This is a genomic window from Streptomyces sp. NPDC046465, from assembly GCF_040646035.1.
GTDB lineage: Bacteria > Actinomycetota > Actinomycetes > Streptomycetales > Streptomycetaceae > Streptomyces.
Genome location: NZ_JBEYZK010000017.1, coordinates 57,672 through 231,924, shown reverse-complemented (window position 1 = coordinate 231,924; position 174,253 = coordinate 57,672). Strand labels below are relative to the sequence as shown.

Annotated in this window: 156 protein-coding genes, 1 tRNA gene, 3 pseudogenes and 1 riboswitch (1 of these 161 running past the window's edge); of the genes and pseudogenes, 101 read left to right on the top strand and 59 right to left on the bottom strand. The window is 71.5% G+C overall.

The annotated features are described in order from the left end of the window. Nucleotides 1–1,767, bottom strand: a 1,767-nt coding sequence (locus ABZ953_RS26660) for a beta-ketoacyl synthase N-terminal-like domain-containing protein (RefSeq protein WP_361728294.1), incomplete at its 3' end; no start/stop codon positions are given. Between the two features lie 297 nt (nucleotides 1,768–2,064). Between ABZ953_RS26660 and ABZ953_RS26655 the strand changes: the two genes are divergently transcribed. Beyond that, complete coding sequence (locus ABZ953_RS26655) at nucleotides 2,065–3,315, top strand: cytochrome P450 (RefSeq protein WP_361728291.1); 1,251 nt, start codon at nucleotides 2,065–2,067, stop codon at nucleotides 3,313–3,315. Between the two features lie 54 nt (nucleotides 3,316–3,369). On the opposite strand, the gene ABZ953_RS26650 is transcribed toward ABZ953_RS26655, so the two are convergent. Continuing rightward, nucleotides 3,370–4,155, bottom strand: a complete 786-nt coding sequence (locus ABZ953_RS26650) for an AfsR/SARP family transcriptional regulator (RefSeq protein WP_361728288.1) — start codon at nucleotides 4,153–4,155, stop codon at nucleotides 3,370–3,372. Between the two features lie 8 nt (nucleotides 4,156–4,163). Continuing rightward, complete coding sequence (locus tag ABZ953_RS26645) at nucleotides 4,164–4,967, bottom strand: alpha/beta fold hydrolase (protein WP_361728285.1); 804 nt, start codon at nucleotides 4,965–4,967, stop codon at nucleotides 4,164–4,166. Between the two features lie 849 nt (nucleotides 4,968–5,816). Here ABZ953_RS26645 and ABZ953_RS26640 point away from each other — a divergent pair. After that, nucleotides 5,817–7,238 (top strand): phenylacetate--CoA ligase family protein, encoded by a 1,422-nt coding sequence (locus tag ABZ953_RS26640; RefSeq protein ID WP_361728282.1) that lies wholly within the window; start codon nucleotides 5,817–5,819, stop codon nucleotides 7,236–7,238. Nucleotides 7,239–7,322: 84 nt separating this feature from the next. Here ABZ953_RS26640 and ABZ953_RS26635 read toward each other — a convergent pair whose 3' ends face one another. Beyond that, nucleotides 7,323–7,874 (bottom strand): GNAT family N-acetyltransferase, encoded by a 552-nt coding sequence (locus ABZ953_RS26635; protein WP_361728280.1) that lies wholly within the window; start codon nucleotides 7,872–7,874, stop codon nucleotides 7,323–7,325. 122 nt (nucleotides 7,875–7,996) lie between these two features. Here ABZ953_RS26635 and ABZ953_RS26630 point away from each other — a divergent pair, with 122 nt between their 5' ends. Further along, nucleotides 7,997–8,503: a DinB family protein gene (locus ABZ953_RS26630; RefSeq protein WP_361728277.1), complete on the top strand. Its 507-nt coding sequence runs from the start codon at nucleotides 7,997–7,999 to the stop codon at nucleotides 8,501–8,503. 24 nt (nucleotides 8,504–8,527) lie between these two features. On the opposite strand, the gene ABZ953_RS26625 is transcribed toward ABZ953_RS26630, so the two are convergent. The 5 genes from ABZ953_RS26625 to ABZ953_RS26605 all read right to left on the bottom strand — a co-directional run bounded on the left by ABZ953_RS26625 (nucleotide 8,528) and on the right by ABZ953_RS26605 (nucleotide 12,376). Next, nucleotides 8,528–8,956, bottom strand: a complete 429-nt coding sequence (locus ABZ953_RS26625; protein WP_361728274.1) for a VOC family protein — start codon at nucleotides 8,954–8,956, stop codon at nucleotides 8,528–8,530. A 20-nt stretch (nucleotides 8,957–8,976) separates the two neighbouring features. Further along, nucleotides 8,977–9,468, bottom strand: a complete 492-nt coding sequence (locus ABZ953_RS26620) for a DinB family protein (protein ID WP_361728271.1) — start codon at nucleotides 9,466–9,468, stop codon at nucleotides 8,977–8,979. A 51-nt stretch (nucleotides 9,469–9,519) separates the two neighbouring features. Further along, on the bottom strand, nucleotides 9,520–10,146 hold the full coding sequence (locus ABZ953_RS26615; protein WP_361728268.1) for a class I SAM-dependent methyltransferase: 627 nt from the start codon (nucleotides 10,144–10,146) through the stop codon (nucleotides 9,520–9,522). A 116-nt stretch (nucleotides 10,147–10,262) separates the two neighbouring features. Beyond that, complete coding sequence (locus ABZ953_RS26610) at nucleotides 10,263–11,189, bottom strand: cation diffusion facilitator family transporter (protein WP_361728265.1); 927 nt, start codon at nucleotides 11,187–11,189, stop codon at nucleotides 10,263–10,265. A gap of 95 nt (nucleotides 11,190–11,284) precedes the next feature. Beyond that, complete coding sequence (locus tag ABZ953_RS26605) at nucleotides 11,285–12,376, bottom strand: mechanosensitive ion channel family protein (RefSeq protein ID WP_361728262.1); 1,092 nt, start codon at nucleotides 12,374–12,376, stop codon at nucleotides 11,285–11,287. A gap of 443 nt (nucleotides 12,377–12,819) precedes the next feature. Here ABZ953_RS26605 and ABZ953_RS26600 point away from each other — a divergent pair, with 443 nt between their 5' ends. From ABZ953_RS26600 to ABZ953_RS26570, 7 genes are all read left to right on the top strand, one after another. After that, nucleotides 12,820–13,953: an ROK family transcriptional regulator gene (locus ABZ953_RS26600; RefSeq protein ID WP_361728259.1), complete on the top strand. Its 1,134-nt coding sequence runs from the start codon at nucleotides 12,820–12,822 to the stop codon at nucleotides 13,951–13,953. 67 nt (nucleotides 13,954–14,020) lie between these two features. After that, complete coding sequence (locus tag ABZ953_RS26595) at nucleotides 14,021–15,277, top strand: sugar ABC transporter substrate-binding protein (protein ID WP_361728256.1); 1,257 nt, start codon at nucleotides 14,021–14,023, stop codon at nucleotides 15,275–15,277. Further along, nucleotides 15,274–16,218, top strand: a complete 945-nt coding sequence (locus ABZ953_RS26590) for a sugar ABC transporter permease (protein WP_361728253.1) — start codon at nucleotides 15,274–15,276, stop codon at nucleotides 16,216–16,218. The genes ABZ953_RS26595 and ABZ953_RS26590 overlap by 4 nt, the downstream gene beginning before the upstream one ends. Continuing rightward, a complete protein-coding gene (locus ABZ953_RS26585; protein ID WP_361728250.1) occupies nucleotides 16,211–17,149 on the top strand; it encodes a carbohydrate ABC transporter permease in 939 nt (312 codons plus the stop codon). The genes ABZ953_RS26590 and ABZ953_RS26585 overlap by 8 nt, the downstream gene beginning before the upstream one ends. Before the next feature lie 66 nt (nucleotides 17,150–17,215). Next, the gene (locus ABZ953_RS26580; protein ID WP_361728247.1) at nucleotides 17,216–18,232 is read left to right on the top strand and encodes a Gfo/Idh/MocA family oxidoreductase; all 1,017 of its coding nucleotides are present in this window, start codon (nucleotides 17,216–17,218) and stop codon (nucleotides 18,230–18,232) included. Continuing rightward, nucleotides 18,229–19,242: a Gfo/Idh/MocA family oxidoreductase gene (locus tag ABZ953_RS26575; RefSeq protein WP_361728244.1), complete on the top strand. Its 1,014-nt coding sequence runs from the start codon at nucleotides 18,229–18,231 to the stop codon at nucleotides 19,240–19,242. Before ABZ953_RS26580 ends, ABZ953_RS26575 begins: the two co-directional genes overlap by 4 nt. Before the next feature lie 60 nt (nucleotides 19,243–19,302). Next, nucleotides 19,303–19,764 carry a VOC family protein gene (locus ABZ953_RS26570; protein ID WP_361728241.1) on the top strand — a complete coding sequence of 154 codons (462 nt, stop codon included), beginning with the start codon at nucleotides 19,303–19,305 and terminating at the stop codon, nucleotides 19,762–19,764. A 27-nt stretch (nucleotides 19,765–19,791) separates the two neighbouring features. Here ABZ953_RS26570 and ABZ953_RS26565 read toward each other — a convergent pair whose 3' ends face one another. The 3 genes from ABZ953_RS26565 to ABZ953_RS26555 are packed head-to-tail and all read right to left on the bottom strand — an operon-like array spanning nucleotide 19,792 to nucleotide 24,135. Continuing rightward, the gene (locus ABZ953_RS26565) at nucleotides 19,792–20,484 is read right to left on the bottom strand and encodes a response regulator transcription factor (RefSeq protein WP_361728239.1); all 693 of its coding nucleotides are present in this window, start codon (nucleotides 20,482–20,484) and stop codon (nucleotides 19,792–19,794) included. After that, nucleotides 20,481–21,827 (bottom strand): histidine kinase, encoded by a 1,347-nt coding sequence (locus ABZ953_RS26560; RefSeq protein ID WP_361728236.1) that lies wholly within the window; start codon nucleotides 21,825–21,827, stop codon nucleotides 20,481–20,483. The genes ABZ953_RS26565 and ABZ953_RS26560 overlap by 4 nt, the downstream gene beginning before the upstream one ends. Nucleotides 21,828–21,834: 7 nt before the next feature. Then, a complete protein-coding gene (locus tag ABZ953_RS26555) occupies nucleotides 21,835–24,135 on the bottom strand; it encodes an MMPL family transporter (protein WP_361728233.1) in 2,301 nt (766 codons plus the stop codon). A 218-nt stretch (nucleotides 24,136–24,353) separates the two neighbouring features. Between ABZ953_RS26555 and ABZ953_RS26550 the strand changes: the two genes are divergently transcribed. From ABZ953_RS26550 to ABZ953_RS26540, 3 genes are all read left to right on the top strand, one after another. Next, nucleotides 24,354–26,459, top strand: coding sequence for a tetratricopeptide repeat protein (locus tag ABZ953_RS26550; RefSeq protein ID WP_361728230.1), 2,106 nt, complete (start codon nucleotides 24,354–24,356; stop codon nucleotides 26,457–26,459). Nucleotides 26,460–26,571: 112 nt separating this feature from the next. Continuing rightward, the gene (locus tag ABZ953_RS26545; RefSeq protein ID WP_361728228.1) at nucleotides 26,572–28,035 is read left to right on the top strand and encodes an MFS transporter; all 1,464 of its coding nucleotides are present in this window, start codon (nucleotides 26,572–26,574) and stop codon (nucleotides 28,033–28,035) included. After that, nucleotides 28,035–28,568 (top strand): MarR family transcriptional regulator, encoded by a 534-nt coding sequence (locus ABZ953_RS26540; RefSeq protein ID WP_361728225.1) that lies wholly within the window; start codon nucleotides 28,035–28,037, stop codon nucleotides 28,566–28,568. The genes ABZ953_RS26545 and ABZ953_RS26540 overlap by 1 nt, the downstream gene beginning before the upstream one ends. 37 nt (nucleotides 28,569–28,605) lie before the next feature. On the opposite strand, the gene ABZ953_RS26535 is transcribed toward ABZ953_RS26540, so the two are convergent. Then, nucleotides 28,606–29,934: a translation initiation factor 2 gene (locus ABZ953_RS26535; protein WP_361728222.1), complete on the bottom strand. Its 1,329-nt coding sequence runs from the start codon at nucleotides 29,932–29,934 to the stop codon at nucleotides 28,606–28,608. A gap of 60 nt (nucleotides 29,935–29,994) precedes the next feature. Here ABZ953_RS26535 and ABZ953_RS26530 point away from each other — a divergent pair, with 60 nt between their 5' ends. From ABZ953_RS26530 to ABZ953_RS26510, 5 genes are all read left to right on the top strand, one after another. Then, on the top strand, nucleotides 29,995–30,372 hold the full coding sequence (locus ABZ953_RS26530; protein ID WP_361728219.1) for a hypothetical protein: 378 nt from the start codon (nucleotides 29,995–29,997) through the stop codon (nucleotides 30,370–30,372). A gap of 206 nt (nucleotides 30,373–30,578) precedes the next feature. After that, the gene (locus tag ABZ953_RS26525) at nucleotides 30,579–31,937 is read left to right on the top strand and encodes a radical SAM protein (RefSeq protein WP_361728216.1); all 1,359 of its coding nucleotides are present in this window, start codon (nucleotides 30,579–30,581) and stop codon (nucleotides 31,935–31,937) included. 77 nt (nucleotides 31,938–32,014) lie between these two features. Continuing rightward, nucleotides 32,015–32,124: riboswitch (SAM riboswitch) on the top strand. A gap of 45 nt (nucleotides 32,125–32,169) precedes the next feature. Continuing rightward, nucleotides 32,170–32,496 carry a hypothetical protein gene (locus tag ABZ953_RS26520; protein ID WP_361728214.1) on the top strand — a complete coding sequence of 109 codons (327 nt, stop codon included), beginning with the start codon at nucleotides 32,170–32,172 and terminating at the stop codon, nucleotides 32,494–32,496. A 133-nt stretch (nucleotides 32,497–32,629) separates the two neighbouring features. Continuing rightward, nucleotides 32,630–33,364 carry an SDR family oxidoreductase gene (locus ABZ953_RS26515; protein WP_361728211.1) on the top strand — a complete coding sequence of 245 codons (735 nt, stop codon included), beginning with the start codon at nucleotides 32,630–32,632 and terminating at the stop codon, nucleotides 33,362–33,364. Nucleotides 33,365–33,413: 49 nt separating this feature from the next. Beyond that, nucleotides 33,414–33,968 (top strand): GNAT family protein, encoded by a 555-nt coding sequence (locus ABZ953_RS26510; RefSeq protein ID WP_361728208.1) that lies wholly within the window; start codon nucleotides 33,414–33,416, stop codon nucleotides 33,966–33,968. Between the two features lie 54 nt (nucleotides 33,969–34,022). On the opposite strand, the gene ABZ953_RS26505 is transcribed toward ABZ953_RS26510, so the two are convergent. Both ABZ953_RS26505 and ABZ953_RS26500 read right to left on the bottom strand, forming a co-directional pair. After that, nucleotides 34,023–35,561, bottom strand: a complete 1,539-nt coding sequence (locus ABZ953_RS26505) for an amino acid permease (RefSeq protein ID WP_361728205.1) — start codon at nucleotides 35,559–35,561, stop codon at nucleotides 34,023–34,025. Nucleotides 35,562–35,628: 67 nt separating this feature from the next. Further along, nucleotides 35,629–36,615, bottom strand: coding sequence for a hypothetical protein (locus tag ABZ953_RS26500; protein WP_361728202.1), 987 nt, complete (start codon nucleotides 36,613–36,615; stop codon nucleotides 35,629–35,631). Between the two features lie 342 nt (nucleotides 36,616–36,957). Between ABZ953_RS26500 and ABZ953_RS26495 the strand changes: the two genes are divergently transcribed. The 6 genes and pseudogenes from ABZ953_RS26495 to ABZ953_RS26470 all read left to right on the top strand — a co-directional run. Next, nucleotides 36,958–38,433, top strand: a complete 1,476-nt coding sequence (locus ABZ953_RS26495) for an FGGY family carbohydrate kinase (RefSeq protein ID WP_361728199.1) — start codon at nucleotides 36,958–36,960, stop codon at nucleotides 38,431–38,433. After that, entirely contained in the window at nucleotides 38,433–39,878 is a 1,446-nt protein-coding gene (locus tag ABZ953_RS26490; protein ID WP_361728196.1) for an FAD-dependent oxidoreductase, read from the top strand. Before ABZ953_RS26495 ends, ABZ953_RS26490 begins: the two co-directional genes overlap by 1 nt. Beyond that, nucleotides 39,875–41,095, top strand: coding sequence for an FAD-dependent oxidoreductase (locus tag ABZ953_RS26485; protein WP_361728193.1), 1,221 nt, complete (start codon nucleotides 39,875–39,877; stop codon nucleotides 41,093–41,095). Before ABZ953_RS26490 ends, ABZ953_RS26485 begins: the two co-directional genes overlap by 4 nt. 265 nt (nucleotides 41,096–41,360) lie before the next feature. Continuing rightward, nucleotides 41,361–42,548, top strand: coding sequence for a thiolase family protein (locus tag ABZ953_RS26480; RefSeq protein ID WP_361728190.1), 1,188 nt, complete (start codon nucleotides 41,361–41,363; stop codon nucleotides 42,546–42,548). A 202-nt stretch (nucleotides 42,549–42,750) separates the two neighbouring features. Next, nucleotides 42,751–44,268, top strand: coding sequence for a long-chain fatty acid--CoA ligase (locus ABZ953_RS26475; protein WP_361728187.1), 1,518 nt, complete (start codon nucleotides 42,751–42,753; stop codon nucleotides 44,266–44,268). A 19-nt stretch (nucleotides 44,269–44,287) separates the two neighbouring features. After that, a pseudogene (locus tag ABZ953_RS26470) lies at nucleotides 44,288–44,401 on the top strand (sulfite exporter TauE/SafE family protein); the annotation flags it as partial. A gap of 90 nt (nucleotides 44,402–44,491) precedes the next feature. Here ABZ953_RS26470 and ABZ953_RS26465 read toward each other — a convergent pair. Together ABZ953_RS26465 and ABZ953_RS26460 are read right to left on the bottom strand one after the other, a co-directional pair. Beyond that, nucleotides 44,492–46,588, bottom strand: coding sequence for an MDR family MFS transporter (locus ABZ953_RS26465; RefSeq protein WP_361728184.1), 2,097 nt, complete (start codon nucleotides 46,586–46,588; stop codon nucleotides 44,492–44,494). A gap of 300 nt (nucleotides 46,589–46,888) precedes the next feature. Next, nucleotides 46,889–47,419 (bottom strand): DUF309 domain-containing protein, encoded by a 531-nt coding sequence (locus ABZ953_RS26460; RefSeq protein WP_361728181.1) that lies wholly within the window; start codon nucleotides 47,417–47,419, stop codon nucleotides 46,889–46,891. 107 nt (nucleotides 47,420–47,526) lie between these two features. On the opposite strand from ABZ953_RS26460, the gene ABZ953_RS26455 reads away from it, so the two are divergent. Next, nucleotides 47,527–47,600: transfer RNA gene (locus ABZ953_RS26455), tRNA-Pro, on the top strand. 129 nt (nucleotides 47,601–47,729) lie between these two features. Here ABZ953_RS26455 and ABZ953_RS26450 read toward each other — a convergent pair. Continuing rightward, a complete protein-coding gene (locus ABZ953_RS26450; RefSeq protein ID WP_361728178.1) occupies nucleotides 47,730–48,695 on the bottom strand; it encodes a YafY family protein in 966 nt (321 codons plus the stop codon). A 171-nt stretch (nucleotides 48,696–48,866) separates the two neighbouring features. On the opposite strand from ABZ953_RS26450, the gene ABZ953_RS26445 reads away from it, so the two are divergent. Next, nucleotides 48,867–49,289, top strand: a complete 423-nt coding sequence (locus ABZ953_RS26445) for a hypothetical protein (RefSeq protein ID WP_361728175.1) — start codon at nucleotides 48,867–48,869, stop codon at nucleotides 49,287–49,289. Between the two features lie 90 nt (nucleotides 49,290–49,379). Beyond that, nucleotides 49,380–49,757 (top strand): antibiotic biosynthesis monooxygenase family protein, encoded by a 378-nt coding sequence (locus ABZ953_RS26440; RefSeq protein ID WP_361728172.1) that lies wholly within the window; start codon nucleotides 49,380–49,382, stop codon nucleotides 49,755–49,757. A gap of 165 nt (nucleotides 49,758–49,922) precedes the next feature. Here ABZ953_RS26440 and ABZ953_RS26435 read toward each other — a convergent pair whose 3' ends face one another. From ABZ953_RS26435 to ABZ953_RS26415, 5 genes are all read right to left on the bottom strand, one after another. Then, nucleotides 49,923–50,600 (bottom strand): DUF4232 domain-containing protein, encoded by a 678-nt coding sequence (locus ABZ953_RS26435; RefSeq protein WP_361728169.1) that lies wholly within the window; start codon nucleotides 50,598–50,600, stop codon nucleotides 49,923–49,925. A 239-nt stretch (nucleotides 50,601–50,839) separates the two neighbouring features. Continuing rightward, nucleotides 50,840–51,208 (bottom strand): low affinity iron permease family protein, encoded by a 369-nt coding sequence (locus tag ABZ953_RS26430; RefSeq protein ID WP_361728166.1) that lies wholly within the window; start codon nucleotides 51,206–51,208, stop codon nucleotides 50,840–50,842. Between the two features lie 53 nt (nucleotides 51,209–51,261). Continuing rightward, nucleotides 51,262–52,635: an NAD-dependent succinate-semialdehyde dehydrogenase gene (locus tag ABZ953_RS26425; RefSeq protein WP_361728163.1), complete on the bottom strand. Its 1,374-nt coding sequence runs from the start codon at nucleotides 52,633–52,635 to the stop codon at nucleotides 51,262–51,264. Nucleotides 52,636–52,870: 235 nt separating this feature from the next. After that, on the bottom strand, nucleotides 52,871–54,469 hold the full coding sequence (locus tag ABZ953_RS26420) for an APC family permease (protein ID WP_361728160.1): 1,599 nt from the start codon (nucleotides 54,467–54,469) through the stop codon (nucleotides 52,871–52,873). 100 nt (nucleotides 54,470–54,569) lie between these two features. Then, nucleotides 54,570–55,679, bottom strand: a complete 1,110-nt coding sequence (locus ABZ953_RS26415) for a hypothetical protein (protein ID WP_361728157.1) — start codon at nucleotides 55,677–55,679, stop codon at nucleotides 54,570–54,572. Nucleotides 55,680–55,876: 197 nt separating this feature from the next. Here ABZ953_RS26415 and ABZ953_RS26410 point away from each other — a divergent pair, with 197 nt between their 5' ends. Together ABZ953_RS26410 and ABZ953_RS26405 are read left to right on the top strand one after the other, a co-directional pair. Further along, nucleotides 55,877–56,413 (top strand): MarR family winged helix-turn-helix transcriptional regulator, encoded by a 537-nt coding sequence (locus ABZ953_RS26410; protein ID WP_361728154.1) that lies wholly within the window; start codon nucleotides 55,877–55,879, stop codon nucleotides 56,411–56,413. Further along, nucleotides 56,410–57,687: an MFS transporter gene (locus ABZ953_RS26405; RefSeq protein ID WP_361728151.1), complete on the top strand. Its 1,278-nt coding sequence runs from the start codon at nucleotides 56,410–56,412 to the stop codon at nucleotides 57,685–57,687. The genes ABZ953_RS26410 and ABZ953_RS26405 overlap by 4 nt, the downstream gene beginning before the upstream one ends. Nucleotides 57,688–57,692: 5 nt before the next feature. Here the strand turns inward: ABZ953_RS26405 and ABZ953_RS26400 are convergent, their stop codons facing one another. Genes ABZ953_RS26400 through ABZ953_RS26390 form a run of 3 tightly spaced genes read right to left on the bottom strand, consistent with a single transcriptional unit; the run spans nucleotide 57,693 to nucleotide 63,014 of the window. Continuing rightward, on the bottom strand, nucleotides 57,693–59,303 hold the full coding sequence (locus ABZ953_RS26400) for a class I adenylate-forming enzyme family protein (protein WP_361728148.1): 1,611 nt from the start codon (nucleotides 59,301–59,303) through the stop codon (nucleotides 57,693–57,695). Then, complete coding sequence (locus tag ABZ953_RS26395) at nucleotides 59,287–61,155, bottom strand: ABC transporter ATP-binding protein (RefSeq protein ID WP_361728145.1); 1,869 nt, start codon at nucleotides 61,153–61,155, stop codon at nucleotides 59,287–59,289. Before ABZ953_RS26395 ends, ABZ953_RS26400 begins: the two co-directional genes overlap by 17 nt. After that, nucleotides 61,155–63,014, bottom strand: a complete 1,860-nt coding sequence (locus ABZ953_RS26390; RefSeq protein ID WP_361728142.1) for an ABC transporter ATP-binding protein — start codon at nucleotides 63,012–63,014, stop codon at nucleotides 61,155–61,157. The genes ABZ953_RS26395 and ABZ953_RS26390 overlap by 1 nt, the downstream gene beginning before the upstream one ends. 736 nt (nucleotides 63,015–63,750) lie before the next feature. On the opposite strand from ABZ953_RS26390, the gene ABZ953_RS26385 reads away from it, so the two are divergent. The 17 genes from ABZ953_RS26385 to ABZ953_RS26305 all read left to right on the top strand — a co-directional run bounded on the left by ABZ953_RS26385 (nucleotide 63,751) and on the right by ABZ953_RS26305 (nucleotide 82,049). Continuing rightward, the gene (locus tag ABZ953_RS26385; RefSeq protein ID WP_361728139.1) at nucleotides 63,751–64,425 is read left to right on the top strand and encodes a response regulator transcription factor; all 675 of its coding nucleotides are present in this window, start codon (nucleotides 63,751–63,753) and stop codon (nucleotides 64,423–64,425) included. A 283-nt stretch (nucleotides 64,426–64,708) separates the two neighbouring features. After that, nucleotides 64,709–66,118 carry a condensation domain-containing protein gene (locus tag ABZ953_RS26380; protein ID WP_361728136.1) on the top strand — a complete coding sequence of 470 codons (1,410 nt, stop codon included), beginning with the start codon at nucleotides 64,709–64,711 and terminating at the stop codon, nucleotides 66,116–66,118. A 487-nt stretch (nucleotides 66,119–66,605) separates the two neighbouring features. Then, nucleotides 66,606–68,051, top strand: a complete 1,446-nt coding sequence (locus ABZ953_RS26375; protein WP_361728133.1) for an aldehyde dehydrogenase family protein — start codon at nucleotides 66,606–66,608, stop codon at nucleotides 68,049–68,051. Next, nucleotides 68,048–68,593 (top strand): nucleoside 2-deoxyribosyltransferase, encoded by a 546-nt coding sequence (locus ABZ953_RS26370; protein WP_361728130.1) that lies wholly within the window; start codon nucleotides 68,048–68,050, stop codon nucleotides 68,591–68,593. The genes ABZ953_RS26375 and ABZ953_RS26370 overlap by 4 nt, the downstream gene beginning before the upstream one ends. Next, nucleotides 68,590–69,546: a dihydroorotate dehydrogenase gene (locus tag ABZ953_RS26365; protein ID WP_361728127.1), complete on the top strand. Its 957-nt coding sequence runs from the start codon at nucleotides 68,590–68,592 to the stop codon at nucleotides 69,544–69,546. The genes ABZ953_RS26370 and ABZ953_RS26365 overlap by 4 nt, the downstream gene beginning before the upstream one ends. A gap of 10 nt (nucleotides 69,547–69,556) precedes the next feature. Then, on the top strand, nucleotides 69,557–70,348 hold the full coding sequence (locus tag ABZ953_RS26360; protein ID WP_361728124.1) for a creatininase family protein: 792 nt from the start codon (nucleotides 69,557–69,559) through the stop codon (nucleotides 70,346–70,348). Nucleotides 70,349–70,399: 51 nt separating this feature from the next. After that, complete coding sequence (locus ABZ953_RS26355; RefSeq protein WP_361728121.1) at nucleotides 70,400–71,704, top strand: nucleotide sugar dehydrogenase; 1,305 nt, start codon at nucleotides 70,400–70,402, stop codon at nucleotides 71,702–71,704. Continuing rightward, nucleotides 71,697–72,719 (top strand): NAD-dependent epimerase/dehydratase family protein, encoded by a 1,023-nt coding sequence (locus ABZ953_RS26350; protein WP_361728118.1) that lies wholly within the window; start codon nucleotides 71,697–71,699, stop codon nucleotides 72,717–72,719. Before ABZ953_RS26355 ends, ABZ953_RS26350 begins: the two co-directional genes overlap by 8 nt. Nucleotides 72,720–72,724: 5 nt before the next feature. Then, on the top strand, nucleotides 72,725–73,798 hold the full coding sequence (locus ABZ953_RS26345) for a glycosyltransferase family 4 protein (protein ID WP_361728115.1): 1,074 nt from the start codon (nucleotides 72,725–72,727) through the stop codon (nucleotides 73,796–73,798). Then, nucleotides 73,795–74,559 (top strand): sugar phosphate nucleotidyltransferase, encoded by a 765-nt coding sequence (locus ABZ953_RS26340; protein WP_361728112.1) that lies wholly within the window; start codon nucleotides 73,795–73,797, stop codon nucleotides 74,557–74,559. The genes ABZ953_RS26345 and ABZ953_RS26340 overlap by 4 nt, the downstream gene beginning before the upstream one ends. Continuing rightward, entirely contained in the window at nucleotides 74,556–75,707 is a 1,152-nt protein-coding gene (locus ABZ953_RS26335) for a DegT/DnrJ/EryC1/StrS aminotransferase family protein (RefSeq protein WP_361728109.1), read from the top strand. The genes ABZ953_RS26340 and ABZ953_RS26335 overlap by 4 nt, the downstream gene beginning before the upstream one ends. Continuing rightward, entirely contained in the window at nucleotides 75,704–77,611 is a 1,908-nt protein-coding gene (locus tag ABZ953_RS26330; RefSeq protein WP_361728106.1) for a beta-galactosidase trimerization domain-containing protein, read from the top strand. Before ABZ953_RS26335 ends, ABZ953_RS26330 begins: the two co-directional genes overlap by 4 nt. Further along, the gene (locus ABZ953_RS26325) at nucleotides 77,608–78,510 is read left to right on the top strand and encodes an amidohydrolase family protein (RefSeq protein WP_361728103.1); all 903 of its coding nucleotides are present in this window, start codon (nucleotides 77,608–77,610) and stop codon (nucleotides 78,508–78,510) included. Before ABZ953_RS26330 ends, ABZ953_RS26325 begins: the two co-directional genes overlap by 4 nt. An 11-nt stretch (nucleotides 78,511–78,521) precedes the next feature. Continuing rightward, on the top strand, nucleotides 78,522–79,328 hold the full coding sequence (locus ABZ953_RS26320; RefSeq protein WP_361728100.1) for a class I SAM-dependent methyltransferase: 807 nt from the start codon (nucleotides 78,522–78,524) through the stop codon (nucleotides 79,326–79,328). After that, nucleotides 79,325–80,635, top strand: coding sequence for a condensation domain-containing protein (locus tag ABZ953_RS26315; RefSeq protein WP_361728097.1), 1,311 nt, complete (start codon nucleotides 79,325–79,327; stop codon nucleotides 80,633–80,635). Before ABZ953_RS26320 ends, ABZ953_RS26315 begins: the two co-directional genes overlap by 4 nt. Continuing rightward, nucleotides 80,632–81,678 (top strand): alcohol dehydrogenase family protein, encoded by a 1,047-nt coding sequence (locus ABZ953_RS26310; RefSeq protein ID WP_361728095.1) that lies wholly within the window; start codon nucleotides 80,632–80,634, stop codon nucleotides 81,676–81,678. Before ABZ953_RS26315 ends, ABZ953_RS26310 begins: the two co-directional genes overlap by 4 nt. After that, a complete protein-coding gene (locus ABZ953_RS26305) occupies nucleotides 81,675–82,049 on the top strand; it encodes an acyl carrier protein (protein ID WP_361728092.1) in 375 nt (124 codons plus the stop codon). The genes ABZ953_RS26310 and ABZ953_RS26305 overlap by 4 nt, the downstream gene beginning before the upstream one ends. Before the next feature lie 78 nt (nucleotides 82,050–82,127). On the opposite strand, the gene ABZ953_RS26300 is transcribed toward ABZ953_RS26305, so the two are convergent. From ABZ953_RS26300 to ABZ953_RS26270, 7 genes are all read right to left on the bottom strand, one after another. Next, nucleotides 82,128–83,459, bottom strand: a complete 1,332-nt coding sequence (locus ABZ953_RS26300; protein WP_361728089.1) for a hypothetical protein — start codon at nucleotides 83,457–83,459, stop codon at nucleotides 82,128–82,130. A 19-nt stretch (nucleotides 83,460–83,478) separates the two neighbouring features. Further along, nucleotides 83,479–83,901: an ectoine synthase gene (locus ABZ953_RS26295; protein ID WP_361728086.1), complete on the bottom strand. Its 423-nt coding sequence runs from the start codon at nucleotides 83,899–83,901 to the stop codon at nucleotides 83,479–83,481. A 78-nt stretch (nucleotides 83,902–83,979) separates the two neighbouring features. After that, nucleotides 83,980–84,735 carry a metallophosphoesterase gene (locus ABZ953_RS26290; protein WP_361728084.1) on the bottom strand — a complete coding sequence of 252 codons (756 nt, stop codon included), beginning with the start codon at nucleotides 84,733–84,735 and terminating at the stop codon, nucleotides 83,980–83,982. Continuing rightward, entirely contained in the window at nucleotides 84,732–84,986 is a 255-nt protein-coding gene (locus ABZ953_RS26285; protein ID WP_361728081.1) for a hypothetical protein, read from the bottom strand. Before ABZ953_RS26285 ends, ABZ953_RS26290 begins: the two co-directional genes overlap by 4 nt. Continuing rightward, a complete protein-coding gene (locus tag ABZ953_RS26280) occupies nucleotides 84,983–85,651 on the bottom strand; it encodes a hypothetical protein (protein WP_361728078.1) in 669 nt (222 codons plus the stop codon). The genes ABZ953_RS26285 and ABZ953_RS26280 overlap by 4 nt, the downstream gene beginning before the upstream one ends. 100 nt (nucleotides 85,652–85,751) lie before the next feature. Beyond that, a complete protein-coding gene (locus ABZ953_RS26275) occupies nucleotides 85,752–86,240 on the bottom strand; it encodes a DUF5709 domain-containing protein (protein ID WP_361728075.1) in 489 nt (162 codons plus the stop codon). 140 nt (nucleotides 86,241–86,380) lie between these two features. Continuing rightward, nucleotides 86,381–87,517, bottom strand: a complete 1,137-nt coding sequence (locus ABZ953_RS26270; protein ID WP_361728072.1) for a glutamate--cysteine ligase — start codon at nucleotides 87,515–87,517, stop codon at nucleotides 86,381–86,383. Nucleotides 87,518–87,646: 129 nt separating this feature from the next. Between ABZ953_RS26270 and ABZ953_RS26265 the strand changes: the two genes are divergently transcribed. Further along, nucleotides 87,647–88,612, top strand: a complete 966-nt coding sequence (locus ABZ953_RS26265) for an LLM class F420-dependent oxidoreductase (RefSeq protein WP_361728069.1) — start codon at nucleotides 87,647–87,649, stop codon at nucleotides 88,610–88,612. 38 nt (nucleotides 88,613–88,650) lie between these two features. Further along, entirely contained in the window at nucleotides 88,651–89,085 is a 435-nt protein-coding gene (locus ABZ953_RS26260; RefSeq protein WP_361728066.1) for a hypothetical protein, read from the top strand. A 29-nt stretch (nucleotides 89,086–89,114) separates the two neighbouring features. Here the strand turns inward: ABZ953_RS26260 and ABZ953_RS26255 are convergent, their stop codons facing one another. The 4 genes from ABZ953_RS26255 to ABZ953_RS26240 form a co-directional block, all read right to left on the bottom strand. Further along, complete coding sequence (locus tag ABZ953_RS26255) at nucleotides 89,115–90,149, bottom strand: iron-containing redox enzyme family protein (RefSeq protein WP_361728064.1); 1,035 nt, start codon at nucleotides 90,147–90,149, stop codon at nucleotides 89,115–89,117. Then, nucleotides 90,146–90,415, bottom strand: coding sequence for a CDGSH iron-sulfur domain-containing protein (locus ABZ953_RS26250; RefSeq protein ID WP_361728061.1), 270 nt, complete (start codon nucleotides 90,413–90,415; stop codon nucleotides 90,146–90,148). Before ABZ953_RS26250 ends, ABZ953_RS26255 begins: the two co-directional genes overlap by 4 nt. After that, nucleotides 90,399–91,094: a HemK2/MTQ2 family protein methyltransferase gene (locus ABZ953_RS26245; protein ID WP_361728058.1), complete on the bottom strand. Its 696-nt coding sequence runs from the start codon at nucleotides 91,092–91,094 to the stop codon at nucleotides 90,399–90,401. Before ABZ953_RS26245 ends, ABZ953_RS26250 begins: the two co-directional genes overlap by 17 nt. A gap of 231 nt (nucleotides 91,095–91,325) precedes the next feature. Beyond that, nucleotides 91,326–91,823, bottom strand: coding sequence for a DUF6328 family protein (locus ABZ953_RS26240; RefSeq protein ID WP_361728056.1), 498 nt, complete (start codon nucleotides 91,821–91,823; stop codon nucleotides 91,326–91,328). 131 nt (nucleotides 91,824–91,954) lie between these two features. On the opposite strand from ABZ953_RS26240, the gene ABZ953_RS26235 reads away from it, so the two are divergent. Then, nucleotides 91,955–92,182, top strand: a complete 228-nt coding sequence (locus ABZ953_RS26235; RefSeq protein ID WP_361728053.1) for a DUF5133 domain-containing protein — start codon at nucleotides 91,955–91,957, stop codon at nucleotides 92,180–92,182. 7 nt (nucleotides 92,183–92,189) lie between these two features. Here the strand turns inward: ABZ953_RS26235 and ABZ953_RS26230 are convergent, their stop codons facing one another. Then, nucleotides 92,190–93,587: an NADP-dependent succinic semialdehyde dehydrogenase gene (locus ABZ953_RS26230; protein WP_361728051.1), complete on the bottom strand. Its 1,398-nt coding sequence runs from the start codon at nucleotides 93,585–93,587 to the stop codon at nucleotides 92,190–92,192. 94 nt (nucleotides 93,588–93,681) lie between these two features. Between ABZ953_RS26230 and ABZ953_RS26225 the strand changes: the two genes are divergently transcribed. Beyond that, the gene (locus tag ABZ953_RS26225; protein WP_361728049.1) at nucleotides 93,682–93,840 is read left to right on the top strand and encodes a hypothetical protein; all 159 of its coding nucleotides are present in this window, start codon (nucleotides 93,682–93,684) and stop codon (nucleotides 93,838–93,840) included. Here the strand turns inward: ABZ953_RS26225 and ABZ953_RS26220 are convergent. Further along, nucleotides 93,830–94,720: a glycoside hydrolase family 19 protein gene (locus ABZ953_RS26220; RefSeq protein WP_361728046.1), complete on the bottom strand. Its 891-nt coding sequence runs from the start codon at nucleotides 94,718–94,720 to the stop codon at nucleotides 93,830–93,832. The genes ABZ953_RS26225 and ABZ953_RS26220 overlap by 11 nt on opposite strands. Before the next feature lie 287 nt (nucleotides 94,721–95,007). Between ABZ953_RS26220 and ABZ953_RS26215 the strand changes: the two genes are divergently transcribed. The 3 genes from ABZ953_RS26215 (at nucleotide 95,008) to ABZ953_RS26205 (ending at nucleotide 98,049) form a co-directional block, all read left to right on the top strand. Beyond that, a complete protein-coding gene (locus ABZ953_RS26215) occupies nucleotides 95,008–95,751 on the top strand; it encodes a FadR/GntR family transcriptional regulator (RefSeq protein ID WP_361728044.1) in 744 nt (247 codons plus the stop codon). 99 nt (nucleotides 95,752–95,850) lie between these two features. After that, the gene (locus ABZ953_RS26210) at nucleotides 95,851–97,122 is read left to right on the top strand and encodes an MFS transporter (RefSeq protein WP_361728041.1); all 1,272 of its coding nucleotides are present in this window, start codon (nucleotides 95,851–95,853) and stop codon (nucleotides 97,120–97,122) included. A 72-nt stretch (nucleotides 97,123–97,194) separates the two neighbouring features. After that, a complete protein-coding gene (locus tag ABZ953_RS26205) occupies nucleotides 97,195–98,049 on the top strand; it encodes a GNAT family N-acetyltransferase (protein ID WP_361728038.1) in 855 nt (284 codons plus the stop codon). Between the two features lie 189 nt (nucleotides 98,050–98,238). Here ABZ953_RS26205 and ABZ953_RS26200 read toward each other — a convergent pair whose 3' ends face one another. After that, on the bottom strand, nucleotides 98,239–99,168 hold the full coding sequence (locus ABZ953_RS26200) for an NAD(P)-binding domain-containing protein (RefSeq protein ID WP_361728035.1): 930 nt from the start codon (nucleotides 99,166–99,168) through the stop codon (nucleotides 98,239–98,241). A 149-nt stretch (nucleotides 99,169–99,317) separates the two neighbouring features. Between ABZ953_RS26200 and ABZ953_RS26195 the strand changes: the two genes are divergently transcribed. After that, nucleotides 99,318–99,692, top strand: coding sequence for a helix-turn-helix domain-containing protein (locus tag ABZ953_RS26195; protein ID WP_361728312.1), 375 nt, complete (start codon nucleotides 99,318–99,320; stop codon nucleotides 99,690–99,692). Here ABZ953_RS26195 and ABZ953_RS26190 read toward each other — a convergent pair. Then, nucleotides 99,670–100,929, bottom strand: a complete 1,260-nt coding sequence (locus tag ABZ953_RS26190; RefSeq protein WP_361728032.1) for a serine hydrolase domain-containing protein — start codon at nucleotides 100,927–100,929, stop codon at nucleotides 99,670–99,672. The genes ABZ953_RS26195 and ABZ953_RS26190 overlap by 23 nt on opposite strands. A gap of 211 nt (nucleotides 100,930–101,140) precedes the next feature. On the opposite strand from ABZ953_RS26190, the gene ABZ953_RS26185 reads away from it, so the two are divergent. From ABZ953_RS26185 to ABZ953_RS26160, 6 genes are all read left to right on the top strand, one after another. Then, the gene (locus ABZ953_RS26185; RefSeq protein WP_361728029.1) at nucleotides 101,141–103,042 is read left to right on the top strand and encodes an ABC transporter ATP-binding protein; all 1,902 of its coding nucleotides are present in this window, start codon (nucleotides 101,141–101,143) and stop codon (nucleotides 103,040–103,042) included. Nucleotides 103,043–103,140: 98 nt separating this feature from the next. Next, the gene (locus tag ABZ953_RS26180) at nucleotides 103,141–104,361 is read left to right on the top strand and encodes a metallophosphoesterase (protein ID WP_361728026.1); all 1,221 of its coding nucleotides are present in this window, start codon (nucleotides 103,141–103,143) and stop codon (nucleotides 104,359–104,361) included. 73 nt (nucleotides 104,362–104,434) lie between these two features. Continuing rightward, a complete protein-coding gene (locus tag ABZ953_RS26175) occupies nucleotides 104,435–105,544 on the top strand; it encodes an acyl-CoA dehydrogenase (RefSeq protein WP_361728023.1) in 1,110 nt (369 codons plus the stop codon). Further along, nucleotides 105,541–106,356, top strand: a complete 816-nt coding sequence (locus ABZ953_RS26170; RefSeq protein WP_361728021.1) for a PIG-L family deacetylase — start codon at nucleotides 105,541–105,543, stop codon at nucleotides 106,354–106,356. The genes ABZ953_RS26175 and ABZ953_RS26170 overlap by 4 nt, the downstream gene beginning before the upstream one ends. Continuing rightward, entirely contained in the window at nucleotides 106,353–106,967 is a 615-nt protein-coding gene (locus tag ABZ953_RS26165) for an SAM-dependent methyltransferase (RefSeq protein ID WP_361728018.1), read from the top strand. The genes ABZ953_RS26170 and ABZ953_RS26165 overlap by 4 nt, the downstream gene beginning before the upstream one ends. After that, the gene (locus ABZ953_RS26160) at nucleotides 106,964–107,665 is read left to right on the top strand and encodes a glycosyltransferase (RefSeq protein ID WP_361728015.1); all 702 of its coding nucleotides are present in this window, start codon (nucleotides 106,964–106,966) and stop codon (nucleotides 107,663–107,665) included. Before ABZ953_RS26165 ends, ABZ953_RS26160 begins: the two co-directional genes overlap by 4 nt. Nucleotides 107,666–107,676: 11 nt before the next feature. On the opposite strand, the gene ABZ953_RS26155 is transcribed toward ABZ953_RS26160, so the two are convergent. Further along, a complete protein-coding gene (locus ABZ953_RS26155; protein ID WP_361728012.1) occupies nucleotides 107,677–108,405 on the bottom strand; it encodes a GAF and ANTAR domain-containing protein in 729 nt (242 codons plus the stop codon). 6 nt (nucleotides 108,406–108,411) lie between these two features. Next, nucleotides 108,412–109,143, bottom strand: coding sequence for a GAF domain-containing protein (locus tag ABZ953_RS26150; RefSeq protein WP_361728309.1), 732 nt, complete (start codon nucleotides 109,141–109,143; stop codon nucleotides 108,412–108,414). Between the two features lie 327 nt (nucleotides 109,144–109,470). Here ABZ953_RS26150 and ABZ953_RS26145 point away from each other — a divergent pair, with 327 nt between their 5' ends. From ABZ953_RS26145 to ABZ953_RS26135, 3 genes are all read left to right on the top strand, one after another. Beyond that, nucleotides 109,471–110,202 carry a GAF and ANTAR domain-containing protein gene (locus tag ABZ953_RS26145; RefSeq protein ID WP_361728009.1) on the top strand — a complete coding sequence of 244 codons (732 nt, stop codon included), beginning with the start codon at nucleotides 109,471–109,473 and terminating at the stop codon, nucleotides 110,200–110,202. A gap of 145 nt (nucleotides 110,203–110,347) precedes the next feature. Further along, nucleotides 110,348–110,824, top strand: a complete 477-nt coding sequence (locus ABZ953_RS26140) for an ATP-binding protein (RefSeq protein ID WP_361728007.1) — start codon at nucleotides 110,348–110,350, stop codon at nucleotides 110,822–110,824. A gap of 217 nt (nucleotides 110,825–111,041) precedes the next feature. Beyond that, complete coding sequence (locus tag ABZ953_RS26135; RefSeq protein ID WP_361728004.1) at nucleotides 111,042–111,368, top strand: plasmid stabilization protein; 327 nt, start codon at nucleotides 111,042–111,044, stop codon at nucleotides 111,366–111,368. Between the two features lie 304 nt (nucleotides 111,369–111,672). Here ABZ953_RS26135 and ABZ953_RS26130 read toward each other — a convergent pair whose 3' ends face one another. After that, the gene (locus ABZ953_RS26130; RefSeq protein WP_361728001.1) at nucleotides 111,673–112,263 is read right to left on the bottom strand and encodes a TetR/AcrR family transcriptional regulator; all 591 of its coding nucleotides are present in this window, start codon (nucleotides 112,261–112,263) and stop codon (nucleotides 111,673–111,675) included. Nucleotides 112,264–112,313: 50 nt separating this feature from the next. Here ABZ953_RS26130 and ABZ953_RS26125 point away from each other — a divergent pair, with 50 nt between their 5' ends. Together ABZ953_RS26125 and ABZ953_RS26120 are read left to right on the top strand one after the other, a co-directional pair. Beyond that, complete coding sequence (locus tag ABZ953_RS26125) at nucleotides 112,314–112,874, top strand: GNAT family protein (RefSeq protein WP_361727998.1); 561 nt, start codon at nucleotides 112,314–112,316, stop codon at nucleotides 112,872–112,874. Nucleotides 112,875–112,944: 70 nt separating this feature from the next. Beyond that, nucleotides 112,945–113,730 (top strand): glucose 1-dehydrogenase, encoded by a 786-nt coding sequence (locus ABZ953_RS26120; protein ID WP_361727995.1) that lies wholly within the window; start codon nucleotides 112,945–112,947, stop codon nucleotides 113,728–113,730. 33 nt (nucleotides 113,731–113,763) lie between these two features. Here the strand turns inward: ABZ953_RS26120 and rox are convergent, their stop codons facing one another. Then, nucleotides 113,764–115,236, bottom strand: coding sequence for a rifampin monooxygenase (rox, locus tag ABZ953_RS26115; RefSeq protein ID WP_361727992.1), 1,473 nt, complete (start codon nucleotides 115,234–115,236; stop codon nucleotides 113,764–113,766). Between the two features lie 299 nt (nucleotides 115,237–115,535). Between rox and ABZ953_RS26110 the strand changes: the two genes are divergently transcribed. After that, nucleotides 115,536–116,393 (top strand): methyltransferase domain-containing protein, encoded by an 858-nt coding sequence (locus tag ABZ953_RS26110; protein ID WP_361727989.1) that lies wholly within the window; start codon nucleotides 115,536–115,538, stop codon nucleotides 116,391–116,393. Between the two features lie 17 nt (nucleotides 116,394–116,410). Here ABZ953_RS26110 and ABZ953_RS26105 read toward each other — a convergent pair whose 3' ends face one another. Together ABZ953_RS26105 and ABZ953_RS26100 are read right to left on the bottom strand one after the other, a co-directional pair. Then, the gene (locus tag ABZ953_RS26105; protein ID WP_361727987.1) at nucleotides 116,411–117,178 is read right to left on the bottom strand and encodes an anti-sigma factor; all 768 of its coding nucleotides are present in this window, start codon (nucleotides 117,176–117,178) and stop codon (nucleotides 116,411–116,413) included. Next, entirely contained in the window at nucleotides 117,175–117,759 is a 585-nt protein-coding gene (locus tag ABZ953_RS26100) for a sigma-70 family RNA polymerase sigma factor (protein WP_361727985.1), read from the bottom strand. Before ABZ953_RS26100 ends, ABZ953_RS26105 begins: the two co-directional genes overlap by 4 nt. A 252-nt stretch (nucleotides 117,760–118,011) precedes the next feature. Between ABZ953_RS26100 and ABZ953_RS26095 the strand changes: the two genes are divergently transcribed. After that, entirely contained in the window at nucleotides 118,012–119,643 is a 1,632-nt protein-coding gene (locus ABZ953_RS26095; RefSeq protein ID WP_361727982.1) for a sulfite oxidase, read from the top strand. A gap of 121 nt (nucleotides 119,644–119,764) precedes the next feature. After that, nucleotides 119,765–120,415, top strand: a complete 651-nt coding sequence (locus ABZ953_RS26090) for a fasciclin domain-containing protein (protein WP_361727979.1) — start codon at nucleotides 119,765–119,767, stop codon at nucleotides 120,413–120,415. On the opposite strand, the gene ABZ953_RS26085 is transcribed toward ABZ953_RS26090, so the two are convergent. Continuing rightward, entirely contained in the window at nucleotides 120,379–121,410 is a 1,032-nt protein-coding gene (locus tag ABZ953_RS26085) for a LysR family transcriptional regulator (protein ID WP_361727976.1), read from the bottom strand. The two genes, ABZ953_RS26090 and ABZ953_RS26085, sit on opposite strands and share 37 nt — an antisense overlap. 89 nt (nucleotides 121,411–121,499) lie before the next feature. Here ABZ953_RS26085 and ABZ953_RS26080 point away from each other — a divergent pair, with 89 nt between their 5' ends. From ABZ953_RS26080 to ABZ953_RS26065, 4 genes are read left to right on the top strand one after another with little or no spacing between them, the layout of a single operon-like run. Beyond that, nucleotides 121,500–122,420 (top strand): zinc-binding dehydrogenase, encoded by a 921-nt coding sequence (locus tag ABZ953_RS26080; protein ID WP_361727973.1) that lies wholly within the window; start codon nucleotides 121,500–121,502, stop codon nucleotides 122,418–122,420. After that, nucleotides 122,417–123,409 carry an alpha/beta fold hydrolase gene (locus ABZ953_RS26075; RefSeq protein WP_361727970.1) on the top strand — a complete coding sequence of 331 codons (993 nt, stop codon included), beginning with the start codon at nucleotides 122,417–122,419 and terminating at the stop codon, nucleotides 123,407–123,409. Before ABZ953_RS26080 ends, ABZ953_RS26075 begins: the two co-directional genes overlap by 4 nt. Then, complete coding sequence (locus ABZ953_RS26070) at nucleotides 123,406–123,729, top strand: SDR family NAD(P)-dependent oxidoreductase (protein WP_361727967.1); 324 nt, start codon at nucleotides 123,406–123,408, stop codon at nucleotides 123,727–123,729. Before ABZ953_RS26075 ends, ABZ953_RS26070 begins: the two co-directional genes overlap by 4 nt. Then, nucleotides 123,708–123,923 carry an SDR family oxidoreductase gene (locus tag ABZ953_RS26065; RefSeq protein WP_361727964.1) on the top strand — a complete coding sequence of 72 codons (216 nt, stop codon included), beginning with the start codon at nucleotides 123,708–123,710 and terminating at the stop codon, nucleotides 123,921–123,923. The genes ABZ953_RS26070 and ABZ953_RS26065 overlap by 22 nt, the downstream gene beginning before the upstream one ends. A 10-nt stretch (nucleotides 123,924–123,933) precedes the next feature. Here ABZ953_RS26065 and ABZ953_RS26060 read toward each other — a convergent pair whose 3' ends face one another. Next, complete coding sequence (locus tag ABZ953_RS26060) at nucleotides 123,934–125,136, bottom strand: helix-turn-helix domain-containing protein (protein ID WP_361727962.1); 1,203 nt, start codon at nucleotides 125,134–125,136, stop codon at nucleotides 123,934–123,936. Nucleotides 125,137–125,659: 523 nt separating this feature from the next. Between ABZ953_RS26060 and ABZ953_RS26055 the strand changes: the two genes are divergently transcribed. The 15 genes from ABZ953_RS26055 to ABZ953_RS25985 all read left to right on the top strand — a co-directional run bounded on the left by ABZ953_RS26055 (nucleotide 125,660) and on the right by ABZ953_RS25985 (nucleotide 140,058). Beyond that, nucleotides 125,660–127,123 carry a DUF6801 domain-containing protein gene (locus tag ABZ953_RS26055; RefSeq protein ID WP_361727959.1) on the top strand — a complete coding sequence of 488 codons (1,464 nt, stop codon included), beginning with the start codon at nucleotides 125,660–125,662 and terminating at the stop codon, nucleotides 127,121–127,123. A 71-nt stretch (nucleotides 127,124–127,194) separates the two neighbouring features. Further along, nucleotides 127,195–128,337, top strand: a complete 1,143-nt coding sequence (locus ABZ953_RS26050; RefSeq protein ID WP_361727957.1) for an ATP-binding cassette domain-containing protein — start codon at nucleotides 127,195–127,197, stop codon at nucleotides 128,335–128,337. Next, on the top strand, nucleotides 128,334–129,131 hold the full coding sequence (locus ABZ953_RS26045; RefSeq protein ID WP_361727954.1) for an ABC transporter permease: 798 nt from the start codon (nucleotides 128,334–128,336) through the stop codon (nucleotides 129,129–129,131). The genes ABZ953_RS26050 and ABZ953_RS26045 overlap by 4 nt, the downstream gene beginning before the upstream one ends. A gap of 3 nt (nucleotides 129,132–129,134) precedes the next feature. Beyond that, entirely contained in the window at nucleotides 129,135–129,965 is an 831-nt protein-coding gene (locus tag ABZ953_RS26040; protein WP_361727951.1) for an ABC transporter permease, read from the top strand. Next, nucleotides 129,962–131,281, top strand: coding sequence for an MCE family protein (locus ABZ953_RS26035; protein WP_361727948.1), 1,320 nt, complete (start codon nucleotides 129,962–129,964; stop codon nucleotides 131,279–131,281). Before ABZ953_RS26040 ends, ABZ953_RS26035 begins: the two co-directional genes overlap by 4 nt. After that, entirely contained in the window at nucleotides 131,278–132,312 is a 1,035-nt protein-coding gene (locus tag ABZ953_RS26030) for an MCE family protein (RefSeq protein WP_361727945.1), read from the top strand. Before ABZ953_RS26035 ends, ABZ953_RS26030 begins: the two co-directional genes overlap by 4 nt. Next, nucleotides 132,309–133,394, top strand: a complete 1,086-nt coding sequence (locus tag ABZ953_RS26025) for an MCE family protein (RefSeq protein ID WP_361727943.1) — start codon at nucleotides 132,309–132,311, stop codon at nucleotides 133,392–133,394. Before ABZ953_RS26030 ends, ABZ953_RS26025 begins: the two co-directional genes overlap by 4 nt. A 122-nt stretch (nucleotides 133,395–133,516) precedes the next feature. Then, entirely contained in the window at nucleotides 133,517–134,665 is a 1,149-nt protein-coding gene (locus tag ABZ953_RS26020; RefSeq protein WP_361727940.1) for an MCE family protein, read from the top strand. Beyond that, nucleotides 134,662–135,816 (top strand): MlaD family protein, encoded by a 1,155-nt coding sequence (locus tag ABZ953_RS26015; RefSeq protein WP_361727938.1) that lies wholly within the window; start codon nucleotides 134,662–134,664, stop codon nucleotides 135,814–135,816. The genes ABZ953_RS26020 and ABZ953_RS26015 overlap by 4 nt, the downstream gene beginning before the upstream one ends. Beyond that, nucleotides 135,816–137,027 (top strand): MlaD family protein, encoded by a 1,212-nt coding sequence (locus ABZ953_RS26010; protein ID WP_361727935.1) that lies wholly within the window; start codon nucleotides 135,816–135,818, stop codon nucleotides 137,025–137,027. Before ABZ953_RS26015 ends, ABZ953_RS26010 begins: the two co-directional genes overlap by 1 nt. Further along, nucleotides 137,024–137,539 carry a hypothetical protein gene (locus ABZ953_RS26005; protein ID WP_361727932.1) on the top strand — a complete coding sequence of 172 codons (516 nt, stop codon included), beginning with the start codon at nucleotides 137,024–137,026 and terminating at the stop codon, nucleotides 137,537–137,539. The genes ABZ953_RS26010 and ABZ953_RS26005 overlap by 4 nt, the downstream gene beginning before the upstream one ends. Nucleotides 137,540–137,569: 30 nt before the next feature. Continuing rightward, nucleotides 137,570–138,184, top strand: coding sequence for a hypothetical protein (locus tag ABZ953_RS26000; RefSeq protein WP_361727929.1), 615 nt, complete (start codon nucleotides 137,570–137,572; stop codon nucleotides 138,182–138,184). A gap of 11 nt (nucleotides 138,185–138,195) precedes the next feature. Continuing rightward, nucleotides 138,196–138,741: a hypothetical protein gene (locus tag ABZ953_RS25995; protein WP_361727927.1), complete on the top strand. Its 546-nt coding sequence runs from the start codon at nucleotides 138,196–138,198 to the stop codon at nucleotides 138,739–138,741. A gap of 10 nt (nucleotides 138,742–138,751) precedes the next feature. After that, nucleotides 138,752–139,444, top strand: coding sequence for a hypothetical protein (locus ABZ953_RS25990; RefSeq protein WP_361727924.1), 693 nt, complete (start codon nucleotides 138,752–138,754; stop codon nucleotides 139,442–139,444). 35 nt (nucleotides 139,445–139,479) lie between these two features. After that, entirely contained in the window at nucleotides 139,480–140,058 is a 579-nt protein-coding gene (locus tag ABZ953_RS25985; RefSeq protein WP_361727921.1) for a hypothetical protein, read from the top strand. 1 nt (nucleotide 140,059) lies between these two features. Here ABZ953_RS25985 and ABZ953_RS25980 read toward each other — a convergent pair whose 3' ends face one another. Together ABZ953_RS25980 and ABZ953_RS25975 are read right to left on the bottom strand one after the other, a co-directional pair. Beyond that, nucleotides 140,060–141,199, bottom strand: coding sequence for a DUF6801 domain-containing protein (locus ABZ953_RS25980; protein WP_361727918.1), 1,140 nt, complete (start codon nucleotides 141,197–141,199; stop codon nucleotides 140,060–140,062). Between the two features lie 141 nt (nucleotides 141,200–141,340). Next, entirely contained in the window at nucleotides 141,341–142,552 is a 1,212-nt protein-coding gene (locus ABZ953_RS25975) for a DUF6801 domain-containing protein (protein WP_361727915.1), read from the bottom strand. A gap of 473 nt (nucleotides 142,553–143,025) precedes the next feature. On the opposite strand from ABZ953_RS25975, the gene ABZ953_RS25970 reads away from it, so the two are divergent. Next, nucleotides 143,026–144,030 (top strand): DUF6801 domain-containing protein, encoded by a 1,005-nt coding sequence (locus ABZ953_RS25970; protein WP_361727912.1) that lies wholly within the window; start codon nucleotides 143,026–143,028, stop codon nucleotides 144,028–144,030. Between the two features lie 153 nt (nucleotides 144,031–144,183). On the opposite strand, the gene ABZ953_RS25965 is transcribed toward ABZ953_RS25970, so the two are convergent. Together ABZ953_RS25965 and ABZ953_RS25960 are read right to left on the bottom strand one after the other, a co-directional pair. Beyond that, nucleotides 144,184–145,182: a DUF916 domain-containing protein gene (locus tag ABZ953_RS25965; protein ID WP_361727909.1), complete on the bottom strand. Its 999-nt coding sequence runs from the start codon at nucleotides 145,180–145,182 to the stop codon at nucleotides 144,184–144,186. Nucleotides 145,183–145,399: 217 nt separating this feature from the next. After that, on the bottom strand, nucleotides 145,400–146,473 hold the full coding sequence (locus ABZ953_RS25960; RefSeq protein ID WP_361727906.1) for a DUF6801 domain-containing protein: 1,074 nt from the start codon (nucleotides 146,471–146,473) through the stop codon (nucleotides 145,400–145,402). 501 nt (nucleotides 146,474–146,974) lie between these two features. Here ABZ953_RS25960 and ABZ953_RS25955 point away from each other — a divergent pair. From ABZ953_RS25955 to ABZ953_RS25915, 9 genes and pseudogenes are all read left to right on the top strand, one after another. After that, a complete protein-coding gene (locus ABZ953_RS25955; RefSeq protein ID WP_361727902.1) occupies nucleotides 146,975–154,123 on the top strand; it encodes an SDR family NAD(P)-dependent oxidoreductase in 7,149 nt (2,382 codons plus the stop codon). A 7-nt stretch (nucleotides 154,124–154,130) separates the two neighbouring features. Then, nucleotides 154,131–158,807 (top strand): beta-ketoacyl synthase N-terminal-like domain-containing protein, encoded by a 4,677-nt coding sequence (locus tag ABZ953_RS25950; RefSeq protein WP_361727899.1) that lies wholly within the window; start codon nucleotides 154,131–154,133, stop codon nucleotides 158,805–158,807. Then, on the top strand, nucleotides 158,804–159,112 hold the full coding sequence (locus ABZ953_RS25945) for an acyl carrier protein (protein WP_361727896.1): 309 nt from the start codon (nucleotides 158,804–158,806) through the stop codon (nucleotides 159,110–159,112). Before ABZ953_RS25950 ends, ABZ953_RS25945 begins: the two co-directional genes overlap by 4 nt. Nucleotides 159,113–159,114: 2 nt before the next feature. Then, nucleotides 159,115–159,978 carry an alpha/beta hydrolase gene (locus tag ABZ953_RS25940; protein WP_361727893.1) on the top strand — a complete coding sequence of 288 codons (864 nt, stop codon included), beginning with the start codon at nucleotides 159,115–159,117 and terminating at the stop codon, nucleotides 159,976–159,978. Further along, nucleotides 159,975–161,225, top strand: a complete 1,251-nt coding sequence (locus tag ABZ953_RS25935; RefSeq protein ID WP_361727890.1) for a glycosyltransferase — start codon at nucleotides 159,975–159,977, stop codon at nucleotides 161,223–161,225. The genes ABZ953_RS25940 and ABZ953_RS25935 overlap by 4 nt, the downstream gene beginning before the upstream one ends. Beyond that, on the top strand, nucleotides 161,204–162,316 hold the full coding sequence (locus ABZ953_RS25930; RefSeq protein ID WP_361727888.1) for a class I SAM-dependent methyltransferase: 1,113 nt from the start codon (nucleotides 161,204–161,206) through the stop codon (nucleotides 162,314–162,316). The genes ABZ953_RS25935 and ABZ953_RS25930 overlap by 22 nt, the downstream gene beginning before the upstream one ends. 1 nt (nucleotide 162,317) lies before the next feature. After that, nucleotides 162,318–163,592, top strand: coding sequence for a lipase family protein (locus ABZ953_RS25925; RefSeq protein WP_361727885.1), 1,275 nt, complete (start codon nucleotides 162,318–162,320; stop codon nucleotides 163,590–163,592). 26 nt (nucleotides 163,593–163,618) lie between these two features. After that, entirely contained in the window at nucleotides 163,619–164,821 is a 1,203-nt protein-coding gene (locus ABZ953_RS25920) for a lytic transglycosylase domain-containing protein (RefSeq protein WP_361727882.1), read from the top strand. Between the two features lie 19 nt (nucleotides 164,822–164,840). Beyond that, nucleotides 164,841–164,996, top strand: a pseudogene (locus ABZ953_RS25915) (dienelactone hydrolase family protein); the annotation flags it as partial. Nucleotides 164,997–165,067: 71 nt separating this feature from the next. On the opposite strand, the gene ABZ953_RS25910 reads toward ABZ953_RS25915, so the two are convergent. Next, nucleotides 165,068–165,616, bottom strand: coding sequence for a sugar O-acetyltransferase (locus ABZ953_RS25910; protein ID WP_361727879.1), 549 nt, complete (start codon nucleotides 165,614–165,616; stop codon nucleotides 165,068–165,070). A 161-nt stretch (nucleotides 165,617–165,777) separates the two neighbouring features. On the opposite strand from ABZ953_RS25910, the gene ABZ953_RS25905 reads away from it, so the two are divergent. Continuing rightward, nucleotides 165,778–166,710, top strand: coding sequence for a LysR family transcriptional regulator (locus tag ABZ953_RS25905; RefSeq protein WP_361727876.1), 933 nt, complete (start codon nucleotides 165,778–165,780; stop codon nucleotides 166,708–166,710). A 24-nt stretch (nucleotides 166,711–166,734) separates the two neighbouring features. Here ABZ953_RS25905 and ABZ953_RS25900 read toward each other — a convergent pair whose 3' ends face one another. Next, nucleotides 166,735–168,204 (bottom strand): FG-GAP-like repeat-containing protein, encoded by a 1,470-nt coding sequence (locus ABZ953_RS25900; protein ID WP_361727873.1) that lies wholly within the window; start codon nucleotides 168,202–168,204, stop codon nucleotides 166,735–166,737. 210 nt (nucleotides 168,205–168,414) lie between these two features. Between ABZ953_RS25900 and ABZ953_RS25895 the strand changes: the two genes are divergently transcribed. Together ABZ953_RS25895 and ABZ953_RS25890 are read left to right on the top strand one after the other, a co-directional pair. Beyond that, a complete protein-coding gene (locus tag ABZ953_RS25895) occupies nucleotides 168,415–169,593 on the top strand; it encodes a cytochrome P450 (RefSeq protein WP_361727870.1) in 1,179 nt (392 codons plus the stop codon). Nucleotides 169,594–169,813: 220 nt separating this feature from the next. Continuing rightward, nucleotides 169,814–170,626: an acyl carrier protein gene (locus ABZ953_RS25890; RefSeq protein WP_361727868.1), complete on the top strand. Its 813-nt coding sequence runs from the start codon at nucleotides 169,814–169,816 to the stop codon at nucleotides 170,624–170,626. A 142-nt stretch (nucleotides 170,627–170,768) separates the two neighbouring features. Here ABZ953_RS25890 and ABZ953_RS25885 read toward each other — a convergent pair. Next, a pseudogene (locus ABZ953_RS25885) lies at nucleotides 170,769–171,167 on the bottom strand (YhjD/YihY/BrkB family envelope integrity protein); the annotation flags it as partial. A gap of 352 nt (nucleotides 171,168–171,519) precedes the next feature. Here ABZ953_RS25885 and ABZ953_RS25880 point away from each other — a divergent pair. Next, on the top strand, nucleotides 171,520–171,909 hold the full coding sequence (locus ABZ953_RS25880) for a hypothetical protein (RefSeq protein ID WP_361727865.1): 390 nt from the start codon (nucleotides 171,520–171,522) through the stop codon (nucleotides 171,907–171,909). 284 nt (nucleotides 171,910–172,193) lie between these two features. Here ABZ953_RS25880 and ABZ953_RS25875 read toward each other — a convergent pair whose 3' ends face one another. The 3 genes from ABZ953_RS25875 to ABZ953_RS25865 all read right to left on the bottom strand — a co-directional run. Beyond that, entirely contained in the window at nucleotides 172,194–172,556 is a 363-nt protein-coding gene (locus tag ABZ953_RS25875; protein WP_361727862.1) for a DoxX family protein, read from the bottom strand. 752 nt (nucleotides 172,557–173,308) lie between these two features. Continuing rightward, a complete protein-coding gene (locus ABZ953_RS25870; RefSeq protein WP_361727859.1) occupies nucleotides 173,309–173,863 on the bottom strand; it encodes a DoxX family protein in 555 nt (184 codons plus the stop codon). Between the two features lie 110 nt (nucleotides 173,864–173,973). Then, a protein-coding gene (locus ABZ953_RS25865) for a hypothetical protein (RefSeq protein WP_361727857.1) crosses the window boundary here: on the bottom strand, nucleotides 173,974–174,253 show its 3' portion. It continues 146 nt past the right edge of the window; the window shows 280 of its 426 coding nt (coding positions 147–426); its start codon lies beyond the right edge, outside the window; it ends in the stop codon at nucleotides 173,974–173,976.

Here is a 174,253-nt window from a genome sequence, read left to right as displayed (position 1 = left end):
CACCAACACCGGCCCCGCACCCACATCACCCGCAACCCCGGACACCACATCCGCGGAAGCCTCACCCGCCGCCAACGCACCGAGACCAGCCCTCAACGCATCCCGGTCCCGGCCCACCACCACCGCCCGGTGCTCGAACACCGACCGCGTCGTAGCCAGCGACCACCCCACCTCAACAGCCCGCACCCCCGCATCACCCACCCCCGCAACGAACTCACCCAGACGCCGCGCCTGCCCCCGCAACGCCTCCCCACCACGCCCCGACACCACCCATGGCACCACTACCCCCACCGACGCACCCGCATCGACGGACGCCCCCGTATCCCGCGAGGCATCCCCCGGCGCCTCCCCCGGCGCCTCCCCCGGCGCCTCCTCCAAGATCAGATGCGCGTTCGTGCCGGAGAAGCCGAACGAGGAGATCCCGGCGCGACGCGCACGGGCACCACGGGCACCACGGGCATCGCGGGGCCATTTCACCGGCTCGGTGAGCAGACGTAGTCCGCTGCCGTCCCACTCCACGTGGGGGGAGGGGGCGTCGACGTGCACGATGGCGGGGAGCAGGTCGTTCTGCAGGGCCAGGACCATCTTGATGACACCGGCCACGCCCGCGGCGATCTGCGTGTGACCGATGTTGGACTTCACCGCGCCCACCCACAGGGGCCGGTCCTCCGGCCGCTCCTGTCCGTAGGCGGAGATGAGGGCCCCGGCCTCGATGGGGTCGCCGAGCGTGGTGCCGGTGCCGTGTGCCTCGACCGCGTCGATGTCCTCGGCCGTGAGGCGGGCATTGGCGAGGGCGGCGCGGATGACGCGTTCCTGGGCGGGGCCGTTGGGGGCGGTGAGGCCGTTGCTCGCGCCGTCCTGGTTGACCGCCGAGCCACGGATCACGGCGAGGACTTTGCGGCCGTTGCGGCGGGCGTCGGAGAGGCGCTCCAGGAGCACCACGCCGGTGCCTTCGGCCATGCCCATGCCGTCACTGCCCGCGGCGAACGGCTTGCAGCGGCCGTCGGGTGCCAGGCCGCGGAGCTCGCTGAAGCCGATCAGCGGGGCGGGCGACGACATCACGTACGTACCGCCCGCCAGGGCCAGCGAACACTCCTGGGCGCGCAGGGCCTGAGCCGCGAGATGGAACGAAACGAGCGAGGAGGAGCAGGCGGTGTCGACCGTCACCGCCTGGGCTTCGAGGCCCAGGGTGTAGGCGACGCGGCCCGAGGTGACGCTGCCGGAGTTGCCGATGGTGAAGTACCCGGCGGTGCCCTCGGGGACCTCGGAGGCGCCCAGGGCGTAGTCGAGGCCGTCGCAGCCGATGAAGGTGCCGGTGGCGCTGGAACGGAGACTGAGCGGGTCGATGCCGGCGCGTTCGATGGCCTCCCACGCCGTCTCCAGGGCGAGCCGCTGCTGTGGCGCCATGGCCAGCGCCTCGGTCGGTCCGATGCCGAAGAAGGCGGAGTCGAAGTCACCGGCGTCGTAGACGAATCCGCCCTCGCGGACGTAGCTGGTGCCGGTGCTCTCCGGGTCCAGGTCGTAGAGGGCGTCGAGGTCCCAGTTGCGATTGCCGGGCAGCGGAGCGACGGCGTCGCCGCCCGCGGAGATCAGCTCCCAGAATTGTTCGGGAGACCGGACCCCGCCCGGCAGGCGGCAGGCCATGCCGATGACCGCGATCGGCTCGTGGCCCGCCGACTCGACGTCCTGCAGTCGGCGTTCCGTCTGCCGCAGGTCCGCAGTGACCCGCTTCAGGTAGTCAAGAAGCTTCTCTTCGTTGTGCGCCATCCCGGGACAACCGCTCCTCTCCGCGAGCACGACCAGGGCCCCTGACCCGACGGCCGGACAGCCGCGGGATCGGCGTGAGCATCGGGCAGGCGGAGCCCCGCCGGTCCGCAGACTCGTCGACGGCCCTAAAGCCCTCCTAATACTCGGCTGTGCGAGGGGACCGGCAGCAGATCGAGTCAGGGGCGCTCACATCGAGTTAGGGGCGCTTAAGCGGTGCCTGTAAAGGTGATCCGGTGTCAGGTCGGCATGCCCTGACACCGGCTCCACCCCTGATCGGACAACGCGAAGCGAGGCATCGTGCCCATCACGGACAGCAAGCCGCCCGCCACACTGCCCGATCTGGTCGACCCCTCCTTCTGGGCGCGGCCGCACGACGAGCGTGTGGCGCTGTTCGAGGAGATGCGCGGGCTGCCGCATCCGGCGTTCATTCAACAGAGCATGCCGGGCGTTCCCTGGGCGTTCGGCTATCACGCCCTCGTCAAGTACGCGGACATAGTTGAGGTGAGCCGTCGGCCGCAGGACTTCTCCTCGAACGGTGCGACCACGATCATCGGCCTGCCGCCCGAGCTGGACGAGTACTACGGCTCGATGATCAACATGGACAACCCCGAACACTCCCGGCTGCGCCGCATCGTCTCGCGCTCCTTCGGCCGCAACATGGTCCCGGAGTTCGAGGCGGTGGCGACCCGTACCGCCCGGCGCATCATCGCTGAACTGGTCGCGCGCGGGCCGGGGGACTTCATCCGGCCCGTCGCGGCGGAGATGCCGATCGCCGTGCTCAGCGACATGATGGGGATTCCCCAGAAGGACTACGACTTCCTCTTCGAGCGGTCCAATACGATCGTGGGTCCGCTCGACCCGGACTACGTGCCCGACCGTGCCGACTCCGAGCGGGCGGTGATCGAGGCGTCGCGGGAACTCGGCGACTACATCGCCGGACTCCGTGAGGAGCGGCTCGCCTCCCCCGGGCACGACTTGATCACCAAGCTGGTCCAAGTCCAGGCGGACGGCGAGCAGTTGACCCGCCAGGAGCTGGTGTCGTTCTTCATCCTGCTCGTCATCGCGGGTATGGAGACCACTCGTAACGCCATCTCGCACGCCCTCGTGCTGCTGACCGAGCACCCCGAGCAGAAGCAGTTGCTGCAGTCGGACTTCGACACGTACGCGAAGGACGCGGTCGAGGAGGTCCTCCGGGTCTCCACGCCCATCAACTGGATGCGCCGGGTCGCCACCCGCGACTGCGACATGAACGGCCACAGGTTCCGCAGGGGCGACCGGATCTTCCTGTTCTACTGGTCGGGCAACCGCGACGAGAACGTCTTCCCGGACCCGTACCGTTTCGACATCACGCGCGGGACGAACGCGCACGTCACATTCGGTGCGGTGGGCCCCCACGTGTGTCTAGGGGCCCACCTCGCCCGAATGGAGATCACCGCCCTGTATCGGGAGCTCCTCGCCGCGCTGCCTCAGATTCACGCCGTGGGGCAGCCCCGGAGGCTGGACTCCAGCTTCATCGAAGGCATCAAGCACTTGCAGTGTGCTTTCTGAACCGGCGTACGCCTCCTCCGTGCGCATACGCCGAGCCGATGTGCCGGGCTCCGGTCAGTGGCCGGACATGGCCAGCGGTGGGGCCATCAAGTGCATGTCACCGGCGAGGATGGCCCGCTGCAGGTCCTGGAGCGGGCGCCCCGGTTCCAGACCCAGCTCGTCGTTGAGCGTCTTGCGCACGGACTGGTACACCTTCAGCGCGTCCGCCTGCCGCTCGGACCGGTAGAGCGCCAGCATGAGCTGGCGGTAGAAGGCCTCGCACATCGGGTTCTCGGCGGTGAGGGCGTACAGCATGCCCACCGCCTCCCGGTGCCGGCCGAGCTGGAGCTGGCACTCGACGAGCATCTCCTGACACTCCAGGCGGATCTCGCTCAGCCAGGTCGAGAAGCCGTCGATGATCGGGCCGTTGGCGACGGTGCCGTTCCCGCCCTGGCCGAGGATCGGGCCGCGCCACAGCGCGAGGGCCTGACCGAAGCGGGAAGCCGCCTCGTCGTACCGCTTCTCCCTGAGCAACACCCGACCGACGTCGACCAGTTCGGGAAAGACCTGCGCGTCGATCTGGTCGTCGCCCTTGTGCAGCACGTACCCCGGCGCCCGGGTCTCGACGGGGTTGCCGGCCGTGCCGGGCAGCTTCAGGAACTTGCGGAGCTGGGAGATGTACACATGCAGCCCCGCGGTGGCGCGCCGCGGCAGGTCCTCGCCCCAGATCTCCCGCATCAGCTGTTCCAGGGAGACCAGTTGGTCGGCGCGGACGAGGAGGACGGTGAGGACGACTTCTACCTTCTGCGCGTTGATGGTGGAGTAATTGTTCCCGTCCCTGATGCGGAGTGGTCCCAACATCTCGTACTTCACCGAGCTGTCCCCCTTGCTGTCGCGCGCTGTCGTGTGCCGACCGCGAGGGCGCGGGAGACGGTCTCCGCGACGCCCCGCAGGTGCGTGTTGAGGTAGAAGTGGCCTCCGGAGAAGACCTTGAGGTCGAAGGGGCCGTCCGTGTGTTGTCGCCAGGCCGCGACGTCCTCCTGTGCCGCCTGCGCGTCCCGGTCGCCCGTCAGTGCGGTGACGGGGCAGGCCAGGGGAGGCGATGGATTCCACTGGTACAGCTCGATCGCCCGGTAGTCGTTGCGGACGATCGGGAGGATCTCCGCGAGCAGTTCCTCGTCGTTCAGGAAGAGCGGGTCCGTGCCGCCCGCGCGGCGCAGCTCGGCGGTCAGGTCGGCGTCGCTCAAAAGATGTACGGTGCCCGGCCGGACGCGGGACGGCGCGCGGCGCCCCGACACGAACAGATGGCAGGGTTCCTTGCCGGTCCGTTCGCCCAGCCGTTGTGCGACTTCATAGGCGAGGACGGCGCCCATGCTGTGGCCGAAGAAGGCCAATGGCCGGTCGTCGAACGGCGTGAGCGCCTCGGTGATCAGGTCGGCGAGGTCGGGGATGCGGTCCAGGAGCGGCTCTCTGCGCCGGTCCTGCCGTCCTGGGTACTGCACCGCGAGGATGTCCGCGTCAGGCAGCAGAGTGGGGGACTGCGCCAGTGGCTGGTAGTAGGTGGCCGAGCCACCGGCGTGGGGGAAGCAGACGAGGCGGACATCGGCTTCCGGCCGGGGCCGGAAACGGCGTATCCACGGGTTCGACATATCGGGTGGGGGGGAGGCAGGCAAGATCATTCCCTTCACCAGGAACGCTGAGAGCGGCGCGCCGCATTGCGGATCCGCTCCTGATCATGCACAGCTCAAAGTTTAAAGGGCAACGTAGGTGACGTGGTAACGGGGCGGAATGAGACATTCCTTTTTACTTTCTGCCCGCATTCTTTCGTGATCGAATCGAGCGTGGCGAGTTTAAGGTAAGTTTCACTATGAATGCTTGACATCGCCCCCTGTGGGGCGTGGGGTGCGAGCAGCTTTCTGGGGCCGGAGGTGTCGCTTCGGCGGGTGTCGCCCCAGGTGGCAGCGCGGGACCCAGCTGATGCGGCCCGGCGGGCGGGCCTCAAGGGCAGGTACAAGCCAACTGGATTCTCGATCCACTCATCCTGGCGCCAATTTTTGCGGGGATATTACGCCGCACGTGTTTATCGCTTCTGCCGCCTGTTGGCCTGCATCGTTTCTCCACCTCCGCCCACCTCTGCGTGGGTGAGTGGAAACGATCTGTTTTCCGTGTGGGGTCACCGTGTGGATGGCGAGGGGTGCGATTCTGGCTGGTTGTTTTCTTGCGGTGGTGGCGGAGCGGGATTGGTCTTGATTATGCCGTGGGGGATTGCCCTCGCCGCCCGGGAATGCCCAGCGAGTCCCCCTCCGTACGTCGTGGAACGCCTGTCGCGGGGGCGGGTCGGTGGTGAACGAGTGGCCGGATCCAGCCCTGCCCGGTGTTGATGCTCGGCGGGTGGCCACTCGACCGGTCCGGGCCCGTCCCGTCACACCTGGTCTTGCTCGCAGGCGGAGTTGTCATCTTTTGGGGTGACTGTGTGCCGTTCAAGGGGCCCTGTCCGGCGGCGTATCAGCGATGGTCGTGTCATGTCCCGCCACCCGAAGGAGCGCAAGACGATGAGCGAGAGCGAGAGCCAGGTCGAAAGCATGGCGTGGCTGATGCGGGACCTCCGCCGGACCCGCAAGCAGGGTGCGGCGGCGGTCGCGCGGCGCCGCGGTGACCGGCTGGCGGACCTGGTCGCCTACGCCCGCTCCGCATCGCCGTACTACCGGGAGCTGTACCGGGGCCTGCCCGAGCGGATCGAGGATCCCGCGCTGCTGCCGGTCACCGACAAGAAGCAGCTGATGGGCCACTTCGACGACTGGCCGACGGACCGGGACATCACCTTGGAGAAGGTGCGCGCGTTCACCGACGACCCCGGCCTGATCGGGCGCCGCTTCCTCGGCCGCCATCTGGTCGCCACGACGTCGGGGACCAGCGGCCTGCGCGGCCTGTTCGTGCTCGACGACCGGTACATGTCCGTGTCCTCCGCCGTCTCGTCCCGGGTGCTCGCCTCCTGGCTCGGCCCCCTCGGCATCGCGCGGGCGGTGGCCCGCGGCGGCCGCTTCGCCCAACTCGTCGCCACCGAGGGGCATTACGTCGGCTTCGCCGGGTACTCCCGCATGGCTCTGGAGGGCGGGAGCCGCAGCAAGCTGCTGCGCGCGCTGTCCGTGCACGAGCCGATGGAGAAGCTGGTCGCCGAACTCAACGAGTACCGCCCGGCGTTCGTCATCGGATACGCCAGCACGATCATGCTGCTCACGGCCGAGCAGGAGGCGGGACGGCTGCACATCGATCCGGTGCTCATCGAGCCCGCGGGCGAGACGATGAGCGAGAACGACACCGACCGCATCGCGAAGGCCTTCGGTGCCAAGGTGCGCACGATGTACAGCGCGACGGAGTGCACGTACCTCAGTCACGGCTGCGTCGAGGGCTGGTACCACGTCAACGACGACTGGGCCGTGCTCGAACCCGTCGACTCCGACCATCAGCCCGTCCCGCCGGGGGAGTTCTCGCACACGGTCCTGATCAGCAACCTCGCCAACCGCGTACAGCCGTTCCTGCGCTACGACCTCGGCGACAGCGTCATGCTCCGGCCCGACCCCTGCCCCTGCGGCGCCGCGTCACCCGCGATCCGGGTCCAGGGCAGGGCCGGTGACATCCTCACCTTCCCCTCGGGCCGCGGCGACGACGTCCGGCTCGCCCCACTGGCCTTCAGCAGCCTCTTCGACCGCATGCCCGGGGTGGAGCTCTTCCAGATCGAGCAGACGGAGCCATCGACCCTGCGGGTACGCCTGGTGAGGGCGCCCGGCGCCGACGCGGACCGCGTATGGCGGAACGCCCACGACGGACTGACCCGCCTGCTCGCCGACAACAAACTCGACAACGTCACGGTGGAGCGGGCCGAGGAGCCGCCGCGGCAGGGGGACGGCGGCAAATACCGGACGATCATCCCGCACGCCGCCTAGCTGTCTCTCGCGCGGGTCAGTGCGCGCGGTCAGTGCGCGTAGCCGCGCAGCGTGCCCCGCTCACTCCTTACTGTGGGGCCGTCCTCACGTCCGACGGCCGGGCCGCTGGTCCGTGATGGCCCAGCGCTCGTGGTCCCGCCACGCGCCGTCAATGAGCTGGAAGGCAGCCGAGTACCCCTCGCGCCGGAATCCCAGACGCTCGACGAGCTTCAGGGAGGACGTGTTGTCCGGCTGGATGTTCGCCTCGAGGCGGTGCAGTTCCAGCCGGTCGAAGGCGAACTCGATCACGAGCCCCAGGCCTTCGGTCAGATAGCCGCGACCGGTGGTGGAGGCGTACGCGGTGTATCCCAGGGTTCCGCACTGGAAGGCGCCCCGAACGATGTTGTTGATGTTGACGCCGCCCACGATCGCACCGGTGCCGTGCAGGCAGACCACGAAGCCCTCGTGGGTGGGCTGGTCGAACCGCGCGAGAGAGCTCTCGAACCCTTCCCGCGTGCTCTCGCGGGCGCGGGCGCCGAGCCAGCGGTGCAGCATGTCGGCGCTCTCCGCGCGCAGGGCGGCGATCTCTTCGTAGTCCTGACGGCTGATGTGTCGTATGGCCACGCGCGGCCCTTGACGGAGGTAGTCGGTTGCCATCGGGTGATCGTAGGGGCGGACCTTCCGGCGACGGTTCATCGGGGCCGTTCAGCGAAGCCGCTCAGCGGGGCCGTGCATAAATGCCTCGACATCGAGCCCGTCGGTCGGGGACGCTTCGCGCGATGACCAGAATCGACGACACGCCGCCCGCGTGGGACGAGCGCACCCAGCTCACCACGTTCCTCGACTACGCCCGTGACACCGCCCGCGCCAAGTGCGAAGGCGTCTCCGCGGAGAACGCACGCAAGGCGCTCCTGCCGGGCTCACCGCTGATGACCATGAGCGGAGTGATCAACCACCTCCGCTGGGTCGAGTACCACTGGTTCCAGGTGGTCTTCCTGGGCGAGGAGGACCAGGGGCCCTGGACCGACGAGGACCCCGACCGCGAGATGCGCATCGCCGTCGACTTCCCGCTCACGCAGCTGCTCGACGAGTACGCGGAACACAGCGCCCGCTACCGCGAACTGGCCGCCGGAAACAGCCTGGACAAGCAGGCTCGGGGAACCGTCCGCAACGGCCTCCACGTAGACCTGCGCTGGATCCTCCTCCACCTCACCGAGGAGACGGCCCGCCACAACGGTCACCTGGACATCCTGCGCGAGATGCTCGACGGCACGACCGGCGACTAGCCCGCGGCGATCAGCCCGCGGCGATCAGCCCGCGGCGACGCAGAATTCATTGCCCTCCGGGTCGGCCATCACGACATGGTGCCCGTCGAACTTCTCCAGGACGGCCCCGCCCGCCCGCACCAGGCGTGCGGACTCCGATGTGATGCGGGCCCATCGCTCGTCCGCGGTGCCGTGCCCCGGCACGCGGACGTCGATGTGGAGCCGGTTCTTTGCCGTCTTGGGCTCGGGAACCTTGAGGATGCTGAGACGGGGGCCGACGCCGTCGGGGTCGCAGAGCCACGCGCCGTCGTCCACGGAGTCGACCTCCGGCAGGTCGAACTGCGCGAACCACTCCTCGCGCGTCGTGAAGGGAGCGGGCGGCGGCTCGTCGACATAGCCCAAGGCCGTCTTCCAGAAGACGGCGAGAGCCTGCGCGTCCGCAGCGTCGAGCGTGAGGTCGATTCTGGCTGCCATGAGGGGACCGTACTCCGCACTCAGCGACCCGTGCCGCCGTCGAGGAGTTCGCGGAGAATGTCCGCGTGACCCGCGTGTCGGCCGGTTTCCTCGATCATGTGGGTGAGCGCCCAGCGGACGCTCGGTGCCGGGCCCGGGCGGCCGGGCCGGCGGAGTGGCTCGCCGAGATCCGTGCACGTGTCGAGCACCTTGTTCGCGCGGTCCACCGTCTCCCGGTAGCGGGCGACGACATCGGCGACGCTGTCCCGCGCGGCTGGGCGGAACGTCGCCTGCCAGTCAGTGACCCGTTCGCCGAGGAACGTCGCGCTCTCGACGGCGATCAGATGGCTGAGCAGGCCGAGCAGGTTCGTGCCCGAGGGCACCGCCGCCGTACGGGCCCCGGGCTCCGCCGCGCCCTCGACCTTCGCGGCGATCGATACGCGCAGGTAGTCGAGGAATCCGCGCAGCACATCGGGTTCGTTGTTCGCGGTGCGGGGCGGTGGGGCGTCAGTGCGGCGGGAGGCGGTGGGCACGGCGTTCGTTCTCCTTGCGTCGGGAGGCGGGGAGGGGACTCGGTCGAGGAGTCAGCCGGTCCGCAGGACGAGCAGTACGTGGTCCACGACCTCGGCGGTGCGTCCGTCGGGGCCGGTCGCGATACGGCGCGGCGCGTCCGCCCGTTCGACCGACCACTGCGCGGGGGAGAGGCGCAGCAGGCCCGCGACCTCCTCCGGGGACGGGAACCGCACGTCCGGGTCCTGGTTCCACGACCACGGCGCGGTCGACCCGTGATCGACGACCAGCAGCCGCCCGCCCGGACGCAGCAGGTGGGCGGCAGAGCGGAGGATGGCCGTCCGGTCCTGCTCGTACGGAGTGTGGAAGTAGTGGGCGGTGACCAGGTCGAAGGGCAGCTCGGGCAGCGAGGCGCGCACGTCGTGCTGTCGGGCGGTGATGCGGTCGCCCAGGCCGCGCGAGCGGGCGAGGCGGGTGAGCCGCGTGGCCGCGACGTCCGAGACGTCGAGGGCGGTGACCTGCCAGCCCAGGCCCGCGAGCCACAGCGCGTCGCCGCCACCGCCGCAGCCGATGTCCAGCGCGTCGCCCGGGGGCAGCGCGCCGACCGTCTCGACGAGGCGGGTGTTCGGCTGCGGGTCGGTGGGCGCGGGCATCTCCGCGTACATCTCGTCCCAGTACGTTGCCGCGTCGGTCTGCTCCATCGGGTTCCTTCCCCTCGGTTCACGTGGGGGCGAGTCTGATCCGATGTGCCGCCGATTGGCATCTATCGTTGCCGTTTCGGCAAGTTGCCGGTCGGTACGACGGCGCCGCGGCGCCGCTACGTGTGCAGCGCCCCGCCGTCCTCCGCATGCCCCTCGGGTTCCAGCTGGATCGTCGAGTGGGCCACGTCGAAGTGGCCCCCGACGCACCCCTGCAGGCGGCCGAGGAGCGTCCCGTGGCCGTCCGCGAGCGCCTCGTCCGTGACCACCACGTGGGCGGTGAGCACCGGCATTCCCGAGGTGACCGTCCAGCCGTGCAGATCGTGCACGGCGACCACGCCCGGCTCCTCCATCAGGTGCCTGCGCACCTCGCCGAGGTCGACGTCCTGCGGAGTCGCCTCAAGCAGGACGTGCACGGAGTCCCGCAGCAGCCCGTACGCACGCGGCACGATCATGAGGCCGATGACGATCGAGGCGATCGGGTCCGCCGCCTGCCAGCCGGTGAGCAGGATGATCAGGCCGCCCACGATCACGGCGACCGAGCCGAGCGCGTCCCCCAGGACCTCCAGGTACGCGCCGCGCAGATTGAGGCTCTTGTCCTTGGCGTCCCGCAGCAGCCACAGGCCCACCAGATTGGCGAGGAGCCCGCCCACCGCGACCACGAACATCAGGCCGCCCTTGACCTCGACCGGCTCGCTGAACCGGCCGATCGCCGACCACAGGACCCAGACGAAGATGGCGACGAGGAGCAGCGCGTTCAGGGCCGCGGAGAAGATCTCCACCCGGTAGAAGCCGAAGGTGCGCCGCGGTGTCGGCGCGCGCTGGGCGAGGGTGATGGCGCCGAGGGCCAGCGCGACGCCCACCGCGTCGGTCAGGCTGTGCGCGGCGTCGGCGAGCAGCGCGAGGCTGCCGGACAGGAGCGCGCCGACCACCTGGATGACGGTGATCGTGGCGCTGATGCCGATGGTCCACAGCAGGCGGTTGCGGTACGTTCCGCTCAGCGTGCCGCCCGCCGCCGCCGCGGCCGGACCGTGGTCGTGCCCCATGACCGCGAGTGGATCACGGGGTGCGGGGCGCCGCCACCGAGCGGTCGGCCACTCGGCTCAGCCGCCCGGAACGCGCCCCGGCCGAGGCCCCGGCGTCAGTGGATCTGCTGGGACACCGAGGCGTCGCGCTGGTGCGGGATGCCGAGCGGCGGGGGCAGCTCGCCCTGCTGGACGGTCACCGTGCGGGCCGGGGCGGGGACCCGGATGCCCTCGGCGCGGTAGCGCTGGTGCAGGCGCTTGATGAACTCGCTCTTGATCCGGTACTGGTCGCTGAACTCACCGACGCCGAGGATCACCGTGAAGCTGATGCGGGAGTCGCCGAAGGTGTGGAAGCGGATGGCGGCCTCGTGGTCGGGGACCGCCCCGGTGATGTCGGCCATCACCTCGTCCACGACCTCGGTCGTGACCTGCTCGACGTGCTCCAGGTCGCTGTCGTAGCTGACCCCGACCTGCACCGTGATCGACAACTCCTGCTCGGGGCGGCTGAAGTTGGTCATGTTGGTGCTCGCGAGCTTGGCGTTGGGGATGATCACGAGGTTGTTGGAGAGCTGACGGACCACGGTGTTGCGCCAGTTGATGTCGACGACGTAGCCCTCCTCCCCGCTGCTGAGCTGGATGTAGTCCCCGGGCTGCACGGTCTTCGCCGCCAGGATGTGCACGCCCGCGAAGAGGTTGGCGAGCGTGTCCTGGAGGGCGAGGGCCACGGCGAGACCGCCGACGCCGAGCGCGGTGAGCAGCGGCGCGATGGAGACGCCGAGGGTCTGCAGGACGACGAGGAAGCCCATCGCGAGCACCACGACCCGCGTGATGTTCACGAAGATGGTGGCCGAGCCCGCGACGCCGGAGCGGGACTGGGCCACGGCCCTGACCAGGCCGGTGACGATCCGGGCGGCCGTGAGCGTGCCGGCGATGATGAGCAGCGCGGTCAGCGTCATGGTGACGTTGCGGCCGGTGCGCGGCGTGAGCGGCAGCGCGCCCGCCCCTGCGGCGAGTCCGGCGGTGATGGCCGCGCAGGGGACGAGGGTGCGCAGGGCGTCGACGATGACGTCGTCGCCGCTCCACCGGGTCCGGCTGGCCCGTTCGCCCAGCCACCGCAGCAGCGCGCGGAGCAGCAGCCCGGCCACGACGCCGGCGATCACCGCGATCCCGGCGGCCATCCAGTCGTGCAGTGTGAGAGCACGGTTCATCGGTTCGCTCCCGTCGTACGGGTGGCATGTTTCGTCGTACGGGACGAGTACGTACGGGACGAGTACTCCGTCGTACGGGGCGAGTGCCCCGCCACGCGGCGTATGTGAGGTGTCGTCACCTTGTGTTACCTGCTCGATTCCGGGAGTTCGATGACGCCGCTCCGGCAGACCCGGCCCGGCGCGGACGTCATCCTGCCCCATGCGGCGACGGCGGGCGCACCTACCCCCACCTGGATCTTCACGAACCGGCCACGTCTGTCGACCGGCGTCCCGAGAGCCGGTGCGGGAGCGGCCACGGCATACCGGGTGAGTCGAAACGCGTGCCGTCGCAGGGGTTCCCGAGCCGCCTCGGTTATGCAAGTCTCCTTCTCAATTCCGCGGGCCAGTGGACATCGCAGCCCGTCAACTGGGCTGCTTGTGCCCGGATACGGGGTGAAGCAGTGATGCACAACACGGCGCGTGGGCACGACTTGGTCGCGTTGCGGCGGCTCAATACCACCGTCGTGCTGCGTGCGCTGCACCGCCGCAGCCCGCGGACCCTCGCCGAACTCGCCGCGGGCACCGGCCTGTCCAGGCCCACCGTGGAAGCCGCCGTCGAGGAGCTCGCCGAGCGCGGGCTCGTCGGCGAGTCCGCCGAGGACCCGGCCGAGCGCACACCGGGAAGGCCCGCGCGCCGCTTCCGCTTCCGCACCGAGGCGGGCCACGTCCTCGGCGCCGACATAGGGCTGCACAAGTTGGTCCTGCTCCTCGCCGACCTCGGCGGCACCGTCCTGGCCGCCGACCGCCACGACATCGACCCCGGACTCGGCGGCGGCGCCCGCCTCGACCTGCTGCGCCACGCCACGGAGACCTTCCTGGCCGCCCACGCCCCGCGCCGCGCCGCCGTCCTCGCCCGCTGCGTGGGTGTGCCCGGCGTGGTGGACGCGGGCGGCGTCGTCACCTCGCTCGTGGTGCCCGAGTGGTCCGGCGTCGACCTCGGGCGGCTGATCGAGGAGGGCGGGCCAGGACACACCCTCGTCGAGAACGACGTGAACCTCGCCGTCCTCGCCGAGCGCTGGCAGGGCGCCGCCACCCTCGCCGCCGACGTCGTCTGCGTACTCACCGGGCACCGCGTCTCGTGCAGCCTCACCATCGGCGGACGGCTGCACCGGGGCAGCCGCGGCGGCGCGGGCGAGCTCGGCCTGCTGCCCCTGCTCGGCATGAGCACCGCCCAGGAAGCCCTGCGCTGGCCGGGCGCGCGCCGCACCGGCGAGTCCGAAGTGGCCGCGCTCGCCCGCGCCGCGGACGCCGCAGACCCCCGGGCCCTTGCCGCCGTCGGGGACTTCGCGGACCGCCTCGCACCCGGCATCGCGGCCCTTTCCCTCGCCGTCGACCCGGAACTGGTCGTGCTGACCGGCGGGGCGATCCCCGTCGGCCCGCACCTCGTGCCGCTGCTCCAGGAGCGGCTGCGCCCCATGACCCTGCACGTCCCGCGCATCGCGCTGAGCTCGCTCGGCGAGCGGGGCGTCGCCCTCGGCGCCGTACGCAAGGCGCTCGACCACGTGGAGGAGGAACTGCTCACGGACACGGCGTCCTGAGGCGCGCCCCGATGCGAGGGGCGGGCCGCGGCGGCGCCCGACGACTTCCTGGGAGGCGAAGGCGCACATGCGCAGAAGGACTCTGCTCGGCGGGGCGCTGGCGGCCCCCTTGCTCGCCGCCTGCTCCGACGGGGGCGACGGCTCGTGCGGCGGGGGCCGCACGACGCTCACGTACGGCATGTGGGACCCGGCGCAGGTGCCGGGCATGGAGAAGATCATCGCCGCGTTCGAGAAGGAGAACCCGCGGATCTCCGTGCGCATCGAGCTGACGCCGTGGGCGAGCTACTGGACGACGCTCAAGACCTCGATGCGCGGTGGCACCGCCCCCGACGTGTTCTGGATGAACGCCGTCAACTTCCAGCTGTACGCGACGGGCGGCGTCCTCGAACCGCTCTCCGGCCACATCAAGGCCGACGCCACGCCCGTCGACCGGCACCCGGAAGCACTGGTGAAGCTCTACGCCCACCGCGGCACGCAGTACGGCCTCCCCAAGGATTTCGACACCATCGGCCTCTGGTACAACAAGAAACTCTTCGACCGGGCGGGCATCACGTACCCGGACGCGAGCTGGACCTGGGACGACGTGCGTGACGCGGCCGCCGAGCTCACCAACCCCCGCGAGCGCGTGCACGGCTTCGCCGCCGAGATGGACCGGCAGTGCAAGATCTACCCGGCCGTCTGCGGTGCGGGCGGCTACGTCATCGAGGGCGGCCGCTCCGGCTTCGGTGACGAGCGGTCCGTCGAGGGCCTGCGCTTCCTCACCGACATGGTCGACCGCGGCTGGTCACCGCCCCAGAGCGCGATGACGGAGTCCGTCGGGCGGGTGCGCTACTGGTCGGAGAAGGTCGCCATGAACTACGACCTGTCCGCGATGGCCGGGCAGATGTACGCCGTGCCCGCCCTCAAGGACCACGGCGGCATAGCCGTGCTGCCCAAGGGGCGTCGCAGGGCCACCATCATCCACGGCCTGGCCAACGTGATCTCCGCCAAGAGCGACAAGAAGGCGGCTGCCTGGAAGTTCGTGCACTTCATGGCGGGCCGTGCGGCGGCCGAGATCCAGGCGAAGGCGGGCGTCACCATCTCCTCGTACGAGGGAACGCAGGACGCCTGGCTCAAGTCGATGCCGGAATTCGACCTGAAGCACTTCATCGAGATGCAGAAGTACGCCGTGCCGTATCCGAGCTCCGAGAACACCGCCGTCTGGGAGAACCTCCAATACCCGCTGCTCGGCGCCGCGTTCAGCGGAAAGGGCGGCATCGAGAGCGCCGCCCGCACGCTGGGCGAGCAGATGGACCGGGCCCTGAAGGAGGAACGCGCCTCATGAGTGTCTTTCCCGCCACGGCGGCCGCGAAATCGGCCGGACGCCGCGCCGCGGCCTCCGACGCCCGCCCGAAGTCCCGTAACCAGAAGGCCGCGTACTGGTTCATCGCGCCGCTCGGCCTCGGCTTCGCCGTCTTCTACTTCTGGCCGCTGCTGCAGACGTTCTACTTCAGCTTCACCGAATTCGGGGCGTTCGGCGGCCATACGTTCGTGGGCACCGACAACTACGTCCGCGTCGTCAAGGACGTCACCGTCTGGCAGGCCCTCGGCAACACCCTGATCTACAGCGTCATCGGACTCGCCGCGCTGCCGATCGCGATCGTCGTCGCCTCGCTCCTGAACAGGCGCGGGCTGCGCGGCGTATCGCTCTACCGGGCCCTCTACTTCGTGCCGTTCGTGACGCTGCCCGTCGCCGTCGGACTGGTCTGGAACTGGCTCTACAACGGCGACTTCGGGCTTCTCAACGAAATCCTCGGCTGGTTCGGCGTGGACCGGCACTACTGGGTTTCCGACCCCTCCACCGCCGTCTACGCGATCGGCACCGTGATCGTCTGGTCGACCACCGGCTACTACTTGATCATCTTCATGGCGGGCATCAAGGGAATTCCGCAGGACTACTACGAAGCCGCGGAACTCGACGGGGCCGGGGCCTTGCGCAGATTCTTCACGATCACCCTCCCGCTGCTCAGCCCCACCATCTTCTTCGCCTCCATCATCTGCATGATCAATTCACTGCAGACCTTCGACCTGATCTACATCATGATGGCCGAGAAGAACCCCGCGATCGGTGACACCCAGTCGATCGTCGGCCTCTTCTACAAATGGGCGTTCATGGAGAACGCGCAGGGCGCCGCCGCCGCGCTCGCCTTCCTGCTCATGCTCGTCATCGCCGCCCTGACGTTCCTCCAGTTCTGGCTCCAGAAGAGGTGGGTGCACTATGCCTGAGCACGCCGAGCCGATACCTGAGCACGCCGAGCCGATACCTGAGCATGTCGCGCCGATAGCCGAGCGCACTCACGAACTGCCCGAGCGCACCGGCACCGCACCGAAGCGGCGGCGCTTCGACACCGGGTCCTTCGCCACCCACGCCGTCCTCTCCTTCGGCGCGCTCATCATGGTCTTCCCCTTCCTGTGGCAGCTGCTCACCGCGCTCAAGACCCTCGCGGAGACCTCACGCGTACCGCCCACCTTCCTGCCCGACACCTGGAACTGGGACAGCTTCGAAGAGGTCTTCACCGCCCTGCCGTTCCGCGAGATGCTCACCAACAGCCTGATCAACACCGTCGGGCGCACCCTCGGCCAGCTCGTCTTCTGCTCGCTTGCCGCCTACGCCTTCGCCCGCATGCAGTTCCGCGGCCGCAACGTGCTGTTCGCGCTCTTCCTCTCCGTCCTGATGGTGCCGAGTTCGCTGCTCGTCCTTCCGCAGTACGACATCGTCCAGTGGCTCGGCCTGCTCAACACGGCCCCCGCGCTCTTCCTGCCCGGCATGTTCAGCGCGTTCGGCACCTTCATGCTGCGCCAGTTCTTCCTCACGCTCCCCAAGGAGCTGGAGGAGGCCGCCCGCATCGACGGCGCGGGTTCCTTCCGCATCTTCTGGTCGATCATGCTGCCGCTGATCCGGCCCGCGCTGTCCGCCCTCGCCGTCATCACCGCCATGTGGTCCTGGAACGACCTGCTGTGGCCGCTGATCGTCAACACGGACCCGCAGAAGATGCCGATCAGCGCAGGACTGACCTCACTTGAAGGGCAGTTCGAGACCAACTACCCGGTGATGATGGCCGGTTCACTCATCGCGAGCCTGCCGATGCTGCTCGTCTACGTCTTCCTCCAACGGCACTTCGTCCAGAGCGTCGCCCTGTCCGGCTCCAAGAGCTGACCCCGGCTTCCAGAGCTGACACCGCACGCCGCGCCCAATCCCCCCACGGAAAGGCAGTCGTTCTCTATGCCACCGCTGCACATCGGCCTGCTCGGCGCAGGCGGCATCGCCCGCGCCCATCTGCCCGGCTGGCTGGCGCTCGGCGCCCGGGTCAGCCTGTACACCGTCGACAGCTCCGCGGAGAAGCTCGCCGCCGAGTACGCGGAGCGCGGGCACGACGTCCGGGCCGTCGACTCCCTCGACCACCTCCTCGCGGACGCGGGCGCCGTCGACGTCTGCACCCCGACCGCCACCCACAGGCACCTCGCCCTCGCCGCCGTCGCCGCCGGCAGGCACGTCGTCTGCGAGAAGCCGCTCGCGCTCACGGCCCACGACGCCGAGGAGATCGCGGCCGCCGCCGACGCCGCGGGCGTACGGCTCCACCCCGCCCACGTGGTGCGCTACTTCCCGGCGTACGCGGCCCTGCGCCGGGCCGTCGTCCGCGGCGACCTCGGCGACCTCGCCGTGCTGCGCTTCACGCGCGGCGGGGCCCGGCCGCAGTGGGCCCCGTGGTTCGGCGACCCGGCCCAGTCCGGCGGCGTCATCCTGGACCTGATGGTGCACGACATCGACATGGCCCGCTGGCTCGCAGGGCCCGTGGTCCGCGTGCACGCGCGGACCCGTGGCGTCGAGCACGCCACCGGCGCCCCGCCCGAGGTCGTCACCGCCACCGCCGTGCTCACGCACGCGTCGGGCGCGGTCAGCCACATCGACGGGCTGTGGGGCCTGCCGGACCAGCGGTTCCGTACGACGTTCCGGGTGGCGGGCGCCGACGGCCTCCTGCACCACGACTCCACCGCCGCGCCGGGCTTCCGTATCACCGCACAGGGCGTGCGGGCCGACGACGAAGGCATTCCGTCCAGCCCCATGACCGAGAGCCCCTACCTCACCGAACTCCGCGAGTTCGCCGCGTCCTGGCAGGACGGCGGGCCCGAACCACGGGTGAGCGCCCGCGACGGCGTCGAAGCGGTGCGGATCGCCGAGGCCGCCGCGGAGTCCAGCCGCACCGGCCGTGTCATCGAGATCGAGGAGGCAGCGCGATGAAAGTCGCCGTCCTGTCGTTCGCCCACGTCCACGCCGCGTCATACCTGCGCCTCCTCGCCCGTATGCCCGGTATCGAGGTCCTGGGCAGCGACCCGGACACGGACCTCGCGGCCCCCGGTGAGGTACGCGGCTGTGCCGTCGCGGAGGCCTCGGGGGCCGCCTACGCCGACACCTACGAGGAAGCCTTCGCCTGGGGTCCGGACGCGGTGATCGTCTGCTCCGAGAACGCCCGGCACCGGCCCCTGGTCGAGCGCGCGGCGGCGCACGGCGTGCCCGTCCTCTGCGAGAAGCCGCTGGCCGCCTCGGTGGCGGACGGCGAGGCGATGGTCGCCGCCTGCCGGGCGGCAGGGGTACGGCTCGCGGTCGCCTTCCCTGTGCGCTTCAGCCCGGCGTACGCCGCTGTGAAGTCGGCCGTCGCCTCGGGCCGGGCCGGGCAGGTCCTCGCGGTGTCGGGCGCCAACAACGGCGCCATGCCGACCCGCGCCCGCCGCTGGTTCGCCGAGCCCGAACTCTCCGGCGGCGGCGCCCTGATGGACCACACCGTGCACATCGCCGACCTCCTCGACGACCTCTTCGGCGAGGCCAGGCCCGTCGAGGTGTACGCGCAGACCAACAACCTCCTGTACGCCGACGAGGTCGCCGCCGAGACCAGCGGCCTGGTCAGCGTGACCTACTCCAACGGCGCCGTCGCCACCATCGACTGCAGCTGGTCCCACCCCCGCTCGCACCACTCCTGGGGCGGCCTCGAGCTCACCGTCGTAGGGGAGCGGGCCACCCTGGAAATGGACGCCTTCGACCAGAAGGTGCACGGCTTCAGCGAACGCCGGGAACACGGCACAGAGGTGCCGTTCGGCGTCGACCTCGACGAACTCATGCTGCACGCCTTCCTGTTCGGCCCCGAGAAGGGCGGCATGACCGTCGCCGACGGCGAGGGCGGCCTGCGCACCCTGCGCGTCGTGGCGGCGGGGTACGCCTCGGCCGCGAGCGGGGTGCCGGTCCCCCTGGGGTGAGGCTGAGGTGGCCTCGTAAACTCGCTGGGCGCCCCGGGTGGAATGGACGATCATGGCTGGATGACTGCCTTCTATCACGTGTGCTTCGCGGTCCCGGACCTTGAGCGGGCGATGCGGGACCTCCGTCGCTCGGCAGGGGTCGAATGGAGCGAGCCGGTGGCCGACAGACTCGGTCAGTGGGACTACCGCATCGTGTTCACGAGCGGCGGCCCGCCCTTCATCGAACTCATCGAGGGGGCCGCGGGGAGCCCTTGGGACACGCAGGAGGGAGCCAGGTTCGATCACATCGGCTACTGGTCGAGCGACATACGGGAAGGCTCCCGGCGCCTGGAGGAGGAGGGGCTGCCGGTCGACTTCTCCGGCTGCCCGTACGGACGGCCGTTCGCCTACCACCGGATGGACAGCATCGGCGCACGCGTCGAACTCGTGGACGTCAGCCGGCAGGCCGCGTTCCTCGACGCGTGGCACCCGGTCGGCGAGCCCATGCCCGTCATCGACGAATCTGCCGCTCCTCCGGCATGAGTTCACCAGGGGCTACGAACCGGCGGGCTACGACGGGCGGTCGGTGCCGCTGTCGGGGGTGGCGTGGGCCAGTCCCGTGCGGTAGGCGATGACGACGAGTTGCGCCCGGTCGCGGGCCGCGAGCTTCGTCATGGCGCGCTGCACGTGGGCGCGGACGGTGAAGGGGCTGAGGAACATCCGCTCGGCGATCTCCTGGTTGGACAGGCCGGTCGCGACCAGAGCGACCATTTCGCGTTCGCGCGGGGTGAGCACGTCGAGCTGTTCGGGGCGGTGCGGCGGAACGCCGTCGGGTGTGGCCAGGAATCGGGCGACCAGGGAACGGGTCGCGGCGGGGGACAGGAGGTTCTCACCCTCGGCGATCGTCCGTACGGCGGCGATCAGGTCCTCGGCGCCGATGCCCTTGCCGATGAACCCGCCCGCGCCCGCGCGCAGCGCCTGCGCGATGTACTCGTCGGTCTCGTACGTGGTGAGGATCAGGATGCGGCTGGCCCGCAGTTCAGGGTCGGCGCAGATCTCCGACGTGGCGGTCAGGCCGTCCATCTCGGGCATGCGGATGTCCATGACCACCACGTCCGGGCGCAGTTCCCGGGTGAGTCCGACCGCCTCCCTGCCGTCCGCGGCCTCGCCGACCACGGTGATGTCGTCGGCGCTTTCGAGGAGCAACCGGAAGGCACCGCGCAGCAGAGCCTGATCGTCGGCGAGCAGTACCCGGAGCGTCACGGCGTACCCCCGGTCTCTCCGTCGCCTATTGATACGTCGCCTGTTGCTACGTTGCCTGTTGTGGCGTCAGTTGCCCGCTCCGCAGGCGCTGTTACCTCCCCTGCCCGGTGCGCCGCCCCCTTGACGGGCGGCAGGGGCAGCTGGGTGGAGACGAGGAAGCCGCCTTCCGGGCGTCGGCCCGCGGAGAGGTGTCCTCCGACCGCGGTGGCACGTTCCCGCATCCCGATCAGACCGTAACCGGGCGGACGGTCCGACACCGTGGCCGCACCCGACCCCGCACCCGACCCCGTACGGGCGTCCCCTCCGTCGTCGGCGACGCTGATGGTCACGCGGTCGCGGTGCCAGTCGAGCCGCACCCGGGCGCTGCCGGTACCGGCGTGCTTGGTCACGTTGGTCAGGGCTTCCTGGACGATGCGGTAGGCGGTGAGGTCCACTCCCGGCGGCAATGGCCTTGCCGGGCCTTCCTGCCGCAACGACACCTCAAGTCCCGCGCGGCGGAAGGACTCCAGGAGCGTGGGCAGCCGGGAGAGGCCGGGCGCCGGTTCGGCGGGTGCGGCGGCGTCCCCGGTCTGACGCAGCAGGCCGACCGTGGCCCGCAGGTCGTCGAGGGCGTCGCCGGTGGTCTCGACGAGCTCGTCCAGGCTCTTGCGGGTCTGGTCCGGGCGGGTGTCGAAGAGGTGCGCGGCGACCGTGGCCTGCGCGTTGGCCAGGGTGATCTGATGGGCCACGAGGTCGTGCAGTTCCCGGGCGATGCGCACCCGTTCCTCGGCCACTCTCCGGCGCGCCTCGCTGTCCCGGCTCTCCTCGGCCCGCTGGGCCCGCTCCTCCACGGCCGCCAGGTAGGCCCGCCGGTTCCGCACCGAGCGGCCGAGCACGCCCGCCACCAGCGGGAACGCCGCCACCGCTCCCACCCTGCTCGCGTCCTTCCACGAGAGGGTCCCGAACAGCGGGGTGGAGGAGAGGAGCAGCGCCCCGGAGATGAGCAACACCGCGCCCACCGCGCGCCGTTCATTGCGCACGGTGCGCGAGTAGGAGTAGGCGGTGATCACAGAGGGGGCCACGATGAGCGGGCTGAGCAGCAGGTCCAGGGGCATCGCCAGCATGCCGCTCGCCGTCGTGACGGCCATGACAGCCAGGGGTGCCCGATGCCGCATCGGCAGCACGGCGCAGGACACCACGGCGATGACGTAGGCGGCGGCGGACGGCGGGGCCAGTTCGCTGTTGTCGTCCTGCAGCACGCCGCCGAGCAGACAGACGGCGAACGCCGTCGCCGTGATCGCTCCCTCCCGCCACCCTGCGCTGCGGGGGTGTGGACCGCCGCCTTCGGCGCTCACCTTCGTCATGGCCGTGTCAGCTCCGGCCCACGGAGTGCCGCGGCACCGCCGCGTCCGACTCGGCGGCGGGCGCGGAGACATGGGGGTTCAGCGCCTCACCCTCGATGTCCACGTTCGGCAGCACACGGTTCAGGATACGAGGCAGCCACCAGGCACGGTGGCCGAGGAGGGCCAGGGCCGCGGGGGCGATCGCCATCCGGACCACGAAGGCGTCGAAGGCGACTGCGGTGGCCAGGCCGACGCCCATCGTCTGGATGGTCGGGTTGCTCATGCCGATGAACCCGGCGAACACACTGATCATGATGATCGCCGCCGCGGCCACCACGCGTCCGCTGTGCCGGAATCCGGTGACGATCGCCTCGCCGGGCGACGTGCCACGCACGTACGTCTCACGCATCCGGGTGAGGAGGAAGACCTCGTAGTCCATGGCGAGACCGAACACGATGCCGATGACGAGAATCGGCATCAGTGACATCACGGGACCCGTCTGCTCGACGCCGATCAGGTCTGCCGCCCAGCCCCACTGGAAGACGGCGACGAGGACGCCGAAGGCGGCACCCACCGACAGCAGGAAGCCGAGCGCCGCTTTGAGCGGGACGAGGATCGAGCGGAAGACGACCGTGAGGAGGAGCACCGCCAGGCCGATGACCACGGTCAGGTAGGGGAGGAGGGCGTCGGACATCGCTTCGGAGATGTCGATGTTCATCGCGGTGGTGCCGGTCACCAGGATTCCGGCGCCCGTGTCGGCCTCGAAGCCGGAGACCGCGCCCCGGATCGCGTGCACCAGGTCCTTGGTCTCGCCGCTGTTCGGCGCGGTCCGCGGGACGGCGGTGAGGACGGCCGTGTCCTTGGTGCGGCTCAGCACCGGATCGCCGACCGACGCGACCCCGTCCACTCCTCGTACGGTCTTGGCGACCAGGTCCGTGGTGGCGCGGACGTCTTCGGCGTCTTCGGCGTCCTTGGCGTCCTTGGCGTCCTTGGCGTCCTCGGACTGCGACGACGTGTCGACGACCACGGTCAACGGGCCGTTGAAGCCGGGGCCGAAGCCCTCCGACAGCAGGTCGTAGGCGCGGCGCTCGGTGGTCTCCACCGACTTGGACTCGGCGCCGGGCAGGCCGAGTTCGAGGCTCAGCGCCGGCAGGGCGATGACGCCGAGGCCGACCACGGCCGTCACGAGGACCGCCACGGGCCTGCGCAGCACGAACCGCGCCCAGCGGATGCCGAGACCGGACCTGTCGGCTGGGGTGGGTGCCGGATGCGGTGCGGCGCCTCCCGGCCGGGTGGCGTCGCGGGCGGCGCGGGCGGTGCGGGACAGTACCCGGCGGCCGAAGAAGCCGAACAGGGCCGGGACCAGGGTCAGGGCGACGAGTACGGCGAGGGCGACGGCGCCAGCGCCGCCCATGCCCATCTTGGTGAGTTCGGGGATGCCGACGACTCCCAGGCCGACCAGAGCGATGAAGACGGTCGCCCCGGCGAAGACGACGGCGGACCCGGCCGTGCCCACCGCGCGGCCCGCCGCCTCCTCCGGCTCGCAGCCCCGGGCGCGTTCGTCGCGGAAGCGGGAAGTGATGAAGAGCGCGTAGTCGATGCCGACCGCGAGGCCGAGCATCAGCGCGAGGATGGCGACGGTGGACGTCAGGCCCAGCGGCACGGCGAGGGCCGAGACCAGGCCGAACGCGATGGCGACACCCACGAAGGCGGTCAGCAGCGACAGTCCGGCCGCGACCAGCGACCCGAGGGCGACGATGAGGACGACCGCCGCCACCACCACGCCGACGATCTCTGTCGTGCCACCAGGACCCTCCTCCGACTCCAGGGCCGAGCCGCCGATCTCCACGGTCAGCCCCGAGTCCCCGGCCCGGCTCGCGGCGTCCTCGAGGGCGCTCTTCGTCGTCTCGGTCAGGTCGGCGGTGTCGGCGCTGTAGGTGATCGTGGAGTAGGCGATGGTGCCGTCCTCGCTGACGGCGCCGGTCTTGTACGGGTCGGTGGCCGACGCGACCTGGTCACCGCCGTCCAGGGAGCCGAGCGTGTCCTTGACGGTGGCCCTGTTCTCCCCGGCCGTCATCCGCTGCCCGTCGGGGGCCCGGAACACCAAACGGGCCTCGGCACCTCGGGAGTTGCTCTGCGGGAAGCGTTCGTCAAGGAGGTCGAACGCCTGCTGCGACTCGGTGCCGGGCATGGTGAGGTCCTCTTCCTTCCCGGCGGGCGCGACGGCGACGGCGACGACGGCGAGGAGCAGGGCCCCGAGCCACAGGCCCCCCACGAGCCGGCGCCGCCGGAAGGCCCACCGTCCGATCCGGTAAAGAATGGTCGCCATCTGTAGATCACTCCAGACACCGCGAGGCCAGCCACCGCTGGGAAAGTGAATGAGAAGGGCGCGAGATCCGCGCACCTCCAACGGTCCCTTCCGGCGTCCCGCCGGGCATCGTGCCCCGACCCCGTCTTCCCCTGGTGCGCCCGGACCAGGGGCTCACGTGTCCTGGTGCGTACGCACCAGAGGAGGCAGGCGCCCGTACCGGCACCTAGAGTTGGGCCGTGGACGAACGGACGCGGAACAGTGTGGGCGGGCAGGCGCGGATCGGGACGGTTGTCCAGGCGGGGCACGTCGAGATCCGGAACCTGTACAGCGGCTCGGACGACGGTGTGCTGCCGCATCAGATGCCGCCCGACGTACGGCACTTCGAGGACCGTGACGACCAGCGCTCGCGCGTCCTCGGCGCCGTCGCCCGCCCGCGGGCAGCCGGGCGCCCCCTCATCGTCTCGGTCACCGGCGTGCACGGCGTCGGCAAGACGGCCCTCGCCGTGCACCTGGCCCACCGCCTCGCCGATGACAGCGGCTACGTGGTGCGGTACGTGGACCTCGACGACCACCGCCCCGACGGCGGGGCCGACTTGGCGGACGTCATGGGTGAGCTGCTGCGCTCCTTCGGCGTGACCGACCTCCTGGAGGGCCCGACAGCGCGGCGTCGCAGGCAGTACTGGGAGCAGACCGGCAAGCGGCGCCTCGTCCTCGTCCTCGACAACGCCCGCTCCGGCACCGAGATCACCCAGCTCCTTCCCTCGTCCGCCGAGAGCGTCGTCGTGGCCGTCAGCAGGCAGACGCTGTACGACGTCGAGGGCGGAGTCGATCTGGAACTTCCGGTGGACCCGCTCGAAGAGCCCTACGCGGAACGGCTGTTGAGCCGCATCGTCGACGACCCCCGGCTCGCCGCCGACCCCGCGTCCGCCGCCGAGCTCGCCCGGATCTGCGGCGGCCTGCCCGCCGCCCTCCACGTGGCCGCCGAATGGCTCCGCAAGCACCGGACCCGCAGGCTCGCACGGCTGACCGCACAACTCGCCGCCGAACTCGACACGAAGGGAGTTCCCGCGGTGGAGGCCGTATGGGATGCCGCCTACCAGGACCTGACCCCCGGCGCCGCCACTCTCTACCGGCTCCTCGTCGAGCACCCCGGCCCCTGGGTCGACCCCCAAGCGGTCACCGCGCTGCTCGGCAGGGGAGAGGACGAGGCCGAGGACGCGCTCGACGAGCTGGCGCGGGCGAGTCTCCTGGCCCGTGGACGCGACGGACGGCTGCGCCTGCACGATCTGCTCCGGGCCCACGCGGTGCGCCGTGCGGACCGGGCGCGCCGGGACGACGGCGGTACCGACGCGGACGAGGGCAGGCGACGCGTCATCCGCTGGTACCTCCGCCAGGCCCAGCGCGCCGACGCCCTGCGGGCGGGCCCGCGGATGACCTTCGCCGAACCGGCCCCCGCTCTGCCGGACACCCCCGACGCCGACTTCGGCATCACCTCCGCCGACGGCGACAAGCAGCGGAAGGCGAAGGCCCTGCACTGGCTGGAGGCCGAACGGCTTGTGCTGCACGACTGCGTGCGCGTCGCCCACGCGCACGGACTCGACGACGAGGCCTGGGCGCTCTGCGAACCCCTGTGGACGCACTACCTCGACCACCCCCACCTCACCCAGGTCATCGAGACGTTCGCCGCGGGACGCGACGCCGCGCTGCGCGCCGGGCATCCGCTCGCCGCGCTGGTCCGCATGCGCTGCCAGCTCGCGCGCCCGCTGTGGGAACGGGGGCGGTACGAGGACGCCGAGGCTGAGCTGCGCCTCGCTGCGGCGGCCACGGAGGCCCTCGGTGACGGACCCCGGGAGAGGAAGCTGCGCGCTTCGGTCATCGAGTTCCGGGGGCTGCTCGGCGCGGCCCGTGGCGAGTGGGCGGCAGCGGCGGCGGAGTTCGAGGCGTCCGCGCGCATCCATACGGAGATCGGCAACGCCTACGGCGCCATGCTGCAGACGTATCTGCTCGGCAAGGCCCGTACGGAACTCGGCGAACTCACCGCCGCCGAAACGCTGCTGACGGATGCTCATGCGCGGGCCGAGGCCATGGGTCGGGCCCGGCTGACCGCCCGGACCGGCTTCGCGCTCGCCCGGGTGCTGCGGAGCCTCGGGCGGTCGGCAGAGGCCGGGCGGCTCTACGGCGAGGCACTGGCGCAGGCCCGCCTCGACGAGTCCGCGCGTGAGGAGCTGCGCGTCCTGGACGCGTCGGCCGACCTGGCCGAGGAGACCGGGGACGCGGCGGGAGCGGCGGAGTTCCGGACCGCGGCACGGGCGGTGCGGGAGCGCGGCGGGGGCCTCGACTGACGTAGCCCCCGGAACGGGCGGGGCAGGCTCGCACGTGACAACTCCCGCAATTTATTTGTAGCCTCATAATGGTTGTGACAACACAAATAAATGCACCCGCGAGGAGCCCGATATGTCAGACGACGTAGACCGGCGTGACCGGCGTGACCGGCGACGGCCATGGCTCGTCCTTGCCGTCTGCTGCATGAGCATGCTGATCGTCAGCCTCGACAACACCATCCTGAACGTGGCCCTGCCCGCCATCCAGCGCGACCTGCACACGTCCGTCTCCGGGCTGCAGTGGACCGTGGATGCCTACACGCTGGTGCTGGCCAGCCTGTTGATGCTCTCCGGCTCGACCGCCGACCGCGTGGGCCGCCGCCGCACGCTGCAGACCGGACTGCTCGTCTTCACCTCGGCGTCCCTGCTGTGCGGCCTCGCGCCCGGCCTCGGCTGGCTCATCGCCGCGCGGGTCCTGCAGGCGGTCGGCGGATCGATGCTGAACCCCGTGGCGATGTCGATCATCAGCAACACCTTCACGGACCCGCGGCAACGCGCCCGCGCCATCGGAGTGTGGAGCGGCGTCGTCGGCATCAGCATGGCCGCGGGGCCGATCATCGGCGGCGCCCTCGTGCAGTCGGCGGGCTGGCGGGCCATCTTCTGGATCAACGTACCGATCGGCCTCGCCGCGCTGTACCTCACCCACAGGTACGTGCCGGAATCACGGGCGGCGCGGCCCCGCCGCGTGGACCCGGTGGGCCAGGCGCTCATCGTCGTCCTGCTCCCGGCGCTCACGTACGCCATCATCGAGTCGCCCGGCCACGGCTGGACCTCACCGCCCGTGCTCGGCTGCGCGATCGCGGCGCTCGGCGCGCTCCTCGGACTGCTGTGGTACGAGCCGAGGCGCACCGATCCCCTCATCGACCTGCGTTTCTTCCGTTCAGCGCCGTTCGCGGGCGCCACCGTGATCGCGGTCGCCACGTTCGCCGCACTCGGCGGCTTCCTCTTCGTCAGCTCGCTGTATCTGCAGAACGTGCGCGGGCTGGATCCGCTGCACGCCGGTCTTTTCATGCTGCCGATGGCGGTCATGGCGCTGCTGACCGCGCCGGTCTCCGGCCGCATGGTGGCCTCGCGGGGGCCGCGGACGCCCCTGCTGCTCGCCGGGTCGGCGCTCAGCGCGAGCGCCCTTCTGCAGGCGCTCACCTTCTCCGACCACCTTCCGGCGGCCGTGCTGATCGTCGCGTACCTGCTCTTCGGCACCGGCTTCGGACTGGTCAACGCCCCCATCACCAACACCGCCGTGTCCGGGATGCCCCGCTCGCAGGCCGGCGTCGCCGCCGCGGTGGCCTCCACGAGTCGGCAGATCGGGCAGTCCCTCGGCGTGGCCGTCATCGGTGCGCTCATGGTCGGCGGGGCGCACGCGGACGCCGCGTCCTTCACCGACGTGGGGCGCACGGCGTGGTGGATCATCGCGGGCTGCGGCGCCGCCGTACTGGCCACGGGTACGCTCACTTCCGGCCGCTGGGCCCGGGGAACGGCCCAGCGCACGGCGAAGAGGCTCGCTGTGGAGGAGACGAGGGAGACAGTGAACGCCTGATGGAGCGCCCACACGACTGCCCGCGCGACCTCCCGCACGACCGCCCGCGTGACGACGGGCCGCGGGACGAGGGGCCGCGGGACGACGGGCCGCGGGACGACGGGCCGCGGGACGGTGGCGACGAGACCGCCAGGGCGGCGGCCCGTGTCTGGCAGGGTCTCAACACTCTCCTCTTGGAGCGTCACAACCGCCGCAAGGCGGTCGCCGACGCCCTCGGCATGAGCTTCAGCCGCATCAGGGCGCTGCGGCGCCTCACCGGCGAGCCGATCACGCTGCGGGAGCTGACCGAGCGCCTTGGCGCCGACCCGCCCTACACCACCGTCATCGTCGACGACCTCGTACGGCGCGGTCTCGCCGAACGCGTCGCCAACCCCGCCGACCGCAGGTCCAAACTGGTCCACCTCACGGAAGAGGGGGAGGCGGCGGCCGCCCGCGCCACCGCGATCCTCACCACTCCGCCGGACGACCTGCTCGCCCTGCCCGCCGAGGACATCGAGGTGCTCGACCGCGTGGTGGCGAAGCTGTTGCAGTAGGCGCGACGGTTCCGTTTCGTTCTGGTTCGTTATGGCTCTAGAGCTCCTGCAGGCCCTCTTCCGGTGTGGCGGGAGCGAGCGTCGCACGGTGGAGGCGGCCCGCGACGACGCAGCGGACGGTCACCGGGTGTGCGGGCGCGTCGGAGCCGTCCGCGAGCCGGGCGTGCACTCCGGAGAGCACCGCCGCGGGATCGGCGCGCAGCACCCGGCCGTCCGCGTCCCGGTGCGGCTCGATGCGTACGGACAGGAGCGCGCCGCCGGTCCGGCGCAGCACGCAGTACGAGGCGCTCAGCACGACGGCGGCAGTCCGCGCGCCACCGTGTTCGGCGAGTGCGTGGCGCGTCCACCCGTCGACGGTCCAGGTCTCACCCCGCGCGGGGAGCGCGGCGGCGTGCCGGGCTCGCCGGAACACGAGCCCGGCGCTCTGCAGTTGGGTGTCCGACGCCCGGTCCGCCTCGGCGGCCAGGTGATGCGCGGGCGCGGTGGAGCGGGCGGGCCGCCGCTCGATGTGTACGTGAGGTCCTCGCAGGTCCGCCCGTACGGCGAAGGCCGCGGGGGTACGGGAGGGCGGCGCGGGATCCGGCAGGAGGTTCGGTACGGGGGGATCGGCCGGTGGGGCCACGCCGAGGATCCGGTAGAGCTCCGCGCGCAACCGGCGTACGGCCTGGCCGCGCTCGGCGAACGCCCGCGCGGCGACGGCGGACGCGGAGCCGGGGCTGTACTCGCCGACGGCGCGCTCGAAGCCAGCCGTGGTCGGCTGTTCCAGGGGCCCCAACCCCGGTAGCCGGGCGAGGAGTTCGGCCATCGGGGTGCCGGGGATCAGCTCGCCGCCGCCGTCGCCCGCGGCGATCATCGGGGTGTCGCGGGCCGCGGCCGCGTACAGCGCCGCCGAGCCGTGGTCGGTGACGATCGCGTCGGCGGCGATGAGCAGCGCGGCCCACTCCTCGTACGGGCGGGCCAGGACCAGGCCCGCGTCGAGGGCGGGTGCGAGATCCTGCGCGAGGTCGAACCGCCCTGTCCTGCTGTGCTCGTTGGGGTGCAGGACGAGCCCCAGCTGGTACGTGTCGTGGGGGAGCTCGGCGGCCAGGCGGGCGGGGAGGCGGGGGTGGCGGCGGATCAGGGAGTGCGGGCCCCAGGTGGAGGCGAGGACGACCAGGCTCCGGCCGTGGGTGCGCAGGGCGCGGCGGTAGCGCTCGCGCAGGGGGAGCGAGGCGAGGACGCGGTCGAGCGTGGGGTCGCCGGTCACCGTCGCGTGCGCGGCTGCCGGAGGGCACGCGGCGGCGAGGCGGGTGACCTGCGAGGGGTGGGCCAGGGCGTGGAGGCGGGCCAGTGGGCGGCCGCCCGGCATCAGGAGCGCCGGGTCCATGCCGGAGGCGGAGTCGCCGGGGCCGTCCGGTGCGGTGAGGGCCTTGTTGTAACCGGCGCCGTGCGGCAGCAGGACGCGTGGTCCGCGGAGCTCGGCGAGGCCGCCCTTGGGGCTGGCGGCCAGGATCAGATCGTGGGGGTGGGCGAGGGCCTCGGCCCAGGGGATGGTGCGCCCGCCTGCCCGTTCGACGGCCGCGAGGGCGTCGGTGTCGAAGGCGGAGCCGGGGACGAGGGTGAAGCGGCGTCGGATGCGGTCGTCGCCCGCGAAGACGGGGAGGACGTCGAGGAGCCGGTGCAGGGCGGTGGCAGACCGGGCGGCGAAGAGGACGCGCTTCTCGGTGCCGGGGGAGGAGCCGCGCCGTGCGGCGCGGACCGCCGCGACGGGACCCGCTGCCCGCTGCCCGCTGCCCGCTGCCCGCTTCGGGAGTGTCCATCCTAGTTCGGGCGGCTGTGTCGCGTGACCCGTTTCCGCTTTTCGGGGCGGGTATGTGGGGGTCGGCGGGCGGCATGCCGGAGATCGTACCGGGCCCGCAGCATAGACCTGCGGCGGAGGCGCCCTGCGACCGGAGTCGGATCCGGAACGGTTCGGCCGCGTATTAGCGTGGTCGGAACAGATCGATCGACAGGATCCGAGGTGCCCGGCCCATGCCAAGCCGCAGCGAGAGCCGTACCCAGCTCATCGAGTCACTCATGGAGCGGTTCCCGCACGTGCCGCGGGAAGCCGTCATCAAGGAGGATCTGCTGCGCGGCGGCATCGCCTTCGACGAGTCGGCGCTCAGCGACAACGAGGGCGGTGACGTCAAGCCGAAGTCGTACTTCATCTTCTCCTTCGACCACAGCACCCTGCCCGAGCTGGGCGCCGCCGCCCTGCGCCGCCCGCCCGAGGAGATCGTCCTCACCGGCGGCCCCTACGACCTGCGCCGCACCGTCGTGTCGGTCCGCGTGAACCCGGCCTCGCCGTACCGCGTGGCCGCCGACGACCACGGTGTCCTCGGGCTCTACCTGGACGGCGCACGCATCTCCGACGTGGGCCTGCCGCCGATGCCGGACTACTACCGGCACACGCTGGAGAACGGCAAGTCCGTGATGGAGGTGGCGCCCACCATCCAGTGGGGCTACCTGATCTATCTGACGGTCTTCCGGGTCTGCCAGTACTTCGGCGCCAAGGAGGAGTGCGGGTACTGCGACATCAACCACAACTGGCGCCAGCAGAAGGCGGCGGGCCGCCCCTACACGGGCGTGAAGCCGATGGACGAGGTCCTTGAGGCCCTCGCCATCATCGACAAGTACGACACCGCGAAGTCCTCCACCGCGTACACGCTCACCGGTGGCGCCATCACCACGCGGCTCCAGGGCAAGGACGAGGCCGACTTCTACGGGCAGTACGCGAAGGCCATCGAGGAGCGCTTCCCCGGCCGCTGGATCGGCAAGGTCGTCGCCCAGGCGCTGCCCAAGGCGGACGTGCAGCGCTTCCACGACTACGGCGTGCGGATCTACCACCCCAACTACGAGGTGTGGGACCCGTACCTCTTCGAGCGCTACTGCCCCGGCAAGGAGCGCTACGTCGGCCGTGACGAGTGGCACCGTCGCATCCTGGACTCCGCCGACGTCTTCGGGCCGCGCAACGTCATCCCGAACTTCGTGGCGGGCGTCGAGATGGCGGAGCCCTTCGGCTTCAAGACCGTCGACGAGGCCATCGACTCCACCGTCGAGGGCCTGCAGTACTTCATGTCGCGCGGCATCACGCCCCGCTTCACCACCTGGTGCCCGGAGCCCACGACACCGCTGGGCAAGGCGAACCCGCTGGGCGCGCCGCTGGAGTACCACGTGCGCCTCCTCGAGGCGTACCGCGCGACGATGGAGGCCAACGGCCTGTCGTCGCCTCCCGGTTACGGTCCTGCGGGCCCCGGCAACGCGGTCTTCTCGGTCAGTTCGTTCATGGACAGCCTCTCCCCGGAGCAGGCCGCTCCGGAGGATGCCATCACCTCCACCACGGCCCAGTAACCCGGTGCGGAGGCCTGCACGGGGGCCAGGAGAAAACCCCGGGCAGGCCTCCGACAGGCCGTGTTACGGTCGGGACGGGTCACGAGTTCCAGCGCCAAGCCCCGGCTCGCTGGGCGGCACCCCGCTCCGTCGCGGGTGCCCCGGGTGACGACCCGCCCCGTGCGACGTGCACGGGGAACGGCGGATCACCGGGGTCGGCGACACCCGGGGTCCACAACTCCGGAGGCGCTCCATGACGCACTCGCCCGACACCCATGACCACGCCACCCATGATCACGCCACCCGTGCCCACGACACCTGGGACGCCTGCACGGCGACCGACGTGCTCATCACCTCGCACGACGTCACCGACGACGGCCGCATCGCGCTCCATGTGCTCGGTCCGACCAGGGGCGTCCCCGCGGCCCTGTGGACCGACGATCCGGAGCGGCTGCGCGGCCTCCTGCGACAGTACGAGGGCCTGGCCCAGTGGCAGCCCCGCTGGAACCTGCTGAGGCTGCGGTGCGAGACCCTGGGCACCACGGTGGTGTGCGTGGCCCCGCTGGCCTCGGGCGTCTGACGAGGCGTCGTCGGCCGGAGGGCCCGCGCCACCGTCGAAGATCACCGGTTCGTAGGATGACGCCGTGCCGGTCGCGGGCGATCCCCGCGGCCGGGCGGCGCGACAGTCAGCCACCCAGAGCCGGAGGTCCCCCGTGCAGCACCACCCCGTCACCGTCGTCACCGGCGGCAGCCGCGGTATCGGCGCCGCTGTCTGCGTCCGTCTCGCCGAGGACGGCCACGATGTCGTCATCGGCTACCGCTCGAACGCGACGGCCGCCGACGAGGTCGCCGCGACGGTCCGCGCCGCCGGTCGCCGCTGCGTCACCGTCCAGGTCGACACCGCCGACGAGGCCGACGTCGACCGCCTCTTCGACACCGCGGCGGCCGAGCTCGGCCCGGTCACCGCTCTCGTCAACAACGCCGGTGTGGGCGGCCCCGTCGGCCCCCTCGCCGAGGCCGACGCCGAGGGCATGCGCCGGGCGCTCGAGGTGAACGTCCTCGGATACCTGCTCTGCGCCCGGCGCGCGGTGCGGGACATGAAGGCCCGCGGAGGCGGCGCGATCGTGAACATCTCGTCTGTCGCGGCCACTCTCGGAGGTCCCGGCGAGTACGTGCACTACGCCGCCGCCAAGGGCGCCGTCGACACGCTGACGGTCGGCCTGTCCAAGGAGGTCGCGGAGGACGGCATCCGCGTCAACGCCGTTGCCCCCGGCGTCATCTGGACCGAGTTCCACGCCGACCCCCAGCGTCCCGCGAAGCTCGCGGCGGGCATTCCCATGGGGCGCTCCGGTCAGCCCTCGGAGGTCGCGGGGGCCGTCTCCTGGCTGCTCTCGGACGACGCCTCGTACGCGACGGGCACGGTCCTGAGGGTGTCGGGCGGCCGCTGATCTCTCCCCGCGGCTGCGGATTCGGATCGAACCTTCGTACGATGTAGGCATGATCACTGAATCCGTCGCCCTCGCCCCCGGCGTCGTCATCCGGCCGTCCGCCCTGAAGGACGCGGAGGCGCTGGCCCGGTCCCACCGGCGCAACCGCGTCCACCTCGCGCCCACGGAGCCGTACCGGGCGGCCTCCTTCTACACCACGGAAGGCCAGGCGGAGCGAGTCCGCGGGCAGTTGGAGGAGGACAGGGCGGGCCGGGCCGCGCACTGGCTGCTCGAGAGCGACGGGGAGATCGTCGGCCACGCCGGGCTGACGAACATCGTGCTGGGCCCGGCCCGCAGCGCCAGCCTCGGCTACTGGATCGACGGGGAGCACCTGGGCCTCGGCCTGGCCTCCGCCGCCACGCGGTTCGTCTGCGAGGCGGCGGACGCCCGGCTCGGCCTGCACCGCGTCGAGGCATGCACCCTGCTCGACAACACCGCCTCGCAGCGCGTGCTCGCGAAGTGCGGTTTCGAGGAGTACGGGGTCGCGCCGGGCTACTTGTACATCAACGGCGCCTGGCGCGACCACCGCCTCTTCCAGAAGATCCTCAACGACCGCCCGATGTAGCGGGGATGGGGCCGGGGGGGCGTCCGGAGTCCCCTCTCTGATCAGACTCTCGGGTCAGACGATGTTCTCCGCGACCTCGGCCTGCTCGCGGTCCGAGCCGTACGCCTGCGGGGTGCTGTACGAGCGGCGCGCCACGAACCACCACACGGTGGCAAGGAGCAGCACCGCGACGAGCGCGATCGAGGCGTAGTTCATCGAGTCGACCGTCACCGGCGAGGCCTGCGGCAGGCAGAACAGGACCGTCACGAACGCCACCCAGATGACCGCGATCCAGCCGACCGGCTTGCTCCAGCGGCCCAGGTTCCAGGGGCCCGGCTGGAAACGGTCGCCCGCGCGAAGGCGCAGGAAGATCGGGATGGCGTACGCGGGGGTGATGCCGATGACGTTGATGGCGGTGACCGCCGTGTACGCCGTCGTCGAGTAGAGGGAGGGCAGCGCGATGACCGCGGCCAGGCCCACCGACAGCCACACCGCGGGCACCGGGACCTGGGTGCGGGAGCTGACCTTGCGCCAGAGGGCCGAGCCGGGCAGCGCGTTGTCACGGCTGAAGGCGAACACCATGCGGCTGGCCGCGGCCGTCTCGGCGTTGCCGCAGAACAGCTGGGCCACGATCACGATGAGCAGCAGCGCCGTCGCCCCGGACTCGCCGATCGCGTCGATCATGATCTGCGCGGGCGGCACCCCGGTGGCGCTCTTCTGGGCGCCCACGTAGTCCTGGATGGCGAAGCTCAGCCCGGCGAGCAGGACGAAACCGGCGATCCACGAGGCCCAGATGGCGCGCACGATGCCGCGCGCCGCGGAGACCGAGGCGTTGGAGGTCTCCTCCGACAGGTGCGCGGAGGCGTCGTAGCCGCAGAAGGTGTACTGGGCGAGGAGCAGGCCGATCGCCGTCACGTAGAGCGGGTTGTCCCAGCCCGTGTCGTTCACGAACGTGCCGAAGACGGTCGACGGCGACTGGTGGTGGTCGGGCACGATCGCGAGGACGCCGACGATCACGGTGACGCCGGCGACGTGCCACCAGACGCTGATCGAGTTGAGCAGGCTGACCAGGCGCACGTTGAAGAGGTTCAGGACGGCGTGCAGGAGCAGGATGCCCAGGAAGATCAGGAAGGTCTTCTCGGTGGTCGGCGTGAAGCCGAACTTCAGGTTCAGGAACGCGCCGGTGAAGAGCGCGGCGCCGTAGTCGATGCCCGCTATCGCGCCGAGCAGCCCAAGCAGGTTCAGCCAGCCCGTGTACCAGCCCCAGCGGCGGCCGCCGAGCCGGTCGGCCATGTAGTAGAGGGCGCCCGACGTCGGGTACGCGCTGGTGACCTCGGCGAGCGCCATGCCCACGCAGAGCACGAAGAGGCCGACGCCCGCCCAGCCCCAGAGCATCACCGCGGGGCCGCCCGCGCCCATGCCGAAGCCGTACAGCGTCATGCAGCCGGACAGGATGGAGATGACGGAGAAGCTGATGGCGAAGTTGCCGAAGCCGCCCATGCGGCGGGCCAGCACGGGCTGGTAGCCGAGCTCTCTGAGTCGCTCTTCCTCGTCCTGATGTGGTGGCGCGGGCGCGGGGGCGGTGCTCGACGACGACCAGGTGGTGCGGGACACGGTGGGGCCTCCGGTGGGGAGCGGGGGTGAAGGGGGTCGGGGGTGCGGGGCCGGGCGGCCCGCGGGGCTAGCCCGGGCCGCGGGAGGCGCTGAAACAGCGGGTGCGGGCCTGGACGAAGACCTCGGCGGCGGCGTCCGCGTCGCCGGGGGAGTGGGTGCGGTAGGTCCACGGGACCGTGGTGAAGAACGGGTCGAGGGCCTGGAACACCCGCGACGCGTCGTGGAACTGGTGCGCGCCCCACAGCGCGTGCGCCAGGTGGTTGAGGTCGAGGAGCGAGGTCGCGGCGGGCGTCGTGTGGTCGAACCAGAGCTGCAGGGCGAGCAGCGCGGCGCGCGTGGCGTCCTCGGATATCCAGTGCAGGTCGAGGGCCTGTTCCTGGCCGGACTCCCTGCGGTAGCGCTCGACCCGTACGTACAGGGGCAGCAGGTGCAGCGCGGAGCCGGCGGGAGCCGATGCCGAGGCCCACTGCACGAAGTTGTACGCCTCGGTGAGCGGGCCCCGCGCACGGCGCCCGTACACGAACTGCAGCATCCGGTGGTACGCCTCGCGGTTGCCCGGATCCCGCTTGTCGGCCTCGGCGAGCAGCTGCCAGGGGCCGGGGAAGAGCATCGGCTCGGGAGGTGCCTGGCGGTGCTCGTCCCACCGCTGGCCGACGTCGAGCTGGGCCAGGGAGAGCAGGCAGATCCAGGGCACGGGGTCCTCGGGCGACAGGGCGGACGCGGCACCGCACGCGGAGACGGCATCGCGCCACAGGTCGTTGGTCCGCCGGTGCCCCGAGCGATGGGCGCGCAGGGCGCGCTCCACCAGGACCCGGGCGTGCAGGACGGCCGCCGAGGTGCTGCGCGGCTCCTCGGCGCGCCAGGCGTGCACTACGTCGGAGCCGGCGACGGCGGCTCCCAGGATCTGCGTGCGCTGCGTCCACAGTCCCCAGTCGGGTGTGTCGGTCAGCAGGTTGCGCGTGGAGACCCAGCGACCGGTCCTGAGGTCCTGGAGCACCCCGCGCAGCGCTTCGTCGTGGCCTGCCGGGTGGTACACCGGGCGGCCTAACGCCATGGGCATGAGTCCTCAGTTGGGAGAAGAGGGAGGTGAGGGGGAGGGAGTGGGAGAGGTCGACCAACCGGTTTGTTAAGGGAGTTGACGGTGTGACTCGGCGGACAGTGTAGATCCGGCCCTTCCGGTTCCAAGCCCATTCGTAAGACTTTTATGACCTTGTTGTGTCAACACGGCGCGGCGAATGGTCATTTGCTGTGCAGTTACGGGCATTTCTGCCCCTCGATGCCCTCGATGCCCTCGATGCCCTCGGGGTCGGCCCTTTGGTGCTCTCCGGGCTGCCCCCTCGATGCCCTCGGAGCCGTTCCCTTGACGCCCTCCGGGCCGCTGTAGCACTCTTCCGCGGTGATCACCTATGAGCGGCCTCCGGGCGCGCGGCCTCCCGCGCAGCGGCCCGTGCTCGCCGTGGACCAGGGCACGTCCGGCACCAAGGCCCTCGTCGTCTGCCCGGAACGCGGCGTGCTCGGCACGGGCGCGGCGCAGGTGCGCCCCCGCTTCCTTCCCGGCGGCCTGGTGGAGGTCGACCCCGCCGAACTGTTCGCCTCCGTGGTCGACGCGGGCCGCAGGGCGCTCGCCGACGCGGGCGAACCGGTCGCCGCCATCGGCCTGGCCAATCAGGGGGAGACGGTCCTCGCCTGGGACCCCGACACCGGCGAACCCCTCACCGACGCCCTGGTATGGCAGGACCGCCGCGCTGAATCGGTCTGCGCCGAACTCGCCGAGCACGCGGACGAGTTGCGGCGGCTCACCGGCCTGCCGCTCGATCCGTACTTCGCCGCGCCCAAAATGGCGTGGATACGTCGCCATCGCACCCGGCAGGGCGTGGTCACGACCAGCGACGCCTGGCTCGTCCACCGCCTCACCGGCGCGTACGTCACCGACGCCGCGACCGCGGGCCGCACCCAGCTCCTCGATCTCGACGACGTCCAGTGGTCGCCGCGCGCCCTGGAGCTCTACGGACTCGAGGCGGAGCGCCTGCCCCGCATTGTCGACGCGGCGGGCCCGGTCGGGACGACCACCGCCTTCGGTCCCGAGCTCCCCGTCACCGGCCTCCTCGTCGACCAGCAGGCCGCACTGCTCGGCCAGGACGTGACCGCGTCGGGCAGCGCCAAGTGCACGTACGGAACAGGGGCGTTCCTGCTCGCGCAGACCGGCGACCGCCCGCGGCGCGGACCGTCGGGGCTCGTCAGCTGTGTCGCCTGGCGGCTCGCCGGGCGCAGCAGCTACTGCCTCGACGGACAGGTCTACACGGTCGCGTCCGCCGTCCGCTGGCTCACAGATCTCGGCGTGATCGCGGGCGCCGAGGAGATCGACCCGGTGGGCTCGGCCGTACCGGACGCGGGCGGTGTCACCTTCGTGCCCGCGCTCGCCGGTCTCGCGGCGCCCTGGTGGCGCGGCGACGTGCGTGGCTCGCTGACAGGCCTTGGCCTCGACACCGCCGCCGGGCACCTGGTGCGTGCGCTGTGCGAGGGTGTCTGCGCGCAGGTCGTCGCGCTCGCGGACGCGGTGGCCGCCGACCTGGGGGAGCCCTTGACGAGCCTGCGCGTCGACGGCGGCCTCACCCGCTCGGCCCTTCTCATGCAGACCCAGGCCGACCTGCTCCAACTACCCGTAGAGGTATCGGCGTTGCCCGATGTCACCGCACTCGGTGCGGCCGCCGTCGCCCGTATCGGCCTCGACCCCTCCCTCACGGTCGCCGACGCCGTACCGAAGTGGCGGCCCGCCGCCGTCTACGAACCGCGGATCGACGCGGACGCGGCGGCCGAACGCCTCGCGGGCTTCCGCACGGCGGTCACCGCGCTGCTGGAACGCACACCCTGATGGCGGTCACCAGGCGTGGCGCGGTGCCGGACGTGACGTACGACGTGGCCGTCGTCGGCGCGGGCGTCGTCGGCTCGGCCGTCGCCCGCGGCCTTGCCCGCTACCCGGGCCTGCGCATCGCCCTGGTCGAGGCGTCGGACGACGTCGGCGACGGCACGTCGAAGGCGAACACGGCGATCCTGCACACCGGATTCGATGCCGTGCCCGGCTCGCTGGAGTCCCGCCTGGTCCGCGAGGGGCAGCGCCTGCTCGCCGCGTACGCCGCCGAGTCCGGAATCCCCGTGGAACCGGTCGGCGCGCTGCTCGTCGCCTGGGACGCCGAGCAACTGGCCGCACTGCCCGGCCTGTTGGCGAAGGCGGAGCGCAACGGCTACGACGCGGCGCGCGTCATCGGCCCCGCCGAGGTCCGTGCCCGCGAGCCGCACCTCGGCCCCGGCGCCCTCGGCGCGCTCGACGTCCCCGGCGAGAGCATCATCTGCCCGTGGACCACCACCCTCGCCTACGCCACCCAGGCCGTACGGGCAGGGGTGGACCTTCTCCTCAACTGCCGTGTCGAGAAGGCCGGCGCGGCGGCCGGGGCGCACCTCCTGGAGACGCCCCGCGGGACCGTCCGCACCCGCCACCTCGTCAACGCCGCGGGCCTGCACGCCGACACCGTGGACCGGCTCCTCGGTCACGACGACTTCACCGTCACCCCTCGCCGAGGCCAGCTCCTCGTCTTCGACAAGCTCGCCCGCGACCTGGTGCGCCACATCCTGCTGCCCGTCCCGACAGCGCTCGGCAAGGGCGTCCTGGTGGCACCGACCGTGTACGGAAACGTCCTCCTCGGCCCCACCGCCGAGGAGTTGGACGACAAGACCGCCACCGGCACGACGGCCGAAGGCATCGCCGCGCTGCGCGACAAGGGCGGTCGCATCCTCCCGGAACTGCTCGACGAAGAGGTCACCGCGGTCTACGCGGGACTGCGCGCCGCCACCGAGCACGACGACTACCGCATCAGCGCGCACAAAGAGCAGCGCTACGTCACCGTCGGCGGCATCCGCTCCACCGGCCTCACCGCGTCCCTGGCCATCGCGGAGCACGTCATCGAACTGCTCGCCACCACGGGACTGGACCTCCCCGGGCCCCGGGGCCTGCCGCCCGCCCGCATGCCCAACCTCGGCGAGGCCTTCCCGCGCCCCTACCAGCGGGCCGACCTCATCGCGGCCAACCCCGCGTACGGAGACGTGGTCTGCCACTGCGAGCGGGTGACGCGCGGCGAGATCCGCGACGCCCTCGCCGCGACGGTGCCACCCGGCTCACCGGACGGCCTGCGCCGCCGCACGCGGGCACGCGGCGGCCGCTGCCAGGGGTTCTACTGCGGCGCCCGGGTGCGCGAACTCTACGAGCAGGGTCTCTACGAGCAGGATCTCTACGAGCAGGGTACGGAGTTGGGGGCACGGTGAGGCGCGAACGCATCGTCGACGTACTCGTCGTCGGCGCAGGACCCGCCGGCCTCGCCACCGCGGCCGGGCTCGCAGTGGCGGGCGTCGGCGAGGTCGAGGTGGTGGACCGGGAGCGGCAGGGGGGCGGCGTCCCGCGACACTGCGCGCACGGCGGCTTCGGCCCTCCCGGTACGACGGGGCCGCGGTTCGCGGAGCGCTGCGTGGCGGCGGCCGTGGGCGCCGGAGCGGTCCTGCGGACCGGGGTCACGGTGACGGCTTGGGCGGCGCCGCTCACCCTGGACACCACGAGCCCGCGCGGCCTGGAGCGGATCACCGCCCGCGCCGTCGTCCTCGCCACCGGCGCCCGCGAGCGCCCGCGCGCCGCACGCCTCGTGCCGGGCACCCGCCCCGCGGGGGTGTTCACCGCGGGCGAGCTCCAGCAGGCCGTCCACCCGCACGGGTCGCGCATCGGCACGCGGGCCGTCGTGGTCGGCGCGGAGCCGGTGGGCTTCGCGGCCCTCGACACCCTGCGACGGGCCGGGGTCGCCGTCGCCGCGCTGGTCACCGAGCACCCGCGCCACCAGGCTCCGCGGGCCCGCGCCCTCGAAGCCCGGCTGCGGCGCGGCGTGCCCGTTCTCACGGACGCCACGGTCGCCGAACTCCTCGGTCGTGGCCGCCTGTCGGGCGTCCGGCTGCGCCACCGGGACGGCAGGACCGCGTACGTCGCCTGCGACACGGTCGTCTTCACCGGCGACTTCGTGCCCGACCACGAACTGGCCCGGAGCGGCGGCCTGTTGATGGACCGGGGTACGCGGGGTCCGGCCGTCGACGGCGCCTTCCGTACCGATGCGCGCGGTGTCTTCGCGGTGGGCAATGTACTGCACGCCGCCGAACCGGCACGCACGGTCGTGCGCGAGGGTGCGCTGGCGGCGACAGCCGTGCGGCGCTACCTCCGCGACGGTGACTGGCCCTCGGCCTCGGTGCCGCTGCGTGTCACGGCGCCGCTCGGCTGGATCGCCCCGAACAGGCTGACCCAGGACGAGCCGGGCGACGGTTTCACGCTGCGGACGACCGAGTTCGTGCCGCGCCCGACACTGGTGATCACGCAGGACGGCAGGGTGCTCCACCGCGCACGCCTGCGCCGCGGGGCCGTCGCGAACCGCCCGTTCCGGGTCGCCGGGGGCTGGGCGGCGCGGGTGGACGTCGCGGGCGGCGCGGTACGGGTCTCCCTCGGGTAGACGCGGTGCGGGTCTCTCTCAGGGGACGCGGTGCGGGTCTCCTTCGGGGGGACCGGGCCGGGGGCGGTCGGCGGCTTCCGTCCGGGGCTCCCACGGGCCCCTCTTCCCATGCTCCCGCCTCCCGCATAGACTCCAAAACTAGCAGCGCTAATTTACGGAGCGACATCCCGCCCCGTACCCAGCGTGACCCGCGTGACTTGTGTGACCCGTGTGACCTGCACCAACCGAAGCAGCGAGACCCCGCAGAACGATCCGGAGCCGTATCGTGCGCACCGTCCACTTCGCCGCCGCCCGCCGCACCCCCATCGGCAAACTCCGCGGCACCCTCTCCTCAGTCCGTCCCGACGACCTCGCAGCGGGCGTCGTGCGCGGACTCCTCGCCGACATCCCCCAGCTCGACCCCGCCCGGATCGACGACATCTACTGGGGCGCCGCCAACCAAGCGGGCGAGGACAACCGCAACGTGGCCCGCATGGCCGCCCTCCTCGCGGGGCTCCCGGAGACCGTTCCCGGCGCGACCGTGAACCGGCTGTGCGCCTCCGGCCTCGAAGCCGTCACGACCGCCGCGCGCACGATCGCCGCGGGTGAGGCCGACGTCCTCCTCGCGGGCGGCTCCGAGTCGATGAGCCGCGCCCCCTTCGTGCTGCCCCGCCCCGACGAGGCGCTGCCGCACCGGATGGAGACCGCCGACACCCGCCTCGGCTGGCGCCTGACCAACCCGCGGATGAAGGAGCTGCACGGCGTCCTCGCGATGGGCGAGACCGCCGAGGAGGTCGCCGGGCGGTACGGCGTCTCGCGCGAGCGCCAGGACGCCTTCGCGCTCCGCAGCCACCAGCGCGCGGCCGCCGCCCGCAAGGACGGCCACTTCGACGACGAGCTGCTCCCCGTCACCCGCCCCGACGGCATCGTCGTCGACACGGACGAGTGCGTGCGCGAGGACACCTCGTACGAGAAGCTCAGCGGCCTGCGCCCCGTCTTCCGCAAGGACGGCACCGTCACCGCGGGCAACGCCTCGCCGATGAACGACGGAGCGGCCGGGCTGCTGCTCGTCAGCGAAGAGGCGCTGAACGACCTCGGCCTGGAATCCCTCGGGCGGTACGCGGCCGGGGCCTCCGCCGGAGTCCACCCGGACGTCATGGGCATCGGACCCGTCCCCGCCACGCGCAAGGCGCTCGACCGCGTCGGCTGGGGCATCGGCGACCTCCAGGAGGCGGAGTTCAACGAGGCGTTCGCCGCCCAGGCGCTCGCCTGCGTCGACGCCCTCGGCATCGACCCCGAGCTGGTCAACCCCTCCGGCGGTGCCATCGCGCTCGGCCACCCCCTGGGCTGCTCCGGCGCCCGCATCCTCACCACGCTGCTGCACCGGATGCGCCGCACGGGCGCCACCCGCGGCCTCGCCACCATGTGCGTGGGCGTCGGGCAGGGCAGCGCGCTCCTGGTCGAACGCGACTGACGACGGACGCGACACACGGCGGGCGCGGTTCGCCGCGGGCGCGGTTCACGGCGGCCGACGGGGGCGGGTGCGTGCCGCCGCCGTCGGACCCGGCTGAACCCCCTGCGCATACCGTCCCTCCAGGAGTGGGGCGGATGCCGCGCCGCCGTCGAGCATCAGCCCGAACCACCGCAAGCCCCACGGAAACGGAGCACTCTCTCTCATGGCCACGCTGTCCCTCGCCGCGATCCTCGCCGAGCCCGCCCGCCGCCACCCGGACCGCATCGCGCTCGTCGAGGGCGCCGTGCGGCTCTCCTTCCGCGAGATGTGGCACCAGGCCCGCGCCCAGGGCGCCGCCCTCGCCGGGCTCGGCGTACGGCCGGGGGACCGCGTGGCCCTCCTTGCCCCCAACACCGCCGAGTTCCCGAAGGCCTACTACGCCGTCCTGGCCGCCGGTGGAGTCGTCGTCCCCGTCCACCTGCTGCTCTCCGCGACGGAGGTCGAGCACGTGCTGCGGGACAGCGGAGCCACCCTGCTCCTCTGCCACCCCGCGCAGGCGCCGACGGGCGCGCAGGCCGCCGAGGCGACCGACGTGCGCATGCTCACCCTGGGCGCCGAGGGCGAGTTGGAGGCCCTGGCCCGCGCCGCCGAGCCCCTCACCTCGTACGCCACGCGCGATGCCGACGACCCGGCCGTCATCTTCTACACCAGCGGCACCACAGGCATCCCCAAGGGCGCCGTGCTCAGCCACTTCAACCTGGTGATGAACGCGACGGTCAACGCCTTCGACGCCAACGACGTCCGCCCGGACGACATAGTCCTCGGCGCGCTGCCGCTGTTCCACGCCTTCGGCCAGACCGTCTCCATGAACTCGACCTGGCGGGCCGGCGCGACCCTCGTCCTGCTGCCGCGCTTCGACGCCGCGCGCGCCGTCGAGCTGATGAACGCGGAGGGCATCAACACCTTCCACGGCGTCCCCACCATGTACGTGGGCCTGGTGGCCGCCGCCGAGACCGCCGAGCGGCTGCCCCGGCTGCGGATCTGCATCTCGGGCGGCGCCTCCCTGCCGGTCGCCGTGCTCGAACGCTTCGAGAAGGCCTTCGGCACCCCCGTATACGAGGGTTACGGGCTCTCCGAGACGTCGCCGACCGCCTCCGTCAACCAGCCCGACTTCGGGACCAGGCCCGGCAGCATCGGCCACCCCGTGTGGGGCGTCGACGTGGAGATCGCCCGCGCCGACGTCGACGACCGCGTCGAACTGCTGCCGACCGGCGAGCTCGGCGAGGTCGTCGTCCGTGGCCACAACGTCTTCTCCGGCTACCTGGGACGTCCCGAGGCGACCGCCGAAGCCGTGGTCGACGGCTGGTTCCGCAGCGGCGACCTGGGCACCAAGGACGCCGACGGCTTCCTGACCATCGTCGACCGCAAGAAGGACGTCATCATCCGCGGCGGCTTCAACGTCTACCCGCGCGAGGTCGAAGAGGTCCTGATGCGCCACCCCGGCGTCACCCAGGCCGCCGTGATCGGCCTGCCCGACCCCGTGCACGGCGAGGAGATCTGCGCGGTCGTCGTCGCGGCGGCCGACGCGACGCCCGAAGCGGCCGGGGAGATCATCGAGTGGTCCAAGGAACATCTGGGCCGCCACAAGTACCCGCGCCTCGTCGAGTTCACCGACCAACTCCCGCTCGGGCCCAGCATGAAGGTCCTCAAGAGGGAACTGCGCGCCCACTACAGCGCGTAAGCGCTGTAGGAACACCCGCATGGGATGGGACCTCTCGGCCGGGCAGTTCGCCGCTCTCGCCGCCGCGGCGATGCTGGTCGGCTTCTCGAAGACCGCCGTCAGCGGCGCGAACACCATCAGCCTCGCGCTGTTCGAGGTGCCAGCAGTTGCAGGCCGCCCAGTACGGTCGCGCCGATCACCAGCTGCTCGAAGAGCCCAGCGCACGCCGGTCAGCGCACGTCGGTCAGCGCGCGTCGGTCAGCGTCGCGCCGACCGGGGCGCCCGCCGTCTCGGTCGAGAGCCCGTGCTCCAGGTCCTCCGCGAGCAGCCGCTTGGCGATCGCGTCCACGGCCCCGGTGAGCTCCTTGTCCGCCGGGCGGCCGATGTCCTTCTGGACCTCCTGGCCCAGCCAGGCGGCCCACGCCCGGGAGATGACCTCCGCCTCGCGCTCCCCGGCGGGCGTGTGCGAGAAGTACGTGCCCGTACGGGTCAGATAGCCCTCGTCGACCATGCGGTCGAAGACGGGCACCAGGACCTCGGGCGGAATCCTGCGCCGGGTGGCGATCAGGCCGAGGCTCGCGTGTCCGACCATCCGGGTGAGGAGCGATACCTGCATGACCGCCCAGGCGCCCGCGATGTCGAGACGGGTGTCGGAGTCCCGGATGATGCTCCGCGCGGTCGTCATGCCGACATTGCCGATGATGTGGGCGATGCTCCGTTCCAGGAGGTGCCCGGAGTCGCCGCTCGTCGGCTGCGCGAAGCCCTCGCCCATGTCCGGGGCGCCCATGCGCGCGCTGTCGCGCAGTTCGACCTGCTTGAGGAAGAGCGCCACCAGGAATCCGATGAGCGCGACCGGGACGGTCCAGAGGAAGACCGTGTGCAGGGTGTCCGCGTACGCCTTGATGACGGGTGCGGCGGCGGCACCGGGCAGTTCGTGCAGGCCTCCGGGGCTCTGCGCCGCCTTCCCGACGACGGCAGGGTCCCCGCCGGCCCGCGCGGCGGCGGCCACCCCGTCCTTGAGGTTCGGCGCGAGGGTGTTGGCGTAGATGGTGCCGAACACGGCCGTGCCGAACGAGCTGCCGAGAGTGCGGAAGAACGTGACGCCCGACGTCGCGGTGCCGAGGTCGGTGTACGGGACGGTGTTCTGCACGGCGATCGTCAGGACCTGCATGCACAGGCCGATGCCGGTGCCGAGCACGAACATGTACAGCGACTCCAGCCACGTACTGGTGTCGCTGCCCATCAGCGAGAGCAGATAGAGCCCCAGCGCCATCACCAGCGCGCCGACGATGGGGAAGATCCGATACGTGCCGGTCTTGCTGACCACATTGCCGCTGAAGATCGACGCGATGAGCAGCCCGATGACCATGGGCAGCGTCCGGACGCCCGAAATGGTGGCCGAGTCCCCGTCCACGTACTGCAGGTACGTCGGCAGGAACGTCATCGCCCCCAGCATCGCGAAGCCCACGATGAAGCTGAGGATCGAGCAGACCGTGAAGACCGGATTGCCGAACAGTCGCATCGGCAGCATCGGTTCGGCCGCCCGGGTCTCCACGACGCAGAACAGCGCGAGGGCGACCAGGCCGCCGACAAAGAGGACGATGATGGTCGGCGACCCCCACGCGTACTGGTTGCCTCCCCAACTCGTCGCCAGGATCAGCGCACTCGCACCGATGGCCACGAGCGCGATGCCGAGATAGTCGATGACGGGCCGCACGGCGGACTTCACCACGGGGATGGTGCGGGCGGCGGCGAGGACCACGACGATCGCGATGGGCACGTTGACGTAGAACGCCCAGCGCCAGCTCAGGTGGTCCGTGAAGAGCCCGCCGAGCAGCGGTCCGATCACTGTGGACACCCCGAAGACGGCACCGATCGCGCCCTGGTACTTGCCCCGCTCGCGCAGCGGGATGACGTCGGCGATCAGCGCCATGGACGTGACCATCAGGCCACCCGCGCCGATGCCCTGCATCGCCCGCCAGGCGATGAGCAGCGTCATGTTCGTCGACAGGCCGCACAGGAACGAGCCCGTGATGAAGATGACCGCGGAGAGCTGGAAGACGACCTTGCGCCCGAACAGGTCACCGAACTTCCCGACGAGGACCGTGGCCACGGTCTCCGCGAGCAGATAGGACGTGACGACCCACGACATGTGCTCCGCCCCGCCCAGATCCGACACGATCGTCGGCAGCGCGGTGCCGACGATGGTCTGGTCGAGGGCGGCGAGGAGCATGCCCAGCATGATCGTCACGAAGACGACGTTGCGCCGCCGCCGGTCGAGGACGGGCGGCGCCTGTGCCTCGGCGGAAACGGACGCGGTCGGCTGATCGGTCGTGGTCACACGGCCACCCTCACACCGGCGCCGGACGTGTGCATGCGGGGCGAGGCCGGTTCGGTGACGGGGTGGGGGCGGGGGGGGGGGCACGCACCAGGCGGTCCGGCCCCGGGAAGAGCGGCGGACGCCTCCGCGCCGACCCCGGTCCGGTCCCGGGAGAGCGGTGGACGCCTCCGCGCCGACCGGGGGAGAGCCGCAGACGTCCCCGCGCCGACCCGGGAGAGCCGCAGACGCCCTCGTCGCCGAGCGGGTGGGGGGTGTGGGGCGGGACGCCTCCGCGCTGACCGGGTGGGGGTCGCGGCGCCGCTACCCCGCCGACCCCCCACGCAGCCGCGGCGCGTGAGCCACCGCGTCCACCGCGGCCCCCTCGCGCTCCAGGAGCCCGGCCAACGCCTCCGCCCAGCCGACCAGTTCGACGACGTCCATCCCGTACGGCCGGACCTGCCCGCACTCCGCGCTCCACGCGGAGACCGCTCCGGCCCCGCGGAGCAGCAGCCGTGCCCCGCCCGTGGTGTTGCCGCGGGCCGAGTGCGTGAGTCCGACGGCGAGCTGCGCAAGCCCCTTCCACAGGCCGCGCTCCGTCTCGGGCCCGGACTTCCAGGCGTCCTCGAAGACCTCGTGCGCGTGGAAGGGGCGCCCCGCGTCCAGCAGCGCCTGTGCCTCGGTGACGGACTCCTCGGGCGCGCGGACGACGCCCTCCGGCTGCCGGGGCACTCCGTCGGCGCCATAGGGCAGCGGCCGGCCGAGCCCGTCCCGGGGCCGCTGGTTGCGGGCCCGTCCCTCCTCGTCCCGGTCGCGCTCACGGCCACTGTCGTACGGTCCAGGTGCAGTGCTCATACGCCGATTGTCGCGCGTGGCTGACGACGGTCACCGGAGAACGGAGCACCCTTCGCCGTGGGGTAGAGTTCTACTTGTGATCACGCGGGACACCGCGCCGGACACATCGGGACGTGGCGCAGCTTGGTAGCGCACTTGACTGGGGGTCAAGGGGTCGCAGGTTCAAATCCTGTCGTCCCGACTGGAGACAGTCGCAGGTCAGGGCCGGTTTTGGAGATATCCGAAACCGGCCCTTGATCATTTTTGGGGACCGGCCGGGGGCCGGACGACCGGACGGTGACCGGCGGGAGCGCGCCCCTGAAACCGTGGCTCAGGCAGTGCCGTAGACCCCGGCCAACTCGGTGACGGCGCGGGCCATCTCCGCCCGTGCCTCGGGAGGGTCGACGACCTGGACTGCGGTGCCGAACTGCAGCAGCTGGCGGACCGCCTCCACGACGGGGTAGACGACCTCCGCCCGCAGCCAGTCGTCGGTGCCGGTCTCGGGAACGGGCGGCCCGGTGAAGTACTCGCCCACGATGCGGGTCACCATGTCCAGCCACTCGCGGCGCACCCGGATGGCGATCGGGACGCTCCCGTCGCGGGCTTCCACCGCATGGCGCAGGCCGTGCCACACCTCGGTCAGCTCCATACGGGGCCGACGGCGCGCTTCGGCCTCGAGGAGCCGGACATGCGACAGCCGGTCGGTGCGGAAGAGCCGTGGCTCGCCCTTGTGGTCGGCGACCAGATACCAGGTGCCGGCCTTGGCCACCAGTCCGTACGGGTCGACGGTGTAGGTGCGCGGGGTGCTCTGCCCGCCGTGCCGGTAACGCACGCGCAGCCGACGGTCGCTGAGGACCGCTGCGTACAGGGCCTCCAGATCGGTCTCGGGGCGAAGTGCGGCACGCCAGCGGTACGGTTCGACGAGAACGCGGCGGCTGGTCAGCTCGGCCGCCGGGCGGTGCGGGGCGGGCAGCGCGGCCATCACCTTGCGCAGCGCGGAGCCCAGGGCGTGGTCGAGACCGAGCGCCGAGTGGGCGCTCTGCGACGCCAGCACGAACAACGCGCGCGCCTCATCGGTGGTCAGACCCGTGACGTCGGTGCGGAAACCGGCCAGCAGCCCGATGCCACCGTCCTTTCCCCGCTCGGCGTACACCGGAACGCCCGCCGTCGACAGCGCCTCGACGTCGCGGTAGATGGTGCGCTGCGACACCTCCAGACGCGCGGCGAGTTCCCTGGCCGGAACCAGGTCACGGTGCTGGAGCAGCAGCACGATCGAGAGCAAGCGGTCGAATTTCACCTGCGCAGAATATGACGGCGGATGTCATATAAGCCCCGCAAGATCGCTCCCGTTGACATCGACGAAGGAGCAGCATCGTGCAGCGCAAAGACATCGAGACCCTGGCCAGCCGGATCGAGGGGCCCGTGCTGCCCCGCACCGCCCGGTGACGGCGACCGCCCGGAGACCTCAATGACATCCTCATCGACAGACACCGCCCCGACGAATCCCCCCACGCCGACGCATGCTCCGCTGCGCCGCGTCCTCACCCTGGACGCGGCCGGGATGATCGTTTTCGGACTGGCCTACCTCTTCGCCTCCGGACCGCTGGCCCGGCTCCTCGGCGTCGACGCCAAGCTGATGCTCACCTGCGGCGGCCTGATGCTCACAATCGGCGTGGGCGTGGCCCTGCTGGCCGCACATGCCCGGCCGCCCACAGCATCGGTGCGGATCGTCATCGCGATCGGGGCCTCGTGGGTGGCGGCGAGCATCGCCTCCCTCGCCCTCGACTGGTGGGACCCCAACGCCGTCGGCACGGTGTGGACGGCCCTCCAAACCCTCCCCGTCGCGGTCTTCGCCATCTTGCAACTCGCGGCGTTGCGCAACAGGCCCTGACCCATAACGGCCCTCTCAGCCAACGGTCCCCCACCCCCGACCCCTCCGCGCCCGCCGACCGGGCGGCGCCACCCCTGACCGGAGATCCCCATGACCCCAGACAGCCAGCTCGTGAACGCGCCGGACGCGCCCGTCACGTTCATCAACATCTTCGAGATCGCCGCCGAACACCTCGACGCGTTCATCGCCCGGTGGGAGCAACGTGCCGCACTCATGAGCGCCAAGCCCGGTTTCCTCGACTCCCGGCTGCACCGGGCCCGTTCGTCGCAGACCCGGTTCCAGCTCGTCAACATCTCGCACTGGCAGAGCCTTGAGGCGTACGAGGCCGCAGGCTCGGACCCCGCGTTCCAGCAGCACACCCGAGCCGCGCGCGAGAACTCGCAGACACCGGTCACATCAAGCCCGGGCCTGTATGACATCGCCGCCGACTACTCCGCCGCGACAGCGGAGACCGGACAGCCGACGTAGACGGCCGCACCCGTCTTCCGCCACGCTCAGTGCTGCGGCCGGGGCCACCGAGTGGGCCCGGCTTCAGGTAATGCCTCGCCCGCAGGCGCACTGCTGCTGCTCAGCGTGGAACCCCGGCTGATCATCCCGGGCGTCAGGAGGCGGGATGCCGAGGCGATGAGGGGGTCAGCTGATGACGGGGACGGTCTCGGAGCGGTTGACCGACCAGTTGGTGACGATGGGCTTGTCGACGTCGGCGGGCTCGGGAAGCTTGAGTTCGGCCGGGTTGGGGTCATTCTCGGTCAGGCCCAGGATGACGCTCTCGAACTGGGTGCCGCCGTCGCTGTCGGTGGACTTGGGGCTGATGCCGGTGTAGGCGACCGCGGAACCGGAGAGCTTGATGGGGTCTTCGCCGCCCTGTCCGACGGGGGAAGCGACACCCTGGGCGTCGGAGCCGAAGGACACGCTGGGGGTGTTGACGTCCAGGGAGCAGGTGATGCCGGACTTGGCCTTGGCGGCGACAAGGTAGTAGCCGCCGGCCTGGGACTCCGAGGTGAGAGTGAAGGTCAGATCGTTGGTGCCGCAGGCCTGCCCGTAACCGTCCTCCGTGCCACCCTTGCTGTCCTTGCCGTCGCCTGCCGAGCCCGACTTGCCCGCGGAGGCGCCCGAGTTGGAGCCGGCCTCGCTGGAGGAGCCGTCCTTGGAGGGGCTCGTGTCCTTGCCGCTGTCGGCGGCCGGGGTCGTGGAGGTGCCGGCGCTCGTGGTGTCGTCCGGGCCGCAGGCGGTGGCGGTGGCGGCAAAGGCTGCGACCGCCACCGCGGCCAGGGCGAGGTGGGCGGAACGGGCGGCACGACGCGAGCGCATGAAGTTCTCCAGGGGGTATCGGTGGCGGTTTTCCGTGCTGACACCAACGACACTAGGTCCGCCCTGGTCTTCAGCTGATCCTGAGAATGTCCGCGTTCTGTCCCAGCAACCACGCTCCAGCGCAACGGCATTGGACGCCCGACTTCCGGGCTACGACTTCGACCACCTGCACAACTGGCTCCCTCGCCGTCAGGTCGCGCCGCGCATCGCCCGCCGCTGAGGTCCCGCCCAGGTCCGGCTCAGGTCTGCTCCTCGATGCCGATCGCCGTGCGCAGGGTGCGCTGGGCCGGGCCGGGTTCGCCGCGCTGGATCTCCAGCATCGCGGCGGCGAGGGCGTCGAGCTTGCGCTGCACGGCGTGCTCGGCCCGGCGTTCGCTGTTCTTCAGCAGCGCCAGCAGCAGGAGAGTGACCGCGGTCATGGACTCGCCCGCCAGCAGCATCCAGGTGAGCGGCGCCTTGGCGATGTGCACGCCGATGACGATGCCGACCAGAAGCAGGCAGACCCCGAAGAACGCCGGGCTGCTGGTGAAGTTGGACGCCCGCTCGGCGAGCCGCTCGAAAGGGCCGCGTCTGCTGCCGCCGCGTTCGGCCGGGTGCTCCAGGGCCATGTGCTGCCTCTTTCGGTCCCGCTGGGTGGTGGTGCGGTCCTTGTGCCCGGTGGTCAGCGAACCAGTCGGACCAACTTGTGGTTGGCGAACTCCTCCATGCCGAAGCGGCCCAGTTCGCGGCCGAAGCCGGAGCGCTTGACGCCGCCGAAGGGCAGTTCGGCGGCGGTTCCGGCCGGTCCGCCGACGAACACCATGCCGGTCTGGAGGCGCTGGGCCACCCGCTGTGCCTGCTCGGCGTCGTCGGTCTGCACCGAGGCACTGAGTCCGTAGGGCGAGTTGTTGGCGAAGGCGACGGCTTCGTCCTCGGAGCCCACCTTGAACAGCAGCGCCACCGGGCCGAACAGTTCCTCCTTGTAGGCGCGCATGTCGGGGGTGATGCCGGTCAGCACGGTCGGCTCGTACCAGGCGCCGGGCCGGTCGATGCGCCGGCCACCGGCCAGGACGGTGGCGCCCTTGGCCACGGCGTCCTGGACCTGCTCGTCCAGGGCGTCGACGGCCTTTGCGGAGGAGAGCGGCCCCATGTAGGTGTCCGGATCGGCGGGGTCGCCCGGCACTATGGCGCGGACCGCCTCGGTGTAGCGCTCGGCGAAGGCGTCGTAGTGCTGGTCCAGGGCGATGATCCGCTTGGAGGCGTTGCATGCCTGCCCGGCGTTGCCCATCCGGCCCGAGAGCGTGTTCTTCACGACCCGGTCCAGGTCGGAGACGCCCAGGATCAGGTAGGGGTCGGAGCCGCCGAGTTCCAGGACGACCTTCTTCAGATTGCGGCCGGCGATCTCGGCGACCGCTGCCCCGGCCCGCTCCGAACCGGTCAGCGAGACGCCCTGGACACGGTCGTCGCCGATCAGGGTCTCGATCTGATCGTTGGTGGCGAAGATATTGACGTACGCCCCCTTCGGCAGACCCGCGTCGCGGAAGACGCGCTCCATCTCGAGCGCCGACTCCGGGCACTGCGGGGCGTGCTTGAGCAGCACCGTGTTACCGAGCATCAGGTTGGGCGCGGCGAACCGGGCGACCTGGTAGTAGGGGAAGTTCCACGGCATGATCCCCAGCAGGGTGCCGACGGCCTCCTTGCGGACGACGGCCCGGCCGCCGGAGGCGACCTGGAGCTCCTCCTCCTTCAGGAACTCCTCGCCGTGGTCGGCGTAGTACCGGTAGATCGACACGACGGTGGCGATCTCGCCGAGGCCCTGCTTGACGGGCTTGCCCATCTCACGGGTGATAACGGCAGCGAGCTGCTCACTGCGCTCCTCGTACAGGTCGGCGACCCGGTGCAGCACGGCGGCACGTTCGGCGGGCTTGCGGGCGGCCCAGTCGCGCTGGGCGGCGTCGGCGCTCTCCAGGGCCTCGCGCAGTTCGGCGTCGGTGGCGGTCGGGTACTCCCGCTCGGTCTCGCCGGTGGCGGGGTTGACGACTCGGTAGTGCTCCATGGCTTGGCCGTGATCCTCTCGTTCGCCGGGCCGGAGGAGCCGCCGCTGTTCCGCGGCCTCCGGTGTCCGGAAAGTACACAACCGCGTACCCATCCGGGCGGAACGGACACCCAGGCGGCGGCGTTCCACCAAAGTGCCGGTCCATCCGAGAGCGCGTCGAGAGGTCAAGCGTGGAGCAGGTCGGTCGAGACCGTCCAGAGACGCTTGGCGAGGTGGGAGGGAGTCCCGTCCCCCCTCAGTGCGCAGGGTTCGTGCGGAGGTGGGCGGCGCCCGAACGTACCGCCCATGCGAAGACGGCGAAGGCGATGACGCCCACCACGAGCGAGTCGTACGGCGCCGGCAGATGCCCGGAGCCGCCGAAAGTGCCGAGCCAGGACAACAGGGCGAGCGACGCCAGGTGGAATACGAGCCAGGCGCCCCGCCGCAGTTCCTCCGCCGGGCGGCTGCCTGCCGTCCTGCGCCGTTGCAGCAGGAACAGCGGGACACCGGCAAGGACGAGAGGCAGGGCGAGCCGCAGGTCGTCCCAGCCCGACCAGTAGATGAACTCGGTCGCCACGGCGAAACTGAGCGGTGCGATCCAGCGCACCCCCGGCATGTGGCCGTCCGCCAGGGGTACCCCACGCTCCCTGTCGTGCGCCCGGAAGGACGCCACGGCCACCGCCGAGGCGGCGTACATGATCAGGTACATGTCTCCCATCACGCTCACGATGTCCTGCCAGCCGCCGAACGGCAGCATGAACACGATGATGACCGCGAGGTTGAGGACCAGGGCACGGCGCGCGATGCCGGAGCGGGGGTCGATGCGCATGAAGAAGCGGGGCAGCAGGCCGTTCTTCGAGAGGGCGTAGGTGTGGCGGGCGTCGATCGCGACGCCCACGTAGGCGGAGCCGCCCGGGGAGACCACCGCGTCGGCGTAGAGCAGTGTGGCGAGCCAGTGCAGGTTGAGGACGAGGGCCAGCTGACCGAACGGCGACTCGAAGTTGACCCCTTGCCAGCCGTGCGCGAGCAGTGAGTCGGGCACCGTGTAGAGGAAGGCGAGTTGGAGTCCGAGGTAGACGAGCACCGCGAGGCCGATGCCGGTGAGGACGGCGGCGGGTACGTTGCGGCGTGGATTGCGGGCTTCTCCGGAGAAGTCCAGCGGGGCCTGGAACCCGTTGACGGAGTACACGATGCCGCCGCCGGCGAGTGCGGTGAGGCAGGCCGCATAACCGTACGGTGCGAATCCGCCGTGGTCCGTGAGGCGGCCCGAGTGGGTGCCGGAAAGGAACAGGGCGGCGACTGTGAGCACCGGGACTACGACCTTGAACACCGACACGAGGTTGTTCATGCGGGCGAACATCCGCACCGCGAACCAGTTCAGCGCGGTGAGCAGCACGCTCAGTGCGGTGGCGACGCCCAGACCCGACGCGGTGAGGCTGCCGCCGTCGTAGAGCCCGGGTACGTAGTGGGCGGCGTACTGCATGATCGCGCTGATCTCGGCCGCGGTGCCGCCCACGGAGAGCATGACGGACCAGCCGACGACCGTGCCGACAAGGCGGCCGTTCGCGTACAGCGGCCAGCGGACCGTGCCGCCGCCCTCCGGCCTGGTGGCGCCGAGTTCGACCATGACCAGGGCCACGAGCGCGCAGAGCAGGCCGGCCGCGACCCAGGAGAGCAGCGCGGCGGGCCCTGCCGTCTGGGCGGCGTACATGGCGGCGAACAGCCAGCCCGAGCCGAGGATGTTGGAGAATCCGATCGCGGTCAGACCCCAGAATCCGAGGTCCTTGCGCAGCCGGCTCTCCTCGGCGCGGACATCCGGGGCACCGGCAATCTCCGCCGGCTGTTGCTGCGCCACGTGGCAAACCTCCTCGACGATCACGGACCCACGGGGGTCAGCGTGTCACGTGGCGCGGCGCGTGTGTCGAAGCGCGGTCCGTCCCGCGCCGTCGGGGCGGTCAGTCGAAGTGGCGTACGAAGATGTCCGACTTGCCGTTGGTGTCGCCGGGGACGATGTCGTCGGCCGTGGAGTGGAAGACGACGGACCGCCCATCGGTGCTGACCGCGTCCGTGCCGGCCGATGCGGGCTGGGCCGAGACCGTCGTGTCGGTGCCCGTCTGCAGGTCGCGCAGGGTGAGTGAGGGGCCGGTCGTGTCGAGCGGGGCGTAGAGCAGGTGGCGGCCGGTGGGGTCGATGGCCACGCCCCGTACGTTCGACAGCAGTTGGGCGGTGCCCGAGCTCACGTCGTAGACGTAGGTGTCGGAGCCCGAGAGGTAGACGGCCTTGCTGCCGTCGTCGCTGAGCTGGACGAGTGTCGCGGCCGTGGCCGGGCCCTCGATCGGCCCTGAGGTGGTGCCGCCGTTCCGGTCCCATACGAAGACGTCGCCGGCCTTGCTGTCCTGGTACGCGACACGGCTTCCGTCGCCGCTGATGGACGGCCGGGACGGCTGGGCGTTGTCGAGGGTGGCGACGGTCTGCGTGGCGCCGGTGTTCCAGTCCTGGAACTCGACGCGATGGCCGGACGTCGGCTGCCTCAGATTGCGGATGGCGTAGGCGGTGTAGCGGCCGTCCGCGTTCAGGGATGGCTGGTTGCAGCTGTAGGCCGAGCAGTTGAGGGAGGCCGTGTATCCCGTGCTCACCTGGTACTGGCGAATCCGCGAGTCGTTGAACCACTGCACCGGGTAGGCGACGTACTTCCCGTCGCCGCTGATCACCGGGGGCTGGAGCGGGGTCAGGTGCCCCATCCGCTTGGTCTGGCTCGCTTGCTGGTCGCGGACGAACACCTTGTCGCCCGCTGCCGGGGCGTCGGGCGTGAGGTTCTTCGCCGACGACGCGAAGGTGATGTGGAGGCCGTCGGGTGTGATGGAGGCGCCGGTGGAGTTGTCGTCGGCCTGTGCGCCATCGGGCGCGACGCTGATCCTCTCGACGCCGGACTGGCGGGCGCCCGCAACGTCCGCCGCGGCCGTGGGCTCGGCCGAGGCGGCGGTGGGCAGCACCGCCGTGACCGCGCAGACCACGACCGCCGCGCTCAGCGCGGGCCGCAGACGTCTGGTGGTGCTCCGGTTCACGTTCTTCCTCATTTTCCCCCCAGGCAGGACACGGTCTCTCCTCCGGTTCCCCACCGGAGGGCCACAAGCATGCAACCGTGATCGTGGTGTGGGGTCAATGCGTCACATGACGTATTGAGGGGCGCAATTTCGGACGGCTGTTCAGTGTGAACGACGTTATTGCAGCGCTGTTATATTAGCGCTGTTATATTAACGCTGTGACATCTCCAGGCCTTACCAATCCCACCCATCCCACCCATCCCACCAACCTCACCGACGATCCCACCGCGCACCCCGACCCCTGGCACTCCTTGCACGAGCTCCTGGCGGCCATGGACGCCGAGATCGAGCAGGTCTACGTGGAGCGCGGCATCGAGGGGGTGCGGCCCCGGTTCGCCTATCCGTTGATCCGGCTCGCGCACACCGGGCCACTGACCATCCGGGAGCTCGCGAAGTCCCTGGACCGTTCGCATTCCGCGATCAGTCAGACCGTCGCCGCCATGCGCGAGGAGGGGCTGGTGACCTCCGAGCCGGGGCCCGACGCCCGTACCCGGCGGATCGATCTGACGGAGCGCGGGCGGTCGCTGGTGCCGTTCCTGGAGGCGGAGTGGCGTGCCACCCACGCGACGGTCGCCGAGCTGGACAGTGAGGTTCCGTATGCCATGACCGCCGTCGTCGAGGAGGTGCGGCGGGCGCTGGAGCGCCGGTCGATGCGGCAGCGGATCCTCCGGAACATCGTCGAACCACCGCGATGAGGGGGCGGGGCCGTGGGCGGTTCCTCGATACCCGTCCGCTGCGCGGCAACCGGCCGTTCCGCGACCTGTGGATCGGCACCTCTGTCGCCCAACTCGGCGGACAGATGGCCAACGTGGCGGTTCTGGCCCAGGTCTGGGACCTGACCGGCAGCCCGGTGGGCACCGGCGCCATCGGGCTCGCCACCGGACTGCCGATGATCCTGTTCGGGCTGATCGGCGGGACGTTGGCCGATGCCGTGGACCGCCGTGCGGTGGTGCGGGCCACCACCGCGGGACAACTCCTTGCCGCCGCGGCGCTGTGTGCCCAGGCCCTGGCGGGCAACCGGAACGTGCCGCTGCTGCTCGCCCTCGTCGCCGCAGGGGTGAGCTGCGGCGCTCTGGGAGCTCCCGCCCGGCGCACCTTCCCGGTCCGGCTGTTGCCGGGGGAGCAGGTCGCGGCCGGTCTCGCGCTGACCAACGTCTCCTTCCAGGCGGCGATGCTGACCGGTCCCGCGGTGGCCGGGCTGGTCATCGCCCGATGGGGCTTCCCTGCCGCGTACGCCATCCAGGCCGTGACCGTGGCGGTCTCCATGCTCGCGGTGATCCGCCTGCCTGCCATGCGGCCCGAAGGGGCAGCGGCGGCAGGCGGCAGGCGTCGGCCGGAGCGTGGCGGTTGGCGGATCGTCCTGCGCCGCCCGACGCTGTGGGGCTCGATGGCCACCGACCTGTCTGCAACGCTGCTCGCCATGCCCGTCGCGCTCTTCCCGTTGGTCAACGAGGTGCGCTTCGGGGGTGATCCGCAGACTCTCGGTCTGTTCCTCTCGGCCGTCGCGGTCGGGGGGATCGCGGCCGGTCTGCTCTCCGGAACGGTGACGCGCCGGCGCCGCAGCGGTCTGGTGCAACTGTCCGCGGCCGGGGTCTGGGGGCTGGCGCTCGCCGGTTTCGGACTTGCGGGGCCGCTGTGGCCGGCGCTCGGCTGTCTGGCCGTGGCGGGCGCGGCCGACACCGTGTCCGTCGTCACCCGCAGTGCCCTCGTGCAGATGGAGACCCCGGACGCGTACCGGGGGCGGGTCTCCTCGGTGGAACACGTCATCGGTGTCGCGGGCCCCGAGCTCGGCAACTTCCGCGGTGGCCTGGTGGCGACGGCCACCTCCGCCTCCTTCTCCCTCGTCCTCGGCGGGCTCTCCGCCATCGTGGCGATCGCCGCCGTGTCTGCCGCCAACGCCCCCCTTCGCGCCTACCGCACGCCGCACGCCGCCGCGCAGCGGGTGGCCCTGACCGGACAGGCCTCCTGAAGCGCTCACGCCACGGTGTCCGGCAGCGCCGCGCGGCTGACCTTTCCCATGGAGCTCTTCGGCAACGCGGCGACGAAGTCGACCGCGGCGGGGACCTGGTGGGGCAGGAGCCGGGCGCGGCAGTGGGACGTCAGCTCCGTCGCGGGCAGCGGGGGCCGGGCGACGACGGTGGCCCGCACGCGCTCGCCGGTGCCGCCGGGCGCCTCGTCGGCCCACACCGCCGCCTCGACGACCGACGGGTGGGCCAGCAGGACCTGCTCCACCTCCAGGGGATTCACCTTCTTGCCGCCCACGTTGATGAAGGAGTCCTTGCGCCCGACGAGGTGCAGATGGCCCTCGGGGTCGAGGCGGGCCACGTCGCCGGTGTTGTACCAGCCGTCGCGGAGGGCGCGCCGGGTGGCGTCGGGGTGGTCGAGGTAGTGCGTGAACATCGCGGGGGTCCGTACATGGAGCGACCCCTCGTCGCCCTGTGGCACCTCGTACCCCCGCTCGTCGACGACACGGACCCGTACGCCGGGCATGGGGCGCCCCACACCGCGGTCCGCGCCGGTGTCGTCGGTGGTGTCGGTGTCGTCGGTGGTGTCGGCGGGGCGACGTGCGGCGATGACTCCGGCCTCCGTACAGCCGTACACCTGTTGGATGTCGAGGCCGAGCCGTTCCCTGGCGCGCTGTGCCACGGCCGGGGGCAGGGCGGCCCCGGAGGAGAGGCACAACCGCAGGGCGCGCGGTGGGCGCGGCGGTGCCGATCCGGCGCCTGCCGCCCGCGTCGTCAGGTCGTAGGCCATGGGGGCGGCGACCAGCACCGTGCAGTCGTGCCGGTCCAGGGTCCGCAGGAGTCGGGCGGGGGCGAAGCGGCCGAGGAGAACCAGTTGCGCCCCGGCCCGCAGGGCGGTGATCAGCCCGGCGACCAGGCCGAAGGAGTGCAGCAGCGGGACGGCGGCCAGGATGCGGTCGTCCTCGGTGATGCCGTAGGCGCGCGCGTAGATGTCGCCGCCGTTGGCGAGGTTGCGCTGCGTGTGGACGGCGGCCTTCGGCTCTCCCGTCGAGCCGGAGGTGAATTGGTAGAGGAAGGGGGTGTCGGGCGTGGCGGGGGTCGGCGGCTCGTCGTCGGTGGGGTCCGGGGGAGGGGTATGGCCCGGGGCCCGCACGGGGACGAGGGTGCAGTTGAGCGGGGCCTCGTCCTGGGAGCCGTCCTGGGAGCCGTCCTGGGAGCCGCCCTTGGATCCGTCCTTGGAGCCGTTCAGCGCGACGAGCCTCGCCTCGTTGCCCACGATGGCCAGAGGCCCCAACGTGCCCGCCAGCGCCGCCAGTTGGGGCCGGGTGGTGCTGGGCTCCAGGAGCGTCACGCGCATCCCGAGGCGCGCGGCGGCGAGGAGGGCGACGACGAAGTCCGGGGTGTTCTCCATGAGCAGCCCCGTCGTGCCGGGCCCGGTGAGGCCGAGAGAGCGGAAGCGGCGCGCGGTGGCGCGTACCTCCTCGCGCAGCTCACCGTAGGTGAGGACACGGTCCTCGCAGCGGACGGCGACGGCATGGGGCCGGGCTCCGGCGGCGCTGTCGAGCAGCTCCCCGAGAGTGGCGGGGGCCTGGTTCGCTCGGGTGTCAGACGCGGTGGCCATCGATCACGCTTTCCTCTCCGTCCGGCACGGGGGCGGTCGACCGGGCGCCCGGGTCGTCGGCGGGGTCGTCGTAGGGCTGCTGGTGGCGGAAGTAGCGGTCGTAGAGGTGGCGGTAGGCCCCGCCCCGGGCCAGCAGGGTCGTGTGGTCGCCCTGCTCGATGATCCGGCCGCCGTCGACGACGACGATCGTGTCCGCTTTACGGACGGTGGGCAGGCGGTGGGCGACGACGATGGTCGTACGGTTGGCGGCGAGCGCCTCAAGGCCCTCCTGGATCTGAGCCTCCGTCAGGGGGTCGATGCTGGCGGTCGCTTCGTCGAGGATGAGCACGGGGGCGTCCTGGAGGAAGACGCGGGCGAGGGAGACGATCTGCCGCTGGCCCGTGGACAGATTGCGCCCGCCGTCGTCGGTGGGTGTGTCCAGGCCCTGCGGGAGCTGGTGGAGCCAGTCGCCGCCCGCCACCGCGCGCGCGGCGGCCTCGATCTCGTCCCGCCCGGCCCCTGGCCGGCCGCGGGCGATGTTGTCCGCCACCGTCCCCGAGAAGAGGAACGGCGTCTGCGTCACCACGCCGAGGCAGCGCCGGTACTGATCGAGGTCCAGGGTGCGTACGTCGAGGCCGTCGACTTCGATGCTCCCCTTCTGGAACTCGTACGCACGCATGATCAGCCGCACCACGCTGGACTTGCCCGCCCCGGTGTGCCCCACGAGCGCCACGGTGCGGCCCGCCGGGACGGTGAGGCTCACGCCGCTGAGGACGGGGTGCCCGGCGTCGTAGCCGAAGTGGACGTCGCGCAGCGCGATGTCGCCGCGCAGGCGTGGCACCGGGATCCGGTCGCGCTGGCGCACCGCCGACTCGCGGTCGACGAGCGCGAAGACCCGCTCTCCCGCGGCCAGGCCCTGCTGGAGCTGGCTCCAGAAGGAGGCGATGCTGGTGAGGGGCGACCAGAACAGGGCCAGGGCCTCCAGGAACAGCACCCACTCGCCCGCCGACACGGAGCCCGCGTCGACGCCGTGACCGCCGACGAGGACCACGGCGACCGTGCCCAGGCCCGTCAGGGAGATCAGCAGCGGGAAGATGCCGCTGAACAGGCGGTTCAACCGCACACTGGCCCGGAACCACTGGTCGTTGACCGCGTGGAGACCGGCTTGCGCGGACTCCTGGTGGCTGTGGTTGCGGGCCACGGTGATGCCCCGCAGCGTCTCCTGGACGTAGCCGTTGACCTCGGCCAGCGCCTGCTGCTGGCGTAGCGAGGCGCTGCGCGCGGCGCGCCGGAAGGCCAGGCTGACGGCGACGATGACCGCGGCCACCAGGGCCGTCACCAGGGCCAGCGGCACATTGATCACGAAGAGGGCGGCCAAAAGCAGCCCGATCATCAGGACTTGACCGAGCAGGCTGAGCATCAGGCTGATCAGCGTCGCGAACGCCTGGGTGTCGTTGGTGACGCGGCTGACCACCACGCCGGTCGCGTGGGCGTCGTGGAAGGCCATGTCCTGGCGCATGACCGCGGCGAACGCCCGCTCCCGCAGCGCGAGCACCACATCACCTGCCAGCGTTCCGCTCACGCGCTCCTGGAGGAGGGTGAGCAGCCAGGCGGCGATGCCCGCGACGAGGATGGCCGTGACAAGGAGCGTCAGCCGACCGTCGCCGTCGTCCTCAAGGGCCGAGTCCACGGTCCTGGCCAGCAGCAGGGGTACGGCGCTGCCCGCCGTCGCGGCGATGATCACGGCGACGACCACGAAGGCGACCGCCTTGCCCCTGCCGCGGAAGAACGGGGCGATACGGCGGGCGAGTTCGCGGTCGCCGTACCGGCGGTCGTACTCGTCCGGCTCGATGCCCTCCAGCAGATGGGCCATCAGTGGCTCTCCTCCTCGGCGCCCGCGGCGTCCGGTCCTGCGGGTGCCGGCTTGCTCAGGTAGGGCGCGAAGATCCGTCGGTAGAGGGGACAGCCCCGCAGGAGCTGTTCGTGGCTGCCCTGGTCGGCGATCCGGCCGGCGTCCAGGACGATGATGTGGTCGGCCGCCCGGATGCGGGACAGCCTGGGGGTGACGAGGAACGTGGTGCGCCCGTCCGAGGCCTGCCGCATCGCGCGCTGGACCTCGTACTCGGTGGCGCTGTCGACGGCGCTGGTCGCGTCGTCCACCGCGAGGATGCGGGGGTCGGCGACCAACGCGCGGGCGATGGCGAGGCGTTGGCGCTGTCCGCCGGAGAGGGTGGCGCCGCGTTCGCCGATGACGGTGTCGTAACCGTGCTCGGTCGCCGTGATGAAGTCGTGTGCCTGGGCGATACGGGCCGCTGCCTCCAGGTGGGCGCGGTCGGTGCCGTGGTCCGAGCCGAGGCTGAGGTTCTCCGCGATGGTGCGGGAGAAGAGCACCACGTCCTGCTCGACGACCGAGATGCGGGAGCGCAGCGACCCGGTGTCCCAGTCGGTGGTGGCGACGTCGTCGATCAGGACGCGCCCGTCGTCCGGCGCGTAGGTGCGGTTCAGCAGATGCAGCAGCGTGGACTTGCCGCTGCCCGTGGCGCCGACGATGGCCACGGTGGTGCCCGCGGCGACTCGGAACGACACGTCGTGCAGCACCGGATGGTCGGGGTCGTAGCCGAACGTGACGCCCTCCATGGCGACGTCGCCGCTGAGGGGCGCGGTGTGGCGGCCGCCGCGCTCGTCCTCGCCCTCGGGGTCGTCGAGGACCTCCTTGATGCGCTGGGCCCCCGACATGCCGAGGTAGATGAGTCCGAGGCTGAAGGACGCCAGCTGGGTGGGGGCTCGCAGGGTTCCCATCAGTCCCAGGACGGCGACGAGTTCGCCGATGCTCAGGGAGCCCGCGCGCAGCAGGATCACGGCGTGCACCAGGGCCCCGACGGTGGCGAGGGTCAGCAGCAGCGGGGCGAGGGCCAGCGCCTGGGTGCGGATCTGGCGTACGGAGGCGTCCCGGTACTCCCCGGCCAGCGCGGCGAACCGGTCGCGTTCCTGGTCGGCTCCGCCGGTCGAGCCCACCACTTCGATTCCGGCGACGCTCTCCGACGCCTGCGCCGTCATGTCGCCGAAGCGCTCGCGTGCCACGTCCGACACGGGTTCCAGACGCCGTCCGTGTTCGGCGAGGACCACCACGAACAGCAGGACGAAGGCGACGGGGGAGAGCAGCAGCCGCCAGTCCACCAGGGCGATGAAGACGATCGGCATCAGGATGTTCAGCGCGAGGTCGACGGCCAGGTCGAAGCCGGGCGACACCATCAGGTTCAGCGACTCCGCGTCGCCGGTGGCCCGGGCGGAGAGGTCACCGACCCGCCGCCGGTTGAAGTAGCCCTGGCCCTTGCGGAGCAGACTGGAGAATACCTGGGAGCGCGCGTTGCGTTCGAGTCCGCTGGCGAAGGACTCCAGGCAGTACGTGGACATGATGCCGCCGAGTGCCCGGACGACCACGAGCGCGAGCAGTCCGGCCACGGTGGCGTGGAAGGCACCGAAGTCCGGCGTCCCGCTGTCCTGGTCGAGGACGGCGTCGAAGGCCAGTCCGGTCACCAGGGGGATCGCCGCGTTCAGCGACTGCCAGGCCAGGCTGCCCAGCAGGAACAGGGCGATGTACGGCCTGAAGGGGCGCATCTGCGCGAGCAGCCAGCGGGGCACGCTGTCCGGTTCGGCTACGCCGGGCTCGGGCCGGGGCGGGGCCGTCGGGCCGGCCGGATCCTCCCTCTCCGGGATGGTCTCGGCGGTCATCGGCTCTCCTTCTCCGTGTCGGGGGCCGTCGCGTCCGCCGACCCGGAGAGGTCCGGAAAAGACAATCGACGCATGGTTTTCGGCCACAATTCATCGAATTTCTGGGTGTGCGGCGCACAGGGCTTTTCGGCCCGGCGTGAATTCAGCCGGGCAGGCCGCGCAGTACCGCTGGAGGCGGTTGCCGACAGATGCGTTCGCGGGCAGGCCGCAGGCGCGCGGATCGGGCAAAGGAATCACGCGCGGGCCGGGGTACGGCCGCCGCGGATCACCGGGTGCGCGGTGGGGCGGGGTGACCGAGGAGGCCGCGGGCGAGCCGGGAAGGAAGAGGATCTTCCCTGCTCAGATTGGTCTTGAAAGGGTCGGAGGCGAGGGCTGCGGCATCGTGGATTCCTGGCACGCAAACAAGCCGATGGCGTGCCGTGGCATGGAAGCTACTTGTTTTCACCCGAAAACGAAAGTCCGCCTGTGGTCGCACAAATAGCTGTTTGTTGAAAATTAAATCCCAGGACTTTGAGCCGCCTGCCCGAACGGGCGTTGCCAAGTTGAATGGTTGATCTCGCTCGAATCGTCTGGGTACTGTGACGAGCGTCCAGTGCTTTAACGGGCGTTCAAGTGAGCCGCTATTGCATGTACGTCGTGGCCGTTGGCCACAGCCTGCCGGCAGACGGCGCGGAACGGCGTCATCTCTCCGCGCCGGACACGCCCAGGCGCGTGGCGACAGTGAAGAGGAGTACGAGTGAACCAGACGCTGTGCCACCCCCCGTTCCAAGGAGAGCAGCTCGTGGTGACCACCCTGGTACGCAACGGATTCCTGCAGCTAGGGCTGCGGGCCGTCCTGTCGACCACACCCTTGGTGAGAGAGGCCAGACACTGCGGTGACTGGAGCGAGGTGGAGGACGTCTTAGGCGCCGACAAGGTGGACGTCCTGTTCCTGCACGAGAAGGACTACAGCCCCGATCGGGGCGTACTCGCCGACGTTCACTACCGGCGTCCGAAGGTGCTGCTGCTCCTCAGTGGCACCGCCGTGTCCGAGGAAATTCTCGCGGGGCCCTCGGTTCCCGATGGATTTCTGGTGGAGAGCGAGTTGACGGCTCTCGCGGTCGAGGACGCGCTGCAGCGAATGGTGGCCGGGGAAGTGCCCATGCCCACCTCCGTCACCCGCGCGCTGCTGCACCGGGTCCGTGAACCGGAACAGCAGCGCTGGCACCGCGACGTATCCCTGACCGGTCGCGAGAACGACGTACTGCCGCTGCTCGCCCAGGGATTGAGCAACAAACAGATAGCCCGGCGCCTCGGCATCTCCAGCCATGGCGTCAAACGCATCGTCGCCAGCCTGCTGCTCAAGCTCGGCGCGCCCAACCGGACGGCCGCGGTGGTCACCGCCATGCAGAACGGCCTCATCCCCGACTGACCGGCGCCTCTCGTCCGACCTCCTCCGCGGGCCGCGCCATCCGTGCGCCGCCCGGCGCGGCGTGGCGCGTGTGAGGACCCGCATGTGCCGATGTTCGCCGTGCCCGAGCTGTGTGGGAAGCGTCCTCCGGGCGCCCGTTCGGTGTGACCGAACGGGCAGCCCCCAAAGCGCGGGTGACGGTTCCGCGGAGCCCGCACTACGGTGAATCCGGTCCGGCCGGACAGCGCACCGCACACCCCCACCTCCTCTGCCCATGCCTCCTAGTGCTGGAAAGGAGCGAGCCGTGGCGGAATTCGTCCGGCACCGCATCCCCTTCGAAGGCCGGCGGGCCGTCACGGCCCCGGCCACCTGTGCACAGCGCCACATCTGGAACCTGATGCAGGGCCAGTTACCGGACGCCGCCTTCTACGACGTGTGTTATTGGACGGCCCTGCCGGGCCACGGCGCCGTACAGGATCTGCTCGACGTGCTTGCCGAACTGCTCGGGCGCCATGAGTCGCTCCGTACCGGCTTCCATCGGGGCCCGGACGGTCCTCTGCTGCAACAGGTCGTGGACTCGGGTGAGTTCGAGGCCGAGGTGTGGAGCCTCACTCGCGACGAGGACCCCGACAGTGTGCTGCGGGCCTGGCGGGGCCGGATGCGGCACACCCCCTTCGAGCCCGCGCGGGCCCCGCTGATCCGGTTCCTGGTCACCGCCGTCGACGGCGCCCCCGTGCTCGCCGGGTTCTGCGTGTCCCACCTCGTGGCGGACCTGACGTCCCTGCGCCTGCTGGCCGACGAGGTGCCCCGGCTGCTCGACGCCCGCGTGACCGGCAGCCCGCTGCCACCCGCCGTACCGTCACGACAGCCCGTCGAACAGGCGTGGTTCGAGCACTCGCCGCGCGGCCGGGCCCTGCTGGCGAGGGCGCGCGGCTACTGGGAACGCGCGCGCGCGAGCGCGCCCGCCACCTTGTTTCCGCCGCGCGGGGGAGCCGGTGACACGGCGGTGCCGGTCCGCTACAGCGCCGTCATGGACTCCCGGGCGGTGGGCCTCGCGGTGCCGCTGCTGGCGCGGCGCTGGCGGGTGAGCACCTCCGCGGTTCTGATCACCGTCGTCGCGCGGCTCCTGGGCCGCCGCGCCGGGGTCCCGTCATGCGCCCTGCGCCTGCTCAGCGCCAACCGGTCGGACCCGGAACTGCGCGGCACCGTCGCCAATCTGCACACCGAGGTGATCGTGACGATCGGCCTTGAGGGCGACCGCGTCGAGGACGTCGCCCGCCGCGCCTTCGCCGCGTGTACCACCGCGTACGCGAACGCTCTCCACGACCCCGACGAGGTGGCGGAGCTGATCGCCTCCGCCCACGGTCCCGGCAGGCCCGTCGACCTCTCGTACTGCTTCAACGACGTCCGGGAAGGGCACGTTCTGCCGGGCGCGGCCGAGGACCGGGACACGGTGCCCGACGCGGCGTGTCTGCGAGCCGCGATGGCCGACACCGTGGTCGCACCCGGGGAGTTCGAGGAGGGCGAGACCTTCTTCCTCGTGGTCGACGACGAGGAGCCGGGCTGGATCCGTCTGGTGCTCGACGCCGAACACCGGGCGCTCACGCCGTCCGAGGTCCATGGGTTCCTGTACGACGTCGAGAAGGCGCTCGTCGAGTACGCCGGGGCGAGCGAGGAGGCCGGGGGCGTCGGGTCGCGGGCCACGGTGGCTTAGGGCTGCGGCCGCGGGGCCCCACGGAGGAGGAGCCGCGTAGGGGAGGCATCACCCTCTTCGTGAGGGGGTGCCTCCCTTTTCGTATGCGCAGGAGAACTCGACAGGAGTCCGACAGGAGACCCGTACGAGACCCGCAGGAGACCCGCAGAAGAGTCCGTACGCTCGATGTTCCCCCGGGGCCGCCGCACCCGCCATGCGCATCCGGCCGGGCGTGTGGTGTAGCCGATCGGCTCTAGCCCAAAGTGGGGGTGTTCGATCACCGGGGCCCCGGTGAGACTGGTTCCCGGGCCACCCAGCCCACGGTAGACGCAGCGGCCGGCAGCCGGATGCCGGACAGCAGAGAGCGCTCCCGGCGCCCCGCCCCTGCCTACCCCTCTCACCCGCTCCTTTCAGCAGTCGGCAACCACCCCTACGCGACCCCCTCGTGACGGGAAGACATGTCCGCATTTGTTGAACAACTCGCCCCCTGCAACGTTGAGTCGGCCCGGTGAGCGCCCCCGCCACCGGGGCGACGGTCACGGCCCCCGACGACCCCGGAGCCGCCCGGTACGGACCGAGGCCGGTCGAGAACCCCGCGCTCGGCGAGGTGTTCGCCCACGCCCCGGGATGCACGCCCGAACAGCTCGACGAGGTGCTCGACGACGCGGCCCGAGCCTTCCCCGGCTGGGCGGCGACACCCCTGGACGCCCGCCGCGAGCGGCTGCTCGCATGCCACCGGGCGCTGCTGGCCGCCGTGGAACCGCTGGCCGGACTGCTCACCCGCGAGCAGGGCAAGCCGCTGAAGCACGCCCGTGCCGAAGTCCGCCTGGCAGCCGACTGGTTCGCCCACACCGCACAGCTGGAGCTCGCGCCGGAGCGGCTGGTCGACGAGCCCGCCGCCCGCGTCGGCCTGGAGCGGGTGCCGCACGGCGTGGTCGCCGCGATCGCGCCCTCCAACTACCCGATCCTGCTGGCCGTCTGCAAGATCGCACCCGCCCTCCTGGCCGGCAACACCGTGGTCCACAAGCCCTCCCCGGACACGCCGTTGTCGAGTCTGATGATGGGCCGGATCCTGGGCGAGGTCCTGCCCGCCGGTACGTTCGCGGCCGTGGACGGCGGCGCCGAGCTGGGCGCCAGGCTCACCGTTCATCCCGCGGTCCGGCTGGTCTCGTTCACCGGCTCCGTCGACGCGGGGCGTGCCATCGCCCGGCAGGCCGCGGCCGACCTCAAGCGGGTCGTACTGGAACTTGGCGGGAACGACCCGGCCGTCGTACTGCCCGGCACGGACGTCGCGGCCGTCGCACGGGACCTGTTCGCCAAAGCCATGGCGAACAGCGGACAGTTCTGCGCCGCGGTCAAACGCGTCTACGTCCCCCGGGACCGGTGCCGCCAACTCGCGGACGCCATGGCGGAGATGGCGCGGTCGGCGGTCGTGGGGGACGGGCTCGACCCGGCCACCGAGTACGGGCCGCTCGTCAGCCGCGCCCAGCTTGCGCGGGTCGCGGGAATGGTGGACGAGGCCGTGGCGGGCGGGGCCCGCGTTCTGGCCGGAGGCCGGGTCCTCGACCGGGCAGGCCACTTCTATCCGCCCACCGTCGTCACCGGCCTGCCGCCCGGCAGCCGCCTCGAAGAGGAGGAGCAGTTCGGTCCTGTGATCCCCGTGATCCCGTACGACGACGACCCGGAACAGGTCATCGCACGGACCAACACCTCGCTGTACGGCCTTGGTTGCTCCCTGTGGGGTGACGAGGACAGGGCACGGGCCCTGGCCGGGCGGCCAGCGTGCGGAACCGTGTGGATCAACACCCACGGAGACCTGCGGCACGACGTGCCGTTCGGCGGTCACCGGCACTCGGGGGTCGGCGTCGAGTACGGCCCCTGGGGTCTGAAGGAGTACACGCAGCTCAAGGTGCACCACATCGCGTTTCGCCAAGCAGATCGGGAGATGTCATGACGGACAGCACGGTGGCCGGCGTCGACGGGACGGAGGGCATCGACCTGACGGGCGTCAGCGTTTTCGTCGGTGGCCCCATTCAGCACGCGATCCGTGACGACGGATTCCATCAACCGCTGCGGCACGCGATCCGGGACGTCATCGGTGCCGTCTCGGCCGTGCACGGCACGGTGTTCTCCGCCCACGTCGTCGAGAAGTTCGGCGTGGACACACCGCTGTACTCGCCCGACCAGGTCAGTGTGCGGGACTTCGACTGGATGCGCCGCTGCGACGTGTTCGTACCGGTGCTGCCCGTGGACGCGGCCGGTGAGCTGATGCGCACCGACGGCACCCATGTCGAGCTCGGCTGGGCGTCCGCGCTCGGCAAGCCCATCGTCGTCGTCACCCCGCTGCCCTTGGCGGCCAACGCCAGCCATCTGCTGCGCGGGCTGCCCTCCGTCGCCGACGTCACCGTCTTCGACCTGGCCGAGGCGGCCGCGCACCCCACCCAACTGCTCCGGCTGCTGGAGAAGCTGGGCCAGGAAGTCGTGATGTCGAAGTGACCGGGTCCGGATTCGGGCCCGATTCCGGGCCCACGTCCGGGGCCGCTGTCAGGTCCGCGCCCGCACCCGTCGAGGTGCTCGGGCTGCGCCTGAAGTCCCCCGTCGTCGTGGGCTCCGGGCTCCTCACCGACCAGGAGCGCAACATCCGCCGGCTCCTCGAGGACGGGGCGGGGGCCGTCGTCACCAAGACCATCCATCCCGACCCCGGCCCCTCGGGCGACGAACGGCTGCTCCGCCTGCCCACCGGCATGCTCAACAGCACCACGTACTCCCGCAGGTCCGTGGACGACTGGTGCGCGATGCTGCGCCGGTTCGCCGACGACGGCCTGCCGGTGATCGCCTCCGTGCACGCGGACTCCCCAGCCGCACTCGCCGACCTGGCGGAGCGCGTGACCGCCGCGGGCAGCGGCGCCCTCGAACTCGGCATCTCGTGCCTGAACGAGGACGAGGGCGGCCTTGAGGACACTCCGGAGCGTGTCGCCGCGTACACCCGGGCGGTCCGGCGCCGCACCCCGGTGCCGTTCAGCGTCAAGCTGGCGATCGGGGAGCGCGTGCGCGAGCGCATCGACGCCGCCATGGCCTCCGGCGCGGACGCGATCACCCTGAGCGACACGATCGCGGGCCTCGCCGTCGACGCCGACACCGGCGAAGTGCGCCTGGGAGGAGCGTTCGGCTACTCGGGGCCCGGCATCAAACCCCTCGTGCTCGCCGAGATCTTCGGCCTGCGCCGCGACGGACTCACCGTGCCGGTCATGGCGAGCGGCGGGGTCAAGGACGCCGCGGACGTGGCGGAGTACCTGAGCGTGGGCGCCGAGGCCGTTCAGGTCTACACGGCTCTGCACCGGAACATGCACGCCACCCTGCGCGGCATCCGCCAGGACTTCGACGACTGGCTGGCCTCGCACGGCGGCACGGTCGCGGACCTGGTGGGACGGAGCATCAAGAGGCCATGAGGTGAAGGCGATGCGGCAACGCACCACGAACGTACCCCGCTACGGCGACCTGACCAGTCCGCAAGTGCCCGGGGCCATGGCAGGCGCCACCCTGGTGTGGCCGGTGGGCGGCCTCGAACAGCACGGCCCCCACCTCCCGCTCTCGGTCGACATGGACATCCCGGAGGCGCTGGCCCGGCAGGTGGCCGCGGAGGTCGGCGGTCTGCTGCTGCCCGGCCAGCCGGTCTCGGCCAGGTCGCTGCCGCAGAGCGGTGGCGGACTGCACTTCCCGGGCACCGTGCACATCGGCGGCAGCACGTTCATCGACTACCTCACGGACTGTCTGAGGGGCTTCTCCCGCCTCGGACCCGGCCGGCTCGTCGTGATCAACGGGCACTACGAGAACGAGGGCCTGCTCTTCGAGGCGATCGACGGCTGCACCGAGGGAGCCCTGTTCGCGCACACCGAGGTGGTCGCGTTCAGCTGGTGGAGCCTGGTCACCCAGGACTGGCTCGGCGCGCACATCCCGCGGTTCCCGGGCTGGCACGCGGAGCACGCGGGCCTGACCGAGACGAGCCTGATGATGTACCTCCGCCCCGACGTCGTCCGGGCGGAGCGCCCGAGCCATGCCGAGCCGCCGCCCGCGGGGGTGTACCGGCACCCCGTCGACGTCGACGAGATCTCGGATCAGGGCGTGCTGTCCTCCGCCGTCGGCGCCTCCGCGGAACTGGGGGAGCGGCTGTTCTGGCACCTGGTCGACGGTGTCGCCGAACTCCTCGGCAAGCCGCCCATGCACACCTCGCCCATGGACACCTCTCCGTAACCGACCCACTGGCGTTTCCACCTTCCCCGCCACCTCCAGGGAGCTATGTCAATGCCATCGATCAGGCCGTACGAGGACTACGACGTGTGCGTCGTCGGGCTTGGCTACGTCGGCGTCACACTCACCGCCGCGCTGCTGACCACCGGCAGAAGCGTGCTCGGCTACGAGACCAACCCCAAGGCGGCGGACGAACTCTCCCGGGGCGTACTGGAGTTGGCCGAGCCGGGCGTCGAGGAGGAGATCAAGCAGGCGGCCGGGAGCGGAGCTCTCGCCGTCACCACGGACGTCAGCGGGCGGAAGCTGCCGCCCGTCGTGATCATCTGTGTCGGCACGCCGATCGAGACCGGCGGCACCACACCGGACCTGAGCCATCTGCGGGCCGCAACCGAGGCCATCGCATCCGGCATCGACGAGACCACCCTGGTCATCGTGCGCAGCACGGTGCCGGTCGGCACCTCGCGGAGCCTGGTGCTGCCCATCCTGCGCGGCACGACCGACGAACCGCTGCTCGCCTTCTGCCCGGAGCGCACCATCCAGGGCCAGGCCCTCGCGGAACTCCTGGCCCTGCCGCAGATCGTCGGCGGCCTGACCGACGAGGCGGGCAAACGGGCGGGCGCGTTCTTCGAGACACTCTCCGACCAGGCGGTGCCCGTCTCGTCGCTGGAGGCCGCCGAACTGGTCAAGCTGGTGTGCAACTGCCACACCGACCTGATCTACGGCTTCGGCAACGAGATCGCGCTCATCACCGAGAAGCTCGGCCTTGACGCACGCGAGGTCATCGACTCCGCCAACCTCGACTACCCCCGGCCCAAGCTGCACAAGCCCGGCTTCGTCGGCGGCAGTTGCCTGACCAAGGACCCGTACCTGCTCGCGCACTCGGTCGCGGCGTACGACCACACACCGCAGGTGATCACCGCGGCGCGCACGCTCAACGAGTCCATGCCGCAGCGGGTCGGCGAACGCGTCCTGGCCGAGCTGCGGGAGCGGGGCACGGACCCGGCCGAGGCCAGGATCCTGATCTCGGGCTTCGCCTACAAGGGCCGCCCCGAGACCGACGATCTGCGCGGCGCGCCGTACGAACGGCTGCTGCCGTTCCTCAAGGGCCGCGTCAAAGAAATCGTCGGCCACGACTTCGTGGTGCCCGCGGACCGGATCGAGTCACTGGGCGTCCGGGCGGTCGGCCTGACGGAAGGCTTCACCGGCGCGCACGCGGCCGTGCTCCTGAACGACCACGCGCGCTACGGCGACGTCGACGCCGCCGACCTGGTGGCGCGCATGGCCGACCCGGCACTGGTCTACGACACCTGGCGGGTCCTCCCGCCCTCGACGAAGGCGATGAGGCTCGGCCGTGCGTGAGAAGAACCCGCGTGAGAAGAACCCGCGTAAGAAGATCCTGATCACCGGAGGAGCGGGCTTCATCGGCCTGCACCTGGCCCGCCGTGCGGCGGATACCTGCGACGTCACCCTGCTCGACGACTTCAGCAGGGGCCGGTCCGACGCCGAACTCGGCGCGCTGCTCGGCCGGGTCGAGCTCGTCGAGCACGACCTGACCACCCCCGTGCCCGAAGGGCTGCTCGCGGACGACTTCGCCGAGGTCTACCACCTGGCCGCCGTCGTCGGTGTCGCCGAGTCCAACGACAACCCCCGGCGGGTGCTGCGCACCAACCTGCTCACCACCGTCCACCTCCTCGACTGGTTCTCCGGACTGACGGGCGCCACCCTCTGCTTCGCCTCGTCCAGCGAGGCCTACGCGGGCAGCGTGGCGGCCGGGATCGCGTCCGTGCCCACCGCCGAGGACGTACCGCTGATGGTTCCCGACCTCACGGTGCCCCGCTCCTCGTACGGCTTCAGCAAGATCACCGGGGAACTCCTGTGCCGCACCTACGCGCGCACCCACGGCTTCGCGCTGCGCATGGTGCGCTTCCACAACATCTACGGGCCCCGGATGGGGTACGACCACGTGATCCCGCAGTTCATCGAGCGGCTGCTCAGCGGCGCGGACCCGTTCGAGATCCACGGCGCCGACCAGACCCGCGCGTTCTGCCACGTCGACGACGCCGTCGACGCCCTCATCGCGCTGACCGCCCTGCCGACCAAGGAGCCGCTCCTCGTCAACGTCGGCAACGACCAGGAGGAGATCCTGATCAGGGACCTCGCCCTCGGCGTCTTCGACGCCATGGGCCGGTACCCGGCCGTCGACGCCCACCCCGCGCCCCCGCTCTCACCGGCCCGGCGCCTGCCCGACATCTCCCGGCTGCGCGAACTGACCGGGTACAGCCCCGCGGTGCCCCTGAGCGAGGGCCTGCGCCGTACCTGCGAGTGGTACACGCACAACCCCCGGGACACCGCGGCACGCGGAAGCGGAGCGTGAGCGGCGTGCGCGTACGGTACGTCCACCGCGGCTACTTCCCGGCGCGCGCCGGAGCCGAACTGATGACGCAGTACCTCGCCGCGTCGATGAGCCGGCTCGGCTGGGAAGCGGGCATCTACTCGAACCCGGTCGACGAGGACACCGCCGCGTTCATGCGCGGCGCGGGCGTGAGCATCCAGCCGCTCCCCGCCACGCCCGACGACACCGACCGGGCGGACGTGGTCCACGCCACCGACGCCTTCCACCCGCAGGACATCGCGGCCGGTCTCGACCTCGCCCGCGCCTGGGACGTGCCGTTCGCGGTCACTCCCGCGTCCGCCCCCGACGTCTGGCCGGACCGCGAGACCGTACTCCACGGGTGCCGCCACGCGGACGCCGTCTTCGCCCTGTCCATGGCGGAACGCGACATGCTCCGCGACGCCGGCGTCGACGCGTCCCGACTGCACATCGTCGGCCAGGGCCCGCACCTGCCCGGGACCCCCGACCCCGCCCGGTTCCGCCGCGACCACGGCATCGCAGGACCCGTGGTGCTCTTCCTCGGGCGCAAGATGCGGTCCAAGGGCTACGTCACGCTCCTGGAGGCGGCCGAGCACGTCTGGGCGGAACACCCGGACACGTCCTTCGTATTCATCGGGCCCCGCTGGGACGACGACTGCACGGAGCGGTTCGCCGAGCACGCCGACCCGCGCGTCATCGAGCTCGACATGGTCGACGAGGACGTCAAGCACAGCGCCCTCGCCGCCTGCGAGCTGCTGTGCGTGCCCTCCACCGTCGACCTGTTCCCGCTCGTCTACGTGGAGGCGTGGTCCTGCCGGAAACCCGTCGTCGCGTCCACCTTCCTCGGCAGCGGCGAGATCGTCGCGAACGGCCGGGACGGCCTCCTTGTGCGCCCCGCCGCCCGGCCCGTCGCCGACGCGGTCAACCGGCTCCTCGCCGATCCGTCCGAACGCCGCGCGATGGGAGAGCACGGCTACGACAAGGTGCGCCGTGAACTCGGCTGGGACGCGGTCGCCGACCGGGTCCACACCGTCTACCGCACGCTGATCGCCGCCCGGAAGCAAACGGAGAAGGCCCGATGAGAGCAGTGGTACTGGCCGGAGGTGAGGGCCGCAGGCTGTGGCCCACCACCCTGAGCATCCCCAAACCCCTCGTACCCATCGACGGCATACCGATCCTGCACATCATCCTGACGCAGCTGAAGAGCGCGGGCTTCACCCATGTGTCGCTCTCGCTCGGCTACCGGGCCCACATGATCAAGGCGAGCTTCGACGGGAACCGCTGGGCCGAACTGGAACTGGACTTCTTCCAGGAGGAGGAGCCGCTGGGCACCGCGGGGCCGCTGGCGCTGCTTCCGCCCTTCGAGGACTCCACCCTCGTGATGAACGCGGACCTGCTCACCGACATCGACTTCGCCGACCTGGTCAGGCGCCACAAGAAGGCGGAGGCCGCCGCGACCGTCGCGCTAAGCCGCCAGGACATCGACATCGCGCACGGAGTGGTGGAACTCGACGAGGAGCGGCGGGTGACCGACTTCCGGGAGAAGCCCCGCCTGAGCTATCTGGTCAGCGGGGGCATCTACGTGCTCGAACCGTCCTTGCTGCGGCTGCTGCCGCCCCGCGGGCGCCACGACATGCCCGCCCTGCTCGACCGGGCACGCGCCGAGGGCGAGTGCGTCGAGGGTCATGTCATCGAGGGGGACTGGCACGACATCGGCACGCCCGAGCAACTGGAACTCGCCACCGCGGCGTTCCGCGCCGACCGGGTCCGCTACCTGGGCCGTCGCGGCGCGGCCGAGCTGTGCGCGGACACCGGCGCGTCCCAGGAGGTGGTGGGCGGATGACGGCCTTCGACATCACGCTGTACCGCCCGCGGATCGGGCAGGCCGAGATCGACGCGGTCACCGACGTCCTGCGGTCCGAGTGGCTGTCGGCCGGGCCCGTCACCGAGGACTTCGAGGGCAAGTACGCCGCCGCCCTCGGCGTCCAGTCCGCGGTCGCCGTGAGCAGCGGCACCGCCGCCCTGCACCTGGCCTTCCTGGCCCTGGGCCTGGGGCCGGGCGACGAGGTCGTGCTGCCCTCGCTGAACTTCGTCTCCGCCGCGGCGGTGGTCGCGCTGTCCGGCGCCACCCCGGTCTTCGCCGACGTCAAGGGCCCGCACGACCTGTGCGTCGACCCCGATGACGTCGCGCGCAGGATCACCTCGCGCACACGGGCGGTCGTCGCCATGCACTACGGCGGCCACGCCGCCGACCTGACGGCCCTCGCCCGGCTGGCCCGCACCCACGGGATCGCCCTGATCGAGGACTGCGCCCACGCCCCCGTCACCGACTCGGCCCACGGCGTGCTCGGCACGGTCGGCGACATCGGCTGCTACAGCTTCTTCGCCACCAAGAACCTGGCCATGGGCGAGGGCGGCATGGTCGTCGCGCGCGATCCCGCCACGGGCGACCGCATCCGGCGGCTGCGCTCCCACGCTCTGACCGTCAGCGCCCAGCAGCGCCACCGCGGCGGCCCCTCCCTGTACGACGTCGACGCCCTTGGCCTCAACTACCGGCCCACAGAGATCGGTTGTGCCCTCGGCCGGGTCCAGCTCGACGCCCTGCCCGCCGCGCAGGCACTCCGGCGGGACGCGGTCCGGATGTACCGCGAGCAACTGGCCTCGCTGCCGGGGCTCACCGTGCCGTACGCCGACCGGCCCGTCGAGGAGGGCGCCCACCACCTGTTCGCGGTGGTGCTGCCCGAGGGCACCGACCGTGCGGCGCTGCAGGACCGGCTGCGCGCGGCGCGGATCCAGAGCGGCGTGCACTACCCGCCCACGCACCGGTTCACCGCCTACCAGGAGCCTCACCGGGGCGGCCCGTGCCGTCTGCCGGTCACCGAGGATGTGATGGGGCGTCAGCTCTCGCTGCCGCTCCACCCGGGCATCGGCGCGGCCGAGGTCCGGCAGGTCGTCGGGGCGCTGGGCGACGCATGGCAGGAGGCGGCGTGAACAGCGGCCGCGTCACGCTGGCCGACGGCGCCCTCAGCCGCGACGGCCGCCCCTTCGTCAGTGTGGGCATCAACTACCATCCGTCGCCGACCGGGTGCGACTACTGGCGGGAGTGGGACGGCGCCAGGATCGACGACGACTTCCGCGAAATGGCCGCGGCGGGCCTCAACACCGTACGGATCTTCGTCTTCTGGGCCGACTTCGAACCGAAGGAAGGCGCCTACGACCCCACGATGACGGACCGGCTGCGCGAGCTGGCCGAGACCGCGGGGCGGCACGGCCTGTACTGCCTCCCCTCCCTCCTGACGATCTGGATGAACGGCCAGCGGTTCGACCCGCCGTGGCGCGCGGGGCGGGACCTGTGGCGGGACGACGGCATGCGGGAGCGGCAGCGGGCCTTCGTCCACCACATCGCCACGGAGCTGCGGGACGCGCCGAACGTCCTCGCCTACGACCTGGGCGACGAGGTGATCCATGTCGACGCCGCGTCGTCCGCCGCCCTCGGCGCCGAGGAGGTCCGCGCGTGGTGGGGGACGCTCGCGGAAGCGATCCGCGCCGCCGACCCGGACGCGCTGGTCCTCCAGGCCAATGAGGCGTCCGCCGTGCTCGGCGGCCATGCCTTCCGCCCGGAGCACGCGCTCCCCCTCGATATGGTGGGACTGCACGGATTCCCGGTGTGGACGCCGTTCCACATCGAGTCCGTCGCGGCCCGCAAGGCCACCGCGTTCCTGCCCTACCTCGTGCGCCGCGGCGGCGCCCACCGGCCCGTGTTCGTCGATGAGATGGGCAGCTACGGCTGCGACGAGGACACCGCCGCCCTGTATCTGCGGGCGGCGGCCCACTCCGCCTTCGCGGCCGGCGCCGTCGGCACCGCCGTCTGGTGCTGGCAGGACTTCACCACCGAGCGCAAGCCCTACGCGCTGCGGCCCAACGAGCGGCGCGTCGGGCTGCTCGCCGCGGACGGCCGCGAGAAGCCCGCCCTGGCCGAGTACCGGACGTTCGCCCGGCGCGTGACCGGCGAACTCGCCGGGTTCAGGCCGCTGCCCGCGCCGGTGGGTGTCTTCGTCCCCGAGGCGGAACCGCAGAACGAGGCCGGTTACCTGACACCTTCGGGCAGCGACGCGCCCGCCGCCTTCTACGCCCATCTGCTTCTCCAACAGGCGCACCTGCCCTACGAGTTCACCAGCCGCGAGGCGGACCTCGAACGGCACGCGCTGGTGATCTGCCCCTCGGCGCGGCAGCTGCCGCTGGACGACCGCCACCGCCTGGCGCAGTACGTCGCTTCCGGGGGAGTGCTGCTGTACTCCACGGGCAGCCTGCTGGACGCCGCGGGCGACGAGGAGCTGTTCGGCGTTCGCGTACGGGACTTCACCCGGGCCGACGACACGCACGCCCACTTCACCTGGGCGGGCGTCCGTTTCCCGCTGCGCTGGGAGCCCGGACCGATCCCGGTGATCGACACGGCGGGCGCCGAGACCCTGGCCGCGTTCGCCGACGGCTCGCCCGCCCTGACCCGCCACCGCCTGGGCGAGGGGACCGTCTACTACCTGAACGCCCCCCTGGAGGCGCAGCTCAACGCCCCGTACCGGCTCGATGAGACCGCCTGGCACCGGCTGTACGAGGCGGTCGCCGAGGAGGCGGGCATACGTGTGCCGCTGACCGCGGACGACCCGTCGGTGGAGGTCACCGTGGTCGGGCGCGGCGACGAGCGCTGCGGCGTAGTGATCAACCACGCCCCGGAACCGGTCCGCACGACCCTGCGGAGCCGTCCGGGCGGCGGCCTGCCGGAGACCGCGGAGCGCTTGCGCCTCGAACCCAAGGAGGTGCGCCTGCTGTTCTGGCACGGCAACGCACCGGCGCGGCCCCTCAGTTCGCGTGAGCGGCCCGAGGAGGGGCGACCGTGATCATCGACGCCCATGTGCACGCGGGGGAGTACTACCGCCACTACTCGGCCCGCTTCGCCGAGCAGATGACGGCCACCACCGACCTGGCGCCCGAGGACCTGTCCGCGCCCGAGGCGAAACTGCTCGCCGAGATGGACGCCGCCGGTGTCGACCGCGCCGTCCTGCTCGCCTTCGACGTACGCCGCGTCGAGGGGTTCTCGGTGCCGAACGAGTTCGTCGCCGAGCTCTGCGCCCGCCACCCCGACCGGCTGACCGGCTTCGCCTCCGTGGACGCGGGCACCCCGGGCGCCGCCGCCCGCCTGCGCGAGGCCGTGACCGGCCTCGGCCTGCGCGGCCTCAAGACCGCCCCCTGCTACCTGCGGATGTCACCCGCCGACCGCCGGTGGTACGACGTGTACGAGACCGCCCTGGACCTCGGCATCCCGGTACTGATCCACACCGGCTACACGCCCTCGCGCAACGCGGACGCCCGGTTCTTCTCGCCGCTCCTCGTGGAACAGGTGGCCCGGGACTTCCCCGGACTGCCGGTGATCCTCGCCCACCTCGGCACACCCTGGACCCGGCCGTGCGTCGACCTGCTCGCCCGGCACGCCAACCTGTACGCGGACCTGTCCATCTTCGGCTCCTACCAGCCACCCGCGACGGTGGCCCAGGCGCTGGCCCACGCCCGCGAAAGCGGCGTCCTCGACCGGCTCCTGTGGGGCACCGACTTCCCCTTCGCGACCATGACGGGGGCCATGACCCGCATGACGGCGCTGGCCCAGGACCCCGAACCGTGGCCGAGCGGCAGCCACCCGCTCTCGCCGCGCGAGTACGAGGCCCTCATGGGCGGCACCGCCGCGCGACTGCTCGCCCTCGCCGCACCGAACACCACGCCGGTACCCCCTCCGACCCGATGACTCGAGGTGTCATGACCTTCTTTTCCGGATACGAGTTCGACGCCATGTCCCGCCGCCCCCTGTACGGCGACGTGACCCAGCGCCTGGTCGACATCTGCGAGGCCCCCGACGGCGGCGTCGTCGCCGACGTCGGCTGCGGCTCGGGCCTCGCCACCGAACTGCTCCTGGAACGCTCCGCGCACGTGGGCGCCATCATCGGCATCGACCCCTCGGAGCACGAACTGGCCATCGCGCGCCGCAGGTTGAGCGACCCCAAGGTGAGCTTCGTGCAAGGGCGCGCGCAGGACGTCGAGTCCCTGACCGGCCCGGTGGACGTCGCCGTCCTGAGCAACGTGATGCACCAGATACCGGCGGCCGAGCGAGGTCCCGTGCTCGCCGGGTGCCACCGGCTGCTCGCGCCCGGCGGGCGCTGCGTCCTCAACACCCTGTTCTACGAAGGGGCCGTGCTCCCCGAGACCCGGGCGTTCTACGCACACTGGCTGCGCGCCACCCGCGACGCCCTGCGGGAGCGGGGCAACGACCTCGTGCTCGCGCGCGACAAGCCGGTGGCCCTCCAGACGCTCACACCGCGCAGGCACGAAGAGCTGTTCACCGAGGCGGGGTTCTCCCAGACCAAGTCCGAGGAAGCCGTATACGCCTGGTCGCTCCAGGACTGGGAGGCCCTCTGCACGTACTCGGTGTTCGTGGAGGGCGCCACCGGGATCAGTGACCTGGCCCTGGGCTCCGAGGCGCTGATCGAGGGCCTGCGGACCACCTTCGAGCGCCTCGAGCTGACCGAGGTGCCCCGTCGCTGGCTCTTCGCATGGGGCGTCAAGTGACCTTGGACGAGCTGGAGTTCGCTGACGCGCCCCTCTCGTATGCCCAGCAGAGCGTGTGGTTCCTGGAGCGGCGCGCCGGCCGCACGCGGTACGCCGACCCCATGACGTTCCGCCTCGTCGGCGAGCTGGACGCGACGGCCCTGCGGGCGGGCATCGAGGAACTCGTGGGCCGCCACGAGGCGTTGCGCACCAGCTTCCCCGTCGTGGACGGCCTCCCCGTCCAGCGCGTGGCCGCGCGGGCCGAGGTGCCCCTGCCGCTGACCGACCTCACCTCGCTTCCCGGCGCGGAACGCGAGGAGGCCGCCACCCGGTTCCTCGCCGAGGAGCTGCGGCGCCCGTTCGACCTGGCCCACGGCCCCGTCGTGCGGGCGGTCCTGCTCAGAATCGCGCCGCGCGAGCACATCGTGCGGATCACCCTGCACCACCTGGTCTCCGACGCCTGGTCGTGGTGGGCGGTGCTCCTGCGCGAACTGGAGCAGCTCTACTCCGCCCATCTGCACGGGCGTGCCTCACCGCTGCCGCCCGTGCCCGCCCAGTACCGGGACTTCGTGCGCCGACAGCGCGACTGGCTCGCCGGACCGGCCTACCCTAAGCAACTCGCCTACTGGAAAGAGGCATTGGCCGACGCGTCCCCGCTGCCGCCGCTCACCCTGGCGTCCACAGCCCCGCAGCAGACCGAACCGCCGCCGAGGACACGGTGGTTGGACATCCCGCAGCCCCTCTACGAGCGGCTGCGGGCGGCTGCCCGGCGCGAGCGCGCCACCCTGTACATGGTGCTGCTCGCCGCCTTCACCCGTGTGCTGCGCCGCTACGTCAACACCGACGACATCCTCGTGGCCACCCGCGGCGGATACCGCACCCGGGCCGAGTTCGAGAAGGCCGTCGGCTTCTTCGTGAACCTGCTGCCCGTACGGACCCAGGTGCCCGCGGCCGGAGACTTCCGCGACCTGCTGCACCAGGTCCGCGGGAACCTGATCGGCGTGTACACCCACCGGGACGTGCCCTTCGAGCGCCTTGGCCCCGACCTCGGACTGTGGCGGCCCGGCTTCGGATCGGCGGTCAGCGTGTGCGTCTCGTTCCAGACCACGCCGGAGGTGCCGCCCGCCCTCGAAGGGCTCGACGTGACACCGATCAACCACGACCCCTTCTCGCCGTACCCCCTGGACCTCGGCTTCTACGAGGACGGGGGCACGCTGCGCGCCCTGCTGATCCACCACCCCGGCCAGTACGACGACACGGCAGCCGCCCGCCTGCTCGACGACCTGCACCACGAGCTCGACGCGGCGGCGTCGTGGGGAGACGCATGAGAGCGCTGCAGTGGCACGGCACACGCCGGGCGGCCGTCGCGGACGACGCCCCCATGCCCCGTATCGAGGAACCCCGGGACGCCGTCGTCCGCGTCGTGCGCAGCTCGATCTGCGGCACCGACCTCCACCCGTACCGAGGCGAGATCGCCGGGTTCAGGCCGGGCACGGTCACCGGCCACGAGTTCACCGGCGTGGTCGAGGAGGCGGGGCCCGAGGCGCGGGGGCTGCTGCCCGGCGACCGGGTCGTCGCCTCGGACATCATCGCGTGCGGGCACTGCGCGGCCTGCCGCCGCGGCTGGCACTACCAGTGCGTGCGGGTGGGCCTGTTCGGCTACGCGACCGTGGTGGGCACGGAGTCCTACGCCGGGGGCCACGCCGAGTACGTGCGGGTGCCCTTCGCCGACACCGTGCTGCTCCCGATCCCCGACGACGTCGGCGATGAAAGCGCCCTGTTCGTCGGCGACGTGCTCGCCACGGGCTACGCGTGCGCCGTGGGCGCCGAGGTGCGCCCCGGGGACACGGTGGCGGTGGTGGGCTGCGGCCCGGTCGGCCTGCTCGCCCTCGAGGCCGCCCGGCTCCTCGGCGCCGCCCGCGTGCTCGCCATCGACCCCCTGGAAAGCCGCCGGAAACTGGCCGCCGAACGCGGGGCGTGCCCGGTGCCCGGCACACCCGACGTCGAACAGCAGGTCGCCGAGCTCACCGGCGGGCGCGGCGCGGACGCCGTCCTTGAGGCCGTGGGCACCGACGCCTCCCTGCTGACCGCGCTGAACGTCGTACGGCCGCGCGGAGTGGTGTGCGCCGTGGGCGCCCACGCCTCCGAGGCCATGCCCATGCCGACCCGGCTCGCGTTCGCCAAGGAGGTCACGCTGCGCTTCGCCGTCGGCGACCCCATCAGAGATGCCGAACCCCTGATGAACCTGGTGCGCGGCGGCCGCGTCGACCCCACCTTCCTCATCTCGCACCGGATGCCCCTGTCCGAGGCCGCGGAGGGATTCCGGCTGTTCGACTCCGGCGAGGCCAGCAAGGTGGTGCTGATCCCATGACGACGCCCACGACCACCCCCGCCGCACCCACGCACGTCCCTGTGACCCATGGAGGAACCGTGACGGACAACCTGACCGACCCCAAGCCCCAGCTCGCCGTGGACGCGGCGGAAGTGGTGCGCAGGATCTGGGCGGAAGTGCTCGAAGTGGACGCCGAATCCGTCGACGTGCATCACAGCGACTTCTTCGAGCTGGGCGGATATTCGCTGCTCGCCCTCCAGGCGATAGGAAGGATTCTGACGGAGTACGGGGTCGACGAAGTCGAAGCGGTGGAATGGGAGGGAGAACTCCTGAACCGCCTCTTCGACAACGCCACGCCCATGGCCCAGGCCGAATTCCTGGCGGAAAAGGGCTGCCGACTCGTCTCGTAGCGGCACATGGAACAGCGCCTGGCCGGTGCCAATACACCGGCCAGGCGCTGTTCCGTTTTCCTGTTCAGGCCCTTCTGTTCAGGCCTTGGCGAGCTCCGCATGGGCGCCGGACACGGCCGCGTTGACCGCCCGGTGCGCCTCGTCGGCGATGCGCTCGGCCTCCGCCCCGCTCCCGGCGCAGGCGACGATGCCCAGCGAGGGGCGGTGCCGGCCGAGTGCGCGGACCGTCGACGGGTAGGCCCGGACGCCCCGCGCCCACAGTTCCTCGAAGACGGGGCGGACGTGCGCCGTGTACGACGCGACCCCGGGGAGCCGCAGCGGCAGGGCGTCGTGCGTGTAGGCGACCGGACTGTCGTCGGCCCACCGGTGGGCGAGGGCGACCGCGTGCATGGCACCCGAGCGCCGGGCGTTGATCTCGGTGACGTAGAGGTCCCCGTCCAGGCCGAGAAGGCAGTCGACCGTCAGCCAGCCCCGGTAGCCCAGGGACCGGGCGAACGCGTGGACGGCCGTGCCCAGGGCGGAGAGCCGCGCTTCCAGAGAGGAATCAAGCACCCCCGGACCGAGGACCAGGCTGCGGTACCGCAGCCCGTCGACGCCCAGCGCGCTGAACTCCATCCGCGGTGTCTCGTCGTCACCGACGAGTACGTCCACGGCCGGGACGTCGTCCGTGTGCTCGACGTAGTCCTGCACGATGAGCGGGAACGTGCCGAAGAACGGTTCGCGCCTCAGGGACTGCCAGAAGCGCCGGACGGTTCCGTCGGCCTCGCTCCGCGCGACGGCGGAGCCGTAACCGCCGACGCCGTACATGCTCTTGACCACGGCCCGGCCGCCGTTGCCCGCGATCGCCGAGACCGCGCCCTTGAGCTGCTCCCAACTGGCGACCGAGATTCCCCGCGGCACGCGGAACCCGGGAACGTGCGACGCGAGATCGACGCAGCTCGTCTTCGATTCGAGGTACTCGCACGACCAGTAGTGCTCCGGCTCGGCGACGTCGAGGCGCACCTCCCGCCCCTGGCCGCGGACCACCGCGGCCAGGGAGTACAGCTCGGGGGAGGCCCCGAAGGACACGAACCGCACCACGTCCGCCCCGGCGGTCGCGGCGTGCAGTGCGGCGAGCGCCCGGTCGTCGTGGAGCAGGTCGTGGACCAGGCGGCCGGTGCGCGGTGACGGTGTCACCACCGGTGGCACGGAGCTGCCGAGTCCGGCGTGGACGTCGGCGAGCCACTCCGGGGAGTAGCCGGCCGGCAGTACGAGCACGCGGTTCTCGGTGCTCCAGAAGACACACTGGTCGGTGAGGCCCGTGCCGTGTTCGACGAGGTCGCTCTCCACACCCGGGTCGAAATCCAGCAGTTCGCGCTTCAGGTTGAACTCGACGACGTTCGGGATCACCAGGTCAATGGTGTCGGGCATGCTCTCCTGCCTTCCCGGCCTAGTAGGTCGAGTGCACACCGGGGGTGAGCAGGTGCCTCTCCGGACCGAGCAGGGCCGGCGTGAACACGCACATCAGCGTCATGCCGTCCTGCGAGCGCAGCACGTGCGGTTCACCCGTGCCCGGGGCGTACAGCATCCCCGGCTTGATGTCGAAAACGCCGTCCGCCGTTTCCACGGAACCGGATCCGGACACGCAGTAGCAGACCTCTTGGTGGTTGTCGTACCGCAGATACGACTCACTGCCGGGCTGCACATAGGTCTCGGTCAGGCTGAATCCCAATTCATCGGCCTGAACCAGTAATCGTCGGCTTGTCCCGTTACCCCAGTCAACGTCGCATTCGCTTCCCACGACATCTTCAACCGCGCGCACCAGCAAGGGTCCACCTGCCCAGGAGTCAGTATTACTGTCAGGGTCGGGCATCGAGTCTATGGAATACGGGACCGGTATTCCACGGGAAGTACGGGTATGCCCACGTGGCTATACCTGTCGGTGCGCCGTTCAATTTCCCTGACGAAGTGGTGCGGCGGGGTGGCAGGCCCGCAAGTGGTACACGTTGAACGCCTTGCCGATGACGGGCTGGGCGACATTGCGCACCGGCACGCCGCCGCTGGTCATGCCGTGCTCGGTGCCCGCGTGGGCATGGCCGTGGACAGCCAGCTCCGCGCCCGCCGAGTCGACCGCCTCCGCCAGCAGATAGCTGCCGAGGAACGGATAGATCTCCAGGGGCTCGCCCGCGAGGGTGTCGGGAACGGGTGCGAAGTGCGTCAGCGCCACCCGCGTCCCGCAGCCCTGCTCGGCCAGTTCCTCCAGTGAGGTCCGCAGGCCGTCGGCGCAGCGCCGGGTGTAGCGGATGAACTCCTTCATCAGCGGCTCGCCGAACTCGCTGCCGCTGCGCCCGACGAATCCGCCGCCGAAGCCCTTGGTGCCCGCGATGCCGAGGCGCGCCCCGTCGACCTCCACGACCGTGCCCGCCCCTTCGAGCACGCGCACACCCGCCGCACGGAGGATGGCGGTGACCTCGTCGGGCCGCTCGTCGTGGTGGTCGTGGTTGCCGAGCACGGCCACGACCGGCACCGGCAGTCCGGTCAGCTCCCGGGCGACCACCCGCGCCTCCTCCGGGGTGCCGTGGCGGGTCAGGTCACCGGCGAGAAGCAGCACGTCCGCGCAGTCGTCGAGGGTCTCGAAGGCGGGCCGCAGCACTCCCTCGCTGTCCGGCCCCATGTGGATGTCCCCCACGGCCGCGATGCGGATCATGACACTTCCTCCGAGCGGTCCGGGGCCGTCGCGTCGGCCACCGCGACGTCGAAGTGGACCGTCTGGCCGTCCAGTTCCTCGTGCACGGTGCGCAGCAGCTCCTCGCGGCACTGGGCCGTGGACACCGTTCCGACGACGGCCACGGACGAGCCGCGGGCTTCGACGCGGATGCCCAGTTCGCCCAGTTCCTCCGCGGCGAGCCGCTCCTTGAGGTGGGCGATGCGGTACTCGACATTGGCTCGGTCGTTCATCGGTCTTCTCCTCGCGGCGCTCGCGGCGCGATGACTTCCAGGCGTTCCAGCAGGAAGAGGAAGGCGCCCGGCATCGGTGTGCTCCCGTACTCGTCGCGCAGCGCCTCCCAGTCGACCATCTCGCGCAGCTGCCGCGCGATCGGCAGCACGGTGCCGAAGTCGCAGTGGTGCTCGGAGAAGGCGGCGAGCAGGGCCCGCAGCAGGTCGGTCGGCGACAGGACCGGCATGTGCACGGAGTCGACGGGCAGTTGTGCGGCACGGCCGAGGAGTTCCGTCGTGACCGGCCGGTCGGCCAGTTGGAAGATGAGGTCGATGTCCTGTCCGAGGCACTTGGCCTTGAGCAGCCAGTCCTCCGGCGGCGCGAACACCGGAAGACCCGCCTCCGCCAGCGAGGCCGCCACCGCTTCGGCGTCCTCGGGCCTGATGCAGAAGTCGGCGTCGTGCTGGAGGTTGCCGGTCCCGCCGTGGGCGTGCACGGCGACGCTGCCGGCGAGGGCGAAATCGTGTCCGCGCCTCTTGAGGATGGCGGCGACCTGCTTGGTCGCCTCCAGGATGGCCTGATTGAGGTCGGGCGGAAGTTCCGTCACACACACCTCGTGGTGCGGGGTACCCCCGGCCGGTGCGCCGGGGGTCGTGCCGGTCGTGTCGTCTGGGTTCCGCCTCACTGCTGCTCCGTTTCCGGACGCCGACTGCTGTAAGGGTCGGATCTCCCTTATACCGCAGGCCGGACGGGGCCACCTCTCCACACGTCAGTCGAGCCACACGTCAGTCGAGGCCGTCGGGGGCCGGGGGCAGGTCCTCGTCCGGGACGACGTGCACCGCCGCCTCCTCCGCGGCCGCCGCGCCGCCGTCGATGCCCCGGTCCGTGGCGACGGCCTCCTTGGTGGTGTCCGCGTGGGCGCCCTCGTCCGGGGCCACCAGACGGCCCGCACGGTCCGCCCCCGCCTCCGGGTCCACGGGTTCGCCCTCGCCGTCCAGCAGGTCGCCCACACCGTCCCCGGCGGGCTCCTCCGTATCCGGCACCTCCTGCCGCAGCCGCTCGTCGAGCGACTCGCCCTCGTGCTGCTCCGCCGCCGTCGTGCCGCTCTTGTTCACGCCGAACGGCTTCTCCGGCGGGGAGTAGCCCTCGTCGAGCATGTCGTCGTACGTGCGCTCGTCCAACGCGTCCTGGAGGTCCAGCGGCGTGGCGTCCTCCTGCTCCTCGTTGTCACCGGTGGGCTGGTAGGCGTCGTCCGCCATGTTCTGGTCGCTCATGACTGCCTCGCGCTTCTCGGGGGTCTGGGGTGGTCGCGCTTGCACATCGATGGTCGCGCGCCGGCCCATCGATGTGCCCGCGACACACGCTCCCAAACGATCTCTCCAGAGGTCCGTGTGCCCGCGCGGGGTCGCGTTCCTCACGTCGCCTGGGTGCGGCGCACGCACTCGGCGACCACCGCGCTCAGGCTGCCCGTTCGGTCGAGGAGGTCCCGCTGGACGCGGGCGCCGTTGCCGTGCTTCAGCAGGTCCGCGGTGGTGGCGCGCACCAGGTCGAGGTCGCCGCTGTCCTCCAGGGCGTCCCGCAGGTGGTCGATGAGCGCCTGGAGTACCTCATGGCCGGTCGCGGGCCGCATGGTCAGGGGGTGGAGCAGGGGGCCGTCCAGGCCGGACCGCCCGGCCCGCCAGGCGGCGAGCCGCAGCAGCCCCGTGCTGTGCGGCGCCGGTGGCCGCCCCGCCCGCCATTCGCGTGACGCCGTCTCGACAAGGCCCCGCGCGAGGGCCGCGACCAGGACGGTGGACGACGCCTCCAGGCAGACGTCCGCGACCCGGATCTCGACGGTGGGGTAGCGGTGGGAGAGGCGGGCGTCGAAGTAGATCATGCCCCGGTCGCGCAGCACCCCGGTGTCGACGAGGTCGCGGACCTCCTCCTCGTACCGCTCGGCGGAGCCGAAGATCTCGGTCGGACCCGCCATCGGCCAGCGGCCCCACACCTGGCTGCGGTAGCTGCTGTACAGGCTGTCGTGCCCCTGCCAGAAGGGTGAGTTGGCGCTCAGGGCGACCAGGACCGGGAGCCAGGGCCGGATGCGGTCGATGACGGCCACGCCCTCCTCGTCCGACTCCACCGACACATGTACGTGGCAGCCGCACGTCAGCTGCTCCTGGGTGGTCAGCCCGAACTGTTCCTCCATCCACTGGAAGCGGCTGCCCGTGTTGACCGAAGGGCTCACGGGCAAGGGAGAGGTGGCGAGGGCGGCGACCGCGGCGCCTACGTCACCGGCGTGCCGCGCCGCGTCGGCGCGCCACCGGACCACCTCCTCGGCGAGGCTGTCCATGCTGTCCCGCGGCTGGGTGGCGAACTCGAGCTGCTGGCCGTGGAGTTCCCTCTCGAAGGCCTCGTCCTCGGGCTCGCGGTAGTCGCTGTCGTGCTTCTCGGTGTCCGGGCTCTCCGCGGTGTTCCTGGCCGCTCGGGCCAGGACCGCCGAGGAAAGGGCACGCGGCTCGCCGCTGTTGCGGTCGATCAGGAGGAGTTCTTCCTCCACTCCTACGGTGCGCAAAGGAGGCTTCCTCTCTGTCCGTTCATGCTGGTGGTTCCCCCATTACCCCCGGCGCCGGAGCCCAGCCGCTCACAGACCCGTTCGACCGTAGAATGTTTCAGCGAAGGCGATTCGGCAAACCGATCACTTATGGTGCAAATCGGCTACACAATGATGACCGAGCAGGCCGGACCGCGCGCGCTCGTCGACGACCTGGTCGCGGCGGAGCGGGCGGGCTTCGACTTCTCCGTCACCTCCGACCACTACTTCCCGTGGCTGGACTCGCAGGGGCACTCCCCGTACGCGTGGAGCGTGCTCGGCGCGGCGGCGCAGGCCACCTCGCGCATCCCGCTCATGACGTACGTGACCTGCCCGACGACCCGCTACCACCCCGCCGTCGTGGCGCAGAAGGCCGCGACGATGCAGCTGCTCTCCGAGGGCCGCTTCCGCCTCGGGCTCGGCTCGGGCGAGAACCTCAACGAGCACGTCATCGGCGGCGGCTGGCCTTCCGCGCGGGTCCGCCTCGACATGTTCGAGGAGGCGGTCGGCATTATCCGCGCCCTCTTCACCGGCGACAACGTCAACCACGAGGGGACCCACTTCGACGTGGCGAACGCCCGTCTGTGGGACCTGCCCGACGAACTGCCGCCCATCGGCATCGCCGTCTCCGGCGAGCGGTCCTGCGCGCTCGCCGGACGCCTCGCCGACCTCGTCATCGCCACCGAGCCCAAGGCCGGTCTCGTCGAGTCCTTCGACCGGCACGGAGGCGCGGGCAAGCCCCGGGTGGGTCAACTGCCCGTCTGCTACGACACCGACAAGGACGCGGCGATCGCCCGCGCCCACGACCAGTTCCGCTGGTCCGTCGGAGGCTGGCCGGTCAACTCCGAGCTGCCGGGCCCGGCCGCCTTCGCCGGCGCCACACAGTTCGTCACCCAGCAGGACATCGCGCAGCAGATCCCGTGCGGAGACGACGTCGACGACTTCGTCGAAGCCGTACGCCCCTTCGCTGAGGCGGGCTTCACGGAGATCGCCCTCGTCCAGGTCGGCGGCGACCAGCAGCGCCCCTTCATCGACTGGGCCGAGAAGAAGCTGCTGCCCGCGCTGCGGGAGCTGTGACGGGCCGGGCGCCCGTGGACCACCGGAAGGAGACCCCCGTGAACGACCCGTCGAGCCCGTCCGCACCCGCCCCGCACCCCCCGTCCCCGGACCTCGTACAAGTGGTCCTCGGCGAGTGTTCGGTGGCCGACGCGGACACCGTCTTCAGCGTCCTGCGCGACCACTTCCCGTCCGACCGCGGGGCCGACGCGCCCCGCCGGACCGGCGAGGAGGGGCAGGAGGGGCCCGCCGTCTGGACCGGCGGCTTCCTCGCCGAAGGAAGTCCGGCCCCCGCCCGGGGTGTCCTGCTCGCGGGCTCCGTCACCGCCGACCTGCAGGGCGGCCCCGTCGCGGTGACCCGCCTGCGCCGGGCCCTCGAATCGGCCTTCGTCGTGTCACCCGTCGGCACCACGTCGGGCGACCAGGAGGTCCAGGTCCAGCTCCGCCTGACCGGCCCCGAGCACGGCGCGCCGCCAGGGGTCGAAGGCCGCTGAAGCCGCACTCGCGGGCAGCACTCGTCAGATCACTCGTCGGACAGGGCGACACGCAGGGCGCTGCGGCCCTGACGCCACGCGGCCAGCAGCTGTTCGCCCAGTCGGTCCTCCAGGAAGCCGGTGGTGTGGACGCCGAAGGCCACGTCGGCCGCGAGCCCGGGTTCGGCGGCCAGCAGGCCGCCGACGACATCGCGGCGCACCACCTGCTCGTGCACGGCGTCCGCCTCCACGTGTTCGTCGTAGAAGCGCTGCGCGGCGGGGCCCGCGCCGGTCCGGCGCAGGGCCGCGGCCAGCCGCCGCGAACCGGGCGGGGAGGTCACCTCGACCGCGGCGAAATGTCCCACCAGCGCACCGCGCAGGGCACGGTGCAGCCCGAACAGGGACATGAGGTTCACCGTGGCGAGGGCCTCGGCCGGGGCAGCGTCGACATAGTGGCCGTACGCCGTCTCCAGGCCGAGGTCGGCCATCAGGTCGGCGAAGAGCCGGGCGTGGATGTCCTCGGCGCGCCCCGCCCCGAACTCGTCGTACTCGATGGCCACCATCGCCGCCTTCGCCCGCCCGTGCAGCCGGGGAATGACCCAGGCGTGCGGGTCGGCCTCCTTGAGGTGGTACAGGGAGCGCAGCGCCGCGTACTCCTGGAGCTGCCACGTCTTCCCGTCGCGCTGGAGGTGGTGGCTGACGCTCGCCGGATCGTGCCCGACGGGTTCCACGAGGAGCGCGCCCAGTGCCCCCTCGGCGTCTTCGCACCGGGGCACGTCGGCGTGCAGGGCGTCGAGGAACCGCTGCTCCAGCGCACGCCGCAGGGCAAGGAGGCCGGGATCCCACTCCCACGCGTCGGCCACTCCGGAGAAGCCCTGGTAGTGGAGTTCGTAGAGGACGTAGAGGGCGAGCTGGAGATCGTCTCCGTAGGCATCGGCCCGCTCTGCCTCCGGCGGCCCGGGAACGGGCCCTTCGCCGCGCAGCGCGGCCAGGACGCCACGGGACAGTTCGCCGCGGGCGGAGGGCAGTTCGGGGCTGCGGTGTCGGGGTTCGACGGGTGCGGTCGCTTCGGCGGGGGCGGTCATGACGAGGCCTCCGGCTCCTCGGTGCGGGTCGTGGACGGGTCGGTTGGCGCGGCCGGTTCCTCCTCCCGGCGCTTCACCCGCCGACGGTGGCTCGTGTCGCACCAGGGATACGTACGGCTGCGCCGGCAGGTGCAGACCGCGACGGTGAAACGCCGCGAGACGGAGACGGTCCCGTCGTCGGCGACCACCTCGACCGGACCCTCCACCAGGAGCGGGCCCTCGGGGTCGACCGTGACGCGGCGGGGGCGGTCAGCGGCGTTCGGCACGGACGACCACCAGTTCCTCGCTCGTCTCGTCGGCGCCGAGCAGGTTGCGGCGGCGCAGCCACGCCTGGCGCGAGCGCAGCACGGGCCCGAACGGTATGGACCGCCGGTCGGTGACCTCGGCGTCCATCCCCCGCAGCGCGAGCCGGTCGAGGGTGAGGTCCACGTCGCAGAGCGCGGAGTGCACCATCAGCAGGATGCCTCCGTACCGCAGCGCCCGCGGGGCCGTGTCGCAGACGCGGTCCACGACAAGGCGGCCGGCCGGGCCGCCGTCCCACGCGCGCGCCGCACCGCGCCGGGGCAGCAGTGGTGAAGGAGAGGGTACGTAGGGCGGGTTGCTGACCACCAGATCGAAGGGGCCCGACGACGCCCCGGTGGTCAGGTCGCCGCGGCGCACGGCGACCGACTGTCCGCTGAGCCGCGCGTTGAGGCGGGCGGTGAGCACCGCCCGCCAGGAGATGTCGAGGGCCGTCACCCGCGCCCCGTGCCGGGCGGCCGCCACGGCGAGCGCCCCGGAACCGGTGCCCAGGTCCAGTACGGAGGTGCCGTCGCCGATGTCCTCGCGGTCCAGGGCCCGGCACAGCAGAGCGGTGTCGTGCTGCGGCGCGTACACGCCGGGCAGGGTGAACAGCGGCGCCGGACGTGCCGGCGTCGGCATCGGTGTGCGTGCGTGCGTGGTCATGCGGCATCTCCCGTCGGCGGGAACTCCACGAGGGCGCTTCTCCTTCCACGCTCCGTCGGTTCGCGATCGACCACCACTTGGACAGTGACAACTAGTGAGAATCAGCCATAAGTGATGACAGATGGTGACTTTTCGCGGACTGTCCGGACTTCTCTGCCTTGCTTCGGTCCTGGACCTGGGTGCCCCGGGCGCGGTGATCCACACCTGCGGGGGTGGCGGGGCGGCGCCCGGTCAGTCCGGCGTCGTATGCCGGTGGCGCGCCCAGGCGGGCAGCACGAACCAGCACAGCAGGTACCAGGCGACGACCCCGCCCACCAGCCAGGGCACGACGGTGTTGTCGGTGGCGACCCGCAGGATGAGCAGGAGGGCGGCCGTCAGCGTGCCGAGCAGGAGGACGAGCCCCAGGAACATCAGCCGGGAGGCCCACACCACCGCATGCGGCTTGATCCTGCGGCCCGAGACGATGCGGTGGAACGACACCGGGCCGATCAGGGCGCCCGTCGCCGTCGATCCGAGGATCACGGTCACGACGTAGATCGTCCGGTCGGTGTCGCTCAGCTCCTCGAACCGCGGAGTGAAGGCGACCGTCAGGAGAAAGCCGAACAGGATCTGCACGCCGGTCTGGGCCACCCGCACTTCCTGGATCAGCTCGCTCCAGCGGCGGTCGGCGCGCTCGGTCTCGGTCTCGCGGCGGCCGTCGTCTCCGGGCTCGCTGTTCGACGCGTCCACATCACGAGTCTGCCCGCGAACCACCGGCCCGACAAACGGGAGGGCCGATGCTGATTCGAGTGGTCTCGGGCGGGCAGGCGGGTGCTGAGTGATCGTGGAACCGTGGAACCCACCCCATAGGGAGGCACCCCGTGCTGCTGGCGCACCCCGTCGTACTGGAAGACCTGCTGGAGCGCTACAAGGCCCTCGCCCTGCTCCGCGCCGATCAGGGAAGTGCCGAGAGCCGGCAGGCGTACGAGGACGTGGCGTACAGCCTGTGCCTGGCCACCGGCACCAGCGACGTGGACGCCGCCGTCGTCGCGGCGGGTCACCGGCTGCCGGGCGCCAGGACCCTGGACGACTCCCTGCTGGCGACCTGAACGCTGCTCACTTCCCGGCGCCGTGCCAGACGGTCGTGGCGTTGCAGAACTCGCGGATGCCGTGGCCCGAGAGCTCCCGTCCGTAGCCGGAGCGCTTGATGCCGCCGAAGGGCAGGCCGGGGTGGGAGGCGGTCATGCCGTTGAAGAACACCCCGCCCGCCTGGAGATCCCGTACGCACCGCTCGACGTCGGCGTCGTCACGGGTCCACACATTTGAACTCAGGCCGAACGGCGTGTCGTTGGCCAGTGCCACGGCTTCGTCGAGGTCCGCGACGCGGTAGAGCGTGGCCACCGGGCCGAACGCCTCCTCGCGGTGGATCCGCATCCGCGGGGTGATGTCCGCGAGGACGGTCGGCGCGTAGTACCAGCCTCGTTCCCGTTCCTTGGGGCGCTGTCCGCCGCACAGCGCGGTGGCGCCGTGGGCCAGCGCGTCCTCGACGAGCTCTTCCAGGTCGCTACGGCCCTGCTCGGTCGAGAGGGGACCGACATCGGTGTCCTCGTCCATCGGGTCGCCGACGGTCAGCTCCCGCATGCCGGCGACGAACCGGTCGCGGAAGGCGTCGTAGACGTCGGCGTGCACGATGAAGCGCTTGGCGGCGATACAGGACTGCCCGTTGTTCTGCACCCGGGCGGTCACCGCGGTCGTCGCGGCGCGCTCCACGTCGGCGCTCGGCAGTACCAAGTAGGGGTCGCTGCCGCCCAGTTCGAGGACGGTCTTCTTGATCTCGTCGCCCGCGGTGGACGCGACCGAGCGTCCCGCGGGCTCGCTGCCGGTGAGCGTCGCGGCGGCCACCCGCCCGTCACGCAGGACGTCCTCGACGGCGTCCGAGCCGATGAGCAGCGTCTGGAAACAGCCCTCAGGGAAGCCGGCGCGGGTGAAGAGGTCCTGGAGGTAGAGGGCGGTCCGCGGCACGTTCGACGCGTGCTTGAGCAGGGCGACATTGCCCGCCATCAGGGCGGGGGCGGCGAAGCGCATGACCTGCCAGAGCGGGAAGTTCCACGGCATCACGGCCAGGACGACACCGAGCGGGCGGTAGCGGACCACCGCCCGCGAGGCGCCGGAGTCGGTCACGTCCTCCTGCGCGGGATGCTCGTCCGCGAGCAGCCCTTCGGCCCGCTCCGCGCACCAGCGCATAGCCTTGACGCACTTCGCCGCCTCGGCCCTGGCCGCCTTCACCGGCTTGCCCATCTCCGTGGTCATGGTGCGCGCGATGTCCGGAGTGTCCTCCTCCAGGAGATCGGCGGCGCGGTTGAGGAGCCGGGCGCGCTCGGCGAAGCCGGTGGTGCGATGGCGGGCGTACGCGCTCTCCGCCGTCGCGAGGCGGTCCTGGATCTCGGCGGCCGTGAGCGGCTCGAACGTCTGGAGCGTCTCCCCGGTGGACGGGTCGACCGTGGCGATGGGCATACGGTTCCTCCTCGGATCCTCGGTGCCCAGGTCCTGGTGCGGCATACGGTGCGGCCCCGGGAATTTCAGCCTAGGCGGAGGCCAAGGAAGGGGCATGCCGACCGCCTGGATGCCGCGCTCGTGGAACGTGGTCGACCCGATGGTGGCCGGTACCGTGCGGGCCCACAAGAAGGTGGTCCGGGGCGGGCGCCGAGGTGGGCGGGCCCGGGTGCCGGGCCCGCCCGGGGGTGCCGGGGGCCGCGTCAGCAGCTGAGGTTCGAGCCCGGTGTGGTGCCCAGGATCTGGGTGAAGGCCTTGTAGCGGTCGATGCGGCTCTGGACCTGGCCGGGGTTGCCGCCGTTGCACTCCAGGCTGCCGTTGATGGCGCGGATGGTCTCACCGAAGCCGGCGCCGTTGACCATGGCGTTGTGCGGGGTCATGGTGCCGGGGCCGTTCTGGGTGTTCCAGTACCAGAGGCCCGTCTGCCAGGCGATGGCCGGGTTCTGCTCGACCAGGTAGGGGTTGTTGAGCAGGTCGATGCCGAGCGCGTCGCCCGCGGCCTTGTAGTTGAAGTTCCAGCTGAGCTGGATCGGGCCGCGGCCGTAGTAGGCGGCCTGCCCCGCGGGACAGCCGTAGGGCTTGTTCCTGTCGCAGTAGTGCGGGTAGTTGGCCTCGTTCTGCTCGACCACGTGCACCAGGCCGCCCGTCTCGTGGCTGACGTTGGCGAGGAACGCCGCCGCCTCCTGCCGCTTGACCGTGTCGCTGCCGGTGTTGGCGAAGGCCGGGTAGGACTTGAGCGCGTCGGTCAGACCCTTGTACGTGTAGAACGAGTTCCGGCTCGGGAACATCTGGTTGAACTGGGCCTCGCTGACGACGAAGCCGGACGGGTCGGGGTTGCCCGGGTCCGTACCGCCGCCGCACGAGCCCTGGTCCGCCCAGACGTCGGCGCGGCCCGGCGTCTCGTTCTGGGTCCACCACTTGGCCGTCCAGTTGTGGCCGTTGTGCGAGGCCGACTTGCCGCCCGTGTAGACCGACGAGGAGTTCCACGGCGCGGCGCACTCGGCCGCGGACGCCGAGACGGCGGCCGGGCCCAGGACGATCATCGCGCCGAGTGCGGCGAGCGCTGCCGCGAAGCTGGTGATGCGTCTGATCATGCCAACTCTCCTTATGGGCGGCGCGGTTGCGGGGGTCGCGCCGCCATGGGGTGTCCGCGACTCAAGCGAAATGGTCTGGACCTGTCAAGGTCTAGACCAGAGGGGAAAGGTAAAACCTGCAACGGTCCAGCGGCGGTCCAGCGCACTTCCTTGCGCACTTCGATCGTTCGGCCTTGATCGTTTGACAGCTGAAACATGGGATGTTCCCATGTCCATATACATGGGATGTTCCCATGTGTGGCGCCCTGATCTTCCAGAAGCGCTCCCGAGAGAGAAGGTGCCGCCCGATGCCGCTGCGCAGTGCCGCCCGGACCAACCTCGTCGACCTCGTCATCGCCCAGATGGAGAGCCTCATCACCGACGGCGAGTGGCAGGTCGGCGAGAAGATCCCGGCCGAGCCGCTGCTCGTGGAGCAGCTCGCCGTGGGCCGCAACACCGTGCGGGAGGCGGTCCGCGCCCTCGTGCACACCGGCATGCTCGAACCCCGCCAGGGCGACGGCACGTACGTGCGGGCCGACAGCGACTTCGGCGCGGCCGTGCAGCGCCGACTGCGCAGGGCGGGCGTCCTGGAGGCGTACGAAGTCCGCGCCTGCCTGGAGCGGGACGCCGCCCGGTACGCCGCGGAGCGCCGGACAAGTGAGGACCTCGCGACCCTGCGGGCCGCCCTCGCCGAGCGCGACGCGGCGTGGCGGAGCGGGAACACGGCCGCCTTCGTCGACGCGGACATGGCCTTCCACCGCACCGTCGCCGACGCGGCGCACAACAGCGTCCTCGCCGAGCTGTACGGACACCTCAGCGACGCCCTGCGCTCCACGGTGCAGTCAGTGATCGGCGCGCCCGTCCCCGACTCCGTCCGGCACCAGTTCGCGGCGCACGAGGCGATCGTCGACGCCATCGAGGCGCGCGACGCCGCAGCCGCGGAGGCCGCGGTGCTCGCCCACATCGGCGAGGGCATGGCCGCACTGCGCGAGCAGCCGCTGGACGGCTCCGACGACGACGCGGGCGAAACGGGCGCCGTACCCGGGATGTAGGCGTAACCGCACAGGAGAAGCGAGTGGGGGCCGCACATGTGGAGCAAGCGGGGGCCGCACATGAGAAGCAAGCAGAACGACAGCCGAAAGCAGCAGCACATGAGTGAGACAGCAGTGCCGGCCACCGGCGAGGCCGCACACGACCGCACCGCCACCGACCCCGAGCCCCCGGCGCCGCCCGCCCCGACCGCCGGGCGCCGCGCCCTCTACCTCGCCCTCGGCGTCGTACTCCTCGCGCTCAACCTCCGCCCCGCCCTCGTCGCCGTCTCCCCGCTCGCCGACACGATCCGCGACGACAGCGGCATGTCGGCCGCCGCGACGAGCCTCCTCACCGCGCTCCCGCTGCTCTGCTTCGGCCTCCTCGCGCCCGTCGCGCCACGGCTCGGCCGTCGCCTCGGCATGGAGCGTGCGCTGCTCGCCACGATGGTGCTGATCTGCGCGGGCACCGCCCTGCGCCTGGCCGACTCGGTGGTCGCGCTCTTCGCGGGCACCGTCGTCATCGGCGCGGGCATAGCCGTCGCCAACGTCCTGCTGCCCGGCCTGATCAAGCGCGACTTCCCCGCGAAGGCAGGCCTGATGACCGGCCTGTACTCGATGTCGCTGTTCGGCGGCGCCGCGCTCGCCGCCGGGGTCACCCTGCCCGTGCAGCAGGCCAGCGGCATGAACTGGCGGACCACGCTGGCCTGTTGGGGTGCCCTCGCCGTCATCGCCCTGTTCGTGTGGCTGCCGCAGACCCGGTCGCGCACGCGGGTGAGCGCGGCGGCGGCACGGCAGGCCGCCCATCCCGTACGCGGCCTCTGGCGCTCCCCGCTGGCCTGGCAGGTCACCGCGTACATGGGCCTGCAGTCCCTCAACTACTACGCGGCCGCCGCATGGTTGCCCACGGTCTTCCAGGATGCGGGGATGGGTGCCGGGGACGCCGGATGGATGCTCTCCTTCTCCTCGCTGCTCGGCATCGCGGGCTCCTTCCTCGCCCCGGTGATCGTCGGCCGGCGGCTGCGCGCGGGCACTCTCGCCGCGCTCGGCGCCGTGCTCTGCGCGCTCGGCTTCGGCGGCCTGCTCGCCGCGCCCGTCGGCGGCGCCTATCTGTGGATGACGCTGCTCGGCCTCGGCCAGGGCGCGGCCATCAGCCTGGCGCTGCTGTTCATCGTGCAGCGGGCCCCCGACGCCCGGCACGCGGCGCAGCTCTCCAGCATGGCCCAGTGCTTCGGCTACATCCTCGCGGCCACCGGGCCGACGCTCCTGGGCGCCGTCCACGACGTCGCGCACAGCTGGACCGTGCCGCTCGTCCTGCTGCTCGTCCTGCTCGTGCCGCAGGTCGTGGCGGGATTCGGCGCCGCTCGTGACCGGCACGTGGCGGGCATCGGCTGACGCCGGGTCGGGCAGGATGCATCCGGTGCGGTTCTCCACGGCGCACCGTCTCGGATCGAGAAGGGTGCAGCGATGACGGATTCGGACGGGCAGTTCGCGGTCTCACGGGCGACGCTCGACGACTGGCGAGTGGTGACGGGCTGGGCGGCGGACGAGGGCTGGAACCCCGGTCTCGGCGACGCCCCCTCGTTCTTCGCGCAGGACCCCGACGGGTTCTTCCTCGGCCGGATCGACGACGAACCGGTCTCCGCGATCTCCGTGGTCAACTACGGGGACAGCTACGCCTTCCTCGGCTTCTACCTGGTCCGCCCCGACCAGCGGGGCCGCGGTCTCGGCCTCGCCACCTGGCGGGTGGGCCTCGCCCACGCCGAGGGCCGGACCGTGGGCCTGGACGGCGTCCCAGCCCAGCAGGGCAACTACCGGCGCTCCGGCTTCGAACTCGCCCACGGCACCCTGCGCTACATCGGCCCGCTGCCCGCGGTCGACGTGCCCGACCGGCACGTACGCCCCGTCGAGGCGGCGGGCCTGCGGGCGCTCCTGGCGTACGACAGCGCATGCCTGCCCGCGGACCGGCGCCGCTTCCTGGAGTCCTGGCTCGCCGCTCCGGGCCACCGCGCCCTCGCCCGCGTCGTCGACGGCAGACTGACCGGATACGGAGTGCTCCGCCCCGGCCGCGACGCCCGGCGCGTCGGGCCGCTGTTCGCGGACACCCGCGCCGACGCCGAGGCCCTCCTGGACGCACTCGCCGCCGAGGCGGACGGCGACCTCGTCGCGATGGACGTGCCCGAGACCAACCGGGAGGCGGTGGCGGTGGCGGAGGCGCGCGGCATGAAGCCCACGTTCGACACGGCCCGCATGTACACCGGCCCGATCCGCGCCTACGCCCAGGAGCGGGTCTTCGGCGTCACCTCGCTCGAACTCGGCTAGGAGGCTGGAAGGCTGGAAGGCTGGGGGAGCGCGATGTCCCGTGACCCCATGCCGCGAACGCGGGCCCGCACAGCAGCCAACACCACACGCGGCAGTACAACTGATACGTCAGCGTGTCCTGGCGCGGGCTGCGCGGCAAACAGGAGCGCGAAGGCCCCCGCGACGCCGGTGCGCGCCCCTGTGGTGCCGTCAACCGCGCAAGGTGTCGATGAGGGCCGCGGTCTCCATCGCCCCGCCGCCCGCCGCGACATGGCGCCGCATCAGGGCGAAGACCGGAGCAAGCAGCTCGGCGCTCACGCCGTACTGCTCGGCCGTGCCGGTGAAGGTCGGGATGCCCGCGGCCTGCATCCCCAGGCTGGAGACCACGCCGGTGGTGTAGTCGCCGCTCTCCAGGCGCGCCGCCGTGTCGTGCACCATGCCGCTCATCGCGCCCAGCCAGCCCGCGAGCAGCGGCGCGAACTCGGTGGGCTTGATGTCCTGTTCGCCGCGGATCAGGGCGAACGCGTGGGTGACGCCCGCGAACATGCCGTACATGCCGCTCAGCAGGGCGATGTCGTGCAGGGCGGCGAAACCGGCGTCCGTACCGACGAAGTTGGTGCCGAGCGGGACGGCGAGGGCGTCCCGATGCGCGTCGAACAGGTCGCGGGAGCCGCTGTAGAAGACGTAGCCGCCCGCCTCCGGGACGCCGACCATCGGCGGAACGGCCATGATGCCGCCGTCGAGGAAGCGTGCGCCGCGTTCGGCCGCCCACTTGGCGCGGGCCCGCGCCGACTCGGGGGTGCCGGTGGTCAGGTCGACCAGGTCCTTGCCCGTGAGATCGACGCCGTCGAGCGCCGAGGTGACCGAGGCGTCGTCGAGCAGGACCGTCACGACCAGCGGGCCGGCCGCGACGGCTTCGGCGACGCTCGACGCGACCCTCGCACCTTCCTCCGCGAGGGCGGCGGCGCGGGTCGGCGTGCGGTTCCACACCGTCACCTCGTAACCGGCGGCGAGCCAGGCGCGGGCGAGCGCGCCGCCCATCGCGCCGAGCCCGAGGAGCGTGATTTTCCGGTCTTCTCCGTCCTTGATATCAGTGTTGTTCTTGCTGGTCAGGGCGTTGTTCGTCAGGTTCTCCGTCATGTCGGCAACCCTCGCCCCGCGGGATCGGACCCACAAGTACGCACTGTGAAGTCACTGGTTACCGAGAGGGAAGCATCCAGGTCCTCGCGGTGTTGGAAGGATGGAATTTTCCGTACGGGGAGGGTGTGGGGACGTTGGCGAGTGAGCGGATGCGGCCGGGGCGCTATCACTGCGGGGTCGACGCCGCGCTCGGCGTGATCGGCGGCAAGTGGAAGGTGGTGCTGATCTGGGCGCTCGCCGAGCACCCCGGCATCCGGTTCGGGGAGCTGCAACGGCAGGTCCCGGGCATCAGCGTCAAGGTCCTCGCCTCCCATCTGCGGGAGTTGGAGGAGGACGGCATCGTGCGGCGCGTCGCGTACGACGAGGTGCCGCCCCGCGTCGAGTACTCGCTCACCGACGCCGGTGTCCGCCTCAACGCGGCGCTCACCTCGCTCGGTTCCTGGGGCAGCGACCACATCCTCGGCGGCGGCCACGGCCCAAAGGCGGAGTACGCCGCGGCTGCTACGACCTCGACGTCACCCTAGGACCTCCCCCTGGGCTCCCTTCTCCCAGCTGCCCGGTGGACCCATTCTTCTTCGGCTGGCACATCACCCGGTCCACGAGGCTGCTGATGGCCTGCTGGGTGTGCTTGTCACCGTCGCCGGTGGCGAGCACCACGGCGGTGCGGGTCGCGTCCGGGGAGACACCCACCCAGGTGCGGTAGCCGGAGACGCCGCCCGGGTGGGTGAAGTAGCTGCCGCCGCAGGACAACGGGAACTTGCCGAGCCCGAGTCCGTACTCCGCGCCCAGCTGCGGCGCGGGCACCGTGGTCGTCATCTCGTCGAGCTGCGCCGGTCCGAGCAGCCGACCGCCGAGCAGGGCGGTGTAGAAGCGGCCCAGGTCGTGAGAGGTGCTGATGATGGACCCGGAGGCGTCGACCGCGCTCGGGTTGAACCTCGTGACGTCGACGGTCGTGTCGGTGCCGAACGCGCTGTAGCCGTGGGCGTGCGGGCCGGGGATGAACGGGGCGGTGCCCGGCGCACTGGTGTCCGCCAGACCCAGCGGGCCGATGATGCGGGCCTCCACCTCCTTCGCCCAACTCCTGCCGGTGACCTTCTTGATGATCATTCCGGCCAGGATGTAGTTGGTGTTGGAGTACGACCAGGCGGGCGCGTCGTCGGGCGTGGGGTGCCGCATCGCCAGCGCCACCAGCTCCTCGGGGGCGTAGGTGCGGAACCGTTCGGCCCGGTAGCCCGCGGCGCTGTTGAGCGCGGGGACGTCGCCCAGCACGTCGGGGATGCCGCTGGTGTGCTGCAGCAGCTGCCGGACGGTGATCGACCTGCCGTCGTGCCCCTCGCCCCGGACCACTCCGGGCAGCCAGTGCTCGACGGTGTCGTCCAGGGACATCTCACCCTCGGCCACGAGCTGCAGCACGACGGTGGCCGTGAAGGTCTTGGTGGCGCTGCCTGTACGGAACTTTCCGCCCCACGGCACCGGCTTTCCGGTGCCCAGTTCGGCCCTCCCGGCACGTGCCCTGCCCCGCGCCTGCGGAGACCGCACCTCGGCGAGCACCCCAGCGGCCCCCGTGCGGTGAATCGCGTCCACTTCCTGCTGGAGCGGGTCGGCCGGTCTCGGCTCCGCCGACGCCGTCGCGGGCCCGGCCGATGCGGCCAGGAGGGCCGCGGCGAGGCCGATCGGCACGAGCAGCCCGTGCCGGCGTCTACCGGATAGATGCATGGTGGTCCCCAGTTCTGTGCGGGTCGCCTGTGGGTCGGCGTCCATCCCAGCAGCGGAGGGCGGACCGTCCCATCCGGCTTTCCCCCGGTCGGGGCGAGGGTCACCCTCAGGCGCGACCTGTGGTCAACCCCCGTACAGGAGTGGGAAATTGGGTGTACGCACGTCGTACGCCGCAGGGTGCGAGCGGCGACGCGCGGGGTGAAAACGCAGCCCGAGCCTTGACCTCAAGTTTGGTTGAGGTCCTAACGTTATCCACATGAGCATGGAAACGACGGCATGGACGCAGATGTACAGCGTCATGCATGCCCAGCAGGACCAACGCCCCTTCGCCCGCGCCACACTGCGCCGCATCGGCGTCTTCGCACGGCCCCACCGCCGACGCATCTGGCAGTTCGTGCTGCTGAGCGTCGTCACCGCACTGCTCGCCGTGGCGACACCGGTCCTCGCCGGGTACGTCGTCACCGCGATCGTATCGGGCGACGACTCCTCGACCGTCGTGCGCTACGCCCTGCTCATCGCGGCCATCGCCCTCGCCGAGGCCGGACTGGGACTGGTGAGCCGCTGGCTGTCGGCGAACCTCGGCGAAGGGCTCATCCTCGATCTGCGCACCGCCGTCTTCGACCACGTACAGCGCATGCCCGTCGCCTTCTTCACCCGTACCCGCACGGGAGCACTGGTCAGCCGCCTCAACAACGACGTGGTGGGCGCACAGCGGGCGTTCAGCAACACGCTGTCCGGTGTCGTCGGCAACATCGTCACGCTGCTGCTGACCCTCGTCGTCATGATGACCCTCTCCTGGCAGATCACGCTCCTCGCACTGGTACTGCTGCCGATCTTCATCGTCCCGGCCCGCCGGATGGGCTCACGGATGGCCCGGCTCCAGCGCGAGGCCGCGCACCACAACGCCGCCATGGGCACCCGGATGACCGAACGCTTCTCGGCGCCCGGCGCCACCCTCATCAAGCTCTTCGGCAGGCCCGGCGCCGAGTCCGCGGAGTTCGCCGAGCGCGCCCACCGGGTGCGGGACATCGGCGTACGCACCGCCATGGCGCAGTCCGCGTTCATCACCGCGCTCACCCTGGTCTCGGCCCTCGCGCTCGCCCTCGTGTACGGCCTCGGCGGGTACTTCGCGCTCGAAGGCACCCTGAAGGCGGGAGCCGTCGTCTCGCTCGCGCTGCTGCTCACCCGCCTGTACGCGCCGCTCACCTCGTTGGCCGGCGCCCGCGTCGAGGTCATGAGCGCACTCGTCAGCTTCGAGCGGGTCTTCGAGGTGCTCGACCTGAAGCCGCTCATCGACGAGAAGGAAGACGCGGTACCGGTACCCGAAGGGCCCGTCGCCGTCGAGTTCGACAACGTACGGTTCGCCTACCCCTCCGCCGACAAGGTCTCCCTCGCCTCCCTCGAAGAGGTCGCCACGCTCGACACCCGCGGCGGCGACGAGGTGCTGCACGGGCTGTCCTTCCGCGCCGAGCCCGGCCAGACCGTCGCGCTCGTCGGATCCTCCGGAGCGGGCAAGTCGACCATCGCGCAACTGCTCCCGCGCCTGTACGACACCGACGAAGGCACCGTAAGGATCGGCGGCGTCGACGTACGGGACCTGTCCGCCGCGTCCATGCGGGCCACCCTGGGCATGGTCACGCAGGACGGCCACCTCTTCCACGAGTCCGTCCGCGCCAACCTGCTCCTCGCCCGGCCCGGCGCGAGCGAGGACGAGCTGTGGGACGTCCTGCGGCGGGCCCGCCTCGAAGACCTCGTACGCTCCCTGCCCGACGGCCTGGACACCGTGGTCGGCGAGCGCGGCTACCGCCTCTCCGGCGGTGAGCGCCAGCGGATGACCATCGCGCGACTGCTCCTCGCCGGACAGCGGGTCGTCATCCTCGACGAGGCGACGGCCCACCTCGACAACACCTCCGAAGCCGCCGTACAGGAAGCGCTGAGCGAGGCGCTCGAAGGCCGCACCGCCATCGTGATCGCCCACCGGCTCTCCACGGTGCGCTCCGCCGACCAGATCCTCGTCATCGAGGCGGGACAGATCGTGGAACGCGGCACGCACGACGAACTCCTCGCCCTCAGCGGACGGTACGCGGAGCTGTACCGGACCCAGTTCGCCAAGGGGACGGAGCCGGTGGACGCGCCGGAGGTCGTGGAGGCGGCCTAGGGCCTCTCCTTGAACCCCTCCATGAACCCCTCCAATCGTCCACCAGGAGTTCATCGGTTCCCCACCATCGTCACGTTCTCCCGTGAGAGAAACCCTCCATGTGCGATGACGAGTTGATACCGCCGAGCGCGGATCTGACCGAGGACCAGTGGCTGAAGGCCGATCCGGCCCTGGCCGAAGGGCCGGTGGGGGAGCGGGTCCGGGAGATGCGGGCACCGCGGCGGCGGACCGTGCTGGGCGGTGTGGTGGCGGGAGCGGCCGCCCTGACCGTGCTGCCGGGCGGGGCACCGGCCCCCGCGGCCGCCGCGGCCCGCACCGGCAAGTTCCCCCTGCCGACCGCCCCCAACCGGTCCGGGGAGTACGCGGTGCTGCTCACCGGCGACGCCGGTACGGGCGAGGAAGCACAGCACGCGGTGGCCGCCGCCGCCCGCGAGGTGTGCCGCGCCGAAGGCATCGGCCTCGCGGTCGGCCTCGGCGACAACATCTACGAGAACGGCCCCGAGTCCGCCGACGACTCGGAGTTCCGCACCAAGTTCGAGGATCCCAACTCCGGTGTCGACATCCCCTGGCTGATGGTCCTCGGCAACCACGACTGCTCCGGGCTGATACCGGGCAGCGGCGGCGACCCCTCGCGCGGCGACCGCGAGGTCGCCTACGCCGCGTACTCCCCCCGCTGGTACATGCCGAGCCGCTACTACAACGTGGCACTGCCCGCCGCGGCCGGCAGCGACCCGCTGGTGGAGTTCTTCGCCCTCGACACGAACCCCGTCGCGTCGTACGTCACCCAACTCGACCCGCGCTACCGGTGGAACGGCCCCTACATGCGCGAGCAGCGCGCGTGGCTGGACGGCGCCCTCACCGCGTCGCGGGCCCGCTGGAAGATCGTGCTCGGCCATCACCCGTACCTGAACAACGGCGAGCACGGCAGCGCGGGGTCGTACGACGGCTTCGTGATCGGCCACTACACCTCTGGCATCCACCTCAAGGAGCTGTACGAGGAGGTGGTGTGCGGGCGGGCCGACGTGATCCTGTCCGGCCACGACCACACCCTGCAGATCCTGGAGCCCACGGCCCGCACCGGCGGCACCCGGCAGATCGTGTGCGGCGCCGCGGCCAAGTCCGGCGACGGCAAGGCCCACTTCGACCACCCGTCGACCTGGCAGAACTTCTCCGACCACGGCTTCATGGTGCTGAAGGTGTCCGAGCGGGCGATGACGGTCGAGGCCTACACGGTCGACGTCGCCACACGCACGGCCCGCCTCGCACACCGCACGCGCACCCGTTCTCCCCTGCGCAGCGGGTCCGGCGCGTCGCGCTGACCCGCCCGCCGGGGCCGCGGCCCGGCAGCGGACCGAAGTGGCGGCCGCCGGTGTGCTGGCCGATGCTGTGACTGTGGCGGGCGGTCGGGCGTGCAGCCGGTACGTCAGCGAACGACAGCGCGTCGACGTCGTCGAGTACGTACAGGAGGCCCGTGTGATCACCACGCCCCCCGAGCTGCCCGAACACCGTCAGTCGCTCGGCGCCCCGGAGCGGCGGACCGCGGAGCTGTTCGCCCGCTTCGTCGAGCAGGAGGCGGCCGACGTGCCGCTGCCCGGCCGGTCGACGGCGCGCCGGTTCGCCGCTCTCACCGCACTCGGGCGGCGTGACCTGTCGCTGGCGCGGCTCGCCGAGGGGCACCTGGACGCGGCGGCGATCCGCCACGAAGTGGAGGGTTCGGAGCCCGGCCCGGGGGAGCGGTGGGGGGTATGGGCGGCGCGTCCGCCGGGCCCCGGCGTGCACGCGGCCCGGACCGGCCGGGGCTGGAAGCTCAGCGGCCTCAAGCCGTACTGCTCCGGCGCCCGTGCCTGCACGCACGCCCTGGTGAGCGCAGACGCGGACGACGGCTACCGGCTCTTCGCGGTGGCGCTCGCGCACCCCGGCGTGACCCCGGTGCAGGGCACCTGGCCCGCGATCGGCATGGCCGGCAGCGACAGCCTTGACGTGTCCTTCGCCGACGTGCCCGCGCGTGCCGTCGGCGAGGTGGACGCCTATCTGGACCGGCCCGGTTTCCTGCACGGCGGCGTCGGCGTCGCCGCCTGCTGGCTCGGCGGTGCCCACGCGGTCGCCGCACCGCTGTACGAGCGAGCCGCGACCGGACGCCTCAACGATCACGCGGCTGCCCACCTGGGCACCGTCGACCTGCTGCTGCACACCGCGGACACCCTGCTGCGACAGGCGGGCGAGGCCATCGACGCCGACCCCCTCGACGGGCGCGGTGCGGCACGGGTGCGCGGCCTGCGCGTACGGGCACTGGTCGAGAAGGTCTGCACGGAGGTCCTCGACCACGTGGGGCGGGCCACGGGAGCCGGACCGCTGTGCCACGACGAGGAGCACGCCCGCGCGGTGGCGGATCTGACGGTCTACGTACGCCAGCACCACGCGGAGGCGAACCTCGCCGAACTCGGCCGCCTGGCCATCGCGGAGACCGCGGAGACCGCGGAGACCGCGGGAGCCGCGCGATGAGCACGCCGCGGACCGCTGGCCGTGCGCGTACGAAGAGCGGTGCGCGCACGAAGAGCCGTGCGCGGACGAGACGGGCCGCCGCCGCGGCAATTGACGCACGGGGCACCGACGAGACGGTGTGGCGGGCAGCGCGCCTGCCGGAGCGGCTGCCGCGCCTCGGCCTTCCTGCGGGGCCGGTCGTGGTCGTGGCGGCCCACCCCGACGACGAGGTCCTGGGGTTCGGCGGCACCATCGCCGCCCTGCTCGCCACCGGCGTCGAGGTCCACACCGTGTGCCTGACCGACGGGGAGGCCTCCCACGGCCCCGCATCGGCTTGTGCACAGGCCGAGTTGGCGGCGCGGCGCCGCGGTGAACTCGCCGCGGCCCTCGGCGAACTCGGACCGCTGCCCGATCCGGTGTACGCCGCACTGCCCGACACCTCCCTCGACGCGTACGAGGACGACGTGGCGGCGCTGACCCGCGAGGTCCTCGACACGGTCGGGGCGGCCGTGTGCGTGGCGCCGTGGGAGGGCGACCTGCACAGCGATCACGAGGCCGCGGGCCGGGCCGCGCGGCGCGCCTGTCTCCGTACATCGGTCCCGTTGTGGTCGTACCCGGTCTGGATGTGGCACTGGGCCGGCCCCCAGGACCCCCGCGTGCCGTGGCACCGCCTCGGCGTCCTGCCGCTCGGCGCCGCCGCGCTCGCCCGGAAGAAGGCGGCCCTCGCACGCTTCGCCAGCCAGCTGGAGCCCCGCGGACCCGGCATCGCCCCCGTACTGCCGCCGCAGGAGATCGCCCACCACACCCGAGCCTTCGAGACGGTGCTGCGATGAACACCCCCGTCGGCTACTTCGACGACCAGTACGCGCGGGCCGCCGACCCCTGGCACCTCGACGAGCGGTGGTACGACCGCCGCAAATACGCCCTGACCGTGGCGGCACTGCCCCGGCCCCGCTATACGCGGGCGTTTGAACCCGGCTGCTCGGTGGGCGTGCTGACCGAACTCCTCGCCGCCCGCTGCGACCGCCTCCTGTCCACCGACCGCAACGCGGCGGCCGTCGACACGGCCGCCCGGCGCACCACCGGCCAGAAGCATGTCGGCGTGCGGCAGATGACCGTGCCCGAGGAGTGGCCGGAGGAGCCCTTCGACCTCGTGGTGCTGTCCGAGCTCCTCTACTACTTCGACGCCGACACCCGTACCCGGCTGCTCGACCGCAGCGTGGCGAGCCTGACCGCGGGCGGCCACCTGGTCACCGTGCACTGGAACCACCCCGTCGCCGAACACACCTGCACGGGCCGGGACATCGCAGGCCACCTCGACACCCTGACCGGCCTGAGCCGACTCGCCCGCTACGACGACCCCGACTTCACCCTCACCGTCCACGAACACCGCTCGGACACGGGCCCGGCGCTCTCCCCGGCCCGCGCGGAAGGGCTTGCGTGATCCCCGCGGCCCTGGCCGTCGTGGTCCCCGCGCACAACGAGGAGCGCCGCATCGGGGCCTGCCTGCGCAGCGTGCACCGGGCCGCGGCGCGGGCCGCACCGCTCCCCGTACTGGTCGTGGTGGCGGCGGACGCCTGCACGGACGCCACCGCGACTCTCGCGGCCGACGGCGGGGCCGAGGTCGTGAAGACCCTAGGGCGCAACGTCGGAGCCGCGCGGGCGGCCGCCGCGGGCCGCGCGATGGAACTGCTCGCGGACACCGGCTCCGGCGTGTGGCTGGCCATGACGGACGCCGACAGCACCGTGCCCGAGAGCTGGCTCACCCACCAGGCCGCCCTGGCCCGCCACGGCCACGACGCGGTCCTCGGCACCATCCGGCTCGCCGAGACCTCGCCGAACTCCCTCGTAGCGGCGCGGCACGACGCCGACTACTTCCGCACCCGGCCCCCGGCCGGCACGGGCACGGCGTGGGAACACCCGCACGTCCACGGCGCGAACATGGGTCTGTCGGCGGCGGCCTACCGGCAGGTGGGCGGCTTCGCCGCGCTGCCCACCGGCGAGGACCGCGACCTCGTACGACGACTGATGGCGAGCGGCCACCGCATCGCCCGCACCGACCGTCACCCCGTCCACACCGCGGCCCGCCTGCGCGGCCGGGCCCCCGGCGGCCTCGCCGACCTGCTCGCCGCGACCCGTTAGCCCGCCAGCCCTCAAGGACGCCGTATGGCGTCGGCGCCCACGTCGCCGTCGACGAGTTGGCGGCACAGCTGGATCAGGCCGATCCGGTGGGAGCGGGCATGGCGGCGCACGGCGTCGAAAGCGGTGTCCACGTCCGTGTTCCAGCGTTCGGCGAGGATGCCCTTGGCCTGCTCGATGACGACGCGGCTGGTCAGAGCCGCGTGCATCTGGGCACGTCGCTGGTTGGCGTGGGCGACCGTGCGGTGCTGCAGGATGGCGATGGTCGCCACGTCCGCCAGGGCCTGCGCCACCCGCGCGTCGGCGGCGGAGAGGTCCTGCGGGCGGGTGTCGAAGAGGTTCAGCGCGCCGATGACTTCCTCGCGAAGGCGCATGGGCAGTGCGTGGGTCGCGCGGAAACCGGCCTGGCGCGCCCGCGCCGCGAAGACCGGGAAAGGCGCGGTCTGCTCGGGCGAGGTCAGGTCGATGTTCAGCCGCACCGTGCCGCTGCGATGGCACTCCACGCAGGGGCCCTGGTCGTGCTGGAGAGCGAAGAGTTCAAGCAGTCTCGTGTGCTCGTCGGAGGCGGCGATCAACTGGAGTGTGCCGCCGGGGTCTTCGAGCATGACACCGACCGCCGACACATCGAGCAGCTCGGTGCAGCGATCGCACAGCTTGTGCAGGAAGTCGATCAGGTCGAAGTCGTCGACGAGCGTGTCGACCGCGTCGATGACGGCCGCCAGCAGGCGTTCTTCTCGAGTCATGGCCAATCAGTCCCTCTGCCGGCCATACACGCCCGGCTCGTCTTCATCGTCTTGGCGAAAATGCACCCGCCGTGCCACCACGTCCTCGGCGACCTCGACCACAGGGCGGCCGTGCCGGAAGGCGTGGGCACGCAGCCGGACCAGCGCTTCGGCCAGGGATACGTCGGCCTGCACACTGATCATCCCGGCGGCCTGGTGCACGGCGGCCCGGTAGAAGTGCGAGCCGTTCTCCCCGGCCGTGAACGCGTCCCACTGCTCACTGTCCCGGACCAGCGCGGCGGTCAGGGCGTGCGTGACGAGTAACGCGTCGTCCGACGGCCGCTCCTGAGGCGGGCCGGTCCTGGCACGCTGCAACGTCATGGCGCCCAGGCACGCACTGCCCGCCCGCAACGGAAGGCAGAACACCGCACCGATTCCCAGCGCCAGAGCCTCGGGCAGCAGGGCCGGCCACCGGTCCTCCGGCTCCCGCGCCAGATCGGGCGCGGCGACCGCCCGGCCCGAGGCGGCGACCTCCGGTCCAGGCCCCTGCCCCAGCGTGAACTGCAGGTCCTCCAGGTATGTGCTGACGCCCTCGGAGGCCCACAGCAGCTCGTTGAACCGGCCGCCGACCGTCACGGACACCGCCACACCGTCGAAGCCCAGCGCATGGGCGCACCGCGCCGCATCGGCCCCGACCAGACCTCCGCTGCCGGGTGCCGGGCGCAGGCTCCCCAGTACGGCGGCAAGGTCGCCCCTCATGGTCACGATCACCCACCCCCCGCCTGGCCGAACCCATGTCGTCCTGCCTGGCCGAACCCGTCCGGGAAACGGCTGCGCAAGTCTATGGCGCCGGAGCCCCGCTTTCCGTACAGGCAGCGCTGCCGGGCGGCGCGGGCATAGGGTGGGACCGCAGGCTGCCCGCTTTCAGCAGATGATTTCGTCTCGCACGGCAACCCTGACAACGGCAACCCTGACATTGGCTTCCGATCTTGGGCAGTATCGGCGGTGAGTGCCAAAGATCGGAAACAAGGCCATGTGCACCGTCCTGGGCGCCCTCTCGCTGCCCGCGCCCCGCGCCCGGATCCTGTGACCGCCCACCGGGCGATGGCCGCGGAGCTTGCCGCCCTCCACCTGGACCACCCCGACCCCGCGAGCAGCCTGACCCGGGCGTGCCGGGCCGCCCTCGGGCCCTCCTGGTCGGCCGGACTGACGCTGGCGGCGGACGCCGCGCTGGCGCAGCGCGTCTCCCTGGCCGCCGACGGGCCGTTGGCCTCCCAAGGGGAAGCCCTGCAGATCAACCTGGGCGAAGGCCCCTGCGTCGAGGCCCTCAGCCGCCGCAGGCCGGTGCTCGCCCCGGACCTCGACGACCACGACGCGACCGGCAACTGGCCCGTTTACGCGGCCGAAGCCCGCGCCCACGGCATCCGGGCCGCCTTCGCGCTCCCCGTCGCCGTTCCCCGGCACAGCAGCCCGCAGCCGGGGCTCGTACTGTCGCTCTACCGGGACCGGCCCGGCGTCCTTTCCGACGGAGACCTGCACACTGCCCGTGCCCACGCGGACGCCGCCGAACTGCTGCTCCTCTCCGTCCCCGCTCCCGGTGAGGACGATGCCGCCGAGGCCTGGCTCCTGCCCGCCGACGCCGTCGTCCACCAGGCCACCGGCATGATCAGCTACCGGCACGGCCTCACCGCGGGTCAGGCCCTCGCGCTGCTGCGCGCCCACGCGCACACCCGTCATACCGATCTGGCCGAAGTCGCCCGTAATATCGTCCATGAGGGCCTGCGCCTGCCCGATCTGCCGCAGTTCCCCGAAAGCTGAGGCCGGGGGGGAACTGCCCTGGTCCGAGCGTTCGCGGGGCCGCTGTCGGACCACTGTCCGTGGCAAGCATGTGCGGGGCATGCGGTGGTGATTCCGGGGTAAGCGGATTGTTGAATGACGACGCTTCGGCAGTGAGGCGAACTGTATGAACCTGGCTGGGCAGAGTGAGGAGCAGGGACTCCTCGCGGGCCGCCCCATCGAGACGTCCGCGGCTTTCGACGGCAGCGAAGAGATCGCTGTCGCGCGCGGGATGGCTCGTGACTTTCTGGCATCGTTGCAGTCCCTGCACGGACTACCGGTGTCGGCGAGGGTGGTCGGCATGATTCAACTGGTGGTGAGCGAGCTGGTGACCAACGCCCGCAAATACGCTCCCGGGCCGTGCCTGCTGACCCTGGGGGTCGGTGAAGGGGCGGTCGAAGTGACCGTGTGGGACAGCAGCGCGACGATGCCGGTGGTCCTCGCCCCGGACGCGAGCCGGATCGGCCAGCACGGACTGGAGATCGTGACGGCGGTGTGCCGCAGTTTCGAGGTGCACCGCGAGCCCGTGGGCAAGCGCATCAAGGCCGCCGTGGTCCTGGCCGACGAGCCGGTGGGTGAGACGGCGGGGCAGCAGGTGGTGTGACCGGGCGGCGGCCGGCCACACGGTGACCTCGGACCCTGACCGCTTCCGCGGGCGGACGGGTGGCCTCACGCTGCCCGCGCCCCGTGGTGCGGGGCGGGCCGATTGGCCGGGCGGGGTCGGGGTACCGGTGTGAAACTGGGCGCTATGCCCACAAAGGGCGCCGCCGCACCTACGAAGACGTGCCGTGCGCGGTGTCGATGAGGAAAGCGAGGCCACCATGCCGGCTGGATCCAGCAACAAGCGTGAGCGTCAGTACGAGCACATCAAGGACAGCGCCGAGGACCGCGGGGCGTCCAAGGGCCGCGCCGAGGAGATCGCGGCGCGCACGGTCAACAAGGAGCGGGCCCGCTCCGGCGAGTCGAAGACCGCGAGCAGGACGTCGACGAAGGACCCGAAGTCGGCTTCCCAGCGCGGCGGGGAGCGCTCGCACAGCGGTGCTCAGGGTCCCACGAAGGACCAGCTCTACGAAGAGGCCAAGAAGAAGAACGTCGACGGCCGTTCCTCGATGAACAAGCAGCAGCTGAAGAAGGCGCTGGGGCGCTGAGCGGCCGGAGCTGACGCCCGCGCCCGACGCTCAGGACGCCGCGCGGTTGCCGATCGCCAACTCGACCTCGGCTCCTTCCGGAGTGAATTCCGGGGTGAACTCCCGCACGAGCCAAGCGCGTTCTTCGACAGCCCCGGCAGACGGCATCGGGCGCCCGGGAACAGGTGCGTGTGGCCGCACAGGGCAGGGACGGTGTCCGGCCCGGCGGGATCTGCGGCGGGCTGAGGCATGGGTGGGCTACGGGAGGGTCGGCGGCGTCCGGTCCCGCGCAGTCTGACGGCCGCGCCGCCCCGAGGCCACCCGGTCAGGGCCGCGTGGCCAGTGCGGTGAGGTAGTCGTCCAGAAGGTCCGTCTGTCGCTGCGGCGGGAACGCCGCAGGGTCGAACAGGGCCTGGACGACCAGGCCGAGCGCGAAGGACTCGGCACCGGCCGCGATGTCCGTGGGATCGCCGGCAGGCAGCTCGCCGAGCTCCTGGGCCGCGATCACCCGCTCGCGCATCCGGTCGCGGCCCTGGGCGTACTTGCGGGCGTAGTCGGCGCTCAGGGCGGGGTCGGACAGCGCGGTGTCCCAGGAGGAGACCCAGATCCGGTTGCTGTCGATGGCCTCGGGAGTCAGCGGCAGGATGTCCAGGAGCGCGTCCCTGAGGGCGGCAAGGCCCTTGCCCGACGTGCGGCGGGGGCGGGAGAGCGTGCGCTGTTCGAGCAGGTCGAGGGCGTACTCCACCAGGGCCCGCTTCGTGGGGAAGTAGTGCGTGAGCAGGCCGGTGGTCGCCCCCAGCTCGGCGGCGACGGCGCGCAGCGTCAGACCCGCGAAGCCGTGCGTGGCCATGACCTGCCAGACCGCCTCGGACACGTCGCGTCGGCGGGCTTCGTGATCTCCCTTGGTGCGTGGCATGCCGCCACGGTACATTGCCATAACACGTGTTATGCAAATAGGAGGCCCTCATGTTCTCGCTGTCGCTGCGCCATGGTGCTCGCCTTGCTCCGCTGGAGGTCTGGCATGCCGAGGAGTTCGCGGAGCACCTGGACCGGGCCCGCGAGCACATCCGCCCGTGGGTCGGCGCCGGGTTCGTCACCGACGACCTGGACGGCGCGCGGGCCACGCTCAAGCGCTACGCCGATCGCCAGGCCGACGACGGTGCCCGCCTGTACGGCATATGGCGGGACGGTGTCCTTGTCGGTGGCGTGATGTTCACGGACTTCGACGCCGCTGCCGGCTCGTGCGAGGTCGGCTGCTGGCTGGAGCCGTCCGCCGAGGGCCACGGTCTGATCACGCAGGCGTGCGGCGCGCTCCTTGACTGGGCGTTCGAGTCCCGTGGACTGCACCGCGCGGAGTGGCACTGCCGGGCCGACAACGACCGCAGCTCGGCGGTGGCCAAGCGGCTCGGCATGACGCTGGAGGGCGTACGGCGCGAGGCCTGGCCGTACGGGGGCGCGCGCCACGACAAGAAGGTCTGGGCGGTTCTCGCCCCCGAGCGGCGGGCGGTTTCAAACGACGTGGCCTGAGCACCGCTGTCAGTGATCGAGGTCGTACGAGTGACCTGACGAATGGCCTGTCGAGTGAGGGGAGCAGAGCATGTCCATGCCTACGTCCGTGCCCATGTCCATGGATGGCCGGTGCGCCGTGGTGACCGGTGCGGGGAGCGGGCTCGGGCGTGCCATCGCGCGGCGCCTGGCGGCCGACGGAGCGCACGTCGTGGTGGCCGGTGACAAGGAGGGGCCGCTGACGGAGACCGGGGGTCTGATCGCGGAGGAGGGCGGGGAGGCGGTCGCCATGCGGTGCGACGTCACCCGTGAGGAGGACGTGATCGCCCTGATGCGCCGGACGATGGACCGGTTCGGGCGTCTGGACGTATTGGTGAACAACGCGGGGGTCGAGTTCGCCAAGCGGGTGGAGGACACCACGGTCGGGGAGTGGGACCGGCTGATGGACGTCAACCTCAAGGGAGTGTTCCTCTGCGTCAAGCACGCGCTGCCCGGACTGCGCGGCGCGGGCAGCGGCGTCATCGTCAACGTCGCGTCCGAGCTCGCGCTGGTCGGATCGGAGGCGGTCGCGGCGTACTCGGCGTCCAAGGCCGGTGTGTTGCAGCTGACCCGGGCGCTGGCCGTCGACCATGCGGCCGACGGCATCCGGGTCAACACCCTCAGCCCCGGCGTGATCCTCACCGACCTGTTGCAGACGGCCCTGGACTCGACGGGTGACTCCGAGAAGCGGCGCAGGCAGTTCGAGGAACGTACTCTCCTTGGCCGCCTCGGCACCCCGGAAGAGGCAGCCGAGGCGGCACTGTTTCTGGCGTCGGACCGTTCCTCGTACATGACCGGCGCGAATCTCGTACTCGACGGGGGCTGGACCGCGCACTGACGCGGCCCTCTCCAGCCCCCCAAGGGTCCTGGATCAGCCGGTGGGCCCGCCGAACCAGCGGGAGAGGTGGGCGTCCAGGTCGCGCTGGTCGTCGCCGATCCAGGCGACGTGGCCGTCGGGCCGCAGCAGGACGCATGGGACGTCCAGCGCCGCGGTGGGATCCGCGAGGTGATCGACCCGGTCCGACCAGCCGCCGACGGTCAGTCGTTCGGTGCGGTCGAGGAGCAGTCCGCGGCCGCCGTGCAGCAGGTCGTAGAGGCGGCCCTGCTTCACGTCGATGTCGCGCAGGCGGCGGCCGAGCAGGTCGGGGCCTTCACCGAAGTCGTAGCGGATGCCGATCGCGGTGATCTTCTCGATCAGATGGCGGTTCACCTCGTCGAAGTCCATCAGTTCCGTGAGCAGCCTGCGCACGGCCCGCGGGCCCGGTTCGGTGGAGTGCAGTTCCATCTGGGCGCGCGTGTTGTCCAGCACGTCCTCGGCGACCGGGTGACGTTCGGCCTCATAGGTGTCGAGGAGGGTGTCCGGCGCCCAGCCGTTGATCTGGGCGGCCAGTTTCCAGCCGAGGTTGAACGCGTCCTGAACGCCCAGGTTGAGGCCCTGTCCGCCGGTGGGCGGATGGATGTGTGCCGCGTCGCCGGCCAGCAGCACCCGCCCGACCCGATACCGTTCGGCAAGCCGGGTGGCATCCCCGAAGCGGGACAACCAGCGCGGGGAGTGCACGCCGAAATCGGTTCCGGCGACGGCGCGCAGCTCCCGTCTGAAATCCTCCAGGGTGGGCGGCTCCGCGCGCTCGCTGACTCCCGCGGCGGGGACCACGACGCTGTAGGCCCCTTCGCCGAAGGGCCGGAGCCAGAATCGCCTGTTTGTCCTGCCGATTTCGGCCACCTTGGCGGCGACCTCCTCCCGCGGCACGCCCACTTTCATCTCGCCCATCAGCGTCTCGGTGTGCGAGGGCTCGCCGGGGAAGCCGACACCGAGCAGTTTCCGTACCGTGCTGCGCCCGCCGTCACAGCCGACGAGATAGCGCGACCGCAGCCGTTCGCCGTCGGCCAGCTCGACGGTCACGCCCTCGTCGTCCTGCTCGAAACCGGCCACGGCGCAGTCACGCCGGATCTGCGCACCCAGGTGAACCGCATGCCCTTCGAGCTGGTCGACGATGACCGGCTGCGGAATGCCCAGCAGATAGGCGTGCGCGGAGTCGAGGTCCTTGGGCGCGGGTTTGTCGATGGCGGCGAAGAATCCGGCGGCCGGACGCCGCCTTCCGTGTGCGAGAAGGCGATCCAGCAGTCCGCGCATGGCCATCAGCTCGAGGCTGCGCATGTGCAGGCCGACGATGCGGACGAACGACAGGGGCTCGGTCTCCTTTTCCAGGACGAGTACCCGTACGTCGTGCAGTCGCAGTTCGGCGGCCAGCATCGCGCCGGTCGGCCCGCACCCGGCGATGATCACGTCGTACCCGAGGGGTGCGTCCGGCGACGGAGCGGCGGTGAATCGCGGAGAGTCCACAGGTGTTGCCCTTCAGGAGTGCCTTGTGGTCGAGGCGCTCCCGGCGGACACCTACGTCAATCGCCGGCCGTGACGGGAAGGGGGAGCACCCACGTCGATGCAACGTTCATGGGTCTCACCTCCTCGGGCGGTGTCACGGTCGACCGCAAGCTATAAGCCCGGCCGTCGCCCCGTCCAACTCTTTTCGCCCGCGTTCTGCCCGCGTTCTGCCTGTGTTCGGCCTCTATTCGGCCTCTGTTCGGCCTGGGCGTGTCCGAAAGCCGGGTTTGTGCGGGGCCGTCCCTGCCGAGGAATGCCCCATGGCTGAGGACAATGCGGCGCGAGCCACCGATGTGGCCCGCGCGTACTACGACACCGATGACATCGATGCCTTCTACGCCCATACGTGGGGTGGCGAGGACATCCACGTCGGGGTGTACGCGGGCGAGGTGTACGCGGACGGGCAGGAGGGCATCGCCGCGGCCTCCGGGCGGACCGTCGCGCGGATGGCTGCGGCGGTGAGTGACGGGCTCGGCCCCGGCACGTCGGTCCTGGATCTGGGGTCCGGCTTCGGAGGCGCGGCCCGCAGACTCGCCGACCGGTTCGGTTGCCGCGTCGTGGCCCTGAACATCAGCGAGGTCCAGAACGCCCGGCACCGCGAACTCAACGCGCGGCGCGGCCTCGACGACCGGATCGAGGTGGTGTCGGGTTCCTTCCAGGACATCCCCGCGCCCGACGCGTCGTTCGAGGTCGTCTGGTCCCAGGAAGCCCTGTGCCACAGCGGTGACCGGGCCGGTGTGCTCCGGGAAGCACACCGGGTCCTCAAGCCCGGCGGCCACCTGGTGTTCACCGACGTCATGGCCGCCGAGGACGCCCCCGGCGACGCACTCCGGTCGGTCGCGGAGCGCCTGCGCCTCACCGACGTCGCCACGCCCGCCTTCTACGACGCACACCTGCGGTCACTCGGGTTCGCCGACGTCGGATTCGACGATCTCAGCGACCACATCGAGACGCACTACCACCACCTGACCGAGGCAGTCCGCACCCCGGCGCCGGGCCTGGTGAAGAGCGTCAGCGCCCCGTACATCGACCACCTGCGAACGAGCCTGCCGGAGATGGCCGCCGCCTGCCGAAACGGATACGTGAGGTGGGGCATCTTCCACGGCCGGCGCGCCTGACGCGCGAAGCAGGGACCTCAGGCGGGGAAGTTCATCAGTGCCACGGGTGCGCTGGTGGGTTCGGACGATCCTCCGGTGGGTTCCAGGGTGATGCCCATGCCGGTGGCCTGGTCGATGTGGCCGTCCAGCAGGAGGGAGTCCGTGCTCTTGCCGGGGTTCAGGAGCCCGGCCGGCCGCATGCTTCCGTCGTCGTCGAACCACAGTTGGTAGACCTTGCCCCGCGGGGGAGCGGGCAGCTCGGCCGCCAGGAAAACGGCCCGGTCGCGGCTTGCGGAGACGACGACGGTCGCGTTGCCGCCGCCGGACAGCTTGCCGGTGCGGGTCCTGGCGTCGGGGGCGGCCAGGACCGCGGCGACGTCGTCGGCCTGACGCTGCGTCCGCTGTGCCTGCTCGCGGGCGTTCTGGGCCTGCTGATGCTGCCAGACGGCGGTGCCGCCCAGGCCCGCCGCCGCAGCCAGGCAGGCCGCGAGCGCCCAGCGCGAGAGACGGTAGGACCGCTGTCGTACGTTGCCGGGGCCGGGGCCGGGGCCGGGGTCGGTCGTGGCGAGGGGGACTTCCTGGCGGACGGTGGTGATGCGGCGCAGGACCTCGTCCTTCATGCCCGGTCGGGGCGCGACCGCGGCGGCCTGCCCCAGACGGGCCGCGGTCGCGGTGAACTCGCGCACCTCCTGCGCGCAGGTGTCGCACCGCGTGAGGTGCTCCTCCACCGCCGCGCGCTCCTCGTCGTCCAGCGCGTCCACCGCGTAGGCACCCGTGAGGGTGTGCGGGTCGTCGATGATGCTCATGCGCTGACCCCCAGGCAGTCGCGAAGACGAATGAGTCCGTCCCTGAGGCGGGTCTTGATGGTTCCCAGCGGAAGAGCGAGAAGTTCGGCCACCTGCCGGTAGGTCAGGCCGCGGTAGTAGGCCAGGGTGACGGACTGCCGTTGGACTTCGGTCAGGGTGCGCAGGCAGCGGCGTACCTGTTCGTGTTCAAGGCGGGTCTCCACCTGTTCGCTGACCTCGTCGAAGTCCCGGTCGCGCGCGAGGAGTGCGGCTTTGCGGTCGCGGGCCGCGGAGGCTTCGACGGAGCGCACCCGGTCGATGGCCCGGCGGTGGGCGAGTGTGAGGATCCAGTTCCGTGCCGTTCCGAGGTCGTGCCGGTAGCGGGGTGCCGTGCGCCAGACTTCCAGCAGCACTTCCTGGGCCACTTCCTCGGACTGGGCGTGATCGCGCAGCACGGCACGGACGACCCCGAGCACGGGTCCGGCCACGGCGTCATAGATCCCGGAGAAGGCCTTCTGGTCGCCCTGGGCGACCCGGGCGACGAGCTCTTGAAGATCGGGTCCCGGAGTGGTCCATGACCCGATGTGCACGACTTCCTTCACGCAGCGGTCCTCCATGGAGCGGGCGTACGACGCTGGCTACTCCCATGATTCGGAGCGACGGCGGTGGCGGATTGGTCCACCTCGGGCCGAGCCCGGGATTCACACGGGCGCCCGCGGCCCGAGGGCAGAGCTGGACACGGCCGCGCCACCGGGCGACTGTCAGAGGAGGCGGCGTGCCCCGGACGGCGGTGCGGCAGAGCCCGTACGCGTGAATGACCAATCCGGACGCGGGGCGAGGACGGATTCCTGAGCATGGACGACGTGACACATCAGCCGCTCCGCGGCATCGGACGCCTCTCGCTCGGTGCCCTGAGCGGCCTGCTCGCCGGATACGCCGCCGTCGCGGTCGCCGAACTGGTCGCCGCCGCGGTACGGCCCGAGGCGGGGCCCGTCGTCGCGGTCGGCGGGGCGGCGATCGACCGGACACCGGCGTCGGTGAAGGACTGGGCCATCCGTCAGTTCGGCACCGACGACAAACTGATCCTGCAGCTGGGCATCCTCGGCGTGCTCGGGGTGCTCGCCCTGGTCCTGGGCATGGTCGCGGCCCGATGGCGGCTGATGGGTTCGAGCGGCGTTTTGGCCTTCGGGGCCGTCGGGGCGCTGGCCGCCGTCAGCCGTCCCGACTCGACGGGTTTCACCGACGCGCTGCCCTCCGTTCTCGGCGCGGTCGCCGGGGCCGTCCTGCTGCACTGGCTGATCGGTCGTCTGGACCGGACGATGTTTCCGGCGGCTCCGGCGGCTCCGGCGGCTCCAGCAGAGCCAGCGGTTTCGGCGGCCACCGCGGCCGAACCCGGCTGGGACCGGCGGGGATTCATCCTCGCGGCCACCGCCGCTGCCGCCGCGTCGACCGGTGCCGGTCTGGCCGGGCGGGCTCTGAACGGCTCGCAGGGCCAGAAGGCGGTCGCCTCACGCAACGCCGTGACGCTGCCCGCTCCCTCCTCGAAGGCCGCGCCCGTGCCACGCGGCACCGCGCTGAGGATCAACGGCATCAGCCCGTTCACCACCCCCAACGGCGACTTCTACCGCGTCGACACCGCCCTGGTCGTACCCAAGGTCGACGCCACCCGATGGCGGCTGCGCATCCACGGCCAGGGCGTCGAGCGCGAAGTGCGGCTTTCCTTCGACGACTTGCTCGGCATGCCGCTCATCGAGCGGGACATCACCCTGACCTGCGTGTCCAACGAGGTCGGCGGGCCCTACGCAGGCAACGCCCGCTGGATCGGCGTACGACTGGCCGATCTTCTGGAGCGGTGCGGGGTGAAGTCCCCCTCCAAGGGCGGGTCCGCGGATCAACTGGTGGCGCGCTCGGTGGACGGAATGACCATCGGCACCCCGGTGGAGGACGTCATGGACGGCCGCGACGCGATGCTCGCCCTCGGCATGAACGGGCAGCCGCTGCCCTTCGAGCACGGCTTTCCCGTCCGCATGGTGGTGCCCGGCCTGTACGGCTACGTCTCGGCCTGCAAATGGATCAAGGACATCGAACTCACCACCTTCGACGCCTACGACTCGTACTGGGTGAAGAGGGGCTGGGCCCAACGTGCCCCGGTCAAGACTCAGTCGCGCATCGACACCCTCAAGCCCTTCGGCCGCCCGAAGGCCGGCACGATCATGGTCGCCGGTGTGGCCTGGGCCCAGCACCGCGGTATCGACAAGGTCGAGGTACGCGTGGACGACGGGCCCTGGCAGGAGGCCGATCTCGCCGCCGAGGACACCCGTGACACCTGGCGCCAGTGGTCGTACCCCTGGCGGGCGACGAAGGGGAGCCACACAGTCACCGTCCGGGCCACGGACCGCACCGGCGAGACCCAGACGGACGAGCGCACCCGCACCATCCCCGACGGCGCCTCCGGCCGCCACTCCGTCGCGGTCACCGTCGACTGAACCGTGCCGCAGGGCCGTTTCACGCTGTCGCGTGATGGACCAATCCGTGGGGCGATCAGTTCCGGATTCCAGATGATGAGGGCAGCGGGCCCTCACGGAAACTGATCGTCGAGGGATTGCCATGCAGACTCGTATCCGCCGCGCAGCTGTCACCGTCGCCGCGGCCGCCCTGCTGCCGCTGGGGCTGACGGCCTGTTCTGACGGCGACTCAAAGGACAAGGCGTCCGACAGTGCATCGGAAACGGCCTCCAAGGGAGCCGACAAGGCGGGCCCGTCCCAGGACATGGGGAGCATGAGCGAGCCGTTCGGTCCGGCTTGTTCCACCGTGCCCAAGGACGGCAAGGGCAGCTTCGACGGCATGGCCGAGGATCCGGTCGCCACCGCCGCCTCGAACAATCCGGCCCTGTCCACGCTCGTCACGGCCGTGCGGAAGGCCGGACTCGTCGACACGCTCAACAACGCCAAGGACATCACCGTCTTCGCCCCGACCAACGACGCCTTCGCGAAGATCCCCAAGGCCGACCTGGACAAGGTCCTGGGCGACAAGGACCAGCTCACCAAGATCCTCACGTACCACGTGGTCGGCAAGAAGCTCGCCCCCGGGGACCTGGCGGACGGCTCCTTCGAGACGCTGGAGAAGAGCAGGCTCACCACGTCCGGATCCGGCGAGTCGTACAAGGTCAACGACAGTGCCGACGTGGTGTGCGGCAACGTGAAGACCGCCAACGCCAACGTCTACATCATCGACACCGTCCTCATGCCCAAGAGCTGAGAGCCTGCCTTTGGACCCCCGTCGTCCACACAGGCCCCGGCTTGCGCGCCGACGGGATCGCTTGTGGGTGCTTCGGATGTGGGTGGTTCGGGCAGCCAGTCGCGAGCCGGGTCGTACTCCAGCCACCGCCTGCGCCCGGCCTCCCCCGCGCAGGCGGCGGTGAGTCCGGCAAGGCCCGGGTGCGCGTCGCCGGTGCGCCACAGCAGTGACCAGGCGTACAGCGGCGTGGGATCGACCAGGGGGACGGAGCGCAGTCCGGGGACCTCCGGCAGCGGCACATCCGCGGGTAGCAGGGAGAAGCGTCGCGGCTCTTCCGCCACCTCGGCAAGGAAGTGGGCAAGCCCCAGGTTGACGCTCGTCGCTGTGTTCCGGATGCCGAACCGGTCGGCGAACCGGTTGAGGAAGTCGAGCCGGTTCAGCGGGCCGGGCGCCCACAGCACGCTGCCGCGCAACTGGTCCGGGCGCAGCGCCGGTTCGGCTGCGAGCGGATGGTCCTCGCTCAGCACGGCATCCACCGGCTCCAGGCGGACGAGGCGGTGGGCAAGGCCGGCGGGCAGCGGGGGGTGGACGCGACCGAAGGCCGCGTCGATGTCGCCGCGCAGCAGCGCCGTCGTCACCGACGGCAGATCGCGCCCGTGCCCCGACGTCCAGTCTCCGGCCCGCCCCGCGACCTGGGCCAGCGTCCGCATCGGCGCATAGAGGTGACCCCAGACGTCCACGCGCAGCGGATCATCCGTGCCGACCACCGCCGCGACAGCGGCGTCGGCGGCGGCCACGACCTGCCGGGCAGGCAGGAGGAAACGCTGTCCGGCCTCGGTGAGGCGTACGCCGTTGCCGCCGCGCCGGAACAGTTCGATGCCGAGCAGGGATTCCAGCCGCGCGATCCTCTTGGACAGTGCTTGCTGGGAGATGGCGAGGGTGCCGGCCGCCCGCCCGAAGTGCAGTTCTTCGGCGGTGCGCACGAAGGCCCGTACCTGCGCCACGTCGAGATCCACGGCTCCCACCATAGGTGACAACCAAACGTTGTCGGCTGTGCTCGTGCGTTGTTGGATCGTGGGACGGCCGCGGGGGTTGCATCCTCCCCATGCAAAGACTGATTCCCACGGGGGAAGCGGCGCGGCCGGTCGCCTTCGCCGAGTTCCCCCAGCCCGTGCCGGAGCCCGGTGAGGCCCTGATCAAGGTCGAGGCGATCGCGCCGAACCGGGGCGAGACCTTCCTCCTCGAGCGCCCCGGGCCGGGGCTGTTGCCCGGCAAGGACATCGCAGGGCTCGTCGTACAGGCGGCGGCCGACGGCTCCGGCCCCCGCATCGGCACCCGCGTGGTCGGGCACCCGGCGCTGGGCGGCTGGGCGGAGTACGCCGCCGTGCCCACGCACTCCCTCTCGGTGCTCCCGGACAGCATCGACAGCGTACGGGCGGCGGCTCTGCCCCTGGCCGGGATCACCGCCCTGCGGCTGCTGCGTACGGCCGGTTCCCTGGCCGGCCGACGGGTGCTCCTGACCGGCGCCTCGGGCGGCGTCGGCCACTACATCACCGAGCTGGCCGTCGGCGCGGGAGCCGAACTGACCGCGGTGACGGCCACGCCGGTACGCGGTGAACGGCTCGCGGAGCTGGGTGCGACGGTGGTGCACGAGGTCGCGGCGGCTCAGGGACCGTTCGATGTCGTCCTTGAGTCCACGGGCGGGCCGGATCTGCCCATCGCCCTGTCGAAGGTGCGGCCGGGCGGCACGCTCGTCTGGTTCGGCCAGGCCAGCCGCACCCCGGCGACCCTCGACTTCTTCCAACTGCTCGGCGGGCCCGAGCGCGTCACGATCCAGCACTTCCACTACGCGGGCGCCCCGTACGGCTTCGATCTCGCAGCCCTGGTGAGGCTCGTGGAACAGGGCCGGTTGCACCCGGAGATCGGCCGCGTCACCGACTGGGCACAGACCGCCGACACCCTGGTCGACCTGCGCGAGCGCCGGATACGCGGCAAGGCCGTCCTGCTGACCGGAGGAGCACGATGAGCGCCGCCGAGTTCGCCGCCGCCCAGTGGACACGCGCCACCGGCACGGGCGTCGACCCTCACGAGTACCGGCGCGTCACAGGCGGCCTCGTCCGTGTCGCCGACTGGGGGCCGTCCTTCCTGCGCACCGGACACGGACACCTCCGGCGCGCGCAGGAAGCGGCATCACCGCGCTCGCAGGGTGAGCACTTCCTGATGGCGGCCCGGTGGTTCCACCTGGCGACCCTGGCGCCGTACCCGGAGGCCCACCGTGCCGCCGCAGAGGCGGATCACGCCTTGAGCCGGGGCCTCACCGTGCTGGAGCCCGATGCGCGGCGGGTGAGCGGCGAGGGCTTCACCGGCTGGCTGCGCGGCCCCGCCGACGCGCCGGGGACCGTGGTCGTCGTCCCCGGCCTCGACTCGGCCAAGGAGGAGTTCCTCGATCTGGTGTCCGCGCTGCTGGCCAGGGGTCTTGCGGTGTTCGCGATGGACGGCCCCGGACAGGGCGTGCTCGCGGGGACCACGACCTTCGTCCCGGACTACGAGCGGGTCGTGGGCCGGGTCATCGACGCCCTCGGCGTCGCACGCGTCGGGCTCGTCGGCCTGAGCCTGGGCGGGTACTTCGCGGCCCGTGCCGCGGCGTGGGAGCCGCGGGTGGCGGCCCTCGCCACCGTCAGCGGTCCCTTCCGCCTCGACTGGGAGCAACTGCCACCGCCCGTACGGGACATCATGGCCACGCGCACCGGGGGCACCGACGCCGCCCACGAGTTCGTACGCCAGGTGGACCTCGCCACCCCGGCACTCCGCATCACGGCTCCGCTGCTGGTCGTGGACGGCGGCCAGGACGTCATCCCCGGCGTGACGAACGGGGAGCCGCTGGCCCGTCTGGCACCGCACGGCAGCTACCTGTCCGTCCCGCACGGCGACCACCTCCTCGGCAACGCGCGGCCCGACTGGCTGCCCCACCTCAGCGACCACCTCGCGCACACCCTGACGGGAACAACGGCATGAACCGCTTCACCGGCATGAACCGCTTCACCGGCAAGACCGTCCTCATCACCGGTGGCACCAGCGGCATGGGTCTGGCGACAGCACACCGCCTCGTCGCCGAAGGCGCCCACGTCGTCGTCACCGGCCGCAGCCGCGCACGGCTTGACGCGGCCGTCGGAGAACTCGGCCCCAGTGCCTCGGGCGTCGTGGCCGACGCCGCCGAACTCGGCGCGGTGGACGCGTTGATGGAGACCGTACGGGCGGGGCTGACGGAGTTCACACGGATCCCGCGGGGGGCGAGTGCGGCGGCGACACGCCGATGTACCCCGCCGACGCGCTGACCCGAGCGGAGGCGGAGGCGGTCACCGGTCAGATCGTCGCCGGCCGCTTCGGACGCTCGGAAGAGGTCGCCGCGGCTGTCGCGTTCCTCGCCTCGCCCGACGCGTCGTACGTCAACGGTCAGGATCTCGTCATCGACGGCGGCCTGGTCGGCGCCGTCCCCTCGACCGCCCCTGAGCGTACCCGCGGGCGGTAGCCGTAGCCCCTCACGGTCGGCGTGAGCGCAACTCCAGGGCGCGCAGCACCATTTCCGTGGCGAAGCGGCGGTCCGGTGAGGCCAGCAGGTCGCCGAAGACCTTCTCCAGGTTGCGCAGCCGGTAGCGGACCGTCTGCGGGTGAAGATGGAGCATTTCGGCCATCTGCAGGACGTTCCCCCGGGTGTCGAGCCACGCGCGCAGGGTGTGGATGAGCCGGTCGCGCTGGTTGGCCGTGAGGCCCGCCAGCGGGGCGAGCTGCTGCCTGGCGAGCGCCGAGATCAGGCCGGGGTCGGCGAAGAGGGTGAGGGTCACCAGGTGGTCCTCGCAGTAGATGTACGAGGTGTCGTCGAGGATGCCCGCCTCGGCGAGGCTCAGGGCTCTTCGCGCCCACTGCAGGGACTCCGCCGCGTCCGCGAGCGGCACGGTCAGGCCGACGGCCGCGCGGATGCTGCGCGGGGCGGCGTCCATGAAGGCGCGGCGGCACTCGTCGACGGCCCCGGGGATCAGGGCGTGCGGGAGCGGGGAGCTGAGGTCGACCAGGACGTCCTCGGAGACCGCGCCCCGTTCCGGTTTGCCGTCGGCGCTGAACGCGATCGGGGTGACCTCTTCGGGCAGCTTCCACCTGGCGCGCTCGGCGAGTTCGACGAGGGTCGCCCGGGGAGCGGCCACGTCCGAGAGGAGGTGCTTCAGGAGCCGTTGGCGCTGGATGTCCTGGCCCTGCTCCATCTCCGCCCGCGCCTCCAGATAGCCCTCGCGGGAGACCTCTATGAGGTTGTCCACGTAGAGCAGCAGGGCGTCGGCGAAGGAGAGCATCAGGCCGGCCGGCAGATTGAGCCGCCGGAGCACCCGTTTGGCCCGGTTGAGGGCGAGCCGGGTGCCGAGCCGGAAGATCGCCTGCATGGTGTCCAGGCTGCGGCCCTCGTAGGCCTCGAAGCGGCCGAACATGCGGCAGACCTTGTCGCGCTGGACGGTGGACGTGTCCGGGGCGGCGACCTGATCCACGAAGCTCGTCAGATTGTGCTCGACGACGAGATGCACGGCCCGGGAGTAGGGGCCGTCGAGGACTTCGGCGTACTCGGGGTAGGAGCGCCGGATCTCGTCGATGACTTCCTGAATCAGTCCGGGCAGTTCGGGCCGCATGACCGCGGCGAATTCGCGTGGGAGAGCAGACGCCGGATGTCCCGCATCCACCGCCTTCAGTGAAGTTGTCATGGAACTCCCCTTACTCCGCCCGTGATCGAAACCGCTGACCGGTCATAATTGATCTTGGCGCTTCGGGACGTCTGGCACGTTAGACCAAAGGCAGTCGGTGTGCACCCTGCTCGCCACTCTCAGCTGACAACTCCGTCCCGTTGGTGCCGTGTTCAGGGCGCCCTGCCCGTGCGGCGTCCGTCAAGAGTCCGGCAGCAGAGTGCTCACTTATGGACGAAGCCGCACCCGGAATTGCTGCTCGGGGGACAAGGAAATACCCGCTGGTCACGGGCCGGGATGCTTTTGCAATTCGACCGTTGCGCCGCTCAGTTACCCGTGCGTAAGGTCCGGATCGCAAGCTGAACAGGTAGCAGATCGGGCCTAGTCAGAAGCCATTTCCCGATGCCTGACCCGGTCCTCCGAGGTGCGGATCTCCCCTTCGCACACGTGGCCCCGACGGCTTCAGGACCACTTGAGGACCTTTCCACCGGACCCCGCGGCGGCCCCCCTGCCGCGGGGTCCGCCCTCTGATCGGAGAGCAGCGATGACCGGTGCCCTGAGCGGCGGGCGTACCACCCGACTGGCCGTGGTCACCGTCGTGGCCTGCGTACTCGGGCTGCTGCCCGGCTCGGGGTCTGCCGCGCGGGATCAGCGGGAGGCCCGGCTCACGGCCGCGTACGACTGCGCGCTGCCGTCGGGTGTCCGGCAGGTCGAGGTCGCCTTCGACGCCACGTTTCCCGGGCGCGGTGTGGCCGGGAAGCCGATCAGGCCCATGGCGGTGAGTGTGCGGGTGAGCCTGCCGCGGCCGGTCGTCGCGGAGCTGCTGCCTGAGGGGGCGGTGTCGATGACGGGGTCGGCCGCGGTGGTCATGGCGGTCGCTCAGGGGCGGGAGCGGGCCCGTGCCGAGTGGGCGGACCTGGCCTCCGCCGAGGTGCAGCTGCCCGCGCGGGGCGCCGTCGAGCTCGGGCTCAGCGGCGACGTGCCGTATGTGACGGTCGGTTCCGGAGGCGATGTCGCCTTCAGGGCAGGGAAGTTGAGCCTCGCGATCGACGCCTCCACCGCCTCGGCCACCGGGAGCCCGGTCGTGGCCACCCCGGCCCGGCTCGCCTGCGTCCCCGCCCGGGGCGCGGAGACCCTGCTCGCGACCGTCCCCGTCGACGCTGCCGCCTCAGGGACACCTTCGGCACCGAACACCGGAGACGAAGGCGACGGCGACGGCGACGGCGACGAGAGCAGCGACACCCCGAACACCCCGAACAGCCCCCCGAAGGGCGTCGACACCGGGCCGCAGCCCCGAGCCGCCACGGACGTGTGCCCCGCGGAGCCGCCCAAGGGCAGGCTCGACCCGCAGCGACTGCCTCCCGTGCCCGCGGGCGGCGAGGTCAGCGAGCTGGAGCCGACCTCGACGTGCGCGGTGCCGGTGGGCTTCGCCACCTTGCGCAAGCTGAAGAGCTCCACCCTCGTCAACGACCCGCGCGGACGCCGGGTCGGGCTCATGCACCTCGCCATGCGGCTGCGCGAGGTCAGGGCGCCCGGATACGTGGAGTACGACCACCTCGGGGACATGCGACTGCCCGACGCCGAGGGCACGTTCCTCACCTTCGGGTTTCAGCCGACCACCGCCCGGATCCGCTTCGAGCCGGAGCCGGCGACCATCGTCAACATCATCCGTCCGGGCAAGCCGCCGCAGACCCGGGTCGGCTACCGCCAGCATCTGCGCCTGTACGACGTACGGGTCAACGGGGTGCCCCTCGACGTCGGTCCCCGGTGCCGCACCTCGCGCCCCGTCGAGACGCAGCTCACCGGCAGCTATCCGGTGAGCGAGGGCGGACTGCTCCAGGGCGAGCTCGACATACCGCCGCTCGCAGGGTGCGGTGCGCACGGCGAGGACCTGGACGCACTGCTCTCGGGCGCGGTCTCAGGACCCGGCAACGTCCTGAAGATCCGCCAAGGGCGCGTCTGCGGCGCCGGATCGCCCTGCACGGTCCCGGAGCTCCCCGGGCTCTGAAGCGCAGGGCGGGCCGCGCGAGGCCGAAGCGTGAACAGCGAGCAACCCCGAACTCTGAGCAAGGAGGTGCGATGGGAGTCGAAGTGGTCGTCGAAGGGCTGACCAAGTCGTTCGGCAAGCAGAACATCTGGCAGAACGTGACGCTCACCCTGCCGCGCGGCGAGGTCAGCGTGATGCTCGGCCCGTCCGGCACCGGCAAGACGGTCTTCCTGAAGTCGATCGTCGGCCTGGTCCGCCCCGAGCGCGGGCACGTCCTCATCGACGGCGTGGACATGGTCAACAGCCGCGAACGGGACGTGTACGAGGCCCGGAAGCTGTTCGGCCTGATGTTCCAGGACGGTGCGCTCTTCGGCTCGCTCAGCCTCTTCGACAACGTCGCGTTCCCGCTGCGCGAGCACACCCGCAAGAAGGAGTCGGAGATCCGCCGCATCGTCATGGAGCGGCTCGACCTGGTCGGCCTCGCCGGTGCCGAGAAGAAGCTGCCCGGCGAGATATCCGGCGGCATGCGCAAACGCGTGGGCCTGGCCCGGGCCCTGGTGCTCGACCCGCAGATCATCCTGTGCGACGAGCCGGACTCGGGGCTCGACCCGGTGCGCACGTCGTATCTCTCGCAGCTCCTCATCGACATCAATGCCGAGATCGACGCGACGATGCTCATCGTCACCCACAATCTCGACATCGCGGCGACCGTCCCGGACAACATGGGCATGCTCTTCCGCCGCAACCTCGTGATCTTCGGGCCCCGCGAAGTGCTCCTCACCAGCGAGGAGCCGGTGGTCGAGCAGTTCCTCAACGCCCGCAGGGCGGGCCCCATCGGCATGTCGGAGGAGAAGGACCAGGCCACCCTGGACCTGGAGGCCGCGCACGGCATCGTCGCCGGACCCGCCACGGAGCGGACCATCGTGCCGCAGCTCGCGCCCACCCCCGGACTGCCGGAGCGCCAGGCGGTGCGCCGCCGCAGGGAGCGGGTCCAGAGCATGCTGCACGAGCTGCCGCCCGCCGCCCGCCGCGCCGTCGAGGCGAGCCTGCGGGGCGGCGACGGGCGTTCGCGGGATGGCGGCGGAGGGCCGCGGGATGGCGACGGAGGGCCGCTGGGTGTCGACGGAGATCCGCTGGGTGGCGGCGGAGATCCGCTGGGTGGCGGCGGAGATCCGCTGGGTGGCGAGGCGCCCACGCTCGCCGCGCACCGCCTGAGCAGGGGAGCGGGCGCATGAGCGCTCCGCCCGCCGCGCGTGCGCCGCTGCCGGGCCTGGGTGTGCTGCGCGAGATCGGCCAGATGTTCATGCTCGCGGTGAGCGTCCTGCGCCTGACCTTCAAACGGCCCTTCCAGGGGCGGGAGTTCGTCGAGCAGTTCTGGTTCATCGCCAGCGTCACGATCCTGCCCGCGATGCTGGTGACGATCCCGTTCGGAGCGGTGATCGCCCTCCAAGTGGGTTCCCTCATCGAGCAGTTCGGCGCCCAGTCCTTCACCGGCGGCGCCAGCGTCCTCGTCATCATCCAGCAGGCGAGCCCGCTGATCGTGTCCCTGCTCATCTCGGGCATCGCCGGGTCCGCGATCTGCGCGGACCTCGCCTCGCGCACCATCCGCGAGGAGCTCGACGCCATGCGCGTCATGGGCGTCTCACCCGTCCAGCGCCTCGTCGTCCCCCGGGTGCTCGCCGTGATGCTGGTCGGGCTGCTCCTCAACGGCCTGGTCTCCGTGGTGGGCATCCTCGGAGGCTATTTCTTCAACGTCGTGATGCAGAACGGCACTCCGGGCGCGTACGTCGCCAGCTTCTCCGCCCTCGCCCAACTGCCCGACCTCTACATCAGCGAGCTGAAGGCGCTGATCTTCGGCTTCATCGCCGGGGTCGTCGCCGCGTACCGCGGACTCCATCCGAAAGGGGGGCCGAAGGGCGTGGGCGACGTGGTGAACCAGTCCGTCGTCTTCACCTTCCTCATCCTCTTCTTCGTCAACATGGTCCTGACGGGCGTCTATCTTCAGCTCGTCCCCCCGAAGGGGCTGTGACCCATGGCCCTGACCGAACGCGGACGCGAGAGCCGCGCCTTCGCCTGGCTGGACCGGCCGGGCGACGAACTGCTCTTCTACGCACGGGCGTTGTTCTGGATACCGCGCGCCGTGCGCCGCTACCCCAAAGAGATCCAGCGCCTCCTCGCCGAGGTCGCCTTCGGCAGCGGCGGGCTCGGGGTGATCGGCGGCACCGTCGGCGTCATGATCGGCATCACCGTGTTCACCGGCACGGTCGTCGGCCTCCAGGGGTACGCGGCGCTCAGCCAGATCGGCACCGACGCGTTCACCGGATTCGTCTCCGCCTACTTCAACACCCGGGAGATCGGCCCGCTCGTCGCCGCCCTCTCCCTGTCCACCACGGTCGGCGCGGGCTTCACCGCACAGCTCGGCGCGATGCGCATCAGCGAAGAGGTCGACGCCCTGGAGAGCATGGGCGTGCGCTCCACACCGTTCCTCGTGAGCACCCGCATCGTGGCAGGCACGCTCGCGATCATCCCGCTGTACGGCATCGGCCTGCTCGGCTCCTATCTGGCCTCACGCGCGACGACCGTGCTGTTCAACTCGCAGTCCACGGGCACGTACGACCACTACTTCCATCTCTTCCTGGTCCCCACGGACGTGCTCCTGTCCTTCCTCAAGGTGCTGGTCTTCAGCGTGCTCGTGATCCTCGCGCACTGCTACTACGGCTTTCGCGCCTCGGGCGGACCGGCCGGGGTCGGGGTGGCCGTCGGCCGCTCGGTGCGCACCGCGATCGTCCTCATCAGCGTCACCGACTTCTTCCTCAGCCTGGCGCTCTGGGGCGCCACGACCACGGTGAAGGTGGCCGGATGAGCGCCCCGCCGACGACCCGGCCCCGCCCGGCGGCGGCCCAGGTGCCGCGCACCCGCCCCACGGAGGGCGCGCTCGCCCGCCGCAGACGGCTCGCCGGAGTCGTGTACCTCGTGGTGCCCGCCCTGCTGGTGTGGCTGTCGATCGCCGTGTACGAGAAGAAGTTCACGGCCGCCGCCACCGTCGTCGTCGAAACGGCGCGGGCCGGCAGCGAGATGCACCCGAGCGCCGAGGTCAAGCTGCGCGGCGTCGTCGTCGGCGAGGTCAAGAAGATCGACACGGGCGGCTCCACCGCGCGGCTCACCCTCGCCCTGCAGCCCGACAAGATCGGCCGGGTTCCGTCCGACGTGCGGGCCCAGCTCCTGCCGACCACCCTCTTCGGACAGCGGTACGTGGCCCTCGTACCGCCCGCACACCCCTCGGCGCGGCCGCTCACCGCGGGCAGCGTCATCCCGCAGGACCGCAGCCGCAGTGCCGTCGAACTGGAGCAGGTCCTCGACAATCTGCTGCCCCTGCTGACCGCCGTACAGCCGCAGGACCTCTCGGCCACGCTGTCCGCCCTCGCCAAGGCCCTCGAAGGGCGGGGCGAGAGGCTCGGCGACTCGCTGGTGACGCTGAACGGCTATCTGAAGGGCTTCAACCCCCATCTGCCGTCCCTGAACAAGGACATCAAGGAGCTCGTCGAGCTGAGCGACACCTATGCCGAGGCGGCCCCCGACCTCGTCGACGCGCTGCACGACGCCACCGTCACGAGCGCCACCATCGCCGAGCGGCGGACCGAGCTCTCCGCGCTGTACGCGTCCGTCACCAGCAGCTCCCAGGAGTTCGGCAGCTGGCTGCGCGCCAACCGGGCCAACCTCATCCGGCTGACCGCGACCGGCCGCCCGACCCTGGAGATCCTCGCGCGGTACGCGCCCGCCTTCCCCTGCACCCTGCGCACGGTCGCCGACTTCGTCCCGGCCATGGACGCCGCCCTCGGCAAGGGCACGGACCGGCCCGGCCTGCGCGTCGATGTGCGGGTCCTCCCCTCGCGCGGCGCCTACGTGCCGGGCAGGGACGCACCCCGCTACGGGGCGGGCGGCGGGCCGCGCTGCTACCCCGTCCCCTACGCGGGCGGCTCGTACTCCGCGCGACAGAGCACGGCCACCACCCTCAGCGGTGTGTCCGGCGGTCTCGGCGTGGCCAACTCGCCCCAGGAGAACGACCTTGTCACCGAGCTCCTCGCCGCACCGGACCGGGCCCGGCGCGGCTCCCTGCCCGACTGGTCGAGCGTCCTCGCCGGACCGGCCTTCCGCGGGGCGGAGGTGAAGCTGAGGTGAGCGGACAGCGCAGCCTGACCGGACCCGCCGTCAAGTCGCTGATCTTCATCGTGGTGACCGCCCTGGCCACCACCGTGCTCGCCCTGAGCGTCGCGGGCACCGATGTCGGCAGGACCCGCGCCTACAAGGCCTGGTTCACCGACGCCACCGGCCTGAACGAGGGCGACTCCGTGCGCATCGCCGGGGTGAAGGTCGGTCAGGTGTCTTCGATCGAGATCGTCCAACGCCGTTACGCGGAGGTCGAGTTCGCGCTGGACGCGGACCGGGGCATGCCCGCCTCCGCGACGGCGTCCATCAAGTACCTGAACATGATCGGGCAGCGCTTCGTCGAGCTGCGCCGGGGTGCGGGGCCGGTCGGCCGCGCCTTGCGCCCGGGACAGACCATCCCGCTGAGCCGCACCACCCCGGCGCTGGACCTGACCCAGCTCTTCAACGGGTTCCAGCCGCTGATGCAGGGCCTCTCCCCGAAGGAGACCAACCAGCTCGCGGCGTCGATCGTGCAGGTCCTCCAGGGCGAGGGCGGGACGGTCGAGAGCCTGCTGCGGACGGTCGGTTCGCTGACCACGACGGTCGCCACCAAGGACCGGGTGATCGGGGAGGTCATCAGCAACCTCAACCGGGTCCTCACCTCCGTCAACACCCGGCAGAAGGGCTTCACCGAACTCATCGGAACCGTCGAGAAGCTCGTCTCCGGCTTCGCCGACGACCGCAGGACCATCGGCCGGTCCGTCGACTCCCTCGGCAAGCTCAGCGTGAGCACGGCGGGCCTGTTCCGGGAGAGCCGGGCCCCCCTGAAGAACGGCATCCGCGATCTGGGGCGGGTGTCCGGGACCCTCGCCGCCAACGCGCCGCTGGTCGAGAACTTCCTGGAGAAGACACCGCGGAAGATGGCGGCCGTCTCCCGGATCGCGTCCTACGGGTCCTGGCTGAACCTCTACCTCTGCGAAGCGAAGCTCAGCGGTGTCACCACCTACGACGGCAGTCCGCCGCCGACCGGGCTCGCGATCAAGGACGCGAGGTGCCGGGCATGAAGCGGCCCCGACTGCGGCGACCCCGCATCAAGCCCTTCGGCGAACGCAACCCGGTGGCCGTCGCCCTCGCCGGGCTCCTGGCCATGACCCTCGTCGGGCTGCTCGCCTACAACGCCGCGTCGCTGCCCCTGATCGGCGGAGGCGGCACCCGCTACACCGCCGACTTCCGGGACTCGGTGGGGCTCAAGGCGGGTGACGAGGTGCGGATCGCCGGTGTACGGGTCGGCAAGGTGGCGGACGTCGCCCTTGACGGCCCCAAGGTGAAGGTCACCTTCGAGGTGCGGGACGCCTGGATCGGCGACCGCAGCACCGTCGGCATCGCCATCAAGACGCTGCTGGGCGCCAAATACCTGGCCGTGGACCCGCTCGGCAGCCGTAAGCAGGACCCCGGCAAGCGCATCCCGGCCCGCCGCACCACCTCCCCGTACGACGTGATGGAGGCCTTCAACGGCCTGAGCCGTACGACCGGTGATCTCGACGAGGACCAGCTCGCCAAGAGCTTCGAGGCCGTCACAGGGGTCTTCGCGAAGACTCCACCGCACGTTCGCAAGGCCATGACGGGACTTGCCGCGCTCTCCCGGACGATCTCCAGGCGCAATGACGAACTGTCCGAACTCCTCGCTGGAACAGCCAAGTTCACCACGTCCCTGAACAGCAAGCGGACGGAGTTCGAGCGGCTCCTGGACAACGGCAACCTGCTCCTCGAAGAGGTACGCCACCGGCGGAAGGCCGTCCACGCCCTGCTCACCGGCGCCCGTGACCTCGGCACGGAGATCAGCGGCCTCGTCGACGACAACGATCGGCAGCTGGGGCCCGCGCTCACCGCGCTCGACCGGGTCACCGACGTCCTCGCCAAGAACAAGAAGAACCTCGACAAGGCCCTCGCCGCCGCCGGACCGTACTACCGGCTCGTCGGCAACACCCTCGGCAACGGGCGCTGGATGGACGGCTATCTGTGCGGCCTTGTCCCCAAGGACTATCTATCTACGGGTACGGGCACGGGTACGGGCCCGGCCACCGGGTGCATGCCGCCGAAAACGCCTGATGCGCTGAGAACGCCGCAGCGGGGAGGCGGCCGATGATGGCCCGCACACGAGCACCTGCACGCGGATACGGACGTGGATACGCACGCGGATACGGACGTGGATACGCACGCGGATACGGACGTGGATACGCACGCGGATACGGACGTGGATACGCGCGCGTGGTCATCCTCGTCCTCGTCGTCACGCTGCTCGCGGCGGGCGGGATCGTCGGCGTCACGGCTCTCGCGCGCGGCGGGGACGGCAAGCACCTCACCGCCTACTTCGACCGCGCCGTCGCCGTGCACGAAGGCTCCGACCTCAGGGTGCTCGGCGTCCGCGTCGGCCGCGTCGACGAGGTCCGGCCCGAGGGGAGGCAGGTGAGGGTGCGGCTCACCCTCGACGAAGGCATGAAGGTGCCCGCCAGGGTCCAGGCCGTCGTGGTGGCCCCCAGCGTGGTGTCGGGGCGGTTCGTGCAGCTCGCCCCCGCTTACGGCGGCGGCCCGCAGATCCGCGACGGCGACGTCATCAAGGCAGAGCGCACGGCGACCCCCGTCGAGGTCGACGAGCTCCTCAAGAGCCTGACCGACATGAGCGACGCCCTCGGCCCCAAGGGTGCGAACAAGGACGGCGCCCTCGCCGGGCTCGTCGAGGCGGGCGCGGAGAACCTCGACGGCAACGGCAAGGACATCGGCGACACCATCCACCAGCTCGGTGGCGCGTCCGCCGTCCTCAACGGAAACAGCGGCGACGTCGTCCGGACGGTCGAGCAGCTACAGCAGTTCATCAGCATGCTCAAGCGCAAGGACGGCCAAGTGCGGCGCGCCGTCACCCAGTTGTCGGACGTCGCGGGTTTCCTCGCCGACGACAAGGACGACCTCGCCGCCGCCCTCAAGCAGTTGGGCACGGCCCTCGGCCAGGTCAAGGGCTTCATCAGCGACAACCGGGGGCGCCTCAAGTCGAACGTCGACAAGCTGGCGGGTCTCACCCGGTCCGTCGTCGACCAACGTGCCTCGGTCGCCGAGGCCCTGGACGCACTGCCACTCGCCGCGGCCAACCTCGAACGGGCCTACAACCCGCGCACCCGCACCATCGACGGCCGCGCCAACATCAACGAACTCGCCGGAGCGACGGGCAACAGGGCGACAGGCACGGGGGCCACAGGAATGGAGGCCATAGGCACGGGGGGCACAGGCACCGGGACACGCGGCGCCGACGCCGGTCTGGTCGCCGTCCCCCACGAGCGGACCAGGAACCTGCCCGCTCTGCCGCTGCCGCCGGTCGGCACCGTGTACGGCAGGCCGGACAGCGCCGGGGGAGGCCGCCCATGAAGCGCCGCACCGCACGCTTCGCCCTGGGGCTCTCCCTCACCGTGACCCTCGCGGGCCTCGCCCTGGGCGCCGGCGGCCTCCCGGACTTCGACGGTCTGCAGGACCTGCCGCTGCCCGGCGGAGCCGACCTCGGCGACCATCCGTACGAGATCACCGCGGAGTTCCAAGACGTCGTGAGCCTCTTCCCGCACTCCGCGGTGAAGGTCAACGACGTCGACGTCGGCCGCGTGACCCGGGTCGCCCTCGCCGACGACGGCTGGGCCGCCCGCGTCACCCTCAAGGTCAACGGCGACGTACGACTGCCTGCCAACGCCTACGCCAACCTCGAGCAGTCCAGCGTCCTGGGCGAAAAGTACGTCCAGCTCACCGCCCCCGAGGACATGCGGGCCCGCCCCGACCTCCAGAAGAGCAGGACCGGCATCAAGGCGGCCTACGCACACAACAGGGGCCGGTTGCGCGACGGAGCCGTGATCCCGGTCGCCCGCACCAACCGCAACCCCGAGATCGAGGAGGTCTTCGGCGCCCTGTCGATGGTGCTCAACGGCGGTGGCGTCCAGCAGATCCAGACCATCTCCAGCGAACTCAACAAGGCGCTCGGCGGCAACGAGGGCCAAGTCCGCTCCGTACTGCGGCAGATCAACACCACCGCGAAGAGCCTCGACAAGAACAAGAAGCACATCACCGCCGCACTCGACGGCATGAACCGGCTCTCCACCACCCTCGCCACCCGCGACCGGAAGATCGGCGACATCCTGCGGGACCTGCCGCCCGGCCTGAAGGTCCTCAGCGAACAGCGCTCCTCCCTCGTCTCCATGCTGCGCGCCCTGGACTCCCTCTCCGACGTCGCGGTGGACACCGTCGACCGCACCAAGAACGACCTCGTGGCCGACCTCAAGGCCCTCGCACCGGTCCTGCGCAACCTCGCCGACTCGGGCGCCGACCTGCCCCAGTCGCTGCAGGTGATGTTCACCTATCCGTTCACGGACGAGGTGCTCACCGGAGTGAAGGGCGACTACCTCAACGTCTATCTGAAGATCGCCGCGGCTCCCGGCACGCAGATCGTGCCGCCCGTCCGGGGTAGTGGTGGCGGCGCCGCCCGCTCCTCCCTTCCGCTGCCCGCGGTCACCGGAACGTCAGGAGGCGACTCCTAGTGCTCACCCTCTCCACGCACCTCAAGAACATCGCCTTCCTCGTGCTCGGCGTACTGGTCCTCGCCCACATCGCGACGACGTACGCGGACCTCGGGCGATACGTGGGCGCCCGCGACTACTACACGGTCAAGGTCGAACTCGCGGAGACGGGGGGCCTGTTCAGCCACGGAAACGTCACCTACCGCGGTGTCGACGTCGGCCGGGTGGAATCCGTCGAGCTGACCGACGACGGGGTAGAGGCCCGTATCCGCATCGAGGAATCGGCGCCGAAGATCCCCAGCGACCTGGAGGCGAAGGTCGCCAACCTCTCGGCGGTCGGCGAGCAGTACCTCGATCTGAGTCCGCGCACCGACGACGGGCCCTACCTCGCCGAAGGATCGGTCGTCCCCCGGGGCGCCACACGGACGCCCGCGCCGGTCACCGACGTCCTCACCAGCGTCGACCGGCTCGCCTCCTCGGTGGACACCGCCGCACTGCGCACGGTCGTCGACGAGCTCGGCAAGAGCTTCGGGGGGCGCGGGCAGGACCTTCAGATCCTCATCGACACCGGCAGCGAGTTCATCAGGGCGGCCAAGAAGTCACTGCCCGCAACCACCCGGCTGCTCATCGACGGCGAGACCGTCCTGCGCACCCAGAACGAGCGGTCCGACGCACTGAAGTCCTTCGCGAGCGGCACCGCCGAACTGGCGGCGCAGCTCAAGAAGTCCGACCCCGACCTGCGCCGTCTCGTCGCCACGGCCCCGGACGCGGCAACCCAGTTCACCGCTCTGCTGCGCGACACCGACCCGGGCTTCGGCGTCGTGCTCGCCAACCTCGTCACCACCTCCGAACTCCTGGTGACCCGCCAACGCGGCATCCGCGAGCTGATGGTGCGCATCCCGCGGGTGGCCTCCACCGGAGCGACCGCAATCGGCCCCGACGGAGTGCGCTTCGGCATGATCACCACCTTCTTCAAGCCGCTGCCCTGCACGGCGGGATACGGCGGCACCACCTACCGCAACGGCCTCGACACCTCGCCCGCCCCCACCAACACCAAGGCGGCCTGCACCGCGTCACCGGCAAGCGGCCAGAACGTACGCGGCTCCGCACACGCACCGCGCGGCGGCGTGCCCGCCCCCGCCCGCCCCGGATCGGACTGGCTCACGCGGAGCAAGGCGCCCTCCGATAGCCCGAACGGCCTCGACGAACTGCTCGGAATGGGGAAGTCATGAGGCGAGGGCGGGGCTGCTGGGGCTGGTCGGCTTGGTCGGGCGCGCTGCTTCTGGGAGCGCTCTTCTGCGGCTTCTCGGGATGGACCTACGCGCAGACGCGCGCCGACGACGATCTCGCGTACGCCCGCGACCGTGCCGCCGCCCTCGACGCGGCCCGCACCCACATCGCGGTACTCAACACCATGGACGGCCAGGACGTACGGGCCTCGCTGCGCGCCTGGACACAAGCGGCGGACGGGCCGCTCGCGGACGAGCTGCGGCGCACCGGCGACGACAGCGCCAAGGCCCTCGAACAGGAGGGCACGAGCACCCGTGCCACGGTCATCGACGCGGCGGTCGTCGCCCTCGACACCCGGTCGGGCACGGCGAAGGTCATCGCCACCGTGCGCGTCGAGGTGACCGAACGCACCGGCAGGTCCACCACCGACCGCAAACGCTTCGAGGCGGGCCTCGACAAGGGGCCGGACTGGAAACTCACCTCGCTGACGGCGATACCGGCCGGAACGGAATAGGGGGCCAGCGGAATGAGGGAACGCAGCGGAATGAAGGAACGTATCCGAAGCGGCGATGACGCGGATGTGGACGCGGATGTGGATGCGGGGGCGGGTGCGGGCGCGGAGGCGACGCCCGCCGTCCGTCGCCGCCGCGTCGCCCGCACTCCGCTCACTCTCACTCTCGCTCTTACCCTCATCCTCGCCACGCTGCTCCTCACCGGCGGCGGACTCCTGGCCCTCAGCGCCCGGTCCGCCGACACACCGACCGTCGCCAACCGTGCGCTGACCGACAGCGAGCAGACCCGCCGGGTCGTCGGAGACGTCAGCGACGCACTCGCCGCGATCTTCACCTACACGCCCCGGGACCTGGCCACCACCGAGCGACGGGCACGCGACGTGCTGCGGGGCAAGGCGGCGGAGGACTACCGGGCCCTGCTCGACAGGCTCCGGGGGCAGGTCCGGCAGCAGAAGCTGTCGCTCACCACGCAGGTGGTCCGCGCCGGAGCGGTCGAACTCGCCGACGGCCACGCGCGGTTGCTGGTCTTCCTCGACCAGCGGGCCGAGCGCGGGGGCGCCAGGGCGAGCACCGCCGCCGCCCAGCTCTCGGTCACCGCGCGCCTGGCCGGCGGCCACTGGACGATCACCGACATCAAGGCCCGATAGCGGAGGCGGACATGGCACGTACGACATCGCTGGAGCGTACGAGACTCGCGCTCATCGCCACGGCGGCGGCCATCGCCCTGGGCTTCGCCGGGTGGACGGGCTCGTCCTGGTACGCGGCGGCCCACGACGACTCCGCGCGTTTCGCGGAGACCCGCGACGAGGTGCTGGCCGCGGGCGAGCAGGCCGCACTGAACATGAACACCCTCGACCACCGGGATCTGGAGCACGGCCTCGACGCCTGGGAGCAGTCGGCGACCGGCAGCCTCCTCGAAGAACTGCGCAAGGGCAGACCCGAGTTCGAGAAGCAGGTGCGCAACGCGCGCACGGTCACCACGGCCGACGTGCTCTCCGGTGCCGTGACCGAACTGGACGAGCGAGAAGGCCGGGCGGGCGTCCTCATCGCGATGCGGATCACCGTCGACCCGCCGAAGAAGAAGCCGAGCAGCAAGGAGACCCGGCTGCTCGGCGAACTCACCCGCACCGGTGAGGGCTGGAAGCTGAGTGGCCTCGGCCAGGCCCCCGCGGGCGAAGCGCCCACCGACACTCCGTCCGACTAGGGGCCGTTCCATGCCGACGACACGTCACACGACCCGCCAGACGACACGCCAGACGACACGCCATGTGGTCAACAGACAGCGGCGGTTGGCCACGGTCGAGAGCCGGAAGGCAGCCGCGCCCGCGCCGCGAGCCCCGCGCCCGAAGCCGAAAGAACGGCCCGCCCGCACCGCGCGTCGCGGGTCCGCACCCCGGCCCCTGCTGCTCGCCCTGCTCTGCCTGCTCGCCGCACTGGCCGGAGCTTTCGCGGTCCTCGCCCACACCCGGGCCGAAGACCTGCGCGACGCGCCTGCCCTGCGCAACGCGGCGCTCACCGACACGGCCCGCACCAGCGAGGTGAAGGGCACGGTCGGCCAAGCAGTCGACGCGGTGTTCTCCTATGACCACACGGACCCGGCCCGTACCGAGAGGGCAGCCGCCAAGTACCTCACCGGCAAGGCGGTCGGCCAGCACCGGGAGATGCTCGCGCAGGTCCGAGCCCAGGGGGCGCGGCAGAAGCTCGTCCTCACCACCACTGTCACGCAGAGCGGGGTCGAGGCCATCGACGGGGGCCGGGCCCGGGTCCTGGTCTTCGCCGACCAGAGCAACACCAGTACGGCCAAGGGGGGTTCGGCCTCCCAGGCGGCAGCGATGTTCGCCGTGGACGTGGTCCGCCGGGGCGGGGCCACCTGGCGGATCGCGAACATCGACACGTTCAGCCGCTGAAGCAGCAGCCAGTCAGATAAGAAGGAGAGTCGGACATGAAGCGTACGAGACAGAAGCGGCACACCGCCGCGCTCCTGTCCGCCACCCTTGGAGTGGTGGCCGCCGCGGTGCTGTCAGGGTGCAGTTCGCGCGTCGACGACGGCCCGCAGGTCGACTGGGCCTCGGACGTCTGCGACAGCGTGCAGGACGTCGGGTCCAGGCTGACGCTTCCGGCCTCGGACCACAAGGACGCCAAGAAGTACCACTCGGAGGTCGTCACCTTCATGGGCGCGCTCGACCGGCAACTCGGCGCGCTCGACGGCAAGATGCGCAAGGAGGGAGCACCACCCGTGAAGGGTGGCGACGCCGCGTACAAGAAGGCGCTCGCCAACCTCCGCGCCGCCCGCGGCAAGCTCGATGGCACCACCGCCGAGCTCAAGAAGGCCGATGTCACCGACGAGAAGTCGCTGAAGGCGGCGCTGAAGAAGGCCGCCGACGGCCTGGAGCGGGCGGGCGCGTACCAGGGCCCCGCCCAGGATTTCCGCGCCGACCCCGCGCTCAAGCGGGCCTTCGACAAGGCGCCGGAGTGCTCGGGCCTGAACGGCGCCGGGCACTCGGCGGCCTCGGCCGGCTGAGCTACTTCTTGTAGGTGAGGTCCATGTCGACGGTGTTGCCGGGGCCCGCGGTGAAGGCGCTGATCAGGTCGTTCAGGCCGCCGCAGCCCTTCAGGCCGGGCAGGGTGTACGTGCCCTTGAGCTTGCCGCCCTTGTAGGGCTCGAAGCGGCCCTCGCCGACGAGATCGAGCCCGGCGGGTTCGACGGTCGTGCAGTTCGGCCCGCCGCCGATGGGCAGGCCGAACGCGCTCACGCTGGTGAGCTTGACGTTCATCTGGGAGTGCGACGTGAGGCGGCCCGCCGTATCGACGGTTCCCGTCGTGCGGGCGGTCTGCTCGAAGGCGATGTCCGCGGCCGTGGGCAGGAAGCCGAGCAGGGTGAACCGGGCCGTGGCCGGGTCGAGCTTCAGGTCGGCGTCGAAGGTCCCCTTGTCCAGGTCGTAGCGGGTGTCCAGGCCGCCCGACAGGGGGACGCTGCCGCCCGCCGCCTTGATGAACGAGCTGCCCTTGATGCCGAAGCCGAGCGGCACCGGCTCGCCTCCGGGGTCTGTCGGTGCCGGTTCCACCTGGATGGTGTGCAGGGTCTTGTCCTGGTCGGCCGGATCGAGCGTGCACTCGGTCTCGAAGGTGTCGAGCGCGGTCTTGTCGCCCGCCGCGTCCCGCGGGGTCATGGTGAGGAGCAGGCTGTTGACGTCGATCCGTACGGCACCGGGCTGCCGGAACGTCAGGGGTGGGGTATGGCCGGTCGCGGTCACGTCGAAGCCGGCGGGCGGGTCCGGCAAGGACGTCTTCCCGATGGTGTTGTCGATGCCGATGTTCAGCGGCCCCTCCGGCATGTGAACGGTGACGCCGGCCGTGGCGGCCCCTTCGAGGGTGACACCGCCGACCGTGCGCAGGGCGGCTGCCGCGGTTTTGCTGACCTTGGCCACCGAGACGACCTCGGAGGCCGGGACCCGCGTGCCGACCTGCACCTTGGCCGGCAGGTCCGTCTTGATCACGACGGTGAGCGGGTCGTCCTCCATGAGGGGGAACACACAGTTGTACGTCTGCGTCAGGGGTGCCGGTTCCGCGGCGGCCGACGAGTCGGGGGTGAAGCCGGTCAGCACGGCGAGCAGCGCCCCGGCGGAGGCGGTGCGCAGCGGTACGGCGCGCGATCTCAACACGGTCTCTCCAAGTCCTGATGGGAACGGTCTTGATGGGAACGGTCCTGATAGGAACGGTCCTGATGGGAACGGTCCGGCCCCCCGCCTGGAGTGGCGGGGGGCCGGGTCGGGTATGTCGGGTATACGGACTCACCACAGGGGCTAGTTCTTGTAGGTGAGGTCCATGTCGATGGTGTTGCCGGGGCCTGCGGTGAAGGCGCTGACGATGTCGTTGAGGCCGCCGCAGCCCTTGAGCGCGGGCAGGGTGTAGGTGCCCTTGAGCTTGCCGCCCTTGTAAGGCTGGAAGCGGCCCTCACTGGCGAGGTCGATCTTGGCGGGCCCGCTTGTCTTGCAGTCGGGGCCGCCGCCGATGGGAATGCCGAAGACGTTGACGCTCCCGAGCTTGACCGCCATCTCGGAGTGCGACTTCAGGGTGCCCGAGGTGTCCAGCGTTCCGTTGGTCTTGCCCGCCTGTTCGAAGGCGATGTCCGCGGTCGTGGGCAGGAAGCCCATGATGGTGAACTGGCCCTTGGTCGGGTCGAGCTTCAGGTCGGCGTCGAAGGTGCCCTTGCTCAGGTCGTAGCGGGTGTCGATGCCGCCGGAGAGTGCGGCGTTGCCGTTGGCGGCCTTGATGAACGACGTGCCCTTGATGCCGAAGTTGAGCTTCACCGGGTCGTCGCCCGGCGGGTCGGTGGGGGGATCGGTGGGCGGGTCGGTCGGCGGGTCCGTGGGCGGGTCCGTCGGCGGGTCGGTCGGCGGATCCGTGGGATCAGTGCCGCCGCCGTTGATGGTCATGGTGTGGAGGGTGGTGGGCTGGCCCGCGTCCATGGTGCAGGTGGCGGTGAACTCGTCGCCGTTCGGGGGCAGTTGTACGGGCTTGCCGTCCGCGTCCCGGGCGATCATGTTGTGCAGCTTGAGGCCCGTCACGTCGAACTTGGCCGTGCCCTCCTTCTCCCAGGTCAGCAGGGAGCCGGGCGACTTGCCGCTGGCGATGACGGTGAACGCCGCCGCCGGGTTGGGGATGCTGGCCTTGGCGACGGTGTTGACGACCTTGATGGGCAGGTTGCCGCCGCCGCCCGGCAGCGTCACGTTCACATCGGCGGTCGCCTTGCCCTCCAGTGACACCGCGCCGAGCACGCCGAGGCCTTGGGCGGCTCGCGCGCTGACCTTGGTGACGGCCTTGATGTCGTACTCGGGGACCGTCTCGCCCACCTTCATGGTGGCGGGCATGTCGGCGGTGATCTCGACTTCGATCGGGTCGTTGTTGATGATCGGGAACTTGCAGGTGTACTTCTGTGCGAGCTTCACCGGATCGGCGGAGGCGGAACCGCCGCCCAGGCCGACCAGACCGGCGACGAGGCCGGCGGCCGCCACCGTGCTCAGGGCAGTGCGTGCCCTGACTTGTCTCTTGTGCGCTCCCATGAGCTACCTCTCGGGCTACGTGAATGGGCACGAACGAACGTCGGTGCCACCTCAGCGATTCCGGACTCGCCGGCCCAGCCGTCCAGAGAAATCGGAGATGCGAAACGTTCCGCCGCGAGGGAGTTTTACCGCTGAATTCCGCGGTGATACGGCGGTGTTTCGAATACGCAAACTACTGATGGGTAGCTGAGGGGTCAAGGTCTATTTCTGCCCGTCGACAAAAGGCGGCCGACGGGTGACGGTTTTGTGCTCGCAGTGAGTACGTGATGGTGCGTGGATGATAAATTGCGGGCCGCCACCCGTCGAACGGTGTCGATCGGGTTGACGGGATCCCCGGCTGTCAGTACTCATTTCTCGATTGCGCCAATTCTCGGACAGGCCACACGTCAGACAGCCCACACAGGGGAGACCGCATGGGATATCGCATGAGGGAGCAACCAGGGATAGCCACGGCGAGGTTGGCGCGGGGGTCGGCCCTGACCGGAGTTGCCGCGGTGTTCCTCGCGCTGGTCGGCGGTGGTGGCAGCGCCTCGGCCGAGCCGGTGTCGCTCACGCAGAAATACACGTGCAAGTTCCCGATCATCAACAACGACGCCATCGAAGCCGCGATCACCACGGACATGCCCGCCACCATGAAGGTGGGCGAGACGGTCCCCGAGTACGACATCAAGGCCGTCACCAAGGTCAGCGCGCGGGCCGCCCAAGGCCTCGGCGTGCTCGGCGCGGTGACGCTGGAGGGCAAGGCGACGGCCGACGTCGTCGTCACCCAGCCCGGCGGCGACGGCACGCTGCCCATCAAGGTCGTCAACACCGTCGCCAAGGCCGACATCCCCGATCCCCCGGCCGCGTTCGAGGTGACGGCGACGGGCAAGTCGCCAGGCGGGCTGCTGACCTGGGGAAAGGCGGGCGAAGCGGCCTTCGACGTGAAGGGCCTGAAACTGCACAACATGATCGCCAGGGACGCGGAGGGAAAGCCGGTGAAACTTCCGCCGAACGGCGACGAGTTCACCGCGGAGTGCACCCTCGACGCGGGTCAGAAGACGCTCCTGCACACAATGACGATCACGGGCGGCGGCGGTACGGACCCGACCGATCCGCCCACGGACCCGCCCACCGATCCGCCGACCGACCCTCCCACGGACCCGCCGACCGATTCGCCGACGGACCCGCCCACCGATCCCGCCGATCCCACTGACCCGGCCGACTCCGGCATCCCGGTGACCGGGGGCGGGAGCACGGCCGGCGGTTCCGGCGGTTCCGGCGCTCAGTTGGACACCGAGGTGACGGGCGGCTCGGGCAGCCTCGCGTCGACCGGCCTGCCCGGCGTGGGCCTGCTGCTGGCGGCGGCAGGCGGCCTCGGCACCGCCGGCGTTGTGGCCTTCCACTATCTGCCGCGGCGCTTGCGGAGGGGCGGCGAGGAAGCCGGCTGAGCCCGTTGCCGTACAGCGCCCGCGAAACGGCGTTCCCGGGGCACTCCCCGCCGTACGGCAGCGCAGCGGGCCCGGAGCAGCGACGGCGCTCCGGGCCCGCGGTCGTTCCGGACGTATCAGCGTCAGCTCGTCCTCGTCGAGGAGCCGGACGGGTCAACTCCCCTTAGCGGTACGGGCCCTGCGGCGCCGCACCGCCACCCCCACGATCAGGAGCACCACCACCAGGGCGAGCGCCACGAGCACGCCCCGGTTCACCGTGCGGTACGCCGTGCTCGCGCTTTCCACCAGCTCGCCGCCCTTGTCGCTCGCGGTGAGTTCGACGCTGCCCCAGTCCAGCGGTGGCGGCGCGGCCCACTTCTGGGTGATCCGCACCCGCTGGCCCGGCATCAGCTCGGCCGGCAGCGTATTGCCCGCGCTGTCGAAGGACGTCCGGCCGAACAGGCCCTCGGCCTTGAGGTCGACCCTCGGCTCAAGAAGCACGTTGCCGCTGTTGACGAGCGTGTACGTGACGGTGGCGTCCTTGCCGAGACCGGGCAGCAGGGGGACGTCGTAGTCGAAGCGGACGTCCTGGACGCGCAGGCCGGGCGTCCGCTCACCCTTGACCTGGAGATAGATGCGGGCGCCGACCGCCTGACGGATGCCGACTCCGGTGCCCTTGGCGCGGGCGACGCGCTTGTCCAGGGCGATGACGGCCCCGGGGTGGTCGCCGGGCGGGGCGGTGCGGGGGAGGTCGACGGTGAAGGGGACCGTCGCCCTGCCGCGGGCCGGGACGGTGACCTCCGAGCGTTCCAGGCGGGTCCACGCCCCGACGGACCGCTGCTTCGCGCCGGGTTCGCGGACCGCGAAGCCGCCGTCGCGCGGGGTGTTGTAGGCGTCGGCGGCGTAGAGCAGAAAGGTCACCGGCTCCTTGGCGAGATTGGAGACGGTGACCTTGTCGTGCACGGTGCGGCCGGGATCTGCCTTCACCCGGAAGTACGCCCGGTGTTTTCCGTGGCCGGATCTCTCGGCGGGGAAGACGGACCAGCGGCCGTTGTCGGCGGCGTACGCGCCCGGTGGTGGGCTCGCGGTGAGCAGGCCGAGCGCCAGGGTCAGGACGGTGACGAGTACGGCGGCGTGTCTGCGGTGCGCGAGCTGCGCGCGGACGGGTTTCATGCGGCCCCCGGAGCGAGGAGAGAAGGAAGCGGGAAGGGAAAGGCGGAGCAACGCGCGAGAGCGGGTGACGCCAGGGAGAGGGTGGCGTCGGAGAGAGGGAGGTGTCAGAGAGAGGGAGGTGCCGGAGAGAGGGAGGTGCCAGAGAGCGGGTGGCGTCAGAGAGAGATGGACCGGCCGTCGCACAACGGCCGGTCCACCGTGCAGAGCGTGCGCGGGATCAGGTCAGCGTCAGCGTGAGCACGGCCGCGTAGTCACCGGCGGCCGCGGTCTTCGGCACGTCGAGCGCGAGGCCCGCGCCGACGGTGAACTCGCCGCCGGTCTGCGCCGCGTCGGGCGCGCTGGCGAGCGTGGCGCCCACCGTGCCCACCGGCCCTCGGGTGCCCGGCACGCAGGTGCTCGCCGATCCGGCCGCCGTCGCGCAGGACGGCGTCCAGGCGAGCTTGTCCGCGCCGATGCTGCCGCCGCCGCCCGTGAAGTCGGTGACCTTCCCGGTGAGCGACCAGCCGGTGGCGCCGTTACGGGCGTCCTTGACGGTCACCTTCTGCAGATCGCCGGTCGAGTTGCCGCCGGCGCCCTCTTCGACCGGGGACAGCGCGACGGTGTCGCCCGCCTGGGCCATGGTGAGCTGACCGCCGCCCTGCTTGGGCGTGACCTTGGTGTTCACGTTCTGCTTGCCGGTCGTGGGGTCCGGGCCAGGACCCGGGCCTGGGTCGTCGCCCTGGATCTCCATCGTGTGCAGGAGCGTCCCCTGCCCCGCGTCGAGCGTGCAGGCGGTCTCGAACTCATCACCGAACGGCGGGAGTTGGACCGCCGCGCCCGACGAGTCCCGGGCGATCATGTTGTGCAGCTTGAGTCCCTTCACGTCGAACTTCGCGGTTCCGGGCTTGGCCCAGGTCAGCAGGGAGCCGGGCGACTTCCCGGTGGCGTTGACGGTGAACGCCGCCGCCGGGTTGGGGATGTTGGTCTTGGCGACGGTGTTGACGACCTTGATGGGCAAGGTGCCGTCGCCGCCGGGCAGCGTGACGACCACATCCGCCGTGGCCTTGCCCTCCAGGGTCACCGCGCCCATGACGCCGAGGCCCTGGGCCGCTCGCGCGCTGACCTTGGTGACGGCCGTGATGTCGTACTCGGGGACCGTCTCGCCCACCTTCATGGAGGTGGGCATGTCCGAGGAGACGTGGATCTCGATCGGGTCGTTGTTGATGATCGGGAACTTGCAGGTGTACTTCTGGTCCAGCTGCACCGGAACGGCGGCGGCGGTGCCTGCCGTCAGGGTGACCAGTCCGGCCACCAGCCCTGTGGCCGCGACCGTACACAAGGCGCGGCGCGCCCTGGTTCTCTTTCGCTGAGCTCTCATCAGCTGCCTCTCGTACTGCGTGAAGGAGCAGAACGGGTGAAGGGAGAATGGCCGTACATGTCGCTATCTTCGCCAGCTACGGCCTTGTTTCGGATCGGTAAACTACTGACGGGTAGTTGGGCGGTCAAGATGTGGGTTACCGGCGGTATCCACTTGCTCGGAATCGGGGGCGGCCTCATCGCCGGGTGAGCAAGGAGACGCCGGAACTCATACGCCGATGCCAAAAAGTTCGTAGTGGTTCCGGATGACAAGTGCTCCCGGCTCCTTGCTCACCGCACGACAGAACTTCGGTGAGCAGTGAAACGTCTCTTGACCTGTTTCTCTGGGCGCCACTAGCTTCCGCTCTCGGCTCGTTTATCCATTCAACGTAAATGCCTGAGTCGCCGAGCGGTCGGAGTTCTGGTGCTGTTTTCTGAGGAAAGCCTGGACGCAGTCATGGGGGTGAGCCCTTTCGGCCGCCCGGACGCTCGTCTGGTGAGCGCGGTGTGCCGGGCCGGCGGTCTCGGCATGCTCGACCTCGGGATCGGTGACCGGCACGCTCGCGAGGAACTCGCCCGGCTCTGCCGCTGGGAACCCGACCGTTTCGGCGTACGGGTGGGGGAGCGCTGTGCGCTGCGCCCCGGTGACCTGGACGCGGCTCCGGCCGGCCGGCCGCACACCGTACTGCTCGGCGTGGACTCCGCCTGGCAGCCGGGTGAACTGGGCAACTACTACTCGGTGTTGGTCGAGGTCACCAGCCGCGAGGAGGCCGTGCGGGCGGTGGCCGACGGGGCCGACGGCCTGGTGGTGCGAGGCAGCGAGAGCGGCGGGCGCATCGGCGACCTCAGTACGTTCGTCCTGCTGCAGCAGCTCCTCGCCGACCCCGAGGTGTCGCTGCCGGTCTGGGCGTGCGGCGGCATCGGCCCCCGTACCGCGACGGCAGCCGTGCTCGGCGGCGCGAACGGCGTCGTGCTCGACACCCAGCTCGCCCTGCTCGCCGAATCCGGCCTGCCTGAGCGGGACCGGGCCGCACTCGAGGTGATGGACGGCACCGGGACGGTCGTCGTCGACGGCAGGCGCATTCTGCGCAGGCGGGGCGGCCTTCGAGGCGGCGACACCCTCCCCGTGGGTGAGGACGGCTTCCTGGCCGCGCGGTTCGCCGCGCGGTGGCAGACGACGGCGAAGGCGATACGAGGGATACGTACCGCCATCGCGCAAGCGTCGGTCCCCGTGCCGCCACCGTCGCGAGAGGTCGAACTCCCTATCGCCCAGGGGCCGATGACCAGGGTGAGCGACCGGCCGGAGTTCGCCGCGGCCATCGCCGACGAGGGCGGACTGCCGTTCCTGGCCCTGGCACTGGCGGACGGCGACCAGGCCCGCGCCCTCCTCACCGCCACCCGCACCGAGCTGGGCGACCGCCCCTGGGGCGTCGGCATCCTCGGCTTCGCCGACGAGGGAATCCGGGAGGCTCAGCTCGCAGCCGTACGGGAGGCCCGGCCGAGCCACGCCGTCATCGCGAGCGGCAGGCCCGGACAGGCCGCCGAGCTGGAGGCCGCGGGCATCCGGACCTTCCTGCACGTCCCGTCGGCCGGGCTGCTGCGGCAGTACCTGGAAGCGGGCGCCCGCAGGTTCGTCTTCGAGGGCTCCGAATGCGGTGGACACGTCGGGCCGCTCGCCTCCTTCCCGTTGTGGGAGGCGCAACTCGCGGTCCTTGAGGAGTACGCTGCCGACCACCCCGGGGCGCTCGCGCAGATCCAGGTGATGTTCGCGGGCGGCATCCACGACGCACGGTCCTCGGCGATGGTCACAGGCCTCGCCGCCCCGCTCGCCGCACAGGGCATGGCGGTCGGCGTCCTCATGGGCACCGCCTACCTCTTCACCGAGGAGGCGGTCGCCCTCGGCGCCGTACAGCCGGGGTTTCAGGAGCAGGTCGCCGCGGCGCGGACGACCGCGCTCCTGCGTACCGCGCCCGGCCACGCCACCCGGTGTGTGCCGAGCCCCTTCACCGCGGATTTCGCCGCGGAGGAGAGGAGGCTGCGGGAACAGGGCCTGGCGCCGGAGCGGATCTGGGCGGAGCTGGAACGCCTGAACCTGGGGCGGCTGCGGATCGCGACCAAGGGCGTGGAGCGGCGCGACGGTGAACTGACCCCCGCCGACGAGCGGCGGCAGTTGGCCGCCGGAATGTTCATGGCCGGGCAGGTGTCCCTGCTGCGTACGCGACCGACCACGATCCGCGCCCTGCACCGCGAAGTCGGCCTCGGAGCACGGCAGTTCCTGGCCGAGCGGAGGGCCGTCCTGCGGCCCCGGTTCGCGCCCCCGGAGCCGTCGGCCGCCGCCGCTCCGGAGCCGCTGGACGTCGCCGTCGTCGGGATGGCCTGCATGTTCCCGCAGGCGGATGGCCTCGACGCCTACTGGGCGCAGATCCTGGCCGGGACCGACGCGGTCACCGAGGTCCCCGCGGACCGCTGGGATCCGGCCGTGTACTGCGAGACGGGCGCGGACGCGGGCGCGGGCCTGGGTACCGGCGCGGGCTCCGGTGCTGCCGTTGGCACCGGCACTGGCATCGGCACCGGCACCGGCACTGGCACCGGCATCGGCACTGGCACCGGCATCGGCACCGGCATCGGCACCGGCACTGGCACCGGCATCGGCACTGGCATCGGCTCCAGCACGGGCGCTGGCGCGGGTTCCGGCTTCGGCACTGGCACTGGCACCGGCACCGGCGCGGGCTCCGGCGTCGGTTCCGGCTCCGGCGCAAGCACAGGCATCCGCTCCGACGGCGAACGCACTCCCTCGCGTTGGGGCGGCTTCCTGCCCCGTATTCCCTTCGACCCCCTGTCCTACGGCATTCCGCCCGCCTCGCTCGGCGCCATCGAGCCCGTGCAGCTCCTCGCCCTCGAAGCGGCCCGCCGCGCACTCGACGACGCCGGGTACGCGGACCGCGCCTTCGACCGCTCCCGCGCGTCGGTCGTGTTCGGCGCCGAAGCGGGCAGCGACCTCGCCAACGCCACCACCCTGCGCACCGTCCTGCCCTCCTACCTCGACTCCGTGCCCGAAGCCCTGTCCGCCCAACTGCCGCGCCTCACCGAGGATTCCTTCCCGGGAATGCTCGCCAACGTCATCTCCGGCCGCATCGCCAACCGCCTCGACCTCGGCGGCGCCAACTACACCGTCGACGCGGCCTGTGCCTCCTCACTCGCCGCCGTAGACGTCGCCTGCAAGGAGCTCGTGCAGGGCGCCAGCGACCTGGTGCTGTGCGGCGGCGCCGATCTGCACAACGGCATCAACGACTACCTGCTCTTCTCCTCCGTGGGCGCCCTGTCCCCGTCCGGCCGCTGCCGCACCTTCGACGCGGACGCCGACGGCATCGCGCTCGGGGAGGGCGTGGCCTGCGTGGTGCTCAAGCGGCTCACCGACGCCGAACGCGACGGCGACCGCGTCTACGCGGTGATCAGGGGAGTGGGCCGCTCCAGCGACGGCCGCGCCCTCGGCCTCACCGCCCCCGGCCCCACGGGCCAGCGCCTCGCCCTCGAACGCGCCTACGCCCAGGCCCGGGTCTCACCGGCCGCGGTCGGCCTCATCGAGGCCCACGGAACAGGCACCGTGGTCGGCGACCGCACCGAACTCACCGTGCTCACCGAGGTGTTCGAGGAGGCGGGCGCCGGTGCGGGCACCTGCGCGCTCGGCTCCGTGAAGTCCCAGATCGGTCACACCAAGTGTGCCGCGGGCCTGGCGGGCCTGATCAAGACGGCACTGGCCCTGCACACCGGCGTCCTGCCGCCCACCCGGCAGCTCACCCGCCCCAACCCCGCCTGGGACCCCTGCTCCAGCCCCTTCGCCTTCCACACCGTCGCCCGCCCGTGGGCAGCCGGACCTGCCGAACGCCGCGCCGGGGTCAGCGCCTTCGGCTTCGGCGGCACCAACTTCCACGTGGTCCTGCGCGCCCACGAAGGCGGCGCGCCGCCCGCGCACGGTCACGCCCACTGGCCCGCCGAACTGTTCACCTTCCACGGCGACGACCATGAAGGAGCCGCCCGCGAGGTACGGCTGCTGCTCGACCTGCTGGACCGCCGGCCGGACACCCCGCGCCTGCGGGACCTCGCTGCCAGCACCGCCCGGCGAGCCGCGCGGCGCACCGGACCGGTACGCATCGCCGTCGTCGCTCCCGACCCGCGCAGCCTGCCCGTACTGCTGCGCCGAGCCCTGGCCGGTGAACACGACCCGGCAGCCGGAATCTTCCTCGCGGACGCGGACACGGAGACGCGCTCGGGCTCCGAAGTCGACTCAGACACCGCCGAGTCCGCTCGGACCCCCGCGCCCGGGAACCGGATCGCCTTCCTCTTCCCCGGACAGGGCAGCCAGCGCCCCGGCATGGGCGGCGAGCTGTTCATCGCCTTCCCCGAAGTGCAGCAGCACCTGCGCCGCGGATCCGCCTGCGTTCCCGCGCTCTATCCGCCCACCGGCTTCACCTCCGACGCCGACGAACAGCAACGCGCCGGGCTCACCGACACCCGCAATGCCCAACCGGCCCTGGGCATTGCGGGGCTCGCCACCGCCGATCTGCTCGCCCGCGCCGGCGTGCGGCCGCACCTGGCCGCCGGGCACTCCTACGGCGAACTCGTGGCCCTGTGCGCGGCGGGCGCCCTCACCCCGGACGCCCTGATCGCGCTGAGCGGCCGCCGTGCCGATGCCATGCTCGACGCGGCGGGCGACGCCCCCGGTGCCATGGCCGCGATCACGGCGGGCGCCGCCCCGATCCTGGCCGCCCTGCGCTCCGCCGGACTGGCGGACCGGGTGGTCCTCGCCAACCTCAACGCCCCGGACCAGAGCGTCGTCTCCGGCCCTGCCGACGCGGTGCGGGACGCGGTGGCCGCGCTGCGCGACGCCGGTCACAGCGCCAAGCTGCTGCCTGTCGCCTGCGCCTTCCACAGCCCGCTCCTCGCGGGCGCGGGACCGGCGTTCGGCGATGCCCTCGCCGAAGTGGCCGTGGGCGTACCGGAGTTCGATGTGTGGGCCAATGCCACGGCGGCGCCCTACCCGGCCTCGCCCGAGGCGATCCGGGCCGGGCTCGCCGAGCAGATCGCCTCGCCCGTCCGGTTCGCCGAGCAGATCGAGGCGATGTACGCGGCCGGGGCGCGGATCTTCGTCGAGGCGGGCCCCGGCACCGTACTGAGCACACTGGTCGGGCGGATCCTCGGTGACCGCCCGCACCGGGCGATTCCCACCGAACCGCAGGCCGGGGCCGGACTGCCCGGCTTCCTCACCGCCCTCGCCCGGCTCGCGGTCGCGGGAGTGCCCGTGGCCACCGGGTGGCTCTTCCACGGCCGTGCCACCACCGGCCCCGAGCCGTCCGGGCCCGCCGCCCGGCCCCCCGCCTGGACCGTCGACGGCCACCTCGTCCGGGACGCCTCGGGCGACCCCCTGCCCGGCGCACTGCGACCGGCCCGACGCATCACTCTGGAGGCCGATGTGACCGGCACGAGCGGGCGCCACGACGGGGGAGCGGGGGACCGGGACGCGCTGCTCGCCGACTTCCTCCGGGGAACCCGGGAACTGGTGGCGGCCCAACGCGACGTCCTGCTCGCCCACTTCGGCGCCACGCCCACAGCCGCGCCCACACCGGAGGCCCCTTCGGCCACCACCCCGATACGAGGCGAGCACGCGAAACACCCGGAAGCGAGAAAGGCAGACGCGGAGCCGGACCGGCCGCACCCCGCGACCGGCGCCGACCTGCTCGACGCCGTCCTGCGGATCATCAGCGACCGTACGGGCTACCCGGCGGACATGATCGAGCCCGACCTCGACCTGGAGGCCGACCTCAGCATCGACTCCATCAAGCGCACCGAGATCGCCGGTGAGCTCGCGGGGCTGCTCGGTGCGGGAGCGGATGCGGTACGGCTCGACGACGCCGAACTCGAAGCGCTGTCCCGGGCCCGTACGGCGGAGGCGATCACGCGGTGGCTGACGGCGCGGCAGGCGGCACCCACGGAGAGGGACGACGCGGCCGGACCGCCCGAAGTCCGGGCTACGGACGACGCGGCGCCGACGGCACTCCTGGGGTCGGCTCCCAAGCGGTACGTGGTCGGGCGGGCGCCGCTGGCGCGGCCGGGCGGTGCGGCGGACCTGAATCTGACCGGACAGCGGTTCGCTGTGCTCGGCGATGTACCGGAGGGCGTGGGGCCCACAGGTGCGGCCGGTGGTGCGGCAGGTGCGGACCAGGGCGCCCCCCGCGCCGACCGAGCGAGCCGGGTTGCCGATCACGTGATGGCCGGACTTCGGCAGCGCGGGGCCGACGCCGTACTGCTCGGCCGTGACCACGTGCTGACCGAGGCCTTCGGTGCCCTGGACGGCGTCGTCCACCTCGGCGCCCTGGGGGACGACGCGGGGCCCGCGCTCCCCGCCGGGTTCGCGGGGCTCGCAGCCGCGCTGGCCTGTCGCCCCTCCTGGCTGATCGGTGCTTGCCCGGCCTCGGATCCGGCGGGGGCAGGGCTGGCCGGTCTGTTCCGTACGGCGGCGCGGGAACACCCGGCCACGAGCGTCCGGTTGGTGCGCCTGGCCCACCGGCCCCCGGACGCGGACCTCGCCGAGGCGCTGGTGGCCGAGTTGTCCGACCCGGAGTCCGAGCCCGTGGTCGACCACACGCCCGAAGGCCGTTTCGCGCCACGCCCGGAACCCGTACCGCTGAGCCTGCCCGCGCAGCGCGGCGCGGGCCCCGCGGCCGACGGCGGGGCCGAGGTCGCGGCGTGCGGACTCACCCCCGAGTCGGTCGTGGTTCTCGCCGGGGGAGGACGCGGCATCACCGCCCGCTTCGCCCTGGCCCTGGCCGCCGCCGCACGCTGTCGCGTCGAGCTCCTGGGCCGTACCCCGCTGCCCGACGCCCCCGAGACCCCGGCCACGGCCGCGGCGCGGGACCGGAGTGAGCTGCGCGCGGTGCTCGCCGCTCAGGGCAGCCGCTCACCGGCCGAGGTCGACCGGGCCGCCGGGCTGGTCCTCGCCCAGCGCGAAGTCGCCGCCACCCTGGCCGAGTTGGCGCGTCTCGGTAGCCCGGCCCGCTACCACGCGGCTGATCTGCGCGACGCGGACGCCGTCGACCGTGTGCTGAAGGAGGTCATGGCCGAGCACGGCAGGATCGACGGTGTCGTCGGCGGCGCGGGCGTCATCGAGGACCGGCTGATGGCCGACAAGGACGCCGCGTCCTTCGACCGGGTGTACGGCACCAAGGTCGATGGGGCCCGCCACCTCCTGGACGCCGTGGCCGCACTCTCCGAAGGTCGGCAACGCCCGTTCGCCGTCCTGTTCGGCAGCGTCTCCGCTGTACTCGGCAATCGCGGTCAGTGCGACTACGCCGCCGCCAACGACGCCCTGGAGAGCCTCGGCGCCGACTGGTCCGCACGCACCGGGCACCGCACGCTCACCGTGCACTGGGGGCCCTGGGCGCCCGTCGGCAGCCACACCGGCATGGTCACCCCGGAGCTGGGCCGCGACTACGCGCGCCGTGGTGTCGGGCTGATCGACCCCGACGAGGGGGTGCTCGCCCTGCTCCGTGAGCTCGCCTGGGGCGACCCGGCGTCGACGGCCGTCGTCCTCACCGCGTTGGGCCTGTGAGGCCGCGATGACGGATGTGGCCATCGTCGGCATGGCGGTCCTGCTGCCCGGCGCCCCCGACCTGGCGGCGTACTGGCACAACCTCGTCGCCGGAGCCGACGCCATCGCCGAGGTGCCGGGACACCGCTGGGACGCCTCCCTGTATCCGGAGCGGATCTACTGCCGACGCGGCGGCTTCGTCGACGAGTTCGCCTCGGTGGACGCCGCCCGGTTCGGGGTGATGCCGGACTCCGTCCACGGGACCGAACCCGACCAGCTGATCGCCCTCCAGGTCGCCGCCCGCGCGATCGCCGACGCGGGCGGCGAGGAGCGCCTCCCCGTACGCGACCGCGTCGGAGTGGTCCTCGGCCGTGGCGGCTACCTCACCCCGGCCCAGGCCCGCAACGACCAACGCGTACGTACGTCCCGGCAACTCGCCCACACGCTAGGGGAGTTGCTGCCGGAGCTGAGCCCCGACCGGCTCGCCCGCATCGAGGACGCCTTCGCCGCGCAGCTGGGCCCCGACCGGCCAGAGGCGGCCATCGGACTCGTCCCCAACCTCGCCGCGTCGCGCATCGCCAACCGTCTCGACCTGCGGGGGCCCGCGTACACGACGGACGCGGCCTGCGCTTCGTCGCTCATCGCCGTCGACCAGGCGGTGGCCGAACTGACCACCGGACGCTGCGACATGATGCTCGCGGGCGGCGTGCACCACTGTCACGACGTCACGCTGTGGAGCGTCTTCAGCCGCCTCGGGGCCCTGTCGCCGTCCGAGCGCAGCCGCCCCTTCCACGCAGCGGCCGACGGGATCCTCATCGGCGAGGGAACTGGCATCGTCGTCCTCAAGCGCCTCGCGGACGCGACGCGCGACGGGGACCGTGTCTACGCGGTCATCCGCGGTACGGGCGTCGCCGCCGACGGCCGCGCCGCGAGCCTGCTCAGCCCCGATCCGGACGGCCAGACCCGGGCTGTCCGCCAGGCCTGGCGGGCGGCCGGGCTCGACCCGCGCGCGCCGCACGCCCTCGGCCTCCTCGAAGCCCACGGCACCGGGACCCCGGCCGGGGACGCGGCCGAACTCGCCACGCTGGCAGAGGTGTTCGGTCCGCCGCGGGAACGCTCATCGGACGAGCGTCGTGCGGTCATCGGCTCGGTGAAGTCGATGATCGGCCACACCATGCCGGCCGCCGGGGCCGCGGGCCTGGTCAAGGCCGCCCTCGCCCTGCACCACGCGACGCTGCTGCCCACCCTGCACTGCGAGGACCCGCACCCCGCCCTCGCGGCCACCCGCTTCCGGCCGCTCGGCACGGCCAGACCGTGGGACGCGGAGATCCGCAGGGCCGCGGTGAACGCCTTCGGCTTCGGCGGCATCAACGCCCACGTCGTCCTCGAACAGGCCCCGCGGCCCACTGCCGCACTAGGGCCTGTGTCGGAAGTCGCGTCGTTCGCCCGGAGGGCGGGCCTCGCGGGGCAGACGGGACTTCCGACACAGGCCCTAGCCCGTGCGGTCGTCCGTGAGGCGGAGCCGGTGCTCCGCCTCACCGCCGAGAGCCCCGAGCTCCTCGCCGACCGGCTCGCCGCCCCCGACTCCGCGCTGCGCGACCGGGCGGACACCGAGCCGCCCCCGGGCCGGGCCCGCCTCGCGGTCGTGGCCCCCGATGCCAGACGCCTCGCGCTGGCCCGCCGCGCGGTGGCCAAAGGGCGGGCCTGGCGGGGCAGGGGAGACGTGTGGTTCACCCCGGAACCCCTGCTCACTCCCGAGGCCGGAGGCAGACTCGCGTTCGTCTTCCCCGGTCTCGAGGCGGAGTTCGCGCCCCGGGTGGGCGAGGTCGCCCGGCACTTCGGACTGCCGGTGCCGATGGGGGACGACACGGTCGTCGGCGACGTCGGGCGCCACGGCATCGGCGTGCTTGCCGTCGGCCGTGTACTGGACGGGGCCCTGCGCGCCCTGGGCATCGAACCCGACGCGGTGGCGGGACACAGCATCGGCGAGTGGTCAGCGATGCTCGCGGGCGGCCTGTACGACGCCGCGACGGCCGACGCCCTCCTCGCGGACTTCGACCCCGACTCCCTCAGCGTCCCCGGCGTCGCGTTCGCCGCACTCGGCACGTCCGCCGAGCAGGTCAGGGCGGTGCTCGGTTCCCGTACCGACGTGGTTCTCTCGCACGACAACGCCCCCGCCCAGTCCATGATCTGCGGCCCGAAGGACGCGGTTGACGTCCTGGTGCGGGACTTCCGTGAGCGGCGGATCGTCGCCCAGGTCCTGCCGTTCCGCTCCGGTTTCCACACGCCGATGCTCGCCCCCTATCTGACCCCCCTGACGGCCGGGGCGCACCGCGCACCCCTACGCACGCCCCGCATCCCCGTCTGGTCGGGCACCACAGCGGCACCCTTTCCCCCGGCCGCGGCCGACATCCGGGCCCTGTTCGTACGCCACCTCCTTGAGCCGGTCCGCTTCCGGCCGCTCATCGACGCGATGTACGCGGCCGGGTTCCGGGCCTTCGTGCAGGTGGGCACCGGCCGCCTCAGCTCGCTGATCGACGACACCCTGGCCGGCCGCGAGGGCCTGACCGTCGCCGCCGACACGCCCCGCTGCGGCGGGCTCGCCCAACTGCGGCGCGTCGTCGCCGCGCTGTGGGCCGAGGGCAGCCCTCGGGCCGCGAACGCACCGCTGCCCCGCCGTGCCACCGGCAGGGCGCCGGTCCGTCTGGACCTCGGCGCCGCCTCGGTGTCGCTGCCGCCCGCCGTACGGTCGGAACTGCGCGCGGACCTGCTCGCCGCGCTGGACCGCGCCCCGCAACCCGCGCCCGGCCGCCTCGACGCCCTCGCGGCCCGCTTCCCCGCGGCGGCCGAACTGCGGGCCGCGCTGGCCGAGACGGCGGACACGGCGGTGGCGCTGTTCACCGCACGGGCGGCGGCCACGACGACCGCGCATGCGAATGCGCCTGCCCCTGCGCCTGCCCCTGCGCCTGCCCCTGCACCTGCCCCTGCACCCGCACCCGCACCCGCACCCGCACCTGAGAATGCCACTGCGCCCGCAATCGCAGTACCGGAGTGGGAGGAGTCGGCGTCCCCCGGCGCCGTCGACCACCCGCAATACCCGCAACATGCACAACACGCACAACACGCACAACTCGTCATCGACACCACCGCCATGCCCCACCTCCTCGACCACTGCTTCATCCCGCAGCGCCCCGGCTGGCCCGACCTCTCCGACCGGCACCCGGTTGTCCCCGCGACCACCGTCGTCCACCACATGATGCGGGCCGCCGAGCGGGCCCGCCCCGGCCGGCTGGTCGTCGCGGTGTACGACGTGCGCCTTGAGCAGTGGCTCGCGGCCGAACCCGCCACCCGGGTCGAAGTCGTCGTGACGCCCGAGCCCGACGAGCGGCTTGTGCGGGTGGCGTTCGGACCGTACGCGCGGGCCGTGCTCGAACTCGCCGACGACTACCCCGGCCGCCCGCCCGCCCGCTGGCGGCGGGAAGCGGACGAGCAGCCCTGCGCGATCACCGCCGAGGACCTCTACCGGGACCGGTGGATGTTCCACGGCCCCGCCTTCCAGGGGGTCACAGAGCTGACCGGCATCGGTGAGCGACACGTCCGCGGCACCATCACCACCCCGGCGGCCCCCGGAGCACTCCTCGACAACGTCGGCCAGCTGCTCGGCCACTGGATCCTGGCCCGGCGCACCGAGCGCAACGTCGTCTTCCCCGTACGGATGGATGCCTTCCGTTTCTTCGGCCCGCCCCCGGCCCCCGGCACCCCCGTCGAGTGCCATGTCAGGGTGGCCTCCCTCACCGGCCCCGCGCTCACCGCCGACGTACAGCTGACCGTCGGGGGCACGGTCTGGGCCGAGGTCACCGGCTGGCAGGACCGTCGCTTCGACGTACCCGGCGCCGACCGCCCCGGCGGCTACCCCGAGCGCCGCACCCTGTCCGAGGCCCGGCCCGGCGGCTGGACGCTGCTCACCGACGCCTGGCCCGACGTGGCCTCGCGCGACCTGGTGATGCGCACCCAACTGGGCGCCGCCGAGCGGGCCGCCTACGAGAAGCACCCGCCGCGCGGCCGTCGCCAATGGCTGCTCGGCCGGATCGCCGCGAAGGACGCGGTGCGGCACTGGCTGTGGCGGCGCTCCCCGGACGCGGTCTACCCGGCCGAGATCGCCGTCCGCAACGACGCCGAAGGACGGCCGTACGCCGTCGGTGTGCACGGCCGGGAGCTGCCCGCCCTCGATCTGTCGCTGGCCCACCGCGCGGAGACCGCCGTCGCACTCGTACGGCCGCACGCCGAACGGGAACACCCCGAAACGGGGGTGGGCATCGACGTCGAGGTCATCGCCGAACGGACCGACGCCACACACCAAGTCGCCCTGGACGAGCGGGAACGAGCCCTGCTCGCCACGCTCAGCACGGTCGCCGGCGGTGAGCGCGAGGCCGTGTGGTTCACCCGCTTCTGGGCGGCCAAGGAAGCCGTGGCCAAGGCCGAGGGTCTCGGCCTGCGCGGCCGACCGCGGAGGTTCGCCGTCCGTGGGGTGCGCCCGTACGGACTGATCGTCGAGACGGAGCGGCAGCGCCACCACGTGCGCTGCGAACGCCTGGGGCCCGCTCCCGCACCCGCTCCCGCACCCGCTCCCGCACCCGCACCCGCACCCGGAGCTCAGCAGAAGGACTACGTCGTGGCCTGGACAGCGAAGGAGAACGAACTGTGAGGACGACCGCGGCGCCGGACGAGCGCCAAGTGCTCGGGGAAGTCGCCGAGATGATCACCACGGTGCTCGGCGACTACGCGCCGGACGCCGCCGACATCGGCCTGCGCTCCCGCTTCGGCGACGACCTGGAGATGGAGAGCATCGACCTGGTGACCCTCGCCGGGCTGCTCGCCGAGTGGTACGGGCCGGACGCCAACTTCGCCGCCTACCTGGCGAGCCTGGAGCTCGACGAGATCATCGCCCTGACCGTGGGCGACCTCGTCGCGTACCTCTGCCGTTCCCTGCGACCCGGCGCGGGAGGCTGACCGTGGCCAGAGTGCGGGCGAACGGCCTCCTCCACCACGTACAGCGGCTTCCGCACGGTCCCGGGGCGCAGGTCATGACGGCCGACGGCCGCGCGCCGACCGTCGTCTTCCTGCACGGCGCCTTCATCGACAGCCTCGCCAGTTTCTACTTCACGCTCGGCCCGCAGTTCGCGGACGCGGGCTTCGACGTCCTCATGTACGACCTACGCGGGCACGGCCGCAGCGAACGCCCGCCCACCGGCTACACGCTGGAGGACTTCACCGACGACCTCGTCGCCCTGCTCGACGCCCTGGACATCGACGGGCCCGTCCATCTGGTCGGCAACTCCTTCGGCGGCACGGTGGCCCTGGACTTCGCCGTGCACCACCCGACGCGTACGGCGTGCGTGACCGTCGTGGAGTCGGGGCCCGCGACACGCGGCTGGGCCGCCACCATGTCCGGGGCGCTGCACCGGGTGACGGGGGAGCGGTCCGAGGAGGAGGCGCTCGCCTGGTTCGTCGCCGAGTACGGAGCGCTCGCCTCCACCCGGCAGGGCGACGACCTGCACGACGCGCACATCGCCCGCCTCGGACGCGCGGCCGGGCGGCTGATCGCCACCACCTCCATCAGGCGGGACATCCCGGACGGCCGCACGCTCGGCGACGGACAACTCCGCGCCCTCGACCGCCCGGTGCTCCTCGTCAACGGACAGGGCGGCCTCGTCGCCGAGGAGACCGCCCGCCTGACGGCACTCCTGCCGGACTGCGACGTCGTCGTGGTGCCCGGCCAGAAGCACTCGGTCCTGGTGGAGGCCGCCGAACACGTCGGCACCCTCACCCTGGACTGGACGATGCGGCGGCTGTCGGCCGTGGGAGTGGCCCGATGAGCCGATTCCTCTTCGTCGTGCCGCCGCTCGCCGGTCACGTCAACCCGGCCTCGGCCGTCGCCGCCGCACTCGCCGCCCGGGGCCACGAGGTGGCCTGGGCCGGGCACCCGGCCGTTCTACGGGGGCTGGTGGCGGCGGACAGCCCCGTTTTCCCCTGCGCGGGCCCGCCCGGCATTGACGACCGGCCCCCAGATCTGCGCGGCGTCGCCGCCCTGAAGTTCCTGTGGGACGACTTCTTCGCACCGCTCGCGTACGCCATGGCGCCCGGAGTGACCACCGCCGTCATGGAGTTCGGACCCGACCTGCTCGTCGTCGACCAGCAGGCGGTCGCGGGCGCACTGGTCGCGGAGCGGCTCGGCGTCCCCTACGTCACCTCCTCGACCACCTCCGCGGAGCTCTCGGGCAGTCTCATCGGCATCCCGAAGGTCGACCAGTGGCTCACCGACCTCCTTGACGGTCTGCGCCAGCGCCTCGGCGATCCCTCGGCCCGCCACGACCCGCGCTTCTCGCCACGGCTCACGCTCGTCTTCTCCACCGGCGAACTCACCGGCCCGTCGGCGCGGGAACGCGGTCCGGTGCGCTTCGTCGGCCCTGCGCTCGGCTCGCGCGGCGACATCGCCGACTTCCCCTGGGAGTGGGTCGACCGGGACGACCGCCGGGCCCTTGTCCTGGTCTCCCTCGGCACCGTCAACACCACGGTGGGCGCCCGCTTCCTCACCCACTGCGTGGACGCCGTACGTGCCCGCTCACGCGCACTGCGCGTGGTGGTGGCCGACCCCGGCGGACTCCTCGGCCCGCCGCGCGGCGACGACGACGTCCTGATCCGCCCGGCGCTTCCCCAACTCGACCTCCTGGCCCGCGCGGACGCCGTCGTCTGCCACGCCGGACACAACACCGTCACCGAGGCCCTGTGGCACGGCGTTCCCCTGGTGGTCGCTCCCATCCGCGACGACCAGCCCGTGGTCGCCGCCCAGGTCACCGCCGCGGGAGCGGGCGTGCGGGTGCGGTTCGGGCGGGCCGACGCCAGGGCCGTCGGAGCCGCCCTCGACACGGTGCTCGGCCAGCCCCACTACGCCGCGGCGGCCTGCCGCATCAGCCACTCCTTCCGCGCGGCGGGCGGAGCGCCCACCGCGGCCGCGCATCTCGAAGAGGTCGTAGCAGCCGCAGAGGCCGCAGAGGCCGCAGAGGCCGCAATGACCGAAAAGGTCGAAGAACAGGAGAACCCGTGGCACGGACTGCAGATATAGCCGCGCGAAGGCCCCACTACCAACGGCTGCTCGCCGCGGGAACGGGCCGGTTCTTCCGGCCCCCGCGCACCACCTGCCCCTGGTGCGCCTCCGACCGGCTCCGCCACCGCCTTCGCAGCCGGGACCACGTGCAGAACAAGCCGGGCACCTTCGTCCTCGACGAGTGCCGCGACTGCGGACACATCTTCCAGAATCCGCAACTGACCTCCGAGGGCCTCGACTTCTACTACGGCGACTTCTACGACGGGCTCGGCGGGGAGAGCACGGCCAAGATGTTCGCCGGGCGCGGCAGTGTGAAACGCTTCCGGCACAGCGCCCGCGCCCTGCGCGCCCATGCGAGCCCGCGGCGCTGGCTTGACGTCGGCACCTCGCACGGCCACTTCTGCGCGACGGCCAAGGAGGAGCTCCAGGACACCGAGTTCCACGGCCTCGACATAGGCGAGAGCGTCGAACTCGCCGTCAAGGAGGGGCGGATCGCGGCCGCGTACCGGGGACAGTTCACACTGCTCGCCGAGGAACTGGCCGGCCGCTACGACACGGTGAGCATGTTCCACTACCTGGAGCACACCCTGACGCCGCGCGGCGAACTCGTCGCCGCCCGCACCGCGCTGCGGCCCGGCGGGCACCTCCTCATCGAGGTCCCCAACCCCGAATCCCCGCTGGGCAGGTTCTTCCGCGGCCGCTGGATGCCCTGGTTCCAGCCCCAGCACCTGCACTTCGTGCCGATCGGCAACCTCTGCCGCGAGCTGGAACGCCTGGGCTTCACCGTGGTGTCCGCCCGCCGCCGCGGCAACCAGCACATCCCGGTCGACCTAGCCTGCGCCACCTGGTTCTGGGCGGCCCGCGCCATGCCCAAGGAGGACGCGCCCTGGCTGGCGCGGCGGCCGGGGCGGGCCGCGGTAGCCGCGCGCTGGGCCGTGGCGCTCGCCGCGCTGCCGCCGCTCCTCGCCGCGTACGGCATCGATCTGCTGCTCGCCCCGCTCGTACGGCGGACCTCGCTCAGCAACGCCTACCGGGTGATCGCCCGTCGCGGCCCCGACAACACCCTCCACAACACCCCCCACGACACCCCCGACGGCAGAGGGAACTGACATGCCAACCCCCGCATCCCGTTTCCGCCGTGCGGGACGGCTCACCGTCGTCCTCACCTTGATCCTCGCGGCCTGCACGCTCTCCGCGAGCACGGCGGGCAGCGAGCCCCGCCCGGCCGCCACGAGCCCCGCCGCGAGCGCCGCCACGACACTGCCCCCCGACGACTTCTACGTGCCGCCGGGCACCCTGCCCGAAGGGAGGCCGGGCGACGTCATCCGCTCCCGCGAGGTCAACCCCGGCACCCCGACACCCCGCGCCCTGGCCGACACCTGGCAGGTGATGTACCGGTCGACCGACGCGCTCGGCAAGCCCCGCGCGGCGACCGCCACCGTCATGGTGCCCAAGGGCGGCGCCCCCGCGTCACGGCCCGTCGTCGGCTGGGGACCCGGCACCCAGGGCCCCGCCTTCCGCTGCACCCCGTCGCGGCTGATCGCCAAGGGCGCCCTGTACGAGCAGTGGGTCATCAACGCCATGCTCGAAGCGGGCTACGCGGTCGCCGTCCCCGACTACGAGGGCTACCGGCCCGCACCGAAGACGACGTACATGGTCGGCAAGTCCCTCGGCCCCGCCCTCATCGACGCGGTCCGTGCCGCCCAGCGGCTGCCCGCCGCCGGACTCTCCGCCGACGCGCCGGTCGCGTTCCGCGGCTATTCGCAGGGCGGCGGCGCCGCGCTGTGGGCGGGCGAGTTCCAGCCCGACTACGCGCCCGAACTCAAACTCAAGGGCATCGTCGCGGGCGGCGTCCCCGGCAACCTCATGGAGGTCGCCCTGCCGCTCAACGGCCGCCCCGGCTCCGGCTTCCTTTTCTACGCCCTCATCGGCCTCAACAACACCTACGCGGAGCTCAAGTTCGACGCCGTACTCAACGACGCCGGGCGCGCCATGGTCGCCGATCTCGAAGCGGGCGGCTGCGCCCTCGAAATGATCAACAAGTACGGCAACAAGCCGCTGTCCGCGTACGTCACCCGCAGCCCGCTGGTCGACGCGGCCTGGGTCGCCCGCTACACGGAGAACACCCTCGGCAGGACACCGAAGATCAAGGTGCCGGTGCTCCAGTACCACGCGACCCAGGACGCCCTCGTCGAGCCGCACCAGGCCGACGACCTGCACAAGGAGTACTGCGCCCAAGGCGTGCCGCTGACCTGGGAAACGTACGACACCACGGGCCGCCCACCGGTCGCCGACCACCTCCGGCCGATCCAGGCCGCCGACGCCGAGGCGATGCGGTATCTCGCGGACCGCTTCGCGGACCGCCCCGCCACCTCCAACTGCTGAGCGCCGCACATTCCGAGAGGTGAGTCATGGCAACGAACAACAGGCACCGCAGGAAGGGCAGCAGGCGCCTTCGCCGCGGCATGGCGGGCACCGTCGTCGCGGCCCTCGCGCTGGCCGGACTCACCGCGTCGGCCGCGCCCGGAGGGCCACTCGCCCCGCCCCACCATGGCGCCGACCCGGAAAACGGCACCGGGGGCGGCACCGCGGACGGCGGCTGGGGCTCGCCCGCCGGATCGTCGGTCGACGCCTACCACACCGAACTCCCGCCCCTGCGGGCCGGGAAGGGCGTGCCGATCGGCAGGAGCGAGGCTGCCGCGGCGCGCACCCAGTCCGGCATCCCGGCCACCGTCCTCACCGCCTACCGGCGCGCCGAGGCCACCCTCGCCGCCACCGACCCCGGCTGCGGCCTGCCCTGGCAACTCCTCGCGGCCATCGGCAAGGTGGAGTCCGGACAGGCCGGAGGCGGCCGGGTCGACGCGGCGGGCACGACCCTCACGCCCATCCTCGGGCCCGTCCTCAACGGCGCCGGATTCGCCCGGATCTCCGACACGGACGACGGGGCGTACGACGGCGACACGACCTACGACAGGGCGGTGGGGCCGATGCAGTTCATCCCCTCCACCTGGGCCCGTTGGGGCGCCGACGGCAACGACGACGGCCGCGCCGACCCCAGCAACATCCATGACGCCGCGCTCGCCGCCGGTCGCTACCTGTGCGCGGGCGACCGCGACTTGACCGGCAGGGCGGACCTCGACCGGGCGATCCTCAGCTACAACCACTCGGGCGCCTACCTGCGCACCGTCCTGGCCTGGCTGGACTTCTACCGCCGCGGCGTCCACGAGGTGCCCGACGGCCGGGGCCCGTTGCCGACCGGCCCCGGACCGGGCGGCAGGACCCCCGCGACCCGGCCCGCTGGCGTGGTCGTCGGCCCCCGACCGTCGAACCCGCCCCGCCCGCGCCCGGGCGACACCGCTTCCCCGCCCCACCCCGGCCCGACCCCCTCGCCCCCCGGAAGCCCCGGCCCCTCCGCCCCCGGCCCCTCCGCCCCCGAACCTACGGACCCGTCCCCGACCGCCCCGGAGTGCCCCACCCCCACCCCGACCCCTTCCGACGACCCGTCCCCCACCCCGACGGGCCCGTCCGTCCCTTCACCTTCTCCCTCGCCTTCTCCCTCACCGTCGGACTCGGAACCCCCGGACCCGTGCGCCTCGCGCCCCGTTAAGGGTTAGGAGTGTGCTCTGCCGGTGGCTGGTGGGCCACCTGGCGCTGCCCGCGGCCGGTGACGACCGCCGCCCCGCGGTTCCGGTCGGGCCCGAGGGCCCTGACCGGATGCGGAGCATCGGCCACGCGGCGCTCGACGTGTTGCGCGCCGAACCGCGGACCGACCTCGATCGCATCGCCGCGTCTGCGCTTGGCGGAGTGATCCGGTCGGCAGCCCTCACGAGTGGGGGATGCCGGGCTTCGGGTTCACGGACTCAGTCGCTCCACTGTTTGCGTGCGAACGCGGCCGTTCCGGTCACCAGGGTGTTGGGGGGAACGTCCTTCGTGACGACGGTTCCGGAGCCGACCACGGCACCGCGTCCGATCGTGATACCGGGAAGGACCGTCACCCCCGCGCCCAGCCACGCGTTGTCTCCGATCGTGATGGGCGCCCGGGTGATGTAGTCGACTCGGTCGGCGGCAGGGAGAGGGTGGTCGGACGAGATGAGATTGGTCTTCGGACCGATCAGGACGCCGTCGCCCAGGCGGATGCCGCCCTGGTCGAAGAAGGTGCAGCTCTGGTTGACGAAGACGTGCTCGCCGAAGTCGATGCGGAATCCGTGGTCGGTGTAGAAGGGCGGATAGACGGTGACGGAGTCCGGGATCTGCTTGCCGAAGATCTCGGACAGGAGGGCCGCGCGGGAGACCTTGTCATCGAAGGGCAGGACGTTGAGACGTGACGTGAGCGTGGTCACGTACTCGATGCGCTCGGCGATTCGCGCCCACTCGGGAGTGCGGACGTAGAGCCGGTTCTGATCAGGCATGAGGAATCCTCCGGTGCAGGGGCCGAACAACCAATGGTTGGTCATGGGTTGACCGGCTCCATCAAAGCGACGTGACTACGCCCGAATCAAACAACGATCACGATGGCTACGAACAACACCTGGTTGTCCGTAGTGGTTGTTGCCCGCATAGGATGAGCCGCATGGACGTCATGGCTGTGCGCACCTTCGTCGCCGTCGCGGACGCGGGGCAGTTCCTTGAGGCCGCCGCCGGTCTCTCGGTCACGCCGCAGGCCGTGTCCAAACGCGTCGCCGCGCTGGAGAAGGAGCTCGGGGTCCAGCTGTTCACCCGTGACGCCCGCGGCGCGCGGCTCACCATCGACGGGCAGGCGTTCCTGCCCCATGCCCGGACCTTCCTCCACTCCGCCGAGCGTGCCGTCGCGTCGGTGCGGCCCGGTCATCGAGCACTGCGCGTGGACGTGATCGGCCGGCAGCTCTCCCTGGCAGGGCTGCTGCGCGGCTTCCATCGCGCCCATCCCGAGATCGAGTTGGACGTCGTGACGCTGTTCGACTCCGACACGGCCGTCGCCGCCGTACGGGACGGGACCATCGATGCGACGTTTCGTGCCGTCGCCATGCAGGGCCGCACGTTGCCGCGCGGCGTGGAGGCCACTCCCGTATTCGACGAACCACTGCACCTGTTCACCGGACCACGCCACGAATTCGCGAATGCCCCCGTCCTCGCTCCCACCCAACTCGCCGGACGACGGATCTGGATGCCCGGCAACCTTCCCGGCACCGAGTGGGCCGCGTATTACGAAGAACTCGCCGCCGCGTTCGGCATCGTGATCGACTCGGTCGGCCCGGACTTCGGCATCGAGCCCCTGCTCGACACGATCGCCGGTTCCACGACCCTGGCCACGTTCGTCAGCGAACAGACCCCCCTGGTGTGGCCGGCCGGTCACGACCTGCGCCGCATCCCCCTGAGGGACCCCACCCCGCTGTACCCTCACTCGCTGATCTGCCGCACCGGCAGCCCCCACCCGTCCCTTACCGCCTTGCGTCGGCATCTCGCCGCCGCGTACCCCGGCCGCCCGGACAGCGGCACCTGGACACCGCAGCTGAGGAGCTACTGAGCGACTCGGTGACTCGGTGACTGATCAGTGACTGCTCAGCGCCTTGCCGTACTTCTGAGCCGTCGAGAGGTACGGGAGACCGAGCGTGCGGGGCGAGAAGGCCGCCGAGCCGTCGGCGGAGCCGCCCGGCAGAAGCCATACGGCGCCCAGTGAGGCGTTCTCACCAGGGGATCCGACCGTGACGTCCGGTACGCCGTCGGCGTTGTGGTCGCCCGCGGCGACGGCCGCGCCGAAGGTGTCGCCCGCCTCGGCGACCCCCGGCACCTCCGGTGTGTCCTGGTTCCAGGCAACGGACGTGGCAGCGCCGCCCGCGTCGAGCAGGCCCTTGGCGCCGCCGCGGAGCAGCCAGGCGGCGCCCGCACCCGCATCGCGTCCGATGGCCTCACCGGGGGCGCCGGCCACCAGATCGTCGCGGCCGTCGCGGTTGACGTCGGCGACGGCGAGTGCGGCACCGAAGCGGTCACCGTCCTCGGCCACGCCCGGGACGCCCGCCGTGTCCTGGTTGAGGGTCTGGGCGCGGCGGCCGAACGGGCCGCCGGCGGGGCTCCCGTAGTGGATGTGGACGCCGCCGCCCTTGGCGAGTTGTTCGGGGCCGCACGGGTCGTCGATGTTCTCGTCGGCGATCTCACGGCATTCGCCGAGCGCCAGGTCAGCGCGGCCGTCGCCGTCGAAGTCACCGGCGGCCAGAGCCGTTGCGCCGGCGTTGTCCGTGTTCCAGAAGTTGGCCATCTCGGACCGGTCGGCGTCCCACTTCCACAGGCGTACGTGTGACTGCGTGTTGGGGTCGTCCTTGGTCCAGTACGCGACGGCCAGGTCCGCCGTGCCGTCGTTGTCGAAGTCGCCGGTGGCAAGGACGGGGGCGCGGCCGCCCATGGGCGCGGCCACGACGGTGGTGACCATGCTGTCCTCGCCCACGATGACCCGAGCGACGACCTTGTCCTTGCCGCCGACCACGATCGTCTTGTTCTCGCCGCCGGTGAGGTCGGCAGCCGCGATCGACATGCCGTACGCCGCCGACGGCGCAGGCCCGGTCAGGACAGTCGACGCCGGTCCCGGCCCGTTCTCCGAGCCGCCCACGGCGATGACCATGCCCGCGTCCGTACCGCGGTCGGTGACGTCCTCGCCGGGAACGCCCGCGAGCAGTTCCGCGATGCCGTCGCCGTTGAGGTCCGTCAGGGCCACGGACGCGCCGAAGCGGTCGCCCGCCTCCGGGGTGCCGGGGACCTCGGGAGTGGCCTGGGTGACACGGACGCTCCCGTGGGCGCCGAGGCCCCTCGGGCCGCCCCAGACGACGTTCACGTACCCGGCCTTGGCCAGCCCGCCGACCGTCCCGTCCGGGACGCCTACGGCGACGTCCGCGTAACCGTCGCCGTTGAAGTCGCTCGTGGCGGGACGGGGTGCGGCGGCGGAGGCACCGGCGGGCATCACGAGCCCGGTGGTGGCCGCGGCGGCGGCTGCGATGGCGTACGTCAGAATGCGGCGGTTGTTCGGCACGGAGGCCCCCACTCGGTCGACGGGGTGCGGTTTTACCTGGTGTGACGGCCGAAGGGCGGAGCTGGTTGTACGGACGTGACCGCCGCACGGCGGACGACCGATTGTCACGCCCTCGTCGGATCTGGCTATCGTTGCCGCCGATGACGGCCGACCGTAACCAGTGGGAGCCCGAGAACATGACGAGCCCGAGAACATGAAGAGCCCGAGAACATGACCGACCCCACTCAGGGCCGCCGCACCCTCCAGGACCCCTATCCGTCCTACGCGGCCATGCGGTCCACTTGCCCGGTGCAACCCCTGCCCTTCGGTTCCGGCGGGCATCCCGGCTACGTGGTCACCGGCTACGCGGAGGCCAGAGCAGCCCTCGGCGACGCCCGGCTCTCGAAGGACACGGCCGTCTTCTTCGCGGGCAAGGGGTCACGGCGTCGCCTGCACCCCGCGGTCGCCCACACCATGCTGGCCAGCGACCCGCCCCGGCACACCCGGCTGCGCAAGCTGGTGACCAAGGCGTTCACGACCGGGGCCGTCAAGGAACTGCGCCCGTTCATCGCTCGCGTTACCGACGGGCTGCTGGATCAGTGGCGCGTCGGTGAGCGGTTCGACTTCGTGGCGGGCCTCGCGGAGCCGCTGCCGGTGATCGTGATCTGCGAACTGCTCGGAGTCCCGAAGGCCGACCGGCCGCACGTCCAACGCTGGTCCGCGGAGCTGTTCGCGGCGGGAGAACCGGACGTCATCGACGCGGCCAGCCACTCCATGGCCGACTACATGACGGAGCTCATCGCCGCCAGACGACTGTCCCCCGGCAGCTCGCTCCTCGACCGGCTGATCTCGGCCCGCGACGGGGACGACCACCTGAGCGAGGAGGAGTTGGTCTCCCTGGCGGTGCTGCTGCTCGTGGCCGGACACGAGACCACGACCAACTTCCTCGGCAACGCCCTGCTGGCGCTCCTCCAGCACCCGGCCGGGCTCGGCCGCCTCCGGGACGACCCGGACGACGTCCCTGCCCTGCTGGACGAGTTGCTCCGGTTCGATTCCCCTGTAGGCACGGCCACGTTCCGGTTCACCACGGAACCCGTCACGCTCGGAGGTACGGAGATCCCGGCGGGCGCCCCGGTACAGGTCGTGCTCGGAGCGGCCAACCGCGACCCCGCGCGGTTCCCCTCGCCGGACCTGCTCGACCTGGACCGGGACGCCATCGCCCACCTCGGCTTCGGCCACGGAATCCACCGTTGTGTCGGCGCCCCACTCGCCAAGGCCGAAGCGGAGATCGCCCTGCGCGCGGTGCTGACCCGACGCCCCGGCGTCCGTCTTGCCGTACCGGCGGATCAACTGGAGTGGCGGCGCACTCGACTCGTACGCGGACTCGTCTCGCTCCCGGTCCTGGTCTAGCGGCTTGTGGCCGTGGCCGTGGCGGTGGATGAACGTGCGGTGTTCTGCGGCCCAGGACGAGTTGAAGTACAAATCGGGACGGATCACCCTCTCGCCACAGCCGTGTAACGGCGGCCGCGTGGCGGACAACTACTCCTCCGGTCCGCCCGTCGAACCCGGTGCCTGCCCGACCAGCTCTGACTGGTCCCCACCGTTCCGACCGATTGCTGGAGTTGACCGCATGTCCAGAAGCCCTCTGCCCGCGCGGCTGGCCGCCACCGCCGCGCTCCTCCTCGTTGCAGGCGCCCTGTCCTTACCCACCGCCGCCGCCGAGTCCAGAACCCCCTCGACCGGCGACGCCTATGTCCTGACGGTGAGTACCGACCCGGCCAGGACCGACTACGACGACCGCAGGGTCAAGGTGACCGGCACCGTCACCAAGCCCGACGGCACCCCCGCCCCCGGCATTCCCGTCACTCTCCAGGAAGTCGTCCGCTTCACCACCTGGAACCCGTGGGGCGACCCGATCGACCCCCACTACTACGAGCCCCGGGACCTGGGCACGCCGGTGAGCGACGCCGACGGCAGATTCACCCTGCCTGGCGTCGACATCGACCACGTGAGCGGCAGCAGCCTCCTCAACGTCGAGCAGCAAGTGCAGATCACGGCCCTCTACGACGAGGACGGCGACCCCAACACCCCGCAGGACGGCTACTTCGCGGACACCACCGTGACCGCCGACGCCAAGCCGAGCTCCGTGAGCTACAAGGTCAACAAGAAGAAGGTGAAGGCGGGCGACATCCTCACCGTCCAGGGCAAGGTGGACCTTCCCAAGGGCGTCGACCCGGGCGGCACGGAGGTCTTCCTGCAAACCGACTGGGAGAGCCAGACGCATGTGAGGACGACGGCCGAGGACGACGGCTTCTTCGTGCTCTCCGTGCGGATCTCGCGCGACGACGGCGCGTTCCGCCTGCGGACGGCTCCCCGGGATCTCTACGTGAAGGGCACGGAACAGAAACTACCGATCACCAACACCTCGTTGCCTCGCCGCTAGCGCATTTACTATCCGTACATCGTGGTCGGCGTGGCCAGGCTGGCTGTAGCCGCTTGGTGCTCTCGCGGCGGATGTGGACGTCGGGGCTGAGGGTGGACAGCTCTCCGATGAGCTCGCGCGGGTCGGGGTGGACCGGCTCGTGTATCCCGGCGCGGGCGGCTTCGAGCTGGGCGGCGAAAGCGATGCCGAGGAACAGTGCCACAGCGGTCAGATTCGCCCACAGCAGCAGGGCTATGAAGGCCGTGAGCGTGCCGTAGACGGCGCCGAACGCCTCGCTCTTGCCCAGGTAGAGGGCCAGCAGCCAGGTGGCCGCGACCCACAGCGTGAGATGGACCGCCGAACCGAGGGCGAGCCAGGTGTAGCCGGGCTGTACGCGTCGTGGGGCCCGGCGCAGGATCACCGCCGACGCGAGCCAGGCCAGCAGGAGACCGGCGGGTATCGCCAGCGCGTCCCACCTGCCGATGCCGCCGTGCTGGTCTCCGGCGGTGCGCGCGACCGCGTCGCCCACGGCCCTACCGGCCACCATCACGACGAACCCCAGCCTTCTCCACGACCTCGGAACTGGCACCCGGCACGATCCGGGCCAGCGTCAGTTCCGGTGAAGGCTTCGTCACCGGAGAGTTCTTCTCCGATCATGTCCCGGGTCTGGGACGCGGACGGCGGTTCCCACGACGGGGCTGCTCCTCGGGTAGGCGGGGACACGGTGGTGTGTTCCTCTCCGCATGCCCCCTCGGCCATCGGCCACGCGGTCCGGCGCTCCGTTTCGGAGAGTGGAGCAAGGGCGCAGGCAACTTCGCCGCATCTGCGGGTAGTTGGGACGAGAGGGGCGAGAGCCCGAGGTCTTGCGGGAGCGAGCACGCGAGCGCCGTAGCCGGCGCTGGAGAGGGGGTGCCGTGCTGGACGTGGTGATGTCATCTCCGGTGATGGCGCGCGGGAATGCGCTGGACGGTCCGGCCGACTGGGCCGGCTTCATCGGGATTCTCGTGCTGTACCTGGCGATCGGCTATGGACTGGAGTTGCGGGCGAAGCGGCGCCGCGGGGCGCGGCAGCCGGCGAAGGCGGCGGTCAAGGGGCTGTTCGTCGAGCGGGGCAGCGCCCCGGCCCAGACCTTCGCCAGCCGCATGATCATGCTGGTGGGTGCGCTGGCGGCAGGTGCCACCGGCTTCCTCACCCGAGGGGCGCCGACCGTGGTCCAGGCCGTGGCGGTGGGCCTGGTCGCCGCCGTGGGAATCTTCGCTTGGGCCTACTTCGACCACCGCACGGAGCCGAGGGACGAGGCGTGACCGCGTGCTGCGCTCGGCTGCTGAGACCCGCCCGGGTGTGGACCGGTCCTGACCGCAGGGGGGGGCGCCGTGGCCGGGCGGCCCTCCGTCTCCGGCCTCACCGCGCCCGCCGCTCCCGCAGGCATTGTCGCCCTCATCACTGCTCCGGCAGCGCAGCCCACTGGCCGGAATCATCGCTCACCTCTTCGGATCACATTCCATGAATGGATCAAGGGATAGCTGCGGTCGCAGGGGCTGTCGCCGTCGGCCCGCGGGCTCATCCATCGGTCGAGGACCGTGTCATTTCACCACCAGGTGGTGGCCAGCCAAGTGGCTGCGGCCGCAGTGGCGATGAGCCCGACGTTGAGGGTGATCTGGCGATCCTCGTCGGTCAGGTGGACAGCAACCGCGCCGATCTGCAGGAGCACGAAGCCGACGGCCGCAGCTAGTGCCAGCCCGGGCGCGATGCCGGTCAGCGGCGGCAGTATCAGCCCGATGGCGCCGAGTACTTCGACCGTCCCCAGTGCCTTTATCGCGGGCAGAGACATGCGGTCGACCCACACCATCATCGGGCGCAGCTGATCGCGGCTGCGGGTCGCCTTCATCGCGCCCGCGTAGACGTAGAAGAGGGCGAGCGGTGTGGCGACGATCCAGTATGCGATGTTCATGATTCCCCTTTACGGCCACTGCTTGCAGGTGGCCTGTTGATTCCCAGGGCGCCCCCCTGGAGAAAGCCGGGCCACTGTCTGAGCGGCGCGGAAGGCGAAGCGTGCGAGTTCCCCGGCTGCTGTGTCCCGCTGACTTGCGTGAGGTCGATGACGGGCTCGGTCACGCAACGGGCAGCGCGATGAGTGCACCGCTAGAGCCCTGCGGCTGTCCAAGACTCATTCCGCAACTCCGATACCTTGTGGGTATCGGCGCGGCGTGGAGCCACGTACCTCGCGCTCCTTCGTGCCGGTCGCCACGTAGGTGGCCGGTAGGCGCCGACTCCGTAGCAGGCAGCCTCGAGCGCGGTGTTGCTCGGCAGCTGAGGTACGTGAAGCCGCTGTCGGAGGCGGCGTGCAGGGAGGCTAAGAGCACGTTGTCGGCGCCGGATCACCCCGCCCGCGTCCCGGTAGTCCCGGTACTGGCCTCTGGTCTCGATGCCCCGTTCCGTCCGGAAACCGGTGGCGATCCCGACCGTGCGCGATCCGGTCGCCAGGACGCTTCCTTGAGCGCGACCACGCTGCGCTGTCCCGTGCCAGGACGCGCACGCCGGTCCACAGGTCGCTGCCGACCGGCATGTTTCCTGTGGCGAGCAGGGGCGGGCCGACATCCGTAGCTGGGGTCTCGCAGCCTGACGGCCCGTCAGGATCCTACTGGCCCCCCCATCAGTAGGATCCCCGTCGGTGCTCTCAGGGCAGGGAAACCATCAGAGGCGTCAGCTCCGAAGAGCCACCAGGGTGATGCCGGCCGCTACGGCGCCGAGCGCCACGGCGGCGACGCCGTGCACGAGCCGGTGTGCGCGCAGTACGGGAAGGAGCCGGTCGGCCGCGAGCCTGCCGGGTCCTGTCAGCGCCAGGCTCGCGGCGGCGACGAGGAGCAGCAGGTCGAACTCGATGCCGGTGGGGCTGAAGAACCCGCCGCCCCACTTCACGACGACCACGTTGAGCATGATGCCCACGATGCCCGCCCCGGCGAGCGGCGTGAGGAGACCGGCCACGAGGCCCAGGCCGCACAGGGTCTCGGTGAGCCCGGCGACCACCGCCATCGTCTGAGCGGCCGAGTAGCCGTTGCTCGCGAAGAAGTCCGCGGTGCCGTCGAGGCCGCCCCCGCCGAACCAGCCGAAGAGCTTCTGGGTTCCGTGGGCGGCCATGGTCAGGCCGACCGCCCAGCGCAGCAGCAGGAGCCCGGCGTCACTGCCTGACCGGGAGGGCGCGGGGAGGGAGGTGGCTTCGTTCCGGGGTGTGGTGCGCGTGCTGGTGAAAATGGACATGCGTCTCTCCTGTGAGTGAAGGCCATACGTTCGGCTGCCGCCGAAGGCATGGCGAAGTCGCACCGACGGACCTTGTATGGCCCTGTCGGCTTGCGGGTGGAGAGACCCGTCTACGTTCTGATGATCTGGATTCGGTACAGGTCGACCGACGTCGTGTCCGAGTGAGGCGTACCGGAGAGGGCCAGGGGGGCGCACGGGGGAACCGGTGGTGTGGACGTCGGCTTGGGGACGGACGACCCCGGCTGCTCGGGACGCGGCACCATCGCGCCGTGCGGATCTGTCGGCTGACCGTCGTGGCAGCCTCGGTCGTCATCGGGGGAGTCCACCGAGGGTGCGACGTAGGAGACGGTCGCGGTGTGGACGGTCGTCGGTCCAGGGGATGCCGAATCC

Bases quoted from the DNA above. Each gene is read 5' to 3' on its own strand.
- ABZ953_RS26650 (WP_361728288.1), bottom strand. From the start codon at position 4,155: ATGTTGGGACCACTCCGCATCAGGGACGGGAACAATTACTCCACCATC.
- ABZ953_RS26640 (WP_361728282.1), top strand. From the start codon at position 5,817: ATGTCCCGCCACCCGAAGGAGCGCAAGACGATGAGCGAGAGCGAGAGC.
- ABZ953_RS26635 (WP_361728280.1), bottom strand. From the start codon at position 7,874: ATGGCAACCGACTACCTCCGTCAAGGGCCGCGCGTGGCCATACGACAC.
- ABZ953_RS26630 (WP_361728277.1), top strand. From the start codon at position 7,997: ATGACCAGAATCGACGACACGCCGCCCGCGTGGGACGAGCGCACCCAG.
- ABZ953_RS26625 (WP_361728274.1), bottom strand. From the start codon at position 8,956: ATGGCAGCCAGAATCGACCTCACGCTCGACGCTGCGGACGCGCAGGCT.
- ABZ953_RS26615 (WP_361728268.1), bottom strand. From the start codon at position 10,146: ATGGAGCAGACCGACGCGGCAACGTACTGGGACGAGATGTACGCGGAG.
- ABZ953_RS26610 (WP_361728265.1), bottom strand. From the start codon at position 11,189: ATGGGGCACGACCACGGTCCGGCCGCGGCGGCGGCGGGCGGCACGCTG.
- ABZ953_RS26605 (WP_361728262.1), bottom strand. From the start codon at position 12,376: ATGAACCGTGCTCTCACACTGCACGACTGGATGGCCGCCGGGATCGCG.
- ABZ953_RS26600 (WP_361728259.1), top strand. From the start codon at position 12,820: ATGCACAACACGGCGCGTGGGCACGACTTGGTCGCGTTGCGGCGGCTC.
- ABZ953_RS26595 (WP_361728256.1), top strand. From the start codon at position 14,021: ATGCGCAGAAGGACTCTGCTCGGCGGGGCGCTGGCGGCCCCCTTGCTC.
- ABZ953_RS26590 (WP_361728253.1), top strand. From the start codon at position 15,274: ATGAGTGTCTTTCCCGCCACGGCGGCCGCGAAATCGGCCGGACGCCGC.
- ABZ953_RS26585 (WP_361728250.1), top strand. From the start codon at position 16,211: ATGCCTGAGCACGCCGAGCCGATACCTGAGCACGCCGAGCCGATACCT.
- ABZ953_RS26580 (WP_361728247.1), top strand. From the start codon at position 17,216: ATGCCACCGCTGCACATCGGCCTGCTCGGCGCAGGCGGCATCGCCCGC.
- ABZ953_RS26575 (WP_361728244.1), top strand. From the start codon at position 18,229: ATGAAAGTCGCCGTCCTGTCGTTCGCCCACGTCCACGCCGCGTCATAC.
- ABZ953_RS26570 (WP_361728241.1), top strand. From the start codon at position 19,303: ATGACTGCCTTCTATCACGTGTGCTTCGCGGTCCCGGACCTTGAGCGG.
- ABZ953_RS26560 (WP_361728236.1), bottom strand. From the start codon at position 21,827: ATGACGAAGGTGAGCGCCGAAGGCGGCGGTCCACACCCCCGCAGCGCA.
- ABZ953_RS26555 (WP_361728233.1), bottom strand. From the start codon at position 24,135: ATGGCGACCATTCTTTACCGGATCGGACGGTGGGCCTTCCGGCGGCGC.
- ABZ953_RS26545 (WP_361728228.1), top strand. From the start codon at position 26,572: ATGTCAGACGACGTAGACCGGCGTGACCGGCGTGACCGGCGACGGCCA.
- ABZ953_RS26540 (WP_361728225.1), top strand. From the start codon at position 28,035: ATGGAGCGCCCACACGACTGCCCGCGCGACCTCCCGCACGACCGCCCG.
- ABZ953_RS26535 (WP_361728222.1), bottom strand. From the start codon at position 29,934: ATGGACCCGGCGCTCCTGATGCCGGGCGGCCGCCCACTGGCCCGCCTC.
- ABZ953_RS26525 (WP_361728216.1), top strand. From the start codon at position 30,579: ATGCCAAGCCGCAGCGAGAGCCGTACCCAGCTCATCGAGTCACTCATG.
- ABZ953_RS26520 (WP_361728214.1), top strand. From the start codon at position 32,170: ATGACGCACTCGCCCGACACCCATGACCACGCCACCCATGATCACGCC.
- ABZ953_RS26510 (WP_361728208.1), top strand. From the start codon at position 33,414: ATGATCACTGAATCCGTCGCCCTCGCCCCCGGCGTCGTCATCCGGCCG.
- ABZ953_RS26500 (WP_361728202.1), bottom strand. From the start codon at position 36,615: ATGGCGTTAGGCCGCCCGGTGTACCACCCGGCAGGCCACGACGAAGCG.
- ABZ953_RS26490 (WP_361728196.1), top strand. From the start codon at position 38,433: ATGGCGGTCACCAGGCGTGGCGCGGTGCCGGACGTGACGTACGACGTG.
- ABZ953_RS26475 (WP_361728187.1), top strand. From the start codon at position 42,751: ATGGCCACGCTGTCCCTCGCCGCGATCCTCGCCGAGCCCGCCCGCCGC.
- ABZ953_RS26460 (WP_361728181.1), bottom strand. From the start codon at position 47,419: ATGAGCACTGCACCTGGACCGTACGACAGTGGCCGTGAGCGCGACCGG.
- ABZ953_RS26445 (WP_361728175.1), top strand. From the start codon at position 48,867: ATGACATCCTCATCGACAGACACCGCCCCGACGAATCCCCCCACGCCG.
- ABZ953_RS26440 (WP_361728172.1), top strand. From the start codon at position 49,380: ATGACCCCAGACAGCCAGCTCGTGAACGCGCCGGACGCGCCCGTCACG.
- ABZ953_RS26435 (WP_361728169.1), bottom strand. From the start codon at position 50,600: ATGCGCTCGCGTCGTGCCGCCCGTTCCGCCCACCTCGCCCTGGCCGCG.
- ABZ953_RS26430 (WP_361728166.1), bottom strand. From the start codon at position 51,208: ATGGCCCTGGAGCACCCGGCCGAACGCGGCGGCAGCAGACGCGGCCCT.
- ABZ953_RS26425 (WP_361728163.1), bottom strand. From the start codon at position 52,635: ATGGAGCACTACCGAGTCGTCAACCCCGCCACCGGCGAGACCGAGCGG.
- ABZ953_RS26405 (WP_361728151.1), top strand. From the start codon at position 56,410: ATGAGGGGGCGGGGCCGTGGGCGGTTCCTCGATACCCGTCCGCTGCGC.
- ABZ953_RS26400 (WP_361728148.1), bottom strand. From the start codon at position 59,303: ATGGCCACCGCGTCTGACACCCGAGCGAACCAGGCCCCCGCCACTCTC.
- ABZ953_RS26395 (WP_361728145.1), bottom strand. From the start codon at position 61,155: ATGGCCCATCTGCTGGAGGGCATCGAGCCGGACGAGTACGACCGCCGG.
- ABZ953_RS26390 (WP_361728142.1), bottom strand. From the start codon at position 63,014: ATGACCGCCGAGACCATCCCGGAGAGGGAGGATCCGGCCGGCCCGACG.
- ABZ953_RS26370 (WP_361728130.1), top strand. From the start codon at position 68,048: ATGACGGACAGCACGGTGGCCGGCGTCGACGGGACGGAGGGCATCGAC.
- ABZ953_RS26360 (WP_361728124.1), top strand. From the start codon at position 69,557: ATGCGGCAACGCACCACGAACGTACCCCGCTACGGCGACCTGACCAGT.
- ABZ953_RS26355 (WP_361728121.1), top strand. From the start codon at position 70,400: ATGCCATCGATCAGGCCGTACGAGGACTACGACGTGTGCGTCGTCGGG.
- ABZ953_RS26340 (WP_361728112.1), top strand. From the start codon at position 73,795: ATGAGAGCAGTGGTACTGGCCGGAGGTGAGGGCCGCAGGCTGTGGCCC.
- ABZ953_RS26335 (WP_361728109.1), top strand. From the start codon at position 74,556: ATGACGGCCTTCGACATCACGCTGTACCGCCCGCGGATCGGGCAGGCC.
- ABZ953_RS26320 (WP_361728100.1), top strand. From the start codon at position 78,522: ATGACCTTCTTTTCCGGATACGAGTTCGACGCCATGTCCCGCCGCCCC.
- ABZ953_RS26310 (WP_361728095.1), top strand. From the start codon at position 80,632: ATGAGAGCGCTGCAGTGGCACGGCACACGCCGGGCGGCCGTCGCGGAC.
- ABZ953_RS26305 (WP_361728092.1), top strand. From the start codon at position 81,675: ATGACGACGCCCACGACCACCCCCGCCGCACCCACGCACGTCCCTGTG.
- ABZ953_RS26300 (WP_361728089.1), bottom strand. From the start codon at position 83,459: ATGCCCGACACCATTGACCTGGTGATCCCGAACGTCGTCGAGTTCAAC.
- ABZ953_RS26295 (WP_361728086.1), bottom strand. From the start codon at position 83,901: ATGCCCGACCCTGACAGTAATACTGACTCCTGGGCAGGTGGACCCTTG.
- ABZ953_RS26290 (WP_361728084.1), bottom strand. From the start codon at position 84,735: ATGATCCGCATCGCGGCCGTGGGGGACATCCACATGGGGCCGGACAGC.
- ABZ953_RS26285 (WP_361728081.1), bottom strand. From the start codon at position 84,986: ATGAACGACCGAGCCAATGTCGAGTACCGCATCGCCCACCTCAAGGAG.
- ABZ953_RS26275 (WP_361728075.1), bottom strand. From the start codon at position 86,240: ATGAGCGACCAGAACATGGCGGACGACGCCTACCAGCCCACCGGTGAC.
- ABZ953_RS26265 (WP_361728069.1), top strand. From the start codon at position 87,647: ATGGTGCAAATCGGCTACACAATGATGACCGAGCAGGCCGGACCGCGC.
- ABZ953_RS26255 (WP_361728064.1), bottom strand. From the start codon at position 90,149: ATGACCGCCCCCGCCGAAGCGACCGCACCCGTCGAACCCCGACACCGC.
- ABZ953_RS26245 (WP_361728058.1), bottom strand. From the start codon at position 91,094: ATGACCACGCACGCACGCACACCGATGCCGACGCCGGCACGTCCGGCG.
- ABZ953_RS26230 (WP_361728051.1), bottom strand. From the start codon at position 93,587: ATGCCCATCGCCACGGTCGACCCGTCCACCGGGGAGACGCTCCAGACG.
- ABZ953_RS26225 (WP_361728049.1), top strand. From the start codon at position 93,682: ATGCCGACCGCCTGGATGCCGCGCTCGTGGAACGTGGTCGACCCGATG.
- ABZ953_RS26220 (WP_361728046.1), bottom strand. From the start codon at position 94,720: ATGATCAGACGCATCACCAGCTTCGCGGCAGCGCTCGCCGCACTCGGC.
- ABZ953_RS26215 (WP_361728044.1), top strand. From the start codon at position 95,008: ATGCCGCTGCGCAGTGCCGCCCGGACCAACCTCGTCGACCTCGTCATC.
- ABZ953_RS26210 (WP_361728041.1), top strand. From the start codon at position 95,851: ATGAGTGAGACAGCAGTGCCGGCCACCGGCGAGGCCGCACACGACCGC.
- ABZ953_RS26205 (WP_361728038.1), top strand. From the start codon at position 97,195: ATGACGGATTCGGACGGGCAGTTCGCGGTCTCACGGGCGACGCTCGAC.
- ABZ953_RS26200 (WP_361728035.1), bottom strand. From the start codon at position 99,168: ATGACGGAGAACCTGACGAACAACGCCCTGACCAGCAAGAACAACACT.
- ABZ953_RS26195 (WP_361728312.1), top strand. From the start codon at position 99,318: ATGCGGCCGGGGCGCTATCACTGCGGGGTCGACGCCGCGCTCGGCGTG.
- ABZ953_RS26190 (WP_361728032.1), bottom strand. From the start codon at position 100,929: ATGGACGCCGACCCACAGGCGACCCGCACAGAACTGGGGACCACCATG.
- ABZ953_RS26185 (WP_361728029.1), top strand. From the start codon at position 101,141: ATGAGCATGGAAACGACGGCATGGACGCAGATGTACAGCGTCATGCAT.
- ABZ953_RS26180 (WP_361728026.1), top strand. From the start codon at position 103,141: ATGTGCGATGACGAGTTGATACCGCCGAGCGCGGATCTGACCGAGGAC.
- ABZ953_RS26170 (WP_361728021.1), top strand. From the start codon at position 105,541: ATGAGCACGCCGCGGACCGCTGGCCGTGCGCGTACGAAGAGCGGTGCG.
- ABZ953_RS26165 (WP_361728018.1), top strand. From the start codon at position 106,353: ATGAACACCCCCGTCGGCTACTTCGACGACCAGTACGCGCGGGCCGCC.
- ABZ953_RS26155 (WP_361728012.1), bottom strand. From the start codon at position 108,405: ATGACTCGAGAAGAACGCCTGCTGGCGGCCGTCATCGACGCGGTCGAC.
- ABZ953_RS26150 (WP_361728309.1), bottom strand. From the start codon at position 109,143: ATGAGGGGCGACCTTGCCGCCGTACTGGGGAGCCTGCGCCCGGCACCC.
- ABZ953_RS26140 (WP_361728007.1), top strand. From the start codon at position 110,348: ATGAACCTGGCTGGGCAGAGTGAGGAGCAGGGACTCCTCGCGGGCCGC.
- ABZ953_RS26135 (WP_361728004.1), top strand. From the start codon at position 111,042: ATGCCGGCTGGATCCAGCAACAAGCGTGAGCGTCAGTACGAGCACATC.
- ABZ953_RS26130 (WP_361728001.1), bottom strand. From the start codon at position 112,263: ATGCCACGCACCAAGGGAGATCACGAAGCCCGCCGACGCGACGTGTCC.
- ABZ953_RS26125 (WP_361727998.1), top strand. From the start codon at position 112,314: ATGTTCTCGCTGTCGCTGCGCCATGGTGCTCGCCTTGCTCCGCTGGAG.
- ABZ953_RS26120 (WP_361727995.1), top strand. From the start codon at position 112,945: ATGTCCATGCCTACGTCCGTGCCCATGTCCATGGATGGCCGGTGCGCC.
- ABZ953_RS26110 (WP_361727989.1), top strand. From the start codon at position 115,536: ATGGCTGAGGACAATGCGGCGCGAGCCACCGATGTGGCCCGCGCGTAC.
- ABZ953_RS26105 (WP_361727987.1), bottom strand. From the start codon at position 117,178: ATGAGCATCATCGACGACCCGCACACCCTCACGGGTGCCTACGCGGTG.
- ABZ953_RS26095 (WP_361727982.1), top strand. From the start codon at position 118,012: ATGGACGACGTGACACATCAGCCGCTCCGCGGCATCGGACGCCTCTCG.
- ABZ953_RS26090 (WP_361727979.1), top strand. From the start codon at position 119,765: ATGCAGACTCGTATCCGCCGCGCAGCTGTCACCGTCGCCGCGGCCGCC.
- ABZ953_RS26080 (WP_361727973.1), top strand. From the start codon at position 121,500: ATGCAAAGACTGATTCCCACGGGGGAAGCGGCGCGGCCGGTCGCCTTC.
- ABZ953_RS26075 (WP_361727970.1), top strand. From the start codon at position 122,417: ATGAGCGCCGCCGAGTTCGCCGCCGCCCAGTGGACACGCGCCACCGGC.
- ABZ953_RS26070 (WP_361727967.1), top strand. From the start codon at position 123,406: ATGAACCGCTTCACCGGCATGAACCGCTTCACCGGCAAGACCGTCCTC.
- ABZ953_RS26065 (WP_361727964.1), top strand. From the start codon at position 123,708: ATGTACCCCGCCGACGCGCTGACCCGAGCGGAGGCGGAGGCGGTCACC.
- ABZ953_RS26060 (WP_361727962.1), bottom strand. From the start codon at position 125,136: ATGACAACTTCACTGAAGGCGGTGGATGCGGGACATCCGGCGTCTGCT.
- ABZ953_RS26055 (WP_361727959.1), top strand. From the start codon at position 125,660: ATGACCGGTGCCCTGAGCGGCGGGCGTACCACCCGACTGGCCGTGGTC.
- ABZ953_RS26050 (WP_361727957.1), top strand. From the start codon at position 127,195: ATGGGAGTCGAAGTGGTCGTCGAAGGGCTGACCAAGTCGTTCGGCAAG.
- ABZ953_RS26045 (WP_361727954.1), top strand. From the start codon at position 128,334: ATGAGCGCTCCGCCCGCCGCGCGTGCGCCGCTGCCGGGCCTGGGTGTG.
- ABZ953_RS26040 (WP_361727951.1), top strand. From the start codon at position 129,135: ATGGCCCTGACCGAACGCGGACGCGAGAGCCGCGCCTTCGCCTGGCTG.
- ABZ953_RS26035 (WP_361727948.1), top strand. From the start codon at position 129,962: ATGAGCGCCCCGCCGACGACCCGGCCCCGCCCGGCGGCGGCCCAGGTG.
- ABZ953_RS26025 (WP_361727943.1), top strand. From the start codon at position 132,309: ATGAAGCGGCCCCGACTGCGGCGACCCCGCATCAAGCCCTTCGGCGAA.
- ABZ953_RS26015 (WP_361727938.1), top strand. From the start codon at position 134,662: ATGAAGCGCCGCACCGCACGCTTCGCCCTGGGGCTCTCCCTCACCGTG.
- ABZ953_RS26005 (WP_361727932.1), top strand. From the start codon at position 137,024: ATGAGGCGAGGGCGGGGCTGCTGGGGCTGGTCGGCTTGGTCGGGCGCG.
- ABZ953_RS26000 (WP_361727929.1), top strand. From the start codon at position 137,570: ATGAAGGAACGTATCCGAAGCGGCGATGACGCGGATGTGGACGCGGAT.
- ABZ953_RS25995 (WP_361727927.1), top strand. From the start codon at position 138,196: ATGGCACGTACGACATCGCTGGAGCGTACGAGACTCGCGCTCATCGCC.
- ABZ953_RS25990 (WP_361727924.1), top strand. From the start codon at position 138,752: ATGCCGACGACACGTCACACGACCCGCCAGACGACACGCCAGACGACA.
- ABZ953_RS25985 (WP_361727921.1), top strand. From the start codon at position 139,480: ATGAAGCGTACGAGACAGAAGCGGCACACCGCCGCGCTCCTGTCCGCC.
- ABZ953_RS25970 (WP_361727912.1), top strand. From the start codon at position 143,026: ATGAGGGAGCAACCAGGGATAGCCACGGCGAGGTTGGCGCGGGGGTCG.
- ABZ953_RS25965 (WP_361727909.1), bottom strand. From the start codon at position 145,182: ATGAAACCCGTCCGCGCGCAGCTCGCGCACCGCAGACACGCCGCCGTA.
- ABZ953_RS25955 (WP_361727902.1), top strand. From the start codon at position 146,975: ATGGGGGTGAGCCCTTTCGGCCGCCCGGACGCTCGTCTGGTGAGCGCG.
- ABZ953_RS25950 (WP_361727899.1), top strand. From the start codon at position 154,131: ATGACGGATGTGGCCATCGTCGGCATGGCGGTCCTGCTGCCCGGCGCC.
- ABZ953_RS25935 (WP_361727890.1), top strand. From the start codon at position 159,975: ATGAGCCGATTCCTCTTCGTCGTGCCGCCGCTCGCCGGTCACGTCAAC.
- ABZ953_RS25925 (WP_361727885.1), top strand. From the start codon at position 162,318: ATGCCAACCCCCGCATCCCGTTTCCGCCGTGCGGGACGGCTCACCGTC.
- ABZ953_RS25920 (WP_361727882.1), top strand. From the start codon at position 163,619: ATGGCAACGAACAACAGGCACCGCAGGAAGGGCAGCAGGCGCCTTCGC.
- ABZ953_RS25910 (WP_361727879.1), bottom strand. From the start codon at position 165,616: ATGCCTGATCAGAACCGGCTCTACGTCCGCACTCCCGAGTGGGCGCGA.
- ABZ953_RS25905 (WP_361727876.1), top strand. From the start codon at position 165,778: ATGGACGTCATGGCTGTGCGCACCTTCGTCGCCGTCGCGGACGCGGGG.
- ABZ953_RS25895 (WP_361727870.1), top strand. From the start codon at position 168,415: ATGACCGACCCCACTCAGGGCCGCCGCACCCTCCAGGACCCCTATCCG.
- ABZ953_RS25890 (WP_361727868.1), top strand. From the start codon at position 169,814: ATGTCCAGAAGCCCTCTGCCCGCGCGGCTGGCCGCCACCGCCGCGCTC.
- ABZ953_RS25875 (WP_361727862.1), bottom strand. From the start codon at position 172,556: ATGAACATCGCATACTGGATCGTCGCCACACCGCTCGCCCTCTTCTAC.
- ABZ953_RS25870 (WP_361727859.1), bottom strand. From the start codon at position 173,863: ATGTCCATTTTCACCAGCACGCGCACCACACCCCGGAACGAAGCCACC.